The sequence below is a fragment of the Streptomyces sp. NPDC001796 genome (assembly GCF_042892355.1).
In the GTDB taxonomy this organism is placed as follows: Bacteria; Actinomycetota; Actinomycetes; order Streptomycetales; family Streptomycetaceae; genus Streptomyces.
In genome coordinates, this window is sequence record NZ_JBIAUC010000005.1 from 1 (window position 1) to 230,686 (window position 230,686).

Sequence of the window (230,686 nt, forward strand, 5' to 3'; positions counted from 1 at the left end):
TGGGTTGATAGGCCAGGTCTGGAAGCCCGGTAACGGGTGGAGGTGACTGGTACTAATAGGCCGAGGGCTTGTCCTCAGTTGCTCGCGTCCACTGTGTTGGTTCTGAAACCACGAACAACCCGCTGTTTCGGCAGTGGCTGGTTGTCTGTTTCATAGTGTTTCGGTGGTCATAGCGTGAGGGAAACGCCCGGTTACATTCCGAACCCGGAAGCTAAGCCTTACAGCGCCGATGGTACTGCAGGGGGGACCCTGTGGGAGAGTAGGACACCGCCGAACAATTCTTCAGAGCGGGTCCCCGAACTTCGGTTCGGGGACCCGCTCTTTTGCGTTGTGCGTCACTTCGCGTTCACGTTGCCGGACAAGCATCCCAGCCATGGGTACCGCTGGAATGCTCACGGCCGCAGGTGTCGGCCGCGGTGACGAGGTCATCGTGCCGGCGTTCGGCAACATCGAGGTGGCTGAGGCCGTGGCCTCGGCGGGTGCGACGCCGGTCTTCGCGGACATAGATCCGGCGACGTACTGCCTGGACCCGGCGGCCGTGGAGGCCGCCGTGACCTCCCAGACCGTCGCGGTCGTCGTCGTGCACCGTTTCGGCCGGCCGGCCGACGTCGGTGCACTTCACGAGGTCGGGCAGCGGCACGGTCTGCTGGTGCTGGAGCAGGGCGAGTCAGAGACGCCGTACGCCGAGGTGGCGCAGCGGCGGGAGCGCGCGGCGTACCTCGACAAGCGACTGCGGGGCGTGCGAACGCCCGAGGACGGCGGCGGGCACACGTATCAGCAGTACATCGTGCGGGTGCCGGGGAACGGGCGGCCCGACCGGGATGCCTTCGCACGGGCCCTGCGTGCCAAGGGAGTTGAGTGCCGGGTTCCGGTGAAGACGCCCGTGCACCGTATGCCGGCGTTCCGGCGTGACGTGTATCTGCCGGAGACCGAGCGGGCCGCCGACGAGACGCTCTCGCTTCCCGTGGACGCGTCCCTGACCAAGCGTGAGATGAACAGGATCGTGTCCGCGTGCAATGCCCTGGGCGGACTGCTGCAGCCCGCTTTCTGAACCGGTGCACCGATGGTTGGGAGCACACGTCAGTTCGGGGTATGATCTATCCCGTTGCCGCGAGGGAAACCTCGGAAAGCGCGACAAGCCCCTATAGCTCAGTCGGCAGAGCGTCTCCATGGTAAGGAGAAGGTCAACGGTTCGATTCCGTTTGGGGGCTCCAAGAAAAAGACCTCGCCCAGCAGGGCGAGGTCTTTTTCTCATACCCGGGCCCATGTCCCGGGCCCTCACTCCTTGGGAAGCTCCGGGACCCGCATCGCCAGAATGGCCATGTCGTCCGACGGGGCGTCGGAAGCGAAGCGTTCCACCGCGCGCATGATGCGGGCCGCCACCGCGCCCGCCGTAAGACCCGTGCAGGTGGTCAGCACGTCCGCGAGGCCGTCGTCGCCCAGCATGCGCCGGCCCTCGCGGCGTTCCGTGACGCCGTCCGTGACGCACAGCAGGACGTCGCCCGGGTCGAGCGTCACCGTCTGCTCGTACAGCTCCAGGTCCTCCATGACGCCGAGGAGCGGCTGCGGTTCGGCCGCCGGTTCCACCGTGCCGTCCTGGCGCAGCCGGAGCGGCAGCGGATGGCCGGCGCACACCACCTTCAGCACCGCGCCGCCGTCCTCCTGCGGCCACAACTCGCCGTAGAGGAGCGTCAGGAAGCGGCTGCGGGCGCCTTCGTCGAGGATTGCGGAGTTCAGGCGTTCGAGGACTGCGGGGCCGCCGAAGCCCTCGCGGGCCAGCAGCCGCAGCGCATGGCGGGCCAGGCCCGTGACCGCGGCTGCCTCCGGTCCCGTACCGCACACGTCGCCGATGGCGAAGCCGTACGCGCCGTCGCGGATCGGGAAGAGGTCGTAGAAGTCGCCGCCGACCTCGTTGCCCTCGCCGGCCGCGCGGTAGATGACCTCGACCTCGACGCCGTCGATCTGCGGGAGCCCAGGCGGGAGCAGGCTGCGCTGGAGGGACTGGCTGATGGCCGTGCGCTCCGAGTACAGCCGGGCGTTGTCCAGGGCGAGAGCCGCCCGGCGGCTCAAGTCCTCGGCCAGTTCCAGGATCTCCTGCCGGAAGTGTTCGTCCGTCGGCTTGCCCAGCGTCAGCATGCCGATGACGCGATTGCGGGCCACCAGCGGCAGTACGACCGTCTCGCCCCCCACCGCCGAGGCCGTCGCCAGCGTCGTGCCGATGCCGGAGCTGACCGTCGCGGGCTCGCCGAGGCCGAGGCTCCGCATGGAGGTGCGCAGGGCCGCCTGGTGGGCCGCCTCCCCGGGGGCCGTCCAGATGCGGGCGCCCGGTGTGGGGATCGGCTCCGGGGGCGGGATCTTGGCCAGGAGGGCCTTGAGGCCGTCGATGCGGTCCTCGTCCTCGTGCAGGACGTACGACAGGTACGGCTCGGAGGCCTGGTCGGCGATCGTGTAGACCGCGCACCAGGTGGCCAGGGTCGGGATCGTCATCTGGGCCATCAGCGCCAGTGTCTGGTCGCGGTCCAGGGTGCCCGCGAGGAGGTCGGAGGCCTCCACGAGGAAGCTCAGGGAGCCGCGGCGCAGGCGTTCCAGCTCGCCCAGGCGGGCGGATTCCACGGCGAGGGCGATGCGGTCGGCCGCGAACTGCAGGCGCAGCGCCTCCTCGTTGGAGTACCGGGAGGGTGCCTCGGCCGCCACACCGAGGGAGCCGGTGAGGCGGCCCTCGACCTTCAGCGGGACCGTCACCACCGAGCGCATACCGGTGCCGTTCAGCAGCGGCACCGAGCCCGGTACGGCCGCCAGGTCGTCGTGGACGGCCGGCATCCGGGCCGAGCCGTAGCGGCCGGGGCCGGCCTCGACGGGGACGCGGGCGAAGCGCTGGCGGGCGGAGGGCAGGCCGGTGGAGGCCCGAACCTCCAGCTCCGTCTCGTCGTCGGTGGCCAGCAGCAGGAAGGCCGCGTCGCCGTCGAGCATGTCGCGGGCGCGTTCCACCGTGCGTTGCAGCAGGCCGTCGAGGTCGTCGGGGGCGGGGGAGCCGATGAAGACCTCGAAGGGGTCCGCGGTCTGGCCGTCCGTGGCCGTGGTCGTGTCGGGGGCCGGTCCGCGGAGCGGGGTCTGCAGGACGGCCCGCTCGTGGTCGCGCACCAGCAGGCAGACCGTGGACGGCTCCCCCGCCGTGTCGCGTACACGCAGGTGGGAGGCGTAGACGGGGATGACGCGGCCGTCGGCGCCGCGGATGCCGTAGCTGCCCTCCCAGCGGGAGAGCCGGAGGGCCTCGGCGACGCCCGTGCCGGTTCCGGGGGTGTGCGGCCAGGCCGCGAGGTCGGTGAGCGGCTTGCCGGTGACCTGCTCCCCGGCGTAGCCGAACAGTTCCTCCGCGTCCTCGTTCCAGGCGGTGATGCAGCCGGAGCGGTCGATCTGGACGACGGCGACGCGGACCCGGCCGTCGGCGAGCGGCAGCAGGTCGGCGGGGAGGGCGGGGCCCGCCGCGCGCGTGCCGACCGGGCGCTCGGGCAGGTCGAGCTGGAACCACACCTGCTTGTGCGTGGGCGTGTACTCCACGCCCCAGCGACCGGCCAGGGCGGCGCAGAGCTGCAGGCCGCGGCCGCCCTCCCGGTCCGGGCTGCCCATGTCGACGGCGGTCGACTGCAGCGGGATCTCGCGCTCCGGATACCGGTCGGCGACCTCGATGCGCACGCCGTCGTCGCTGCGCAGGCACAGGACGTCCGCGGCGGTGCCCGCGTGGACGACGGCGTTGGTGACCAGCTCGCTGGTGAGGACCACGGCGTCGTCGACGATGTCGGCGAAACCCCAGCCCTGGAGGGTGTCACGGACGAAGGACCGGGCGCTCGCGACCGATCGTCCTACGGGCTCGAAGCTGGCGGCCGCGCGCGCGGTGATCACAGAACTCCTCGTCCGGTTCTCGACGTGCAGGGCTCCCGGGCCGACCCCCTCCTGCCGAGGCAGTGGCTCGTCCTCACTCTGCCGGGGATCCTGGGGTGGTCCCCCGGGATGCAGTCCGGTGGTCATGGTGCGGCGCCCCTCCGATGCCTGCCCGCTCGTGCTCGTGCCACCGCCCAGGCCGGTCGACCGCTGCGGCTGGACAGCCGCATGCAAGGTTACTTACCTTCGCCGTCCATGCGGATGCCGGTCGCGGGTGTTTACGTCCGGAGAGTGTGCGGAGCGTGTGCGAAGCTGCCGAACTGTTATGGCCTGGTTCCGGCATGGTGAAACACTGGGCAAGCTTCTAGAAGAAGGTCCGGCAGGCCGAGTGTCTTCTGTCACGCCGGGCAGGAGCACGCGCGTGTGCCTGGCTGGATCGGGCAGGACTACGCATCGGTGACCGGTACGTCGAGCAGTACCCCAGAGCACAGCAGTAATGGTCGATCCCTGCGGGAGGGACACAGTGGAGTCTGGCGCAGCGACGCGTGGCACGAAGACGCGCGCGAAAGGCGGACAGTCCCTGGGCAACCAGCGCGCGGGGCGGGGCGCAACCACCACGGTGGACACGGCGGCCCTGAACCGGCTGCTGGCGGCCCTGGTGTCGATGAGGGACGGCAACTTCCGTAAGCGGTTGACCGTCTCCGGTGACGGGGTCATGTCCGAGATCGCGGCCGTCTTCAACGAGGTGGCCGACCGGAACATGCACCTGACCGGCGAGCTGGCGCGGGTGCGGCGTGTGGTCGGCCGTGAGGGCAAGCTCACGGAGCGGCTGGAGACGGGGGCCTGTGAGGGTTCCTGGGCGTCGGCGATCGAGGCGTCCAACGCGCTCGTGGACGATCTCGTCCGGCCGGTCTCCGAGGTCAGCCGGGTGCTGTCCGCGGTGGCCGAGGGCGATCTGTCGCCGCGCATGGAGCTGCGGACGCCGGGGCCGGAGGGGACGGGGCATCCGCTGCGCGGCGAGTTCCTGAAGGTCGCCCGTACCGTCAACAATCTGGTCGACCAGCTGTCGACGTTCACCGACGAGGTCACGCGGGTGGCCATCGAGGTGGGCACCGAGGGCAAGCTGGGCGGGCAGGCCAGGCTGCGGGGCATGTCCGGTTCGTGGAAGGACCTGACGGAGTCGGTCAACACGATGGCCTACCGGCTCACCGCGCAGGTGCGGGACATCGCGCTGGTGACGACGGCGGTCGCCAAGGGTGATCTGTCGCGCAAGGTCACGGTGCATGTCGCCGGCGAGATGCTGGAGCTGAAGAACACCGTCAACACGATGGTGGAGCAGCTGTCCGCCTTCTCGTCCGAGGTGACGCGGGTGGCCCGCGAAGTCGGCACCGAGGGCATCCTGGGCGGCCAGGCGCAGGTGCCGGGCGTCGCCGGGGTGTGGAAGGACCTCACCGACTCGGTGAACGTGATGGCCGGCAACCTGACGGCCCAGGTGCGTGGGATCGCGCAGGTCACCACGGCCGTCGCCAACGGTGACCTGTCGCAGAAGGTCACCGTGCCGGCGCGCGGCGAGGTCGCGCGCCTCGCCGAGACGATCAACCAGATGACCGAGACGCTGCGGATCTTCGCGGACGAGGTCACGCGCGTGGCCAACGAGGTGGGCGCCGAGGGGCAGCTCGGCGGTCAGGCGAACGTGCCGGGTGCGGCGGGAACGTGGAAGGACCTCACCGATTCGGTGAACACGGTCTTCCGGAATCTGACCACTCAGGTGCGGGACATCGCCGCGGTGACGACGGCGGTGGCCAACGGCGACATGTCGCAGAAGGTCACGGTCGACGTGGCCGGCGAGATGCTCGAGCTGAAGAACACCGTCAACGGCATGGTCGACCAGCTGTCTGCGTTCGGTGCCGAGGTCACGCGCGTGGCGCGGGAGATCGGCGTCGAGGGTGAGCTGGGCGGCCAGGCGCAGGTGCCGGGCGCGGCCGGTACGTGGAAGGACCTGACGGACTCCGTCAACACCGCTTTCCGCAACCTCACCGGTCAGGTCCGCAACATCGCGCAGGTGACGACGGCCGTGGCCAACGGCGACCTGTCGCAGAAGGTCACCGTGGACGTCTCCGGCGAGATGCTCCAGCTGAAGAACACCGTGAACACGATGGTGGACCAGCTGTCGAGCTTCGCCGACCAGGTCACCCGCATGGCCCGGGACGTGGGCACCGAGGGCCGCCTGGGCGGTCAAGCCCGCGTGGACGGCGTGTCGGGCACCTGGAAGGAGCTCACCGACTCCGTCAACTCGATGGCGTCCAACCTGACCGGTCAGGTGCGCAACATCGCGCAGGTGACGACGGCCGTGGCGCGCGGTGACCTGTCGCAGAAGATCGACGTGGACGCGCGCGGGGAGATCCTGGAGCTGAAGAACACCATCAACACGATGGTCGACCAGCTCTCCGCCTTCGCCGAGCAGGTGACGCGGGTGGCCCGCGAGGTGGGCACGGAGGGCCGGCTGGGCGGTCAGGCGCAGGTGCCGGGCGTGGCCGGCGTGTGGCGCGACCTGACGGACTCCGTGAACGGCATGGCGGGCAACCTGACCGCGCAGGTGCGCAACATCGCGCAGGTCGCCACCGCCGTGGCGCGCGGTGACCTGTCGCAGAAGATCACCGTGGACGCGCGCGGGGAGATCCTGGAGCTGAAGAACACGCTGAACACGATGGTGGACCAGCTGTCGTCGTTCGCCCAGGAGGTCACGCGGGTCGCCCGTGAGGTCGGTACGGAGGGCATCCTGGGCGGTCAGGCCGAGGTGCAGGGCGTCTCCGGCACCTGGAAGGACCTCACGCAGTCCGTGAACGGCATGGCGAACAACCTGACCATGCAGGTGCGCAACATCGCCGAGGTCACGACCGCGGTCGCCAAGGGCGACCTGTCCAAGAAGATCACCGTGGACGCCAAGGGCGAGATCCTCGAACTGGTCACCACCGTCAACACGATGGTCGACCAGCTGTCGTCGTTCGCCGAGCAGGTGACGAGGGTGGCCCGCGAGGTGGGCACCGAGGGCATCCTGGGCGGTCAGGCGCACGTCCCGGGGGTCACGGGCATCTGGAAGGACCTCAGCGACAACGTCAACCTCATGGCCAACAACCTGACCATGCAGGTGCGGAACATCTCCCAGGTCGCGGCGGCGGTCGCCAACGGTGACCTGACGCGGACGGTGACGATCGAGGCGCGCGGTGAGGTCGCGCAGCTCGCGGACACCTTCAACACGATGGTGAAGACGCTGAGTTCCTTCGCCGACCAGGTCACCAAGGTGGCCCGGGAGGTGGGCACGGACGGGATCCTGGGCGGTCAGGCCTACGTTCCGGGCGTGGCCGGCACGTGGAAGGACCTCACGGAGTCCGTGAACCAGATGGCGTCGAACCTGACCGGTCAGGTGCGCAACATCGCCATGGTGACCACGGCCATCGCCAAGGGCGACCTGACCAAGAAGATCGACATCGACGCGCGCGGGGAGATCCTGGAGCTGAAGACCACCATCAACACGATGGTCGACCAGCTGTCCTCCTTCGCGGAGGAGGTCACGCGCGTGGCCCGCGAGGTGGGCACGGAGGGTCAGCTCGGCGGTCAGGCACGCGTGCGGGACGTCGACGGCACCTGGCGGGACCTCACGGAGTCCGTGAACGAGATGGCCGGGAACCTGACCCGGCAGGTGCGTGCCATCGCGCGCGTGGCGACCGCGGTGACGCGTGGCGACCTCAACCTGAAGATCGACGTGGACGCCTCCGGGGAGATCCAGGAGCTTCAGGACTACATCAACAAGATGATCGCCAACCTGCGCGACACCACGATCGCGAACAAGGAGCAGGACTGGCTCAAGGGCAACCTGGCCCGTATCTCCGCGCTGATGCAGGGCCGCCGTGACCTGGAGGACGTGGCCTCGCTGATCATGAGCGAGCTGACGCCGGTGGTCTCCGCGCAGCACGGCGCGTTCTTCGTCGCCATGCCGCTGGTCGACGGCCAGGACGTGAGCGCCGAGAACGACGACCAGTACGAGCTGCGCATGCTGGGCTCGTACGGCTACTCGATGGGCTCCATGCCGACGTCGTTCCGGCCGGGTGAGGCGCTGATCGGGACGGCGGCCATGGAGAAGCGCACGATCCTGGTGGAGAACGCGCCCAGCGGCTATCTGAAGATCTCCTCCGGGCTCGGGGAGGCGCCGCCCGCCCAGGTGATCGTCATTCCGGTGCTCTTCGAGGGGAAGGTGCTCGGCGTCATCGAGCTGGCGTCCTTCACGCCGTTCACGCAGATCCAGAAGGACTTCCTCAACCAGATCGCCGAGATGATCGCGACCAGCGTCAACACCATCTCCGTCAACACCAAGACGGAGGTGCTGCTGAAGCAGTCGCAGGAGCTGACCGAGCAACTGAGGCTGCGGTCGGAGGAGTTGGAGCAGCGGCAGAAGGCCCTCCAGGCGTCCAACGCCGAACTGGAGGAGAAGGCCGAGCTGCTGGCCCAGCAGAACCGCGACATCGAGGTGAAGAACACCGAGATCGAGGAGGCGCGGCAGGTCCTGGAGGAGCGCGCCGAGCAGCTCGCGGTGTCCATGCGCTACAAGAGCGAGTTCCTGGCGAACATGTCGCACGAGCTGCGCACGCCGCTGAACTCGCTGCTGATCCTGGCCAAGCTGCTGGCCGACAACGCCGAGGGCAACCTCTCGCCGAAGCAGGTGGAGTTCGCCGAGACCATCCACGGCGCCGGCTCGGACCTGCTGCAGCTGATCAACGACATCCTGGACCTGTCGAAGGTCGAGGCAGGCAAGATGGACGTCTCCCCGACACGGATCGCGCTCGTCCAGCTGGTGGACTACGTGGAGGCCACCTTCCGGCCGCTGACCGCGGAGAAGGGCCTCGACTTCTCGGTCCGGGTGTCGCCGGAGCTGCCCGCCACGCTGCACACCGACGAGCAGCGGCTGCTGCAGGTGCTGCGCAACCTGCTGTCCAACGCGGTGAAGTTCACCGACACCGGGGCCGTGGAGCTGGTCATCCGGCCGGCGGGCGGCGACGTCCCGGTGGCCATCCGGGAGCAGCTCCTGGAGGCCGGCTCGCTGCGGGACGCGGATGCCGAGATGATCGCGTTCTCGGTGGCCGACACCGGTATCGGCATCCCGGCGAGCAAAATGCGGGTGATCTTCGAGGCGTTCAAGCAGGCCGACGGCACCACCAGCCGCAAGTACGGCGGCACGGGCCTCGGGCTGTCCATCTCGCGGGAGATCGCCCGGCTGCTCGGCGGTGAGATCCACGCGCAGAGCGAGCCCGGCCGCGGCTCGACGTTCACCCTGTACCTGCCGCTGCACCCGAGCGAACTGCCGCCGCACGGCTACCCGCAGCTCGCGCCCGCCCTGGAGGCCGGTGAGCTGCTGGCCTCCGAAGCCGAGCTGTCCGCACCGGACATCGAGACTCCGGCCGAGGTGAAGTCGTACCAGGAGACCCAGAACGGTCCCGCGGCGCTCTTCCGGCGCCGCCGCAGGGCCGTGACCGCGGGTCGGGGCGGAGCGGGCCAGGAGCAGGCCGGCGGTGAGCCTCAGGGAGGCGTGCTGCCGCGGCAGGGTGTGCGGTTCGACGGGGAGAAGGTGCTGATCGTCGACGACGACATCCGCAACGTCTTCGCGCTGACCAGTGTCCTGGAGCAGCACGGTCTGTCGGTGCTGTACGCCGAGAACGGCCGTGAGGGCATCGAGGTCCTGGAACAGCACGACGACGTGGCGGTCGTCCTGATGGACATCATGATGCCGGAGATGGACGGGTACGCCACGACCACCGCGATCCGGCGGATGCCGCAGTTCGCGGGGCTGCCGATCGTCGCCCTGACGGCGAAGGCGATGAAGGGGGACCGGGAGAAGGCCATCGAGTCGGGCGCTTCCGACTATGTGACCAAGCCGGTCGATCCCGATCATCTTCTTTCGGTGATGGAGCAGTGGATGCGCGCTGAGTGAAGGGATGGCGGAGAAGCCCTGCCGTTCACGCGGAGTTGCCGGGTGAGGGCGGCGGGAGCCGTGTAGAAGTGCGGTGTGCGGGGAACGTTCTGGTTTCCTGCCGCGTTTCTGGTATGTGCACAGTGACATCGCGGTGACAGGGTGTGGCGACAGGCGGGGTGCGGCTACGATGACCGGCACAAGGACGGGCGGCGCAAGGGAGTCGTCCCCTGGGGCGGCGCCGGGCGGTGTCATCCCGAGTCCTGCGGACAGGGGAGGCCCCAAGCCGGGGCGAGGAGGGCGGGCCATGGTGCAGAAGGCCAAGATCCTCCTGGTCGATGACCGGCCGGAGAATCTGCTGGCGCTGGAGGCCATCCTCTCTGCGCTCGATCAGACGCTGGTCAGGGCATCGTCCGGGGAGGAAGCGCTCAAGGCGCTGCTGACGGACGACTTCGCGGTGATTCTGCTGGACGTCCAGATGCCGGGCATGGACGGTTTCGAGACCGCCGCGCACATCAAGCGGCGCGAGCGGACCCGGGACATCCCGATCATCTTCCTGACCGCCATCAACCACGGCCCGCACCACACCTTCCGGGGGTACGCGGCGGGTGCGGTGGACTACATCTCCAAGCCGTTCGACCCGTGGGTGCTGCGGGCGAAGGTCTCCGTTTTCGTCGAGCTGTACATGAAGAACTGCCAACTGCGGGAGCAGGCGGCCCTGCTGCGGCTCCAGCTGGAGGGCGGCAAGTCCGGGGGCGGCGACAGCAAGGAGCCGGCGGGCATCCTCGCCGAGCTCTCGGCGCGGCTCGCGGCGGTGGAGGAGCAGGCGGAGGCGCTGTCCAAGCAGCTGGACGACGAGTCCGCGGACGCGGCCGCGGTGGCGACGGCGGCCCACCTCGAGCGCAAACTCACGGGCCTGCGCAGGGCGCTGGACGCGTTGGAGCCGGGGACGGGCAGCGGGGCACCGTCGGTGCCTTCGCAGAACTGACGCGGGGCGGGGACCGGCGCGGCGCCGTGAACGCCCGGTTGAGGCGACGTCAACTTCGCGCATCTTCTGAGGCGACACGAACGGGTGAAGCCTCAGGGGCGTGTGTTCCCTGCCCTTTCCACCGGTAATCTCACACCCATGGCCCCACGTCCCGCAGCCAAGAAGTCGCCCGCGAAGAAGGCGGCCGCTCCCAGGAAGGCTCCGGCGAAGAAGGCCCCCGCCAAAAAAGCCGCCGCCAAGAAGGCAGTGGCGAAGAAGCCCGCCCCCGCACCGGCGCCCAACCCGACCGGGGGCGTGTACAGACTCGTACGCGCCCTGTGGCTCGGCGCCGCGCACGCTGTCGGAGCCCTGTTCCGCAGCCTGGGGCGGGGCGCGAAGGGGCTCGACCCGGCGCACCGCAAGGACGGTCTGGCGCTCCTGCTGCTCGCGCTGTCGCTGATCGTCGCCGCCGGCACCTGGGCCAATCTCCGCGGTCCCGTGGGCGACCTCGTCAAGATGCTGGTGACCGGCGCCTTCGGCCGCCTGGACCTGCTGGTGCCGCTGCTGCTCGGCGTGATCGCCGTGCGCCTGATCCTCCACCCGGAGCGCCCGGAGGCCAACGGCCGCATCGTCATCGGCCTGTCCGCGCTCGTCCTCGGCGTGCTCGGCCAGGTGCACATCGCCTGCGGCGCCCCCGCGCGCGGCGACGGCATGCAGGCGATAAGGGACGCCGGCGGGCTCATCGGCTGGGCCGCGGCCACCCCGCTGACGTACACCATGGGCGACGCCCTCGCCGTGGCGCTGCTCGTCCTGCTCACGTTCTTCGGCGTACTCGTCGTCACCGCCACACCCGTCACCGCAATCCCGCGACGGCTGCGCCACGCCGGCATCAGGCTCGGCCTCCTGGACGACCCGCAGGACCAGGAGGTCCTGACCGAGGACGACGAACGCTACGACGAGCAGTGGCGCGAGGCGCTGCCCCGCACCCGGCGCCGTGGCCCCGCCCCCGACGCGTACGACCCGGACGGAGCCGAGCAGGTGGCGCTCTCCCGGCGCCGCGGCCGTCCGCGGCGCCCCGCCGTGCAGCAGCCGGCCATGGGCAGGGAGATGGACGCCGTGGACGTCGCGGCGGCCGCCGCCGCGGCCCTTGACGGCGCCGTCCTGCACGGCATGCCGCCGTCCCCGGTCGTCGCCGACCTCACCCAGGGCGTGAGCGTCACAGACCGGGAGCCGACCACGCCCACGCCCGTGCCGACCGCACGCCCCGAGCCGGAGGAGCCCGCGTCGCAGGCCGCGGTGCCCGACCTGACGAAGAAGGCCCCCGAGGAGCCCCGCGAGCTGCCGCCGCGCGCCGAGCAGCTGCAGTTGTCCGGCGACATCACCTACGCCCTGCCCTCCCTGGACCTGCTCCACCGGGGCGGTCCCGGCAAGGCGCGCAGCGCCGCCAACGACGCCGTCGTCGACGCACTCACCAACGTCTTCACCGAGTTCAAGGTCGACGCCCGCGTCACCGGCTTCACCCGCGGTCCGACGGTCACCCGGTACGAGGTCGAGCTCGGCCCCGCCGTCAAGGTGGAGCGGATCACGGCGCTCACCAAGAACATCGCGTACGCCGTCGCCAGCCCCGACGTGCGGATCATCAGCCCGATCCCCGGCAAGTCCGCGGTCGGCATCGAGATCCCCAACACCGACCGGGAGATGGTCAACCTCGGTGACGTGCTGCGCCTCGCCGAGTCCGCCGAGGACGACGACCCGATGCTGGTCGCCTTCGGCAAGGACGTCGAGGGCGGCTACGTCATGCACAGCCTGGCCAAGATGCCGCACCTGCTCGTCGCCGGCGCCACCGGCTCCGGCAAGTCGTCCTGCATCAACTGCCTGATCACCTCGGTCATGATGCGCGCGACCCCGGAGGACGTGCGCATGGTCCTGGTCGACCCCAAGCGGGTCGAACTGACCGCGTACGAGGGCATTCCGCACCTGATCACGCCGATCATCACCAACCCGAAGCGGGCCGCCGAGGCGCTCCAGTGGGTCGTGCGCGAGATGGACCTGCGCTACGACGACCTGGCGGCGTACGGCTTCCGGCACATCGACGACTTCAACGAGGCCGTCCGGCACGGCAAGGTGAAGCCGCAGGAGGGCAGCGAACGCGAGCTGCAGCCCTACCCCTACCTGCTGGTGATCGTCGACGAGCTGGCCGACCTGATGATGGTCGCGCCCCGGGACGTCGAGGACGCGATCGTGCGCATCACGCAGCTCGCGCGCGCGGCCGGCATCCACCTGGTCCTCGCCACGCAGCGGCCGTCCGTGGACGTCGTCACCGGCCTGATCAAGGCGAACGTGCCCTCCCGGCTCGCCTTCGCCACCTCCTCGCTCGCCGACAGCCGAGTCATCCTCGACCAGCCCGGCGCCGAGAAGCTGATCGGCAAGGGCGACGGGCTGTTCCTCCCGATGGGCGCGAACAAACCGGTGCGCATGCAGGGCGCGTTCGTGACCGAGGAGGAGGTCGCGGCCGTCGTCCGGCACTGCAAGGAGCAGATGACGCCCGTATTCCGGGACGACGTCGTGGTCGGCGGCAAGCAGAAGAAGGAGATCGACGAAGACATCGGCGACGACCTCGACCTGCTGTGCCAGGCCGCCGAGCTGGTCGTCTCCACCCAGTTCGGATCCACCTCGATGCTCCAGCGCAAGCTCCGCGTCGGCTTCGCCAAGGCCGGGCGGCTGATGGACCTCATGGAGTCGCGGAACATCGTCGGCCCCAGCGAGGGGTCCAAGGCGCGTGACGTTCTCGTGAAACCGGACGAGTTGGACGGCGTGCTCGCCCTCATCCGTGGGGAGGCTCAACCGTAGGGATCCGGACGGTCCCGGGCCGCCTCGCGAGAGGGCCGGCCGAGCGGGTCCGAGTGCGCCCGGCGGGGCGCTCGGACGCTCGGTCGTGACCCACTCGTAAGTGTTCCGTGAGCAACCGTTTCCCGCCATCGGACGTCAAGTTGAGAGAGGACAGACCTGTCTCCCGGCATCAGGATGACCGGCCATTCTGATGGCGTACAAAGTCCTACCGCCCGGTTGCCCCACCCTTTCGCACCCCTCCTAGACTGAACTTCCAGCACAGGTGGCTACACGCTCGAAAGGCGCCCCCGTGTCCATCGGCAACTCCCCTGACGGCAACTCCCCTGAGGACGCTCGTCCGTTCGAAGACGGCCGTGACGACGCCTCCGCGTCGGACCGCCCCTCGATCGGCCGGGCCCTGCGACAGGCGCGGATCGCGGCCGGGCTGACCGTCGACGACGTCAGCAACGCCACCCGGGTCCGTGTCGCCATCGTGCACGCGATCGAACAGGACAACTTCGCTCCCTGCGGCGGCGACGTCTACGCCCGCGGTCACATCCGCACGCTCGCGCGCGCGGTGCACCTCGACCCGGCCCCGCTGCTGGATCAGTACGCCGCCGAGCACGGCGCACGCCCGGCCCCGACGCCGGCGGCCCCGCTCTTCGAGGCGGAGCGCATTCGGCCCGACCGGCGGGCGCCGAACTGGACCGCGGCCATGGTCGCCGCGATAGTCGTGGTGATCGGTTTCGTCGCGTTCACCCTGATCAGGGGGACCGGCAGTTCGGACACCGCCGACACACCGGTCGCCAAGGGCCCCACGGCGACCACCGGAAAGCCCGCCTCGCCCACCCCCAAGAGCAGCAAGCCCGCCGAACAGAAGCCCGAGCCGTCCGAGAGCGCCATCGCGGCCGCGCCCCGGGACAAGGTGACGGTCCAGGTGAGCGCCACCGACGGCCGCAGTTGGATCTCCGCCAAGGACCACAACGGCCGCACCCTCTTCGACGGGCTGCTCGAGAAGGGCGACTCGCAGACCTTCCAGGACAAGGAGAAGATCGACCTCGTCCTCGGCGACGCGGGTGCCATCCAGCTCTACGTCAACGGCAAGAAGATCCAGGACGACTTCCGGCCCGGCCAGGTCGAGCGCCTGACCTACACCAAGGGCGACCCCGTCACCGGCTGACCGAGCGGCACTCAGCGGTACTCAAGGGGCACGGACACACGGGGTTGGCCAAGATCGGCCAACCCCGTCGACGTGGGCTGTCAGTGGGACGAAGTAGTCTTGAGCCCATGCCTGAACGCCGTACCGTCGCACTCGTCACCCTTGGCTGCGCCCGTAACGAGGTGGACTCGGAGGAGCTCGCAGGCCGTTTGGAGGCGGACGGCTGGCAGCTCGTGGAGGACGCCGAGGACGCGGACGTCGCCGTGGTGAACACGTGCGGCTTCGTCGAGGCCGCCAAGAAGGACTCCGTGGACGCCCTCCTGGAGGCGAACGACCTCAAGGGCCACGGCAGAACCCGGGCGGTGGTGGCGGTCGGCTGCATGGCCGAGCGGTACGGCAAGGAGCTGGCCGAGGCCCTCCCGGAGGCCGACGGCGTGCTCGGCTTCGACGACTACGCGGACATCTCCGACCGGCTGCAGACCATCCTGTCCGGCGGCATCCACGCCTCCCACACTCCGCGCGACCGCCGCAAGCTGCTTCCGATCAGTCCGGCCGAGCGGCAGGAATCGGCCGCCGCCGTCGCGCTGCCCGGCCACGGCCCGGCCGACCTCCCGGAGGGCGTCGCGCCCGCCTCGGGCCCGCGCGCGCCCCTGCGCCGCCGCCTCGACGGCTCCCCGGTGGCCTCGGTCAAGCTGGCCTCCGGCTGTGACCGGCGCTGCTCCTTCTGCGCCATCCCCTCCTTCCGGGGCTCCTTCATCTCACGCCGCCCGAGCGACGTGCTGAACGAGACCCGCTGGCTGGCCGAACAGGGTGTGAAGGAGATCATGCTGGTCTCCGAGAACAACACCTCCTACGGCAAGGACCTGGGCGACATCCGCCTCCTGGAGTCCCTGCTGCCGGAGCTGGCCGAGGTGGACGGCATCGAGCGGGTCCGCGTCAGCTACCTCCAGCCCGCCGAGATGCGCCCGGGCCTGATCGAGGTGCTGACCTCGACCCCGAACGTCGCGCCCTACTTCGACCTGTCCTTCCAGCACTCCGCGCCCGGCGTGCTGCGCGCCATGCGGCGCTTCGGTGACACCGACCGCTTCCTGGAGCTGCTCGACACGATCCGCGGCAAGGCGCCAGAGGCGGGCGTGCGCTCCAACTTCATCGTGGGCTTCCCCGGCGAGACCGAGGCCGACCTGGCCGAACTGGAGCGCTTCCTCAACGGCGCCCGGCTGGACGCGATCGGTGTCTTCGGCTACTCCGACGAGGAGGGCACCGAGGCCGCCACGTACGACAACAAGCTCGATGAGGACGTCGTCGCCGAGCGGCTGGCCCACATCTCCCGGCTCGCCGAGGAACTGGTGTCCCAGCGCGCCGAGGAGCGTGTCGGCGAGACGGTCCACGTGCTCGTGGAGTCGGTGGACGAGGGCGAAGACGGGGTCGCCGCGTACGGCCGAGCCGCGCACCAGGCGCCCGAGACGGACGGCCAGGTGCTGTTCACGAGGGGCGAGGGCCTGCGCGTCGGCCGTATCGTCGAGGCGAAGGTGGTCGGTACGGAAGGTGTCGATCTGGTGGCCGAGCCCCTCGCGGGGGCGCTCGGGTGTCCTGAGGAGGCGGGCAGATGACCGGAATCCCAGCCTCCGCGGCGGGCGGCTCCTCCGGTGCGCGCGGAGCGGCCTCCACGCCGGGCGCCTCGGGCGCGACCGGCAGGTCCGGGGCCAAGTCGGCCAAAGGGTCCGCCGGTGCCTCGGTCGCCAAGTCGGTCAGCCGCCCGGACGGCGCGGACGCACCCGGTGGCCCCGGTCCTGCCGACGGGCAGGAGGGCGCACGGCCGGCGCGGGGCGGCAAGCTGACGGCCGCCGCGGTCAACCAGGCCAGCGTGTGGAACGTTGCCAACCTCCTGACGATGCTCCGTCTGCTCCTCGTCCCGGGCTTCGTCGCCCTCATGCTGGCCGACGGCGGGTACGACCCGGCATGGCGCTCGCTCGCCTGGGCGGCCTTCGCCATCGCCATGATCACCGACCTGTTCGACGGCCATCTGGCCCGCACCTACAACCTGGTCACCGACTTCGGGAAGATCGCCGACCCCATCGCCGACAAGGCGATCATGGGTGCGGCGCTGATCTGTCTGTCCTGGCTCGGCGATCTGCCGTGGTGGGTGACGGCCGTCATACTCGGCCGGGAGTTCGGTATCACCCTGCTGCGCTTCCTCGTCATCCGCTACGGGGTGATCCCGGCGAGCCGGGGCGGCAAGCTGAAGACGCTCACGCAGGGCGTGGCGGTCGGCATGTATGTGCTGGCGCTCACAGGCTGGCTGGCGACCCTGAGGTTCTGGGTGATGGCCGTGGCCATCGTGCTGACCGTGGTCACCGGGCTCGACTATGTGAGACAGGCCATTGTGCTGCGCAGGCGCGGTATCGCCGAGCGCCGGGCCGCGGCGGAGGAGGCGGAACGGTGAATTCCATGGCCGCCGAGCTGCTGCGACTACTCATGGTGAGAGGCGAGACCCTCGCCGTCGCCGAGTCGCTCACCGGTGGCCTGGTGGCCGCGGAGCTCACGGCGGTGCCCGGGGCCTCCGCGGTCTTCCGCGGCTCCGTGACCGCGTACGCCACCGATCTCAAACGGGACCTGCTCGGTGTGGACGGTACCCTGTTGAATACCCGCGGTGCGGTGGACCCGCAGGTCGCGGGGCAGATGGCGGTCGGCGTGCGCAAGGCGCTCGGCGCCGACTGGGGACTCGCCACGACCGGCGTGGCCGGCCCCGACCCACAGGACGGACAGCCGGTCGGCACGGTCTTCGTGGCCGTCGCCGGCCCCTTCGAAGAGGTTTCCGACGAACTTGGTGGCGAGAAAGTGGCCTCCCTGCGGTTGAACGGCGACCGTGCGGAAATCCGTATGGAGAGTGTACGGAGCGTGCTCGCACTGCTCCTGGAGCAGCTTGCGGGCGAACAGACCGGGAACGAGCGGGCACAGGATACGGAACAGAACGGGGGGACTTGATGTTTGCAGCTTTCAGTGAACACAACAGCGCTCCCCGCACGGCCGCGGCGCAAGGCGGTACGGTGGGGCGAGAAGGATGCGGCTACGCGGTCCGAGGAGGGAGCCACCGATGATTCTGCTCCGTCGCCTGCTGGGTGACGTGCTGCGTCGGCAGCGCCAGCGCCAGGGCCGTACTCTGCGCGAAGTCTCCTCGACCGCCCGAGTCTCGCTCGGCTATCTCTCCGAGGTGGAGCGGGGGCAGAAGGAGGCGTCCTCCGAGCTGCTCTCCGCGATCTGCGACGCGCTGGACGTACGGATGTCCGAGCTCATGCGGGAAGTGAGCGACGAGCTCGCGCTCGCCGAGCTGGCACAGTCGGCGGCGGCCACCGAGCCGGTGCCCGCACCGGTGCGTCGCCCCATGCTCAACTCCGTGTCCGTCACCGGTGTCCCACCGGAACGGGTCACGATCAAGGCGCCCGCCGAGGCAGTGGACGTGGTGGCCGCCTGATCCTCACGCGCGGGAGCGGGTGAGGCGGCAAGCTCTGCGAGAGCCCCGGCCGGGGTTCCTCCGGGGAGACCTGGAGGGGCACGGCCGGGGGGCTTTCGTGCGCTCCCGGCGCCGGCGTGACCCCCGTTTGCCGGGTCCGGGTGGGGCCGTCATGGTGGAGGGGCGGGGGCTCGGGGTCGTACGAACGCTCGCGGAGGATGCCGATGTACGTCGTGAAGAGCCCGCTGCCCGACTCGCACCTGAAGACCGTCTCCGAGGCACTGCAGGGCGCCCTGGTCGACCTGCTGGACCTCTCCCTCGTGGCGAAGCAGATCCACTGGAACATCATCGGGCCGCGCTTCCGTTCCATCCACCTCCAGCTCGACGAGGTCGTAGACACCGCACGGCGGTACTCCGACACCGTGGCCGAACGGGCCTCCGCGCTCGGCGTTCCGCCGGACGGGCGTGCCGCGACGGTGGCCCAGAGCAGTGGCATCGGTTCCGTGCCCCAGGGCTGGGTCAAGGACACGGACGCGGTGGGAACCCTCGTGTCCGCCCTCGGCGCGGTCATCACACGGATGCGGGAACGGGTGCAGACGACCGCCGACGCCGACCCGGTGAGCCAGGACATCTTCATCGGCGTCACCGCGGAGCTGGAGAAGCACCACTGGATGTTCCAGGCGGAGAACGCGTGAGCCCACAGCGCCCCGGGTCGGCCCGACCGGGGTGTGCGCGGGGTGCGCCGCGTGCGCCAGATGCCCGGGGCATGCGCTGGGTCCGGTGCGCCTGTGTGCCGCTGGTGCGCCCTCCCTGGCGGTGACGGCCCGGTCTAGGGTCTGGTTCCTCGGGTTGGAGGTGACGGCCATGGCGGGGCGCACGGCGCGCTGGGGGGTTGCGCTGGCGCTGGGTGCGCTGTGGTGGTGGGGGGTGCTCCGACTCGTGCTGGCACCCGAGGCAGGGGTGCTGGAAGGTGCGGTCGCCATCGGGGGATGGGGACTGAGTCTGCTGCCGGTGCACTGTGTGCCGAAGGCCAGGGCCGTGGGGGCGGCCGGGTCGGATCAGTGGGCTCGGACCCGGCGGCGGTGGCAGGCCGTGAGGGGGCGCGGGAGGGGCGCGCAACCAGGGTGAGGGGGCGGGACACAGGGGGAGTGTGCGGGGCCGGTACGACGGCGTCCGGGAGTGTTCAGGGGACTCCTGGGGGGCGGCCGTGACCGGCCCGGCCGCGCCCGCCCCCGGGCCCTGTCCGCGCGGCGGTCATCTGTCGCCGGGTCTGTCACCAGGGCATCGCCACGCCGCCGTTCGGGCGGAGGATCTGCCCCGTGACGAAGGACGAGGCGTCGCAGGCCAGGTACAGCACCGCGTGCGCGACGTCCTGCGGTTCGCCGGTCCGGCCCAGCGGTGACAGCCGCGCCATGAACGCCTCCGTGCGTTCCTGCGCCTCCCCGTGCCGGTCGGTCATCGGCGTACGGGTCCAGCCCGGCGCCACGGCGTTGACCCGTATGCCGTGTGGCCCGACCTCGGTCGCCAGGGTCTTCGTCAGCTGCACCACGGCCGCCTTCGCCGCGCCGTAGCAGAGCAGCCCCGGGCCGCCGGTGTCGACGGCGCTCGAGGCCATCGTGACGATGCTGCCGCGGGTCCCGTCGGCGATCATCCGGAGCGCCGCCTCCTGACAGGCGTACAGGACACCCTTGAAGTTGACGGCCAGTACCCAGTCCAGGTCCTCGTCCCGCGTCTGGAGGACCGGGCTGCTGTGCATGATCCCGGCGACGGCCGCCATCGCGTCGAGGCGCTCACAGGACGCGATCGCCTGCCTGAGCCGGGCCCGGTCGGTCACGTCGAGGTGGTGGGTGTGCGCCGTGCCACCCCGGTCCTCGATCAGGGCCGCCGCCTCGCGCAGTCCCGGCGCGTCGCGGTCGGCGCAGTGGACGGCCGCGCCTGCCTCGGCGAGCAGCACGGCCGAGGCCCGGCCGATGCCGCTCGCGGCGCCGGTGACGAACACGGTGCGTTCACTGAGGTCGTACGCCGGGACGGGCATGACAGCGACGCTACGAGAGACCTGACGGATCGTCAATTGTCCGGTCGTAGGCGGCTGTGGCGGTGGCCTGCCGCGCCCCGGGCGGGAGCCGGGCCCCACTGGCAGGCCGGGCACCAGTAGGTGGGCCGCTCCCGGGAGCCGTCGCCCTGCTCCGCCACCCGGACCGGGGTGCCGCAGCGCAGGCAGGGGCGGGGCGCGCGACCGTAGACGAAGAGGTTCTGTTCGCGCCGTCCGGTGGTATTGCGGGCCGGGCGGTCGCGGTTCGCCTCCAGCAGTTTCTTGGCGAGGGCGGTCAGGTGGGCGGCGTGCTCGGCCGGGAGCTCGCCGACGGGCAGCCACGGGGTCACCCGGAGCAGGAAGCACAGCTCGCTCTTGTAGACATTGCCGATGCCGGCCAGGTTGCGCTGGTCGAGCAGGGCCTCGCCGAGGGGGCGGGCGGGGTCGCGCAGCAGGTTCTCCAGCGCCGTGCCGGGGTCCCAGTCGGGGCCGAGGAGGTCCGGGCCGAGGTGCCCGACGGCGCGGTGCTCGTCGGCGGTGCGCAGCAGTTCCAGGACGGGCAGGCGGTAGCCGACAGCCGTGCAGTCGACGGTGCCGAGGATCGCCCGGATCTGATGGGCGGGACCGCCGCTCCAGCGCTGCCCCGCCGCGAACACCTTCCACGCCCCGTCCATCATCAGGTGCGAGTGCAGGGTGAGCCCGCCCTCGATGCGGGCCAGCAGGTGCTTGCCGCGCGGGGTGACGTCCAGGACGGTACGGCCGGTGAGATCGGCCGTCGCGTACCTGGGGACCCGCAGGTCGGAACGCGTCAGCACCTTCCCCGCGAGCGCGCCGTGCAGACGCTTCGCGGCCTGGTGGACGGTGTCACCTTCGGGCATGGGTCAAGAGTGGCACGTCGGGGCTCAGGCACGGATCCGCAGTCCCCGCGGGGTCGCTATGAAGCCCGCTCCTTCCAGGAGGACGCCGAAGGGGGACGACAGGGCCGAGGCCCCGTTGATCCGTTCCACCGTCACGGTGCCGAGGGAACCCGCCCTGGCGGCCGTCCCCAGGGCCTCGGCGGCCATGCGCAGACGCTCGTCCTCGCTCGGCCCGGCCTCCGGGGCCAAGGGCCAGGCCAGTACGGTCTTGCCGCCCCGCTCCACGTAGAGCGTCAGCTCGCCGTCGACCAGGACCACCAGCGAACCCGCCTTCCGTCCCGGCTTGTGCCCCGCACCCGTGGGCGGCTCCGGCCAGGGGAGCGCCGCGCCGTACGCGTTCGCGGGGTCGGCGGCGGCCAGGACCACGGCCCGGGCCGGTGCGGAGGTGCGCGTGCGGTTCGGCGGGAGGCTTCCTCGTCCGTGCTGCCCGTAGGGGGAGCGGGTGGCAGGAACCCCGGAGGGGAAGCCGGACCCCGAGCGGGGGCCCCCGAAGCCCGGGGCCGACATCGGGTCCTGGGCGGCCGGGCCCAGGTCGAAGGCGTCGGCGAAGTCGATGTCGAACGGGTCTTCGGGACCGTCGCTGCCCAAGCTGCCGGAGCCTGCGCCGGAGGCGAACGGGTCCGGGGAAGCTCCACTGAAACCGTTTCCCGCGCCGGGTCCCGCTCCGGCTCCCGGCAGCGGTTCGCCCCGGTCGCGGGCGTTCGCCACCGCGCGCAGCCGGTCCACCGCGCCGTCCATCGCGAACTGTGCCGCGCCCAGCCCCTCGACGACATAACCGCGCCGTGCCTGACCGCTCTCCTCGAAGGCGGACAGGACCCGGTACACGGCCGAGAAGCCGCCCTCCACCCCCTCCGCGGCCACCGCCCCCCGGGTCACCACGCCGTGCCGGTCGAGCAGCGTCCGGGCCAGGGCGTGGGCGCGGACCGTGGGGTCGGCCTCGTGTGCGGGCAGCAGCGACCAGCGGCCCGCGACGGTCGGTGGACCCGTACGGGACTGGGGCCGGGCGGCGGCCGTCAGTGAGCCGTAGCGCCCGCGCGGGACGGCGCGCTTGGCGCGGTGCGCCGTGGCTCCCGCGGTGCGGCCCGAGCCGAGCAGGGACCGCATCGGCGCCAGCGTGTCGTTCGTGAGCCGCCCGGACCACGCCAGGTCCCAGATCGCGTCGGCCAGCTGAGGCTCGGTGACGTCCGGGTGGGTGGTGGCGCGGATCTGGTCGGCGATCTGCCGGAAGAACAGTCCGTAGCCGCCCGAGAGGGCGTCCAGGACCGACTGGTGCAGGGCGGTCAGCTCCAGGGGGTGCGGGGCGGGCAGTAGCAGGTGGGCGGCGTCCGCCAGGTAGAGGGAGACCCAGCCGTCCTTTCCGGGCAGCGCGCCCGCGCCCGCCCACACCACCTCGCCGGCGGCCGTGAGTTCGTCCAGCATCGCGGATGTGTAGTTCGCGACGCGGGACGGCAGGACGAGCTTCTCGAGGGCGGAGGCGGGCACGGACGCGCCCTGCAACTGCTCGATGGCGCGCACCAGTCCGTCCACGCCCCGCAGTCCGTGCCCACTGCCGACGTGCTGCCACTGCGGCAGGAACTGCGCCAGGGCCGGTGCCGGCACCGGCTCGAGCTCGTGCCGCAGCGCCGCCAGCGAACGGCGCCGCAACCTGCGCAGTACCGCCGCGTCGCACCACTCCTGGCCGATGCCCGCCGGATGGAACTCGCCCTGGACGATCCGCCCGGACGCCGCCAGCCGTTGCAGCGCGCCCTCGGTGACCGCGACCCCGAGCCCGAACCGCGCGGCCGCCGTCGCCGATGTGAAGGGACCGTGGGTGCGCGCGTACCGGGCGAGGAGATCGCCGAGCGGGTCCTTGACCGGCTCGGTGAACGCCTCCGGGACGCCGACGGGCAGCGCCGTGCCGAGGGCGTCGCGGAGCCGGCCGGCGTCCTCGACCGCCGCCCAGTGATCGGCGCCCGCGATCCGGACCTTGATCGCGCGGCGGGCCGCCGCCAGCTCACGGGCCCACTGCGGGTCGGCCCCACGCGCCACCAGGTCGGCGTCAGTGAGCGGCCCCAGCACCCGCAGCACGTCCGCGACCCCTTCGACGTCCTTGACGCGCCGGTCCTCGGTGAGCCACTGCAGCTCCCGCTCCAGCTCCGTCAGGACCTCCGCGTCGAGCAGCTCCCGCAGCTCCGCCTGGCCCAGCAGCTCCGCCAGGAGCCGGGAGTCCAGCGACAGCGCCGCGGCGCGCCGCTCGGCGAGCGGAGAGTCCCCCTCGTAGAGGAACTGGGCGACGTATCCGAACAGCAGCGAGCGGGCGAACGGCGACGGCTCGGGGGTGGTCACCTCGACGAGCCGCACCTTGCGGGACTCGAGGTCGCCCATCAGCTCGATCAGGCCCGGGACGTCGAAGACGTCCTGCAGGCACTCGCGCACCGCCTCCAGGACGATCGGGAACGAGCCGAACTCGCTCGCCACCTGCAGCAGTTGGGCCGCGCGCTGGCGCTGCTGCCACAGGGGGGTGCGCCGGCCCGGGTTGCGGCGCGGCAGCAGCAGGGCGCGGGCCGCGCACTCGCGGAACCGGGACGCGAACAACGCCGAGCCGCCGACCTGGTCGGTGACGATCTGGTCGACCTCGCCCTTGTCGAAGGCGACGTCGGCCGCGCCGACGGGCGCCTGCTCGGCGTCGTACTCCGAGCCGGCCTTCATCGGTTCCTGGTCCAGCAGTTCCAGGCCCATCAGATCGGCGTCCGGAAGGCGCAGCACGATGCCGTCGTCGGCGTGCATGACCTGGGCGTCCATGCCGTAGCGCTCGGACAGGCGGGCGCCCAGCGCCAGTGCCCACGGGGCGTGCACCTGGGCACCGAAGGGCGAGTGCACCACGACCCGCCAGTCGCCCAGTTCGTCACGGAACCGCTCGACGACGATCGTGCGGTCGTCGGGGACGTGGCCGCAGGCCTCGCGCTGTTCGTCCAGGTACGACAGCACGTTGTCCGCGGCCCAGGCGTCCAGGCCCGCCGCCAGCAGCCTCAGGCGCGCGTCCTCCTTGGGCATCGAGCCCACCTCGCGCAGGAACGCGCCCACCGCGCGGCCCAGCTCCAGCGGGCGGCCCAGCTGGTCGCCCTTCCAGAACGGCAGCCTGCCGGGGACGCCGGGCGCGGGGGACACCAGGACGCGGTCGCGGGTGATGTCCTCGATGCGCCAGGAGCTGGTGCCGAGGGTGAACACGTCCCCGATCCGGGACTCGTAGACCATCTCCTCGTCCAGCTCACCGACCCGGCCGCCGCCCTTCTTGGGATCGGCACCGGCGAGGAACACGCCGAACAGCCCGCGGTCCGGGATGGTGCCCCCGGAGGTGACGGCGAGCCGCTGGGCGCCCGGGCGACCGGTGATCGTGCCCGCGACGCGGTCCCACACCACGCGCGGCCGCAGCTCCGCGAAGGCGTCGGAGGGATAGCGGCCCGCGAGCATGTCCAGCACCGCCGTGAACGCCGACTCCGGCAGCGAGGCGAACGGCGCCGCCCGGCGCACCACCGCGAGGAGGTCGTCGAACTGCCAGGTGTCGAGCGCGGTCATCGCGACGAGCTGCTGCGCGAGCACGTCCAGCGGGTTCGCCGGAACCTTCAGCGACTCGATCGCGCCCGTGCGCATCCGCTCGGTGACCACGGCCGCCTGTACGAGGTCGCCGCGGTACTTGGGGAAGACCACACCGGTGGAGACGGCGCCGACCTGGTGTCCCGCCCGGCCCACCCGCTGCAGCCCGGACGCCACGGACGGCGGCGACTCGACCTGGACGACGAGGTCCACCGCGCCCATGTCGATGCCCAGCTCGAGGCTGGAGGTGGCGACCACCGCCGGTAGCCGGCCCGCCTTCAGATCCTCCTCGACGAGAGCGCGCTGCTCCTTGGAGACCGACCCGTGGTGGGCGCGCGCGAGGACCGGGGGTGCCCCTTGTGCCGCGCCGGAGCCCCCCATCAGCTGGGCGGGCGCGTGGTGCTCCTCCAGCGTCTCGCCCGTCGCCCTTTCGTAGGCGATCTCGTTCAGCCGGTTGCACAGTCGCTCCGCGAGGCGGCGGGAGTTGGCGAACACGATCGTGGAGCGGTGCGCCTGGACCAGGTCGGCGATGCGCTCCTCGACGTGCGGCCAGATGGACGGGCGCTCCGCACCCTCGGTGCCGTCGGAGACCGGTGAACCGCCCAGCTCGCCGAGGTCCTCGACCGGCACGACGACCGAGAGGTCGAACTCCTTGCCCGACTCGGGCTGGACGATCTCCACCTTGCGGCGCGGGGAGAGGAAGCGGGCCACCTCGTCCACCGGGCGCACGGTGGCGGACAGACCGATGCGGCGCGCGGGCTTCGGCAGCAGCTCGTCGAGCCGCTCCAGGGAGAGCGCCAGGTGCGCGCCCCGTTTGGTGCCCGCGACGGCGTGCACCTCGTCCAGGATGACCGTCTCCACTCCTGTCAGCGCGTCGCGCGTGGACGACGTCAGCATCAGGAACAGCGACTCCGGAGTGGTGATCAGGATGTCCGGCGGACGCGTGGCCAGGGCGCGGCGCTCGGCGGCCGGGGTGTCGCCGGAGCGGATGCCCACCTTCACCTCCGGCTCGGGCAGGCCGAGCCGGACGGACTCCTGGCGGATGCCGGTGAGCGGACTGCGCAGGTTCCGCTCCACGTCGACCGCGAGGGCCTTCAGCGGGGACACGTACAGCACCCGGCAGCGCTTTAGGGGGTCGGCGGGCGGCGGGGTGGACGCCAGCCGGTCCAGTGCGGCGAGGAAGGCGGCCAGCGTCTTGCCGGAGCCGGTCGGGGCCACCACGAGCACGTCGGAGCCCGCGGCGATGGCACGCCACGCCCCGGCCTGGGCCGCGGTGGGCGCGGAGAACGCCCCCTTGAACCAGGCGCGGGTCGCGGGCGAGAAGCCGTCGAGGGCTCGGTGTGCGGAGCTGACCATGCGTCCATCCTGCACCCGCCCACTGACAATGCCCGTGACCTGCGGAGACGTACGGCAAGGCGACCCGCCCGGGCAGGGCGGCCGTCGTGTCGGGGCCGACCGGGCCCGGCGCGGAAGGGCCGCGGCAGGTCCGGGGCAGATGAACGGCAGGATGCCGGCGGCGACGGGCGTCGCGGTCGGCGCGGTCGGCCGGTCCGTGCGCCCCGGGGCGGCACGCGGGCGTGAGGGGCGCACCGTCAGCCGATGGGCCGTCCGTACGCCCTGAGGGTGAGCAGCGCGTCGATGGTCACCATGGGGCGGGCCTCCAGGGCGATGCCCGGAGCCCACTGGCGCCACCGGACCGGCCAGCCGCCGTCCTCCTGCTGCTCGGCGGCGAGGAAGTCCAGGGCGCGCGCCATCTCCTCGTCCGTGAACCACGCGCGTGCGAGGGAGTCCGGGGTACGCGCGAAGTCGTACGGGAAGTGGTGCTCGCCCGGTGCGTACCCGGAGGCGACCGGATACGCCTGCGGACGGTCCGGGTCCAGGACCGCGAGCCGCTGTTCGCGCACCAGGCGGCCCAGGCGGTCGGCCGCGGCCTTTGCGCGCGGGCGGTCGGGCGCCGAGTCCAGGAACGCCACGGCCGCCTCGACCTCGTACGGATGCGACTTGTCCAGGGACTCGACCGCCTGCCAGCAGAAGTCGGTGGCCCGGAACATCCACGCGTGCCACACCTCGTTGCGGTGCAGCAGGCCCACCACCGGGCCCGTGGTGAGCAGATCGCCCGGTGGGTTGTCGGTGATGGGCACGAAGGGCGCGGTCGGATAGCCGCGCTGCACGGGATGCACCGCCGGAAGGGCGCCGTCCGGTGTCGACACGGCGGTCAGATAGCGGCACACGCGCTCCACCCGCTGGCCGCCGCAGCGGCCGATCGAGTCCAGTACCCGCAGGGCGTGGGTGGTGTGCAGGGGCTGGCTGACCGGGCCCCGCAGATCGGGTTCGAGGGCGTGACCGTACCCCTCGTCCTCATTGCGGTAGGCGGCCAGCGCGGTCTCCACGGGGTCGGCGTCGCCGTCCAGGAAGTGGTACGCGAAACGGCGCTGCTCCAGCACGCGCGCGGTGAGCCACACGAAGTGCTCGGCGCGGGAGAGCGGGGTGCGCGCCGAGGGCGCGGGAAGGAGTGGGGATGCTCCGGTTTCGGCCATGGACCAGACCGTAGGACGGAAAGCGTTCTCGGCAAGCCGTCCCGGCCCGGCCCCACTCTCAGGGGCGGGATACTGGTGTCATGCGGTTGACGGTCTTCTGGCAGCGGATGGCAGATCACTTCGGTGAGGCCTACGCCGACACCTTCGCGCGCGACCACGTGATGTCGGAACTCGGCGGGCGCACCGTGCACCAGGCGCTGCAAGCCGGCTGGGAGGCCCGGGACGTGTGGCGCGCCGTGTGCACGGCCATGGACGTTCCGCGGGAGAAGCGCTGAAGAAGCGCGGAGATCCACAGGGGTCCCCGGATGCCGCCGGCGTGGGCGAGACTTGCTCCGTGGCCCCGACAGACGAGACCGCGCAGGTCCCCCAGCAGGCATCACCGCTCGGCACGACACCGCCCCAGCCGCCCCAGTCGGGCGGCGGCGCCGCACAGGGCGCCCGTATGCCGCGCTGGCTGCCGCGCGCCATGGTGCTCGCGCTCTCGCTCATCGCCGTCTTCCAACTGGGCAGCTGGGCGTTCCACCAGCTCATCGGCCTGCTGATCAACATCCTGATCGCGTTCTTCCTGGCGCTCGCCATCGAGCCCGCGGTCAGCTGGATGGCCGCCCACGGCATGCGCCGGGGGCTGGCCACCTTCCTCGTGTTCCTCGGCCTGGCGATCGCCGTCGCCGGGTTCGTCACGCTGCTCGGCTCGATGCTCGCCGGCCAGATCATCAAGATGGTCGAGGGCTTCCCGGGCTACCTCGACTCGGTGATCAACTGGATCAACACCACGTTCCACACCCATGTCAGACGCGTGGACGTGCAGGACAGCCTGGTCCACTCCGACTGGCTCAGAAAGTACGTCCAGAACAGCGCCACCGGTGTCCTTGACGTCTCCGCCCAGGTCCTGGGCGGCCTCTTCCAGCTGCTGACGATCGGCCTGTTCTCGTTCTACTTCGCCGCCGACGGGCCCAGGCTGCGGCGCGCGCTGTGCTCGGTGCTGCCGCCCGCCCGGCAGGCCGAGGTGCTGCGCGCCTGGGAGATCGCCGTCGACAAGACGGGCGGCTACCTGTACTCGCGCGGCCTGATGGCGCTGATCTCCGGCATCGCGCACTACGTCCTGCTGCAGGCGCTGAGCATTCCGTACGCGCCCGTGCTCGCCGTCTGGGTCGGCCTGGTCTCCCAGTTCATCCCCACCATCGGCACCTATCTCGCGGGTGCCCTGCCGATGCTGATCGCCTTCACCGTGGACCCCTGGTACGCGCTGTGGGTGCTGATCTTCGTCGTGGTGTACCAGCAGTTCGAGAACTACATGCTGCAGCCCAAGCTGACCGCGCGGTCCGTGGACATCCACCCCGCGGTCGCCTTCGGGTCCGTCATAGCGGGCACCGCCCTCCTCGGCGCGGTGGGTGCGCTGATCGCCATCCCCGCGGTCGCCACGCTGCAGGCGTTCCTGGGGGCGTACGTGAAGCGGTACGACGTCACCGACGACCCTCGCGTCCACGGGCACCGCACGCGCGGCCCGGGCAGTCTCACGGCGGGCGTTCGGCGGCTGTTCGAGCGCTGAGGGCACTCGTTCACCAGGAGAGAGCCGCCCAGATCCCCGCTCCGAGGACGGCGGCCGCGTAGCCGCCGACCGCGGCGTACATGACCCGCTGCCTGGTGGCCTCGCGCCAGGACGTGCGGGACAGCAGCCAGGCCAGCGCGGGCAGCACCAGCACGGCGTGCAGGCTGACCCCGTGCAGCGGCTTGAGCGGCGCCGTGCAGTGGTACGCCGCCTGCTGGTGACCGGTGCGGGACAGCACGGTCCCGCGCGCGATCATCGCGGCGCCCGAGAGCAGCGCCACGATCAGGATCGCGAACCCGGAGCGCAGCGCGAGCGCCATGCCGAGGGGGCCGCCCGGCCGGTGCCGGAACGCGGCGGCGGCGAACGTCGAGAGCACGACGACGAGGACGGCGCCGCCCAGCGCGAGCGTCATCGCCACCGCCGTGTCGAAGGGCGTCTCCGTGTTGAGGTGCGAGGGCACGCGCCGCCACGCCTGGAGGGTGATCCCGGCGACCTCCACGACGCAGTCGGCGGCGAACACGGCGAGCAGCACCGTGCGGAGCCGCGCCCCGACGCGGAGGTACGACGTCACCCAGGCGACCGCGATCAGCGTGAGCCCGAAGGACAGCCCGAACGTGAAGGGCTTGCGCCAGGAGACGGGACCGTCCCAGGGACCGCCGTCGACGAGGAACACCATCAGGTGCACCAGACCGGAAAGGACCAGGAAGACACCGGTCGCATGGCAAAGACGCTCCACCGGGCGCGTGCCGGATCGCCGTTCCGGCAGGAGCGACGGAAACGCCCCGGTGGTGGACGTCCCAGGCAGCCTCTCGATTCCCATGGGGCAAGGCTCCCGGGGCGGTCTCGGCCCGTCGTCCTCCGGCCGAAGACACCCGCAGTACCCCGCGGGGAGTAGCCCGGCACTCGGCCGCTGTGCGTGTGGGGCCGTGCGCTCGCGGGTGCCGTCGGCTCGCTTGACACGAAAATCGAACATCCATTCTTATAGGGGCTCCGGCGGGGCTCACGGCGGGGATTTCGACACGGTTTTGACGGAGAAGTGCCCGAGTTATCCACAGCCGGACGAGCGTCGGGGCGCATTGTCAGTGGCAGGCGTTAGCGTCTTTGACGTGAAGCGATCGACTCAAGCAAACCGGGTGGAACCCATGGCAGGTACCGACCGCGAGAAGGCCCTCGACGCCGCCCTCGCACAGATTGAACGGCAATTCGGCAAAGGCGCGGTCATGCGCATGGGCGAGCGGTCCAAGGAGCCCATCGAGGTCATCCCGACCGGGTCGACCGCGCTCGACGTGGCCCTCGGCGTCGGCGGCCTGCCCCGCGGCCGTGTCGTCGAGATCTACGGTCCGGAGTCGTCCGGTAAGACGACCCTGACCCTGCACGCGGTGGCGAACGCGCAGAAGGCCGGTGGCCAGGTCGCCTTCGTGGACGCGGAGCACGCCCTCGACCCCGAGTACGCGCGCAAGCTCGGCGTCGACATCGACAACCTGATCCTCTCCCAGCCGGACAACGGCGAGCAGGCCCTGGAGATCGTGGACATGCTGGTCCGCTCCGGCGCCCTCGACCTCATCGTCATCGACTCCGTCGCGGCGCTCGTCCCGCGCGCGGAGATCGAGGGCGAGATGGGCGACAGCCACGTCGGTCTGCAGGCCCGCCTGATGAGCCAGGCCCTGCGGAAGATCACCAGCGCGCTCAACCAGTCCAAGACCACCGCCATCTTCATCAACCAGCTCCGCGAGAAGATCGGCGTGATGTTCGGCTCCCCGGAGACCACGACCGGTGGCCGGGCGCTGAAGTTCTACGCCTCGGTGCGTATCGACATCCGTCGCATCGAGACCCTGAAGGACGGCACGGAGGCGGTCGGCAACCGCACCCGCTGCAAGGTCGTCAAGAACAAGGTCGCCCCGCCCTTCAAGCAGGCCGAGTTCGACATCCTCTACGGCCAGGGCATCAGCCGCGAGGGCGGCCTGATCGACATGGGCGTGGAGCACGGCTTCGTCCGCAAGGCCGGCGCCTGGTACACGTACGAGGGCGACCAGCTCGGCCAGGGCAAGGAGAACGCGCGCAACTTCCTCAAGGACAACCCCGACCTGGCCAACGAGATCGAGAAGAAGATCAAGGAGAAGCTGGGCGTCGGGGTCCGGCCGGAGGAGCCCACCGCCGAGCCGGGCACGGACGCGGCGAGTGCCGCCGCTTCCACGGCCGACGACACCGCCAAGACGGCGCCCGCACCGGCGGCCAAGGCGGCCAAGGCCAAGGCCCCGGCGGCCAAGAGCTAGCCCATGACACGACGGACCGACTGGGCCGAGTACGCCCACCCCGTGGCCCCGCAGCGGCGGGGAAGCGGGCGCGACACGGGGTTCGTCGGGGGCGATGACGGGGCGTACGACGACGTGCGCGGCAACGCCGACGCGCACGGCGAGGACGTTCCAGGCGGCGAGGGCCGCGTGCGCGGCGGACGCGGACGAAGGCGACGGCCCGGTGGCGGGGAACAGGCCGACGCCCCACAGGACGGAGGCTCTTCCTTCTCGTCGAGGGCCGGGACGGGGGAGCACCCGGGGGACCCGGTCGAGCAGGCGCGGGCGATCTGCCTGCGCCTGCTCACCGGAACTCCACGCACGCGCAAACAGCTCGCGGACGCCCTGCGCAAGCGGGAGATCCCCGAGGACGTCGCGGACGAGGTGCTGTCGCGGTTCGAGGAGGCCGGCCTGATCGACGACAGCGCCTTCGCGGACGCCTGGGTGGAGTCCCGGCACCACGGCCGGGGCCTGGCCCGCCGGGCGCTCGCCCAGGAACTGCGGACGAAGGGCGTGGACTCCGCGCTGATCGACGCGGCGGTGGGACAACTGGACGCCGAGCAGGAAGAGGCCACCGCACGCGAGCTCGTCGCCCGCAAACTGCGCGCCACGCGGGGTCTCGACCGCGACAAACGCCTGCGCCGCCTTGCGGGCATGCTCGCCCGCAAGGGCTACCCCGAGGGGATGGCCCTGCGCGTGGTCCGCCAGGCCCTGGCGGAGGAGGGGGAGGACACGGAGGGGCTGGGGGACGAGGGGGACTGAAGGGGGAGGGGAGGGTGGGTGGGGGGAGGGGCCCTCCCCCCGGGCAAGAAGGTCACAACCCCCAACGGCCAACCGCAGCCCCCTACGACGCCACCGGCAGCCCCGCCGCCCGCCAAGCCTGGAAGCCGCCCACCAGGTCGGTGGCGCGGTGCAGGCCCAGTTGGCGGAGGGAGGCGGCGGCCAGGCTGGAGGCGTAGCCCTCGTTGCAGATCACCACGACGCGCAGGTCGTGGCTGGTGGCTTCGGGAAGGCGGTGGCTGCCCTGCGGGTCCAGGCGCCACTCCAGTTCGTTCCGTTCGACGACCAGCGCGCCGGGGATGAGTCCGTCACGGTCCCTCAGGGCCGCGTAGCGGATGTCCACGAGCAGTGCCTCGCCGGCCCGTGCGGCCTCGTCGGCCTCCGCGGGCTCCACCCGGTCCAGGTCCTCGCGGACCCGCTCCAGCAACTCGTCGATGCCCACAGGCTGTTCGGGTGCGGAAGTCACTGCCAGTCCTCCGGACGTTCGACCTGCTCCAGGCGCAGCACCTGCCCCGTGCGACTGTAGCGGCGGATCTGCGGCAGGGGCGGGTAGTAGGCGTGCACCGAGACTGCGTGTCGCTCGGTGGACTCGTTGAGCACCTCGTGCACGTGGTGCCGGCCGAAGGAGCGGCCCTCACCGGCCGGCAGTTGTCGCTTCCGGTCGACTCCGTCGGTGAGTTCCAGGGTCTTCCAGCCGTCGGACGGCAGCCGGACCGCAAGTGAGTTCTCCTTGAGTTCACCCGATGCGGTGACGAAGGTGCCGACCGAGTCGGCGTGGTCGTGCCAGCCGGTGCCCGTCCCGGGCGGCCAGCCGATCAGCCAGGCCTCGCTGCCGCCGGGGCCTTCGAGCCGCACCCAGGTACGGCCCTCGGGGTCCAGCGGGAGTGAGGCGATCAGCTCGGCGTCGGCGGCTGTACGGCGTGCGAAGTCGAGGAGTTCGGCCTGGGTGGGGGCCTTGGCCGGGGCGGCGTGGGCGGACAGGGGCACAGAGGGGGAGACAGACAACGGGTACCGTCCTGAGGTTCGCGTGGGGGCGCGCGGCGGCAGAGGCACTGCGCGCGTTGAAGGGAGCGAGATCAACAGGACGGGCGACACACGCAGCCCGCGTAGCGGACGAGGTCCATATGGACCCTCCGCCACAGGCGCGCATACGTGTCGGTCATGGTCCGGAGTACACCATGGCGGTGTCGACCGGTCAACTCACGGTCACCATGTGGACCTCATGGTGACCGTGAGTGGAGGCAACAGGCTTCCCTGGGCTTCCTTGACGACTCGGCTGCACGGGCTTCCTGCACACGGCTGCACAAGCTTCCGTCGCACGACTGTACGGGCCTCCTGTGTACGGCTGTACGGCGTCTCAGCGCGCGCTCGCCGCCGCCTGTGTCTTCGCCGGGCCGCCCAATGCCGCCTCGGCCGCCGCGTACAGGTCAGCGGGACGCACCCCCGCGAGGGCCGTCACCAGATGGCCGTCCGGCCGGATCAGCAGGACGGTGTGGGCGGCGGCGCCCGGGTAGCCCTCGGTGACCAGCAACTCCGCGGGGTGCGGCAGGGCCGTCACCGCCGCCGCCAGCCGGGGCATGATCCCGGCCGACACCCAGTGCTTGCGGTCCCATACGCCGGTGCCCGGAGCGACCAGCACCACCAGGAGCGATCCGCGGCCGAGCCGGTCCCGCAGCCGTACGAAGGATCCGTCCTCCGCCGTCACCCGTACGTCCGTGACCTGGGCCCCGGGTTCCGTGGCCACGAAGGCCGCCGACTCGCTGGGCGCGGCTGCAAGCGGTGAGGCGGCGTACGTCCCCGGTGTGCCCAGTGCGCCCCTGCCCAGGTGGCCGTCCGTGAGCAGCGCGTCATGGCCGCGGGCGGACCCGGGCACGTAGGACCGCAGGCCCCTGCCGCCGCGCAGCAGCGGCAGCGCCTGGTCGGCGGCGCGCAGCCGGGCCGCGACCACGGTGCGGCGCTCGGCCTGGTAGCTGTCGAGCAGCGTCTCCCGCGGCCCGTGGTGCCAGGCCGACGCCAGTTTCCAGGCGAGGTTGTCGACGTCCCGCAGGCTCTCGTCGAGGCCCTGCGTCCCGAGCGCGCCGAGCAGATGCGCTGCGTCGCCGGCGAGGAAGACCCGGCCGTCGCGCCAGCGGCGGGCAAGCCGTTGGTGGACGATGTGGACGCCGGTGTCCAGCAGGTCGTAGGCGGGGGTGGTGCCCCCGTTCCAGCCGGCGAGGGTCTCCCGGATGCGGGTCACCAGCAGTTCGGGCGTGACCAGGTCCTTGCCCGGCGGCAGCAGCCAGTCCAGCCGCCACACCCCGTCGGGCAGGGGCCGTGCCGTGATCTCGCCGCCCGAGGGGCCCGATGTCCGCCAGGGCGGCATGCGGTGCAGCAACGCCTCACCGGGCCACGGCAGTTCGGCGCGCAGGGCGGCAACGGCGTGCCGTTCCACCGCCGTACGCCCGGGGAAGCGGATGTCGAGAAGCTTGCGCACCGTGGAGCGCGGTCCGTCGCAGCCGACCAGGTAGCTGCCGCGCCACCAGGTGCTTTGCGGGCCGCGCGTGTGCGCCGTGACACCGGCGGGCTCCTGTTCCAGGGCGTCGAGGCGGCTTTCCACGGCGACCTTGATCAGCGGCTGTCCGGTGACGGCGGTGCGCAGGGCTCCGGTCAGCACATGCTGGGCGATGTGCAGCGGGGCCGGTCCTCCGGTTTCCTCGACGGCGCCCTTGCGGCCCTCGGCGGTTCGCTCGGCACCGGGCCCGTATCCGCCGCCGGGCTCCTCCTGCCGCGCGCCGTCCGTCTCGAAGGCGACCTTCCGGGTGACCTGCTTGCGCCGCATCGACCGCCAGCCGGTGAACCGCAGCCCGGCTCCGGTGAGCGGAACGCCGGCGAGTCGTTCCACCAGGGCGGCCGTGTCGTCGCGCAGCACGACGGTGCGCGCGGCCCGTGGTTCGTCCTTGCCCGGGCCTTCGTCGAGAACGACGGACGGCACCTCCTGCCGGGCCAGAGCCAGCGCGAGCGAGAGCCCGACAGGCCCCGCCCCCACGATGATCACCGGGTCCACGGCGTGGCGCCCTCCGCCCTGCGCGGTGTGTCGGGGAACGTTCGGGAACAGGCAGGTGGAGCCGGGTGCACGATCACCTGACGTATGCAACCCATTGCCGCAGCGCCCGTCAAGCGACGAGGGCAGTGGCGTGACGCCACTGCCCTGCCTGCTCAAAGGGACTGGTGGGAGGTCAGGCGGCCGCCCCCGTGGACTCGGCCGCACCGACCGCCGCCGGAGGCAGTACCGCACCAGTCGACTTCTTGCCCCGCCGCAGCCGCTTCTCGAGCCAACTCGCGAACGTCGTCAGCGAGAAGTTGATGGCGATGTAGATGACGGCCACGATCGTGAAGCTGGCGATGGTGTTGGCGCCGTAGTAGGAGCTCATCGGTGAGACCGAGGCGAGCAGTTCGGGGAAGGTGAGGACCGCGCCGCCCAGCGCCGTGTCCTTCACGATGACCACCAGCTGGCTGACGATCGCCGGCAGCATCGCGGTGACCGCCTGCGGCAGCAGGATGAACCGCATCACCTGGTTCTTGCGCAGACCGATCGCCAGGGCGGCCTCGGACTGGCCCTTGGGCAGGGCCAGGATACCCGCGCGGACGATCTCCGCGAGGACGGAGGCGTTGTAGAGGACGAGGCCGGTGATCACCGCGTACATCGGGCGATCATCCGAACTGACGTTGGTGTACTGCGAGAAGAGGGCTTGGCCGAAGATCATCAGGACGAGGACCGGGATGGCCCGGAAGAACTCCACCACGACCGCCACCGGGATCCGTATCCAGGCGTGGTCCGAGAGCCGGGCGATGCCCAGGACCGCGCCCAGCGGGAGCGAGATCAGCATCGCCAGGGCGGCGGCCTTCAGCGTGTTCAGCACCCCCGGCCAGATGTACGTCGACCAGGCCTCCGTACCGCCGAAGAACGGCTTCCACTTCTCCCAGTCGAGCTGGCCCTTGTCGTCGAGACTGGTGAGCACCCACCACCCGAGCGCGGCCAGGGCGATCAGGAACACCACCGTGTAGACGACGTTGCGCCGTTTGGCCCTGGGGCCCTGGGCGTCGTAGAGGACGGACGTCATCGCTTCACCGCCACCTTCTTGCCCACCCAGCCGAGGATCAGGCCGGTGGGCAGCGTCAGACACACGAACCCGAAGGCGATCACCGCGGAGATCAGCAGGAGCTGGGCCTCGTTCTCGATCATCTGCTTCATCAGCAGGGCCGCCTCGGTGACGCCGATCGCGGCAGCCACCGTGGTGTTCTTCGTCAGCGCGATCAGTACGTTCGTCAGCGGGCCGACGACCGAGCGGAACGCCTGCGGCAGCACGACGAGCGTGAGCACCTGAGTGAAGTTCAGCCCGAGCGCACGGGCCGCCTCCGCCTGACCGACGGGCACGGTGTTGATGCCGGACCGCAGCGCCTCGCACACGAACGCCGCCGTGTAGAGGATCAGACCCAGCACGGCGAGCCGGAAGTTGACGACCTTGAAGTCGGTCGCGCCGAGGCCGACGCGCAGGGTCTGGTTGAGACCGAGCGAGGTGAACAGGACGATCACGGTCAGCGGGATGTTCCGCACGATGTTCACGTAGGCGGCCCCGAAACCGCGCATCAGCGGCACCGGCCCGACCCGCATGGCGGCCAGCACGGTGCCCCAGATCAGGGAGCCGATCGCGGACAGGACGGCGAGCTGCACCGTCGTCCAGAAGGCTCCCAGCACGTCGTAGTGATCAAGAAAGTCGAACATGAGGTCCCGCGCTTCCGCGTGTCGGACAGGCCCGGGTGCGCCGCTCCCCCGTGGGCGGCGCACCCGGCGGCCCTGCTTACTTGACGATGTTGCCGATCTTCGGCGCGGGCTCGTACTTGTAGTTCGCGGGGCCGAAGTTCTTCTCCACGGCCGTCTTCCACGAACCGTCCGAGACCATCTTCTCCAGGGCGGCGTTGATCTTCGCCTTCAGGTCGCTGCCCTTCTTGACGCCGATGCCGTAGTTCTCGTTGGTCATCTTGAAGCCGCCGAGCTTGAACTTGCCCTTGAACGCGGCCTGGGAGGCGTAACCGGCGAGGATCGAGTCATCGGTGGTCAGCGCGTCGACGGCACCGTTCTGCAGACCCGTCAGGCAGGCCGAGTACGTCGGGTACTGCAGCAGGTTGGCCTTTGGGGCGAGCTTGTCGTGGACGTTCTGCGCCGAGGTCGAGCCCGTCACCGAACACAGCTTCTTGGAGTTCAGGTCCGCGGGCGACTTGATGGAGTTGTCGTCGGCACGGATCAGCACGTCCTGGTGGGCGAGCAGGTACGGGCCGGCGAAGTCGACCTTCTCCTGGCGCTTCGGGGTGATCGAGTACGTGGCGGCGATGAAGTCGACGTCACCGCGCTGCAGCATGGTCTCGCGGTCGGCGCTCTTCGACTCCTTCCACTCGATCTGGTCGGCGTTGTAGCCGAGCTGCTTGGCGACGTACGTGGCGACGTCCACGTCGAAGCCGGTGTAGCCCTGCGGCGTCTTCTGGCCGAGGCCCGGCTGGTCGAACTTGATGCCGATCTTGATCGTCTTGCCGCCGCCGGAGGACGAGCCGCCGTCGCTCTTCTTGTCCGACCCGCAGGCGGTGGCGGCGGTGGCGAGAGCGAGGACGACGGCCGTGGCCGCGGTGACCTTGCGGAGCTTCATGGTGAACATCCTTTGCGTGGTGAAGAAGATGCGGACCGGGGACCGGCGCCCGTCAGGCGGGCCGTCGGCGGCGGTGACGCGGCCGTGCGGGGTGTCGGCGGTGGGACGCTCGGGGTGCGCGGACGGAGGACGCGGGCGGATGGCGTCCGGCGCGGAGCCTCAGTGGTGCAGGATCTTCGACAGGAAGTCCTTCGCGCGGTCGCTGCGCGGATTGCTGAAGAACTGGTCCGGAGTGGCCTCTTCGACGATGCGCCCGTCCGCCATGAAGACCACCCGATTGGCGGCCGACCGGGCGAAGCCCATCTCATGGGTGACCACCACCATGGTCATGCCGTCCCGGGCGAGCTGCTGCATGACCTCCAGGACCTCGTTGATCATCTCGGGGTCCAGGGCCGAGGTCGGCTCGTCGAAGAGGATGACCTTGGGGTCCATCGCCAGCGCGCGGGCGATCGCCACGCGCTGCTGCTGGCCGCCGGAGAGCTGGGCGGGGTACTTGTCCGCCTGGGTGCCGACGCCCACCCGGTCGAGCAGCGCGCGCGCCTTCTCCTCGGCCTTCTGCTTGTCGGTTCTGCGGACCTTGATCTGGCCCAGCATCACGTTCTCGAGCACCGTCTTGTGCGCGAAGAGGTTGAAGGACTGGAAGACCATGCCGACGTCGGCGCGCAGCCGGGCCAGCTCCTTGCCCTCCTGGGGCAGCGGCCTGCCGTCGATCAGGATCTCGCCCGCGTCGATGGTCTCCAGGCGGTTGATGGTGCGGCACAGGGTGGACTTGCCGGACCCGGAGGGGCCGATGACCACGACGACTTCACCACGCGCGATGGTCAGGTCGATGTCCTGGAGCACGTGCAACGCGCCGAAGTGCTTGTTGACGCTCTTCAGAACGACCAGTTCGTCGGTCGCGGCCACCGAGTCCTTGGCCACCGATACTTCGGTCATGTGCTCACTGGCTCCGTCCTCACTCGGTTTCGGAGGACAGTAGTGAGGCCGCACGACCAGCGTCATTACATCTGAGGGAGATCTGAGCATCACAATCCGGTAGCGGCCGGACACGAGTCGTAGCGAACCCGGCCGACCGCGTACCGGCTGGGTAACGGAAGCCGCCCGCGACCCGAAGCCTCTTGACGGCGTCCTCGTTCATCGGCGTGACTTCCTTGGTGCACGCGCGCGTGCCCACGTGTTCGGGTGGGTGACGTCTTTCCGGTGCGGTGCGGGGGCGACGCCCTTGCGCACGCCGAGAGCGCACGGACCGTGAGGCCGGACAGACCGTAGGACCGAGGAACCGGAGGGGGCCGGCATGAGACTGCTTCTCGTCGAGGACGACAACCACGTCGCGGCCGCCCTGTCCGCGGTCCTGGCCCGGCACGGTTTCGAGGTCACGCACGCCCGCAGTGGCGAGGAGGCACTCCAGGCGCTGGTCCCCGAGGGCGCCGGCTTCGGCGTCGTCCTCCTCGACCTGGGCCTGCCCGACCAGGACGGCTACGAGGTCTGCGCCAAGATCCGGAAGCGCACCGGCACCCCGGTGATCATGGTCACCGCGCGCTCGGACGTGCGGTCCCGGATCCACGGCCTGAACCTCGGCGCCGACGACTACGTGGTCAAGCCGTACGACACCGGGGAACTGCTCGCGCGCATCCACGCGGTCAGCCGCCGCACCCCGCACCTGGACGACACCGGCGCCACCGAGACCGCGCTGCGCCTCGGCCCCGTGCACATCGAGTTCCCCACCCGCCGCGTCAGCGTGGACGGCTCCGTCGTCCAGCTGACCCGTAAGGAGTTCGACCTGCTCGCCCTGCTGGCCCAGCGCCCCGGTGTGGTGTTCCGGCGTGAGCAGATCATCAGCGAGGTGTGGCAGACCAGTTGGGAGGGGACCGGGCGCACCCTGGAGGTGCACGTCGCCTCCCTGCGCTCCAAGCTGCGCATGCCCGCGCTGATCGAGACCGTGCGCGGCGTCGGGTACCGGCTCGTCGCCCCGGCCGCGTAGCGGGTACGGGTGCGCACACGTCTCCTTCCGCTGCTCATCGTCCTGATGGCGGCCGTGCTGCTCGCGCTCGGTCTGCCTCTCGCGGTGAGCCTCGCGGCCGCGCAGCAGCAGCGGGTCGTCGTCGACCGCATCGACGACACGGCGCGCTTCGCCGCACTCGCACAGTTCGTCACCGACCGGCCCACCGGCTCCCGGGCCGACGTCACGGACGAGCGCGGCGAGACCCTGGCCGGCGAACTGCGCATGTACTACAGCGTGTACGGCATCCGGGCCGGCGTCTTCTACCGCGACGACACGCCCATGGCCAACGCGCCGGGGGACTGGTTCCTGCCCGAGAAGGGTGAGGGACGCGACGCCTTCAACGAGGCCCTGCTCGGGCGGCGCAGCCACGATCCCGAACAGGTCTGGCCCTGGCAGCGCACCCGGCTCGTGGTCGCCTCTCCGGTCATCCGCGACGGCGACGTCGTCGCGGTCGTCGTCACCGACTCGCCCACCGGGCAGATGCGGTCGAGGATCCTGCACGGCTGGCTGTTCATCGGCGCCGGGGAGGTCGCCGCGATGCTGCTCGCCGTCGGCGCGGCGCTGCGGCTGACCGGATGGGTGCTCAGGCCGGTGCGGGTCCTGGACGCGACGACCCACGACATAGCGACCGGACGCCTGAAGTCCAGGGTCGCGGCGGCGGGCGGGCCGCCGGAACTGAGGCGCCTTGCCCGGTCGTTCAACGAGATGGCGGACAACGTCGAGCAGGTCCTCGAGCAGCAGCGCGCCTTCGTCGCCGACGCCTCCCACCAGTTGCGCAATCCGCTGGCGGCGCTGCTGCTGCGCATCGAACTGCTCGCGTTGGAACTGCCGGAGGACAACGAGGAGATCGCCTCGGTGCGCACCGAGGGCAAGCGCCTCGCGCAGGTCCTGGACGATCTGCTGGACCTGGCGCTCGCCGAGCACGCCGAGGCGGACCTCAGGCTCACCGACATCGGCGCGCTGACCGCAGAGCGGGTCGCCGCCTGGCGGCCGGCCGCCGAGGCCAAGGGCGTACGGCTGACCGGCACCTGCCCGGCCACCACGGCCTGTGCGGACCCCGTGACCCTGTCCAGCGCCCTGGACGCGGTCATCGACAACGCGGTGAAGTTCACGCCCGCTGGCCAGAGCGTGGAAGTGGAGGTCGCGGCAGCCGGCGACACCGCCACGGTGGTGGTCACCGACGGCGGCCCCGGCCTCAGCGACGAGGAACTCTCACGTGTCGGCGACCGCTTCTGGCGCAGCGCCGCCCACCAGAACGTCAAGGGCTCCGGCCTCGGCCTGTCGATCACCCAGACGCTGCTGGCGGCGGGCGGGGGCTCGATCTCGTACGCGCATCACGAGCCGCAGGGCCTCAGGGTGACGGTGTCGCTTCCGCGGACGGCGACGGGGGCGGGGCGCGCCGGGTTTTGAGGGACGTCGCGGTCGGGGCAGGGCGCTACCGGCCTGTCCTGCGTTCGGGCACGAGGCGGTTGAGGCCGATCGGGGCTCTGGAGGCGAAGCCCCGACGACGGCGAGCCGACCTCGGGGCGTGGCTCGTCGCTTCCGGCGCCCCGAACTACGGCTTCACCGACCGGTAGTACCGCCGTGCGCCTTCGTGCAGTTCCAGCGGGTCCGTGTAGATCGCCGTGCGCAGATCCACCAGCTGTGCCGCATGCACCTGCGCACCGATCCGGTCCCGGCTGTCGATGACCACGCGGGTCAGCTCGTCGGTCAGGTCGGCGTTCATGTCCTGACGTGTGACGAGGAGGTTGGCGACGGCCACGGTCTGCACGGAGACGCCCTGCTGCGCCTCCGGATACGCGTCGGCGGGCATCACCGCGGCCCGGTAGTAGCGGGACGCGCCGCCCTGCGCGTGCAGCTTCGCCACCAGGTCGCCGCCGATCGGCACCAGCCGGATGGGGAAGTGCTGCGACAGATCCGTGATCGCGCCGGTGGGCAGCCCGCCCGACCAGAAGAACGCGTCGATCCGGTGCTGCCTCATCAGCCCGGGCATCGTCCCGATGCCGTCGGACAGCGGCGTGATGTCCCTCTCGGGGTCCAGCCCGGCCGCCCTCAGCACATGCTCCGCGATCAGCCGCACCCCGGAGCCGCCCGGTCCGACGGCGACCGAGCGGCCCTTCAGGTCCGCCACCGACCGCACGGGGGACGACTGCGGCACCACCAGGTGCACGTAGTCGTCGTACAGGCGGGCGCAGCCGCGCAGCCGGCCGGCGCCGGACCCGTTCTGAAGCCGGTACGTCTCCACCGCGTCGGCCGCCGCGATCGTGAAGTCCACCTGCCCGGTGGCCACCCGGCGCACGTTCTCCTGGGACCCGTCGCTGTTCTGCAGCCGTACGTCCAGCTGCGGCATGTCCCGGGCGATCGTCTGCCTCAGCAGGGTGCCGTACTTCTCGTAGACGCCGCTCGGGGTGCCCGTGCTGAAGGTGACCGTGCCGCTCGGGGACTCGTCGCCGATCGGCAGCAGCCACCACAGCAGCAGCCCGAGGACCGCGCACGCGGCCGCCGAGCCCAGCAGCGCGCGGCGTCTGCCGATACGGGGGAGTGCCTGAAGCATGCGCGCGATCCTGCCAGGCCGGCGCCCCTCTTACCAGGCCGGGACCGACCAGGGGAGGGCGCGGGGCGGGTGCCGGCGGACGGTAGGGTCGGCTGATGCGTCCTTCCCCCGCCTCCCTCGTCCGTGAGTTCCACCTCGCCTTCGGTCTCGACGTACGGTCCGAGCCGACGGAGGTCTCCCCGGAGCTGGCCGCGCACCGCGGTGAGCTGCTCGCCGAGGAGGCGGCGGAGGCCGCGGAGGTGTCCGTCACCGGCCCGCTCGACCGGCTGGCGCACGAGCTGGCCGACCTGGTGTACGTGGCGTACGGGACGGCCCTGGTGCACGGCATCGACCTCGACGCCGTCATCGCCGAGATCCACCGTGCCAACATGACGAAGATCGGCCCGGACGGCACGGTCTCGCGCCGGGCCGACGGCAAGGTCCTCAAGGGCGACCACTACCGCGCCCCTGACGTATCGGCGGTCCTGCGCCGCCAGGGCTGGGCGCCTGCGGAGCGGTAGGGACGGCACCGCCCCGGCGTCCGGCTCTGCGACCGCGGCCGAGGGCCCCGCCTAGACTGACCCCTTGCAAGGACGAGATGACCCCGGTGTGAACAGGAGGCCCGCGGTGACGGCAGTCGGCGGTGGTTTCGAGGATCCGTCCGCCGAGGTGTTGTCCCAGGCGGCCGCCGCCTTCGGGCTGTTGGCCTCGCCCGCGCGGCTGCACATCGTGTGGGCGCTCGCGCAGGGCGAGAGCGATGTCACCGGGCTCGCCGAGCGGGTCGGCGGCGCTCTGCCCGCCGTGAGCCAGCACCTGACGAAGCTCAAGCTCGCCGGACTCGTCGGCTCCCGGCGTGAGGGCCGCCGCCAGGTGTACTTCGTCGACGACGCGGACGTGGTGACCGTGGTGCGCCTCCTGGTCGGCCGGCTGACCGACCGTGCCGCCCGGGCGGACGTGCCGGCACCCCGGCTCCGTGGCCTCTGAGACCGCCGCGGCGCCGGCACCCCCGCCCGGTCCTGACCCCGGCGCCGGCGGCCCCACGTCCCTTCAGGAGCTGCGCCGTCTGGAGAGCAGTCTGCGCGGGCTCACCGAGGCGGAGGCGGAGGCCCGGCTCGGTGAGGCCGGGGAGAACGTGCTCCCCGAGGCCCGTACGACCTCCTGGGCCCGGCGCTTCGTCCGCGGGCTGCGCGACCCGTTCACCAGTGTGCTGCTCTGCCTCGGTCTGGTCTCGGCGACCGTCACCGCCTGGGGCACCGCCTGTGTGATCCTCTCCCTCGTCGTGGTCAGCTGCGTCCTGCGCGCCACCGGCGAGCACCGGGCCGACCGTTCCATGGCCGCGCTGCGCGAACTGGTCGCCACCACCGCGACCGTGGTGCGCCGACCGGAGGCGGACCGGCCGCCACGCGAGCGCGAGATACCGGCCGCCGAACTGGTGCCGGGCGACGTGATCCGGCTCGCGCCCGGCGACCTCGTCCCCGCCGACGTTCGGCTGCTGCGCGCCGGCGGCCTGACCGTGCACCAGGGGGCGCTCACCGGCGAGTCGGCGCCGGTCGCCAAGAGCGCGCCCGACGTCCCCGGCGCCTTCGGCGGCGGGCCCTTCGCCCAGCCCCATCTCTGCTTCCAGGGCAGCAGTGTGGCCTCCGGCAGCGGCACCGCGCTCGTCCTTCACACGGGCGCCCGGACCCGGTTCGCCCGGGCCCACGGCACGCCGGCCGCGCGTGGGGCGAGCGCCTTCGACCGGTCCGTGCACGGCATCTCCTGGGTGCTGATCCGGTTCATGCTGCTCACCCCGCCGCTGGTCCTCATGGCGGGTGCGGCGCTGCGCGGCCGGGGCCTTCAGACGCTGCCGTTCGCCGTGGCGGTCGCCGTCGGCCTCACCCCCGAGATGCTGCCGGTCATCGTCACCACCTGCCTGGCCCGCGGGGCCGCCCTGCTCGCCCGCAGCCAGGGAGTGATCGTCAAACGCCTGCCGGCACTGCACGACCTCGGCGCCGTCGACGTGCTGTGCCTGGACAAGACCGGCACCCTCACCCAGGACCGGCCGGTGGTCGAACGTGCCCTGGACGGGGACGGCAAGGACGCGCCCGAGGTGCTGCGCTGGGCGGCCGTCAGCGCCTGGTGGACCCTCCAGCTCGCCGACCTGCCCGCCCCCGACGCCCTGGACGAGGCGATCCTGGACGCGGCCGACGGCGCCTGGGAGGACTGCGAGGGCGTGGCCGCGCTGCCGTTCGACCCGGTCCGCCGGCGCGCCACCGCCGTGGTCCGCGGCGGCCTCGGCAGGCACGTCCTCGTCGTCAAGGGCGCCGCCGAGGACGTACTGGAGCGCTGCGCGCTGGAGCCCGCCGAGCGTGAGCGCCTGCTGGCACGGGCCGCGCGCGAGGCCGGCGACGGCCTCAGGGTGCTCGCGGTCGCCACCGCCGACCGCCCCGCTCGCACCCGCCCCTACACCGCCGCCGACGAACGCGGCCTGGCCTTCCGCGGCTTCGTCACCTTCCGGGACGCTCTCGCCCCGACCGCCGCCCGCGCCCTCAAGGACCTCGCCGCCCGCGGCGTCACCGTGCGGATCCTCACCGGCGATCACCTCGGCACCGCGGTCCGCGTCTGCCGCGACCTGGGGCTCGACCCCGGCCGGGCGCGCGCCGCGGGCGCCCCGGACGACGCCACCGCGACCGTCGTCGCCCGCTGCACCCCCGAGGACAAGGCCCGGATCGTCAGCGACCTGCGCGCGGCCGGGCACACGGTGGGCTTCCTCGGCGACGGTGTCAACGACGTGCCCGCGCTGCACGCCGCCGACGTGGGCGTCGCCCCGCGCGACGCCGTCGACGTGGCCCGCGAGAGCGCGGACGTCGTCCTCGCCTACAAGGACCTCACCGCGATCGACCACGCCGTCGCCGCCGGCCGTCACGCAAGCGGCAACATCGCCTCGTATCTGCGCGTCACGCTTTCGTCGAACCTCGGCAACGTCGTCGCGATGCTCGCCGCGGGCCTGCTGCTGCCCTTCCTGCCGATGCTCCCGGCCCAGGTCCTCGCCCAGAACCTGTGCTTCGACGCGGCCCAGCTCGCCTTCGCCTACGACCGCCCCGCGGCTCGGGCTCTCGCCCGGCCCACCGTGCTGAAGCCGCGTGACTTCCTTCGCTTCATCACCGGCTTCGGACTGCTCAACGCGGTCGCCGACCTCGCCACCTTCGGCGTCCTGGCGCTCGCGCTGCACGGGCCGGACGCGCTCGACGACGAGGCGGTGTTCCACTCGGCGTGGTTCACGGAGAACCTGCTCACCCAGGCCCTGGTGATGCTGCTGCTGAGGTCCGGCCGGCGTGTCGCGGAGGGACGCGCGCCGGGCCCGCTCGGGCGGGCCGCGGCCGTTCTGGCCGCCGCGGGACTCCTGCTGCCGCTGTCCCCGCTGGGTTCCGCGCTCGGCCTGACCGCGCTGCCGGTGGCGTACTACCTGCTGCTCGCCGCCGTCCTCGCCCTGTACGCGCTCGCCCTGTGGGCGGTCAAAGCGCGCTACGAACGACGGTCCGGCGCGCAGCGCTGACCGGCCGGTCGGGTGCCGTCAGTTTCCGCACGATTCGCCTTCGGCTCGGTTTCGCCGCCGACCGCGGGTTGTACAGTTGCGCAACGTAGCAACCGACATGGCACGGGCGAGCGGCGAGAGGCGTCCTCGGCCGACGCGAGGAAGGGCGGGCGCGTCATGCTCCGTAACGGACTGGAACCCTGGCACCTGCTGATCGTGGCGATCGTCGTCATCGTGCTGTTCGGGTCGAAGAAGCTTCCCGACACCGCCCGGGCGCTGGGCAAGTCGATGCGCATCCTCAAGAGCGAGGCGAAGGCGATGAAGGACGACAACGCGTCCGCGCCCGCCGCCTCCGCGCCCACTCCGGTGGAGCCGACGGCCGTCCGGACCTCCACGGAGACGGTCGCGGAGCGGCCGCCGGCCGCCGCCGGCTGAGGGCGCGCCCGTCAGGGACTGGCGCTGTCGTAGCCGTAGGCCAGCGGCTCGCTGTTCACGCCGAGCTGGCGCCGGTAGACGTACAGCGCATCCACGCTTACGCCGTCCGCCGGGGACTCGACCCGGCACGGGTACGTCACCTGCAGTACCGAGGGCCGGCCCGCGACCTGCATGCGCAGGCCGTCGGCCGGCCCTCCGGCGAGCACCGCCGTCTCCCATTTCGTCGCGACATGAAGATCCATGTCTGAACTTTAGAGTTGCGCAACCGCTGAAGTGTTGTGAGGTGCGCCACTGGTCCGGTGCCGGACGATGCGGCGGCTCGCCTGCGATCAGCTGTTGGCGTTGAGAACGGGGTAGTAGCCGTTCGCGTGCCCCGTGGCGGTGGGGTGGTACGACTCCCAGCTCGGCGAGGCCACCAGGGAGTGCAGCCAGCCGTCGCCGGAGCACAGCTCATGGCCCTTGAAGGCGGTGCGCACATCGCCGAAGACGAAGCCGTGGGCGGCGGACCGCTCGGCGATGACGCCGTCCAGGACGTCCGCGGCCTCGTCGATCTTGCGGTGCTTGGTGTCGCTGAGGCCGACGCAGAAGACGTCGAGGGTGTACATGTGCGGGTAACCCAGCACGACCACCCTGGCGTTGGGCGCCTTGGCGCGGATCGCGTCGTAGGTGGCGTCCAGGCGGGCGGGCAGCGTGTTCCGGGCGTAGCTCTCGGCCTGGTCGACGCGGCTGACGCAGTCGGAGTCCGAGCCGGTCACACAGGTGGTCATGACGTCCGAGAAGCCCGCGTCATTGCCGCCCACGGTGAGCGAGACGAGCCCGGTGCCGGAGTTCAGCGGGCCGAGCTGGCTGCCCGTCACATCCGTGGTGGCCGCGCCCGAGCAGGAGGTGTCGGCGAACGAGGACGGCGCGTGGGCGTTCTTCCACAGGTAGGGGTAGGCGTTGAAGCTTCGGTGGCAGTCGGCGCTCGAACTGTCGTAGTTTCCCGCGCCGTTGCCCGCCGAGTACGAGTCTCCCAGCGCGACGTACGCGGGTCCGGCGGCATGCGCCGGACCGGTGAGTACCAGGCTGAACATGATCGCGAGGCTCAGCGTGGCAAGGGCTGACAGTGACTTGATGCGTCTCACGAAACCTCCCAGAGCGGGAAAGCCGGCTCTCATGTGGTACAGCGGGCAACCACTCATGGGAAGTGTTCATGTCAAGAATTCTCCCTGTATAGGCCTCGCGTTCAGGGTTTGCCGGGGCGTGGTGGGACGCGGGTGCCTGTGCCCGGCGCCCGCCCGATTCCCCCGACCCGTCCGCACAACTGGGCGAACTGCGAGCCGGCTTCCAGAAGCTGCGCGGCTGGAACTCTGCACCCCGGGGCAAGCAGTGGTGCACTGCGCGGCAACCGGCGGTGCGGCGCTCGCCCTAGCGTGACCGGGTACCCAGCCATGTAACCCGATCCATCCGGAAATTGAGGAAAAGCAGCACATGCCGTACATCACCGTGGGCCAGGAGAACTCCACCGCCATCGACCTCTACTACGAGGACCACGGATCCGGACAGCCGGTCGTCCTCATCCACGGGTTCCCGCTCGACGGCCACTCCTGGGAGCGGCAGAGTGCCGTGCTGCTCGACGCCGGCTACCGCGTGATCACCTAACCGCCGTGGTTTCGGGCAGTCCAGCCAGCCGACGACCGGCTACGACTACGACACCTTCGCGGCCGACCTGAACACCGTGCTGGAGACGCTCGACGTGCGGGACGCCGTCCTCGTCGGGTTCTCGATGGGCACCGGTGAGGTCGCCTGCCGCGTACACCGCGGTGGGGACGACGGCGGCGCGCAGGTAGGCGAAGAGCGGGCGCAGGGCGTGCTCCAGGACCAGGGAGGTCGTGAAGCAACTGACCAGTGGGGGCGCCCGACTGAAGCAGGACACCCGCGACGTGGCCCTGCAGTGCTCTTCGGCGTCCTGATCACACAGATGGTGCCGGGCATAGCCGTGGCCAACGCCCTGTACGGCGCCTACAACGACCTCGGACTGCTCAACTCCTCCCTCGGACTGGTCCTCGCCGACTCCACCGCCGGGATCCCCTTCGCGATCATCATCCTGCGTTCGTTCATGCAGGGCATTCCCAGGGAGATCATCGAGGCCGCGCGCATGGACGGCGCCGGGAGGCTGCGCACCTTCGGCTCCGTGGTGCTCCCGCTCAGCCGCAACGCGCTGATCACCGCGGCTCTCCTCACCTTCCTCTTCGCCTGGAGCGACTTCCTCTTCGCCCTCACACTGACCACCAGGGAGACCGTGCGGCCGATCACCCTCGGCATCTACGAGTACATCGGCGCGCACACGAACCAGTGGAACGCCATCATGGCCACCGCGGTCCTGGCATCCGCCCCGGCGGCCGTGCTGCTCGTCATCGCCCAGCGCCACGTCACCGCCGGTGCCACGAGCGGGGCCGTCAAGCAAGGGACGGTCCCGTCTCCGTCCGGGCCGTCGGGGCAGTGCGCTCCGGCGCACGGCCCGGACAGGGCTCTTCGAGTACCGCCTACCCTTGTTCCATGACCAGCAGCAGCGACCGGAGCCCCGCAGTGGACGTTCACGCACCCAAGAGCTATGAGATCCGCACCTACGGGTGCCAGATGAACGTCCACGATTCCGAGCGATTGGCCGGGCTGCTCGAAGAGGCCGGGTACGTGCGCGCGCCCGAGGGGGCGGACGGCGACGCGGACGTGGTCGTCTTCAACACCTGCGCCGTGCGGGAGAACGCCGACAACCGGCTCTACGGCAACCTCGGCCGTCTCGCGCCGAAGAAGGCCGTCCGGCCCGGCATGCAGATCGCCGTCGGCGGCTGCCTGGCGCAGAAGGACCGCGACACCATCGTGAGGAAGGCGCCCTGGGTGGACGTCGTCTTCGGTACGCACAACATCGGCAAGCTGCCCGTGCTGCTGGAGCGCGCCCGCGTGCAGCAGGAGGCGCAGGTCGAGATCGCCGAGTCGCTGGAGGCGTTCCCGTCGACGCTGCCGACACGGCGTGAGAGCGCGTACGCGGCCTGGGTGTCGATCTCCGTCGGCTGCAACAACACCTGCACCTTCTGTATCGTCCCGGCGCTGCGCGGCAAGGAGAAGGACCGCCGCCCCGGCGACATCCTCGCCGAGGTGGAGGCCCTGGTCGCCGAGGGTGTCTCCGAGATCACGCTGCTCGGGCAGAACGTGAACGCCTATGGCTCCGACATCGGCGACAGGGAGGCCTTCAGCAAGCTGCTGCGTGCCTGCGGGAAGATCGACGGCCTGGAGCGCGTCCGCTTCACCTCCCCGCACCCGCGCGACTTCACCGACGACGTCATCGCGGCCATGGCGGAGACGCCGAACGTGATGCCGCAGCTGCACATGCCGCTGCAGTCCGGCTCGGACGCCGTGCTGAAGGCGATGCGCCGGTCCTACCGCCAGGAGCGCTACCTGGGGATCATCGAGAAGGTCCGGGCCGCCATCCCGCACGCCGCGATCACCACCGACATCATCGTCGGCTTCCCCGGGGAGACCGAGGAGGACTTCGAGCAGACGCTGCACGTGGTGCGCGAGGCGCGCTTCGCGCAGGCGTTCACCTTCCAGTACTCCAAGCGGCCCGGCACCCCGGCCGCCGAGATGGAGAACCAGATCCCCAAGGAGGTCGTCCAGGCGCGCTACGAGCGGCTCGTCGCCCTCCAGGAGGAGATCTCCTGGGAGGAGAACAAGAAGCAGGTCGGCCGCACCCTGGAGCTGATGGTCGCCGAGGGTGAGGGGCGCAAGGACGGCGCCACCCACCGGCTGTCCGGCCGCGCCCCCGACAACCGCCTGGTCCACTTCACCAAGCCGGAGCAGGAGGTGCGCCCGGGTGACGTGGTGACCGTCGAGGTGACCTACGCCGCCCCGCACCACCTCCTCGCCGAGGGGCCCGTCCTCGACGTGCGCCGCACGCGGGCGGGCGACGCGTGGGCCAAGCGGAACGCGGCGGAGACCGCCAAGCCGGCCGGCGTGATGCTGGGTCTGCCGAAGGTCGGCGCGCCCGCGCCGCTGCCGGTGGCCACCGCCGGCGCCTGCGGCTGCGACTGACGCCACCATCACCGCCGTACGCGGCCTCCGGCCCGGTTAGGCTGCGGATCATGCTTGTCGCCGCCGCCGTCTGCCCCTGTCCGCCCCTGCTCGTGCCCGAGGTCGCCGCGGGTGCGGCGCCCGAACTGGACGGCGCCCGTGCCGCCTGCAAGGACGCGCTGGGTGTGCTCGCCGCCGCCCGCCCCGACCGGCTCGTGGTCGTCGGGCCCGCGGGGGAGGGCGAGGAGGGCACCTACGCGGAGGGCGCGCGGGGGTCGTTCCGGGGCTTCGGTGTGGACGTCGTTGTGCGGTTGGGCGCGGGCGGCACCGCTCAGGAGCGTGAGCTTCCGCCGTCGCTCGCGGTCGCCGCGTGGCTGCTGGAGCGCACGCGCTGGGCCTGCGCGCCCGTAGAGGGGATGGGAGTCCCGGAACTCCTCACTCCCGAGCGGTGCGCCGAGGTCGGAGCCGGGCTCGCCGCCCAGGCCGGGCGGACGGCCCTGCTCGTCATGGGCGACGCCAGCGCGTGCCGGTCGGTGAAGGCACCGGGCTACCTGGACGAGCGCGCGGCCGGCTTCGACGCGGAGGTCGCGCGGGCGTTGGGCGCGGCGGACGTGACGGCCCTGAGGTCCCTCGACCCGGCCCTGGCCCACGAACTGCGGGCCCGCGGCCGGGTCCCCTGGCAGATCCTCGCGGGCGCGGCGGAAGGCGTGCGCCTGTCCGGCAGCCTGCTGTACGACGAGGCGCCGTACGGCGTGGGGTACGTGGTGGCCGCCTGGTCGTAGCGTTCCTGTGAGCGCGGCCGCCGGGCTCGGGAAGCTCTGCCGGGTACCGCGAAACGACGGACGGCCGGGAGGCCGTGGCCCCGCGGCCGTCCGCCGATGGGTGACGCGCTGTCCGGAGCGTGTTCAGGAGGCCGAAGGCGGCTGTGGTGTCTCCGGGGGCGCCGCTTCGCCGGTCGACGGGCCGCCGTCCCCGTGGGCGAGGCGCTCCACCGCGTGCTTCGCCTTGTCCGTGCCCGTGTGGATCTTGTCGCTGTACTTGCCCTTGGTCCGTTCGTCGATCATCTTCGCGGCCTTGTCGAGGCCGCGGTCGACCTTGTCCTCGTGCTGCTGCGCGAGGCCCGAGACCTTGGCTTTCAGGTTGTCCACGAGGCCCATGGTCCACCTTCCCTGGCTCAAGCGATTACGTACGGGCGCCCTCGTCGGCCTCTTCGTCGGCGGCCTTCTCGGCGGACTGCTGCTTCGGGATCCCGACCCCGTCGGCGGCGGCCTCCGCGCTCTTGTGCGGCACGCCCTCCGGCTTCCCGTCGGACTCGGCCGCGCCCGCGTCCTCCACCTCGTCCGTCGCCGCCTCGGCACCCTCGACCGCCTGCGCGGTCTCCGCCTCGGCCGACCGGTCCTCCTCCGTCGTCCTCGACCTCCGGAGAAGCCGTGCAAAAACGCCCATATCCACTCCATACGTTACTCGTGCGGGCGAAATACCGCGTAGCCCGGTGCGTCCCGTTGCGTCGCCCCGGGTCACCCGTTCTCGAACCGGCGACCGGAACCACGCAACAGGCAACGACCCCCCGAGCGGGGCGTCACGTAACTCGTTCGAGGCGGGGTGCGGAGGTTTGCGAGACTGTTGCGGTGAGTAGTGCAGCCCCCGCGCCGCGGGTCATCGCCGTCGTCGGTCCGACCGCGGCCGGAAAGTCCGATCTGGGAGTATTCCTGGCCCAGCAGCTCGGCGGGGAGGTCGTCAACGCCGACTCCATGCAGCTCTACCGGGGGATGGACATCGGCACCGCCAAGCTGACGCCCGAGGAGCGCGGCGGTGTCCCGCACCACCTGCTGGACATCTGGGACGTGACGGTCACGGCGTCCGTCGCCGAGTACCAGCGCCTCGCCCGCGCCCGTATCGACGCGCTGCTCGCCGAGGGCCGCTGGCCCGTCCTGGTGGGCGGCTCGGGGCTGTACGTGCGCGGCGCGGTCGACAACCTGGAGTTCCCCGGCACCGACCCCGAGGTGCGCGCCCGGCTCGAGGAGGAGCTGGCCCTGCGCGGCTCCGGAGCACTCCACGCGCGCCTGGCCGCCGCCGACCCGGAGGCCGCCCGGGCGATCCTGCCCGGCAACGGCCGCCGGATCGTCCGGGCCCTGGAGGTCATCGAGATCACCGGCCGGCCCTTCACCGCCAATCTGCCGGGTCACGACTCGGTCTACGACACGGTCCAGATCGGCGTCGACGTCAGCCGACCCGAGCTCGACGACCGGATCGCGCGCCGGGTCGACCGGATGTGGGAGGCGGGTCTCGTGGACGAGGTACGGGCGCTGGAGGCGCAGGGCCTGCGCGAGGGGCGTACGGCGTCGCGTGCGCTCGGATATCAGCAGGTGCTCACGGCGCTCGCGGGGGAGTGCACGCTGGAAGAGGCGCGCGCCGAGACCGTACGCGCCACCAAGCGCTTCGCGCGCCGTCAGGACTCCTGGTTCCGCCGGGACCCGCGCGTGCACTGGCTCAGCGGGGCCGCGGACGACCTCCGGGAACTTCCGCACCTCGCGCTGGCGTTGATCGAACGACCGGTTACAGCCTGATCACGTGATGGCATCGGGACGCTCCGGCCGTCATCCTGGCCTCATGCGACATGCCATCATCGAGCTTCGATCGACCAAGTGAGTCCGAGTTGGGAGGGCGCGTGGCGATGGAGGCCGGCCCTCGCGACACCGCGGAAGGCGCGCAGCACGGGACCGCGCAGGACGAGGACCCAAGGCTCAGTTCCGACGGTCCCGACGAGGAGCTTGCGGGCGGCGTGACCGCCGACGGGCCGGACATGGACGAGCTGTCCACCGGGCTCGAGGTCGAGGTCGAGCTGCGCCCGCAGCGCCGGCTGCGGATCTGGCAGCTCGCCCCCATCGTGGGGCTGGCCGCGGTCGGCTCCCTGATGTTCGCCTTCCCACTGGCGTTCGAGTTCGGCGACGGCGGCGCCGTGGTCGCCATGCTCGGACTGCTGATCTGCTCGTGCGCGGCGGGCTGGGGCATGATGGCCGCGCGGCGCGTCGGTCACACATGGCCCGGCCTGCCGCAGCGCGGCTCCGGACGGCGCCCGGACTGGCGTGTCGTCCTCGGGTACGCCGTGGTGGTCGTCGCGGTCGTCGCGCTGGCCGTGTGGCGCGTGGCCCGGCTGCGCTGACCACCGTCGCCGGACGCGGCTGACGCCGCCGTCCTGCCGACCGCGCCGTACGCCGCTGTCGTACCCGCACCGTACGATCGAGGAATGAGCACGCGGATCGCCTTCCTCAAGGGCCACGGCACGGAGAACGACTTCGTGATCATCCCGGACCCCGAGAACGTCATCGACCTGCCCCCGGCCGCCGTCGCCGCCCTGTGCGACCGCCGCGCGGGCATCGGCGGTGACGGTCTGCTGCACGTCGTGCGCTCCGCCGCGCATCCCGAGGCCGAGGAGATGGCCGGGGAAGCGGAGTGGTTCATGGACTACCGCAACAGCGACGGCTCGGTCGCGGAGATGTGCGGCAACGGCGTGCGGGTGTTCGCGCGCTACCTCCAGCGCGCCGGTCACGTGGCCGACGGGGATCTCGCGATCGCCACGCGCGGGGGTGTCAAGACCGTCCACCTCGCGAAGGACGGCGATGTGACCGTCGGCATGGGCCGGGCCGCCCTGCCCGCGGGGGAGGTCACGGTCAGCGTCGGCGAGCGCAGCTGGCCCGCGCGCAACGTGAACATGGGCAACCCGCACGCGGTCGCCTTCGTCGACGACCTCGCGCACGCGGGGAACCTGTTCGCCCCGCCCCCCTTCAGCCCGGCCTCCGCCTACCCGGACGGGGTGAACGTCGAGTTCGTGGTCGACCGCGCTCCTCGCCACGTCGCGATGCGCGTCCACGAGCGCGGCTCCGGGGAGACCCGCTCGTGCGGCACGGGCGCCTGCGCGGTGGCCGTCGCCACGGCCCGCCGCGACGGCGTGGACCCGGCCGTGACGGGCACGCCCGTGACGTACACCGTGGACGTCCCGGGCGGCACCCTGGTGATCACCGAGCGCCCGGACGGCGAGATCGAGATGACCGGCCCGGCGGTGATCGTCGCCGAGGGCGAGATCGACGCCGAGTGGCTGCGGACCGCGGCCGGCTGACACGCGGCTCGACGACGTCGTCGCGTGGGCCGAAGCCCCCGGGCGAACCGGCGGAGGAGACTCCCCTCGCTCCCGGCTGCCCGAACTCGAGCCCACGCGCCGCCCTTTGAGGGGGCGAACGGACGGCGCGCCGAAGCACGGCGTGGCACGCGAGCGGTGACGCGGCGCACCGCGCGGTGGCCGAAAAGGGCGCTCGGCCTTGCCGTCGTACGGCTCGGGATCGCAGCCCCAGCCGCTTCCGGCGTTCCGATCCCCAGCTCCGGGCCGGTGGAAACGCCGGAATCCATGGCTGAAGCGAATTCCCCTGGCGGAAACGCGTAAACCTTCAGGACATCGCTCGAATGGGTGATCCGTTTCACGCTCGGCGAGAGCCGGTCGGGCAGGCGTGATGGGCTCGATAGCATCAAGCACCGGCCGGGACGGGGGACCGTCGCGAGCCCCTGCGCCGCGAACGCCAGCAGGCACTCCGTCCGCCGGTCGACGCAGCCGGAGGTGCCCAATGAGTGCGGAGGCCACGAACCCTGCCGATCCCGCCCCAGCGACGCCCGGGGCCCACCGAAGGAAGAGCCGTGCCCGGCTCGACCTGCGCCGGCTGGGCCGGGCCGCGCTGCTCGGCCCCGCCACCCGCGACCGGCTGCCCGACGCGATCGGCCACGTCGTCGAGGCCCACCGCGCCCACCACCCCGACGCCGACCTCGAACCGCTGCGCCGGGCCTACCTGTTGGCCGAGTCCTCGCACCGGGGACAGATGCGCAAGAGCGGCGAGCCGTACATCACGCACCCCCTCGCCGTGACGCTGATCCTCGCCGAACTGGGTGCCGAGACCACGACCTTGACCGCCTCCCTGCTCCACGACACCGTCGAGGACACCGACGTGACGCTCGAGCAGGTGCGCGAGGAGTTCGGCGAGGAGGTGCGCTACCTCGTCGACGGTGTCACCAAACTGGAGAAGGTCGACTACGGAGCGGCCGCCGAGCCCGAGACCTTCCGCAAGATGCTCGTCGCCGCCGGCAACGACGTCCGCGTGATGTCGATCAAACTCGCCGACCGGCTGCACAACATGCGCACGCTCGGCGTGATGCGGCGGGAGAAGCAGGAACGCATCGCCAGGGTCACCCGGGACGTGCTCATCCCGCTCGCCGAGCGCCTCGGCGTCCAGGCGCTCAAGACCGAACTCGAGGACCTCGTCTTCGCGGTCCTGCACCCCGAGGAGTACGAGCACACCAGGGAACTCATCGCCGAGAACGCGGCGCACGGCGACGATCCGCTCGCCGCGACGGCCGACCAGGTGCGCACGGTGCTGCGCGAGGCCGGGATCCCGGCCGAAGTCCTCATCCGGCCACGGCACTTCGTCTCGGTCCACCGCGTCTCCCGCAAGCGGGGCCGGCTGCGCGGCGCGGACTTCGGACGCCTGCTGGTGCTCGTGAACGAGGACGCCGACTGCTACGCGGTCCTCGGGGAACTGCACACCTGTATGACCCCCGTGGTCTCGGAGTTCAAGGACTTCATCGCCGTCCCCAAGTTCAACCTGTACCAGTCGCTGCACACCGCGGTCACGCGGGAGGACGGCGAGGTCGCCGAAGTCCTCATCCGCACCCACCAGATGCACAAGGTGGCCGAGGCCGGAGTGATCGCGCTCGGCAATCCCTATGCCCCCGCCTCCGACGATCCGGCCGACGGCGAGCGCGCCGACCCCACCCGGCCCGGCTGGCTCTCCCGGCTGCTTCAGTGGCAGCAGGCGGCGCCGGACACCGACACGTTCTGGTCGTCGCTGCGCGAGGACCTCGCCCAGGACCGGGAGATCACCGTGTTCCGCCCCGACGGGGGCGCGCTGGGGCTTCCGGAGGGCGCCAGTTGCGTGGACGCGGCGTACGCGCAGTACGGGGAGGACGCGCACGCCTGTATCGGCGCCCGGGTCAACGGCCGGCTGGCGACGCTGAGCACAGTCCTGAAGGACGGCGACACGGTGCAGCTCCTCATGGGCCAGGACCCGGCCTCGGAGCCGTCGCGGGAGTGGCTGGAGCACGCCCATACGCCTGCCGCGCGGATCGCGATCCAGCGATGGCTGGCGGCGCATCCGGTGTCCGCCGAGACCTCCGGTGGCGCGTCGGCGCCTGGCGCCCGGGACTCGCTGGACGGCGCCGACCCGCACGTCGGCGGCCTCGGGACCGCCGCACGCCCGCCGGCCCTGCCCGCGCGCCCCACCACGGACGCGCCCGGCGTGCGCACCGCCAACGCCGTCGTGGACCTGCCGGGCGCTTCCGTGCGGCTCGCGGGCTGCTGTACGCCGGTGCCGCCGGACGAGGTCGCCGGCTTCGCCGTGCGCGGGGGTGTGGTGACCGTGCACCGCGTCGAGTGCGCCGGAGTGGAGCGCATGAGGAACGCCGGGCGCCAGGAGGTCGGCGTGCGCTGGGGGGACACCACCGAGTGCCGGGTCACGCTCGTCGCGGAGTCCTTCGGCCGCCCGCACCTGCTGGCGGACCTCACCGAGGCCATCGCCCTGGAAGGCGTCGCCATCGTCTCGGCCACGGTCGAGCCCCCGAGCCAGCAACGCGTACGCCACACGTACACGCTCCAACTCCCGGACGCCTCCCACCTGCCGTCCCTGATGAAAGCGATGCGGAACGTGCCGGGGGTGTACGACGTGAGCAGAGCCCAGCACCCGGCGACGACCGTGCACTGACGCCGACGACCATGCCCTGACGCCGTCGCAGGGGCTGCCTGCCCGCGCTGTCGGGCGCCCCCGTACCGCCTCCGCCTGACGTTCCCGTTCGGCCGCCGCCGGACCCACCGGGCGGCCCCCGACCTGATCAGCCGTACCCCCGGCTGAACCCGTTCGGGTGGGACCGATGCGCGTCGGACACGTCCGCGCAGTGCGCGCTGATAGCGGTGTTCCATGCCGCTCAGCCTTCGTTCCGTCACGCCAGGTGTCCACCGTGCCAAGGCGGCCCTGCTCGCCTGTGCCGTCTCCGGCTGTCTGATCGCCGCGAGCGCCCCTCCGGCCGCCGTCCCCCTCGGCGTCGGCGACCGGCTCTACCCCACGCTCGGCAACCCCGGATACGACGTCCGGTCGTACGACCTGTCCTTCACCTACACCGGCGACAACAGCAAGCCGCTCACCGCCGTGACCACCATCAACGCCCGCACCACCCAGCGGCTGGACCGCGTCAACCTCGACTTCGCGCACGGCACGGTCGAGTCCGTCGACGTCAACGGCCTGCCCGCGGACTTCACCGCCGCGGGGGAGGACCTGGTGATCACGCCGGGCGTCCCGCTCCCCAAGGGCAGCCTGCTGCGCATCACCGTGCGGCACACCAGCGACCCCGTCTCCGGCAAGGACCGGCAGGGCGGTTGGGTGCGCACCGACGACGGGCTCGCCATGGCCAACCAGGCCGACGCCGCCCACCTGGTCTTCCCGTGCAACGACCACCCGTCCGACAAGGCGATGTTCACGATCCACGTGACCGCGCCGGACGACTACACGGCCGTGGCGAACGGTGTCCCGGTGAGCACGCGGCGAAGCGGGAAAACCACCACCTGGACCTACCGCACCCGACACCCCATGGCCACGGAACTCGCCCAGGTGTCCATCGGCCGCACCGCCGTCCTGCACCGCACCGGCCCCCACGGCCTTCCCGTCCGCGACGTGGTCCCGGCCGAGGATCGGGCGAAGCTCGAACCCTGGCTGGAGAAGACGCCCGACCAGATCGCCTGGCTGGAGAAGAAGGTCGGCGCGTTTCCCTTCGAGACGTACGGGGTGTTGATCGCCCGGGCCAAGACCGGCTTCGAGCTCGAGACGCAGACGCTGTCCCTCTTCGAGAAACACATGTTCACCGAGCCCGCCTTCCCCAGGTGGTACATCGAGTCGATCATGGTGCACGAGCTGTCCCACCAGTGGTTCGGCGACAGCGTCAGCCCGCGCACCTGGTCCGACCTGTGGCTCAACGAGGGACACGCCACCTGGTACGAGGCCCTGTACGCGGACGAGACGGCGCACCGCTCCCTGGAGGCACGGATGAAGGCCGCGTACGGACTCTCCGACGGCTGGCGCGCCTCCGGCGGCCCGCCCGCCGCGCCCGAGCCTCCGAAGCCCGGCCGGAAGATCAGCATCTTCCGGCCCAACGTCTACGACGGAGCCGCCCTGGTGCTGTACGCCCTGCGCCAGGAGATCGGCGCCACCGCCTTCCAGCGCCTGGAGCGGGCCTGGGTGGCTCTGCACCACGACTCCACGGCGACCACGGCCGACTTCGAACGACTGGCGTCCGACACCGCCGGACGCGATCTGAGCGCCTTCTTCCAGGGCTGGCTCTACGGCGAGAGGACCCCGCCCATGCCCGGCCACCCGGACTGGAAGAGCGAGCCCGCCGAGAGCGCCAAGGGCGCCGAACAAGTCGGATGACGGGACGGGCCGTGCCGTGGGACCATCATCAGGTCGGCGGCGCGGCCCCCTCGGGGCGGGTGACCGGGAATCCTCCGGGGCACCCGAGCGTTGAGACAGGTGACGACGTCTGTGACGGGCACCCAAGGCCGCCACTCCGTCACCGCAACATTCCCATCGACGTAAGGACCCAATGACCTCCTCTTCTTCCCCTTCCCAGGACACCAAGCGCCTCGCGCACGCCTACGCCGAAGGTCTTCGGGCCGATGCCCTGATGGAAGAGGACGTCGCCTGGAGCCACGAGATCGACGGAGAGCGGGACGGCGACCAGTTCGACCGCTCCGAGCGCGCGGCCCTGCGCCGGATCGCGGGCCTGTCCACCGAGCTCGAGGACGTCACCGAGGTCGAGTACCGGCAGCTGCGCCTGGAGCGCGTCGTGCTCGTCGGGGTGTGGACGTCGGGGACCGTGCAGGACGCGGAGAACTCCCTGGCCGAGCTGGCCGCCCTCGCGGAGACCGCGGGTGCGCTCGTGCTCGACGGTGTGATCCAGCGCCGTGACACGCCCGACGCGGCCACCTACATCGGCTCCGGTAAGGCGAACGAGCTGCGCGACATCGTCCTCGAGACGGGCGCGGACACCGTCATCTGCGACGGTGAGCTGAGCCCGGCCCAGCTGATCCATCTCGAGGACGTCGTCAAGGTCAAGGTCATCGACCGTACGGCCCTGATCCTGGACATCTTCGCCCAGCACGCGAAGTCCCGCGAGGGCAAGGCGCAGGTCGCGCTCGCCCAGATGCAGTACATGCTGCCGAGGCTGCGCGGCTGGGGTCAGTCGCTGTCCCGGCAGATGGGCGGCGGCAGCGGCGGCCTCGCGACCCGCGGCCCCGGTGAGACCAAGATCGAGACGGACCGGCGGCGGATCCGCGAGAAGATGGCGAAGATGCGCCGGGAGATCGCGGAGATGAAGACCGGCCGCGAGATCAAGCGCCAGGAGCGCAGGCGCCACAAGGTGCCCTCGGTCGCCATCGCGGGCTACACCAACGCAGGCAAGTCCTCTCTGCTCAACCGCCTCACCGGCGCGGGCGTCCTGGTAGAGAACGCGCTGTTCGCAACCCTCGACCCGACCGTGCGCCGGGCGCAGACCCCGAGCGGGCGGCTGTACACGCTGGCGGACACCGTCGGTTTCGTACGGCACCTGCCGCACCACCTGGTCGAGGCGTTCCGCTCCACGATGGAGGAGGTCGGCGACTCCGACCTGATCCTGCACGTGGTCGACGGATCGCACCCGAACCCGGAGGAGCAGCTGGCCGCCGTGCGCGAGGTGATCACGGACGTCGGCGCCACCGACGTGCCCGAGATCGTCGTGATCAACAAGGCGGACGCGGCGGACCCGCTGGTGCTCCAGCGGCTGCTGCGGATCGAGAAGCGCGCCATCGCGGTCTCGGCCCGCACCGGCCAGGGCATCGAGGAACTGCTCGCGCTCATCGACGACGACCTGCCGAGGCCGTCGGTCGAGATCGAGGCCCTGGTGCCCTACACGCACGGCCGGCTGGTCGCGCGCGCCCACTCCGAGGGCGAGGTGATCTCCGAGGAGCACACGCCGGAGGGCACCGTGCTCAAGGCCCGGGTGCACGAGGAACTGGCGGCGGAACTGGCGCCGTACGCGCCGGCTTCCGCCCTCTGATCCACGGCGCAACGGTTCGAAGCCCGCTCCCTGCGAAGGGGAGCGGGCTTCGCTTTCTTCAAGGGCGTCCGGGGACGAACGACGGCGAGGCGGGGCGCGTCACTGGTCCGCGAACTTGCTGCTGACCCCCTCGTAGACCCCCTTGGCCACCGTGCCCAGTCGCGGCCCGGCCAGCCAGCCGGAGGTCACCGGGCCGATCGAGGTGTTGGAGACCAGGGCGGGCTTGCCGTCCGCGCCCGTCTCCACCCAGCCGCCGCCGGACGCACCGCCCGTCATGGTGCAGCCGATGCGGTACATGGTCGGGTCCGTCCGCCCGAGCGAGAGCCGGCCCGGCTTGTCCTGGCACCGGTACAGCTTCTGGCCGTCGTACGGAGGCGCGGCCGGGTAGCCGGTCGCGGTGATGCTGTCGACCTTCGGAACCGCCGGCGCGTCGAAGTTCACCGGGAGCGCCGAACCGACGGTCTCCTCCAGCGACTTGCCGCCGTTGCCCTGCTCCGGCGTCACATGGATGACGGCGAAGTCGTACGACGCCCCCTGACCGCCCGTCTCGCCGCCCTGCTCGATCCACTGCTCGGAGGTCTGCGCCCAGTCACCCCACCAGACACCGTACGGGGCGATCTCCTGCCGCGTCGCGTTCCGCAACTCGGCCGCCCCCAGCCCGGAGTCGTTGTACGCGGGCACGAAGGCGATGTTGCGGTACCAGCCGCCGTTCCTGCCCGCGTGCACGCAGTGGCCCGCCGTCCACACGAGGTTGGACTTCCCGGGGTGCGCGGGGTCCTCCACCACGGTTGCCGAGCAGACCATCGTGCCCTTGGGGGAGTCGAAGAACACCTTTCCCGCCGTGGGCGCGTTGTCGTGGTACGCGGTCGGCACCGCCTGCGCCTTCACCGGCGCCGGGGTCGGGTCCGTGACGCCCTGGTCGCCCGAGAGGTCGCCTGAGTCCACCTTCTTGGCAGGGTCATTGGCCTTGCGCATCCGGTCCGGGTTCCACAGGCCCTTGATGATCGGGTTGATGAAATCGTCGGCCTCGCGCAGCCAGTCGTCCTTGTTCCAGTTCTTCCAGGCGCCGTTCTTCCACTTGTCGATGTCGATCCCGTGCTGCTTGAGCTTCTGCTTGATGTCGTCCGGGATCTTGATCTTGCCGTCGCCCGTGGAGGACGCGGACGCGCTCGCCCCCGCGTGCGCATCGCCGCCGCCCGAGTCGCACGCGGTCGCGGTCAGCGCCAGCGCCACGGCGAGGCCGACCGCCGCCGGTACCGGGGAGGTTCTGCGGCGCGCACCGCCCCCCGAGCGGACGGCGAAGAGCGGTCGTATCGGTCGCATGGTGGAACTCCCCCTGGAAGGAACGGTGTCGGGCAGTGGCGTACCGCCGAGCACGACGGTAGGCAACGGATGATCATCCGCTTCCGCTGAACGGCATCACACACTATGCGTCCGCTGTGGGGGAGTTCCCACGGAACGGCAACGGTTCGGCCACAGCCGTCCGATCCGGACGATCGTCCAGAGCCCAAAGATCTTCTGCCCGCCCGCTTCCCCGCGCCGCTCGGGTCGTTGGTAGGTGCGGGGGCCTGCCGTCCCGGCCCGGGCCTCGGCCATCGCCTCTGAACAGCGGGAGGAACTGACGTCGTGACCGTGACGGAGACTGCGGTGGTGCCGGTGGAGGGCGCGTCGGAGGGGCGCGCGGGAGCCGAGAAGGGGAGCGAGGGAACCTCAAAGACCGAGCGTGTGCGCGGGGCGCACGAAGGCATTCTGCGGCGGCAGTCGGCGCGCGAGTCCGCGGCGCGCACCTACGCGCGCGCCCTCCCGATCGTGCCCGTGCGGGCGCGCGGGCTCACCATCGAGGGCGCCGACGGACGCCGCTATCTGGACTGTCTCTCCGGAGCCGGCACGCTGGCCCTCGGCCACAACCACCCGGTGGTCCTGGAGGCGATCCGGAAGGTCCTCGACTCCGGTGCGCCGCTGCACGTCCTGGATCTGGCCACACCCCTGAAGGACGCCTTCACCACGGAGCTGTTCCGCACCCTGCCGCCCGCCCTCGCCGATCGCGCGCGTGTGCAGTTCTGCGGACCGGCCGGGACGGACGCCGTCGAGGCGGCACTGAAACTGGTGCGCACGGCAACCGGGCGAAAGGGCCTCCTCGCCTTCACCGGCGCCTACCACGGGATGACCGCGGGGGCGCTCGAGGCGTCCGGGGGCGCGGGCGACGTCCGCGTCACCCGTCTGCCGTTCCCCCAGGACTACCGCTGCCCGTTCGGGGTCGGCGGCGAGCGCGGTGCCGAACTGTCCGCCCGCTGGACGGAGTCCCTCCTCGACGACACCAAGTCGGGGGTGCCGCTGCCCGCCGGGATGATCCTCGAACCGGTCCAGGGCGAGGGCGGGGTGCACCCGGCGCCGGACGCGTGGCTGCGCCGCATGCGGCGGATCACCGAGGCCCGGGCCATCCCGCTGATCGCGGACGAGGTGCAGACGGGCGTGGGCCGCACCGGACGCTTCTGGGCGGTAGAACACAGCGGGGTGGTGCCCGACGTGATGGTCCTGTCCAAGGCGATCGGCGGCAGCCTGCCGCTCGCCGTCGTCGTCTACCGCGACGACCTCGACGTGTGGAAACCCGGCGCCCACGCCGGCACGTTCCGCGGCAACCAGCTCGCCATGGCCGCCGGCACCGCGACCCTCGCGTACGTCCGCGAGAACCGCCTCGCCGAGCGCGCGGCCACGCTCGGCGCCCGCATGCTGGACCGGCTCCGGGGCCTCGCCGCCGAGTTCCCGTGCGTCGGGGACGTACGCGGCCGGGGCCTGATGATCGGCATCGAGCTGGTGAACCCCGAGTCCGCATCCGACCCGGCGCCCCCGGACTCCTCCGCCGCCCCGCCCGGGGGCACCGGACCCCGCCCCGCCGCGCCGGCGCTGGCCGCCGCAGTGCAGCGGGAGTGCCTGCGGCGCGGTCTGATCGTGGAGCTGGGCGGACGGCACGCGAGCGTGATCCGCCTGCTGCCGCCGCTGACGATCACCGACGAGCAGACCGACGCGGTCCTGGACCGGCTCGCCGACGCGGTGGCCGCGGTGGCCGCGGGGCCGGTGGCCCATCCCTGAGCCCGCCGGCCCTGCCCTTCGCCCGCCCTGGCCTCCGCCGAGACGGGCACGAGGACCGGCCGGCGGCCCGGCACGACCTCGGTGGGCCCCTGCGACCTTCACCGGCCCCGGGGTCACCACATCCGCACCGCACCCGCTCCCGCACCGACCGGCCCGTCGCCGTACGAGCCGGAACGACTTCACGAGGTACGCCCTTGAACGCCACCCCCACCCACGACGGGCCCGCCTACGACGGCCCCGCCTACGACGGCCCCGCCTACGACGGCCCCGCCTACGACGGCCCTGCCTACGACGGCCCCACCCACGACGGCCCCACCCACGACGGTGATCGCCCCGCCTCCGGCGGTCACGGCCCCGGCTCCGAGCGGGGCGCCGGCCGCGCGTGGACCACCGTGCCCCCGGGATCCCGTGCGCTGCCTGCGCAGCAGCGGACATCACCGGAGGCCGACGAGCCGCGCGGCACCGCCGCGGACCCTCTGGACCACCCCGACCCCCACACGGCGGCCCAGGCCGCGACCGTGGAGAACCTGCTGCGCTGCTGGGTCCGCGAGAACGACATCACCGCCCCCGCCGACGGCACCCTGCGCATCCCGCTGCTCGCCGGCGGTACGGCCCTCCTCGTCCCGGTCCACCACTGGTCCCCCACCGGCTGGCACCGCTTCGGCCTGCCCCGCCTGGCCGGTGCCCCGGAGCAGGCCCCGCCCGTGGACGCGGTGACGGTGGCGGCACTGCTGGCACGGGAGACGGTGGGGGCCGCCGCACCGGCCCCCGCCCCCGCCGTGGCCGCACCGGCCCCGGAGCCGGGCGCCGTGCCCGACCACGTCACCGATCTGCTGGCCCGGGTCGCCGACTCCGTACGCCGCACCGCCACCTTCCTCACCTACCGCCGCGAGCGTCCCGCGGACGGCGCGGACCTCTTCCTCTCCGCCGAACAGTCCCTGCTGCTCGGACATCCGATGCACCCCACGGCCAAGAGCCGTGAGGGCCTCTCTGACACCGAGGCCCGGCTCTACTCACCCGAGCTGCGCGGCTCCTTCCCTCTGCACTGGTTCGCGATCGCACCCTCGGTGCGCGCGGCCGACTCGGCATGGACGGAAGGCGGCCGGCCCGTGCCCGCCGACCGGCTCACCGAACGGCTCGCCGGCCCTGACCTCCCGCTGCCCCGGGGCTTCACCGCACTGCCGCTGCACCCCTGGCAGGCGCGCGAGATCCGGCACCGCCCCGAGGCGGCCGCCCTGCTGGACGCCGGACTGCTCCGGGACCTCGGCCCCCACGGCACGCCCTGGCACCCCACCTCCTCCGTCCGCACCGTCCACCGCTCGGGCGCCCCCGCGATGCTCAAGTTGTCCCTGGGCCTGCGCATCACCAACTCCCGGCGGGAGAACCTCCGCAAGGAACTCCACCGGGGCGTCGAGGTGCACCGTCTGCTGCGCGGCGGCCTCGGCAGGCAGTGGCGCGCGGCGCACCCCGGCTTCGACATCGTCCGCGATCCGGCCTGGGTCGCCGTGGACGACCAGGACGGCAACCCGCTGGCCGGGCTTGACGCGGTGATCCGCCACAACCCCTTCGCCCCGGCGGACGACGCCTCCTGCGTCGCCGGACTCCTCTCGCCCAGACCCCGCCCGCACCCCGACGGACATCGGCGCCCCGCCATGTGCTCGCGGCTCGCCGAGATCGTCACCCGTCTGGCCGGACGCACCGGGCGCTCGCGCGGGGCCGTCGCCGCCGAGTGGTTCCTGCGCTACCTCCACCACGTGGTCCGCCCGGTGCTCTGGCTGGACAGCGAGGCCGGCATCGCCCTGGAGGCACACCAGCAGAACACCGTGCTCCTGCTGGACGCGGAGGGCTGGCCCGACGGCGGACGCTACCGCGACAACCAGGGCTACTACTTCCGCGCGTCCCGCCGCGCCGAACTCGACGCACGGCTGCCCGGCATCGGCGAGCACAGCGACACGTTCGTCTCCGACGAAGTCACCGACGAACGCTTCGCCTACTACCTCGGCATCAACAACGTGCTCGGACTCATCGGAGCGTTCGGCTCCCAAGGCCTCGCCGACGAGCGGCTGTTGCTCGCCGCCTTCCGCCGCTTCCTCGCCGACGCCGCCACCGGTCCGGACCGGCTGCGCACGTCCCTGCCGGTCCTGCTGCTCGACTCACCCGTCCTCAGGTGCAAGGCCAATCTGCTGACCCGGCTGCACGGCCTGGACGAACTGGTCGGCCCGGTGGACACCCAGTCTGTCTACGTCACCGTCACCAACCCGCTCCATCCCTGACCCGGCCGTCACGCACCGCCCGGAGCCCCGAGGAACATGACCCGTCCCGTCTTCTGAGAGGAGCGTCGCCGTGTCTCCCACCGACGCGAGCACCGGCACCGGCACCGACACCGGCACCGGCACCGGCACCGCCTCCGTGGAGCCCGTCACCGCCCCGGCCCCCGGTGCCGGCGCTCCATCCGGCACCAGCCCGAACTCCGGCCGCGACTGTGAGGAAACCCTCGATCTACGGCTGCCCGGGGAGTTCCTGGCGCTCCGCGTCCAGGAGGAGCCGGGCGCGTCGGCCCTTCCGCCGGACGACGACCTCCTCGACCATGTCGCCGACTGGGGCGCCACGACGACCCCCGTGGGTGTCTTCCACCTCGTGCCGGTCCACCTCGGCCGCGATCTCCCGCTGATCGTGCGCTGGATGAACGACCCCGCCGTGGCGGTCTTCTGGGAACTCGCCGGAAACGCCTCGGTCACCGAGCGGCACCTGCGCGCCCAACTGGCCGGTGACGGACGCAGTGTCCCCTGCCTCGGCGTGCTGGACGGCACCCCCATGAGCTACTGGGAGATCTACCGCGCGGACCTCGACCCCCTGGCCCGCAACTACCCCGCCCGTCCCCACGACACCGGAATCCACCTCCTCATCGGCGGTGTCGCCGACCGCGGGCGCGGCCTGGGGTCCGCACTGCTCCGCAGCGTCGCCGACCTCGTCCTCGACCGGCGTCCCTCCTGCGCTCGCGTCGTCGCCGAACCCGACCTGCGCAACACGCCCTCCATCGCCGCGTTCCTGAGCGCCGGCTTCCGGTTCTCCGCCGAGGTCGACCTGCCCGACAAGCGGGCCGCCCTGATGGTCCGGGACCGGGCGCTGCGCCATCTGCTCTAGATCCTCACACCAGCATCGTCACTGTGCGTAACGATGCTCCTCCCGCATCTCACCACCCCGGCACCCCCGCACCACACATGAGCCTTCCGTGCGCCGAGGCATGCAGCGCCCGTTTGTCAGTGCCGCACCGTAGGGTGGTCGCGCTATGACAAAGCCCTCACTCCCCGAACTCCTCCACGCAGCCGTCACAGCCGTCGGCGGCACGGAGCGCCCCGGCCAGGTGGCCATGGCCCAGGCCGTCGCGGAGGCGATCGACGACGGCTCCCATCTGCTGGTCCAGGCCGGCACCGGCACCGGAAAGTCGCTGGGCTATCTGGTGCCGGCGCTCGCACACGGGGAGCGCGTGATCGTGGCGACCGCCACCCTGGCGCTGCAGCGGCAGCTCGTCGAGCGGGACCTGCCACGCACGGTGGAGGCACTGCACCCGCTGCTGCGCCGCCGCCCGGAGTTCGCCATGCTGAAGGGCCGGTCGAACTACCTGTGCCTGCACCGCCTGCACGAGGGAGTGCCGCAGGACGAGGAGGACGGCCTCTTCGACCAGTTCGAGGCAGCGGCGCCCACCAGCAAGCTGGGCCAGGACCTGCTGCGGCTGCGCGACTGGTCCCAGGAGACGGAGAGCGGCGACCGCGACGACCTCACCCCCGGCGTCTCCGACCGCGCCTGGGCCCAGGTGTCGGTCTCGTCCCGGGAGTGCCTGGGCGCCTCGAAGTGCGCGTACGGCGCCGAGTGCTTCGCCGAGACGGCCCGTGAGCGGGCCAAGCTCGCCGAGGTCGTCGTCACCAACCACGCGCTGCTCGCGATCGACGCCATCGAGGGTGCCCCGGTCCTCCCGCAGCACGAGGTGCTGATCGTCGACGAGGCCCACGAGCTGGTCTCCCGGGTGACGGGCGTCGCCACCGGAGAGCTCACCCCCGGCCAGGTCAACCGTGCGGTGCGCCGCGCGGCGAAACTCGTCAACGAGAAGGCCGCCGACCAGCTCCAGACCGCGGCCGAGGGCTTCGAGCGGCTGATGGAGCTGGCCCTGCCCGGCCGTCTTGAGGAGATCCCGGAGGACCTCGCGTACGCACTGATGGCGCTGCGCGACGCCTGCCGCACGGTGATCTCCGCGATCGGCGCGACCCGCGACAAGTCCGTCCAGGACGAGGACGCGGTGCGCAAGCAGGCACTGGCCTCCGTGGAGAGCGTGCACGACGTGGCGGAGCGGATCACCAACGGCTCCGAGTGGGACGTCGTCTGGTACGAGCGCCATGAGCCCCGAGGCGGAGCCGCATATCGATACAGTGGCGCCTCTCTGCGCGTCGCCCCCATGTCGGTGTCGGGACTGCTGCGGGAGAAGTTGTTCGCGGACCGCTCGGTCGTCCTCACCTCCGCCACGCTGAAGCTGGGCGGCGACTTCAACGGCGTCGGGGCATCACTTGGCCTGGCCCCCGAGGGCACGGAGGGCGACGAGGCGCCGAAGTGGAAGGGCGTGGATGTCGGCTCCCCCTTCGACTATCCGAAGCAAGGCATCCTGTACGTCGCGAAGCACCTGTCACGCCCCGCCCGGGACGGCGAGCGTGCGGACATGCTGGACGAGCTGACGGAGCTGATCCAGGCGGCCGGCGGCCGCACCCTGGGCCTGTTCTCATCGATGCGGGCCGCGCAGCTCGCCGCGGAGGAGCTGCGCACCCGTGTCCCCGAGTTCCCGATCCTGCTCCAGGGCGAGGAGACCCTCGGGGAGCTGATCAAGAACTTCGCGGCGGACCCGAGGACATGCCTCTTCGGCACACTGTCGCTCTGGCAGGGCGTCGACGTCCCCGGGCCCAGCTGCCAGCTGGTGGTCATGGACAAGATCCCTTTCCCTCGTCCCGACGACCCGCTGATGAGTGCCCGCCAGAAGGCCGTCGAGGAGGCCGGGGGCAACGGCTTCATGGCCGTCGCGGCCACGCACGCCGCGCTGTTGATGGCTCAGGGCGCCGGCCGGCTCGTACGGGCGTCCGGGGACAGAGGTGTGGTCGCGGTCCTGGACCAGCGGCTCGCCACGGCCCGCTACGGCGGCTATCTGAAGGCGTCCCTGCCCGACTTCTGGTACACGACCGACCGCAACCAGGTCCGGAAGTCCCTGGCGGCGATCGACGCGGCGGCGAAGGCCCAGGGCGGGTAGCTCCCGTCCGCACGCGTCTCCCTCGGCGTCGGCGCGAGGCCGAGGCCCGCTCCGACGCAGTGGCGGGGAGGGAGAAGTGCGGTGTGGCGGTGCACTGGCCGGGAAGGAATGCGGCGTGCCCGGCCGCGGACAGCATGGGGCCCCGGAACCGGCGCAGGGGTCCCGGGGCCCGGATCAGGGGCGGGCGTCCGTGCGCCCGCCGCGGAGGGTCACACCCGCCGCAGTACCGCCACCACCTTGCCGAGGATGGTCGCCTCGTCGCCCGGGATCGGCTGGTACGCGGAGTTGTGCGGGAGCAGCCAGACATGGCCGTCCTCGCGCTTGAAGCGCTTCACGGTGGCCTCGCCGTCGAGCATCGCGGCGACGATGTCACCGTTCTCCGCGACCGGCTGGCGGCGGACCGTGACCCAGTCGCCGTCACAGATCGCGGCCTCGATCATGGAGTCGCCGACGACCTTCAGGACGAAGAGCTCACCGTCACCGACGAGCTGCCTCGGGAGCGGGAAGACATCCTCGACCGACTCCTCGGCGAGGATGGGGCCGCCGGCCGCGATCCGGCCGACCAGGGGGACGTACGACGCGGCGGGCTTGCCCGCGGTGTCGGTGGGCTGCACGGAGGACGCCTGGTCGGAGCCGCGCACCTCGTACGCGCGCGGCCGGTGCGGGTCGCGGCGCAGGAAACCCTTGCGCTCCAGTGCCATCAGCTGGTGTGCGACCGAGGAGGTGCTGGAGAGGCCGACGGCCTGGCCGATCTCCCGCATCGACGGCGGGTAACCGCGCCGCTGTACCGAATCCCGGATGACCTCGATCACCCGGCGCTGCCGCTCGGTGAGCCCGGAGCTGTCCGCCCGGATGCCTGGAGGCCGACCGGGCAGGGACCTCTTGGGCCCCTCGGGGTTCGTGGCTTCGTTCATGGCATGCACCGGCTCGAGTCGGCCCTGGGAGCGGTCCTGGGCAGTGATGATGGCACTGTCTGCGGTGGTGGTCACGTCGTCGGCCCCTCTCGATGGTCTCCCGTGCAGCACAACGGTAGTTGCTTTCGAAAGGTTGCGCCAAACACACGTTCGAGTGAAAAACCGGGAATTGCCTGACGTGATCAGGGCTCCAGGTGTATTGAGCGGACGCCTTCCGGCAGGTGGAAGTGCCCGCTGCTGTACTCTTCACCGCCGGGGCGAGGGCCTTGTGGGCCGCCACGGACGGCGCTCAGTCTGCCATCCGATGCGCCGCGGGCCGCGTAACGGCCCCGCTTCTCCATGTGGCGTCCACCGTATCCGCGCATGGCCCGAATGGGTATGGCCGTGCGGCACATGCCAACACGCCCGTGGCGCGCGTGTCGCCGCCGAATGTACGAGCCAATCGCTACATCTAGTGGTTGGATTGCAGTAGTGACCCACAAGTTGTGGTCCCCCCGGTCTTCGCGGTCACCGAGATCGCCTATGCTTGGGGCTGCTTCGTGGGGCCAGTGAGCCCCATGAGGCCTATGCGTCGTGCTGAAAAGGAGGGATGGAGCCATGCACTGCCCCTTCTGCAGGCACCCCGACAGCCGCGTCGTCGACAGCCGTACGACCGATGACGGCACGTCCATCCGCAGGCGCCGCCAGTGCCCCGACTGCTCCCGTCGTTTCACGACCGTGGAGACGTGTTCGCTGATGGTGGTCAAGCGGTCCGGAGTCACCGAGCCCTTCAGTCGTACCAAGGTCATCAACGGCGTGCGCAAGGCATGTCAGGGGCGGCCTGTCACCGAGGACGCACTCGCCCAGCTCGGCCAGCGGGTCGAGGAGGCCGTGCGGGCCACCGGGAGCGCCGAGCTGACCACCCACGACGTGGGCCTGGCCATACTCGGCCCCTTGCAGGAGCTCGACCTCGTCGCCTACCTGCGGTTCGCGTCCGTTTACCGGGCGTTCGACTCGCTGGAGGACTTCGAGGCCGCCATCGCGGAACTCAGGCAGCAGCGGGAGCGCACCGCCGTGGACGAAGACGACCACGAGATCACTGACGCGGAGCGCCAGGGAGTCGACCGCGGGTCCGGAGGGGCGGCCGACGCCCTCCTGCCCGCCACCGCCGCCGACTGACGGGCGGGCCGACCCGGTCGGGTCGGCCCCGTCGGCGGCGCACACAGACCGGTCATGCGCGCCCGCAGGACGCGCATGACAAGCAGACACAACACCGTGCCATGGGAAGAAAAGGGCACTTCAGGGCGTTTTCGCCCGTACAGGGAGGCGGCATGACAGAGACGGCGAGTGGTCCGGCACGAGGTTCCCGAGCGAAGGGCGCCAAGGCCACCAAGGGGCTGCGTATCGAGCGCATCCACACGACCCCCGGCGTGCACCCGTACGACGAGGTCGAGTGGGCGCGTCGTGACGTCGTCATGACCAACTGGCGCGACGGCTCGGTCAACTTCGAGCAGCGTGGCGTCGAGTTCCCCGAGTTCTGGTCGGTGAACGCGGTCAACATCGTCACCAGCAAGTACTTCCGCGGTGCCGTCGGCACCCCCCAGCGCGAGACCAGCCTCAGGCAGCTGATCGACCGCATTGTGAAGACCTACCGGAAGGCCGGTGAGGACCACAAGTACTTCGCCTCGCCCGCCGACGCGGAGATCTTCGAGCACGAACTGGCGTACGCCCTCCTGCACCAGATCTTCAGCTTCAACAGCCCCGTCTGGTTCAACGTCGGCACGGCCCAGCCCCAGCAGGTCTCCGCCTGCTTCATCCTGTCCGTCGACGACTCCATGGAGTCGATCCTCGACTGGTACAAGGAAGAGGGCATGATCTTCAAGGGCGGCTCCGGCGCCGGCCTGAACCTCTCCCGCATCCGTTCCTCCAAGGAACTGCTCTCCTCCGGCGGCAACGCCTCCGGCCCGGTCTCCTTCATGCGCGGTGCCGACGCCTCCGCGGGGACGATCAAGTCGGGCGGTGCCACCCGCCGCGCCGCCAAGATGGTCATCCTGGACGTCGACCACCCGGACGTCGAGGACTTCATCGAGACCAAGGTGAAGGAGGAGGAGAAGATCCGCGCGCTGCGCGACGCGGGCTTCGACATGGACCTCGGCGGCGAGGACATCACCTCCGTCCAGTACCAGAACGCCAACAACTCGGTCCGCGTCAACGACACCTTCATGAAGGCCGTCGAGAACGGCGAGAAGTTCGGCCTGCGCGCCCGCATGACCGGTGAGGTCATCGAGGAGGTCGACGCCAAGACCCTCTTCCGCAAGATGGCCGAGGCCGCCTGGGCCTGCGCCGACCCGGGCATCCAGTACGACGACACGATCAACCACTGGCACACGTGCCCGGAGTCCGGCCGCATCAACGGCTCGAACCCGTGCAGCGAGTACATGCACCTGGACAACACGTCCTGCAACCTCGCCTCGCTGAACCTGATGAAGTTCCTGAAGGACGACGGCAAGGGCAGCCAGTCCTTCGACGTCGAGCGCTTCTCGAAGGTCGTCGAGCTGGTCATCACCGCGATGGACATCTCGATCTGCTTCGCGGACTTCCCGACCCAGAAGATCGGCGAGAACACCCGCGCCTTCCGCCAGCTCGGCATCGGCTACGCCAACCTGGGCGCCCTGCTCATGGCGACCGGCCACGCCTACGACTCCGACGGCGGCCGCGCCCTCGCCGGTGCCATCACCTCGCTGATGACCGGCACCGCCTACCGCCGCTCCGCCGAACTCGCCGCGGTCGTCGGCCCGTACGACGGCTACGCCCGCAACGAGCAGGCGCACCTGCGCGTCATGAAGCAGCACTCCGACGCCAACGCCACCGCCGTCCGCATGGACGACCTCGACACCCCGGTGTGGGCCGCGGCCACCGAGGCCTGGCAGGACGTGCTGCGGATCGGCGAGAAGAACGGATTCCGCAACTCCCAGGCCTCCGTCCTCGCCCCGACCGGCACCATCGGTCTGGCCATGGGCTGCGACACCACCGGTGTCGAGCCCGACCTGGCGCTGGTCAAGTTCAAGAAGCTGGTCGGCGGCGGCTCGATGCAGATCGTCAACGGCACCGTGCCGCAGGCGCTGCGCCGCCTCGGCTACCAGGAGGAGCAGATCGAGGCGATCGTCGCCCACATCGCCGAGCACGGCAATGTGATCGACGCGCCGGGCCTCAAGCCGGAGCACTACGAGGTCTTCGACTGCGCCATGGGCGAGCGCGCCATCTCCCCGATGGGCCACGTCCGCATGATGGCCGCGATCCAGCCGTGGATCTCCGGCGCCATCTCCAAGACGGTCAACATGCCGGAGTCGGCGACCGTCGAGGACGTCGAGGAGATCTACTTCGAGGCCTGGAAGATGGGCATCAAGGCGCTCGCGATCTACCGCGACAACTGCAAGGTCGGCCAGCCCCTCTCCGCCAAGAAGAAGGAGACCGCCGAGAAGCCGGCCGAGCAGCCCGCCGCGGAGCCGACGGTCGAGAAGGTCGTCGAGTACCGCCCGGTCCGCAAGCGCCTCCCGAAGGGCCGTCCTGGCATCACCACCTCCTTCACCGTCGGCGGCGCCGAGGGCTACATGACCGCCAATTCCTACCCGGACGACGGTCTCGGCGAGGTCTTCCTGAAGATGTCCAAGCAGGGCTCGACCCTCGCGGGCATGATGGACGCCTTCTCCATCGCCGTCTCGGTGGGCCTGCAGTACGGCGTGCCGCTGGAGACGTACGTCTCGAAGTTCACCAACATGCGCTTCGAGCCGGCCGGTATGACGGACGACCCGGACGTGCGGATGGCGCAGTCGATCGTCGACTACATCTTCCGCCGTCTGGCGCTGGACTTCCTGCCCTTCGAGACCCGCTCGGCGCTCGGCATCCACTCCGCCGAGGAGCGTCAGCGCCACCTGGAGACCGGCTCCTACGAGCCGATCGACGACGAGGAGGTCGACGTCGAGGGCCTGGCGCAGTCGGCCCCGCGCGCCCAGGAGCTGAAGGCGGTCGCCACGCCGAGGACCGAGTCCGCCGCGGCCGCGCCGGCCCCGAAGCAGGCGCACACCAGCGCCGAGCTGGTGGAGATGCAGCTGGGCATCCAGGCGGACGCCCCGCTGTGCTTCTCCTGCGGTACGAAGATGCAGCGGGCGGGCTCGTGCTACATCTGCGAGGGCTGCGGTTCGACGAGCGGCTGCAGCTGAGCTGAACGCCCGAAGGGCGGCACGACCGCCGGTCGTGCCGCCCTTCGGCGTCGACACCCCTAGGACAGCGGGCGGCCCATGACGCGGGTGAAGCCCTCCGGGTCCGTGTCGAAGCCGTGGACGCCCGGGTGGAACGTCCACTCCCCCGAGGAGTCGCGCACGAACTCCGCCACCCTCGCCGCCGTGGAGCCGAGGACGCCCCCGAAGTCGTCCTCGGCGAGCACGGTGTAGTCCTCGCGGATCCGTAGCGCCGGGTTCAGGACGCCGACGAACGTCCTGCGCCCGGCTCGCTGCTGGATGGCGACGCCGACCACCACACGCGCGTACCGGTCGTCGAGCCGGTACAGCTCCACGGTCATGACCTCGTCCCAGCCGAAGCCCTTGCCGTCCAGGCTGTCGCGGTTGAGGTAGATCGTGCCGTCGGGGGAGCGGCTGTCGAAGTGCACCACATAGGCGGGGGCCCCATAGGGATCATCCGCCAGATAGGTCGCGGCCACGATGTCGAGGTCGGTGGGCGGCTGGTCGGAGGGACTCGGGTCCCACTTCACCGCGAGTTCGACCTTGCGGATGCCCTTGTTGAGACCGGTCATCTCCCATTCCCTCCCCGTTGTCATCTGCCCTTGTGGGAACTCCCGTTCCATGAGGGCCAGTTGTCCATTGTGCCTCGCGCGCGGGGCGCTCGCTCGGGTGCACTGCGCGGGAGCGTGACCAACGCCACGCAAGCTGGCCTTACGATGGCGCGGTGCTGGTCAAGTGGATTCGCTGCACCGTGGTCGACCGCCGCGGTTTCGAACGGGGGCAGCGAAAGTGGGCGGGGCTTCTGGGGGAGCCGGGCTTCCGGGGACAGGGCGGGGGTTTCAGCCGGGTCAGGCCCGGCGTGGCGCACATCTTCGCGTTCTGGGAGAGCCGCGCCTTCTACGACTCGTTCATGGCGCGCTCGCACGACCGGCTGGCCGCCGCGCAGGCGGGCACGTTCAAGGACCAGCAGGTCCGGCTCTTCGACCACCGCTTCGATGTGAAGACCGGCTTCGAGCCCCGCTTCACCGACGCGGACCTGGTGCGCGTCGCGCACTGCCGGGTCCACGAGGAGCGCGCCGAGCACTTCGCGCTGATGCAGGAGAAGGTCTGGAACCCGGCCATGGCGGGCTCGCCCGGCATGATCCGCGGACTCTTCGGCGAGGCGCCGGGTCATGAGTTCGTGATCCTGTCCATGTGGCAGTCGGCGGCGGAGCACGGCAAGTACCGGGAGGAGCGCGTGGAGCGGCTGGCGCTGCGGGCACAGACGGAGGCGGACGTCGCGGCGCTCACCGGGGACATCGTGGAGCTCGAGCCGACGTGGACGGTCTGACGCCCACCGTTCGGAAAGCGGACGGACCTCTCGGTGTGGCTCCGGTGTGACCTGCGCCTTATGGAGGCCCTCCACTGCCCGTTCACCCGTCACTCGATCTAGGGTTTTGGCATGGCACGACCACGGCGCATCGTCCTTGTCCGGCACGGCGAGTCGGTGGGGAACGCCGATGACTCGGTGTACGAGCGCGAGCCCGACCACGCGCTGCCGCTCACCGAGAGGGGTTGGCGACAGGCGGAGGAGACGGGCAAACGGCTGCGGGAGCTCTTCGGCAGGGAACGCGTCAGCGTGTACGTCTCCCCGTACCGCCGCACCCATGAGACGCTCCGCGCCTTCCACCTCGACCCCGATCTCGTACGTGTGCGCGAGGAGCCCCGGCTGCGCGAGCAGGACTGGGGGAACTGGCAGGACCGTGAGGACGTACGGCTGCAGAAGGCGTACCGCGACGCCTACGGGCACTTCTTCTACCGCTTCGCGCAGGGCGAGTCCGGCGCCGACGTGTACGACCGGGTCGGCGGCTTCCTGGAGAGCCTCTTCCGCAGCTTCGAGGAGCCCGACCACCCGCCGAACGTGCTCCTGGTGACACACGGGCTCGCCATGCGGCTCTTCTGCATGCGCTGGTTCCACTGGACGGTCGCGGAATTCGAGTCGCTGTCCAACCCCGGGAACGGCGAGACGCGCATGCTCCTGCTGCAGGAGAACGGCAAGTACCGGCTCGACCGGCCCTTCGACCGTTGGCGCGACCCGGATCCGTACTGGGTCACCGGTTAGAGTGGCAGGGCGATGACCTCTGACTTCTCTCCGCTCGGGCGCCTGGAACGCGCGCTCGCCTGTCTGCGCGGACTCGCGGTGGGGGACGCGCTGGGCTCACAGTTCTTCGTTCCCGCGAACTATCCGCTCCTCCAGCGCCGCGAGCTGCCGCCGGGCGAGTGGCAGTGGACGGACGACACCGAGATGGCCTGTTCGGTGGTGTCCGTGCTGGCCACGCACCAGCGCATCGACCAGGACGAGCTGGCCCGCTCCTTCGCCGAGCACCACGACTTCGACCGCGGCTACGGGCCGGCGGTGGGCCGCCTGCTGAGGCTCGTCCGGGAGGGCGGCGACTGGCGCGAGCTGGCGGCGGCGCTCTTCAAGGGGCAGGGATCGTGGGGCAACGGCGCGGCGATGCGGATCGCGCCGCTCGGCGCCTGGTACGCCGACGACCCGGAACAGGCGACCCACCAGGCGGAGATCTCCGCGTACACGACGCACCAGCACCGCGAGGCCGTGGCCGGTGCCATGGCCGTGGCCGCGGCGGCCGCCCTCGCCGCGGATCCGGCGGGACCGCCGAACGCCGAGGCCCTGCTCGACGGGGTGATCGCGCTGGTACCGAGGAGCGCCGTCGCGGCGGGGCTGCGGCGGGCGCGGGACATGCTGGACTACGGCGACGCGACCACGGTCGCGGCCGTGCTCGGCTGCGGGCGGCGTACGACGGCGCACGACACGGTGCCGTTCGCGCTGTGGTCGGCCGCGCGCGCCCTCGGTGACTATCCGAAGGCGTTCTGGACCACCGCCCAGGTGGGCGGGGACATGGATACGACGTGCGCGATCGTCGGCGGGGTGGTGGCCTCCGCGAAGGCGGGGGCTCCGCCGGGGGAGTGGCTGGAGCGAACGGAGCGGCTGCCGGAGTGGGCGCCGTCGCTTTCGTAGCCGGCGGGGAACGCTGAGCGGAATCGCGCCATCGGGGCCGGCCGGCTGCCCGCCGACGCAGGATCTTGCTCCCTCGCCGTCGCCGCCCCGGTCGCGTCCGGCCGTCGTTGTCCCGGTCGCGTCCGGCCGTCGTTGTCCTCCGGCGCGCAGCGGAGGACAACGACGGCGGGGGCATTCAGCCGGCGGCCGGGCCTGCCGTGCCCGCCAGGGCCTCCAGGTCGCTCTTGCGTACCCGGATGACCACCGCGGCCGTGACCAGAGCCAGGATCGCCATCGCGGCGGCCGGCACGAAGGCCGTCGAGATGCCGTGGGCGAGCACCTCGTTCCCCCATGGAGCCGGCAACCGGTGCGTCTTGGCGAACTCCGCCTTCTGCTCCGCCGTGCCGTTCGCCAGGAACTTCGGCAGTTGCCTGCCCGCCTCGTCCCTGCTCGCCGTCCCGAACACCGTGGTCAGGATCGACAGACCGAGCGAACCGCCCACCTGCTGGGTGGCGTTGAGCAGACCGGAGGCCGCCCCCGCCTCGTGCTGGGCGACGCCCGAGACCGCGGTGAGCGTCAGCGTCACGAAGTTCAGGCCCATCCCGAAACCGAACACCAGCATGGGACCGAGCACGCCGCCCGCGTACGAGCTGTCGGGCTTGATCAGCGTCTGCCAGCCGAGCCCGATCGTCACGAGCGTCGCGCCCACCACCATGAACGGCTTGGGGCCGAGCACCGGCAGGAACCGCTGCGACAGGCCGGCGCCGATCACGATCGCCACCGTCACCGGCAGGAAGGCCACGCCCGCCGAGATCGGCGTGTACCCCAGCACGTTCTGCACGAAGAGCACGATGTAGAAGAACATGCCGAACATCGCCGCGGCCAGGCTCAGCATGATCACGTATGTGCCCGAGCGGTTGCGGTCGGCGAACATCCGCAGCGGCGTGATCGGCTCCCTGGCCCGCCTCTCGATGAAGGCGAACGCCAGCAGCAGCACCACGGCCGCCGCGAAGGACCCGATCGTGAGCCTGTCCCGCCAGCCGTCCTCCGAGGCGCGGATGAAGCCGTAGACCAGCGACGCCATGCCCGCCGTCGAGGTGAGGGCGCCCGCGATGTCGAAGCGGCCCGGATGGCGTTCGGACTCATTGATGTACATCGGTGTGAGCACGGCGATCAGCACGCCGATGGGGACGTTGACGAAGAGGACCCAGCGCCAGTCGAGCCACTCCGTGAGCATGCCGCCGGTCAGCAGGCCTATCGCACCGCCACCGGCCGAGACGGCGGCGAAGACTCCGAACGCCCGGTTGCGCTCGGGGCCTTCGGCGAACGTGGTGGTGATCAGCGCCAGTGAGGTGGGCGACGCGATCGCGCCACCCACGCCCTGCAGGGCACGCGCGGCCAGCAACTGCCAGGGCTCCTGGGCGAGTCCGCCGAGCAGCGAGGCGAAGGTGAACAGCAGGATGCCCGTCATGAACACCCGGCGCCGGCCGAGGATGTCACCGGCCCGCCCGCCGAGAAGCAGCAGGCCACCGAAGGTGAGCGTGTAGGCGCTGACGACCCACGTCAGGTCGGTCGTGCTGAACTTCAGCGCGTCCTGAATGTGCGGGAGCGCGATGTTCACAATCGTCGCGTCGAGTACCACCATGAGTTGGCAGGCCGCGATGACGGTGAGCGCGATGCCGGGACGCCCCTCCCGGCGGGCGGCTTTCGGCTTCTGGTCCTCGATCAATGGAGAGGTTGTCACGATGGGTCCCCCACGAATGCGTTAGTGAACGATCGCGTTCACTTTCCCTGCCACACGGTAGTGAGTCCCCGTCAGTGAACGCAAGCGTTCACTGACTTCGTTGCCGTGCTGCGTCGCCCAACTGCTCGCCCTATCCTCGGAATCCCCGCTTCCGCTGCTCAACGGAGAACACAGATGGGTACTTCGTCCTGGACGGCCGCCTCTTCCCGGCCGGCCTCGCTCCGCCGGCGTGGTGCCGTGCTCGAACGTGCGATCCTCGACGCCGCGCTCGAGCAGCTCAGCACGGTCGGCTGGAAGGGCCTGACGATGGAGGGCGTCGCCGCCGGTGCGCAGACCGGCAAGGCGGCGGTCTACCGTCGCTGGCCGTCCAAGGAGGACCTCGTCGCGGACGCGCTCCAGGCCGGACTGCCGCGTTTCGACGAGGCGCCCGACCTCGGGAGCCTGCGGGAGGACCTGCTGGCCCTGTGCCGCCAGGCGCGCGACGCCATGTATTCACGCCCTGGGTTCGCTCTTCGCTCAGTCATTCACGAGTGCGACACCCTGGAGGCCGAGCGCTTCCAGGGCGTTATCTACGAGGGTGTCATCGAGCCGAGCGTCAGGTTGTTGCGCCAGGTCATCACGCAGGGAATCGAGCGGGGGGAAGTGCGGCCCGACGCCGCGAACGGATATGTCTTCGACGCCATGCCGGCGATGATGATGTACCGCACGAAAATTAGCGCCTGCGAATGGAGCGATCAGGAGATCGAGGAGATGATCGATCAGCTGATGATCCCGCTGTTGCGTCCGGTGGGGGACTGATCCGGCTCCCGGGACGCCGCGAGGGCCCGGCTGCGGTGGTGCTGTCGCCCTCCTTCCGGGCGGCCGCCGGCGCATGGGCCGTTGCCCGGGGAAGCCGGGGTGTCGCACGGCGAGCCCGGCGGCGTACGCTAAGGGCGCCATGCCGTACGAACCACCTACTCACACCGTCGAGCGCTCCCTCCGCGCAACGACCGGAGCGAAGGTCATCGCCGGTGTCGACGAGGTGGGGCGCGGTGCGTGGGCCGGTCCCGTCACCGTCTGCGCGGCGGTCACGGGTCTGCGCCGACCGCCCGAGGGCCTCACCGACTCCAAGCTGCTGACCGTCAAGCGGCGCACCCAACTCGCCGAGCTGCTGCAGACGTGGGTCACGGCCTACGCACTCGGCCATGCCTCCCCCGAGGAGATCGACGACCTCGGGATGACGGCGGCCCTGCGGCTCGCGGCGGTACGCGCCCTGGAGGCGCTGCCCGTCCGCCCCGACGCCGTCATCCTCGACGGTAAGTACGACTACCTGGGCGCGCCCTGGAAGGTCCGTACGGTGATCAAGGGCGACCGGTCGTGCGTGGCGGTCGCGGCGGCCTCGGTGATAGCCAAGGTCTACCGCGACAAAATGATGGCCGAACTGGGTATCGACCATGCAGACTTCGGTTTTGCGGCCAACGCCGGTTATCCGTCACCGGTGCACAAGGCCGCACTGGAGGAACGGGGCCCCACCCCGCACCACCGCTTGTCGTGGGCGTATCTTGATGCGCTGCCCCAGTGGCGGCACCTCAAGAAGGTCCGCAGCTGGGCGGACGGAAGCGTTCCGGAAATCGAGGGCCAGCTCGGCTTCGACTTCTGACCGGTTCCGGTCGCACTGACGTGCCACCCGCCGAGGCCGGTCGCTTCGGCGTTTGATAAAAATCAGCTCATGCCTCTCATTCCCGAGGAGCCTCAGATTCACGAGAGTGCCCAGGGTCCCCGCGCCACTCCGGCCGGCGGCCGTACCGCGCCGACCCCCCGTCCCGTACCGGGCCCCCGCCCCGCGGCCCCTGCCCGCCCCGGACGTCCGGGGCCCATCCGGCCGATGCCTGCTCAGCGCACTCCGCGCGAGCCGGCCAAGCCCGGACCGTCCGCTTCCACCTCCACTCCGCAGATCCAGCTGATCCCGGCCTCGGCCGAGGGTGCGCTGGATGCCGCCGAGGAAGCCGTCGACCTGCTGCTGGAGTCCGGTCGCGCCCCTGGCGATGTGCTGGTGATCACCACCGGCGAGCCGCACCCATGGGCCGCGCACGAACTGTCCTTCGGTGAGGCCGCCTACTGGGCGCAGCACGACGCCGGTGACGACGTCTTCTACGCCGACGCCTCGGTGGCCTCCCGTGCCGCCGCCCGACCGGTGGTCGTGGTCGCCGTCAACGGCGGTGCCGACGCCACCGTGGCCGCCACGCTTCCGCTGGCGCTCAGCAGGTCCGGTGCCCTGCTGATCGTCTGCGGCGACCCGAAGCAGATCGACTCGGTGCTGGGCGCCGGCGTCTGAGCGGCCCGGCCCGGTCCGCTCGCGTCCCGCCCTTCGCGCCGCGGACCGAGTCGGGTGGCCGGTTCGGGCGTCAGCCGCCGGGGCCGAAGCTGCGACGCCGCGCCACCGGGACGGCGCTGTCTTCGCCATGCCCTTCTGCGGTCGGGTCACCGGTGTGGGTGGTCAGTGACGCACATCGGTCGGCGGCCTGACGCATGTCGGTGGACACTGCTGCCGGCGTGGGCGAGTTCCGTGCTCTTCCGGTGTGCGGCTGGTTCGCTGACGGGGTGACGTGATCGGCCGCCGCCTCCAGGCGAGGACTCACGGGCCGGTGGTGCGGAGGCCTCCCGCCGTCGTACGTCGCCGCTCCCGGCGGCGCTGCGACGGTGCCGTGCCGCTCAGCGGGCGGCGGCCCGGCGCAGCAGGTCCGAGGAGGCGCCCCCGGTGCGAGGCTGCTGCAGCGGCATGCCCGCCGGATCGAACTCCTCGGGCGTCGACTCCGCGTTCGGGCGGCGGCCCCCCCGGTCCTCACCGAGTACCTGCCAGCCACCGCGTGTCAGCGTGATGTACGCACCACAGCGCAGCCCGTGCAATGTGCACGCGTCGCGCAGGCCCCACATCCACGCGCCGTCCTCCTCCGTCCACCGAGTGTCGCCCTCACGGCAGTACAGCAGCACCGCTGTCCGCACCGGCGTCCGGCGTCGCAGGTCGTGCGGGATGACCCGGCGCAACTGGGCCAGCAGCGCGTTGCGGAACACCCATCCGTCCGCCGGGGCGGGACGGCGAGTGAACGACGCGCTCGCGCACAGCCGTTCCTCCGGGTCCAAGACGGCCACGACGGCCGTGGAGGGGCGTGGCCGGTGCCGGGCGTGCAGCCCGCTGACGACTTCCCGGGGGTTGCGCAGCAGGGGAATCTCGGCGGCTGCCCACTCCGCCGGCTCGAGCAGTCGAGCCACCGGGTGGGCGGAAGCGGCGGACGGGTCGGCGGAATCTGCCAGGGATGCCGCCGAGGACGGAGCGAATCCGAAGGTCACGATCCTCCCTTCGGCTGACGCGCCCACAGCGCGGGCGGGGTGGGACTGGGGGGCGCACACCGCGGCAGAGCCCTGCCGGATCACGGACGAGCCGTGCGGGGAGCGGACCTCAATTCTTCCCGTCGAACTGGGTTGCGGCAACGAGCAATTGGGGCTGCCGACCGGTTTTTGCTGATGTGTGGCTATATCCCCTCTGCTTCTCTGCCCAGTGTGTTCCCAGCGAAGGGCCGCATCACTCCTGCACGCGAGGACCAGTGGCAACACCCTCCGTCCCGGCGGGTGCCTCTCGGCGCGTGGCCGTGGACCGTTCGCGAGCTGCTGGTCACGCTGGGTGAGGTGGCCGATTGTCAGTGCCATCGGGTTGCATGGGGACATGGACGAACTCGAGCTCCGCGCTGAAGCCGACGCCATCCTCGCCGAGCTCGTCGGCGACCCGGGGGGCTCGGCTCGGTTGCGGGAGGACCAGTGGCAGGCGGTGGCGGCCCTGGTGCGGGAGCGCAGGCGTGCCCTGGTGGTGCAGCGCACCGGCTGGGGCAAGTCGGCGGTGTACTTCGTCGCCACCGCGCTGCTGCGCCGGCGCGGCTCCGGCCCGACTGTGATCGTCTCGCCGCTGCTGGCGCTGATGCGCAACCAGGTGGAGTCGGCGGCGCGGGCCGGTATCCGGGCGCGCACCATCAACTCGGCCAACCTGGAGGAGTGGGACGCCATCCACGAGGAGATCGAGCGCGGCGAGACCGACGTTCTCCTCGTGAGCCCGGAGCGTCTCAATTCTGTGGATTTCCGCGATCAGGTCCTCCCCAGGCTCGCGGCCACGACCGGTCTGCTGGTGGTCGACGAGGCGCACTGCATCTCCGACTGGGGCCATGACTTCCGGCCTGACTACCGCCGGTTGCGGGCGATGCTCGCCGACCTCGCCCCCGGCGTGCCGGTGCTGGCCACCACGGCGACCGCCAACGCGCGGGTCACCGCGGACGTGGCCGAGCAGTTGGGTACCGGCGCCGGTGAGGCCCTGGTGCTGCGCGGCCCGCTCGAGAGGGAGAGCCTGAGGCTGGGGGTGGTCGAGCTGCCGGACGCCGCGCACCGCCTGGCCTGGCTGGCCGAGCATCTGGACGAGCTGCCGGGCTCCGGCATCATCTACACGCTGACGGTGGCCGCGGCCGAGGAGGCGACCGCCTTCCTGCGGCAGCGCGGCTTCCGGGTGGCCTCCTACACGGGGCGCACGGAGAACGCCGACCGGCTTGAGGCCGAGGCCGACCTGCTGGAGAACCGGGTCAAGGCGCTGGTGGCGACGTCGGCGCTGGGCATGGGCTTCGACAAGCCGGACCTGGGTTTCGTGGTGCACCTCGGCTCGCCGTCCTCGCCCATCGCCTACTACCAGCAGGTGGGGCGCGCGGGGCGCGGCGTGGCCCACGCCGACGTGCTGCTGCTGCCGGGCAAGGAGGACGAGGCCATCTGGCGGTACTTCGCTGACACCGCCTTCCCGCCCGAGGCACAGGTCCGGCAGACCCTCTCGGCCCTCGCCGGTGCGGGACGGCCGCTGTCCGTGCCGGCCCTGGAGGCGTCGGTGGATCTACGGCGCAGCCGGCTGGAGACGATGCTGAAGGTGCTCGACGTGGACGGGGCGGTCAAGCGGGTGAAGGGCGGCTGGGTGTCCACCGGCGCGCAGTGGGTCTACGACTCCGAGCGGTACGCCTGGGTGGCGCGGCAGCGGGCTGCCGAGCAACAGGCCATGCGCGATTACGCGAGCACGTCCCAGTGCCGGATGGAGTTCCTGCGCCGGCAGCTCGACGACGAGGGCGCGGCCCCGTGCGGGCGTTGTGACAACTGCGCAGGACCCTGGGCCGATTCCGCTGTTTCGGCGGAGACGTTGACAGGGGCGGCGAAGGAACTGGACCGCCCGGGGGTTGAGGTCGAGCCGCGCCGCATGTGGCCCACGGGGATGCCCGCACTGGGCATCGACCTCAAGGGGCGCATCCCGGCCACGGAGCAGTGCTCCACCGGACGGGCCCTGGGACGGCTCTCGGACATCGGCTGGGGCAACCGTCTGCGTCCGCTGCTGGCGGAGAACGCACCTGACGGGCCGGTTCCCGACGACGTTCTGCGGGCGGCGGTGGCGGTCCTCGCCGACTGGGCACGCTCTGCGGGCGGCTGGGCGCCGAACGCCTCCGACGCCTCCGCCCGGCCGGTGGGAGTCGTCGCTGTGCCGTCCCTGACCCGCCCGCAACTGGTGGGTTCCCTGGCCCAGGGCATCGCGGACATCGGCCGCCTCCCCTTTCTGGGCACCTTGAGCTACACCGGGCCGAGTGGCGCGCACACGGCACGCCGCAGCAACTCCGCCCAGCGGCTCAGGGCGCTGTCCGGCGCCCTGACCGTCCCTGAGAAGCTTGCCGGTGCTCTGGCCGGCTCTCCCGGCCCCGTCCTGCTCGTGGACGACTACACCGACTCCGGCTGGACCCTCGCAGTCGCTGCCCGCCTCCTGCGCCGGGCAGGCAGCGAACAGGTCCTTCCAATGGTCCTCGCCGTCGCAGGCTGAGTTCCCCGCGGCCCGCGTCCCCTCCCCGGCTGCGACCTGTTGCAGCACGCCGAGCCTCCGGCAGCGTCTGCTTCCACGTGCCTGACGGAGAGTGAACCGGAGGGCGCCGCGGGCGCCTGCTTCGTGCCGATGGCGCCTCGAAGCGCGCCACGGTACTTCGTACGGACGTGGTGCGTTCACGCGTTGGACGAGCCCGGTTCCATGCCGACTGCTCCTGCACACGACTTGCCGACGCCTTGACGATTCGTTCCGCGAACGTTCAGCCAGCCGTCTGCGTCTGGGTTGTGTGTCGTCCCTAGGGTCCCTGCGGACTCGAAAGAAGGGACCCATGGGCAGACTCCTCGCAGTCCGGGCTCGCGGCATCACCAAGTGTTTCGGCGACGTCGTCGCACTCGACGGCATCGACCTGGATGTGACACAAGGTCAGATCCATGGCCTCGTCGGACCGAACGGCGCCGGCAAGACGACATTGCTCGGCCTCCTGTTGGGCCTGGCCGTCGCCGACAGCGGCCGCCTCGAGATCCTGGGTACGCCGGTCGGACGGGCGTTCGCCGCTCCCGACGGTGTCGCCGGCTTCGTGGACGGGCCCGGTCTCTACCCCTCGCTCACGGCCCGGCAGAACCTCGCCGCACTGGCCGCGCTCCGCGGCCACGACGCTCGGACGACGGCGATCGACGACGTACTCGACCAAGTCGGACTCACCGATGTCGCCGACGACCGGGCCCGCGGCTTCTCCCTCGGCATGCGCCAGCGGCTCGGGCTCGCCGCCGCCCTGCTGATCAAGCCGCGGCTGCTCGTGCTCGACGAACCGTCCAACGGCCTGGACCCGGCCGGCAAGAGACACGTACACGGTGTCCTCACCCGGCTCGCGGCGGACGGGACCAGCGTCGTGCTCTCGAGCCACCGTATGGACGACCTGGAGGCACTGTGCTCCGAGGTCACCATCATCGCCACCGGACGGGTCGTCTTCTCCGGCCCGCTGGGCAAGCTGGCCGCCGAGAACCGTGAACTCGACTACCGGTTGCGGACCTCCGATGCGCAGGCCGCCCGCCGGCTGGCTGGCGACACCGCCGGGATACGGGTCGTCGACGACTCCGGGGCACGGCACGACGAGGAGGTGCTCGTGGTGCGCGCGCTGGTGCCCGCCCTCGACGAACTGGTGGTGGGGCTCGTGCACGCGGGCGTCGCGGTGCGCGAGCTCGCCCCCGTGGTGTCGCCGCTCGAAGCCGCGTTCCTCGCCCTCACCGAGCAGCAGGAGGCCGCCCGATGACCGCGACCGTCGTCGATGACAACGTCGTCGTGGCCCGTGCTCCCCGCGTCTCGGTGGCGCGCGGCTACCGTTTCGAGCTGGTCAAGCTGGTCTCGCAATGGCGGATCCGTCTGCTGGTCCTCGCCTGCTGGATCGTGCCGGCGCTCTTCGTCGCCGGGGTGAGCCGGCAGAGCACGCTCCCCGCCGACACCCTGTTCGGTCGCTGGATGCACGCCACCGGGTGGGCCGGGCCGCTGGTGATGCTCGGCTTCGCGGGCACCTGGGCGCTGCCGCTGCTGACCTCGGTGGTCGCCGGCGACGTGTTCGCCTCCGAGGACCGGCTCGGCACCTGGCGCCACCTGCTCGTGGCCGTCCGGTCGCCCAGGCGGATCTTCGCGGCCAAGGCACTGGCGAGCCTCACCGTCATCCTGCTGCTCGTGGCCGGGCTGGCCTGTTCGAGTACGGTCGGCGGGATCGTGGCGGTCGGCAACCAGCCGCTGGTCGGCCTCGACGGCCACCTGCTGACGCCGGGGGACGCCGCGGGCAAGGTCCTGCTCGCCTGGGCCTGCGCCCTCGCGCCGACCCTGGCCCTCGCCGCGATCGGACTGCTCGGGTCGGTCGCCCTGGGCCGCTCCCCGATGGGGCTGCTGCTGCCCCCGGTCGTCGCGCTCGCGATGCAGGTCGCCCAGATGCTGCCGCTGCCCGTCGCCGTGCGCCTCGCCCTGCCCGGCTACGCCTTCATCTCCTGGAACGGTCTGTTCACCAGCCCGGCGCAGACCGGTCCGCTCCTGATCGGCATCGTGGTCAGCCTGGTGTGGGCAGTGCTCGCGACAGGGCTGGCCTACTTGCTCTTCCTGCGGCGGGACTTCACCAACTCGGCCTACGACGGTTCCGGGCGCCGCGCGATCACCACCGGCCTCCTGCCGCTGGTCGGACTGCTCGCCGTCACCGTCGCGGTGGTCGCCGCGGCGACCCCGTCGACGGGCTCCGGGATCGAGCAGGACAAGGTCCAGCGGTCGGTCGCCACGGCGTTCGCCCACCTCTACCGCATACAGACCGAGCAACTCCACCGCCCAGCGGTCACCGAGGCGCAACTGAAGGCCACGGCGGCGTGCAACAAGGGCGACGGCCAGGTCGCCCCCCAAGGGGCGGGCAACGACTGGCGTTGCGTCGTCACCTGGCACCTTCCCGGCGTCACGGCCGCAGGGACGGCCATCTACCAACTTGACGTCGCCTCAGACGGGCGGTTCGTGGCCGACGGCGACGGACCGAAGGAAGTGAACGGCTACTTCCTGGTCCGTACCCCCACCGGGGACGCCCCGAACCCCCTATGGCAGTTCGACGGCAACGTCGAGCTGCTCGACACCTCCTCGAAGGGATAGTTCCATGCAGGTAACACGGCAGCGTCGAAACAGCGAGAAGGAGCAGATCAGCCTTTTCGGCAGACGTGTCGGCCGCCGGGCTGTGCTGGTGACGTCGGGCATCGCTGTCGCCCTCGCCGTCACGGGCACCGCTGTTGCTTCCACTCACCAGTTCGGCACCCAGCAGGTCGGCCAGGTCACCGCGAACGGCCAGGTCGTCTCCGCCGACCAGTACATCGCCCCGTACGGCAACCGCACCGTCATCAACGACGGCAAGATCATGTCGTCGTCGGTCAGCCCGGACGGCAGCCACCTCGCGGCCGCGGTCGCCGACGGTGGGATGGCGCTGGTCATCATGGACCTCAAGACCGGGCAGGTGACGCAGAAGGTCGGTAACTCGGCGTCGGCGAACCTGCGCATCAGCAGCAACGCCGTCGGCCAGGAGGGCCCGACCTACTCGCCCGACGGCTCGCAGCTGTGGCTGGGCCAGAGCGACGGCTACACCAAGTTCACCGTGAACGCGGACGGCACCCTCTCCAACCCGACGACCGTCTCCATACCGGCCGACGGCTCCAAGCACGCGCTCGTGGGTGCTGCGGTGTTCTCCGCCGACGGCTCCACCGTGTACTCCGCGGTCAACGGCCAGAACAAGGTCGTGGCCATCGACGCGGCGACCGGGACCATCAAGCAGAGCTGGGCCGTGGGCAACGCCCCCCGTGGCATCGCCCTGGTCGGCAACAAGCTCTACGTCAGCAACGAGGGCGGGCGTCCGGCCAAGGCCGGCGACACCACGATCAACTCCTACGGCACCCAGGTGCCGGCCAACCCGGACACCGGTGCCTCCACCACCGGCACCGTCAGCGTCATCAACCTGGCGAACCCCTCCGCCGCCGTCGGGTCCATCGACGTCGGTCTGCACCCGACCGCGGTGTACGCCAAGAAGGGCGCGGTGTTCGTCACCAACACCGCCGACAACAACGTGTCGGTCATCAACACCGCCAACGACAAGGTCGTCCAGACCATCGCCACCCAGCCGTGGCCGGAGGCGTCGGTCGGCTACGAGCCCAACGCGGTGACGCTCACCGACGACGGTCACCTGCTGGTGACGCTCGGCCGCGCCAACGCGGTCGCCGTCTACCGCTACACCTCCCCGCAGCAGCCGGCCGGTTTCGTCGGACTCCTCCCGACGGACTACTTCCCCGCAGAGATCGCCACCGTGGGCAAGCAGGTCGTCGTCTCCAACACCCGTGGCATCGACGCCCGCCGCCCCACCACCAAGGCCGGGCACGGCACCCACGACACCACGTCGAGCCTGACACAGTTCACGCTGCCGGACGACAGCGTCATCAGGTCCGAGACGGCGAAGGTCTTCAAGCAGAACGGCTGGACCCCCGGCTCGGTGAAGTCGACGAAGGGCAACAGCGACGCGAAGCCGGTGCCGGTTCCGGTGCGGCTCGGCGACCCCTCGACGATCAAGCACGTCTTCCTGCTCGTCAAGGAGAACCGGACCTACGACCAGGTCTTCGGTGACATGCCGCAGGGCAACGGCAACCCGTCGCTCACGCAGTTCGGCGAGAACGTGACGCCGAACCAGCACGCGCTTGCGCAGCAGTTCGGGCTGTACGACAACTTCTACGACATCGGCACCAACTCCGCCGAGGGCCACAACTGGCTGATGCAGTCCGACAACCCGGAGTACACCGAGTCGTCGGCCGGTGAGTACACGCGCAGCTACGACACCGAGGACGACGTTCTCGGCCACCAGAAGACCGGGTTCATCTGGACCGGCGCCCAGGCGGCCGGCAAGTCCGTCAAGGACTACGGCGAGTTCCAGTCGATCGAGAGCAAGCCGTCCGGCGCGACCTGGCAGAACCTGTACTGCGACGCCAAGAACATGGAGGCGACCGGGCAGAAGACCGCCTACCCCATTCAGACGGGTTCGGCGATCCCGTCGCTCAACAAGGTGTCGGTGCCCGGCTTCCCGCTGTTCGACCTCAGCGTTCCGGATGTCTACAAGGAACAGATCTGGAAGCAGGACTTCGAGAAGAACGGTCCGGCGAACCTGAACATGTTCTGGTTCTCCAACGACCACACCGGTGGTCCGGCGGCCCCGGCAGCCGAGGTCGCGGACAACGACCTCGCGGTCGGCAAGATGGTCGACGAGATCACGCACAGCAAGTACTGGAAGGACTCGGCGATCTTCGTCGTCGAGGACGACTCCCAGGCCGGCCTCGACCACGTCGACGGCCACCGTGCCCCGGTCCAGGTCATCAGCCCCTGGGCCAACCACGGCACCGTCGACAACCACTACTACTCGCAGATCACGATGGTCCGCACCATCGAGCAGATCCTCGGGATCCACCCGATGAACCAGATGGACAGCGCGGCCACCCCGATGTTCGGGGCGTTCACACAGAAGCCGAACTACACGCCGTTCACGGCGCAGCCGAACCGGACCTCGCTGACCCTCGGCCTGAGCACCCAGCCCTCCTGCGGCCCGGACACCCCGGCCCCGCAGGACGCCAAGGCGGCGCCCGCGCAGACGTCGGTGACGGTGCCGCCGGCCGAGCAGAAGGTCGCGGCGCAGTGGAAGGCCTGGGCGTCGCAGCAGCGGCTGACCGGCACCAAGGCGGTGCCCGACTTCGCGAACCCCGAGCAGATGAACCGCTACACCTGGTACGAGACGAACAACTGGTCCAAGCCGTACCCCGGCGACAGCAAGATCTACGCGCCGAAGGACGTCCCCGGCGCCTACATCCCGTCGTCGGAGAACGACGGCTGACGTAGCTGTTCGCATCGAGGGGCCCCGGGCCGGCGTCACCGCCGGCCCGGGGCCTGCGCCGTCTGTCGGACCCTGCGCGTCGGCAGCGGCATGAGGGCCGCCGTCAACCGTGGCCGGGGAGATCGGGCCGGTGGTGGCCGCGGTCCACGGGTCGTGTGCCGCGATGTGCGGGGCTTCGCCCGTCGTCGGGCGCAGGTGTTCGTCGGTCATGGCGTCCAGGCAACCCGATCTGTCGGACATCGTGCGAGAGAGCCCGGCTGCCTGTGGACAACTCCTGGCGTGCCCATGGTGATGGTTGTCCACAGGTCAAGCGGAATTCCAAGATCCGCGAGATGGTCGCGGCATGACGAACCACGACGAAGCGGCCGGCCCCTCCGGCATCGGAGACATGCACGGATCCGCACACCACAGCGGCGAGCCCACCGCGTACGCAGGACACGTCCGCTCGGCGGGAGGTCCGGGCGAAACGCAGGTCACGCTGCGCACCCCGGCCGAGCTGGCAGACGCCCTGCCCTACCTGCTGGGGTACCGCCCGGAGGACAGCATCGTGCTGGTGGCACTGCACGACCGGGACGGGCGGGGGACGTTCGGCGGGCGCGCACGGCTCGGCATCCCCACCCAGCCCGGTGACTGGCCGTCCGCGGCACAGCAGTTGGCGCACGGCCTGGTGGCCGGCAGCGAGCGCAGAGGTGCCCGGCCGGAAAGCATCGTCGCCTATCTGGTCCAGGAACCGTCGAGCGGTGAGACGGGACGCGATGTGATGGAGCGCCTCCGGCCGCTGGCCCAATCGCTGCGCACCGCGTGCGGCAGCCTCGACGCGCCCGTGGTGGAAGCCCTGTGCCTCTCCGACGGCCGCTTCTGGTCGTACGTGTGCCCAAGCCCCGGCTGCTGTCCTTCCGAGGGGCAGCCGCTGGGCATGCCCGGGACCTCCGTCCTGGCCGCGGCCGCGACCTACGCGGGCCTTCAGGTACGCGGCACGCTCAAGGAGTTCCGGGCGAGGCTCAGTCCCCGGGAGACGGCGGCCGCGCTCGATCAGGAAGCCGCGCTGGACGCCGCGAGCATGGCGCTCGTCCGCAGGATCCTGGACGACGGCACCCGCGACGGCGTGGCCGCCGAGACACTCGAACTCGCCGAGCGGGTCATGGCCCGGCTCGCCGAGGCCCCGCCGGTGTCCGCAGCCCCGGCGGCGGACCGGCGCGACGACGAGCTGCTCGAGCACGACGAGGCCGCGGCCCTCATCGTCGGCCTCCAGGACCGCATGACCCGCGACCGCGCGGCGGAGTGGATGGAGGGCGCGGAGGCCGCCGTGGCGCTGCGGCTGTGGCGCGCCCTGGCCCGTCGCTGCGTCGGCTCGTACGGCGAGCACGCCGCCGCGCCGCTGACGCTCGCCGGGTGGGTGGCCTGGTCTTCCGGCGACGAACTGGAGGCCCGTGAAGCCCTGGCCATGGCCCTGGGCGCGGACCCGGACTACCTCTTCGCCCGCCTCCTGCACCAGGCCTGCAACGAGGGCCTCGACCCGGAGACCGTCCGCCGCTGCCTGCGTGCGGAACGGACGGGCCGCGACGGGGAGGAGGGGGCGCCCGCCACGATGCCGGATGACACGACCGAGGTCCCGTCCGGTGCCGCGCCCCCGGCCGCGACCGGGGCGCCCGCCCCGCAGCAGCCCACCCGTGCCCCTGGCGCCCGTCGGCGGAGGCGCACGATCCGCCCGGCGAGCGGTGGCAGCCGGCCGGCCCGTGGTCCCGCCGAGGAGGCCAGGACCCGTCGGCGGCGTACCGCCGACATCCCGCCCGGTGGCGAAGGACAGCGGGTGGTGGAGGAGGCGACCGGCCGGTCCGGTGCCCGCCGCCGTCCCGGCCGCTGTACGGGGGAGGGCGGCACATGAACACGTCCTGCCGGCGGTGTACCGCCGTTCGGTCGGCTTCCCTCTCACGGGCGTGACCCCGGGCAGGCGCGATCCGTTCACCTGAGTGGCGGAACCCGTGCTCGGGTCGCGCCGCCGCATCGCTCACGACCCCCTCCGGAGCCCCCCACCCGGCTCCGGTCGCACCCAGGCGTACCGAGCGCAGAGAAAGACGCCTCATGCCCCTGCCCGCACCGTTCTCCACCCCCGACGGCAACCGCCGTCCCCGCCACGGCCCCTCGGAGCCCCGGCCTTCCCGAGGGGCCCCACCGGCCGTGTCGTGGATGCCGGCCGGCACGCCGGCTCCCGCCCCGCCCGTCGACCGGCCCCAGGCCTGCCCTCCGCCCCTGCCCGCCGCGCCGCGCCGAGTCGCCGACCTGCCGCCCGCCCACACCGCGCTGATCTGCGTCGCCCTGCCCGGCCTTGCGATCTCCTCGGATCAGGGACAGCTGACGGGACAGGGCCTGGAGGGGTTCTACCGAGCGGGCCGGCGCGTGCTCTCCCGCTGCCAGGTGCGGGTGGCCGGGCGGGAGCCGCTTCCCGTGCAGGCCCGCATGGTCGCGGCCGACCGGGCCCGTTTCGTGGGGACGGTGCACGCGTCCCCCGACGCGGGACCGGATCCGGACGTCGTCGTGGAGCGCGTTCGGTTCGCCGACGGCACGGAGCGGATCACCCTGCACAGCGCGGCCCCGCGCCCGCTGCGGCTGCCGGTGGAGGTGGCCCTCGGCACGGACCTCGCGGAACTGGGGGAGATCGCCTCGGGCAGCACCGGACCCGAACTCCCCGCCACCGTCCATGACTCCGGGCTGCGCTGGTCCTGTCACAAGGGCGACTGCGCGGTCACGGCCGCACCGCCCCCCACGGACGCCCTCGCCTCGGCGGGGCTCCTGCGCTGGGAGCTGGAACTGCCGCCCGGCGGGACGAGGAGTGTGGAGCTGCGGCTGCGGCCGGACGGTGCGGTCCCGGTCAGAGCGGTGGGACACGGGGCGGCGAGCCCGCTCGCACAGGCGCGCGCCACCGGGGACGACCCCCGAGTCCAGCCGCTGCTGGACACCTGTGTCGAGGACCTCAGGGCCCTGCTGCTCCGGGACCCCGCGCACCCTTCCGACATCCAGCTGGCGGCCGGAGCGCCGTGGCGCTGCGGCCCGGCGCCCGCGGAGTCCCTGGCGGCGGCCCGGATGACGGTGCCGCTCGGCACTCGCCTGGCCGCGGGCACACTGCGGATCCTCGCCCGTACCCAAATCGGCGGCCCGGGCCTGCGCTCGGGCATGATCCCGGGGCCCCGCCGGGACGCGGGAGCGCATCTGCCACCGGGCTGCACGGGCACCGAGGCCACCCTGCTGTTCCCCGTGCTCCTCGCGGAAGCCTGGCGCTGGGGGCTTCCCGAGCGTGAGACGGAGGAGCTGCTGCCGGCGGCCGAGCACTGTCTGCGGTGGCTGCGCACCACCGTCGGTGACGGCGTCTACCTCCCCGACCCGCAGCCGGCCGGGCCGCTGCGCTGCGAGACCCAGGCGTACGCCCACCGCGCCGCGGTGGTCGGCGCCGACCTGCTCGACGCATGGGGGCGACCGGGCGGGGCGGACCTGCGCGAGTGGGCCGGGGAGCTGCGCGACGCGTTCTGCGAGGACTTCTGGATCGAGGACCGGTCGGGGGGCAGACCGGCGGCCGCCCGTACCCGCGACGGGCGCCTCGCACCGCACCTCGGCGCGGGCGCCGCACACCTCCTCGACACCGGGCTGCTCGGCTGCGGCACCCTGGCGCCCGGACTGCTGGACAAGGTGCGCACCGAGCAGCTCGCGCGGTTGCTGGGCGGCCCCGCCATGGACTCGGGCTGGGGACTGCGTGGCCTGGCGGCCAGGGAGGCGGCGTACAACCCCTTCGGACACCGTGGGGGAGCGGTGCGCGTCCAGGAGACGGCGGTCGCCGTCGCGGGACTGGCCGCCGCCGGGTACGAGAAGGAGGCGGGAGGCCTGCTCGGGGGGATGCTGGCGGCGGCGGAGGCGTTCGGACACCGGCTGCCCGAGATGTTCGCCGGCGAGACGCGGGCGGAAGGCAGCGCGCCGCTGCCGCATCCGGCGGCCTGCAGGCCCGCCGCCACAGCGGCCGCCGCCGGGGTGCTGCTGCTCACCGCGCTCGCCGGAATCCGTCCCGACGCGCCCGCCGGTACGGTGACCCTGTGTCCGGTCCGCAGCGCCCCGCTGGGCGAGATCGTCCTGACCGGACTGAGGCTGGCCGGGGCACCCTTCTCCGTGCGCGTGGGCCGGCTCGGCCTCGCCATGGTGGAGGAGGCCGCCGACGGGCTGCAGCTGGGGGTGTGACCTCGGATGACGTGGCACGGCAGCGCTGCGGGCGGCTGTCGATGAGACCTGTATCGGAAAGAAGTGGATCAGCCGCCGAAGCGGTCACGGAAGGGAGTGTTTATCGTCAGGCAGACGACTATGATCGCGGCATGCCCTACGACCCGTCAGCCTTTCCGCCCTTCGCCGTCACCGTGGATCTGGTCGTGCTGACCGTGCGCCGCCACGCCCTGTGCGCGCTGGCGGTGCGCAGGGGTGAGCCGCCCTTCCAGGGCCGATGGGCGCTGCCGGGCGGCTTCGTCCGGGCTGACGAGGACCTGGCGCAGGCCGCCGCACGCGAGCTGGCCGAGGAGACGGGGCTGCGGGCCCACGACCCGTCCGCACCGGCTCAGGACAACGGCGCCCACCTCGAGCAGCTGGCCACGTACGGCGACCCGAAGCGTGACCCGCGGATGCGGGTGGTGAGCGTCGCCCATCTCGCGCTCGCCCCCGACCTGCCCGCGCCCCGCGCCGGCGGTGACGCCAGCAACGTCCGCTGGGCGCCGGTCGAGGAGCTGCTCCAGCAGGGCGGGTACGGCCGCGCCGGCGAACCGGTGGCTCCGCTCGCCTTCGATCACGCGCAGATCCTCGCGGACGGTGTCGAGCGCGCCCGATCCAAGATCGAGTACTCCTCGCTGGCCACTGCCTTCTGCCCTCCCGAGTTCACCGTCGGCGAGCTGCGCAGGGTCTACGAGGCCGTGTGGGGCGTGGCGCTCGACCCACGCAACTTCCACCGCAAGGTGACCGGTACGCCCGGCTTCCTCGTCCCCACGGGCGGCACGACGACCCGGCAGGGCGGCCGCCCCGCACAGCTCTTCCGCGCGGGCGGCGCCACGCTGCTCAACCCGCCGATGCTGCGTCCTGAGGTCTGACCGGCGGCGTCACAGGAGCGCGACCCATGGTCGGCTGCCGGAAGCCGGCCGCCGTCTGTGAGTTCCCGGCGCCGTCGGCGTCGGTCGTGGACCTCCGGTCGCCGACGTCAGCTCCGGACATATGTCCGATCACCCTATGTCTGATCAAAGTAAGAGCCTGTCCGCCCGCAAGGTTCCCGACAAAATGGGCATATCGCGCTATCTTGCTTCGAGTGATCCAGGCGATCGGATTGACCAGCACCCCCCGCAGGGACCTTCCGCCCGCCGTCGACGACGTGTCCTTCGAGGCTCACGCGGGCCACGTCACCGCGCTACTGGGAACCTCGGGTGCGGGCAAGACGACGGCGCTCAGGCTCATGCTCGAACTCCAATCGGGCCGCGGCATCACCTACTTCCGGGGCCGTCCGTTGCACCGCATCGCCCAGCCCGCCCGTGAGGTGGGCGTGCTGCTCGGTGATGTCCCCGGTCATCCCGCGCGCACGGTCCGCGGACAACTGCGCATGCTGTGCGCGGCCGCGGGAGTGGAGGCCCGCCGCGCCGACGAGGTCCTTGACGCGGTGGGACTCGTCGGCCTGCGCCACGAGCGCCTGGGCAACCTCTCGCGTGGCATGGACCGCCGCCTGGGCCTCGCCTGCGCCCTGCTCGCCGACCCGCACGCGCTCGTCCTCGACGACCCCGCGGGCGGGCTCTCCGCCCGTGAGGGGCGCTGGCTGCACGGTGCTCTGCGCGCGCACGCGGCCCAGGGCGGCACCGTCCTATTCACCACGGCCGATCCGAAGGAGGCGGCGCGCACCGCCGATCACGTCGTCACCCTCGACCAGGGCCGTCTCGTCGCCGACCAGCCGGCCGCCGACTTCGCCCGTACCCGGCTGCGACCCCGCGTGGCCGTCCGCAGCCCGCACGCCGCCCGCCTCGGCGTTCTGCTCGCCAAGGAGGCCCGGGCCGCGCAGCGTTCGGTGGAGATCGTCCAGGAGAGCGGCAACCGGCTGTCGGTGTACGGCAGTACGTGTGCCGACATCGGCGAGGCCGCCTTCCGGCACGGCATCCTCGTTCACCAACTCGCCGACGAGGTCGGTGACATGGGCCCGACCGCCGGCGCCGAGGCCGCTCCGGCCCCGTCCGCCGGGGCACCCGAACCGGGTGACCTGCCCCCGTTGTCGCCGCCCGTCGACGTCCGGTCCGTCCCGAGCCCCCTGCGCCCGCTGCGCTACGAACTGCGCCGCGCGGCCGGGATCGGCACCGGCTACGCCACCGCGGCCGCCGTCCTCGTCACCTCTGTCCTGCTCTCCGTCCTCCTCGCCCGGGCCGGGCACACTCCGCAGCGCCGCCTGCTGGCCGCCTGGCCGCAGCAGCTCCCGTTGCCGCCCGCGGCGCTCGGCGCCGGACTGCTGGGTGCCCACGCCTTCGGCGATGAGTTCCGACATCCCGCCCTGGCGGCGGCCCGCGGGACCGTCCCCCGCCGTCTGGGACTGCTCGCCGCCAAACTCCTCGTCGCCGGGGCCACGGCGCTGGTCCTGGCTACCCTCACCGCCGTGTGCGACCTGGTGTCTCTCCGCCTCCTCTACGGGCGGGAGGTCGCCCAGGTCCCCGCCGACTGGCTTCCGCTCGCGGCGAGTTGGTGCGGGCTGGTCGCAGGATGCGCCTGGGCCGGTGTGCTGGCCGCCGGTCTCTTCCGGTCCACGACCGCGGGGCTCGCCGCCGTCCTCGCGGTGCCCGTCGTCGTCGTACCCCTGGTCGAAAAGGCGCTGGCGGGGCCGTCCGTGCGGACCGCGGAGGGCCTCGCCGAGCGGATGCCCGCCCTGGTGCTGCTGCGGTGGCCCTTCGGCGGGGACAGGTACCTGGCCGCGGCGGCCCGCATGATCGCCCAACCCGTGGGTGGGGCGCTGACCTTGTCCCTGTCCGCCCTGCTGTGCGCCTACCTGATCACAACCCTGCGCAGCAGAGCCCGATGAAAGGAGTCCGTGCCGATCCGGTCCCCCTGTGTCGCAACTCCCCTGAAAAGCGCCCATTTCTTTCCGATAAGGCGTCAATTGCGACGCCGTGAGCGATCACCCTTTCGTGTGCTTTTCACCAAAGACCTCAAGGGAGTTGGAGAGCGCGCCGACAAAGGATCCGTGAGTACCCTTGCGCACACCATGATGACCGCCGCCCGCTCAGCAGACTCCGGCCTGGCCGGACCGGGCGAACTCGACCGCTACCCCTACGCCGAGGCGCCCGCCGGCGACCGCGTCGGCGCCCCCACGTGGGAGGGCGGGGAGCCGGACCTGGGACGCGTCGGCCGGCGCGCCGCGGGCAGCCGCGGCCGCGGACTGCACGGCCAACTCGTCCAGCAGCTGGGCCAGATGATCGTCTCCGGGGACCTGGGTGCCGATCGCCCGCTGGTGCCCGAGGAGATCGGGCAGCGTTTCGAGGTCTCCCGGACCGTCGTCCGTGAATCGCTGCGCGTCCTGGAGGCCAAGGGCCTGGTCAGTGCCCGACCGAACGTCGGGACACGCGTACGCCCCGTCAGTGACTGGAACCTCCTGGACCCGGACATCATCGAGTGGCGTGCCTTCGGGCCGCAGCGCGACGACCAGCGCCGTGAGCTGAGCGAGCTGCGCTGGACCATCGAGCCGCTCGCCGCGCGCCTTGCCGCCGGACACGGGCGCGAGGAGGTGCAGCAGCGGCTCGGCGACATGGTCGAGATCATGGGCCACGCCATGGGGCAGGGCGACTCCCTGACCTTCTCGCGCGCCGACGCGGAGTTCCACTCGCTGCTCATCCAGGTCGCCGGCAACCGCATGCTGGAGCACCTCTCGGGGATCGTCTCGGCCGCCCTCCAGGTCTCCGGCGGCCCGGTCACCGGCTGTGACCGCCCGAACGACACGGCCCTGTCGCAGCACGCCCGCATCGTCGACGCGCTCGCCGCGGGTGACGGCGCGGCCGCCGAGGCCGCCATGCGGCAACTGCTCACCGTCCACCCCGAGGTGGAGCGCGTGGTACCCGCGCCGCGCGAGCACTGACCGCACACTGTCGGCGATGCGACCAGGGGGTGGGTACCCGCATCGGGCGGCACCCGGCACGCGCGGCCGGCGGCCGCGGAGCGCCGTACGCCCGCCGTCGGGCTCCGTCGGATCCTCCCGGGACCCGGCGGAGCCCGACGGAGACCGGCGACCCCGCCCTCGAGCCGGAACGACACAGCCGTCGGGGATCCGGTGCCGGTCATGGGTGACCCGGTGGCGACCGTGGGCCTCGGAGCCGGCGACGGATTCCCGGTATCGGATACGGATTCCCTGTGTCAGACGCGGCTTCCGGGATACGCGGTGGGGTGAAGCCGTCGACGGCCGAACGTCGGCAGCCGAGTGTCGGCAGTGGCGTCGACTGAACACCTCTGCCCGTATCTGGACGTTTTTGAGCGGTTACGGGGTGTGATCCGGGCCACGTGAATTGGGCGTAACGCTCTGCGGGGCTGCGCGATGACCTAAGAGGTGACAGCCGAGGAGGGAATACGGACGCCGTTCGCGGCGCTGTGCATCTTCCCGGCCCCCGCCCGCGCCGTCGGCCCATCCCCAAGCCGGCGGTCGGCTCCTGTCCGTTGTGGACGGGGCCGGAAGCCGTTTTCCAACGTTCCGAGAGGTTGTTCGTGTCGGCCAGCACATCCCGTACGCTCCCGCCGGAGATCGCCGAGTCCGTCTCTGTCATGGCTCTCATTGAGCGGGGAAAGGCCGAGGGGCAGATCGCCGGCGACGATGTGCGTCGGGCCTTCGAAGCTGACCAGATTCCGGCCACTCAGTGGAAGAACGTACTGCGCAGCCTCAACCAGATCCTCGAGGAAGAGGGTGTGACGCTGATGGTCAGTGCCGCAGAGCCCAAGCGCACCCGCAAGAGCGTCGCAGCGAAGAGTCCGGCCAAGCGCACCGCCACCAAGGCCGTCCCGGCGAAGACGGTGACCACCAAGAAGGCCACCGAGCCCGCCGCCCCGGCGGTGCCGGTCGCCGATGATCCGGCTGAGGACGCGCCCGTCAAGAAGACCGCGGCCAAGAAGGCGACGGCAGCGAAGAAGACGGTCGCGAAGAAGACCGTCGCCAAGAAGACGGCGGCCAAGAAGACGACCGCCGCCAAGAAGGACGATGTCGAGCTGCTCGACGAGGACGTCCTCGAGGAGACCCCCGTCAAGGCCGGCGAGGAGCCCGAGGGTGCGGAGAGCGCCGGCTTCGTGCTCTCCGACGAGGACGAGGACGACGCGCCCGCGCAGCAGGTCGCCGCGGCCGGCGCCACCGCCGACCCGGTCAAGGACTACCTGAAGCAGATCGGCAAGGTCCCCCTGCTCAACGCCGAGCAGGAGGTCGAGCTCGCCAAGCGCATCGAGGCCGGCCTCTTCGCCGAGGACAAGCTGGCCAACGCCGACAAGCTCGCCCCCAAGCTCAAGCGCGAGCTGGAGATCATCGCCGAGGACGGCCGCCGCGCCAAGAACCACCTCCTGGAGGCCAACCTCCGTCTGGTGGTCTCCCTGGCCAAGCGCTACACCGGCCGCGGCATGCTCTTCCTGGACCTCATTCAGGAGGGCAACCTCGGTCTGATCCGCGCGGTCGAGAAGTTCGACTACACCAAGGGCTACAAGTTCTCCACGTACGCCACCTGGTGGATCCGTCAGGCGATCACCCGCGCCATGGCCGACCAGGCCCGCACCATCCGTATCCCGGTGCACATGGTCGAGGTCATCAACAAGCTCGCCCGCGTGCAGCGTCAGATGCTCCAGGACCTGGGCCGCGAGCCCACCCCGGAGGAGCTGGCCAAGGAGCTCGACATGACCCCGGAGAAGGTCATCGAGGTCCAGAAGTACGGCCGGGAGCCGATCTCGCTGCACACCCCGCTGGGCGAGGACGGCGACAGCGAGTTCGGCGACCTCATCGAGGACTCCGAGGCGGTCGTCCCGGCCGACGCGGTCAGCTTCACGCTGCTGCAGGAGCAGCTGCACTCCGTGCTCGACACGCTGTCCGAGCGCGAGGCGGGCGTCGTCTCCATGCGTTTCGGTCTCACCGACGGTCAGCCGAAGACCCTCGACGAGATCGGCAAGGTGTACGGCGTCACGCGTGAGCGCATCCGCCAGATCGAGTCCAAGACGATGTCGAAGCTGCGTCACCCGTCGCGCTCCCAGGTGCTGCGCGACTACCTCGACTAGCCCTCGGCCGTACGTCATCAGGGGCCGTCTCCTACGGGAGGTGGCCCCTTTGCGTGTGCGGGATGCGGTGAGCTGAATCACTGTGGGTGTTCTACGACCATCCGACAGTGAGGAGAGCGCATGCCTCGCCCCTACGTCCGATCCCTGGCACTGGCCGCCGCAGCAGCCCTGATACAGCTGACGGCACCCGCGCCGGCGAGGGCAGACAGCGTTGTCATCGGAGGGTTCCCGGTCGACATCTCACAGAGTCCGTGGACGGTCGCCCTGTCCAGTCGTGACCGGTTCGGAGGTACCCGGGCGGGGCAGTTCTGCGGAGGCGTGGTGGTGGACCGCTCAACGGTCCTGACCGCCGCCCACTGTCTGAGCGCGGCCGTCCTCGGAGCGCCGCCCGGGCGGGTGCGGGATCTGAAGGTGATCGCGGACCGTACGGATCTCACCTCCAGCCAGGGCAAGGAGATCCCCGTGACCTCGACATGGGTCAATCCGCAGTACAACAGCTATACGAACACCGGGGACTTCGGCGTGCTCACTCTCGCCACCCCGCTGCCCGCCAGCTCGGTCCTCCCCATGGCGCCCGCCGGGGATCCGGCCTATACGCCGGGCACGTCGGCGACGGTGTACGGCTGGGGCGACGTCACGGGGAATGCCACCTACACGAGCACCCTGCGGGCCGCCAGCCTTCAGGTCCTGACGGATGCGACCTGTGAGCGGGCGTATCCCGGCGGTCTGGACGGCAGATACGTCGCGTCCTCCATGCTGTGCGCCGGGGCGCCCGAAGGCGGCCATGACGCCTGCCAGGGGGACAGCGGAGGGCCGCTCGTCGCCAATGGGCGCCTGATCGGCGTGGTGTCCTGGGGGAGCGGCTGCGGACAGCCGGGGCGCCCTGGTGTCTACACGCGCGTCTCGGAGGCCGCCAAGGCGTTGGGGGGTGGCCACTGAGGGCGGCACCGCCGGGAGCCGCCTCGCGCCGCGGGAAAGGGCACACCCGTGCGGGCTGCCGCCGGCACGGAGTGTGCGGTCGGTGTGCGTCACGAGGACGTCGGCCCGGTGCGTCCTACGAGTACGGGCGGCCACTCCCCGGATGGGGTGGCCGCCCGTTCACCGGCGGCGCTGCCGGTGTCGGCTCGTCGTGGACGCGAAGCGTCAGCGTTCCTCTTCGGACGCGTTTGCGGGAACGGAGGTGAGCCGTTCCGTCTCGTCCTGTATCTCAGCGGCGATCTTCTTGAGTTCCGGCTCGAACTTGCGGCCGTGATGGGCGCAGAAGAGCAGTTCTCCGCCGCTCAGGAGGACGACGCGCAGGTACGCCTGGGCGCCGCAACGGTCGCAGCGGTCAGCGGCCGTCAGCGGGCTCGCGTGGGTCAGAACAGTAGTCACGTCGCCTCTTCTCTAGCTCGACGAGCTGTCGTACCAGGGTCAACATCCAACCAGGCCGAAAACGTTCCCGCTCGCGGCTTCCCCTCGAAAAAATCTTTCCGAGCCGGCTGTCTGCTGCCGGTTGGCGGCGAATGTGCCGTATTACGTCTCTTGTGTCGTACGGGTTCGCGCTGTGTGTCGGTTGTCCGTCCTCCCGGCGGGTTGCCGGTTGTGGATGAGGACGTGCCCCGAGGCTAAATGGTTCATGCCTCGAAGGGAACGTGATATGTACTTCACCCCCACGAGGGATCGAACGTCCGTACGACTCTGGATTACTCTTAGGTGCCGACGAGGGTTGCGTTACAACGGCTCTACCAGGCCTCGGTACCCTCGGACCGGCGAACGAAGCCGGCCCTCGCCCCAGGGGGTCCCATCTGAAATTCAGCGAGGAGCGAACCGCGTGACCGCCGAGACGTCCGTGCCGTCCACAGCGCTGCTGACCGGAGCAGACCGGGACGGTTCCAACTACACCGCGCGGCACCTGCTCGTCCTCGAAGGCCTCGAGGCCGTGCGCAAGCGCCCCGGCATGTACATCGGCTCCACCGACAGCCGGGGCCTGATGCACTGCCTCTGGGAGATCATCGACAACTCCGTCGACGAGGCCCTGGGCGGCTACTGCGACCACATCGAGGTGATCCTGCACGACGACGCATCGGTGGAGGTGCGGGACAACGGCCGGGGCATCCCGGTCGACGTCGAGCCCAAGACCCGCCTGTCCGGCGTCGAGGTCGTGATGACCAAGCTGCATGCGGGCGGCAAGTTCGGCGGCGGCTCCTACGCGGCGTCCGGCGGTCTGCACGGCGTCGGCGCCTCCGTGGTGAACGCCCTCTCCGCGCGCCTGGACGTCGAGGTCGACCGTGCCGGCCACACGCACGCGATCAGCTTCCGGCGCGGTGTGCCGGGCGTCTTCGCCGCCGACGGCCCGGACGCGAAGTTCGAGGCCAAGAGCGGCCTGCACAAGACCAAGAAGATCCCCAAGACACGCACCGGCACGCGCGTGCGCTACTGGGCCGATCGCCAGATCTTCCTCAAGGACGCCAAGCTCTCCCTGGAGACGCTGCACCAGCGCGCCCGCCAGACCGCGTTCCTGGTGCCCGGCCTCACCATCGTCGTCCGCGACGAGTACGGGCTCGGTGAGGGCGGCAGCAAGGGTGAGGAGTCCTTCCGCTTCGACGGCGGGATCAGCGAGTTCTGCGAGTACCTGGCGAGCGACAAGCCGGTCTGCGACGTCCTCCGCTTCTCCGGACAGGGCACCTTCAAGGAGACGGTCCCCGTCCTGGACGACCACGGCCAGATGACGCCCACCGAGGTCACCCGGGAGCTCGGCGTCGACGTCGCGCTGCGCTGGGGCACCGGTTACGAGACGACGCTCAGGTCGTTCGTGAACATCATCGCCACCCCCAAGGGCGGCACCCACGTCGCCGGCTTCGAGCAGGCCGTCACCCGGACGCTGAACGAGGTCCTGCGCGCCAAGAAGATGCTGCGCGTCGCCGAGGACGACATCGTCAAGGACGACGCGCTCGAGGGGCTCACCGCGGTCGTCACGGTGCGCCTGGCCGAGCCGCAGTTCGAGGGGCAGACCAAGGAGGTCCTCGGCACCTCCGCGGCGCGCCGCATCGTGACGAACGTGGTCTCGAAGGAGCTCAAGGCGTTCCTGACCTCCACGAAGCGTGATGCCGCCCAGCAGGCCAGGGTCGTCCTGGAGAAGGCCGTCGCCGCCGCCCGCACCCGTATCGCGGCGCGCCAGCACAAGGACGCCCAGCGCCGCAAGACGGCCCTGGAGTCCTCCTCGCTGCCCGCCAAGCTCGCCGACTGCCGCAGCGACGACGTCGACCGCAGCGAGCTGTTCATCGTCGAGGGCGACTCCGCGCTCGGCACGGCGAAGCTCGCGCGGAACTCCGAGTTCCAAGCGCTGCTGCCGATCCGCGGCAAGATCCTCAACGTCCAGAAGTCGTCCGTGACGGACATGCTGAAGAACGCCGAGTGCGGTGCGATCATCCAGGTCATAGGAGCCGGCTCGGGCCGCACGTTCGACCTCGAGGCAGCCCGCTACGGCAAGATCATCATAATGACCGACGCCGACGTGGACGGTTCCCACATCCGCACCCTGCTCCTGACGCTGTTCCACCGTTACATGCGGCCCATGGTCGAGGCGGGCCGGGTGTTCGCCGCGGTGCCGCCGCTGCACCGCATCGAGCTGATCCAGCCGAAGAAGGGCCAGGACAAGTACGTCTACACGTACTCGGACCGCGAGCTGCGCGACAAGCTCCTGGAGTTCCAGAGCAAGGGCATCCGGTACAAGGACTCCATCCAGCGCTACAAGGGCCTCGGTGAGATGGACGCCGACCAGCTGGCCGAGACGACGATGGACCCGCGCCACCGCACACTGCGCCGGATCAACCTCTCCGACCTGGAAGCCGCCGAACAGGTCTTCGACCTCCTGATGGGCAACGACGTGGCACCGCGCAAGGAGTTCATCTCCAGCTCGGCGGCGACACTGGACAGGTCCCGCATCGACGCATAGCCGCTGCGCCGGCCGGGGCAGGGTGCCCGGGGGCCGGGAGGAGGCGCCTCGGTGTGCCTCCCGGCCGCATCCGCTTCCTGACCGGTGCCTGCCCCGGGCTCTCCACCCCTGGGTGGAGACGAGCCAGGCCCGAGGATCCACCCACGATCCACCCCGGCTCCGATCTACCGCCCCCGCCGGCTTCCGTAGCGTCGAAGGCGTCGACGGCACCCGCCGCGGCGACGCCTTTCCTCGCCCACGGAGGCCACAATGTCCGGGCCCGCCGACGCCCTGCTGATCACCGCCGCAGTCCTCCTGATCCTCGTGCGTCAGTTCCGAGCGCGCCGGATCTCGGCCGACCGGCGCTGGTGGGTCATGCCTGCCGTCCTGGCCTTCCTGGCCCTGCGCGAGCCCGGCGTGCTCGACCCCCGGCACCACGCCGAGTCCGCCCTCCTCATCGGGGCCGAGCTGCTCATCGGGCTGGCCACGGGCGCCGGCTGGGCCTGGACCACCCGGATATGGACCGAGCCGGACGGCACGGTCTGGAGCCGCAGCACCAAAGCCAGTGTCGCGGTGTGGATCGTCGGCATAGGCCTGCGCGTCGGTCTCTTCGGCATCGGCGCGGTCCTCGGCGTCCACCAGGACAGCTCCGCCCTGTTCCTCGCCCTCGCCGCCACTCTGCTGGTGCGCAGCGGGATCCTGGTCTGGCGGTCGCGTTCCGTGCCCACCGCTCAGCTGCGGGGCACGGCGTACGGTGACCGCGTGACCTCGCCCTCCAGGAAGGAGTCCGTGTGACGGAGTACGCGTGGACACGCTGGCCCTCCCGAGAGGCCCTGTCCCGCGCCGGCGTCTCCGCCGCCCGGCGCGGACTCGCCCGGATCGCACGGCTCGTCGCCCTCGGCATGCTCCTGTGGACGACGTTCACGGACGGCAGCCTGCGTTCGTGGGGCATCGCCGCCGCCGCGTTCGGAGTCCTGGTGTGCGCGATAGGGGCGTGGGCCTTCTTCCGGGCCACCTTCCACCACCGGCTGTTTCCCTCGGTCGCCCTGCTCATGGCGCTCCTCGGGGTGGGTGCGACGGCGTACGTGGCGGACCTGCGCGTCCCCGCCATGGTCCTGTGGTGCGGCTGTGCCATCGGAGCCCTGGAGCGGCTGCCCCTCGCGGCCGCCGCGCCCGCCGCCGGCCTCGGCCTGGGGGCGTACGCGGCGGTCACCGACGACGCGTGGCTGACCACAGCGGTCACTGTCATCGGGATCACGCTTGCCGGCTATGTCCTGCGCCTCGACGCCGAGGCGCGCGGCAACGCCCTGCGACTGCTCGCCCAGGAGAGGGCCGCGCGGGCGGCCGAGGCGGAGTCGGCGGCCCTGGCGGAGCGCGCGCGGATCGCACGGGAGATCCACGACGTACTGGCGCACAGCCTCTCGGCGCAGCTGGTGCATCTGGAGGCGGCCCGGCTGCTGATCGAGGCGGGGGCCGAACGGGAGACGATCCTGGAGCGGGTCGTAGCGGCGCGGGGGATGGCCCGGGCCGGGCTTGCAGAGACCCGGCAGGCACTCTCCGCGCTGCGTGGGGAGATGTCCCCGCTCGAGGACTTCCTCAGCGAGCTCGTCTCTGCGTCGGACGGTGCCGACATCACCTTTTCGGGTGAGCGTCGGCCGCTGCCCGCCGAGGTCTCCCAGGCCGTCCGCAGGGTTGCTCAGGAGGCCCTGACCAACGTCCGCAGGCATGCTCCGGGCGCCAAGGTGCGCATACGGCTGGAGTACGCCGAGCAGCAAGTCACGCTGGACGTCCGCGATTCGGGCGGTTCGCCGGGCGGGCTGGCCGGGTCGGGGGCCGGGTACGGTCTGCTGGGCATGCGGGAGCGTGCCGAGCTGCTGGGCGGCTCGCTGCAGGCAGGGCCCGGTGAGGAGGGATTCGTGGTGACGTTGAAGGTGCCTGCATGACGGAGGAGGAGAGCGCGAAGCCCGCTCGGGTGGTGGTGGCGGACGATCAGACGGTCGTGCGCGAGGGCATCGTGATGCTGCTCGGTCTGCTGCCCGGGATCGAGGTCGTCGGCGCGGCCGGGGACGGCGAGGAGGCGGTCCGGCTCGTCGCCGAGCTCGCCCCGGACGTGGTGCTGATGGACTTGCGCATGCCGCGCTGCGACGGCGTCGAGGCGACGCGGCGCATCCGCGCCGAGCACCCCGGAACCCAGGTCGTCGTACTGACCACCTTCGGGGACGACGAGTCGCTTTTCCCGGCCCTCAGAGCCGGGGCGCGCGGCTATCTCACCAAGGACGCCGGCGGGGACGAGATCGTACGGGCCGTGCGGAACGTGCTGTCCGGGGAGGCGGGGCTGTCGCCGAGCGTCCAGCGGCGCCTGCTGGAGCGGCTGGCGGAGCCGGAGCCGGAACCGGCAGTGGCCGCCCGGACGCCGGACGGGCTCACCGCACGGGAGACCGAGGTGCTCGTACTGATCGCCGAAGGGCTGACCAACCAGGAGATCGCGCGCAGACTGCATGTGTCCACGGCCACCGTGAAGACCCACATCAACAATCTCTTCGCCAAGACAGGACTGAAGGACCGTGCGCGGGCGGTGCGTTACGCGTATGCCACGGGGCTGGTTCGACCCCCGTCGCGGTGAGTCACCTGATGGGGTGAAGCGCGGGGAGAAGAAGGTCTGGGATCTTCCCGCTCTGTCCATGCTTGGGCATGAGGTCAAACCATGATCGTTCCCGCGGAGGCGGGGACGGTCCCGAGAGTTCGGTTGAGAAGTACCACGGCGGCGATCCGGCCTCGGCGGGCGCGGGCGCGGGCGCGGGAGCGGCCGGGCGGGCGGAGTACGACGACCCCTGGTACGACGCGCTCGCGTCCGGCTGGGGCGAGCTGGACGGGACGGGCGCCCCGGCCCCGGTCGTGCCCTCCGCACGCCGGGAGGACGAAAGCGCCGACCGCGTCGCCGACGTCTATCTGCAGGTGCAGCGGAGCACGGCGTTCCGGGAGGTGCGCAGCCGGTACCGGAGGTTCGTGGTTCCGGGTCTCGTGGTGTTCTTCACCTGGTACGTGGGCTATGTGGTGACCGCCCAGGCGGCACCGGGGCTGATGCAGCGGCCGGTGGCGGGAGCCGTGAACGTGGCGATGCTGGCGGGGCTCGGGCAGTTCCTGACGACGTTCCTGTTCACGTGGGCGTACGCACGGCACGCACGGTTGCGCAGGGACCGCGCCGCGCTCGATCTGCGCTGGGACACCCAGGAGTTGACACGGCCGCTCAGGGGTGGCGAGCGGTGAGCGGTCACCATCAGATGCCGGCGCTGCTGCTGTTCGGCGTGTTCGTCGCGATCACTCTGGCGATCACCACCTGGGTGAGCCGCGACCGGCACGGGTCGGCGGAGGAGTTCTACGCGGGCGGGCGGCTGTTCTCGCCGATGGAGAATGGTTTTGCCATCGCGGGCGACTACATGTCGGCGGCCTCTTTCCTGGGCGTCACGGGGCTCATCGCGCTCTTCGGCTACGACGGGATTCTGTACGTGGTGGGCTTCCTCGTCGCCTGGCTGGTGGTGCTCTTCTTCGTCGCCGAACTGGTGCGCAACTGCGGGCGGTTCACGCTCGCCGACGTCGTCGCGGCACGGATGAGTGAGCGGAGGGTGCGGATCGCGGTGGGGTCATCCTCCGTGACGGTGTCCGTGCTCTACCTGGTGGCGCAGATGGTGGGCGCGGGCAGCCTCGTCGCGCTGCTCTTCGGGGGGACGAGCACGGCGGCGCGCGCCTGGACGGTGGTCGTCGTCGGCGCGCTCATGGTGATCTACGTGACCCTCGGCGGAATGCGGGCCACCACCTGGATCCAGATCGTCAAGGCGGTACTGCTGCTCGGCGGTACGGTCGCGCTGACCGCTGCGCTGCTGTTGCGATTCCACGGGGACGTGGACGCGTTGCTGCGCACGGCGGCGGAGCGCAGCGGGCACGGGGACGCCTTCCTCGCCCCGGGACTGAAGTACGGCGGGGACTGGACCGCCCGGATCGACTTCGTCAGCCTGGGCCTGGCGCTGGTGCTGGGCACGGCCGGGCTGCCGCACATCCTCTCCCGCTTCTACACCGTGCCGACCGCGCGTGCCGCCCGCCGTTCGGTCGTGTGGTCGGTCGGGCTCATCGGCGGTTTCTACCTGATGACGATCGTGCTGGGTTTCGGCGCGGCCGCCGTCGTCGGGCCGGACGCCGTGCGCGCGTCGAACGAGGCCGGGAACACGGCGGTGCCGCTGCTGGCGCAGCGACTGGGCGGCGGTGCGGACACCACCGGGGGGACGGTGCTGTTCGCCGTGGTCGCCGCGATCGCCTTCGCCACGATCCTCGCCGTCGTCGCCGGGATCACCCTCGCCGCCTCGGCCGCCGTCGCCCACGACCTCTACCCCTCACTGCGGCGCCGTAGCGGCAAGGCCCGCAGCGAGGTGGCGGTGGCGCGGGCCGCCGCCGTCGGTATCGGCGTGGTCGCGATCGCCCTCGGCCTGCTGGTCCGCGACCTCAACGTGGCGTTCCTGGTGGGCCTCGCCTTCGCGGTCTCGGCGTCGGCGAATCTGCCGGTGCTGATGTACACGCTCTTTTGGCGCGGCTTCACCGCACGCGGGGCCGTCTGGGCGGTCTACGGCGGACTCGTGCCGGCACTGGGGCTCGTGCTGCTGTCCCCGGTCGTCTCGGGAAGCCCCGGATCGCTGTTCCCGGCCGTGGACTTCCAGTACTTCCCGCTGCAGAACCCGGGCCTCGTCTCCGTCCCGCTCGGCTTCCTCGCGGGCTGGCTCGGCACGGTCACCTCGCCTCAGGCGCCGGACGACGCCAAGTACGCGGAGACCGAGGTGCGGTCGCTGACGGGCGCCGGAGCGGTGTGAACGACGGGCGCCCCCGCCGACGTACCCGCGAGCCGGGGCGCCCTCTCAAGCCCTATGGCGCCACCCACGCGTACCGGTGCTCGGGGCGCCCCGTGTCGCCGTACTTCAGGGACAGGCGCAGTCGGCCCGCCTGTTCCAGGTGGCGCAGATAACGCTGGGCGGTGGAGCGGCTCAGGCCCGTCCTGGCCGCCACCTCGTGGGCGGAGAGCGGTTGGCCGGCCCGGTGCAGCACCTCGCAGATGAGGTCCGTCGTCGGTTCGGAGTGGCCGCTGGGCAGCCTCGGCGACGAGACCGCGGGTGCGGTCCGCAGGGCGCCGAAGATCCGGTCCACCTGCTCCTGACCGGCCACGCCCCGGCCGCCGACGCGGTCGACGGTGCGGCGCAGCGCGGCGTAGGAGTCGAGGCGGGTGCGCAGAGCCGCGAAGGTGAACGGTTTGACCAGGTAGTGCAGGGCGCCCAGACGCATGGCGGCCTGGACGGTCGCCACGTCGCCCGCGGCGGTGATCATGATGACGTCGGTGCCGTGGCCGCGCTCGCGCATGCGGTGGACCAGTTCGAGTCCCGTCTGGTCGGGCAGGTAGTGGTCGAGCAGCACCAGGTCGATCGGGGCGCGTTCCACCGCGGCGAGCGCCTGGGCAGCGCTGTGCGCGCGGGCGGCGACCCGGAAACCGGGAACCTTTCCCACGTACTTGGCGTTGATCTCGGCGACACGGAAGTCGTCGTCCACGACCAGGACGTCAATCATCGGGCCTCTTTCTCCGAAGGCCATGCAGGCGTTACGCCCGTGTTTCGGCTCCGCAGTTGTAGCGCGAGCAAAATGAGCACAACAGACTCTTGCAAGCAGAAGTCGAGGTTGCGCCCAGAAGACTCCTGCCGTGGCCCGCGCCACACCTACCGTCCCGGGCCATGAGCGCAGACACCAGCCCCGCCATCGAGCTACGGGGCGCGAGCAAGACCTTCCGGACCCCGTCAGGCGGTCTGCACACGGCCGTCAGGAACCTGGACCTGACCGTCGGGCGCGGCGAGTTCGTCGCCGTCGTCGGACCCACCGGATGCGGCAAGTCGACGACACTCACCCTGGTCAGCGGCCTCGAGGAGCCCACCGAGGGCGAGGTCCTGGTGGCCGGCGAGCCGGTCTCGGGAGTCGGCGACAAGGTCGGTTTCGTCTTCCAGCAGGACGCCACGTTCCCCTGGCGCACGGTCCTGTCCAACGTCATGGCGGGTCCGCGCTTCCGGGGTGTGCCCAAGGCGGAGGCCAGGCAGAAGGCCCGTGAATGGCTGGCCCGGGTGGGGCTCGCGGCCTTCGAGGACCGCTACCCGCACCAGCTCTCCGGCGGTCAGCGCAAGCGTGTCGCCCTCGCCGCCACCTTCGTCAACGACCCCGAGATCCTGCTGATGGACGAGCCGTTCTCGGCGCTCGACGTGCAGACCCGGGCGCTGATGTCGGACGAGTTGCTGGAGCTGTGGGAGGGCACGGGCGCCTCCGTCGTGTTCGTCACCCACGACCTGGAGGAGTCGATCGCGCTGGCCGACAAGGTCGTCGTGATGACCGCCGGACCCGCCACCGTGAAGCAGGTCTTCGACATCGACCTGCCCCGGCCGCGCAAGGTCGAGTCGGTGCGCCTCGAGCCGCGGTTCATCGAGATCTACCGCGAGATCTGGGAGTCCCTGGGTGAAGAGGTCCGCATCACGCGCGAGAGGGGTGCCGCCCATGTCGCCTGAAGTCATCTCCGCGCCCACTCCCGTCGACACCCCCAAGCCCGACCGCGCTCATTCACGCGCGCGTGCCGCCCGCAGACGCAAGGCCGTCGTCCTGCTGGTCCGCGTGCTGCTCCTGGTCGCCGTGCTCGGCCTCTGGGAGGTGCTCTCCCGGAGCAGGGCCATCGACCCGTTCAACTTCTCGATGCCGTCGAAGATCTGGGACCAGATCTCCACCTGGGTGATGCACGGCACCGCGCAGGGAGCGCTCGGCGAACAGATCTGGGTCACGCTCCACGAGGCGCTGCTCGGCTGGATCATCGGCGTGATCGCCGGTGTCGTCTTCGGTATCGCGCTGGGCCGGATCGCCTTCCTCGCCGATGTCCTCGGCCCCTACATCAAGGTGCTCAACTCCATTCCGAGGATCGTCCTCGCCCCGATCTTCGTGATCTGGTTCGGGCTCGGACCGTCCTCCAAGGTCGCCTCCGCCGTCGTCCTGGTCTTCTTCCCGGTCTTCTTCAACGCCTTCCAGGGTGCCCGCGAGGTCGACCGCAACCTCGTCGCCAACGCCCGCATCCTGGGCGCCAGTGACCGCCGGGTGACACTCCAGGTCGTCATCCCGTCGGCCACCTCGTGGATCTTCACCAGCCTCCACGTCAGCTTCGGCTTCGCGCTCATCGGCGCCATCGTCGGCGAGTACATCGGCGCCACGAAGGGCATCGGCCTGCTCGTCGCACAGTCCCAGGGCACCTTCAACGCGGCCGGTGTCTACGCCGCGATGGTCATCCTCGCGGTCGTCGCGCTGGTGGCCGAAGGGCTGCTCACCTTCGCCGAGCGCCGCATCTTCCGCTGGAAGCCGTCGGACTCCGGGCACTGACCCGCCCCGAAGGCTCCGGTCAACGCTCCGGTCCCGCCCGCAGTTTCCTCCCGCACCGCCCTCTCACAAGGACGTGAACCACCATGCGCAAGTCCGCCAGAATCGCCGCCCTCGCCGCGGCCGGCCTGCTCGCCGTCACCTCGCTCACCGCCTGCGCCAACGACGCGGCCACCACCGCCTCGTCGGACTCCGGCAGCAAGGGCGACGGCAAGGGCGAGAAGGTCAAGATCATGGTGGGTGGCCTGGACAAGGTCATCTACCTGCCCGCCATGCTCACCCAGCGGCTCGGCTACTTCGACGCCGAGGGCCTCGACGTCGAACTGCTGAGCGAGCCGGCCGGTGTGCAGGCCGAGACCGCCCTTGTCTCCGGCCAGGTCCAGGGGGCCGTCGGCTTCTACGACCACACGCTCGACCTGCAGACCAAGGGCAAGTACGTCGAGTCCGTGGTGCAGTTCTCGCACGCACCCGGCGAGGTGGAGATCGTCTCGAACAAGAGCGCCAAGGACATCACCTCGCCCAAGGACTTCAAGGGCAGGAAGCTAGGCGTCACCGGCCTCGGTTCCTCGACCGACTTCCTCACCAAGTACCTCGCGGTCAAGAACGGTGTGCAGGTCAGCGAGTTCAGCCCGGTCGCCGTCGGCGCCGGTCCGACGTTCATCTCCGCCCTCCAGCAGGGCTCCATCGACGCCGGCATGACCACGGACCCGACCGTCGCCACGGTCCTGCAGAAGAACCTCGGCCAGGTGCTCGTCGACATGCGGACACCGCAGGGGTCGCAGGAGGCACTGGGCGGCCCGTACCCGTCGTCGAGCCTGTACATGCAGACGGACTGGGTCAACAGCCACAAGGACACCGTCCAGAAGCTCGCCAACGCGTTCGTCAAGACCCTCAAGTGGATGTCCACACACTCCGCGAACGAGATCGCCGCCAAGATGCCGGCCGACTACTCGAAGGGCAACAAGACGCTCTACGCGAGCGCCATCAAAAGCACGCTGCCGATGTTCACCAAGGACGGCGTGATGCCCGAGGACGGCCCACAGACCGTCGAGAAGGTCCTCAAGGCGTTCAACCCCAACATCAAGAACGCCACGATCGACCTCGGCAAGACGTACACCACCGAGTTCGTCAAGAAGGCCACCGGCTGAGCCCGAACGGCCGTGCCTCAGGCGCGGGTCGCCCACACGTAGCGGTGCTCGGGGCGGCCCGCGTCGCCGTATTTCAGGGTCAGCGTGGCCCGCCCCGTGCGCTCCAGGAGCTTCAGATAGCGCTGGGCGGTCTGGCGGCTCAGCCCGGTCCGTTCGGCGACCTCTTGCGCGGACAGCGGCCCTGGGGCGTCCACCAGGGCACGGCGTACCAGCTCCGCCGTCGTCGCCGAGTGCCCCTTGGGCAGCCCCGGCTCCGAACCCGCCGACAGAGCGCCGAAGATCCGGTCGACCTCCGCCTGTTCGGCCTCGCCGCCGCCGTCGAGGGTGCGCCGCAGCTCGGCGTACGCCTCCAGCTTGGCGCGCAGGCCCGCGAAGGCGAACGGCTTGACCAGGTACTGGAGCGCGCCGTGCCGCATCGCGGCCTGGACGGTCTGGATGTCCCGGGCCGCCGTCACCATGATCACATCCGTCTGGTGGCCGCGCCGGCGCATCTCCTGCACGACCGCGAGCCCGGTCTCGTCGGGCAGGTAGTGGTCCATCAGCACCAGGTCGAGGTGGGGCAGCGTCTCCATCTGCCGCAGCGCGTCGGCCGCGTTGTGCGCCTGGCCGGCCACCCGGAAGCCGGCGACCTTCTCCACATACGCGGCGTTCACCCGGGCGACCCGGGGGTCGTCGTCCACGACCAGTACGTCGATCGGCCGGGTCATCGCGACTCCTCCTCGGGGAGCGGGGCGGGTGTGTCCGGGGCAGGCGCCCTGTCCGTCGGTGTCCGACGGGCGGGGACGGGGACCCCGCGGTCCGCGGCGGCCGGCTCCGGTCCCTCGAGCGCCTCGGGGAGGACGACGACGAACTCCGCGCCTCCTCCGTCCGCCTCGGTCACCCGGGCGCTGCCTCCCTGGCGTTCGGCGAGTCGGCGCACCAGGGACAGCCCGATGCCGCGCTTGCCGTGCGCCGGGGGCTGCTTGGTGGACCATCCGTCCGTGAAGACCAGCTCCCGCCGCTCGGCGGGTATCCCGGGACCTGTGTCGCGCACCCTGAGGACCGCCGTGCGCCCCTCCGAACGCAGCTCGACCTCCACGCGCGCGTGCGGAGTGCCCGCGACGGCGTCGAGTGCGTTGTCGACCAGGTTCCCGACGATCGTGACCAGACCTCTGGGGTCGATCAACCGGTCCGGCAGCAGTGTCCGGTCCGCGATCCACAGGGCCACCCCGCGCTCGCCGGCGACCGTCGCCTTGCCCACCAGCAGGGCCGCGAGCAGCGGATCGTGGATCTTCTCGGTGACTTGTTCCGCCGTGGCCCTGTGGTCGCCCACCACCTCGCCGACGAACTCCACGGCGTCCTCGTACATCTCCAGTTCCAGCAGTCCCAGAAGGGTGTGCATGCGGTTGGCGTGTTCGTGGTCCTGCGCGCGCAGGGCGTCGATCAGACCGCGTGTGGAGTCCAGTTCGCGGCCCAGCTGCTCCAGCTCGGTGCGGTCCCGCAGGGTGGCGACGGCGCTTCCGTCGTCGGTGGGCATGCGGTTGGCGACGAGGACCCGGTGCCCGCGCACGGTGAGCAGGTCGGTGCCCGTGACCCGTCCGGCCAGCACATCGGTCGTACGGCCCTTGCCGAGCGCGTCGTCGAGGGAGCGGCCGACGACCTCGTCACCTATGCCCAGCAGGCGCTGCGCCTCGTCGTTGACCAGCCGCACCCGCCCCTCGCGGTCCAGGGCGACGACGCCCTCCCTGATGCCGTGCAGCATCGCCTCCCGCTCGGCGAGCAGCGCGGAGATGTCCGAGAAGGCGAGGTCACGGGTCTGCCGCTGAACCCTGCGCGAGATCAGATAGGCGGCCAGCGCGCCGATCGCCAGGGCCGCGCCCGCGTACGCGAACAGCCCCGGGATCGCGTGGATCAGCCGGGCCCGGACGCTGTCGTACTCGATGCCCACCGAGACCGCCCCGATGATCCTGCCGTGGGCGTCCCGCAGAGGCACCTTGCCGCGGGCCGAGCGGCCCAGGGTGCCGCTGTCGATCTGCATGATCTCCTTGCCGGCCAGGGCCTCGCTCGGGTCGGTGGAGACGATCTTGCCGATCTGCCAGGTGTCCGGGTGCGACCAGCGCACGCCCCTTGTGTTCATCACCACGACGTACTCGGCGTGACTGGCCTTGCGGATGCGCTCCGCCTCCTTCTGCACCGGCCCGTCGGGCGACGGCAACGCTCTCTGCACATCCGTGGAGATCTGCGGCTGGGCCGCCGTGGTCTGCGCGATCGCGAGGGCCCGGCGCATCGCCTGGTCGTCCAGCAGACGGCTGAGCGGCGCCAGGAACAGCCCGGTGGCGAGCACGGCCACGCCCGCGGCGATCGCCACCTGCATCAGCAGGACCTGCGAGAACATCCGCCGCGGCAGACCGAGGCGCAGTCGTCGTGCAGGGGCAGAGGGGCTCATGGGTACGACGGTACGGGGACGGGTGCGCCGTGCCGTAGGGGGTGTGGCGTGGATCTCCTGTGCGGTGCAGGTGCCGCCCCCTCACGGGAAGCCGGCCTCGTCCCGCGCGGAGCCCGCGCCTCAGCAGTGCGCCGGGTGGACGGCGACCGCGGTGCGCAGCTCGCGCACCGACACCACGTCCATCCGTGCCGGGGAACCCAGCGCAGAGCCGCAGCTCTCCGGGCGCGGCGGCAGCGAGGCGCCCTGGGCCACGACGACGCGCCACAGGCGGCCGTCGGCGTGGGCGACGGTGACCTTCCAGCGGGGCGCCGCGCCGTCGGTGCACAGGACGGTCAGCGCTTCCGCCGCGTACTCGTGGGCCGCCGTGCGCACCGCCAGCTCCGCGGCCTGCGCGGGCCGCTCCCAGGCGGAGCTGCCACGGCATCCCTCGACCACGACACGCCCTTCGCGCACGGCCTGGAGGACCTCCTTGACGTGGGCGGCCTGGGCCCGCCCGTACGCGTATCCGAACGGCAGGACGAGCACTGTGGGGGAGAAGCGGTGGCCGCCGAGGTGGGTGACCTCCCAGACGCCGCGGACGCCGGAGGCGGTCAGCTCGGCCGCGAGGGGACGGCCGAGGAGGGCGCAGCAGCGGTCGCGCCTGCCGTTGGTGCAGACGAAGGCGAGCGGGTCGCCGCTGTGCGGCCGTCCCTGGAGAACCGTGTCGAAGCTGTGCGGGTCGCCCGCGCCGAGGGCGGCGAAGTCCAGATCGAGCAGCCGCTCCGGCGCGGAGGTCGTGGCTGCGTGCAGCCGGACGTTCCCGGGCACGGTGTGCGCCACGTACACCTGCCGTTCTGCGGGCGTGCCGCAGTCGGCGTGCCGCCCGGGGCGGCGGATGAGCGCGATCCGTACGCCGGTGCCCTCCGCGGCCGCTTCCAGGGCGCGGCCGAGCGCCCGGTCCAGGTGGCTGGAGGTGAGCGCCTTGGGACCCCAAGGGCCGGGCTGTTCCAGGAGCAGCCAGGTCCTAGCGGTCGCCGCGGTACCCGCGAGGGGCTCGTCGAGGTCCCGGGACGCGGTCGTGCACGTACTCACAGAGGTGAGCCTAACCTGACTTGGCCGGCGGTGAGTGTCGGGCCTACTCGGGGAGCGGCTGTGGCGGGCGCGCTCCCGTGTAGCGCCCGCTGGGACGCATGCGCAGCGGGCGTTCCTCGTACTCCTCCAGGGTGTGGGCGATCCAGCCCGCGGTGCGTGCGACGGCGAAGACGGTCTCGCCGGCCGTGGCGTCCATGCCGGTGCTGGCCGTGAACACGGCGAGGGCCAGGTCGACGTTGGCGTGCAGGGGCGTGTGACGGGCCGCGGTGGACTCGATGTCCCGGGCCGCCGCCAGCGCGGGTGCGGCGGACGGAAGGCCCTCGAGGGCCGCGAAAAGGGCACGCGCGCGAGGGTCCTCGCCGGGATACAGGCGGTGTCCGAGTCCGGGGATCCGGCGCCCGGCGCGCAGTTCGTCGGCGACCACGGGAACCGCGGTGCCCCGGTCCAGGACCTCGAGGAGCATCCGGTGCGCCAGGCTGCTTGCCGCGCCGTGCAGGGGGCCTTCCAGCGCGCCGAGTCCGGCGGAGACTGCGGCGTAGGCGTGTGCGCGGGCCGAGGCGGCGACACGGACCGCGAGCGTCGAGGCGGCCAGGTCGTGGTCGACGAGCAGTCCGAGCGCCATGTCCAGGACACGAAGTGACGCCTCGTCCGGCGCGCGGCCGCTGAGCCGTGTCCACAGTCGCCGCGCCAGCGGACCCTCGTCGCGGTGGTCGCGCCGCAGCGGCGGGAGGGCGGCGACGAGGGTGGGGATGAGGGTGCGGGCGGTGCCGAGGACGGCCTCGGGCGACAGGTCGAAGCGGAGTGGGTCCGCGGTGGCCGCCGCGATCGCCGCGACCCGCAGCCGGTCGAGGGGGCCGGCGTGCTCGGGCAGCGCCTTCACTGCGCGGCGGGCGACGGTCACGGTGGCGTCCGGTGCGGTGAAGGTGATCCCGGGGCACAGGCGTCCGGTCCACAGCCACTCGGCGATCTCCTCGTAGGAGTGCTGCGCGGCCAGTTCGGTCGCGTCGACGCCGCGGAAGTAGTACCGGTCCTTGTCGATCAGCGTGATGCCGGTGCGGACCGAGAGCTCACCGGCGGTGCGTGACGTCCCGCTCGGCTCGCGCCGGTTGCGCCGGGCGAGCGCCGCCACCTCCTTGGCGTCGAAGGTGCTGCCACGGCCGCCGGGTTCGCGACGGCTGCCGAGCTGGCCCCGGCTCACATACGCATACACCGTCTCGGGCTTCACGCCGAGCAGTTCGGCGGCCTCCTTGGTGGTGAGCCGACGCCCGTCGTGACGGGCGGCCGCTTCGTGATCCCTCATGACCGACACCGTACCCATGGATGATGCATTGATTGAATCAATATTGACAGAAGAGAGTCAAGCATGGACAGTTCCATCAAGTTCAAGGAGGAAACATGCCGATCGACAGGGCCGCATCCACCTCCGTCGACGTGCCGCGCGGACTCGCGGGCGTCGTCGTCACCGACACCGCACTGGGTGACGTCAGGGGGCTGGAGGGCTTCTACCACTACCGCCAGTACTCCGCCGTCGAACTCGCGCAAACCCGCGGCTTCGAGGACGTCTGGTACCTGATGATCCACGGCGGACTGCCGGACGTCGCGCAACGGTCCGCGTTCACCGCGCGGACCGCGGGGCTGCGCCGCCTGCCCGAGGACGTACGGGCCGCGCTGCCCGCGGTGGCGGCGGCGACCGGCCGGTCCGGTCCGCTGGCCGGCCTCCGTACGGCGCTCTCGCTGCTCGGCGCGGCCAAGGGCTTCCGGCCGGTGTACGACATCGACGCGGACCGGCGGCGAGAGGACACGTTCACGGCGAGCGCGGCCGTCCCCACGCTGTTGACGGCGCTGTACCGGCTGGGCAGGGGTCTCGAGCCGGTCGAGCCGCGCGAGGACCTGCCGCACGCGGCCAACTACCTCTACATGCTGACGGGGACCGAGCCCGACCCGGAGCGGGCCCGGGCGGTCGAGCAGTACTTGATATCGACCATTGACCATGGATTCAATGCATCAACCTTCACGGCGCGGGTGATCGCCGCGACGGGCGCGGACGTCGCGGCCGCCCTCGTTGGAGCCGTCGGCGCCCTGTCCGGCCCGCTCCACGGCGGAGCACCGAGCCGCGCCCTGGACACCCTGGACGCGATCGGCACGCCCGACCGCATCGACTCCTGGATCCGAGCACGTGTCCTCGCCGGCGACCGCATCATGGGCTTCGGGCACCCGGTCTACCGCACGGAGGACCCGCGCTCGCGGATGCTCCGCGGTATCGCGGAGCGGTTCGGCGGGCCGCTGGTCGACTTCGCGATCGAGGTCGAACGCCGGGTGGTAGCCATCCTGGCCGAACTGAAGCCCGGGCGGGATCTGCACACGAACGTGGAGTTCTACGCCGGCGTCGTCATGGAACTGTGCGGCCTGCCGCGCGAGATGTTCACCCCCACCTTCGCGACGGCCCGGGTGGTCGGCTGGAGCGCCAACATCCTGGAACAGGCCGAAGACCCCAAGATCATCCGTCCGGCGGCCCGGTATGTCGGCCCGGAACCGCCGGTGGCAGTGCCGGCGGCCTGACCGGCGGGCCGGTCACTCCTCCGCCCGTTCGCGGGGCCGTGGCCGCCCAGGACGCGGCGGCGGCGCACCGCTCTCCTGTGGCACTGCGGCGTGCAGCTTCGCGGGTGCCGCCGTTGGCCGCTTCCGCACCGTGCACAAGCCGGCCGCTGATGACGACGGATGCCACGCTCACCATGGCCATGCCCGCAGTCGCCGATAGTGCTCTGACCGGAAACGATCATCGGAGTGGTGTGACGGCCGAGTGTCCACGGCGGTGGATGTCGCGCAGGTCGACTGAAGGTCGTGACACGGCCTGTCAGTTCTCTGGTCTAGGGTCGCCCGCATGGCTGAGCCCTCCTTTCTGACCGCCGTGCGCGAGTCGTACGACACGGTCGCCGCCGATTACGTCGAACGCGTCCCGCCTCCAGCCGAGATGGACCCGCTGTCACGCGCGATGCTTGCGGGGTTCGCCGAACTCGTGCGGACGGCCGGTCTGGGGCCGGTCGCGGACCTGGGATGCGGCCCCGGCCGCGTGACGGCGCACCTGGCCGGGCTGGGAGTGTCCGCCTTCGGCGTCGATCTGTCACCGAAGATGATCGGGCTGGCCCGGCACGCCTATCCGGACCTGCGGTTCACCGAGGGCTCGATGACCGCGCTGGAGATGAGGGACGCCGAGCTCGGCGGCATCCTGGCCTGGTACTCCACCCACCACACGCCCCCGCAGTGGTTGCCGGCGGTGTTCGCCGAGTTCCACCGCACGCTCGCGCCCGGCGGCTACCTGCTCTGGGGAGACTATGTCGGCGATGAACGGCTGCAGCCGACCCGGGGCTATGGCCGTCCGGTGTCCTACGAGTCGTATCTCCTGCCTCTGGACCGCATGATCGGCCTGCTGGAGCAGGCCGGACTCGTCGTCACCGCGAGGCTGGAGCAGGAGCCTGGCGGACGGGTGAACAGACCGCACGCGTGCCTGCTGGCCCGCAAGCCCGAAAAGCCCTGACGGGGCTTGTTCCTGCGGCGAGGCCGCTGGTGTCAGATCGCCGACGGTCACGGCGCGGCCCTCAGGCCGCGGGGTTGAGAGGGCGGCCGCCCCAGCGGATGCCTTGCTCTTTCTGGCAGCCCACCGTGCCTCCCTCGATGGCCCCGAGAAGTCCGCCGGGCAACGGACCCGGTTCCGGTGGGGAACCGAGCCCGTGGTGTCTGCCGAGCCGCTGTCAGGCGTCGGGGATGTCCGTCTTGGCCCGGACCAGGGTCTCCCGCGCGACGATGCGCTCATGGTCCGCGCGCCGGGCGGCCTGGGGGAGTACGCCTGCGACCACGTCGGTGACATCCGTGCCGATGACGGCGAAGTCGCCGTCGGTCAGCTCGAAGACGTCGGGACAGGTGGAGCCCGTCGTGCAGCCCCTCTGCCGCGGGCCGGCGCCTGTCCCGCGTTTCAGTCGCGGCGGCGAGGGGGCTGCGGGCGGTATCAGCTTCATGCGAGTCGCCTCCAGGTCCTCGACGTGCCGGTGGAGAAGCAGCTTTACGGCATGTCGGTGACCGCGCGATCGCGGGTCGCGACCTGGCCGATCACGCGCCGGCTGCGCCCAGGAGTGGGTGACGTCCTGGTGAGCGAGGCAGGAGGCGTCAGGCGTCGGGGATGTCGGCCTTGGCCTCGATGAGCGTCTGCCTGCTGATGACGACGATGCGTTCGTAGGCAGCTCGTGCGGCGTCGGGCGGCAATGCGCCGTCGAGCTTGTCGGTGGCGTCCGTCCCGATGACGGCGAAGCTGCCGTCGCTGAGCTCGAAGATGTCGGGGCAGGTCTCGGCGGTGGCGCTGCCGCGTTCACGAGGAGACACACCGATGCGACGCACGATCTTCAACGGGAATCCCGGTCCTTTTGTGAACAGTAGGTGGTTGGGCGGGGACAGGTTAGCCCTTCGATGCCGACGGCGCGTTCGCCGATAACCCAACCGGCAGAGAACGGCCGGGCCCTACTCGACCGGGGGAGCGCCCACGACCCACCATTCATCGGTGTCGGCATCGTCCAGGTCCTGGATCAAGCCATCCACCATGCGCCCCACGCGCGCTTCGTTCGAGGAGTACGGCAGGCTCTCGCGGTGGTGACGGGTCGCCTCCCAGTACTCGCGGAAGACCCCGCTCTGGCACACCACCCGCAGATGCCCGTACAGCTCCTCCCAGCTGAGGATGCCGGTGCGGTACAGCTGCAGGGTGTTCGTGTACCAGGCGTTCGCGAAGATGTACTGGCGGCGCAGGGTCGGCCGTTTCTCGGGCGGCGCCGCGCTGAGGTCCACCGTGCTCATCACGGCGGCCAATTCAGGGTCCTGCATCGCCTTGTCCAAAAGGTGGAAGTGTGCGCGCTGCTGCTCGATGCGCAGCCTCGTCTGGTTGAACTTGCGCTGCTGCAGAGCGAACAGAGCCAAAGACCCTGCCGCGAACGCGAGGCCTGCCACGGCAGCGGAGCCCAGTCCGCGCGTCCCGAGCTTCTGTGTGACCATGTCAACCCCCGAATCAGGCGACCGTCCGCCGGTCGTCGGGTGCGGGTCGACTGGTGGGGACCGGCGAGCGAGTGGGCGGCGCGCTTGCCGTCTCCCAGGGTGCCGAGCGGCTCTGATCGGCCGGGAGGCGGAGAGGAGGCGCATGGAGGGAAGCGAGGGTCGCACGCTCCTGCGCCTGTCCAACGTCTGCCCCGCAAGTGGTGCTGACAATCGTTCACTTCGAAGGGTGTCCCCGCACTCGTATCCTGGGCCGGCATTCAATCCTCGTACGAGAGCCGACCCGTTGCGGCGTGAGCCGGTCCGTGAGCCGTCCCCGTACGGCGCCGGTCCGCGCGCCGGCGGGCGCACGGGTGTGAAAAGGGGCGCACAGTGACCCAGTCGTCGAGTCCACAACAGATACCGGTCGTCGTACTCGCCGGATTTCTGGGTTCCGGCAAGACCACCCTGCTCAACCACCTCCTCCACCACAGCGGAGGCAGCCGCATCGGGGCCGTCGTCAACGACTTCGGGGCCATCGAGATCGACGCGATGGCCGTCGCCGGAGCGCTCGGGGACTCCACCGTCTCCCTCGGCAACGGATGCCTGTGCTGCGCCGTCGACGCGAGCGAACTCGACCTCTACCTCGACCGTCTCGCCCAGCCCTCCGCCGGCATCGACGTCATCGTCATCGAGGCCAGCGGACTCGCCGAACCGCGGGAACTGGTCCGCCTGGTGCTGGCCAGTGAGCAGCCGCGCGTCGTCTACGGCGGGCTCGTCGAGGTCGTCGACGCCGTCGAGTTCGACGCCACCCGCCAGAGGCATCCCGAACTCGACCGCCATCTCGCCCTCGCCGACCTCGTCGTCGTCAACAAGACCGACCGGGCCGAGGACAGCGAGCGGGTCCTGCGGCTGGTGCGCTCGCTCGCAGGCCGCGCCGCCGTCGTCCCGGCCGCCTACGGGCGCGTCGACCCGGAGTTCCTCTTCGACTGCCGGCCGGCCGAGGAACGCGTCGGGCAGTTGTCCTTCGACGACATCACCCGACAGGACGGGCACGGGCACGGGCAGGACGATGCGCACCACGCCCATCTGCACACCGCGTACGACAGCCTGTCCTTCCGCTCCGCCGTGCCCATGAACCCCCGCCGGCTGCTGGACTTCCTCGACAGCCGACCGGAGGGCCTGTACCGGATCAAGGGGTACGTGGACTTCGGCCCGGCGGACACGTACAACCGGTACGCCGTGCACGCCGTGGGACGGTTCCTGCGGTTCTACCCGGAGCCGTGGGGGACCGTCGGCGAGCGGCTCACCCAGCTCGTCCTCATCGGGTCGGGCCTCGACACCGCAGCCCTCGGCAAGGAACTCCAGGCGTGCACGGACGACGCCCCGCACGCCGACGAGCACAGCATGTGGGGCGTCCTCCGCTACGTCCAGGACAAGGAGGCCGAGGTCCCTCAGGTCGAAGCCCCTCAGGACCTCGGCGACCTCGGCGACCTCGAGGGATGACCTACACCGGTCCCGCCACCGCCGCGACCGTCTTCGGCAGCGACACGCCCGAGCCGTCGCGCCGCGGGTCGATCTCGGGAAGCTCGGCCGGCGTGCCGTTCTTCTGCGCCGCCCGAGCCGGGGCGGCGCCCGCCCACGCGAACGACAGGCAGTCCTCGCCCTTCAGGAACCGCTGGCAGCGCACACCGCCCGTGGCGCGGCCCTTGCGCGGGTACTGGTCGAACGGCGTCATCTTGGCCGTGGTCTGCACCGAGTCGTCCAGCGTGCCGCGCGAGCCGGCGACCGTGAAGACCACCGCGTCGAGGGCCGGGTCCACCGCCGTGAACGAGATCACCTTGGCGCCCTCGGCCAGCTTGATGCCCGCCATGCCGCCCGCCGGACGACCCTGCGGGCGGACCTGGGAAGCGGGGTAGCGCAGCAGCTGGGCGTCGTCCGTGATGAAGACCAGGTCCTCCTCACCCGTGCGCAGCTCGACCGCGCCGACGATCCGGTCGCCCTCCCTCAGGGTGATGACCTCCAACTCCTCCCTGTTCGCCGGGTAGTCGGGGACCACGCGCTTGACCACGCCCTGTTCCGTGCCGAGCGCGAGACCCTGGGAGGACTCGTCCAGCGTCGTCAGGCACACCACCGTCTCGTCCTCCGTCAGGGAGACGAACTCCGAGACCGGCGCACCCCCGGACAGGCTCGCCCGCGTCGCCGTCTCCGGCAGCTGCGGAAGGTCGATCACGTTCACCCGCAGCAGCCGGCCGGCGGACGTCACCACGCCCACCTCACCGCGCGCCGTCGCCGGGACGACCGAGACGACCACATCGTGCTTGGCGCGCCTGCCGTCGGCGTCCTCCGCGAACGGGTCGTTGTTGGCCGTACGCGCCAGCAGGCCCGTCGACGACAGCAGCACCCGGCACGGGGCGTCCTCGACCTGCAGCGGCACCGTCGGGGCCGGCACACCGGAGGACTCCAGCAGCACCGTGCGCCGGTCCGTGCCGAACTTCTTGGCCACCGCGGCCAGTTCGTTGGAGACCAGCTTGCGCAGCTCCGCGTCCGACTCCAGGATCCGGGTCAGCTCCTCGATCTCGGTGTTGAGCCGGTCCTTCTCCGCCTCCAGTTCGATGCGGTCGTACTTCGTCAGACGGCGCAGCGGCGTGTCGAGGATGTACTGCGTCTGGATCTCGCTCAGCGCGAAGCGCTCCATCAGGCGCTCCTTGGCCTGCGCGGAGTTGTCGCTGGAGCGGATCAGACGGATGACCTCGTCGATGTCCACCAGCGCGGTCAGCAGGCCCTCGACCAGGTGCAGACGGTCGCGCTTCTTGCCGCGGCGGAACTCCGAGCGGCGGCGGACCACGTCGAAGCGGTGGTCCAGGTAGACCTCGAGGAGCTCCTTGAGGCCCAGCGTCAGCGGCTGGCCGTCGACCAGGGCCACGTTGTTGATGCCGAAGGACTCCTCCATGGGCGTCAGCTTGTAGAGCTGCTCCAGGATCGCCTCCGGCACGAAGCCGTTCTTGATCTCGATGACCAGGCGCAGGCCGTGCTGCCGGTCGGTGAGGTCCTTGACGTCGGCGATCCCCTGGAGCTTCTTCGAGCCCACCAGGTCCTTGATCTTGGCGATCACCTTCTCCGGGCCGACCGTGAAGGGCAGCTCGGTGACGACGAGACCCTTGCGGCGCGCCGTCACGTCCTCCACGGAGACCGTGGCCCGCATCCTGAAGGTGCCGCGGCCCGTCTCGTACGCGTCGCGGATCCCGGGCAGCCCCACGATCCGGCCGCCGGTGGGCAGGTCCGGGCCCGGGACGTGCTTCATCAGAGCGTCCAGGTCCGCGTTCGGATACCTGATCAGATGACGGGCGGCCGCGATCACCTCGCGCAGGTTGTGCGGCGGCATGTTCGTCGCCATGCCGACCGCGATGCCCGACGCGCCGTTCACCAGCAGGTTCGGGAAGGCGGCGGGCAGGGCCACCGGCTCCTGCTCCTGGCCGTCGTAGTTGGGCGCGAAATCGACCGTGTCCTCGTCGATCGACTCGGTCATCAGACCCGTCGCCTCGGCCATCCGGCACTCGGTGTACCGCATGGCGGCCGGCGGGTCGTCGTTGCCCAGCGAGCCGAAGTTGCCGTGGCCGTCGACCAGGGGCACGCGCATCGAGAACGGCTGGGCCATGCGCACCAGGGCGTCGTAGATCGACGCGTCGCCGTGCGGATGCAACTTGCCCATGACCTCGCCGACGACGCGGGCGCACTTCACATAGCCGCGGTCGGGGCGCAGGCCCATCTCGTTCATCTGGTAGACGATCCGCCGGTGCACCGGCTTGAGGCCGTCCCGGGCGTCCGGCAGGGCCCTCGAGTAGATGACCGAGTACGCGTATTCGAGGAAGGAGCCCTGCATCTCGTCCACGACGTCGATGTCGAGGATCTTCTCCTCGTACGAGTCGTCGGGTGGCGGGGTCTTCGTGCTGCGGCGGGCCATCGCTGCCGGCTCCTTCACCGTCTGTGCTGGGCATGGAAACGAATCTGACGCCGACCATTGTGGACCGCCGCACCGACAACGGGGACCGGGGCCCTTCCGAGGGGCCGTGAACCGGCCCGGCGGCGATCACGACCGTCCCGCCCCCGACGCGTCAACAGCGAGCGTCCCCCACCCCCCGTAATCATGGTCTCGCTCTCGGCGTACGCCGCCCGGGAACTTCGCCACCGGTCGGCGCGCTTGCATACAGTGACAGGACCGGCAGGAAACCGCGGTTTCCGCGAAAGCTCCGCGATCGAAGGGACGTACATGCCCATGGGTCACACGGCCACAGCCGAGGCAGGCTCCGGGGGCCTGACAGCGACCGAGCACCGCTTGGCCAACGGCCTGCGCGTGGTGCTCTCCGAGGACCACCTGACCCCGGTCGCGGCGGTGTGCCTCTGGTACGACGTCGGCTCCCGCCACGAAGTTCAGGGGCGCACGGGTCTCGCCCACCTCTTCGAGCACCTGATGTTCCAGGGCTCCGCCCAGGTCAAGGGCAACGGCCACTTCGAGCTGGTGCAGGGAGCGGGCGGCTCGCTCAACGGCACCACCAGCTTCGAGCGCACCAACTACTTCGAGACCATGCCCGCCCACCAGCTGGAGCTCGCCCTCTGGCTGGAGGCCGACCGCATGGGCTCCCTGCTCGCCGCGCTCGACGACGAGTCCATGGAGAACCAGCGGGACGTCGTGAAGAACGAGCGCCGCCAGCGCTACGACAACGTCCCCTACGGCACCGCCTTCGAGAGGCTGACCGCCCTCGCCTACCCGGAGGGCCACCCCTACCACCACACGCCGATCGGGTCGATGGCCGACCTGGACGCGGCCACCCTGGAGGACGCACGCGCGTTCTTCCGCACCTACTACGCGCCGAACAACGCGGTGCTGTCCGTCGTCGGCGACATCGACCCCCAGCAGACCCTGGCCTGGATCGAGAAGTACTTCGGGTCCATCCCGTCCCACGACGGCAAGCCCCAGCCGCGCGACGGCTCGCTGCCCGAGATCATCGGCGAGCAGCTGCGCGAGGTCGTCGAGGAGGAGGTTCCGGCGCGTGCCCTGATGGCCGCCTACCGGCTGCCGCACGACGGTACGCGCGCGTGCGACGCGGCCGACCTGGCGCTCACGATCCTCGGCGGCGGCGAGTCCTCCCGCCTGTACAACCGGCTCGTGCGCCGTGACCGCACCGCCGTCGCCGCCGGGTTCGGCCTGCTGCGGCTCGCCGGAGCGCCTTCGCTCGGATGGCTGGACGTGAAGACCTCCGGCGACGTCGAGGTGCCCGTCATCGAGGCCGCCATCGACGAGGAGCTCGCCCGGTTCGCCGAGCGGGGCCCGACGGCCGAGGAAATGGAGCGCGCCCAGGCCCAGTTGGAGCGCGAGTGGCTGGACCGGCTCGGCACGGTCGCGGGCCGTGCCGACGAACTGTGCCGGTACGCCGTGCTGTTCGGCGACCCCCAGCTCGCCCTGACCGCCGTGAAGCGCGTGCTCGAGGTCACCGCCGAGGAGGTGCAGGAGGTCGCCAAGGCCCGCCTGCGCCCCGACAACCGCGCGGTGCTCGTGTACGAACCGGTCGGGGCCGAGGCCGGGGCCCCGGAAGCAGCCGAGACCAGCGACGAGACCGAGGAGTCGGCGAAGTGAGCGAGCTCGCGACCATGGAGTTCCACCCGCAGCCCCAGCCCGGCGAGGCCCGGCCCTGGGCTTTCCCGGCGCCCGAGCGGGGCACGCTCGACAACGGCCTGACCGTGCTGCGCTGCCACCGCCCCGGCCAGCAGGTCGTCGCCGTCGAGGTGCTCCTCGACGCTCCCCTGGACGCCGAGCCGGCCGGCCTCGACGGCGTCGCCACGATCATGGCGCGCGCCTTCTCCGAGGGCACCGACAAGCACTCCGCCGAGGAGTTCGCCGCCGAGCTGGAGCGCTGCGGCGCCACCCTCGACTCGCACGCCGACCACCCCGGCGTCCGCCTCTCCCTGGAGGTTCCGGTCTCCCGCCTCCCCAAGGCGCTCGGACTGCTCGCCGACGCACTGAGGTCGCCGGCGTTCGCGGACAGCGAGGTGGAGCGCCTGGTACGCAACCGCCTCGACGAGATCCCGCACGAGATGGCCAACCCGGCGCGCCGCGCCGCCAAGGAGCTCTCCAAGGAGCTGTTCCCGGCGTCCTCGCGCATGTCGCGCCCGCGCCAGGGCACCGAGGAGACGGTCGAGAACATCGACGCCGCGGCCGTCCGCGCCTTCTACGAGCGGTACGTGCGCCCCGCGACGTCCACCGCGGTCGTGGTCGGCGACCTCACCGGGATCGATCTGGACGAGCTCCTGGGCGACACCCTCGGCGCCTGGACGGGGGAGCCCTCCAAGCCGCGACCGGTGCCCCCGGTGAGCGCCGACGACACCGGCCGCGTGATCATCGTGGACCGTCCCGGCGCCGTCCAGACACAGCTGCTCATCGGCCGTGTCGGGCCCGACCGCCACGACCGCGTGTGGCCGGCCCAGGTGCTCGGCACGTACTGCCTCGGTGGCACCCTCACCTCCCGCCTGGACCGCGTCCTGCGCGAGGAGAAGGGCTACACCTACGGGGTGCGGGCCTTCGGACAGGTGCTGCGCTCCGCGCCCGACGGCACGGGCGCCGCGATGCTCGCCATCAGCGGCTCCGTCGACACGCCGAACACCGGTCCGGCGCTCGACGACCTGTGGAAGGTGCTGCGCACCCTGGCCGCCGAGGGCCTGACGGACGCCGAGCGCGACGTCGCCGTACAGAACCTGGTGGGGGTGGCACCGCTGAAGTTCGAGACGGCGGCGGCCGTGGCGAGCACGCTCGCCGACCAGGTCGAGCAGCACCTGCCGGACGACTACCAGTCGACGCTGTATCAGCAGCTGGCCGCCACGGGCACGGTGGAGGCCACCGCGGCGGTGGTGAGCGCCTTCCCCGTGGACCGTCTGGTCACCGTGCTGGTGGGCGACGCCGCGCAGATCAAGGAGCCTGTCGAGGCGCTCGGCATCGGTGAAGTGAGCGTCGTCGCCGCCGAGTAGAGCGGACCGTACGCGCGCGTGCGCCGCGCTGTCCCGGGGCCCTGGTGACTTTCCGTGTCACCAGGGCCCCACCCGTTGGCGGGTTTGTCCGTATTGCCACAGAGGCTGCCTCTCTGCCCTGTGGGATGCGCTACAAACCCCGTTCTCCGTTTGCTGATTGAAAGCCAGTCCCCTTAGCTTCGTTCGGGCTGTCCGTCAGGCAGTGCGCCGCACCCGCGGCACCGGACAGTCATCGCCGAGTCCCCGTACGGCGCGAGCCAGGGGAGCCGGGGACCCAAAACCACAGTCCCTGGGGTGAATCGGGCGCGAGCCCGTAGGAGACCTTCCTGCTCCGAACCCGTCAGCTAACCCGGTAGGCGAGAGGGAAGGAAAGGACCAGCCACTTCATGGCGTTCACCTGCGCCACCGGGAAGCACCGTCGCCCGAGCCGCGTGAAGCGTACGACTGCGAACGCCGTCGGTGTCGCCGCGCTCACCACCACCGGTGTCATCGGCACCCTGGCCGCCCCGGCCCTCGCCGCCGGCGCCCCCGTCGAGCAGACCGGGCTGATCCAGGCCGTCACCCTCGGTGACTCGGTCGCCGAGAAGATCGACGCACAGGCCGCCGCACAGAAGCAGGCCGCCGAACAGAAGCAGGCCGAGGAGGCCGCGCGCAGGAAGGCCGCCGAGAAGGCCCGCCAGGAGCGCGAGGCCAAGGAGCGGGCCGCACGCGAGGCCGAGCGCAGGCGTCTCAACATGTTCGTGCCGCCGATCTCCGACTCCTACGTCTCCACCGGTTACAAGTCCGGTGGCTCCCTGTGGTCCTCCGGCTCCCACACGGGCATCGACTTCCACGCCGCCACGGGCACGCCCGTGCACGCCGTCGGCGCCGGCACCGTCGTCCAGACGGGCTGGGGCGGCGCGTACGGCAACCAGATCGTCATCAGGATGAACGACGGCACCTACACCCAGTACGGCCACCTGTCGTCCATCGGCGTCTTCGTGGGCCAGCGGGTCGTCCCGGGCCAGCAGATAGCCCTCTCCGGGGCCACCGGCAACACCACTGGGCCGCACCTGCACTTCGAGGCCCGCACCACTCCCGAGTACGGCTCGGACATCGACCCCGTCGCCTACCTGCGCTCGCACGGCGTGAACGTCTGACGGTCCGCGCCCGCGACAGGCTCGCCCGCATCCGACGGCCCCGGCTGATCAGCCGGGGCCGTCGTCGGCTTTCGAACGGTTGTCTGTCCAAAAAATATCCCTGGATTCCGGCCCGCCGTCGGAAATTCCGGCCCACTGCAATAGAGTCGGTTGAACGCGCGTCAATCGCGTACGTTTCACGGGGATTAAGACGGAGGTCGGTCATGCGTATTCCGGCGCACTCGGTCTGCACGGCGATCCGTGATGACATCGTCGCGGGTGTCTACGAGCGCGGCAGCCGGCTCACCGAGGAACTCCTCGCGCGGCGCTACGGCGTCTCCCGCGTCCCCGTGCGCGAGGCGCTGCGCACCCTGGAGGCCGAGGGCTTCGTCGTCACCCGCCGGCACGCGGGGGCGTGCGTGGCCGAACCCACCGAGCAGGAGGCCGCCGACCTGCTGGAGATGCGGATGCTGCTGGAGCCGCTCGGGGCCGCGCGGGCCGCGCAGCGGCGTACCGAGGCCCACCTCAAGGTGCTGCGCGGCCTGGTCCGGTTGGGCCAGGAGCGGGCCAGGAGGGGCCACAGCGATGATCTGCGCTCCCTGGGCGGCTGGTTCCACGAGACGCTGGCACAGGCCTGCGGGAGCCCCGCGCTGACCTCGACGCTCGCCCAGCTGCGGCACAAGATCACATGGATGTACGCGGTCGATGCGCCGGTCAGCCCCGTGGAGTCCTGGGCCGAGCACGGCGGCATCGTGGACGCCGTCGCGCGCGGGGACAGCGAGCGGGCGCGGGCGATCACGGCGCTGCACACGGAACACTCCACGGCCGCGCACCGGCTCCGCTTTCCCGGCGGGACGGACCGCGCGGACCGCGTGAGAACTTCGCAACACCCCGTAAACATGTCGGCGCTCCGGCATTAACACGGGCGCCGTATACAAAGAGGGATATTCGGTTGGAGCCCTGTTTTCGGCTGCCCGTTTTCCGCGTACGTCCGTAAATTCGGCGTGCGTCGTTTCGGCATGTCCTGTGCGGCTTTATTCGTCGTGACGAAAAAACACGTGCGCCGTTTTTATTGCGTGCGCCGTTCCTCGCCGTTCTGCCCCTTCCTCGCCGTCGCCTGCGCCGGGACCGCGGGCATCGCCGGTTCCGCCCCTCTCCGGCGGAGCTTGCCCGGAATGGCAAAAGCCGCGCCGCCATGACGGCGGCGCGGCTGAAGCACGGTGCTGCTGCCCGAAGGGTCAGACGGTCTCGGGGAGTTCCTCGAGGCCCTCGGCGACCAGCTTGGCCAGGCGGTCGAGCGCGGCGTCCGCGCCCTCCGCGTCGGAGGCCAGGACGATCTCCTCGCCGCCCTGGGCGCCGAGGCCCAGAACCGCCAGCATGGATGCGGCGTTGACGGGGGTGCCGCCCGCCTTGGCGATCGTCACCGGGATGCCGGAGGCGGTGGCTGCCCGGACGAAGATGGAGGCGGGGCGGGCGTGGAGACCCTCGGCCCAGCCGACGTTGACGCGGCGCTCAGCCATGTGTTGCTGCCCTTCAGGTGTATCAGGGTTGTCTAGACCAGTGTTCCATAGGTGAAGCGTGCCCGGAAGGCCGTCGTCCGTCCTCGGCGGGCCGGGACCGGTCCCCTCAGCCTGCCTCGCGCCGCCTGCGCACGCGAGCCTTACTCTGGGGCCCATGCAGACCACGTCGGACCGGCACGAGTACCCCGCCCACTGGGAAGCCGACGTGGTGCTGCGCGACGGCGGCACCGCGCGCATCAGGCCCATCACCGTCGATGACGCCGAGCGCCTCGTCAGCTTCTACGAGCAGGTCTCGGACGAGTCGAAGTACTACCGCTTCTTCGCGCCGTACCCGCGCCTGTCCGCCAAGGACGTCCACCGCTTCACGCACCACGACTTTGTGGACAGGGTGGGACTCGCGGCCACGGTCGGCGGCGAGTTCATCGCAACCGTACGCTATGACCGCATCGGTACCGACGGCCTGCCCGCCTCCGCGCCTGCCGACGAGGCCGAGGTCGCCTTCCTCGTGCAGGACGCGCACCAGGGACGGGGCGTCGCCTCCGCCCTGCTCGAACACATCGCGGCGGTGGCCAGGGAGCGCGGCATCCGCCGGTTCGCCGCCGAGGTGCTGCCCGCCAACACCAGGATGATCAAGGTGTTCACGGATGCCGGGTACCAGCAGAAGCGCAGCTTCGAGGACGGTGTCGTACGCCTCGAGTTCGACCTGGAGCCCACCGACCGGTCGCTGGCCGTCCAGCGCGCCCGGGAGCAGCGGGCCGAGGCACGCTCCGTGCAGCGGCTGCTCGCACCCGGCGCGGTCGCCGTGATCGGCGCCGGCCGCACGCCCGGGGGAGTGGGCCGCAGCGTTCTCGACCACCTCAGGGAGGGCGGGTACACCGGCCGCCTGTACGCGGTGAACCGGGCGTTCGCCGCGGACGGGACGGAGCTCGACGGCATCCCCGCCCACCGCTCGGTCCGCGACATCTCCGAACCGGTCGACGTCGCCGTGGTGGCCGTGCCCGCCGAGCACGTCCCCGAGGTCGTCACCGAGTGCGGCGAGCACGGGGTGCAGGGGCTCGTGGTGGTCTCCGCCGGGTACGCCGAGAGCGGGCCCGAGGGACGGGAGCGGCAACGGGAGCTGGTACGGCAGGCGCGGTCGTACGGCATGCGGATCATCGGGCCGAACGCCTTCGGGATCATCAACACCTCGCCGCAGGTCCGGCTCAACGCCTCCCTCGCCCCCGAGATGCCCCGCCCCGGGCGCATAGGACTGTTCGCCCAGTCGGGCGCCATCGGGATCGCCCTGCTGTCACGGCTGCATCGGCGCGGCGGAGGGGTGACCGGCGTCACGGGCGTCTCGACCTTCGTCTCCTCCGGGAACCGGGCGGACGTGTCCGGCAACGACGTCCTCCAGTACTGGTACGACGACCCGGACACCGACGTCGCCCTGATGTACCTGGAGACCATCGGCAACCCGCGCAAGTTCGCCCGCCTCGCCCGGCGCACGGCGGCCGCCAAACCGCTGGTGGTGGTGCAGGGCGCGCGGCACGGGGGCGCGCCGCAGGGGCACGCGGTACGGGCCACACGCCTGCCGCACGCCACGGTGTCCGCGCTGCTGCGGCAGGCCGGGGTGATCCGGGTGGACACGATCACGGAACTGGTGGACGCGGGCCTGCTGCTGGCCCGCCAGCCGCTGCCCGCGGGGCCCAGGGTGGCGATCCTCGGGAACTCGGAGTCGCTGGGGCTGCTGACGTACGACGCGTGCCTCACGGAGGGCCTGCGGCCCTCGCCGCCGCTCGATCTCACGACGGAGGCGTCGGCCGAGGACTTCCACCGGGCGCTGGTCGCCGCGCTGGCCGACGACTCCTGTGATGCCGTCGTCGTGACGGCGATACCGGCGGTGGGGGAGACGTCGCCGGGGGACGCGGAGTTGGCCGAGGCGCTGCGGTCCGCCGCCGCGGCGGCTCCCGCGAAGCCCGTGCTGGTGGTGCACGTGGAGCTGGGCGGGCTCGCAGAGGCCCTGTCTGCCGCCGCGAGTACGGGTCCCCAGGCCGGCACCGTGGAACGACCGCACCCCGAGGTCGTGGACGCCGTACCGCGGCCCGCGGCCGAGGCGCCACCGGACTCCCGCCTGATCCCCGCGTACCCCGCCGCCGAGCGCGCGGTCCGGGCACTCGCCGAAGCCGTCAAGTACGCGCAGTGGCGGCGGGAGGCCGCCGAGCCCGGCAAGGTGCCCGAGTTCGACGACATCGACGAGAAGGGCGCCGCCGAGCTGATCGACCACCTGCTCTCGCGCGGCCAGGGGCTCACACTCGGCACGGACGAGACCTGTGACCTGCTGGCGCGCTACGGCATCCACGTCCGCCGGGCGCTGCCCGCTCCCACTCCGGAGGCCGCTCTCGAGGCGGCCCGCGCGATCGGCTACCCGGTGGCCCTCAAGGCCACCGCCCCGCACCTGCGCCACCGCGCCGACCTGGGCGGCGTACGCCTCGACCTGGCGGACGAGGAGCAACTGCGGCGGGCGTACGCCGAGTTGACGTCCCTGTTCGGCAAGCCGGAGGAACTGCGGCCGGTCGTGCAGGGCATGGCACCACGCGGCGTCGACACCTTCGTACGGACCGTCATCGATCCCGCGGCCGGGGCCGTCCTGTCGTTCGGGCTCGCCGGGGCCGCCTCCCAGCTGCTCGACGACATGGCGCACCGACTGATTCCGGTCACCGACCGCGACGCCACCTCCCTGGTCCGGTCGATCCGGACGGCCCCGCTCCTGTTCGGCTGGCGCGGCTCCGATCCGGTGGACACACCCGCCCTCGAGGAGCTCATGCTGCGCGTGTCACGGCTGGTCGACGACCATCCGGAGGTCGTCGCGGTCACCCTGGAGCCCGTCGTGGTCGCCCCGCGCGGCCTCAGCGTGCTCGGCGCCACCGTCCGGCTGGCGCCCCCACCCGCCCGCGACGACCTCGGACCGCGCAGGCTCCCGGTGTACTGAGCAGCGGCGAGCGGTGCCTCGCAGTCAGTGCGCCCCCGTAGGATGGACGGCATGGCCAAGACCAGTACGACGACCCAGGGGCTGCGCACGGCGATCGAGCGCAGCGGCTACTACCCGGCGCTCGTGGCCGAGGCGGTGGAAGCCGCGGTGGGCGGCGAGCCCATCCGGTCGTACCTGGTCCACCAGGAGACCACCTTCGACGCCAACGAGGTACGCCGGCACGTGACCGTGCTGGTCCTCACCGGCACCCGCTTCATCGTCAGCCACACCGACGAACAGGCCGCCGACGACACCTCCCCGACGCCGTACGCGACGACGTCCACGGAATCCGTGAAGCTCGGCCGGATCGCCTCGGTCGTCCTCAGCCGCGTCGTCGCCAACCCGGAGTCGTACACACCGGGCACGCTGCCCCGCGAGGTCGTCCTGACCATCGGCTGGGGCGCCGTCTCCCGCATCGACCTGGAGCCCGCGGCCTGCGGCGACCCCAACTGCGAGGCCGACCACGGCTACACGGGCAGTTCGACGGCGGACGACCTGAGCCTGCGTGTCAGCGAGGCCGGGGACGGTCCGGAGACGGTGCACCAGGCGCTCGCCTTCGCGCAGGCCCTCTCCGAGGCGACCGCGGACGACTCCCGCTGATGGCACTCCCCGCCTGGGCCGACCACCCGGAGCCGCTGGCCCTCGGCTCCGCCCCCGTCCCCGAGTACGGCTCGGGCTCGCTCGCCGATCTCCTGCCCACCCTGGCGGCGGGCATGGGGGTGCCCGGCCAGAATGCCGCCATACCGGAACTGGCCGCCGCCGACCGCAGCTGCGTCTTCCTGATCGACGGGCTCGGCTGGGAGCAGCTGAGGGCGCACCCCGACGAGGCGCCCTTCATGACCTCGCTCCTGGCGTCCTCCCGCGGCGGCACCGGCCGGCCCATCACCGCCGGCTACCCCGCGACCACGGCGACCTCGCTGGCTTCCGTCGGCACCGGCCTGCCCCCGGGCGTGCACGGCCTGCCCGGCTACACGGTGCGCAACCCGGACACCGGTGAGCTGATGAACCAGCTGCGCTGGCAGCCGTGGACCGCGCCGCAGGTCTGGCAGCCGTACCCCACCGTCTTCCAGCTGGCCCACGACGCCGGTGTGCACACCGCGCAGGTGTCCTCCCCTGCGTTCGAGAACACCCCGCTGACGAAGGTCGCGCTCAGTGGCGGAACGTTCCACGGGAAGCTGACCGGGGAGGACCGCATGGACCTGGCGGCCGAGCAACTGGCCGCCGGGGAGCGCTCCTTGGTGTACACGTACTACTCCGAGCTGGACGGCGCCGGCCATCGATTCGGCGTCGCGTCCGACACCTGGCGCGGCCAGCTCATGTACGTCGACCGGCTGGTCCAGCGTCTGGCCGAGCAGCTGCCGCCGCGCACCGCCCTGTACGTGACCGCCGACCACGGCATGATCGACATCCCGTTCGACGAGCGGCACCGCATCGACTTCGACGAGGACTGGGAGCTGCGCGCCGGAGTCGCCCTGCTCGGCGGCGAGGGGCGCGCACGGCACGTCTACGCGCTGCCGGGCGCCGAGAACGACGTCCTGACCTGCTGGCGCGAGGTCCTCGGCGAACAGTTCTGGGTCGCCTCGCGGGACGAGGCGATCGCGGCGGGCTGGTTCGGCCCGCACATCGACGACCGCGTGCGCGCGCGCATCGGTGACGTGGTCGCGGCGGCACGTGACGACGTGCTGATCATCGCCTCCGAGCGGGAACCGAAGGAGTCGGCCATGGTCGGCAACCACGGCTCGATGACGGCCGTGGAACAGCTGGTGCCCCTGCTGGAAGTGCTCACCTGACCTCCATCTGACCGCCACCCGAGCGTGGCGCGCGCCCGCGCGCCCAGTACGCTCTGAAGATCCCCCATGCCCTCCGACCCGCCCGAAAGGCCTCAATCACCCATGTCCGAGCTGGTGTTCTTCTCCGGAACCATGGACTGCGGGAAGTCGACACTGGCTCTCCAGATCGAACACAACCGGTCCGCGCGTGGCCTCGTGGGCATGATCTTCACCCGTGACGACCGGGCCGGCGAGGGCAAGCTCTCCTCCCGCCTCGGTCTCGTCACCGACGCCGTCGAGGTCAAGGACGGGCAGGACCTCTACGCGTACCTCGTCGGCCACCTCTCGCACGGCGGCCGCGCGGACTATGTGATCGCGGACGAGGCGCAGTTCCTCGCGGAGGAGCAGATCGACCAGCTCGCGCGCGTGGTCGACGACCTCGGCATCGACGTCTACGCCTTCGGCATCACGACCGACTTCCGCTCCAAGCTGTTCCCCGGCTCCCAGCGGCTCGTCGAACTCGCCGACCGCGTCGAGGTCCTCCAGGTCGAGGCCCTGTGCTGGTGCGGCGCCCGCGCCACGCACAACGCCCGCACCGTCGGCGGTGTGATGGTCGTCGAGGGCGCCCAGGTCGTCGTGGGGGACGTCAACCAGGCGGACACCATCGGATACGAGGTGCTGTGCCGCCGGCACCACCGGCGCCGGATGACGGCGGCGACGGCACGGGCGGCCGCGCTGTCGCCGGACGTGCTTCCCGTCACTCCGGCCTGAGGCCGTTCAGGAGGCGAAGCCGTTCGGCGCTGTGCCTCCCCTGTCGGCGCTCGAAAGCCGTCCACGGCGCGTCACCGCGCTTCAGCCGATGCGAGCCCCCGCTCCGCCGACCCGGATGCGCGGGTCGCCCGCGTGCAGCGTCACCGTGAGCTCGCCGGGACGGCCCAGGTCCTCGCCCTGGTGCAGGGTGAGGACGGCGTCCTCGGGGACCAGGCCGAGCTCACGGGCGTACGCACCGAACGCGGCGGCAGCGGCGCCGGTCGCAGGGTCCTCGACGACGCCGCCGACGGGGAACGGGTCACGGACGTGGAAGACGGTGGCCGACTCCCGCCACACCAACTGGACCGTGGTCAGGTCCAGGCGGTGCATCAGCGCCTCGAGGCGCGTGAAGTCGTACGCGAGGTCCCCGAGGCGGGCGCGGGTCGCCGCCGCGAGGACGAGATGGCGGGCGCCGGCGAACGCGATGCGGGGCGGGAAGGCCGGATCGAGGTCGGCGGCCGGCCAGCCGAGCGCGGCGAGCGCCTCCGCGAGGTCGGCGCCGGCGATCTCCTCGACGTGCGGCTCGACGCTGGTGAGCGTGGCCCTGACCGTCCCGCCCTCCTCGGTCACCTCCACCGGCACGGTGCCGGCGCGCGTCGCGAACACCAGCTCCCCGGGACCGATCCGCTCGGCGAGCGCGACGGCGGCCGCGACCGTGGCGTGCCCGCAGAACGGCACCTCGGCCTTGGGACTGAAGTAACGGATGCCGTACGCCCGCCCCTCCCGGCCGCCGAGGCCCTCCGGGGGCGCGGTCAGGAACGCCGACTCCGAGTATCCGAGGTCGGCGGCGATGGCCAGCATGTCACCGTCGTCCAGGCCGGTGGCGTCCAGGACGACCCCGGCCGGGTTCCCGCCGTCGGGGTCACTGGAGAAAGCGGTGTAGCGCAGCACCTCGGGCTGCGGTGCGTCCGTCGTCATGCTCGCGGCAACACGGGGCAGGCCACGGCTATTCCGGCCTCAGGGAACAACGGAGCAGCCATTGCGGAACGTTGCGCAAAGCCGTCGGATCGCGGAGTCGGAACGGCGGCTCCTACGACTCCGACTCCGACTCCACGAGTTCAACCTCAGCAGCCCGACACCGAACGGCGCCGAGCTCTGCAAGGAGCTCGGAACCCCCGGTGCGGGGAACCGCAGAGGCCGCATCGTGGACCCGATGGACCAGCTGGCCCGCGTGGTCGACGACCTCGGCATCGACGTCTACGCCTTCGGTATCACGACCGATTTCCGCACCAAGCTCTGCCCAGGCTCGCAGCGCCTGGTGGAGCCGGCCGACCGGGTCGAGGTCCTCCAGGTGGATGCGCTGTGCTGGTGCGGCGCCCCCGCGACGCACAACGCCCGCACGGTGGGCGGTGAGATGGTGGTCGAGGGTGCCCAGGTCGTCGTGGGTGACGTGACCCGGTCGGCGGACGAGATCGGTTGCGAGGCGCTGTGCCGCCGCCACCACCGGCGCCGCATGACGGCGGCCGCCGCGCGCGCCGCGGCCCTCTCCCGGACGTCGTGCCGGTGTCGTCCATCTGACGCCCCGGCGATTCACCCGTCGGGGGTCGGCTCAGTCGCCCGGGCTCACCACCGAGAACGTCGCGCCCTCCGGGTCCGCGACGGTGACCGTACGGCCCAGGGTGGTGCTGCGAGCGGGACTCACGACGTGTCCGCCCAGCTCGGTGACCCGCTCGGCGGCCGCGTCGGCGTCCTCGACCTGGAAGTGCGTCATCCAGTGCGGGCCCCGGTCGCGGGGCAGGGCGTGCCCGACGCCGTGGATGCCGGCGACCGGTCGGCCCTCGATGTGCAGGGTGCGGTAGTCGGAGCCGGCCACCGGCTGCTCCTTGTAGCCGAAGACCGTCCGGTAGAACGGGGTGACGCTCGCCGTGTCGTAGGTGAGCAGCTCGTTCCAGAGGGGAGTGCCGGGGACGCCCGTCAGTCCCGTGCCGAGGTGTTCGGCCGCCTGCCAGACGCCGAACACCGCGCCCATCGGGTCGCTGGCGATCGCCAGGCGCCCCGCCTCGGCGGCGCCCAGGGGACCGACCCCGACCGTGCCGCCGCAGCTGCGGATCGCCTCGGCGGTCGCGTCCACGTCCTCCGAGCCGAGGTACGGCGTCCAGGCGATCGGGAGATGGCGGTCCGGCGGCAGCCGGCCGATGCCCGCCACCTCGTGGCCGTGCAGCATGGCCCGCACACAGGGCCCGAGTTGTTGCGGCCCCGGGCGGAACTCCCAGCCGAACAGCGCCCGGTAGAACTCCTGGGTCCCGTCCATTCCGTGCACCATCAGACTCACCCAGCACGGTGCGCCGGGCGCCGGCCTCTCGTGCGCCGTGCCGGTCAGGCCCGCCGACCCCGGTGCCTCGATCATCGTCACTCTCTCCTCGGCCCTTCGTGGTGGCCGTTCAGCTTCCGCCCGCGTGCACCTGTGCCGGGTGGGCGCGAGTGCACGGTCCGTGCCGATGGTCGCACCACCCTCGCACCACGGGCTCGGGCCGCGCCGTGCGCTGCGGCGCCTTCCGGCCGCAGGAGGCCCGGTGGGACGGTGGTCGCGCCTCGCGGTGTGATCGCCGGGTGCGGTCATCGGCTTCACGGCATGTGCCCGATCCCGTACAGCGGGTGATCGGACCTGTCCGGCGGAGCAGACTAGTCGGACCCGGGCGAGAGGGCCACCCCGTGCGCGAGGATGGGGGCCATGAAGGCCATCATTTCCGCATCCGAACTCGCGAGCGAACTGGCGGGAGCGCGGCCGCCGGCGCTCCTGGACATCCGCTGGCAGCTGAGCACCGCGACGGCGGCCGGCTCCGCTCCTTTCGACGGCCGTGCCGAGTACGCGGCCGGGCACATTCCGGGGGCCGTCTTCGTCGACCTGGACACCGATCTCGCGGATCCGCCGGGGCCGGCCGGTCGGCATCCGCTGCCCGACATCGAGCGTTTCGGTGCGGCGATGCGGGCCGCCGGCGTCTTTTCGGACCGGCCGGTCGTGGTGTACGACGGCGGGCATGGCTGGGCCGCCGCGCGCGCGTGGTGGCTGCTGCGCTTCACGGGTCACCCGGACGTGCGAGTGCTCGACGGCGGTCTGCCCGCCTGGGAGGGGTCCCTTGCCTCCGGGATCGAAACGGCGCCCGAGCCGGGCGACTTCCGGCCGGTGCCGGGCGCGCTGCCGCTGCTCGACGCGGACGGCGCGGCGGCGCTCGCCCGGACGGGGCTGCTCCTGGACGCGCGGGCCGGTGAGCGCTACCGGGGCGAGGTCGAGCCGATCGACCCGGTGGGCGGGCACATTCCGGGCGCGGTGTCGGCGCCGACGGTGCAGAACCTGACCGAAACCGGCCACTTCCTGCCCGAGGAGGAACTCGCCGAGCGCTTCAAGGCGCTCGGGGTCACCGAGGGCACCGAGGTCGGCGTGTACTGCGGTTCGGGCGTGTCCGCGGCCCAGCAGGTGCTGGCGCTGACGCTCGCGGGCATCCCGGCCGCGCTGTACGTGGGGTCGTGGTCGGAGTGGTCGTCGGACGGCAACCGCCCCGTGGCGGTGGGCCCCGACCCGCAGTGAGCGCGACGGTGGGGTGTACGCCACCTCGACGTACACCCCACCCGCCAGAGCTTGTGTCCCGGTCCGGCTACTCCTGCTTCTTGCGGCGCGTACCGAACACGATTTCGTCCCAGCTCGGGACCGCCGCTCTGCGGCCCGGGCGGACACCGTCCGCCTCGGCCTGACGGTCCGTCGCGCCGATCAGCCGGTCGCGGTGGCTGCCGACCGTGCGCGGCATGAGAACGTCCGCGTACGCGGATCCGGCCGAGGCCGCGGGCGCGGGCGGCTCCTCCGCCTCGGGTTCCTGGACGGGCTCTTCCGGCTCCTCGGCGGGCCGCTCGGGCACCACCAGGTCGCCGCGGAAGCTCGGCACCGCCTCCAGAAGGCTGGTGAGCGAGTCCCGTTCGCCGGTGCTCTCCTCCGGCGGTTCGGTCGCCTGCGAGGGCAGTGCGGGACGGTCCGTCTGGCGCTCCGGGGCGCGGTCGAGCCGGCCCTCGCGGGGCAGACGTGCGATCCGCGGCACGAAGGGGTAGCTCGGCTCTGGAGCCGCGAGGTCGTCGGACTCGCCGATCAGCGCGCGCGCCTCGTCGTCGACGGCCTGGACGAGCCGGCGGGGCGGGTCGTAGGTCCAGGTCGCCGAGTGCGGTTCGCCCGCCACCCGGTAGACCAGGATCACTTCCCAGGTGCCGTCGTCACGGCGCCATGAGTCCCACTGGACGGTGTCCTTCTCGGCGCCGCGCAGCAGCAGCCGCTCCTGGACGGCCTCGCCGAGCTGTGGGCCGGTGTTCTCGCCCGGCCGGCGCACGGGTGTCTTGCGGGCCCGCTCGGCCATGAAGGCACGCTCGGCCAGCACGGGGCCCTCGAAGCGGCGCACGCGGTCGACGGGGATGCCGGCGAGCTGGGCGACCTCCTCCGCGGACGCACCGGCACGTATCCGGGCCTGGATGTCGCGGGGGCGGAGATGGCTCTCCACCTCGATCTCGATCTGGCCGAGGCGTGGACGATCGCCGCGCACGGCCGCGCGGAGCCGTTCGTCGATCGGAAGCGTGTACTCCGTGCTGTCCGCAGCCTTCAGCACCAGCCGTGTGCCGTCATTGGAGACGGCCACGACACGCAGTTCGGGCATGGGGACCTCCCGGGTGGTGCCTGCCGACGTCACGTGCGTCGCTGCTTCCGCTAGTCGAGTGTGGCCTGCCCGGGTGCAGCCTGCCACAACCTTGCCGAGTTGCCCGGCGTGTCGGGCACGGGCCCTGGATCGCCGTTATGGCACGGTTACCTATTCGCAACGCAAAGTGACCAACTCTGTCACCCTGTGCAACTAGCCCCCTCCCGGCGGTCCAGCAAGGCCCCGGACACCCTGGCGGGAGACCGGACCCAGGGCTCGCAACAGTACTCCATTCGGGCCACGCGCGTGGATCGGCACGCCGCCCAAGTTCTGGCAAGGGGTACGAGTTGGCCGTCCGATGCGCCGTTTTCGTGCCCCTCAAACGTGGCGTACTTCATCTGACCGGCAGAAACGGAACGATTCGCTTCGGGTGTCGTCGCCTGTCTGAGCGTCCCTCAACTCGCGTGCTTCGGCCGGGCGAAGTCCTCTAGTCCCCCAGCACCCGGCGCAGATAGTCGTTGCCGAAACGCCGGTCCGGGTCGAGGCGGTCCCTCAGCGCGGTGAACTCGCCGAAGCGCGGGTAGGCCTTGGCCAGGTACTCCGCATCGCGTGTGTGCACCTTGCCCCAGTGCGGGCGCCCCTCGTGCGCCGTGAAGATGCGCTCGGCGGCGGTGAAGTACGCCTGATAGGGCGTCCCGCGGAACATGTGTACGGCGACGTAGGCGCTGTCCCGGCCGGACGCCGTGGACAGGGCGATGTCGTCGGCGGGGGCGGTGCGGACCTCGACGGGGAAGCTGACGCGTAGGTCCGATCGGTCGACCATGGCCTTCAGCTCGCGCAGCGTCTCCACCAGCGCCTCGCGCGGAACGGCGTACTCCATCTCTACGAACCGCACCCGGCGCGGGGAGGTGAAGACCTCGTAGGGGATGTCGGTGTACGTACGGGCCGACAGGGCGCGGCTCGATATACGGGCGATCGCCGGGATCGTGGCGGGCACGGCCCGGCCGACCCAGTTGGCCACCTGGAAGACGCCGTTGGAGAGGAACTCGTCCTCGAACCAGCCGCTCACCTGCCCGATCGGCCGACGGGGTCCGAGGCTGCGGTTGTTGCGCTTGGTGTTGGTGTTCCCGGTGTGGGGGAACCAGTAGAACTCGAAGTGCTCGTTCTCTGCCCACAGTTCGTCGAACTCGGCGAGAACCTTCTCGAACGGCATCGGCTCTTCGCGGGCGGTGAGCAGGAAGAGGGGCTCCACCGCGAAGGTGATCGCGGTGATGATCCCGAGTGCGCCCAGGCCGATGCGGGCGGCGGCGAAGACGTCCGGGTTCTCCCGCTCCGAGCAGGTGAGCACCGAGCCGTCCGCCGTCACCAGTTCCAGCCCCTTGATCTGCGCGGCGATCGAGCCGGAGTCCCGGCCGGTGCCGTGCGTGCCGGTGCTGGTGGCGCCCGAGACGGTCTGCTCCATGATGTCGCCCATGTTCGTGAGGGACAGTCCCTCGCGCGCGAGCGCCGTGTTGAGTCTCTTGAGGGGAGTGCCCGCCTCGACGGTGACCGTGCCGGCCGCACGATCGATGCCGCGGATCCCGGTCAGCAGTTGAGGGCGGATCAACACGCCGTCGGTGGCGGCGGTGGCCGTGAAGGAGTGTCCGGTGCCGACAGCCTTCACCCTGAGCCCGTCCTCGGCCGCCTTCCGCACGGCGGCGGAGAGCTCCTCGACCGAGGCGGGGGCGACCGCCCGTACGGGACGGGCGGTGACGTTCCCCGCCCAGTTACGCCACGTGCCGTTCTTTCCGCTCACTGTGGTGCTCATGGGACCCTCCCCGCCGCGGATCCGGCCTGCCCGGCCGGTGACGCCCGTACGGCCGTTCGACGAGGGCCGTTGTGATCACCGGGGTGCGACGGACAGGCCCGCAACGAACAGCGCCATGATCGGAGACGGTAAGTTTCCGACCAGTAGGAAGGGGATCATACTCACGGCCCTGGCACATGCGCCCAGCAATCGTCGGCGGTGGGTGGCCGGTCCTCATGCCGGTGGCGGGTGGCAGGATCGGAGACATGCCCGACGCACTCGACGCCAGCCCGTACGACGCCCTGCTGCTCCTCTCGTTCGGAGGCCCGGAGGGCCCGGACGACGTGGTCCCGTTCCTCGAGAACGTGACCCGGGGACGGGGCATCCCCAAGGAGCGCCTGAAGGAGGTGGGGCAGCACTACTTCCTCTTCGGCGGGGTCAGCCCCATCAACAGCCAGAACCGCGCCCTGCTCGACGCCCTCCGCAAGGACTTCGCCGACCACGGCCTGGACCTGCCCGTCTACTGGGGCAACCGCAACTGGGCCCCCTATGTGACCGACACCCTGCGCGAGATGGTCGCCGACGGGCACCGCCGCATCCTGGTCCTCGCCACCAGCGCGTACGCCTCCTACTCCGGCTGCCGTCAGTACCGCGAGGACCTCGCGGGCGCCCTGGCCACCCTGGAGGCCGAGGGTCTCGAGCTGCCGCGCGTCGACAAGCTGCGGCACTACTTCAACCACGCCGGCTTCGTGGAGCCGATGATCGAGGGCGTCCTGAAGTCGCTGGCCGACCTCCCCGAGGATGTCCGGGCCGGGGCGCACATCGCCTTCACCACGCACTCCATCCCGACCTCCGCGGCGGACACCTCCGGTCCCGTCGAGGAGCACGGGGACGGTGGGGCGTACGTGCGGCAGCACCTCGACGTCGCACGGCTGATCGCCGACGCGGTGCGCGAGCGGACCGGCGTCGACCACCCCTGGCAACTCGTCTACCAGTCGCGCTCGGGTGCCCCGCACATCCCGTGGCTGGAGCCGGACATCTGCGACCACCTGGAGCAGCTGCACGGTGCCGGGGTCCCGGCGGTCGTGATGGCACCCATCGGGTTCGTCTCGGACCACATGGAGGTGCTGTACGACCTGGACACGGAGGCCACGGCGAAGGCCGGGGAGCTGGGACTGCCGGTGCGCCGCTCGGCCACCGTGGGCGCCGACCCGCGGTTCGCCGCCGCGATCCGTGACCTGATCGTCGAGCGCGCCGAAACCGAGCGAGGGCAGCAGGTGACCCCCTGCGCCCTCGGCGCCCTGGGCCCGAGCCACAACGTCTGTCCGGCCGGGTGCTGCCCGGCCCGCGCCCCCAAGCCCGCCGCGGCGGGCGCCGACAGCCCGTACGCATGAGGAGCACCGTGACCGAGCAGTCAGAACCGACCGAGCGGCTGAAGGCCGAACTCCTCGAGATCGCACTGGAGGCCGCCACGCGCGCGGGCGCCTTCCTGCGCGACGGGCGCCCCGACGACCTCGGGGTGGCCGCCACCAAGTCCAGCGCCATCGACGTGGTCACCGAGATGGACATCGCCGCCGAGAAGCTGATCACCGGGCTGCTCGCCGACCGCCGGCCCGACGACGGCCTGCTCGGCGAGGAGGGTGCCAGCGTCGAGGGCAGCAGCGGTGTCGAGTGGGTGATCGACCCGATCGACGGCACCGTCAACTACCTCTACGGACTGCCCAGTTGGGCGATCTCCATCGCGGCCCGCAAGGACGGGGAGACGCTCGTCGGGGTCGTCCACGCGCCCATGCGCCAGGAGACCTTCCGAGCCGTCCTGGGCGGGGGCGCGTTCCTGAACGACCGCCCCGCGCGCGTGCGCCCCGCGCCCGAGCTGGGCCTCGCCCTGGTGGGCACCGGCTTCGGCTACCTCGCCGAGCGCAAGGCCCGGCAGGCCGAGGTGGTCCGGCGGATGATCCCCGAGGTGCGGGACATCCGCCGGGGCGGCTCCGCCGCGATCGACCTGTGCGACGTGGCGGCCGGCCGCCTGGACGCGTACTACGAGCGCGGCCTGAACCCCTGGGACTACGCGGCGGGCGAGCTGATCGCCCGCGAGGCGGGCGCCCGAACCGGCGGCCGCCCCGGGGAGCCGGTCTCACCGGAACTGACGATAGCGGCCCCACCGCCCCTCTTCGAACACCTCCAGACGCGGCTGGAGGAACTGGGGGCGTGGCACGACTGAGGACCTGACGGCGCGCCCCGCGTGTGCGCCCCAGGGCGGCGGCGGTCGGGCCAGGGTGTGCCCGACGCCGGCCGGACCCGGTCATCAAGGCCACAGCGACCGTCCTCCGCGCACCCGCGCGGGGCCGCGCCGGGCCCGCACGTCGCAGCAGGCTCCCCCACGCACGAAGCGGGGCCCCGGCCTGGATCTGCCGGGGCCCCGCCTGCTGCGAGCTGATCAGACGCGCGTCGCGGTGACTTCCACACCGTGCTCGGCGGCAAGGCGGTGCAGGTCGTCGAGCTCCGACTGTTCGACCTCCGCGAGGAAGTCGTCGCCGGTTTCGCGAGCCCGCGTCAGGTCGGACTCGGTCGCCCGTATGCGCTGCAGAAGTCCTGCGGTGAATGCGTCCATGCTGCGCCCCCTCGTCCTGGGTCGTGGGTCGGTGGCACGGGGGTGTGCCGTATGGGAAGGGGCGATCACGTCTCCATTGGGTGCCCAGCGCAGCCCTGGCTGGGCGGCGACGGTGCCGGACACCCACGCCCGCTCTACGGGAAGCGGTGAGCAGCCCACCACGTGGTGGTGTGCCACATGCAGAGCGTGATCGCGGGGTGTAAAGCCGTCCTCCCCCCGCTCCCTTCCGCGGAAACCTCAACCGCGCGAGAAAATTTCGCATTCCCGGACCTCAGGATCCGCCCCCGGAGCCGCTTCCCGCCGCCTTACAGCCGGTTTACGGTCGAAAAGGGCAGGATGGAGCCCTCAACCCGTGACAGAAACTGCCCGTGGGCTGCCCGCAAACGGGTCACCCGGGTGGACAGAGGAAGGACAAGCGACGTGCGCGTACTCGTCGTCGAGGACGAGCAACTGCTCGCCGATGCGGTGGCCACCGGACTGCGCCGGGAGGCCATGGCCGTCGACGTCGTGTACGACGGTGCGGCCGCCCTGGAGCGCATCGGCGTCAACGACTACGACGTGGTCGTCCTCGACCGTGACCTCCCGCTCGTGCACGGCGACGACGTCTGCCGCAAGATCGTCGAGCTCGGCATGCCCACGCGCGTGCTGATGCTCACCGCGTCCGGCGACGTCAGCGACCGCGTGGAGGGCCTGGAGATCGGCGCCGACGACTATCTTCCGAAGCCGTTCGCGTTCAGCGAGCTCATCGCGCGCGTGCGCGCCCTAGGCCGGCGTACGAGCGTGCCGCTGCCGCCCGTCCTGGAGCGCGCCGGGATCAAGCTCGACCCCAACCGCCGCGAGGTCTTCCGTGACGGCCGCGAGGTGCAGCTCGCCCCCAAGGAGTTCGCCGTCCTGGAGGTCCTCATGCGCAGCGAGGGCGCGGTCGTCTCGGCCGAGCAGCTGCTGGAGAAGGCCTGGGACGAGAACACCGACCCCTTCACCAACGTCGTACGCGTGACCGTGATGACCCTGCGCCGCAAGCTCGGCGAGCCGCCCGTCATCGTCACCGTTCCCGGCTCCGGATACCGGATCTGATGACCGTGGCCACGACACCCGCACCACCCACGGCTCCGCCCAAGCCCACCTGGGACCCCCGCAGGCCGGAACTGCCCTTCCCCTGGCTGCGCCCGACCATCCGCATAAGGCTCACGCTGCTGTACGGCGGCATGTTCCTGATCGCCGGCATCCTGCTGCTGTCGATCATCTACCTGTTCGCGGCGCACGCCCTCAACGTGGGCAGCGAACTGCCGTTCAAGATCCTTCAGGGCCAGGTCGCCAGCGACACCTGCAACCTCCCGCAGCAGACCTCGGCGAGCGCGCTCAACGACGCCCTGGACGCCTGCGTGAACGAGCAGCGCCAGCACGCCCTGGACAACCTGCTCAGCCAGTCGCTGCTGGCCCTGCTCGGCCTCGCCGTGATCGCCTTCGCCTTCGGGTACGCCATGGCCGGCCGTGTGCTCTCGCCGCTCGGCCGGATCACCCGCACCGCGCGCGCGGTGGCCGGCTCGGACCTGTCCCGCCGTATCGAGCTGGACGGCCCGGACGACGAGCTGAAGGAGCTCGCGGACACCTTCGACGACATGCTGGAACGGCTGCAGCGCGCGTTCATGGCCCAGCAGCGGTTCGTCGGCAACGCCTCGCACGAGCTGCGCACCCCGCTCGCCATCAACCGCACGCTCCTCGAGGTGCACCTGTCCGACCCCGGGGCGCCCGACGAACTGCAGCAGCTCGGCAAGACGCTGCTGGCCACCAACGAGCGCAGCGAGCAGCTCGTGGAGGGCCTGCTGCTGCTCGCCCGCAGCGACAACCAGATCGTCGAGCGCAAGCCGGTCGACATCGCCGAGGTCGCCTCCCAGGCCATCGACCAGGTGCACGCCGAGGCGGAGGCCAAGGGCGTCGAGATCCGCGGCGAGCGAGCGCCCGTGGTCGTCCAGGGCAACGGCGTCCTGCTGGAGCGGATCGCCCTGAACCTCGTCCAGAACGCGGTGCGCTACAACATTCCCGAGGGCGGCTGGGTCGAGGTGACCACCCAGGCCCAGCACGGCCAGGCGGTGCTGGTCGTCTCGAACACCGGCCCGATCGTCCCCGCGTACGAGATCGACAATCTGTTCGAGCCCTTCACGCGGCTGCGCACGGAGCGCACGGGCAGCGACAAGGGCGTGGGCCTCGGCCTGTCCATCGCGAGGTCCGTGGCGCGCGCCCATGGCGGCCACATCAGCGCACAGCCGCGCGAAGGGGGTGGGCTTGTGATGCGTGTCACCCTGCCGCTCTGACAGATTGCCGGGATCTCGCCCGACGTTCGCTTTGCGCGGAATTTTCGGGCATGGGCTCCGGTTTGGTCATGTGTGATCAATCACAAGGACATTTTTCCAGCCACTTACTCTCCGTGATGCTACGAGTGCCCACAAAGCCGGAATATCCGGGTTTTCCGGTGCCTTGATCACGGGTAGTACGCGGTGAGATGCCTTTGTACTGTGCCACCGCGACCGTGTACGGTCCGCTTCGCCATCCAAGCCGATCACTCTTGAGGAGTCCGGTTGGGTGTCGATTGAGTAACAGACCTTGATGTGAGGCAAAATCTCCGCCTCGAGGCGGGCACAAGTCCGGCCTCTCACGCGTTACGTGCGCTGGAGACACCGCAGACACCCAGAGGGGGAGAGCGAAATGGCAACGGATTACGACACCCCACGCAAGACCGACGACGACGTCGATTCCGACAGCCTGGAAGAGCTGAAGGCCCGGCGGAACGACAAGTCCGCTTCCGCCGTAGACGTCGACGAGTTCGAGGCCGCCGAGGGCCTGGAGCTGCCGGGCGCCGACCTTTCCAACGAGGAGCTGGCCGTCCGGGTGCTCCCGAAGCAGCAGGACGAGTTCACCTGCATGAGCTGCTTCCTGGTGCACCACCGCAGCCAGCTGGCCCGGGAGAAGAACGGTCAGCCGATCTGCCGCGACTGCGACTGAGGCAGGGTCGGCCGTGACCGGCTCGACCCCTCCTTGGAAGCGCCGCTTCTCGCACAGGGGAGCGGAGCAGGAGCCCGACGAGGGCTCCCACGGCGTACGTGACGACGAGCGGGGCTCTTCCGGTGAGGGAACAGCCTCGCTCGAACCGCACGCTCCGGCGGCCCCTGTGGGGCCCCTGGTGCCGGCCGATCCTCCGGCACCTGCCGCACGACGCCGTGCGGTCGCCGTCCGTCACGGAGTCCGTACAGGAGTCCGGGAGGGCGTCCGCAAGGGCGGCAGTGCCGCCAGAGCGGCTCTGGCGTATCTCGCCGACCGGATCATCGACATGGCCCCGCGCATCCCGGTACGGGACCTCGAGACCCTGCGCAGGCAGTTCCCCGGCCTCGGGCCCGAGGAGATCGCCGACAAACTCGTCGCGGGCGCGGCAGGGGCGACGGCCACGGTCGGGGCCGGAGTCGGCGCCGCGGCGATGCTGCCGGTGCCGCCCGCCATGCCGACCGAGCTGGCCGCGGAGATCACCGGCGTCGCGGCGATCGAGCTGAAGCTGATCGCCGAACTGCACGAGGTGTACGGGCTGCGGCCGCCGGGCACCCTCGCTCAGCGCAGCACCCTGTACCTGAGGTCCTGGGCCGGCGAACGTGGGATCGACATGACCAACCCCGCCACGATCGACGCCGCCCTCGGCGGGCGCATGAAGCGGGAACTGCGGCAGCGGATCATGAAACGCATGGTGCGGGACCTGCCGAACCTGATGCCGTTCATGGTGGGGGCCGCGGTGGGCGCGGTCATGAACCGCCGCGACACGCGGAGGGTCGCGCAGCGCATCCGCAAGGACCTGCGCATGATGCAGGTGCCGTGGGAGGCGCTGCCGGAACTGCCGCCCCTGGAAAAGGCACCGGGTCCCTCGCCGCTCGAGGACTGAGCGGTTCTAGACCGTGCCCCGGCTCTCCGCCCGGGCCGCCTCGATCGCCGCCGCCAGCCTCTGCGGTTCCCTGGTCGACAGGTACAGGTACGGCGTCGGGTCCGCCGGATCCGTGACCTCCACCTTCAGCGCCGTCGGAATGTACGCGCGCAGCAGCATGAAAGCCCTGGTGTCGGCCTTGTACGTGCGCCAGGCGCGGGCCTCCTCCCGGTCCAGCACCTCCGCCTCGCCGAGCACCGACACCGGGATCCTCGCCTCGCCCGCGATCAGTGCGTCGCCGACCACACGGATGCGGGGGGAGCCGTAGGAACTGGCGACGACCGCCGAGGCCGCGGTACCGCCCACCAGTCCACCGAGCAGCGGCAGCGTGCCGAACGGCAGCAGCACCAGGGCCATGGCGATGCCGACCAGGAGGCACATCAGCCACCAGGAGCGGGGCGCGGTCAGGCGTTCTTCGTACGGCGACGCGGAGAGCTGCATGGAGCCAAGCTTGGCACGGTGTCCGCGGCCCGTTCACGCGCGGGTAAGGTCTGCGCCTGTGAGTGGTACTTCCTCCGGTCTGACGCCCCCCGCCGACGCGGTGGCACCCGTACGGCACCCCGACGCCCCGGCACCGGGTGAGCCCCTCGGCGCACACTACGGACAGTGCTTCGGGTGCGGGGGAGAGCAGCCGCACGGGCTGCGTCTCGCGGCGCGGGCCGGTGACGGGGTGTCCGTCACCGCCGAGTTCACCGTCCGCCCCGCCCACCAGGGCGCGCCCGGTCTCGCCCACGGCGGGGTCCTCGCCACCGCCCTCGACGAGACCCTGGGCTCCCTGAACTGGCTGCTGCGCACCATCGCGGTCACAGGACGGCTGGAGACCGACTTCGTACGGCCCGTGCCGGTGGGTACCGTGCTGTATCTGGAGGCCGAAGTGACGGCGGTGGCGGGGCGGAAGATCTACTCGAGGGCGACCGGGCGGATCGGCGGCCCGGAGGGGCCCGTCGCCGTCTGTGCCGAGGCCCTGTTCATCGAGGTGAAGGTGGACCACTTCACCGAGCACGGCCGCCCGCAGGAGATCCGGGCGGCCATGGACGACCCGGACCGGCTCCGGCGCGTACGAGCCTTCGAGGTGAATCCGTGAGCAGCGAGCCCGTGGACGTGCTGATCCGGCGTGTCGACCCGGAGGTACCGCTTCCGGCGTACGCGCATCCCGGTGACGCGGGAGCCGATCTGCGCACCACCGTCGGCTGCGAACTCGCGCCCGGGGAACGGGCCGTTCTGCCCACCGGCGTGTCTGTGGCGCTGCCCGAGGGGTACGCGGCCTTCGTACATCCGCGGTCCGGTCTCGCCGCACGCTGCGGTGTCGCCCTCGTCAATGCCCCGGGGACGGTGGATGCCGGGTACCGTGGGGAGATCAAGGTGATCGTGGTGAATCTCGACCCGCGCGAGACCGTGCGGTTCGAGCGCTTCGACCGGATTGCCCAACTGGTCGTCCAGCAGGTCGAGAGGGTCCGCTTCCAGGAGGTCGTGGAGCTTCCCGACTCCGCGCGGGCCGAGGGGGGCTTCGGGTCCACCGGCGGTCATGCCGCCGTGGGCGGCACAACGGGTGGGAATCGATACGCTTCGGTCGTATCCGACCGGGAAGGACAGTGACGTGTTCGGACGTCGCAAGAAGAAGGGTGCCGCCGAGGACGCGGCCGGCGAGGCCGAGCAGGTCGTCGACGGTGTCGACACTGAGGCGGACGACGAGGTCGAGCGCGAGCGCGTGAGGCTGGAGCCCGAGCCCCGGCCCGACGGGCCCTGGGACGTGTCCGAGGTCCGGGAGCCCGGCGAGGGCCGGGTGGACCTGGGCGGGCTGTTCGTGCCCGGGGTCGAGGGCATGGAGCTGCGGGTCGAGGTCGCGGGTGACGCGATCGTCGCGGCGACCGTCGTGCTGCGTGACAGCGCCATCCAGCTCCAGGCGTTCGCCGCTCCCAAGCGCGAGGGCATCTGGGGCGAGGTGCGCGAGGAGATCGCCGGCGGCATCACCCAGCAGGGTGGCATCGTCGACGAGGTCGAGGGGCCGCTGGGCTGGGAGCTGCGCGCCCAGGTGCCGGTGCAGCTGCCGGACGGCACGAGCGGGTTCCAGGTCGTGCGGTTCGTCGGCGTGGACGGTCCCCGCTGGTTCCTGCGCGGCGTGATCTCCGGGCAGGGCGCCGTGCAGCCGCAGGCCGCCGGCCTGCTCGAGCAGATCTTCCGCGACACGGTCGTGGTCCGCGGCGAGGGCCCCATGGCACCGCGCGACCCGATCGTCCTGAAACTGCCGAACGACGCCCAGATGGTGCCCGAGGGCGTCCAGCAGGAGGAGGGCTCCCGCTTCTCCGGCGGCATGGGCCAGCTGCAGCGCGGCCCGGAGATCACCGAGGTCCGCTGACAGCCGGGGCACCGCCGCCGACGGGCACACCACGGGGCCGCACCCCTTGCCGAGGGGGCGGCCCCACATGCTTTCCCCACGCCGGACGCCGGTCCACAGGGGGGGTATCAGGGTTGCGTCAAAGATGCCCGACCCTCCGTGCCCTGTCCCATATGCCGTGATTATTGGCCGTAAGGTCGACGCAGCGTGCGCAGCTGCGGCGGCGAGACACCGGAAGACAATGGGGCCATGGGACGCGGCAAGCTTCGGATCTACCTCGGTGCGGCACCGGGTGTCGGCAAGACCTACGCCATGCTGTCCGAGGCGCACCGGCGCGTCGAGCGGGGCACGGACTGCGTGGTCGGCTTCGTGGAGCACCACGGCCGGTCCCGTACCGAGGTGATGCTGCACGGACTGGAGCAGGTCCCGCGCAGGGAGCTGGAGTACCGCGGAGGCTTCTTCACGGAGATGGACGTGGACGCCGTGCTGCGCCGCGCCCCCGCCGTCGCCCTGGTGGACGAACTCGCCCACACCAATGTCCCCGGCTCCCGCAACGCCAAGCGCTGGCAGGACGTCGAGGAGCTGCTGGCCGCGGGGATCGACGTCGTCTCCACCGTCAACATCCAGCACCTGGAGTCACTCGGCGACGTCGTGGAGTCGATAACGGGCATACGGCAGCGTGAGACCGTCCCCGACGAGGTGGTGCGGCGCGCCGACCAGATAGAGCTCGTCGACATGTCTCCGCAGGCCCTGCGCCGCCGCATGGCGCACGGCAACATCTACCAGCCCGACAAGATCGACGCCGCCCTGTCGAACTACTTCCGGCCCGGAAACCTGACCGCCCTGCGCGAGCTGGCCCTGCTGTGGGTGGCGGACCGGGTCGACGAATACCTGAACGAGTACCGCAGCCAGCACCATGTGTCGGCGATCTGGGGCTCCCGCGAGCGGATCGTCGTCGGGCTCACCGGCGGCCCCGAGGGCCGGACCCTGATCCGCCGCGCCGCCCGTCTCGCGGAGAAGGGCGCCGGCGGCGAGGTGATGGCCGTCTACATCGCCCGCAGCGACGGACTCACCTCCGCCTCGCCCAAGGAACTGGCCGTCCAGCGCACCCTCGTCGAGGACCTGGGCGGCACCTTCCACCACGTGGTGGGCGACGACATCCCGGCGGCGCTGCTCGACTTCGCCCGCGGGGTGAACGCCACCCAGATCGTCCTCGGCTCCTCGCGCCGCAAGGCCTGGCAGTACGTCTTCGGGCCCGGCGTCGGCGTCACGGTCGCCCGCGAGTCCGGGCCCGACCTCGACGTGCACATCGTCACCCACGAGGAGGTCGCCAAGGGCCGCGGTCTGCCGGTCGCGCGGGGCGCCCGCCTCGGCCGTACGCGCATCCTCGCCGGCTGGCTGGCCGGCGTCCTCGGCCCGGTCGTCCTGGCGCTGCTGCTGAACACCGTCGACCTGGGCCTCGCCAACGACATGCTGCTGTTCCTGGCGCTGACCGTGGCGGCGGCCCTGCTCGGCGGGCTCCTCCCGGCGCTCGCCTCGGCGGCCTTGGGTTCGTTCCTGCTGAACTACTACTACACGCCCCCGCTGCACAGGCTGACGATCGCCGACCCCCGGAACATCGTCGCCATCGCGATCTTCGTCGCGGTCGCGGTGTCGGTGGCCTCGGTGGTGGACCTCGCCGCCCGTCGCACCCACCAGGCGGCCCGGCTGCGCGCCGAGTCCGAGATACTCTCCTTCCTCGCGGGCAGCGTGCTGCGCGGCGAGACCAGCCTGGAAGCGCTCCTCGAGCGGGTGCGGGAGACCTTCGGCATGGAGTCCGCGGCGCTGCTGGAGCGCGAGAGCGACGTCGAGCCCTGGACCTGTGCGGGCAGCGTCGGCCCCGGCGCCCCGGTCGGGCGGCCCGAGGACGCCGACGTGGACGTGCCCGCCGGGGACCACATGGCGCTCGCGCTGTCCGGGCGTGTCCTGCCCGCCTCCGACCGCCGAGTGCTGGCCGCCTTCGCCGCGCAGGCCGCGGTGGTCCTGGACCGGCGGCGTCTGCAGCAGGAGGCGGAACAGGCCCGCACCCTCGCCGAGGGCAACCGCATCCGCACCGCCCTGCTGGCCGCCGTCAGCCATGACCTGCGCACCCCGCTCGCGGGCATCAAGGCGTCGGTGACCTCCCTCAGGTCGGACGACGTGGAGTGGTCCGAGGAGGACCGCGCGGAGCTGCTGGCGGCGATCGAGGAGGGCGCCGACCGGCTCGACCACCTGGTCGGCAACCTGCTCGACATGTCGCGGCTCCAGACCGGCACCGTCACCCCGCTGATCCGGGAGATCGACGTCGACGAGGTGGTCCCGATGGCGCTCGGCGGGGTGCCGGAGGACAGCGTGGAGCTCGACATCCCGGAGACGTTGCCGATGGTCGCCGTGGACGCCGGGCTGCTGGAGCGCGCGGTGGCGAACCTCGTCGAGAACGCGGTCAAGTACAGCCCCCTCGGCGCATCCGTCCTGGTCGCCGCCAGCGCCCTCGCCGACCGGGTGGAGGTGCGCGTCGTCGACCGCGGCCCCGGCGTCCCCGACGAGGCGAAGGAACGCATCTTCGAGCCCTTCCAGCGCTACGGCGACGCCCCCCGCGGCTCCGGCGTCGGCCTCGGCCTCGCGGTGGCCCGCGGCTTCGCCGAGGCCATGGGCGGCACTCTGAACGCGGAGGACACCCCTGGCGGAGGGCTCACGATGGTCCTCACCCTGCGGGCCGTGAACGGCGCCCACCACTCCGTACGAGTCGCCGAACCAGAAAGGCAGACCACATGACCCGGGTGCTCGTGGTCGATGACGAGCCGCAGATCGTGCGCGCCCTCGTGATCAACCTTAAGGCGCGCAAGTACGACGTCGACGCGGCCACCGACGGCGCGACCGCGCTCCAGCTCGCCGCCGCCCGCCACCCCGACGTCGTGGTGCTGGACCTCGGACTGCCCGACCTGGACGGCGTCGAGGTGATCAAGGGGCTGCGCGGCTGGACCCGGGTGCCGATCATCGTGCTGTCCGCCCGCCACTCCTCCGACGAGAAGGTCCAGGCGCTGGACGCGGGTGCCGACGACTACGTCACCAAGCCGTTCGGCATGGACGAGCTGCTGGCCCGCCTGCGCGCCGCGGTCCGCCGTGCGGAGCCGAACGGGGGCGGCGAGGACGACGTGATCGTGGAGACCGAGGGCTTCACCGTCGACCTGGCCGCGAAGAAGGTCAACCGGGACGGGAAGGACGTGCGCCTCACCCCCACGGAGTGGCACCTGCTGGAGGTGCTGGTCCGCAACACGGGCCGCCTGGTCAGCCAGAAACAGCTGCTGCAGGAGGTGTGGGGGCCGTCGTACGGGACGGAGACGAACTACCTGCGGGTGTACATGGCGCAGCTGCGGCGGAAGCTGGAGGCGGACCCGTCGCACCCCCGGCACTTCATCACGGAGCCGGGGATGGGGTACCGGTTCGAGAGGTGAGCCGGGATCCGGGCGGGGCAGCGAGGGGCCCGTGCCGCCGGTGCGTCCGTGCCGGCGCCCCCCGGTACGCTTTCTGTATGAGCGCTGTTTCTCGTTCCGAGAAGCCGGTGGGCCGCCTCCGGCGCATGCTGGACCGGCTCTCCTCGTCGCAGGAGGATCTGGAGTCCGAGGAACTGCGGGAGGACGCCGAGACCGCGGGCTGTACGCGGATCGGCGACTGCCACGACCGGCAGATCGTCACGGTTACTGGTACCTTGCGCACGGTCACGCTGCGCCCCCGGGCCGGTGTCCCGGCGCTGGAGGCCGAGCTGTTCGACGGCTCGGCCGCGCTGGACGTGGTGTGGCTCGGCAGGCGCTCGATCGTCGGGATAGAGCCGGGACGCAAGCTGATCGCGTCCGGCCGGATCTCGATGAGCCGGGGCCGCAGAGTGCTGTTCAACCCCAAGTACGAACTCAGACCGCTCGGACGGGAGTAGCCGGTGACGTCACTCGAGAAGCCGACCGAAGGCGCCCAGCATGATTCGCGGGCGGTGACCGAGGCCGCGCTCTTCGAGGCGTTCGGCGGGGTCCGCGGCATGGTCGAGACCGTGGTGCCCGGCCTGTTCTTCGTCACGATCTTCACCATCAACAAGAACCTGCACTGGTCGGCGATCGTCGCGCTCGCGGTGTCCCTGCTGCTGGTGGTGGTCCGCCTCGCCATGCGGGACACCGTGAAGCACGCGTTCAGCGGTGTCTTCGGCGTGGCGTTCGGCGTGGTCTTCGCGATGATGACCGGCAACGCGAAGGACTTCTACCTGCCGGGCATGCTCTACACGCTGGGCCTCGGCCTCGCGTACATCATCACCACGCTCGCCGGGGTCCCGCTGATCGGCCTGATCCTCGGCCCGGTCTTCAAGGAGAACCTCTCCTGGCGCACGCGCAACCCGGGCCGTAAGAGGGCCTACGCCAAGGCCAGCTGGGCCTGGGGGCTGATCCTGCTCGGCAAGTGCGCGATCCTGTTCCCCCTGTACTGGTGGGCGAACACAGCCCAACTGGGCTGGGTACTGATCGCGCTGAAGATCCCGCCTTTCCTGCTCGCCGTGTGGCTGACGTGGGTGTTCCTGGCGAAGGCGCCCGCGCCGATCGACGTGTTCGCGGAGATGGAGGCGGAGGAGGCCGCGCAGGCGGCTGCCGCCAAGAGCGAAGGGGCCGGGCGGCACCGCCGGGAGGCCTAGTCCCCGGTGATGGGGTGGCCGTCCGGGGGTTGCCGCCGCCGGACTCCCGCTGCGGCCCGAACGGCCTCGTCCTCGAATTCCCCCTGCGGGCAGGCGGGCAGCCCCCGGACGGGCTGGATGTCGCCGACCCCGGCCATCGGGCCGCCCACTGAGGGGTGCACCACTGCGCCACTCGACGGCGCGTCACTCAGGAGTGCGCCGGACATGCCGGGCGCACCCGAGGCCCGCGCCCTCTCGGCCTAGCCCGCCGCGTCCTCCTTGCGCACCGACAGCAGTTCCTCCAGCTGGCCCTCGCGTGCCTGGGCCGCCACGAAGAGCAGTTCGTCGCCCGCCTCCAGGGAGTCCTCCTGGGACGGGGTCAGGACCCGGGTGCCGCGGATGATCGTCACCAGGGACGTGTCCTCGGGCCACTGCACATCGCCCACCTGCGTACCGGCCAGGGCCGACTCGGGCGGCAGGGTCAGCTCGACCAGGTTCGCGTCGCCATGGCTGAAGCGGAGCAGGCGGACCAGGTCGCCGACGCTCACCGCCTCCTCCACCAGCGCCGACATCAGGCGCGGGGTGGACACGGCCACGTCCACGCCCCACGCCTCGTTGAACAGCCACTCGTTCTTCGGGTTGTTGACCCGGGCGACGACGCGCGGGACGCCGTACTCCGTCTTCGCCAGCAGCGACACGACCAGGTTCACCTTGTCGTCGCCCGTCGCGGCGATCACCACGTTGCAGCGCTGGAGCGCCGCCTCGTCCAGGGACGTGATCTCACAGGCGTCGGCCAGCAGCCACTCCGCCTGCGGGACGCGCTCGACCGAGATCGCGGTCGGCGCCTTGTCGATGAGAAGGACCTCGTGGCCGTTCTCCAGCAGTTCGCCCGCGATCGAGCGACCGACCGCGCCGGCACCGGCAATAGCGACCCTCATCAGTGACCGCTCTCCTCTTCAGGGCCCTCGGCGAACGCCGACTCGACCTTCTCGACGTCGTCTGTCCGCATCATCACGTGCACGAGGTCGCCCTCCTGCAGCACCGTCTGCGAGGTGGGCAGCATGGCCTCGCCCAGCCGGGTGAGGAACGCCACCCGGACGCCGGTCTCCTCCTGCAGCTTGCTGATCTTGTGGCCGACCCACTTCGGCGACGCGTGCACCTCGGCGAGCTGGACGCCGCCGGTGGGGTCGCGCCACAGCGGCTCCGCACCGGACGGCAGCAGACGCCGCAGCATCTGGTCCGCCGTCCAGCGGACCGTGGCGACGGTCGGGATGCCGAGCCGCTGGTACACCTCGGCGCGGCGGGGGTCGTAGATCCGGGCCGCGACGTTCTCGATGCCGAACATCTCACGGGCGACCCGCGCCGCGATGATGTTCGAGTTGTCGCCGCTGGAGACGGCGGCGAAGGCGCCGGCCTCCTCGATGCCCGCCTCGCGCAGGGTGTCCTGGTCGAAGCCGACGCCGGTGACACGACGGCCGCCGAACCCGGAGCCCAGTCGTCGGAAGGCGGTGGGGTCCTGGTCGATCACGGCGACCGTGTGCCCCTGTTGCTCAAGGGTCTGGGCCAGAGCGGAGCCCACTCTTCCGCAGCCCATGATGACGATGTGCACGACCGTCCTTCCGATGTCAATGGTTACGACTCAGTCCAAACAGGTTCTCAGACCGCCGCCCAAGCTACACACGCGCGGTCCTGCAGGGGACCCCCGTGCACCATGCCGGACCCGTCGTGCGGGCGACCTGAGAGCCGGCAGCCGAGAGGGTTTTGTCATGGAGGCATGCCGAACTCCTCACCTGCGGAATCCGCAGCGCGCCCCCGCGCGTATTTCACTCGTGAGGCAGATCTCCTCCGGCGGGTGGAGGGGGGCCCGAACGACCCCTTACGATCCTCTCTTGTGTCCAAACTGACCGACGTGCCCAAACGGATCCTGATCGGGCGCGCACTGCGCAGCGACCGGCTCGGAGAAACGCTCCTGCCGAAGCGCATCGCACTCCCCGTCTTCGCCTCCGACCCGCTCTCCTCCGTCGCGTACGCGCCCGGAGAAGTCCTGCTGGTCCTCTCCATCGCGGGCGTGTCGGCCTACCACTTCAGCCCCTGGATCGCCGTCGCCGTCGTCGTGCTCATGTTCACGGTGGTCGCCTCCTACCGGCAGAACGTGCACGCGTACCCCAGCGGCGGCGGCGACTACGAGGTGGCCACCACCAACCTCGGCCCCAAGGCCGGCCTCACCGTAGCCAGCGCCCTGCTCGTCGACTACGTCCTCACGGTCGCCGTGTCGATCTCGTCCGGCATCGAGAACCTGGGCTCCGCGATCCCGTTCGTCGTCGAGCACAAGGTGTTCTGCGCGGTAGCCGTGGTCCTGCTGCTCACGCTGATGAACCTGCGCGGCGTCAAGGAGTCCGGCACGCTGTTCGCGATCCCGACCTACGTCTTCGTCGCGGGCGTCTTCATCATGATCGCGTGGGGCGCGTTCCGCGGGCTGGTCCTGGACGACACCATGCGGGCGCCGACGGCCGCCTACCACATCAAGGCCGAGCACCAGGGCATAGCGGGCTTCGCGCTCGTCTTCCTCCTCCTGCGCGCCTTCTCCTCCGGCTGCGCCGCGCTCACCGGCGTGGAGGCGATCTCCAACGGCGTCCCGGCCTTCCGCAAGCCCAAGTCGAAGAACGCGGCGACCACGCTCGCGATGATGGGCCTGCTCGCCGTCACCATGTTCTGCGGCATCATCGTCCTCGCCATGACGACCAAGGTCCGCATGGCCGAGAACCCGGCCACCGACCTGATCCACAACGGCAGCCCGCTCGGCTCCGGATACGTGCAGAACCCGGTGATCTCGCAGGTGGCCGAGGCCGTCTTCGGCAAGGGCAGCTTCCTGTTCGTGGTCCTTGCCGCCGCCACCGCGCTGGTGCTGTTCCTCGCCGCGAACACCGCCTACAACGGCTTCCCGCTGCTCGGCTCGATCCTCGCCCAGGACCGCTACCTGCCGCGCCAGCTGCACACCCGCGGCGACCGCCTCGCCTTCTCCAACGGCATCGTGCTCCTCGCCGGCGCGGCGACGCTGCTGATCTTCATCTACGGCGCCGACTCGACCCGGCTGATCCAGCTCTACATCGTGGGCGTGTTCGTGTCCTTCACGCTCAGCCAGACCGGCATGGTGAGGCACTGGAACCGCCACCTGGCCGTGGAGGAGGACCAGCTCAAGCGCCGCCACATGATCCGCTCCCGCGCCATCAACGCCTTCGGCGCCTTCTTCACCGGCCTGGTGCTGGTGGTCGTCCTGGTCACGAAGTTCACGCACGGCGCCTGGGTCGCCCTGCTGGGCATGTGCATCTTCTACGTGACGATGACCGCGATCCGCCGCCACTACGACGGCGTGGCCGAGGAGCTCGCCGCGCCCGAGGGCCCCAGCGACGACAGCGTGCGCCCCTCCCGGGTCCACTCGGTGGTCCTCATCTCCAAGATCCACCGCCCCACGCTGCGCGCACTCGCCTACGCCAAACTGCTGCGCTCCGACAGCCTGGAGGCACTCAGCGTCAACGTCGACCCGGCGGAGACGAAGGCGCTGAGGGAGGAGTGGGAGCGGCGCGGCATCGACGTACCGCTGAAAGTCCTCGACTCGCCGTACCGGGAGATCACCCGTCCCGTGATCGAGTACGTCAAGGGCCTGCGCCGCGAGTCCCCGCGCGACGCCGTCTCCGTGATCATCCCCGAGTACGTGGTGGGCCACTGGTACGAGCATCTGCTGCACAACCAGAGCGCGCTGCGGCTCAAGGGCCGGCTGCTGTTCACGCCGGGCATCATGGTGACCTCGGTGCCGTACCAGCTGGCGTCCTCCGAGGCGGCCAAGCGGCGGGCCCGCAAGCGGCAGGAGTGGAACGCGCCGGGTGCGGTGCGGCGCGGTCCGGCTCAGGAGCGGACGCGGGAGTCCTCATCATCCCAGGCGTCCCAGGCCTCGCAGAGCTGAGTCCCGCCCACCATGGTGAACGGCCGGACGGCACCCACGTAGACTGGTGGGCTGTTGTCCGGCCGAGCCGTTGACGCGCCGTCGTCGTGTTCGCGCCCCTTCCCCGCATCTGGATCTGGAGTCGCCCCCCATGCAGGCAGAACCGAAGAAGTCGCTGGTGGGGGAGGAGTACGAGGTCGAGATCGGCCCCGTCGCCCACGGCGGCCACTGCATCGCCCGTACGGACGCCGGTCAGGTCCTCTTCGTCCGGCACGCACTGCCCGGCGAGCGGGTCGTGGCGCGGGTGACCGAGGGCGAGGAGGGAGCCCGTTTCCTGCGCGCGGACGCCGTACGCGTGCTGGAGGCGTCGAAGGACCGCGTGGAGGCCCCCTGCCCCTACGCCGGCCCCGGCCGTTGCGGTGGCTGCGACTGGCAGCACGCCAAGCCGGGCGCGCAGCGCCGGCTGAAGGCCGAGGTGATCGCCGAGCAGCTGAGCCGGCTCGCGGGTCTCACGCCCGAGGAGGCGGGCTGGGACGGCACGGTGGTGCCGGCCGAGGGCGACAAGCTGCCCGCCGGCCAGGTGCCCCAGTGGCGTACGCGGGTGCAGTACGCGGTGGACGCCTCCGGCAGGGCGGGCCTGCGTCGGCACCGCTCGCACGAGGTGGAGCCGATCGACCACTGCCTGATCGCCGCCGAGGGCGTCAGCGAGCTGGGCATCGAGAAGCGGGACTGGACGGGCATGGACTCCGTCGAGGCGATCGCGGCGACGGGCTCCCAGGACCGCCAGGTCATCCTGACCCCGAAGCCGGGCGCGCGCCTGCCGCTGGTGGAACTGGACAAGCCGGTCTCCGTCCTGCGCGTGGACGAGAAGACGGGCGGCATCCACCGCGTCCACGGCCGCCCCTTCGTCCGCGAACGCGCCGACGGCCGTACGCACCGCGTCGGGGCCGGCGGCTTCTGGCAGGTCCACCCCAAGGCGGCGGACACCCTGGTCACGGCGGTGATGCAGGGCCTGCTGCCGCGCAAGGGCGACATGGCGCTCGACCTGTACTGCGGTGTCGGCCTCTTCGCGGGCGCGCTGGCCGACCGGATCGGCGAGAAGGGCGCGGTGCTCGGCATCGAGTCGGGCAGGCGCGCGGTCGAGGACGCCCGGCACAACCTCGCCGACTTCCCGCGCGTCCGCATCGAACAGGGCAAGGTCGAGTCGGTCCTGCCGCGCACGGGCATCACGGAGGTCGACCTGATCGTCCTCGACCCGCCACGGGCAGGCGCGGGCCGCGGGACGGTCGCCCACCTCTCCTCGCTGGGCGCACGCAGGATCGCCTACGTCGCCTGCGACCCGGCCGCCCTGGCACGGGACCTGGCGTACTTCCGGGAGGGCGGGTACGGGGTGCGGACGCTGCGGGCGTTCGATCTGTTTCCGATGACGCATCACGTGGAGTGCGTGGCGATTCTTGAGCCCGCTGCGAAGAACCGCTGACCTGCTATTTCCTCTGAGATGACGCTCCTTCCGACGGGGTGCCACCTTGCGGCCGGACTCATTCGGCGGTGTCCGCTCGATCCTCTACTACGACGCGCGGGCCGAAGCCGGTCTGACCCGGGGCAGGGTGATGATGGCCGCCGGCCTCGCGGCGGCTGCGCTGTTCGGATTCGGCGTGACGGGCTGGTGCGACCGCAGGGGGCTGCACCGCATCCCCGCCGCGACGAAGCCCGAGAAGACCGCCGCCCTGACGTAGCGGACCCGCGATCCACTCCGGACGGGGCCACGGTGCGGGGTGGCCCCCGTGAGCGCCGCCCGCGGGCGCGACACGCACACACTCAGGGCTCGGCGACGGTGCCTGTCCCCCCGGGCCGTCGCCGACCCTCGGGCCAGACGTCCCGGTCGAGGTAGTAAACCGATCGGTTTATATTTCTCCCGAATCGGGTTAACCTCACGGTATGGGCACCGAAGTGAAGGCAAGTCCCCGAGAGCGGCTCCTGGAGGCGGCGGCCACACTCACCTACCGCGACGGCGTCAGCATCGGCATCGAGGCGCTGTGCAAGGCGGCGGGGGTGTCGAAGCGCTCCATGTACCAGCTGTTCGAGAGCAAGGACGAGCTCCTGGCGGCGAGCCTGGAGGAACGGGCTTCCGCCTTCGTGGCGACACTCCTGCCCGCGGCGGACGATGGCCGTTCACCCCGCGAGCGGATCCTGCACGTCTTCGAGCAGGTGGAACTGCAGGCGGGTGCGCCCGAGTTCCGGGGCTGCCGGTATCTGGCGGTGCAGATCGAGCTCAAGGACCGGAGTCACCCTGCGAGCCGGGTGGCCCACCGGGTCAAGGGAAACCTGACGGCCTTCTTCCGGGCCGAGGCCGAACAGGGCGGAGCGGATGATCCCGACCTGCTGGCCCGACAGCTCAGCCTGGTCTTCGACGGCGCCAGCGCCCGCGCGGGGATCGGAGCCGACAACCTCACCGGGCTCATCGCCCCCACGGTGGCCACCCTGCTCGATGCGGCAGGCGTGCGCTGACGCATCACCTTTTCGAGTGGGCCCGGCGACTGATGGGCCCGAGGGGCTGACGCCCACCTCCGGCACCCGGAGCAGGCTCGACGGCCTTACCAGCTTGCCTCCCGGCACCCGGAGCAGGACCGACGGCCTTACCACCTTCCCTCCCGGCACCAGGAGCAGGACCGACGGCCTTACCGGCTTCCCTCCCTGCAACCGGAGGGAAGCCCGACGGTCGTAAGGGTGTTGATCAGCATGCCGTGCGCGAGGAAGGCCGTGGCCTCCTCGGCATCTACCCCCGGCGGCGGGTGCGCGGTTTCCCAGAGGCTCATCCAGCCGGCCCGGACGAGCTCGCCGATCCGGCCATCACCCTGCGCCTCGGCAGCTGCCACGAGGGAGTGTCCCTGCATCTCATCTGCATCTACAGCCGCATCTGCGTCTGCAAGGTGCCGTAGTAGCCCCTGAGCGCGAACTCAACCCGGAGGGGTCACCTGCACCACCCCCGGAAGTCCCCGTCGAAGGCGAGGTCCGCGTCGAGCCTCCAGCCCAGCGCCGTGTAGAAGTCCTTCGCCCGGTCCTCGGCGAACGGGCTGTGCCGTGTTCCAGCGTAGACACGCGTTCGATCAGGCCACACGTGGACGCTCGCCCACTTCGCCGCCGGCGGATCACGAAGGGCGCCGTCCGAAAGGCATCAGCAGCCGTGTGGGTATCGGTGTCGCCGGGATGCCCGGCCGGTGCCCTTACGAGCCCAGCCGTGATCGGCGTTCAGGGCGGCCCGCCTTCGGGGTGCGCTGGCGCGTCGGGCCAGTGAACCGGCGGTGTAGCGCAGCTTCGGCTTCGGGTCGGTCGCCGCCGCGACGATCGCCCTGACGACGGTGGCGGGGGTGAGCGATGTGTTTCACGACGCCGGCGGCGTCTTCCACCACGCCGGCACCGACGCCCGGGTGCCGGGCCCTGATCCGCAACACGCCAGCACTCCAGGACGAAGAGAAGCCGGGGGAGCGGCACGTGGCGGAGGCCCGGATCGAGTCCGACGTTCCAGCGCAGCGCGCACGGCCGCGCGTCCCGGGCTGTCGTCCGGTCCGCAGGGGCCAACGGACAGGACACGCGGGAACAGGCCGCACCGGGCAGGACGATGGCATGGACAGGACAAGTACAGGAGGGACGTCAGAGACTTATGGTCCCTTCAGGAGGTCACCACACGGCTTCCGGGACGGCTGGATCCCGCGACCACCTGGTTCTCCTCGGCCGAGGATCTGGCGAGCGCCCTGCGGCGGGCGGCGGCAGCCCACGGCGAGCACGAAGCGCGCATCGGTGCGGAGGATCCGAACTGGCCGGACTGGTACGCGCGGTACATGGTGAGCGAGCAGGCCGGGACGGAACCGCCCTCGTGAGCCGGCGGATGCCGAGCCGGCGGGTGCGCGGTCCAGGACCGTACCAGGGCACTGCCGGGCGATCGAGTGAAGGCCGCCGCTCTTCCCCTACTCCCCGCAGGGCGCTGCGTCCGGCAGATGTTTCTGCGCCCACTCGCCGAGTTCCTTGAGCGAGGGCTCCAGTGCGGCTCCGGCCTCGGTCAGGCGGTACGAGACCCGCAGCGGCGGTCCTTCGTCGACCTCGCGCACGACGAGCCCCGCGGCCCCGAGTTCCGCGAGCCGGTCGGAGAGCATGCGTTCACTGATGCCGGGGATGGCCCGGCGCAGGTTGGCGAAGTGCGCCGGGCGGCCCATCAGGACGGACAGGATCGGGCCGTTCCAGCGCTTTCCGAGCACTTGGAAGACGCGCGTGATGCCGTCGTCCACGCGCTTGCACGCATCCGGGTCATGGGTCTGCTCCACCGCCATGGGATCAGGGTACTACCTCACCGTAGGCGAGTGAGAAAAAGTAAGTACCTGTGTTATATGTAGTTGGGTACAAAACCTCAGCCCGCCCGTGTTTCGCTCCGGGCTCGTTCTTTGGAGACACTCATGGCCACCCTGCTCCACATCGACTCATCCGTCTTCCCGGGCGAGGCGTCCGCCTCCCGCGCCGTCACGGACGCCTTCCGCTCGGCCTGGCAGGAGCAGCACCCCGACGGCACGGTGATCTACCGTGACCTGGCGGCGAACCCCGTGCCCCACATCACCGCGGCCGCCCACACAGCCGGCTTCGCCGATCCCGCCGCGCACACGGCCGAGCAGGCGGCCGAATTCGCCGCCCGCGTGAAGCTGATCGAGGAACTGGAGCAGGCGGACGCGGTCCTCATCGGCGCCCCGATGTACAACTACACAATCCCGTCGACCCTGAAGGCGTGGCTGGACAACGTGATCCTGATCGGCCGTACGGCGGGCGACACCCCCTCCGCCAAGGGCACCCCGGTCACCGTCGTGGCCAGCCGCGGCGGCTCCTACGCGCCGGGCACCCCCCGCGAGTCCTACGAGTACGTCCAGAACTACCTGACGGCGGTCCTCGCCGACGCTCTCGGCCTCGACGTCGACTTCATCGTGCCGGAACTGACCATGGCCCCGCACAACCCCGCCATGGCCGAACTCGTGCCCCTCTTCGAGGACTCCCGTGACCGCGCCCTCCGGGAGGCGGCCGCCAAGGCCAAGGCCGTGGCGGAACGCCTCGCCGCGTAGGAGCGGCGCGAGGAGGGCGGCCGCCGAGCCGGGCTCGGCGGCCACTCCGGCCTCGCCAGGAGCCCAGCCCAGGCAGACCTGCTTCTTCCTCAGCCCGCTGGAGGCCGTCGACGCGCGGCAACCGGTGGGCTTCCTCGGGCGGTTCGCCTCGGTCGGGGTCAGCCGGTCGGGACGAGCTTGAGGGTCGTGTCCCGCGAGGCCACCATCGGGCTGACGTAACCGGCCCCGTAACGGCCGTACTTGGCGCGGTATGCGGCGTCGATGCGGTCGTTGACGTCGGTGTCGGTGACCTCGACGAAGCTGACGTCCTTGGCGACGCCGCCGGAGCGGATGCGGCCGGCGTGGCTCGCCCGGGCCGCGCGGTACCAGGAGCCGGCGCTGCCCCGGTAGGAGCGGACGTAGAGGTCGTCGCCGTCGCGGACGACCCAGATCGGCACCGGTTTGCGCGGCGTTCCGTCGCTGCGCAGGGGCGCCATCTCGAGCTCGTCGGCGTGCCCGATGCGGTCGAGTTCGTCGTTCGTCCAGGTCGTCATCGGCACGTCTCCTTCTTGGTTGGGGGCGCGGGTCTTGGAGCGACACCGCCGAGTCGGCGGCTGGGCCGCGGCCGTACAACGGGGCGTTGGGCCTCGCGGGCGTGAGCGCTGACGGGGGAACGGGCGCACGCCCACGAGTGGACTGGGGGCAGGACGGGCTCAGGGCTTGAGCAGGGTCTTGATGGCGCGGCGCTCGTCCATCGCCTTGTAGCCCTCGGCGACCTGCTCCAGGGGCAGGGTGAGGTCGAAGACCTTGCCGGGGTTGATACGGCCTTCGAAGACCCGCTGGATGAGGTCGGGCAGGTAGCCGCGCACGGGAGCGGGGCCGCCGCGCAGACCGACGTGGGAGAAGAACAGCTCCTGGCCGTCGATCGCGACATCGTGCGGGACGCCGACGAAGCCGACGTTGCCGCCCGGGCGAGTCGAGCGCAGGGACTGCTGCATAGCCTCGGGCGTGCCGACGCACTCCAGGACGCTGTCGGCGCCGACGCCGCCGGTCAGGTCCTTGACGCGGGCGATGCCTTCTTCGCCGCGCTCGGTGACGATGTCGGTGGCGCCGAACTCCAAACCCAGCTTCTGCCGGCTCGCGTGCCGGCTCATGGCGATGATCCGCTCGGCGCCGAGCTCCTTGGCGGCGATCACACCGCACAGGCCCACCGCGCCGTCACCAACCACCACGGCGGTGGAGCCGGGCCTGACCTCGGCGGCCTTGGCGGCCCACCAGCCGGTGCCCATGACGTCCGACAGCGCCAGCAGGCTGGGCCAGAAGCCCTCGGCCGGGTGCTCGTCGGTGGCGACGAGGGTGCCCTGCGCGTTGGGGATGCGCACGTAGTCGGCCTGGCAGGTGCTCATGAACTCGCGGTGCACGCAGTTGGACTGGTAGCCCGCCCGGCAGTTCGCGCACGTGTTGTCGGAGGTGGCGAAGGAGCCGATGACGAACTGCCCCGGCTTCACCGAGGTGACCTCGCTGCCGACCTCCTCCACGATGCCGACGTATTCGTGGCCCATCGGGTGGGGGGCCTCCACGGGCTCCACCCCGCGGTAGGGCCCACAGGTCCGAGCCGCACACACAGGTGACGACGGTACGGATGATCGCGTCGGTCGACTCGATGATCTCCGGCTCGGGAACGTCCTCCACCCGGATGTCACCGGGGGCGTGAATGACAGTTGCTCGCATGACTCTTTTTCCTGGTCTGTTCTTTCGGAAGGGTGGGGCCGGTCGCGCGGCGACCACGCGCCGCAGACGGTGCGGTTCCGCCGCCACCCGACATCGCCACCGCCGAGCGCCTCGGCGCCCGCGTGGCCGAGCAGACCGCGTTCTTCCTCGCCTCGCGGCCGGTGCTGTGGTTCCTGTTCCTGTTCAACGGCGCCGTCGCCGCGTTCTGCGCCGTCGCCGTCGACGGCACCCAGGGACTCATGGCCGCCGCGGGAATGGGAGTCGTGTCGCTCGGATCGGGCTTCGGTCTCCTGCAGAAGCGGGGAAGGCCGCAGCCGGAGAGAGCCTGACCGGACAGCTCGTGGTGCAGCCCGCTACATCCTTCGTCCGGGAGTGCGCTCCCTCGTGCCGGCGCGCGCCGCTGTCCGCGCCGGGCCGAGGGCGGGCGCGGACAGCGGCGCGTCACGGACGACCGGTCACCAGGTGTCCCGGGCCGCCCGTCCGCCCCGCCGCGTGGTCATGCCGCGGGGCGCTTGACCGACGCGAGATGGGCGAACACCACCACGTTGGCCTCGTAGTCGTGAGCGCTGCGGTTGTAGTCGCCGCCGCAGGTGATCAGCCGGAGCTGAGGGGTCGGAGCGTCGGCGTACACACGGTTGTCCGGGAAGCCGGCCTTGCTGAAGGTCTCGACCGAGTCGACCTTGAACCTGGCGATGGTGCCGTCCGCGCGGGTGATGTCCACCTTGCTGCCCGGTTTGAGGGTGCGCAGCAGGACGAACACCGCCGGGCCGGTCTTGGTGTCGACGTGCCCCACCACGATCGACGTGCCCCGCTCGCCCGGCGAGGCGCCGCCCCGGTACCAGCCCACCAGGTTGGTGTTGCTCCCGGGCGGCGGGTTGAGGTGCCCGGAGGCCCCCAGGGAGAGTTCCGTGAACGGCGCGTCCACTCCGATCTGCGGAATCTCGATCCGCTTCGGCGCCGACCGCGGCAGCCCCTGCTTCTGCGGACTCGCCGTGGCGTCCGGCCGCGGAGCCACCGGGGTGACGGCCGACGGCGGGGCGGCGTCCTCGGGCGGAGCGGCGTCCACCGGAGGGTCCAGATTCGCGGGCGAGACGGCTACCGCGGGCGGGGCCCCCGGCTTGGGGTCCGCAGGAGTGCCGGTCAGTGAGTTGTGGATGAGCAGAACGCCCACCCCCACCGCCACGGCCGGCCACAGCAGTGCTCGGCCGGCGGTACGGCGGGGCGCGGCTCCGCTCCGCGGCCGATCCGGTGGGGTGGGCTGCGAGAGGGCCATCGGACAGTGCCTCTTCATCGACGGGGGTGAGGATCGGACTTCAGGGGCCGGCAGCGGCCGACACAAGTGCCGAAGCCGCGGACGCCGTCACCCTTTCCAGGGCGACGGCGGCCGCGACCGCGCAGCAACCGGCGAGGGCCGCCGATCAGGCACCGGCGACACTCGACGCGCCCCGGCGCCGCAGCATGTACGCCCCCGCGCCGAGGCCGCCGAGGAGCAGCACCGAGCCCGCAGCCAGGCCGCTGCCGGACTCCGCCAGCCCGCCGCCACCGGCCTTCACCCCACCGCGGGGCTTCTTCGAGGCGCGCTCCTCGCTCCCGCTCGCGCCCTCCTCCTCGTCGCCCTTCGACCGCGATCCGCCATGGGCGCGCTCGCCGCCCTGCTCGTCGTCCTGCGAGGACTGCTCGTCCTCGCCCGACCAGCCACCCTCCTCCTGCTTGGCCATGGCCAGGGCGCCGCCACCGGCCTTCACCCCACCGCGCGGCTTGTCCTTCGAATGGCCGTGCTCCTTGCCCTTCGACTCCCCACCCTTGGCGTTGTCGCCCTCCTCGCCCTTCTCCTCGCCCTTGGACTCCTCGCCCTTGTCCTCGGCCTTGTACTCCTCGCTCTTGCCGCCGTGCTCCTCGCCCTTCTCCTCGCCCTTCTCCTCGCCCTTGGACTCCTCGCCCTTGGACTCCTCGCTCTTGCCGCTGTACTCCTCGTCCTTGGATTCCTCGCCCCTGCCGCCGTACTCCTCGTCCTTGGATTCCTCGCCCTTGTGGTGGCCGTGCTCCTTGCCCTTGTGGCCGCCGTGCTCCTCGCCGCCGTAGGAACCGCCGTCCGCGGCCCGAAGCTCGGGCACCGTCAGGGCGTACGCGGCGGGAGCGGAGAACACGACGGCAGCGGCGATCGCCGCGGAGGCGAACATGGTCCGGGTCGCTCGCATGAGAGGTAGTCCTTTCATCGCCACCACGAAGGCCGACACCACGTCGGCACGGGAAATCGCAGCGGTGACGTGATCACCTTCAACCCGAGGACCGCCTCTCACCACCGCAGAACACGGCAACGGAGCTAGCTCGTACTCCCTCCGGGTGCCTGCGGGCCGAAAAGTAACCCGGTCGGCAGCACCCCCGTCAGTACTAGTCCGACCACGAATGGACGCAGGGCGGGCGCGCGTCCGGACATCGATGTGCCGCACTCGTCGCCCCGATGACGCGGCATCAGGTCCCCGCACGACTTGGCGGCCGGCCGCTCCGTGCGCGAAGGCATGTTCGACGGTTGTTCAACTCCTCGCGCTGCGCGGTCATTTGGGGTGAGTCACGCGTCGCCCTTGGTCCGCCTGCGACGCGGCCCGCATGGGTCCGCCCGGGTGACGGTCCTCCTCGCTTGCTTTGTCTCTTGCGCAATCCGGGAACTGATTGGCGTCCGGAAGCGTCGATCATGGTGGACGCGGACGACGACATGGCCGTGGAGGACGTCGATGGGTGTGGCCCTGACCAAGGGCGGCAACGTGTCGCTGAGCAAGCAGGCCCCCGGCCTGACCGCCGTGACGGTGGGACTGGGCTGGCAGGCGGACACGGGCTACGAACCGGACGCCGGCGCACTGCTGTGCGACCGGAGCGGCAAGGTGCTGTCCGACGAGCACTTCGTCTTCTTCAACAACCTGAGCAGCCCGGACGGGGCGGTCCGCCACTGTGGCAGCGGCGGGCCGACCGGCGGTGACGACCAGCAGATCCACGTCGACCTCATAGGGTCCCGGATGAGGTCACCAGGATCGTCTTCCTGGTGTCGCTCTACGACGCCCCGGCCCGCGGCCAGGCCTTCGAGCACCTCGGCGGCGCATACATCCGCGTCGTCGACGAGGAGGGCGGCGCCGAACTGGCCCGCTACGACCTCGCGACCGCCGGTCTGTCCGCGGAAACCGCCCTGGTCTTCGGCGAGTTGTACCGGCACGGCGCGGAGTGGAAGTTCCGCGCCGTCGGCCAGGGCTACGCCTCCGGGGCGGCGGGCATCGCCGCCGACTACGGCGTGAACGTGCTCAAGGAGAGCGCGAGCCCGGTGCCGCCCGTAACCGTCGCCAAGTCCCCGGCGATGACCGGTCCGTCGCTTCCGTCCGCCCCCACCACCGCCCCGCAGCCGCAGGCGGTCACCACGCCGTCGCAACCCCCAGGGAGTTCCCCCGTGACCTGCTTCTTCGACCCGACCCACGGCCCCGGCACGACGACGGTGACCTGGTCGCCGCAGTGGGGCGTGCCCCGGCAGATCCAGACCTGCGGCGGCTGTGCGCAGCGCGTGCAGACGACGGTGCCGCCGTTCTACACCCCGCCCCAGCAGGGCTACCCCCAGCCCGTACAGCAGGGCTATCCGCAGCCTGTACAGCAGGGTTACCCGCAGTCCGTGCAGCAGGGGTATCCGCAGCAGGGCCACCCCGACCAGTACGCGGACCATCACCAGCACGGGGGCGGCCGCCGCTTCGGCACGGGCGCGCTCATCGGTGCGGGCGCGGCCGGACTGATCGGCGGGGCGCTGCTCAACGAGGCGTTCGACGACGACGAACCGGAGGTCGTGGTCAACAACTACTACGAGGACTGACGATGCGGGCGGCGGGACCGGAGAGGACGTCGGGGCCCGCGCCCCGCGCACGCCACCGACTGTCGCGCACGCGGGCCTCAATGCGCCGGATGCAGAAGGGGCGGGAGTACGTTCGGCACGGGCACACGGTGCGTCGGGTGTCCGCCGGTTCCCCGAGTGCGAAGGCGCAGGGGGAGAGGGGCGAGAGATGGCCGAGTCCCGGCTGCGGCGAAAGTGGCTTCCCCTGCTGGTGCTGGCCCTCGCCCTGTACGTCATCGTCCGCGCCGCCGGCACCCCGCAGTCCAGCGCGCCGCCCCCGGCCGACGCGTCCACCCCCGCCCCCGCTCCGTCATCCGCCTCCCCCTCTCCGAGTGCGTCCGCGTCGAAGAGCGCGTCGGCGTACGACCCGGCCGACTACGCCCCGCAGGTACGGGCCCGGGCCCGCCAGGCGGGGATCGACGCCCGGCTGCTGATGGCGATCCTCTACAACGAGGCCTACAAACCGCACGATCCCGTCCTGGAACGGGCCTGGCAGAAGTACAAACCGGATGCGTCCTTCGGCATCGCCGACATGCACCGCGCCACCTTCGACGCGGTCAAACAGGGCCGGGACTTCGCCGGTCGCCGCTGGGAGGACCTGCCCGACGACCGGGACCTGGCCATCGAGTCCGCGGCCTGGTACCTGCACGACCTGGCCGCGCAATTGCCCACCACCTGGCCCGCCTCCTACACCAAGGACGACCTGCTGGCCCTCGGCTACAACGCAGGCGTGGGCAACATGCTCGCCTTCGCGCGCGGAGCGGCCCCGGGCACCCAGGCCCGCTCCTACCTCGACCGCCTGCACGCCAACTGGACGAAGGCGGGCCAGGCGGTCGGGCCCTAGCGTTCTGACACCCGTACGAGAGGTCGGCGCACGGGTCGTCGTCGGCGGAGCGGGCGTCGGCCGCCACCGAGGAGGGCAGGGAGGCGGGTGTGGGGGAGGCCGAGGGGCCGGCGTGCTGCGCCTTCATCCGCGAGACTCATACGGAGGGGACGGCCGGCGCCGCCTGACGGTTGTACAGTTGCGCAATATAGCAATAATCTGAGGTGGTGCCGCGCGCCCGGCGGGCACTCCGGTCCTGGGAAGAGAAGGGGTGGGCGGGGATGCTCCGCAATGGCCTGGAACCCTGGCATCTGCTGATCGTGGCGATCGTCATCATCCTGCTGTTCGGTTCCAGGAAGCTCCCGGACACCGCTCGCGCGCTGGGCAAGTCGATGCGCATCCTCAAGAGCGAGGCCAAGGCCATGAAGGAGGACGGCGACACCGCGCAGTCCTCCTCGGGCGAGCCGTCGGCGCAGCGCCTGATCCAGGCGGCCCCCGGGGAGACTGCCTCGGCCCGCCCGGTGGGGGAGAGCGACACCGCCCGCTGAACTCCTGGAAATTTTCTGTGGGTTGACGATTCGTGGCATTGACGGGTCGTCAGGTGCCTGACGGGTTGAGTCGTGTCACACCAGTGCGTGCCCCAGCAGTCGCAGCAGATCCCCCGTGGCGTCCGCCGCTCCCAGCGCGGGCAGGGCGCCCAGTGCGAGTGTGGTCGCGGCCAGCGGCCACAGGTGCGGGGGCGGCCCCGCCTGGAGGGCGGCGATGCGGCGGGTGACCGCGCGGTCGGTGAAGGCCAACGCGCACGCCGGAGCTCGGCGCCCGGCGCTGAGCGCGGCGCGCGCCAGGGCGCGGGCCGTGGTGCCGCGGTCCCCGACCACGTCGGCCGCCCGCTCGTCCGCCCACCGCTCCATCAGGAACGTCACCGTGGTACGGACGGGCGCCAGCAGGGGATCGGCCGCCGCGGCGAGCGCCACGGCCGTCGACAGGAACGCGTGCCGGTGGGCCAGATGCGCCCGCTCGTGCGCCAGCAGCACCCGGCGCTCCGACGGCTCCAGGGCGCTCAGCATCGCCGAGGTGACCAGGATCCGGCCGGGCGCGCCGCCACTGCCGGGAATGGCGAACGCCCGCGGCACGGGTGAGGCGGCGACGACCAGTTCCGTGTCCGGCGGCTGTCCGGCGCACAGTGCCCGCAGCGTGCGGCGCGTCACGCGTTCCGTGCGGACGGTCCGGTACACGCGCAGGGCCACCCCTGCGAGAGCCAGGATCGCGGCGACGGCGATCGCCTCCGGTACCGGGTCCGGCAGTCGACGGCCGTCCTCGCGGGCGTCCGCGGCGACCGGCGGCACCTGGCCCACCAGGGTGATCGCCAGCAGCGCCAGCGACCAGACGGTGGCGGCCGCGGTGAACACGGCGGAGGCCGTCAGCACCCGGGCCGCGAGCGCGGGCGCCACCCGTCGGCCGACCAGCGGGCCGATGGCGGCCAGCAGAAGTGACAGCAGGAGCGGGACGTAGACGTCGATCTTCATGCGCCACCCCTCTCGGGGAGGGGGCCCCCGCCGAGCAGGTCGCGCAGCGCCTGTCCCTCTTCGGGGCTGAGACCGGAGACGAACTGCTGGAGCGTGGCGATCGGATCAGGGCCGCGGTCCAGTGCCTCGTGCATCGCCTCGGCGGTCAGTTCGGCCGCGTTCTTCGCGGGCCGGTACGCACCGCGCCGCCCGTCCACGTCGCGCAGCACGAGCCCCTTGTCGTACAGCCGTTTGAGGATGGTGTGCACGGTGTTGTAGGCGAGGCCGCCGCCGATCTCGGTCTGGATCTCGGCCGGGGTGAGCGCCTCCTCGGTGGCCCACAGTGTCGCGAGCACCTCGCTCTCCAGCTCACCGCTGCTGCGTCGTTCCGCCCTGCCCCCAGGGCCTCTGCCGGCCATGCCCGTAACCTTACAGCGCGTAGGGGGCTTGTCGGTGGCGGGACGGAGCCGTGCCCCCGCGTACCGCCACGGCCCCGACTCACTCCATCGGAGCAATACCGCCCACGGGGAGGCCGGGTGACCGCCGTTTTCGCGCTGCACCCCTTGGCCGTACGCGTTAGCTTGTCCGTGTTTTACCTGCTTCTTTCCTGGTTTCCATCGTCAGCCCTACGACTTGTAGGGTGTGATGCCCCTGCGGCCCGTAGGGGTGAGAGGTGGGTCATGGCCAACAGCTCGCGCACCACGCTCGCAGGCGTCCGTCGGCTCGCAGCGCCGACGGTCGCCGGCATGTCGTGGCGGGACCGCGGCCAGGGCCTGATCGCAGCGGTCGCGGGCGCGTTCGCGCTGGCCCAGCTCGTCCTCGTACGGCCGGGCATGGGGCTCGGCTGGGACGAGACGGTCTATGTCAGCCAGATCAGCGCCCACGCCCCCGCCGCGTACTTCAGCGCCCCCCGGGCGCGGGGCATATCCCTGCTGGTCGCCCCCGTCACCTGGTGGTCCTCTTCCACCGCACTGCTCAGGGTCTATCTGGCGGTGCTCTCCTCCGCCGCCCTGTTCGTCGCGCTGCGCGCCTGGCGCGGACTGTTCCCGGCCCGCGTCCTCGCCCTCGGGGGCGCCCTGTTCGCGAGCCTGTGGGTGACCCTGTTCTACGGCCCGCAGGTCATGCCCAACTACTGGGTCGCGATCGGCGCCCTGGCGGCCACAGGCTGCTTCCTGCGTGCCCACGCCGACAGCACCGGCCGGGCGGCCCTGTGGGGACTCGCCGCGGGCGCGGCGCTGATGACGTGGATGCGGCCCACCGACGCTGTCTGGACCACCGCGCCGCTGCTGGCCCTGGCGCTGTTCTTCCCGCGGTGGCGCCGACTGCGGCTGCTGTCGGCCCTGGTGGGCGGGCTCCTCGCCGGCGCGGCCGAGTGGATCGCCGAGGCCTACGCCGACTACGGCGGCATCCCGCACCGTCTCGCCGAGGGCTCCCGGATACAGGGCGGTCTGGGCTGGAGCATCGCCATAGGCGACCAGCTGCGCAGCCTCGGCGGGCGCGCCCTGTGCCGCCCGTGCTCCGGCCCACTGCCCAACCCGGCGGTGACCGCCTGGTGGTTCGTGCTGCCCCTGCTCGCGGTGCTCGCGGCGGCCGTCGCACTCCGGGCCCGCCGCCCGGCACCCCCTTCCCGCACCCTGGTGCCCCTGACCTGCGCGGCGACGGCGGCCTTCCCGTACCTCTTCCTCATCGGCTACGCCGCGCCGCGCTTCCTGCTCCCCTCCTACGCCCTGCTCGCGATCCCCGTCGGCGACGCGCTCCTGCACCTGGTCACCGGGCCGGACGGCCGGTGGCGCCCGGTCACCGCGACGCTGGTGGCGATCGGGCTCGCCGGGCATCTGGCGGTCCAGTTCGCGGTGCTGCACCGCACGGTGGCCCGCACCACCGCCGACCACCGCGGCTGGTCCCGCACCGCAGCCGAACTGCACCGACTCGGGGTCCGCCCGCCCTGCCTGCTCACCGGTGACGAAGCCGTCCCCATCGCCTTCTACGCCGGCTGCGCCTCCGCCGCCACCAGTGGCCACAACGCCAACGACACCGCCGCCGGCATCGCGAGCACCGCAGGGCGCATCCCTGTCGCCCACCTGGGCACCCCCACCGGCCGCGCGCCGTCGTACACCCGCGGCTGGAAGGCGTACACCGTCGACGGCGTCCGCATCCTCGTCTCGCCCACGGCGAGGGGCGGACGCGGATGAGTCCTCCGACGGCGACCGAGGCGGCGCCGGACACCCGGGTGGCGGCGGCCGCCCGGACCGGGACCGCCTTCCTGCGCCGCCGCGCCCACTGGCAGGCGGCTCTCACCCTCGCCGTGCTCGCCGCCGCAGCCCTGCTCGCCCTGCGCCACTGGCCGGTGATCGCGTCCGGTGCGGACCGGCTCACCGGTGCCGACCCGGGCTGGCTGCTGCTCGGGGCGACGGCCGCGACGGCGACCTGGGCTTGCTCGGCGCTCGCACAGCAGGGGGCGGTGCCCGAGGCGCTGCCCGGCGGGCGGCTGGTGGCCGTGCAGTTCGCCGCGTCCGCCGCCAACCATCTGCTGCCCGCGGGCGTCGGCGCGGGCGCCGTCAACCTGCGCTTCCTGACCCGCTGCGGGCTGCCCGTGACCCGCTCGGCGACCTCGCTCGCGGTCAAGGCCACAGCCGGAGGCATGACACGCGGCGCGCTGATCGCGGTCCTCGCGCTCGCCGGGCCCGGGCTGCTGCGCCTGCCGCGCGCCTCCACGGTCCTGGTGGTGGCCGCGGTCCTGGTGGCCGCCGCGCTCGCGCTGCTGCTGATCGGGCCGGTGCGCCGTGCCGCCGGGGCGGTACTGGCGGACGTACGGGCCGTGCACCGGATGCCCGGGCGGGCGCTGGCGCTGTGGGGCGGCTCGCTCGCCTTCGCGTCGCTGCACGCGCTGGTGGTGATCGCGGTGACCCGGTCCCTCGCCGTTCCGGTGCCACCCGGGCGGGTGGCGCTGGCCTACTTCGTGGCGAGCAGCGCGGCGGTCCTGTTGCCGACCCCGGGCGGTATCGGCGGGCTGGACGCCGCACTCGCCCTCGCCCTCTCGCTCAGCGGCGCACCCGGATCAGCGGTGGCCTCCGTGGTCCTCGGCTACCGCCTGCTGACGGTCTGGCTGCCGCTGCTGCCAGGGCTGCTGGTGCTGGGCCTGCTGGTACGGCGCAGGGTGCTGTGACAGTGGTGCCCGCCGGGCGGTCGACCAGGAAACCTGTGACGCATGGTCCGGGCTCTACGTGGGAGTGCCCGTCCGCTCGGGGGTGGTGTCCCGGCGGGCCGCCGTGGACGCCACCAGCAGCGGACGCAGCCGAGTGGTCGCCAGGCGGTGGGCCAGGGCGTCCGGGCGGCGGCTCAGGGGGATCATCGTGAGCGACGCCACCAGCGCACCGACCACGAACCCGGCCACCACGTCGTGCGGGTAGTGGGCGCCGACCCAGACGCGGGAGACCGCCATCGCACCGGCCGCCACCAGAGCGACGTACCCGATCCGGCGCGAGACGAGGAACAGGGCGACCGCGGCGGCCGCGGCTATCGCCGTGTGATTGCTCGGGAACGACCAGTCGCCCGGCGCCGGACACGCCTCCAGCGTGACCACGTGCAGGCTCTGGCAGGGCCGGTCCTCACGGACCAGCAGTTTCAGCACGGAGTTCACGGCGTAGGCCAGCACCACCAGCAGCGGCACCGCCAGGGCGAGCAGCGCGGCCCCGGCGCCGGTGCGGCGCGCCCGCCACCAGGCGAGGACCATCAGCACCGCGAACACCCCGAGCCCGTACGTCGACCAGGCGGAGATCGGCGCGTCCAGCCAGGAGGGGGTACGGCGGGCCAGGTCCACCACATCCGTGTAGGCCCAGCCGTCGATCGGGGCACCGTCGAAGGCGTACGTCATCCGCGGACACCCTCCTTCGCGGCCCGGCGGGAGCGCAGGACCTCAAGGGCGACCGGGATCAGGGAGACCAGGACGATCACCGCGACCATCGGCAGCAGGTACTTGTCGACGTTCGGCACCGAGGAGCCGAGCGCGTACCCGGCGAGGGTGAGACCGAGGCTCCACAGGAGGCCGCCGACCACCTGCCAGACGGTGAAGGTCCGCACCGGCACCTGGAGCGCGCCCGCCATCGGGTTCAGCACCGTGCGCACCACGGGGACGAAGCGGGCCAGGACGATCGCCTTCGCGTGTCCGTACCGCTCCAGGAGCTCCTCGGCGCGGCGCGCACCCTCGTGCAGGCGGGCCGAGCGGCTGCGGGTCAGCAGCGCACCGCCCGCCTTGCGGCCGAGCAGATAACCGCACTGCGACCCGGCGAGCGCGCCCACGGCCGCGGCGACCAGCAGCGCGGGCAGCGACAGTTTCACCCCCTGCTGCCCTGAGCCGGTGCACAGCAGGCCCGCGGTGAACAGCAGGGAGTCGCCGGGCAGGAAGAATCCGATCAGCAGGCCGGTCTCCGCGAACATCACCACCCCCACGCCCAGCACGCCGAAAGCGGCGAGCAGGGACTGGGCGTCCAGCACGTTCACCGCCAGCTGTGATCCCAGGAACAAGGAGGTGGCCATCGTCGGGAGCCCTTCCGGTGCGGAGACCGGGCGCGACGCGGCGTCACCCGGCTACTGACTACATTCGTGTAGACGTCTACGGAACTGTAGACGATGATCGGGTGGCGAACGTTCCCTCAGGGCGTCGCGAGCGAGATCTCCGTCGACTTGATCAGTGCGACGACGGAGGAACCGGGCAGGAGACCGAGGTCCTCCGCGGCGTCCTTGGTGATCGCGGCCGTGAGCGCCCCGCCCACGATCGTGACCTTCACCGACGCCATGGCCCCGCCCGTGGTGACGCGGTCGACGGTACCGGGCAGCTGGTTCCGGATGGAAACGCCCTCCACCGCCTCGGTGGCGAGCGCCACCTCCGTCGACTTGACCAGGGCGTACACCGAGGCGCCCGGAGCGAGGTTCAGCTCGTCCACGGCCTCCACGGTGACCGCCGCCGTGATGTCCTGCCCCCCGTTCAACCTGACCTTGACGGCCGCCATGACGTCGCCCGGGGTGATGGACGTGACGGTCCCGGGAATCTGGTTGCGGATGCTCAGGTTCATGGGCGGCCCTCGCGGAATGTGGAGAATGGCTGATTCTGTCCCGGCCGGTCCACGGTAGCGGGATGCGCGGGCCGTCTCCGGGCGGCGCGTCAGGCCGGATACGTCTCGGTCCGCAGCTCAGGGCGGACACGCCCGGTCCGCGCGTCAGGCCGGATACGCCCGGTCCGCCGCTCAGGCCGGATAGGCGTGCGTCTGCGCCGCCTTGACCGTGGCCCACACCGTGGCGCCCGGATGCAGCCCGAGTTCGGCGGCGGCGACGGTGGTCAGGTCCGCGGCCAGGGACAGCTCACCTGTGAGGTCGGCGCGGATCTGGTCGCCGTGCGTCTGGAGCCCGGCCACCCGGCAGCGCCACAGGTTGCGCGCGCTGGAGCCGTCGGGCCGGTCCCGGTACACGGTCACCGCGCTCGGCCTGAACGCCACGAAGACGGGTCCGGAAAGGTCCTCCGTAGTGGTGATCGAGCAACCGGCGTCGAGCCGTACGGCGTGCCCCTGCGCCGTCCCCCGGTACAGGTTGAGCCCGACGAGCTGGGCGATGTAGTCGGTGCGCGGACGGCGGGCGATGTCGGAGGGGGCGCCCTCCTGGACGACCCTGCCGTGCTCCACGACCACCAGCCGGTCGGCCAGGACCATCGCGTCCAGCGGATCGTGGGTGACCAGCACGGCCACCGCCTCGAACCCGTCCAGATGGCGGCGGAGCCCGCCCCGCACCTCCAGCCGGGTACGGGCGTCGAGCGCGGCGAGCGGTTCGTCGAGCAGCAGCAGCCGGGGCCGGGTCGCCAGCGCCCGGGCCAGCGCCACGCGCTGCGCCTGGCCGCCGGAGAGCCGGCGCGGCTTGGCGCTCGCGTGCTCGGCGAGCCCCATGCGCTCCAGCCACCCTGCGGCGACCGCCCGGGCCTCGGCCTTGGACGCGCCCCGGCAGCGCGGGCCGAAGGCCACGTTGTCCAGCGCCGACAGGTGAGGGAAGAGCAGATAGTCCTGGAAGACGACACCGACGGGGCGCGCCTCGGGGGGAGTGCGCTCCAGCCCGGCCCCGTCGAGCCGCAGATGACCGCCGGAGAGCGGGACCAGCCCGGCCAGCGCACGCAGGGCGGTGGTCTTCCCGGCGCCGTTGGGCCCGAGCAGCGCGACCACCTCCCCGGGCGCCGCGGCCAGCGCCACGTCCAGCCGGAAGGAACCGCGCTCGACGACGATCCGCGCGTCGAGGCCGTCGCCGCGCACGCCGGTGGCGGTGCTGCGCGGGGTGGTCCGGTCGGTGTGGGTCATGACGCCGTCATCCAGCGGTCCCGCAGCCCCGCCAGGACCGCGATCGACACCGCGAGGAGCACCAGGCTCAGCGCGATCGCCGCCGCCGGGTCGTTCTGCAGGGCCAGGTAGACGGCCAGCGGCATGGTCTGCGTACGGCCCGGGAAGTTGCCCGCGAAGGTGATCGTCGCCCCGAACTCGCCGAGTGCCCGCGCCCACGCCAGCACCGCGCCGGCCGCGACACCGGGCGCTATGAGCGGCAGCGTCACCCGGCGGAACGCGGTGAAGCGGGACGCGCCGAGTGTCGTCGCGGCCTCCTCGTAGCGCGGATCGGCGGCCCGCAGCGTGCCCTCGACGCTGATCACCAGGAACGGCATCGCCACGAACGCCTCGGCGACCACCACACCGGTCGTCGTGAACGGCAGCGTGATCCCGAACCAGGAGTCCAGCCACCGCCCCACCACGCCGTTGCGCCCGAGCGCCAGCAGCAGGGCCACACCGCCCACCACCGGCGGCAGCACCAGCGGCAGGGTCACCAGGGCCCGCACGAATCCGCGGCCCGGGAAGTCCGTACGGGCCAGCAGCCAGGCCAGCGGCACCCCGAGGACCAGACTCACGGCGGTCGCCGCGGTGGCGCTGACCAGGGACAGCCGCAGCGCCTGCCACACCTCCGCGCTGGTCAACTGGTCGGGCAGGGTGTGCCAGGGAGCCCGCACGAGCAGCGCCACCAGCGGCAGCAGCAGGAACGCCAGGCCGACGAGCGCGGGGAGCAGCAGCGGCAGCGGAACGCCGGGCCGGCGGACACGTCCGCGCCGCGGTCCGCCCAGCAGGGTGTCGGCCGCGGTGCCGGACGCGTCGATCCGGGTCACGGCTGCAGGAACCCGGCCTCGGTCAGCACCTTGCGGCCCTCGGCGGAGGTCACCAGCGCGATGAACGCCTTCGCCGTCTCGGCGTTGGGCGCGTCCTTCAGCAGGGCGATCGGATAGTCGTTGACGGCCTTGGCCGACTCGGGGAACTCCACGCCCTGCACCCTGTCACCCGCCGCCTTCACATCGGTCCGGTAGACGACCGCGGCGTCGGCCTCCTTCAGCTCCACCTTGTTCAGGGCGCTCTTGACGTCCTGCTCGTACGACACCGGTGTCAGCTTCAGGCCGCTCGCGGCCAGTGCCTTCTGCGCGGCGGCCCCGCACGGCACGGTCTTGTCGCACAGGACGACCTTCAGGCCGGACCTGGTGAGGTCCTTCAGAGACGAGACCTTGTCCGGGTTGCCCGGCAGGGTGGCGATCTCCAGTTGGTTGCGCACGAAGGTCACCGGGGTGGTGGCCGTGTCCTTCTTGTCCGCCACGATCGCCATGGTCTTGGGGCTGGCCGCGGCGAAGACGTCCGCCGGGGCGCCCCCGGTGATGCTCGCGGCGAGGGTGTCGCTGCCGCCGAAGTTGAAGGACACCTTGGTGCCTGGGTGTTCCTTCTCGAACTCCTTGCCCAGGGCCGTGAAGCTCTCCTTGAGGGAGGCGGCGGCGAAGACGGTGACCGTGCCGGACGGCTTCGGCGACGGCGACGCGGCGGACGCCGCCGTCTTGGGGGAGTCCGACGAGGAGGAGCAGGCGCTCAGGGCCAGCAACGCGGCGGCCCCCGCACCGGCCACCTGCACCATCCGGCGGGGCCGGCGCGCGGAACGGGTCATCACGGGTCCACTCCCTCTGCTCGTCCAGGAGGGAGCAGGGCACCCCTCCGATACGCCGATCATACTGGCGCAGATGCGACCCGGAAGTGCACTGCGGCATCGCACAAGCCGGTCTGCCGGGGGATCGGGTTGGCGTGTGCGTTCGTCCGGAGGTGTCGTCGGGGACCGTCTCAGGCCGTGTCGATATGGACGTTCGTCGACTTCACCCGGGCGGTGGCCTCCATGCCCACCTCCAGGCCCAGTTCCTCCACGGCCTCCCGGGTCAGGAGGGAGACCAGACGGTGCGGGCCCGCCTGGATCTCCACCTGGGCCGCCACGTCACCGAGCTTCACGGCGGTGACGATCCCCGGGAAGGCGTTGCGGACCGAGGTGTACGAGGGGGCGTCCTCCTCGCCGGCGCCGCCGCGCGCCAGCTCCACCGAGAACGCGGCCAGGTCCCTGCCGTCGATGACCCGCCGCCCGCTCTCGTCGCGCCGGGTCGCCACCCGCCCCGCGTCCGCCCACCGCCGCGCGGTGTCCGGGCTCACCCCGAGCAGCCGGGCGGCCTGGCCGATTGTGTAGGACTGCATGCGCGCCACGATAGGCGCCCGCGCCACCCCCTCAGCAACGCGCCCCTCGGCGTCCCCGGCACGCCGGATCTGCGGAAACGGACATGATCGCGGGCGTCCGCATGGCAGGATCCCACCCCATGGACGTGTCCTGGACGGTGCGGAGCCTGCGCGCGGCGGTGTTCGCCGTCGTGTGCGTGCTGCTCGCCGTCGGCGGACACACGCTGGCCACCGGCGCGGTGCCGCCGGTGTGGGCGGACGCGGCGGGGTTCCTGCCCGTGTTCGCCGCCGGGGCGGTGCTCGCCGGGCGTGAGCGCTCGCTGCCCGGCATCGCCCTCGCGATGCTCATCGTCCAGGGCGGGCTCCATCTCGCCTTCGGCGCGGCCGGGCCGGCACAGATGCCGATGGGCATGCCGGGCATGGCGCACGGCACGCCCATGGCCGCCGCGCCGCACGCCATGACCTCGCACGCCGTCGCCGCCCACCTGGCCGCCGCCCTGCTGGCCTCCTGGTGCCTGCGGCGTGGCGAGGCCGCCCTGTGGACGCTGCTGCGCAAGGCCGCCGCGTTCGTCCCGCGCCTCGCCGTCCGGTGGCGTACGGCACCGCTGCCCGCGTACGTCCGGCCGCCGCGCCCCTACGCCCGCCGACGCCGGCTCCCCGGACAGGCGCTGCTGCGCCACGCCCTCCACCGGCGCGGCCCGCCCCCGGCAGCCCCGTACACCGTCTGAACCCCCCAACACCCAGTACCAGTACGGAGCTTGCCGACCCATGTCCCCGATGCATACCACCCTGCGCCGCGCCACCACCGTCGCCGCGCTCGCCGCCGCCGGTGTCCTCACCGCGGCCGGGGCGGCCTTCGCCCATGTCACCGTCCACCCCGAGACCTACGCCAAGGGCGCCACGGACGGTGTGCTGACCTTCCGGGTGCCCAACGAGGAGGACACCGCCGCGACCACCAAGGTGCAGGTCTTCCTGCCCACCGACCACCCGATCCTGGGCGTTCTGGTCAGCCCGCAGGACGGCTGGACGGCGCAGGTGACCACCACCAAGCTCAAGACCCCGGTCAAGACGGACGACGGCACCATCACCGACGCCGTCTCCCAGATCACCTGGACCGGCGGTCGCATCCGGCACGGCCAGTACCAGGACTTCAACGTCGCCTTCGGTCAACTTCCGGAAGACGCCGACAAGTTGACGTTCAAGACGCTGCAGACCTACTCCGACGGAAACGTCGTCCGCTGGATCGAGGAGGCCCAGAAGGGGCAGGACGAGCCGGAGAACCCGGCGCCGGTGCTCCAACTGACCGCCAAGGGCACGGCGGAGGGCGGCGGTTCCACCGCGGCACCCGCGGGCACCGGGGAGAAGCCGAGTGCCGGCACGACGAAGACCGCGGCCACCAGTGACTCCACCGCCCGCGGGCTCGGCATCGCCGGTCTGGTCGTCGGCGTGCTCGGGCTTGCCGCCGCGGGCTTCACTCTCGCCCGCGGTCGCACCGCCGGGTCCTCCGGCACCTCTCACCCGTCCTCGTCCGAGTGACCGGATCCCGCCCCGCCGGCGTCACCTGCCGTCGGCGGGGCGGGGAGCCCGGCGCTCCTCGGCCTTCGCCGGCCGCCCGTGCCCGAAGGCCGCCGCCCATACCACCACGGACGACCCGACGATGACGAAGCCCACGTTGTCAAGGTCGAGCCCGGCTCTGCTCAAGCAGGTGACCTGACCGGCATCACTTCTTCTGCGAGGGCGGGACCTTCTGTGCCGCCAGGTGGATGTCCTGGCTCGACAGCGTCATCGGCGACGCGGTGAAGGCCCGCAGCCGGATGCGGGTGCCCTTCTCGGGTATGGCGAATCCCTTGCCCGGCGCCTGGATCCGGTACGTCGCCGAAGCGTGGGCGCCGACGGACGACGGACCCTGGAGCACCTTCCAATAGCGGCTCATGCCCTGGCCGGTGGTCACGGCGAAGTGGGGCTCGACGGCGGAGTCGCCGGTGTTGTTCACGCGGACGGTGAGCGTCTTGACGGTCTGAGGGGTCGTCCGGGTCGAGCCGACGGCCTGCATCCGCAGCGGCGGCTTGCCGGTCGCCGCCACCAGTGCGGCCACCAGGGCCGGCGCCACCAGGGCCCCGGCGAGCACCGCGCGGGCCGTCCGCCGGCCGTGCAGCAGCCGGGGCTGCCAGGCGGTGGCGAACGCGGAGGGCGGCACGGTGACCGCGGCCGCCAGCCACAGCGGCGTCATCATCAGGTAGTAGCCGTCCTGCGAACGGGTCGCCAGGAAGAACGCGCACCAGGGCAGCACGGTCGCCGCCGGACCCAGTCGGCGCACGAACAGCACGAACAGAGCCAGCAGGCCCGCCGCCAGCAGCATGCTGGCGTGCGAGTACCAGGACAGGCGGTCGCTGCCGTCGGTGTAGTACAGGGAGATGCCGACCAGGCCCTGGCCGTGGATGATCGCGCCCTGGGTGAGCGGCAGCGCGATGCCCTCGATCCATGTACGCGGCTCGGTCACGATGAAGTAGGCGTTGATCAGCAGCCACGTTCCGGCGGCGATGCCCACGATCCGTCCCACGGCGCGGGCCGCCTCACGCGCCCCCAGCTCGCCGCGCCGCAACGCGTAGACCCCGGCGAGCAGGAACGGCGTCAGGAACCAGGGCAGTTGCTGGCTGGCGCAGGCCGCGCCCAGGCAGGCCGCCCGCGCCCAGTCGGCCGGGCCGCCCATGCCCATCCGCGTCCAGCGGACCACCACCGGGATCAGGAACGCCAGCGCGACGATCGCGGGGTAGCCGAGCCGGGCGTACATCGGGATCATGCCGAAGCCCAGGCAGACCATGGTGGCCGCCGAGCGCCACGGCGTCGGCAGCATCTTCCACATGACGATCGTGCCGAGCGCGATCGCGGTGGTGGGGACCAGGACCTCGGGCAGCGCGCCGTGGCCCATCCACAGCAGCGGCGCGGTGAGGATCGCGGTCAGCGGCGGATAGCCGTAGGTGAAGTCGTAGCCGCCCTCCACCGTCTGGGTGTAGGCGACGGTGCTGTGGTGCCCGAACAGCCACGGCCAGGCCTGCCCGTACACCGGGTCGCCGTGCAGTAGCTCGCGGGCGGCCTGGATGGTGAGGATCGACTCGTCGCTGTAGTCGTGCAGCGCGCCGGACGCGCAGTAGACGAGCGTGATCGCCGTCACCAGGACCACGAGATCCAGTCGCGCCAGCGAGCGGCTGCGCCGCACCACCAGTGTCAGGACGCCCGTCACCAGGATCGACGCGTAGCAGACGGAGATCACTGCGGCGATCGGCGGCTGATGGCTGGCGGCGCTGTTCCACACGTTGCGCGTGCCGATCAACAGGCTGATGTTCGCGAGCAACGTGAGAATGCGGTGCCACTGTGCGGGAGCCCCGTCCGGCTCGGCCTCGCCCCGTGCCACCAGCGGGAGCACCCGGCGGGCGCTTGTCGACGGCTTCACTTCTGCCACATGCACGGAAGGACGCTAGGGGGAGATCATGAACGCCGGGGGCCCGGAGGTGAAGAGCCCGGTAGCAGTGAGGTGAAGAGGGCTCGTACGGGGGGTTGCGCCGACGGTTGCCCTCTGCCTGCCGGCCACCATCGAGGCACCGCACGCCGCCTCAGTAGACGTCCCGCACATACCGCTTCTCCGCCGCGAGCTGCTTCACATACGCGGTCGCCTCCGCCTCGCTCATGCCGCCGTGCAGGACGGCGACGTCCCGCAGCGCCTGGTCGACGTCCCTGGCCATGCGGGAGGCGTCCCCGCAGACGTAGAAGCGGGCGCCTTCCCGCAGCCAGTGCCACAGCTCGGGGCCGTGCTCGCGCATCCGGTCCTGGACGTAGACCTTGGCGCGCTGGTCGCGGGAGAAGGCGGTGTCGAGGCGCGTGAGCACGCCGTCCTCCCGCAGCTTCGTCAGCTCCTCCTCGTAGTAGAAGTCGGTGGCGCGGTGCTGCTCGCCGAAGAACAGCCAGTTCGGTGCGGTGTGGCCGAGTTCGCGACGCTCCTGGAGGAAACCGATGAAAGGGGCGACCCCGGTGCCGGGTCCGACCATCACCATCGGGGTCGAGCCGTCCGCCGGCGGCCGGAAGTGGGGCGAGCGCTGCACGAAGACCGGCACCGGCGCATCGGGCTCCGCGTCGGCGAGGAAGCCGCCGCACACCCCGGCGCGGGGCCGCCCGCGCAGACTCTCGTAGCGCACCACGGACACGGTCAGCGACACCCGGTGCGGGTCGACGAGCGGGCTGGAGGAGATCGAGTACAGCCGCGGCTGCAACCGCTTGAGCACTCCGGTCCATTCCTCGGCCGTGGCCCGTACCGCGTACTCGGCCGCCACGTCGACGGCCTGCCGGCCCCAGCACCAGCGCGCCAGGCCGTCCTTGTTGTCGGGGCGCAGCAGCTGCCGCAGCTCCCGGTCGTCGCGGGTGCGTTCGGCGACGAAGCGCAGCAGGTCCGGGGTGATCCGGGTGATGTCGAGATGCCTGAGCAGGGCTTCGGTGAAGGGCACCTCTCCCGCTCCCGCGACCTCGACGGCGGCGGCTCGGTCGATGCCCGTCACCTCCAGCCATTCCTCCACCAGCGCGGCGGAGTTGACCGGGCGCACACCGAGCGCGTCCCCCGTCTCGTACGTGAGGCCGGTCCCGCCGGTGTCGAACGTGAACCGGCGCACCTCCTTGGCCGCTCCGGGCAGGCTGAGCAGCCGGTTGCCGACGAGGCGGGCGGTCGCCGGGGCGGGTTTGCGCGGCTTCGGCTGCGCGGGGGCCGCCGCCGGGGCGCCGCCGAGCGCCGCGAGGACCGACTCGAGCCAGGCGCCCGCGGACGGCTCGTAGTCGGGTTCGCAGTCGGTGCGCGGCGCGAGGCGCACCCCGCCCAGCTCCTGCAGGCGCGCGTCGAGACGGCGCCCGTGTCCGCAGAAGTCGTCGTACGACGAGTCGCCGAAGGCCAGCACGGCGAAACGGACGCCGTCCAGGCGCGGAGCCTCCTGGCCGGAGAGTGCGTCCCAGAAGCCGGAGCCGTTGTCGGGCGCGTCGCCGTCTCCGAACGTACTCGTGATCAGCAACAGATCCGCGCCACGAGGGAGCCTGCCGACGTCGGCCTCGTCCATCCCGACCAGGGTCGCCCGGTGTCCGGTCGCGCTGAGCCGCTGGGCGGCCGCCGTGGCGAACTCCTCCGCGTTCCCGGTCTGCGAGGCCCACAGCACGACGACCTCACGGCCGGCCGGCTCCCGCTCTTCGGGCGCGCTGCCGGCCCGGGAGTACATGCCGGCGAGGACACCGTTGACCCACAGGGCGTGCTCCGGGCTGAAGGGCGCGTCCGGCGGCAGCACGGGCACCCCGGGGGCACCGGAACCGAGGCCCGCGAGGAAGCCGGTGAGGTACTGGCGCTCCTGGGCGCTCAGGACCGGCGGAGGGGCGGGGGCGAGGCCGAAGGGGTCGGTGGCGCTCGGGGCGATGGGCACCGGGACCCGTGTGACCGCCGGGACGGGGGCCGCCGGAGGGCTCGCCGGCTCGGCCACCTTCGCCAGCGCCACCGCGCACACCTTCAACTCCGGCTGGAAGGAGACCGGGTCCACCGCGTCGCTGGTCACCGCGTTGACACTCAGATACTCGCCGAACAGGTCGTTCCAGTGGAACGGGGCGAAACAGCACCCGGGCCGCACCCGGTCCGTCACCACCGCCGGCAACACGGCCCGCCCGCGCCGCGAGGCCACCTCCACCCGGTCGCCGTCCGCGATCCCGAGCGCGGCCGCGTCCTCGGGGTGCACCTCCACGAAGGGCCTCGGATTGAGCTTGTTGAGCTTCTCGACCTTCGCCGTCTTGGTCAGCGTGTGCCACTGGTGCTGCACCCGCCCGGTGTTCAGCAGGAACGGGTAGTCGTCGTCCGGCAGTTCGGCGGGCGGCAGATGGGGCCGCGCGTGGAACGCCGCCCTGCCGCTCGGAGTGGGAAACGTCAGCCCGCCGTCGACGTACCGGATCGGATTGCGCGCCGGACCGTCCTCCCGGGAGGCCGGCCACTGCACGGGCCCGCTCCGCAGCCGGTCGTAGGTCACCCCGCGCAGGTCCCAGCCCGTCTTCGGGTTCCAGGCGCGCTTGATCTCCTCGAAGACCTCCTCGGCGCTTGCGTAGGAGAAGCCCTCCGCGTACCCCATCTCCCGCGCGACCGCCGCGATCAGCCGCCAGTCGGCCATCGCCTCGCCCGGCGGGTCCAGCGCGGGCCGGGCGAGGGTCAGCCCGCGCTCGCTGTTGACGAGGACGCCCTCGGTCTCGGCCCACAGCGCGCCGGGCAGGACCACGTCGGCGTAGGCGTTGGTCTCGGTCTCGGCGAAGACGTCCTGGGCGACGACGAACTCGGCGGCCTCCAGGCCCTCGATGACCGTCTTGCGGTTGGCCACCGACGCCACGGGGTTGGTGCACATGATCCAGCAGGCCTTGATATTGCCGTCCGCCATCTTCTGGAACATCTCGACGGTTCCGCGCCCCACCCCGTCCGCGCGCAACGTGCCCGGCCGGAGCCCCCACAGCTCCTCGACGAACGCCCGCTCCTCCTCCACGAGCACCGACCGCTGACCGGGCAGCCCCGGCCCCATGTACCCCATCTCGCGCCCGCCCATGGCGTTGGGCTGCCCGGTCAGGGAGAACGGACCGCTGCCCGGACGGCAGATCGCGCCGGTCGCGAGGTGCAGGTTGACGAGCGCGTTGGTGTTCCAGGTGCCGTGCGTGGACTGGTTGAGCCCCATGGTCCAGCAGCTCGTCCACTCCTTCGCCTCGCCGATGAGCCGGGCCGCCCGGCGGAGGTCCTCCTCGGCCAGACCGGTGATCCCGGCGACGGCGGTGGGCGTGTAGTCGGCGAGGAAGGCGGGCATCGCCTCCCAGCCCTCGGTGTGCCGGGCGATGAAGCCCTCGTCCGTGTGCCTGTTCTCGTGCAGCAGGTGGAGCAGCCCGTTGAGCAGGGCGAGATCGGTGCCGGGCCGGATCTGCAGGAAGAGGTCCGCCTTCGCGGCGGTCGCGGTGCGCCGGGGGTCGACGACGATCAGCTTGGCGCCCGCCTTGACCCGGTCCATCAGGCGCAGGAACAGGATCGGATGGCAGTCGGCCATGTTCGAGCCGATGACCAGGAAGGCATCCGCCTCGTCCAGGTCGTCGTACGATCCCGGCGGCCCGTCGGCGCCCAGCGACAGCTTGTATCCGGCGCCCGCGCTGGCCATGCACAGCCGCGAGTTCGACTCTATCTGGTTGGTCCGTACGAAGCCCTTGGCCAGCTTGTTGGCGAGGTACTGCGCCTCGAGGCTCAGCTGGCCCGACACATAGAAGGCGACGGCGTCCGGGCTGTGCTCGTCGACGATCTCCCGCAGCCGGCGGGCGGTCTCGCGCACGGCCGCGTCCACGGGAGCGGGCACGGGCTCCGCCCCCCGGTCGTCGCGCACGAGCGCCGTGGTCAGCCGCCCGGGCGCGGCCAGCATGTCGGCGGTGGTGGCGCCCTTGGTGCAGAGCCGGCCGCGGTTGGCCGGGTGCTCCTTGTCGCCGGACGCCTTGACGACACGACGGCGGCCGTCTGGACCGGTCGCGACGTCGAGCACGATCCCGCAGCCGACGCCGCAGTACGAGCAGACGGTTCGTATCTGCTGCGTTCCGGGGCTCGTGGTCATGCCGACGACCGTACGAATTGCCCGTTACGCGGATGTCACGCGCCGTGATCTTGAGCCGTTACGCGCGCTGCACACCGGGCAAAGGGCCCGTGTGAGGCGACGCCGGCGTGGTACTGGAGGGGCGCCCTCCGGCCGAAGTGACCGAAGGGAGTGTCGCGGTCCGTGTCGCTGTTGGGCCGAACGGGTGACCATGCGCAAGAATTGCCCGGTGCAGACGATGAGTGCGAGCCGACACGGGGAGGGCCGGTGAACAGCCACGATGTCACCGACGAACAGTGGGAGGGGCTCGCTCAGGTCGTTCCGCTGCGGGGCCGGGACGCCTGGCCGTCAGCGGTCGACCACCGGGCGCTGCCCGAGGCGGAGACCGAGGCGCGCCGCCGCTTCGTCGTCCTGAGGGTCAATGTGTTCGCGGACGCCCGCGACGTCGCCGAGACCCTGATGGCGGGCGTACCGGTCCTGCTCGACCTCACCGGCGCGGAGACGGACGTCGCCAAGCGGGTCCTGGACTTCAGCACCGGCGTCGTCTTCGGCCTGTCCAGCGGGATGCACCGGGTGGACCGCAACGTGTTCCTGCTGACGCCGCGGGGCACGGAAGTGCGGGGACTGATGGCGGAGGCAGGGGTTCCGGGAGTCTGAGCCGGGGTGTGGGTCCCCGACGGGCCCGGCCGGTCGCTCGATCGTAGGAAGCCCGCGGGGCCGGAACGGTTCGCCGGTCCGCAGGAGACCTACGGTCCCGGACATGACCCTGCCGCCTGCACCACCCGTGCCCGCTGTCCCTGAGCAAGCCGCTCCCGCCGGTCCGCGTCCGGACCGGCCGTGCGTCACCGAACTGCGGCTGTCCGCCTTCGCCGGGCATCGGCGGGCGACCTTTCCACTGGGCCCGTTGACCCTGTTCACCGGGCCGAGCGGTTCGGGCAAGTCGCGCGCGTTGCAGGCGTACGGGGCGCTCGCGCGGCTCGGCGGCGGTGCGGAGCTGGCCGAGGTGTTCACGGACCCGGTGGCCTGTGTCCCCGAGCGGGCGCGGCCCGACGCCCAGTGGCGGCGCGGCTTCCGGATCGGCTGCACGGCCGACGGCCCTCAAGGGCCCGTCCGGCTCGACGTCGCCGTGCAGGTCGAGCCCGAGCTGCGCATCGTCGGCGAGCGGTTGACGTCCGGTGGTCTGGTGCTGCTGGAGACCGCACTGCGCGACCCGAGCCGCCCGGTGGTGCAGGCGGCCTGGCACACCGCCGGCGCCTCCCCGGTCACCCGGGGGCCGCTCCCCGACGACCGTCTCGGTACCGCCCTGCTGCCGCTGCGCGTCGCGGGGAAGACCGACGGCCAGCGCCGGGTGCTCGCCGCCGCCGAGCAGATGGTGGTCGCTCTGCGCTCGGTCTTCGCCTGCGACCCGAGCCCCCGCCGGATGCGCGCCCCCGTCCCGCTGGGCGCGGGCCGGCTGCTGCCGGACTGCTCCAACCTCGCGGACGTCCTGTGGCGCACGCGCGCGGAGTGCGGCCGGCGGCACGCGCTGCTGACGGCGGCGGTCGCCGCCGGGTGCGCGGGAGAAGTCGTCGACCTGCTGGCGGAGCCGCTCGGCGACGGCACGGTCCGCGCGCTGCTCGACCGGGGCGACGGACAGCGCACCCCGCTGAAGCTGCTGGGCGACGGCGAACTGCGGTACGTCGCCCTGGCCCTCGTCCTGCTCACCGGCCCGGGCGTCCTGGAGGTCGACCCGGTGGGAGAGGTACCGGCGGCGCTGCAGACCCTCACGGTCCTGGCGGACGGCTTCGACCGCCGCATGGACCGGCTCCAGGCACGCGAACTGCTCCGGCTGGCGGCGCTGATGTGCGAGCGGGGCCACATCCGGCTGGTGGGCGCGGTGAGCGAGACGTCCTTGGCGGCGGGGTCGAACGGGGTGACGGTGGTAGACCTGAGCGCGTGACAGAGGAACCCGGGCAGCGCAAGGACCTGACCGTGGCGCGGCTGCAGCGCCGGCTCGCCGACTTCGCGGCCGCCCGCGCCTGGCAGCCGTACCACACTCCCAAGAACCTGGTGGCCGCGCTCAGCGTGGAGGCGTCCGAACTCGTGGAGATCTTCCAGTGGTTGACGCCGGAGGAGTCCGCGCGCGTCATGGAGGACCCGGGCACGGCCCACCGGGTCACGGACGAGGTCGCGGACGTCCTGGCGTACCTGCTCCAGCTCTGCGAGGTACTGGGCATCGACGCGCTGGCGGCGCTGGACGCGAAGATCGACCGCAACGAGGAGAGGTTTCCGGCGTCCGGGAAGGAGTGATCACGGAAGCTCGGATGGTTACGCTCCGGAGTCATTGAGTTGTCCACATCCCCCTGGTTGTCCACAGATTTCGTACCAGCTCTGGCTTTTCGGCCCGACTGCACTCACTCTGGGTAGTGGACACCGGAGTTCGGGCAGACGTGCGGAAGCGCGCGTCGGACAGAGCGGGGGCAGGGCATGGATGCGGTGCGGCTCATCGTGGCGAGCAGGCGCGCCCTGGCGGGGAGCGAGGGCGGCCCGAGGATCATGGCGGAGGCGTGGCAGGCGTACGCCCTGGCACAGGCGATCGGCAGCCGCCTGGCGGTCTCGGGCCCACCTGAACTGCGCGGCGAGGCACTGGGGTTGACGGAGCTGGCGGGCAGGGGCTGCGGCGTGCTGGACACGCCGCCCGTCGACGTGGCCGATCTGCGCGCGGCCCAGCTCACCGAGCTGGGCGACGCCCGCAAGGCGCTCCTTGACCTCGGCTCCCTCCTCATGGAACTGGGCATGGCCCTCGTCGCGGTGGCGAGCGCGGCGGACGACGAGGGCACGTACTGGCAGTGCATGGAGGCGATAGACGCGGCGGACGAGTCGAGGGACCGGGTCAAGGAGATGCTGCGCAGACTGGCGGCGAGAGACGGCGAGATACGGGAGCGGGACCGGGCGGCGGGCTGAGTGACGGCACTGTCCGACCCGGCCCGGGCCGGAGTGCGGCGGCTCAGCCTCGGTCGTCGTCGCCGGTCTTCGGCCCGCGCAGCTCCGCCCCGAGTTCCGTCAGGTCCGCGGTGAGCGCCGCCATCAGCCTCTCCATCCGCTCCAGCAGCCCCTCCGGCTGCCCGGAGACAGCCTCGTGCGGCACCCCGCCGGGGGACACAGCTTCCTGGGACATGTGCTGGGACATGAGACCTCCTCGGCCCTGACGCCCCCGGGCGCGGCCGCCGGCGACGGGTGCCGGGCGGTCCGGCTCCGCACCAGCAACGATCACCGCCGGACACGGTCACCGATCATCCGCACATCGGCCCGTCGGATGGACGGATTTTCACCCGCCAGGGGCCGAGGGGAAGCGGCGGGAGGGTTCGGGCGACCCGTGATCGACCGTGCAGGATGGAGGTATGGATCTTCGCATCTTCACCGAGCCCCAGCAGGGCGCCACCTACGACACCCTCCTCGCCGTCGCCAAGGCCACCGAGGACCTCGGCTTCGATGCCTTCTTCCGCTCCGACCACTATCTGAAGATGGGCAACGTGGACGGCCTCCCCGGCCCCACCGACGCCTGGATCACCCTGGCGGGCCTCGCCCGTGAGACCAAGCGCATCCGCCTCGGCACTCTGATGACCGCCGCCACCTTCCGGCTCCCCGGCGTGCTCGCCATCCAGGTCGCCCAGGTCGACCAGATGTCCGGCGGACGAGTCGAACTGGGCCTGGGCGCGGGCTGGTTCGAGGAGGAGCACAGGGCGTACGGCATCCCGTTCCCGGCGCAGAAGTTCGCCCGCCTCGAGGAGCAGCTGGAGATCGTCACCGGGCTGTGGGCGACCAAGACCGGCGAGACCTTCGACTTCCACGGGAAGTACTACGACCTGACCGACTCGCCCGCCCTGCCCAAGCCCGCCCAGGACAGCATCCCGGTGCTCATCGGCGGCCACGGCGCCACCCGCACCCCGCGGCTCGCCGCCCGGTACGCCGACGAGTTCAACATCCCGTTCGGGTCGATCGAGGACAGCGAGCGTCAGTTCGGCCGGGTCCGGGCCGCCGCGGAGGAGGCAGGACGGGGCCCGAACGCCCTGACGTACTCAACGGCACTCGTGGTCTGCGTCGGCAGGGACGACCAGGAGGTCGCGCGCCGTGCCGCCGCGATCGGCCGCGAGGTCGACGAGCTGAAGGCCAACGGCCTGGCCGGCACGCCGGCCGAGGTCGTCGACAAGATCGGCCGGTATGCGGAGATCGGCGCGCAGCGTGTCTACCTCCAGATCCTCGACCTGGACGACCTGGACCACCTGGAGCTGATCTCGTCCCGGGTCCAGTCCCAGCTGGACTAGCCCGGACGGCCCGCGAAGACGTGTGCGCCCCGCCCCTCGGGGTGGGGCGGCGCGGTTCGAAATCCGGTGGTTCCCGATGCCCCGGGACCGGGAGACTCAGGGCATGTTCCTGACCATCGGCACTACCGGCACACCCGAACGCCCTGCGACCGACCTGGGCTTTCTGCTGCACAAGCACCCCGACACCGCGCAGGCGTTCTCCACCTCCTACGGCACGGCGCACGTCCTCTACCCCGAGGCGGACGCCGAGCGCTGCACGGCCGCGCTGCTGCTGGAGGTCGACGCGGTGGCGCTGGTGCGCAGGGGCAAGGGCAAGGGCCGCGGTGGCGCGCCCGACGCGGCGCTCGCGCAGTACGTCAACGACCGCCCCTACGCGGCGTCCTCCCTGCTCGCCGTGGCGCTGAGCAGTGTGTTCTCCACCGCGATGAGGGGCGTGTGCAAGGCCCTGCCGGGGCGCGCCGAGCAGCCGCTGCCGTTGCGCATCGAGATACCCGCGCTGCCGGCCCGTGGCGGACCGGCTCTCGTAGTGCGGCTGTTCGAGCCCCTGGGGTGGGTGGCCACCGCCGAACCGGTCGCGCTGGACGCCGAGTTCCCGGAGTGGGGCGACTCGCGCTATGTGCGTCTCGTTCTGGAGTCCGACGCCCTGACGCTGGCTCAGGCCCTGCGGCACCTGTACGTGCTGCTGCCCGTCCTCGACGACGCCAAGCACTACTGGGTCTCCTCCGAGGAGGTCGACAAGCTGCTGCGGGCCGGTGAGGGCTGGCTGCCCGACCACCCGGAGCAGAAGCTGATCACCAGCCGCTACCTGGCGCGCCGCTGGTCGCTGACCCGGCAGGCGATGGAGCGGCTGGAGCTGGTGCGGCTCGCGGAGGCGGACGACAGCGAGGTGGAGGAGATCGACAACGCGGTTCTGGAGGCTGACGGCGCGGACGAGGGGGCCGACGGCGCGGACGAGGGGGCCGACGGCGCGGTCGAGGGGGCCGACGGCGCTGTCGAGGAGGAGACCAGGACGCCGGAGAAACCGGTCCCGCTCGCCGTGCAGCGCAGGGAGGCCATCGTCGCGGCGCTGAAGGAGTCCGCCGCCGCCCGGGTCCTGGACCTCGGCTGCGGGCAGGGCCAGTTGGTGCAGGCGCTGCTGAAGGACGTGCGGTTCACCGAGATCGTCGGTATCGACGTGTCGATACGGGCGCTCACCATCGCCTCCCGGCGGCTGAAACTGGACCGCATGGGGGAGCGGCAGGCGTCCCGCGTCAAGCTCTTGCAGAGCTCGCTCGCGTACACCGACCGTCGGCTCAAGGGCTACGACGCCGCAGTGCTGAGCGAGGTGATCGAGCACGTCGACCTGCCCCGGTTGTCCGCCCTGGAGTACGCGGTGTTCGGCGCGGCCCGCCCGCGCACGGTCCTCGTGACGACACCGAACGTCGAGTACAACGTGCGCTGGGAGAGCCTGCCGGCCGGCCACGTACGGCACGGCGACCACCGCTTCGAGTGGACGCGGAAGGAGTTCCGCGCCTGGGCGGTCCGGGTCGCCGAGCGGCACGGATACACCGTCGGGTTCCGGCCCGTGGGCCCCGACGACCCCGAGCTGGGGCCGCCCACGCAGATGGCCGTGTTCACCCTGACCACCACCACGACCACCGCCACCACGACCACCGAGAAGGAGGGGGAGGCAGCATGACCGTGACCCAGACAGAGGGGCGCACCCTGCCCGTCACCGACCTCTCCCTCGTGGTGCTGATCGGCGCCTCCGGATCGGGCAAGTCGACCTTCGCCCGCAGGCACTTCAAGCCGACCGAGGTCATCTCCTCGGACTTCTGCCGCGGCCTGGTGTCCGACGACGAGAACGACCAGAGCGCCACCCGGGACGCCTTCGACGTCCTGCACTACATCGCCGGCAAGCGCCTCGCCGCCGGTCGTCGCACCGTCGTGGACGCGACGAGCGTGCAGCAGGACGCGCGCCGTCAGCTGATCGACCTGGCCAAGCAGTACGACGTCCTGCCCATCGCGATCGTGCTGGACGTACCGGAGGAGGTGTGCGCCGAGCGCAACGCGGCCCGCACCGACCGGGCGGACATGCCCCGCCGGGTCATCCAGCGCCACACCCGCGAACTGCGCCGTTCGCTCAGGCACCTGGAGCGCGAGGGCTTCCGCAAGGTGCACGTCCTGCGGGGCGTGGAGGAGGTCGAGAACGCGACCGTTGTCACCGAGAAGCGCTTCAACGACCTGACCCACCTCACGGGCCCCTTCGACATCGTCGGCGACGTGCACGGCTGCTCCTCGGAACTGGAGGCGCTGCTCGGCAAGCTGGGCTACGTCGACGGCGTGCACCCCGAGGGCCGTACGGCGGTCTTCGTCGGTGACCTGGTGGACCGCGGCCCGGACAGCCCGGGCGTGCTGCGCCGCGTGATGTCGATGGTGAAGTCGGGCGACGCGCTGTGCGTGCCGGGCAACCACGAGAACAAGTACGGCCGCTACCTCAAGGGCCGGAGCGTCCAGCACACCCACGGACTCGCCGAGACCATCGCGCAGATGGAGGACGAGAGCGAGGAGTTCAAGCAGCAGGTACGGGAGTTCATCGACGGACTGGTCAGCCACTACGTCCTCGACGGGGGCAGGCTGGTCGTCTGCCACGCCGGCCTGCCCGAGAAGTACCACGGCCGCACCTCCGGCCGGGTCCGCTCGCACGCGCTGTACGGCGACACCACGGGCGAGACGGACGAGTTCGGGCTGCCGGTGCGCTACCCGTGGGCGGAGGACTACCGGGGCCGGGCGGCGGTCGTCTACGGTCACACTCCGGTTCCGCAGGCCACCTGGCTCAACAACACGATCTGCCTGGACACCGGTGCCGTCTTCGGCGGGAAGCTGACCGCGCTGCGCTGGCCGGAGCGGGAGCTGGTCGACGTACCGGCGGAGCGGGTCTGGTACGAGCCGGCCCGGCCGCTGGCCACCGAGGCGCCCGGCGGCCACGAGGGCCGTCCGCTGGACCTGGCGGACGTCCACGGCCGCAGGGTGGTGGAGACCCGGCACGCGGGCCGGGTCTCGGTCCGCGAGGAGAACGCGGCAGCGGCCCTGGAGGTCATGAGCCGCTTCGCGGTGGACCCCCGGCTGCTGCCGTACCTGCCGCCGACCATGGCGCCCACTGCCACCTCGCGTGTCGAGGGCTACCTGGAGCACCCGGAGGAGGCCTTCGCGCAGTACCGGGAGGACGGTGTCGAGCGGGTCGTGTGCGAGGAGAAGCACATGGGTTCGCGGGCGGTGGCTCTGGTGTGCCGGGACGCGGAGGCGGCCCGGCAGCGCTTCGGAGTCGGGGGTACCTCCCGCTCGAGCGTCGTCGAGGGTGGGGGAGGTCCCACGGGTTCCCTCTGCACGCGCACGGGCCGCCCGTTCTTCGACGACGAGTCGGTGACGGAGCAGGTCCTCGACCGTCTGCGCACGGGGATCGGCGGCGCGGGCCTGTGGGAGGAACTCGAGACGGACTGGCTGCTGCTGGACGCGGAGCTGATGCCGTGGTCGTTGAAGGCGTCGGGGCTGCTGCGCGGTCAGTACGCGGCGGTGGGCGCCGCGTCCGGTGCCGCGTTCCCGGGCGCACTGGCCGCGCTGGAGGGCGCGGCGGCCCGGGGCGTCGACGTCACCGGCCTGCTGACCCGCCAGCGCGAACGTGCCGCCGACGCGGCGGCCTTCACGGCGGCCTACCGTCGCTACTGCTGGACGACGGACGGTCTGGAGGGCGTCCGCCTGGCCCCGTTCCAGCTGCTGGCGGTGCAGGGCCGCAGCCTCGCGGCCGTGCCGCACGACGAGCAGCTGGCGCTGATCGACCGCATGGTCGAGCACGACGGAACCGGCCTGCTGCAGACGACCCGCCGTCTGTACGTCGACACCGGCGACCCGGAGTCGGTGCGGGCCGGGGTCGACTGGTGGCTGGAGCTGACGGGCCGGGGCGGCGAGGGCATGGTCGTCAAGCCCGTCCAGGCGCTGGCCCGCAGCGCGGCCGGCCGCCTGGTGCAGCCGGGCATCAAGTGCCGTGGCCGCGAGTACCTCAGGATCGTCTACGGCCCGGAGTACACGCGTCCCGACAACCTCGCCCGGCTCCGCCAGAGGTTCCTGAACCACAAGCGCTCCCTGGCGATCCGCGAGTACGCCCTGGGCCTGGAGGCCCTGGACCGCCTGGCGGAGGGCGAACCGCTGTGGCGGGTTCACGAGGCGGTGTTCGCGGTGCTGGCCCTGGAGTCGGAGCCGGTGGACCCCCGCCTGTGACTCGACCGCGCCGCCGTGGGGGCCGGGGCACCGCCCCGGCCCCGTCGCGCGAAGCGTGCGTTCGGCCGACGGCACCTGAAGCGTGGTTGCCGTACGCGTGCGCCGGCAGTCGGCGCCGGGGGGCGGCCGTCACCACGCCCGGTGGCCGGCGCGCGGCCGCCCCCGGGCCATGAACGGTCGACCGGAATCGGTATCCGTCCGATTCGGCGCGAACGAGGGGTGAACGCGTGCCCGAATGGTCAGGATGGAGACATGGGATTCCACGTCGATTCCGAGGCCGGGCGGCTGCGGCGCGTCATTCTGCACCGGCCCGATCTCGAGCTCAAAAGGCTCACCCCGAGCAACAAGGACGCGCTGCTCTTCGACGACGTGCTGTGGGTGCGCCGGGCGCGAGCGGAGCACGACGGGTTCGCCGACGTGCTGCGCGACCGCGGGGTGACCGTGCATCTCTTCGGCGACCTGCTCACCGAGGCCCTCGACATCCCGGCGGCCCGGTCCCTGGTCCTGGATCGTGTCTTCGACGAGAAGGAGTACGGTCCGCTCGCCACCGACCACCTCCGCGCCACCTTCGAGTCTCTGCCCTCCGCAGAGCTCGCCGAGGCACTCGTCGGCGGCATGACCAAGCGGGAGTTCCTCGACGCCCATCCGGAGCCGACCTCCGTGCGGTTCCATGTGATGGAACTCGACGACTTCCTCCTGTGGCCCCTCCCCAGTCACCTGTTCACGCGCGACACCTCCGCCTGGATCTACGACGGGGTCTCCATCAACGCCATGCGCTGGCCCGCGCGTCAGCGCGAGACGGTCCACTTCGAGGCGATCTACCGGCACCACCCGCTCTTCCGTGACGAGGACTTCCGCCTCTGGTCCGAGGGCCAGTCCGACTACCCGTCCACCATCGAGGGCGGCGACGTGCTCGTCATCGGCAACGGCGCGGTGCTCATCGGCATGAGCGAACGGACCACGCCCCAGGCCGTCGAGATGCTCGCGACCAAGCTCTTCGCGGCAGGGTCGGCCCGGACCATCGTCGCGCTCGACATGCCGAAGAGCCGCGCCTTCATGCACCTGGACACGGTGATGACCATGGTCGACGGCGACACGTTCACCCAGTACGCGGGGCTCGGCATGCTCCGCTCCTACACGATCGAGCCCGGCGCAGGGGACAAGGAGCTGAAGGTCACCGATCATCCGCCGGAGCACATGCACCGGGCGATCGCCGCCGCGCTGGGGCTCAGCGAGATCCGGGTGCTGACCGCCACGCAGGACGTGCACGCGGCCGAGCGGGAGCAGTGGGACGACGGGTGCAACGTCCTGGCGGTGGAGCCGGGGGTCGTCATCGCCTACGAGCGGAACTCCACCACCAACACGCATCTTCGCAAGCGGGGCATCGAAGTGATCGAGATTCCGGGGAGTGAGCTGGGAAGGGGACGGGGTGGGCCCCGCTGCATGAGCTGTCCGGTGGAGAGGGACCGCGTGGGTGCGTGAAAGGGTCAGACTCCGTATAGAAATGTGAGGCGTCGTATAGACTTCCATTCGTTCCCGTGTTCGTCCCTTCCCCTCGTACCTCTGGAGCGCCCCCATGGCGACAGTCCCGACCGCCCTCGCCGGACGCCACTTCCTCAAGGAGCTGGACTTCAGCGCCGAGGAGTTCCGTGGTCTGATCGAGCTGGCCGCCGAGCTGAAGGCGGCCAAGAGGGCCGGGACCGAGACGCGGTACCTCACGGGGAAGAACATCGCGCTCGTCTTCGAGAAGACCTCGACGCGTACGCGCTGCGCGTTCGAGGTGGCCGCCGCCGACCAGGGCGCCCACACCACCTACCTGGACCCCGCAGGCTCCCAGATCGGGCACAAGGAGTCCGTCAAGGACACCGCCCGCGTGCTCGGCCGGATGTTCGACGCGATCGAGTACCGCGGGCACGGCCAGGACATCGTCGAGGAACTGGCCGCGCATGCCGGGGTCCCCGTCTACAACGGCCTCACCGACGAGTGGCACCCCACCCAGATGCTCGCCGACGTGCTCACCATGACCGAGCACTGCGACAAGCCGCTGACGGAGATCGCCCTCGCCTACCTGGGCGACGCCCGCAACAACATGGGCAACTCCTACCTGGTCACCGGCGCCCTGCTCGGGATGGACGTCCGCATCGTCGGGCCCCGGGTGCTGTGGCCGGAGCAGGCCGTCGTCGAGGCCGCCCAGCGGCTCGCCGAGGACTCCGGCGCCCGGATCACGCTCACCGAGGACGTGAAGGAGGGCGTCAGCGGCGCCGACTTCGTCGCGACCGACGTGTGGGTGTCGATGGGCGAGCCCAAGGAGGTGTGGGACGAGCGCATCGCCCTGCTCGGCCCGTACGCGGTGACCATGGACGTGCTGCGCGCCACCGGCAACGACCAGGTGAGGTTCCTGCACTGCCTGCCCGCCTTCCACGACCTCGGCACCGCCGTCGGCCGCGAGATCCACGAGCGGCACGGGCTGACCGAGCTCGAGGTCACCGACGAGGTCTTCGAGTCAGGGCACTCCGTCGTCTTCGACGAGGCGGAGAACCGGATGCACACCATCAAGGCGGTCCTCGTCGCGACTCTCGCCTGACCGGGTCCTCTCCCGACCTGGTCCTCGCCTGACCTGGTCCTCTTCTGACCGGGCCCTTCGCCCGGCCGGCTGCGACGACGGCCACAGCGCAAGCCCCGCACCCTCCCGTACGATCCCCGACGGGCCCGGAACCACCCCTTCCGTGCCCGTCGAGCGGCCCACTCGGCCGACCCCACCACTGAAAAGAGCACCACCCGTATGCCCGGCAGTCCTGCCAACCCGTTCCGCATCAAGTCACCCCAGCTGCTCGTCGCCGAGGCCGGCACCGATCTCTCCGGGCACGGACTCAAGCGCCACATGGGCCTGTTCCAGCTCGTGTGCTTCGGCGTCGGCGCGATCGTCGGCACCGGCATCTTCGTCGGACTGTCCGACTCGGTCGCCCAGGCCGGGCCCGGCGTCGTCGTCTCCTTTGTGCTCGCCGCCCTGACCTGCGTGTTCACCGCGTTCGCCTTCGCCGAGCTGGGCGGCGCGATCCCGGTCTCCGGATCGTCGTACTCCTTCGCCTACGCCGGGCTCGGCGAGGGGACGGCCTTCCTCGTCGGCTGGTGCCTGCTCCTGGAGTACGGCGTGTCCGTGTCGGCCGTCGCGGTCGGCTGGAGCCAGTACGTCAACGAGCTGCTGCACAGTCTCACCGGATGGCAGCTGCCCGCCGCGCTCTCCGCCGGGCCGGGCGACGGCGGGATAGTCAACCTGCCGGCCGTGATCGTCATCGCCCTGGCCTGCGTCCTCCTCGTGCGCGGTGTGCGCGAGAGCGCCCGGGCCACCGCCGCCATGGCCGTCCTCAAGCTGGCGATCCTGGTCGCCTTCTGCGCCATCGGGTTCACCGCCTTCAGGCACGGCAACCTGACGCCGTTCGCGCCGGCCGGCCTCGGCGGCATCGGCGCGGGCACCACGGCCGCCTTCTTCTCCTACATCGGCTTCGACGCGATCACCACCGCCGGTGAGGAGGCCCGGAACCCGCGGCGCGACATCCCCGTCGCGATCCTGGTCTGCATCGGACTGGTCACCGTGCTGTACTGCGCGGTCGCGCTCGCCGCGATCGGCGCGATCGGCGGGCCCGCGGTCGGCGGTCGGCCCGCCGCGCTGTCGTACGTCGTCAACCAGGTCACCGGCTCCACGGTCGGCGGCGGTGTCATCGCCTTCGGCGCGGTCGTCGCCATCGCCTCGGTCGTGCTCGCCGTGATGTACGGCCAGACCCGCATCCTCATGTCCATGGCGCGCGACGGACTCATCCCGCGCGTGTTCGAACGGGTCTCGCCGAGGACCTCGACGCCGGTCGGCGGCACGCTGATCGTGGCGATCGTCTTCGCGATCCCGGCGGCCTTCGCCTCGCTGGACTCGGTGGTCAACCTGTGCACCATCGGCACGCTCGCCACGATGGCGGTGGTCAATGTGGCCGTGATCGCGCTGCGCCGCCGTGAACCGGGCCTCGCCCGCAGCTTCCGCGTCCCGCTCTACCCGGTGATGCCCCTGCTCGGCGTCGGCTTCTGCCTGTACCTGATGTACGAGACGGGCTGGGCGACCTGGGCGCAGTTCGCGGTGTTCCTCGCGGTCGGGTCCCTCGTGTACGCGCTCTACGGGCGCCGGCACTCCCGGCTCACGGCCGGGGACGTCACAGCGGACGCCGCTGAGCGGGAACCGCAGGCAGTCTGAACCACACCGCCTTGCCGGACTCGGTGGGGCGGTGCCCGCAGGACGAGCTGAGCGCACGGATCAGCAGCAGCCCCCGGCCGTGCTCCTGCCAGGGGTCGGCAGTCAGGGGGAACGGGTGGGTGAGGTTGCCGGGCGGCGCCGGGTCGGGGTCGTGCACCTCCACCGTGCACCCGGTCGGCAGCAGCTCCACGACCAGCTCGATCGGCCCGTCCCCCGCGGCGTGCTCCACGGCGTTCGCGACCAGCTCCGCGGTCAGCAGCTCCGCGGTGTCGCTGTCGGCCGCGTGCTCCAGCTCCGCCAGCGCCGTACGGACCAGCGCGCGGGCGACGGGCACGGCGGCGGTGGTGTGCGGCAGGGCGATGCGCCAGGAGGCGAGTGCGGGGGATTCGTGCAAGGCGGGTCCGTTCATGGCGCAGGCGGTCCTGCTTTCAACAGAGGGCATCGTACGGCGCGCCCCTCGAGGGGCGGTCGGCGGGTTTCGCCGGGGGCGCCGTCGGCCCCGGCACAGGGCTGCTACCCGTACCGACGGCCCGTCGCGCATGCCGGCGCCCGCCGTTACCGGCCTGTCGAGAACGTGTGACAGCCCAGGCGGTCTCTCCGCCCGTCGCTCCGTCGTATCGCGCGCTCATGACGACAGTCACAGATCGGTGATAACTTCAGTGGGAGAGCAGCAGCGAGGACCGCCGCCCCCGTCCGAGGAGGCCGCCCGTCATGAGTCCCTTCACCGGCTCCGCCGCACGCACCTCCGACTGGCGCCATGTGCGGTGCGTCCACGACAACGGGGTCGCCACGGTCACCCTGGCCCGCCCCGGAAAGATCAACGCGCTCACCTTCGGCGCCTACGCCGACCTGCGCGACCTGCTCGCCGAACTGTCCCGGGAGAAGTCCGTGCGCGCCCTGGTCCTGAGCGGAGAGGGGCGCGGCTTCTGCTCGGGCGGAGACGTGGACGAGATCATCGGCGCCACGCTGTCCATGGACACCGCCCAGTTGCTGGACTTCAACCGGATGACCGGGCAGGTCGTACGGGCCCTGCGGGAATGCCCGTTCCCGGTGGTCGCGGCGGTGCACGGGGTGGCCGCGGGCGCGGGCGCCGTCCTGGCCCTGGCCGCGGACTTCCGCGTGGCGGACCCCACCGCGCGCTTCCAGTTCCTCTTCACCAGGGTCGGGCTCTCCGGGGGCGACATGGGAGCCGCGTATCTGCTGCCCCGGGTGGTCGGGCTCGGCCACGCGACCCGGCTGCTCATGCTGGGTGAGCCGGTGCGGGCGGCCGAGGCCGAGCGGATCGGCCTGATCAGCGAGGTGACGGAGGAGGGCGGCGCCGACGAGGCGGCACAGGCGCTGGCCCGCCGCCTGGCCGACGGCCCGGCGCTGGCGTACGCCCAGACCAAGGCCCTCCTCACGGCCGAACTGGACATGCCGCTCGCGGCATCGGTGGAACTGGACGCGGCGACCCAGGCTCTGCTGATGAACAGCGAGGACTACGCGGAGTTCCACGCGGCCTTCTCCGAGAAACGGCCACCGAAGTGGCGGGGGAGGTGACCATGACCGGCACCGGAGGGCGGCCGCTGCGCGTCGCCGTCATCGGCGGCGGCCCCGGCGGGCTCTACGCCGCCGTCCTGCTCAAGCGGCTCGACCCGGCCCGCGAGGTCACCGTCTGGGAGCGGAACGCTCCCGACGACACGTTCGGGTTCGGTGTCGTCCTGTCCGACGAGACCCTCGGGGGTATCGAGCACGCCGACCCCGTCGTGTACGCCGCGCTGAAGGACGAGTTCGTGCGGTGGGACGACATCGACATCGTGCACCGGGGCGTGCGCCACACCTCCGGCGGCCACGGCTTCGCCGCGCTCGGCAGGCGGCGGCTGCTGACGATCCTGCACGAGCGCTGCCGCTCACTCGGCGTCGACCTGCGCTTTTGCACCGAGGCTCCGTACCCGGCCCGGCTCTCGGAGGCGTACGACCTCGTCATCGCCGCCGACGGAGTGCACAGCGGCACACGCGAGGCGTACGCCGAGGTGTTCCGGCCCTCGATCGAGGAGCACCGCTGCCGGTACATCTGGCTCGCCGCCGACTTCCCCTTCGACGCCTTCCGCTTCGAGATCGCCGAGACGGAGCACGGCGTGATGCAACTGCACGGCTATCCCTACAGCGCAGACGCATCGACCGTCATCGTGGAGATGCGGGAGGAGGTGTGGCACGCGGCCGGGTTCGCCGAGTCGGACACCGCCGAGACCATCGAGCGCTGCGCCAAGATCTTCGCTGACGCCCTGCGCGGCCGGCCCCTGCGCTCCAACAACTCCTCCTGGACCACCTTCCGCACGGTCGTCACCGAGCACTGGTCCCACGGCAACCTGGTCCTGCTCGGCGACGCGGCGCACACCGCGCACTTCTCCATCGGCTCCGGCACGAAACTCGCGGTGGAGGACGCGCTCGCCCTGGTGGCCTGCCTGCAGGAGCACGCCTCGCTGCCCGAGGCCCTGGCCGCCTACGAGGAGGAGCGACGCCCGGTGGTCGCCTCCACCCAGCGCGCGGCCCGCGCCAGCCTGGAGTGGTTCGAGAACCTCAGGCTGTACCTCGGCCAGCCGCCCCGCCAGTTCGCCTTCAACCTGCTCACCCGCAGCCGCCGGGTCACCCACGACAACCTGCGGCTGCGCGACTCCCGCTTCACCGAGGCGGTGGAACGCGAGTTCGGCTGCCCGCCCGGCACACCCCCGATGTTCACCCCCTTCCGGCTGCGCGGCCTGACCCTGCGCAACCGGGTCGTGGTCTCGCCGATGGACATGTACTCGGCCGTGGACGGCGTCCCCGGCGACTTCCATCTCGTCCACCTGGGCGCACGGGCGCTCGGCGGCGCCGGGCTGGTGATGACCGAGATGGTGTGCGTGAGCCCCGAGGGCCGCATCACCCCGGGCTGCGCCGGCCTCTACACCGGACGGCAGGCCGAGGCGTGGCGGCGCGTCACCGACTTCGTGCACAGCCAGGTGCCGGGAACCGCGATCGGGGTGCAGCTCGGGCACAGCGGCCGCAAGGGCTCCACCAAGCTGATGTGGGAGGGCATGGACGAGCCGCTTCAGGAGGGCAACTGGCCGCTCGTGGCCGCCTCGCCGATCCCGTACAAGCCGGGCGGCCAGACGCCCCGCGAGCTCTCCCGCGCCCAACTGACCGACATCCGCGAGCAGTTCACCTCCGCCGCCGCCCGCGCCGCCCGCGTCGGCTTCGACCTCCTGGAACTCCACTGCGCCCACGGCTATCTGCTCTCCGGCTTCCTCTCACCGCTCACCAACCACCGCACCGACGTCTACGGCGGCTCGCTCGCCGGCCGGCTCCGCTTCCCGCTCGAGGTCTTCGACGCCGTGCGCGCGGTGTGGCCCGAGGAGCGGCCCATGACCGTGCGGATCTCCGCGACCGACTGGGCGGAGGGCGGCACCACGGCCGAGGAGGCCGTCGAGATCGCCCGCGCGTTCGCCGCGCACGGCGCCGACGCCATCGACGTGTCCACCGGGCAGGTGGTGGCGGAGGAGAAGCCGGCGTTCGGGCGCTCGTACCAGACGCCGTACGCCGACCGGATCCGCCACGAGACGGGCATTCCGGTGATCGCGGTGGGCGCCATCTCCTCCTGGGACGACGTCAACTCGCTGATCCTGGCCGGGCGAACCGACCTGTGCGCCCTCGCCCGGCCGCATCTGTACGACCCGCACTGGACCCTGCACGCCGCGGCCGAACAGGGCTACAGCGGGCAGGGCGCGGTGTGGCCCGCGTCCTACCGGGCGGGCAGCAGGCGCCCCAACACCGGCCGCACCGACGCCCCCAAACCCCGCCTGACGCTGGGGAGCTGAAGCCGCGAGGCGCCCGGGGCGCCTACGGCAGATCCGCCACGCCCGCGAACACCGCCCCCGCGTCCCGCAGCCGCTCGTGCAGCGCCCGGAAGACCGCCGCCGAGCGGGCGCCCGGCCAGTTCGCGGGCAGCAGGCCGGGCGGCAGCCCGGGGTCGGCGTAGGGCAGATGGCGCCAGGAGTCCAGGGCGAGCAGATAGTCGCGGTACGCCTCCTCGGGCGGTGTGTCCTCGCGGGACTCCCAGTCGCGCAGCACGCCTGCGTGGCGGTCGAGGAACGCCTCGTGCTGCTTGGCGATCGCGGCCAGGTCCCACCAGCGCCCCACCGCCTCCGCGGTCGGCGCGAAGCCGAGGTGGTCCCCGCGGAAGAAGTCCACGTACGCGTCCAGGTGCAGCCGCTCCAGAGTGTGCCGGCTCTCCTCGTACAGGCGTGCGGGCGCGATCCACACCCCGGGGGCCGCGGTGCCGAAACCGAGCCCCGCCAGCCGGGAGCGCAGCAGGTGCCGCTTCTGCCGCTCCGACTCCGGCACGGAGAACACGGCCAGCACCCAGCCCTCGTCCTTCGGGGGCGCCGTCGCGTACACCCGGCGGTCACCGTCCTCCAGCAGCTGCCGTGCGTCCGGCGACAGCGCGTACCCGGCCGCGCCCGTCGCCGTGCGCTCCGGCACGAGCAGTCCGCGCCGCTTCAGCCGCGACACCGACGACCGTACGGAGGGCGCGTCCACGCCGACCGCGGCGAGCAGCCGGATCAGCTCGGCCACGGGGACCGGGCCGGGGGTGAAGCGGCCGTAGGCGCCGTAGAACGTGACGATGAGGGACCTGGGGGCGTGCTGGGCGTGCTGATCGGACACGTTGATCACTTTAGATCGTCGGCGTCACTCATGATCACCTCGCACGGGCACCGGGTCGGCGTCCGCCCGCAGCCGGAACCGCTGGAGCTTGCCCGTCGCCGTGCGCGGCAGAGCGTCCAGGAAGACGAACTCGCGCGGGCACTTGTACGGCGCCAGCTCCGACGTCAGGAAGGCGCGCAGCGCCTCCGGGTCGCGTCGCGCGCCCTCCCTGAGGACCGCGTACGCCACCACGACCTGCCCGCGCACCTCGTCGGGCCGCCCGACGACCGCCGTCTCGACCACGTCCGGATGGCGCAGCAGGGCGTCCTCGACCTCGGGCCCTGCGATGTTGTACCCGGCGGAGATGATCATGTCGTCGGCGCGGGCCACGTAGCGGAAGTAGCCGTCTGGCTCGCGGACATAGGTGTCGCCGGTGATGTTCCAGCCGCCCCGTACGTACTCCCGCTGCCGTGCATCGGCGAGATAGCGGCAGCCGACCGGTCCGCGCACCGCCAGCAGCCCGGGCTCGCCGTCCGGTACGGGTACGCCGTTCGCGTCCTGCACCCGCGCGTGCCACCCCGGGACCGGAACCCCCGTGGTTCCCGGCCGGATCCGGTCGTCCGCGGCCGAGACGAAGATGTGCAGCAGCTCGGTGGCGCCGATGCCGTTGACGATGCGCACACCGGTGCGCTCGTGCCAGGCCCGCCAGGTGGCCTCGGGAAGGTTCTCACCGGCCGACACACAGCGCCGCAGCGATGTCGTGTCGTACGCGTCCAGCTCATCGAGCATCGCCCGGTAGGCGGTCGGCGCGGTGAACAGCACCGAGACCCGGTGCTCGGCGATCGCGGGCAACAACTGCTTCGGAGCCGCCTGTTCGAGCAGCAGGGAGCTGGCGCCGGCCCGCAGCGGGAAGACGACGAGTCCGCCGAGCCCGAAGGTGAAGCCGAGCGGGGGGCTGCCCGCGAAGACGTCGTCGGGACGCGGACGCAGGACGTGTCTGGAGAAGGTGTCCGCGATGGCGAGCACGTCGCGGTGGAAGTGCATGCATCCCTTCGGGCGGCCCGTGGTGCCGGAGGTGAAGGCGATCAGCGCCACGTCGTCGGCCGCGGTGTCCACCGGCGCGTACGGCTCCTCGGGCACTGGCAGCCGCAGCAGGTCGTCGGGGGCGTCGCCGCCGTACGGGGTGATGCGCAGCCCGGGAACATCGGCCTTCACCAGGTCGTCGAGCACGCGGACGTCGCACAGGGCGTGGTGGACCCGGGCGATGTCGCACATCGTGCGCAGCTCGTGCGGGCGCTGCTGGGCGAGGACGGTGACGGCGATCGCGCCCGCCCTCAGGACCGCGAGCCAGCAGGCGGCGAGCCAGGGGGTGGTGGGGCCGCGCAGCAGGACACGGTTGCCGGGGACGACGCCGAGGCGGGAGGTGAGCGCGTGCGCGACGCGGTCGACACGGGCGCGGAGCTGTCCGTACGTCCACACGTCGCCGTCCGCCGTGCGGAAGGCCGGGCGGTCGGGGGCGGTGCCGTCGAGCAGCTCCACCGCGGCGTTCAGCCGTTCGGGGTAGCGCAGCTCGGGCAGGTCGAAGCGGAGCTCGGGCCACTGCTCGCGGGGCGGGAGACGGTCACGGGCGAAGGTGTCGAGGTGGGCGGTGGGAGCCGGTGGCGGAGCCGCGACCGACGCGCGGCTCGCGGTGACTGGGGTGCTCGTGGTGTCCACGGCGCTCGCGGTGACTGGGGCGTTCGCTGTGTCCGCGGCGCCCGCGGTGTCCGTGGCGCTCGCGGTGTCGGTGGCGCTCGCTGTGTCCGTGGCGCTGGTGGCGTCCCTCGGGTCCAAGGCGTCTCGCCCCCTTGTCGTGGTGGGCTCGCGCATCGAGCGTATCGTGTTGGTGACGACAGTCAATGGTCCGCGATACGTTCGGGTGAGCAGCCCACCCGGCCCCGAGGGGCCGCCAGGGAGAGGGGACCGGCCATGACCGCATTCTCGCTCGACCCCGCCCAGCTGGCCTGGTGTGCGGAACTGCGCACCCTGGCCGAGCAACGGCTGCGTCCGCTCGCCGAGAAGGGGGAACCCGGCCGCGTCAACCGCGCCCTCGTCACCGAACTCGGCCAACTCGCTCTGCTCGACCGGCTGTTCACCTCCGGCGCGCTGGAACTGTGCCTGATGCGGGAGTCGCTGGCGTACGCCTGCACCGAGGCGGAGACGGCCCTCGCCCTGCAGGGACTGGGCGCCCACCCCGTGCACGCCTACGGGACACCGGCCCAGCGCGCCCGCTGGCTGCCCGGCGTCCGGGCCGGCACCACGGTCGCCGCCTTCGCGCTGACCGAGCCGGACGCGGGGTCGGACGCGGCGGCGCTGGCCCTCGCGGCCGAGGCCGACGGCTCCTCAGGGTGGCGGCTCACCGGCGAGAAGTGCTGGATCTCCAACGCCCCGGAGGCCGACTTCTACACCGTCTTCGCCCGCACCACCCCCGGCGCGGGCGCCCGCGGTGTGACCGCGTTCCTCGTCCCCGCCGACCGCCCCGGCCTGACCGGCACCCCCCTCGACATGCTCTCCCCGCACCCCATCGGCACGCTCGCCTTCGACGCGGTGCCCGTGACCGAGGACGACCTGCTCGGGGAGGCCGACCGCGGCTTCCGGGTCGCCATGGGCACCCTCAACCTCTTCCGCCCCAGCGTCGGCGCGTTCGCGGTCGGCATGGCGCAGGCCGCCCTCGACGCGACGCTCGCCCACACCGCAGCACGGAACGCCTTCGGCGCCCGGCTTAAGGACCTCCAGGCGGTCTCCCACCAGGTCGCCGAGATGGCCCTGCGCACCGAGGCAGCCCGCCTCATGGTCTACTCGGCGGCGACGGCGTACGACGAAGGAGCCCCGGACGTCCCGAAGCGGGCCGCCATGGGGAAGCTGCTCGCCACCGAGACCGCGCAGTACGTCGTCGACGCCGCCGTCCAGCTGCACGGCGCCCGCGCACTGCGCCGCGGCCACCTCCTCGAACACCTCTACCGCGAAGTGCGCGCCCCGCGCATCTACGAGGGCGCGAGCGAGGTGCAACGCGGCATCGTCGCCAAGGAGTTGTACGCCACCGTGGAGGCCCCGTGACCAGCGAGCGCGTCAACCCGCCCGCCCTCTCCCCGGCCAAGGGGTTCTCGCACGCGGTCGTCGCCACCGGCACCCGCGTGGTCTTCCTGGCGGGCCAGACCGCCCTCGACGGCGACGGCAAGGTGACCGGCGACACGCTCCCCGAGCAGTTCGAACACGCCCTCGCCAACCTGCTCACCGCGCTGCGCGCCGCCGGCGGCACCCCCGCCGACCTCGCCCGCGTCACCGTCTACGCCACCGACGTGGCCGACTACCGCGCGCACAGCCCAGAACTGGGCCGCATCTGGCGACGGCTTGCGGGCCGTGACTACCCTGCCATGGCCGTCGTGGGGATCACGCGCCTGTGGGACGAGCAGGCGCTCGTTGAACTGGACGGCTTCGCCGTGCTCCCGTAGGACCGGCCGGACCCGGTGGGGACTCGCCACCGAAGGGGTGAGGATCACGGGCCGTACCGGGTCCTCCCGGTACCTGTGGAACCCCCCAGTCCAGGAGGTGCTTCCATGTCTCTGCGCCAGGTCGCCGTGCCGGTCGTCGGCGCCGCTGTGCTCCTGTTCTCCGCCCCCGCCACGGGTGCCCTGTCCCGCTCGTCCGACGAGGTGACCGTCGACCCGGCCGGGTACCTGGCGCCCGACGGCACGCTCACCCTCTCCGGCACCTATCGCTGCGCCGGCGGCACCGGGGGCCCGGTCTTGGTGTCCTCCTCGATCTCCCAGGGCGACCGCCGCGTCCAGCACGGCGTCGGCGGCACCCCGGCCGTGTGCGACGGCGCCGAGCACCGCTGGACCAACTCCGAGACCCGCCGGGGCGCGTACGCCCCGGGCCCCGCGCACATCGAGGCCACGCTGATGGAACTGAGCGGCTCCGGGCTGCCGCTGCCCCGCTTCCGCGCGGTACGGCAGCAGGACGTCACCGTGACGGCCAGGAGCTGACCCGGCGGCAGTGGCCGCTCGTACGGGAGTGCCGCCCCTCGCCGACATCGTGACCCGGTCCTCCCCTGACAGGTGCCGCCCCACCTTCTCCAGACCCGCATCGATGCAGTCAGGCCGGGTGAGGCGGCGCCCGCGGGTCAGATGTCCCGGAAGATCTCGATCTGCGCCCCCACCGAGTTCAGCCGCTCCGCCAGGTCCTCGTAGCCGCGGTTGATGACGTACACGTTGCGCAGCACGGACGTGCCCTCGGCCGCCATCATCGCCAGCAGGACGACCACGGCGGGGCGCAGCGCGGGCGGGCACATCATCTCGGCGGCGCGCCAGCGGGTCGGGCCCTCGACCAGCACCCGGTGCGGATCGAGCAACTGCAGGCGCCCGCCCAGGCGGTTGAGGTCGGTCAGGTAGATGGCCCGGTTGTCGTAGACCCAGTCGTGGATCAGGGTCTTGCCCTGCGCGGCGGCCGCGATGGCCGCGAAGAACGGCACGTTGTCGATGTTCAGGCCGGGGAACGGCATCGGGTGGATCTTGTCGATCGGCGCCTCCAGCTTGGAGGGCCGCACGGTCAGGTCCACCAGCCGCGTACGGCCGTTGTCGGCGGAGTACTCGGGCGTGCGGTCGTGGTCGAGCCCCATCTCCTCCAGCACCGCGAGCTCGATCTCCAGGAACTCGATCGGCACCCGGCGCACGGTCAGTTCCGACTCGGTGACCACCGCGGCGGCCAGCAGGCTCATCGCCTCGACCGGGTCCTCGGAGGGGGAGTAGTCGACGTCGACGTCGATGTTCGGCACGCCGTGGACGGTGAGCGTGGTGGTGCCGATGCCCTCGACCTCGACGCCGAGTGCCTCGAGGAAGAAGCACAGGTCCTGGACCATGTAGTTGGAGGAGGCGTTGCGGATGACCGTGACGCCGTTGTGCCGCGCGGCGGCCAGCAGCGCGTTCTCGGTCACGGTGTCGCCGCGCTCGGTCAGGACGATCGCCCGGCCGGGGGAGACGGACCGGTCCACCACCGCGTGGTACAGCCCCTCCGTGGCGGTGACCTCGAGCCCGAAGCGGCGCAGCGCGATCATGTGGGGCTCGACGGTGCGGGTCCCGAGGTCGCAGCCGCCCGCGTACGGCAGCTTGAAGCGGTCGAGGCGGTGCAGCAGCGGACCGAGGAACATGATGATGGACCGCGTACGGCGGGCGGCCTCGGCGTCGATGGCGTCCAGGTCGAGGTCCGCGGGCGGGACGATCTCCAGATCAACCCCCTCGTTTATCCACCGGGTCCGCACACCGATCGAGGTGAGCACCTCCAGCAGGCGGTACACCTCCTCGATGCGGGCGACGCGGCGCAGCACCGTGCGCCCCTTGTTGAGCAGTGAGGCGCACAGCAGCGCCACGCAGGCGTTCTTGCTCGTCTTGACGTCGATCGCGCCGGAGAGCCGGCGGCCGCCGACCACGCGCAGATGCATGGGGCCCGCGTAGCCCAGGGACACGATCTCGCTGTCCAGGGCGTCCCCGATGCGGGCGATCATCTCAAGGCTGAGGTTCTGGTTGCCCCGCTCGATGCGGTTCACGGCGCTCTGACTGGTACCGAGTGCCTCGGCGAGCTGCGCCTGGGTCAGGCCACGGTGCTGGCGTGCGACACGGATGAGCTTGCCGATGCGTACGAGGTAGTCGTCTGACATGAGACTGAGGCTATCTCAGATATGAGATGCGGCATCTTCTGGGGTCCATTCGAGTGAAGGGAGCAGAGTGATGCCTGGTGAGAGGGGTGTGTCGTGGCGAGCTCCGGCCGCGCATGACCTACCCGGCCCCATGTACTAGAGTTATCTCGACATCGAGATATCTGCCGAGGCGTACCGCAGTAGCCGCTCCGGTAAGGGTTACCTAACTTAGCCTCACCTTAGCGGATCGGCCGAGATGCCGTGGCGCAGGATCGTGGTGGTACGCGCACATCAATGAAGGAGACTGTCGTGTCGGCGAACAGCTTCGACGCCCGCAGCACGCTGCAGGTGGGCGACGAGTCGTACGAGATCTTCCGGCTGGACAAGGTGGAGGGCTCGGCCCGCCTGCCCTACAGCCTCAAGGTCCTGCTGGAGAACCTGCTCCGCACCGAGGACGGCGCGAACATCACCGCCGACCACATCCGCGCCCTCGGCAACTGGGACTCCCAGGCCCAGCCGTCGCAGGAGATCCAGTTCACGCCGGCCCGCGTGATCATGCAGGACTTCACCGGCGTGCCCTGTGTCGTGGACCTCGCCACCATGCGCGAGGCCGTCAAGGAGCTGGGCGGCGACCCGGCGAAGATCAACCCGCTCGCGCCGGCCGAGCTGGTCATCGACCACTCCGTCATCGCCGACAAGTTCGGCACGAACGACGCCTTCAAGGTCAACGTCGAGCTGGAGTACGGCCGCAACAAGGAGCGCTACCAGTTCCTGCGCTGGGGCCAGACCGCCTTCGACGAGTTCAAGGTCGTCCCGCCGGGCACCGGCATCGTCCACCAGGTGAACATCGAGCACCTGGCCCGTGTCGTGATGGTCCGCGACGGCAAGGCCTACCCGGACACCCTGGTCGGCACCGACTCCCACACCACGATGGTCAACGGCCTCGGCGTCCTCGGCTGGGGCGTCGGCGGCATCGAGGCCGAGGCCGCGATGCTCGGCCAGCCGGTCTCCATGCTCATCCCGCGCGTCGTCGGCTTCAAGCTCACCGGCGAGCTGCCCACCGGCACCACCGCCACCGACCTCGTGCTCACCATCACCGAGATGCTCCGCAAGCACGGTGTGGTCGGCAAGTTCGTCGAGTTCTACGGCGAGGGTGTGGCGGCCACGAGCCTCGCCAACCGCGCCACCATCGGCAACATGTCCCCGGAGTTCGGCTCCACCGCCGCGATCTTCCCGATCGACGACGAGACCCTGAACTACCTGCGCCTGACCGGCCGCAGCGAGCAGCAGGTCGCGCTCGTCGAGGCCTACGCCAAGCAGCAGGGCCTGTGGCTGGACCCGAAGGCCGAGCCGGACTTCTCCGAGAAGCTGGAGCTGGACCTCTCCACGGTCGTCCCCTCCATCGCCGGACCCAAGCGCCCGCAGGACCGCATCGTCCTGGCCGAGGCCGCCCAGCAGTTCGCCAAGGACGTCCTCGACTACGTCGAGGCTCCCGTCGCGCAGACGCCGGCGGCCGCCGACTCCGTGGTCGACGAGGCGAGCGCCGAGTCCTTCCCGGCCTCCGACGCCCCGGCCTACGGTCACGAGGAGAACGGTGCGGGCGCCCCGCAGCACGGCCAGGGCACCGGCGCCGTACCGTCCAACCCGGTCCGGGTCACCGCCCCCGACGGCACGACCTACGAGCTGGACCACGGTGCGGTGACGGTCGCGGCCATCACCTCCTGCACCAACACCTCCAACCCGTACGTCATGATCGGCGCCGCCCTCGTCGCCAAGAAGGCGGTCGAGAAGGGCCTGACCCGCAAGCCGTGGGTCAAGTCCACCCTCGCCCCGGGTTCGAAGGTCGTCACGGACTACTTCGAGAAGGCCGGCCTCACCCCGTACCTGGACAAGCTGGGCTTCAACCTCGTCGGCTACGGCTGCACCACCTGCATCGGCAACTCCGGCCCGCTGCCGGAGGAGGTCTCCAAGGCCGTCAACGACCACGACCTCGCGGTCACCTCGGTCCTCTCCGGCAACCGGAACTTCGAGGGCCGTATCAACCCCGACGTCAAGATGAACTACCTGGCGTCCCCGCCGCTGGTCGTCGCCTACGCCATCGCGGGCTCCATGAAGGTGGACATCACCCGTGACGCCCTGGGCACCGACCAGGACGGCAACCCGGTCTACCTGAAGGACATCTGGCCCTCCGAGGCCGAGGTCAACGACGTCGTCGCCAACGCCATCGGCGAGGACATGTTCTCCAAGTCCTACAGCGACGTCTTCGCCGGCGACGCCCAGTGGCAGTCCCTCCCGGTCCCGACCGGCAACACCTTCGAGTGGGACCCGGAGTCCACCTACGTCCGCAAGCCCCCGTACTTCGAGGGCATGGGCATGGAGCCGGCCCCGGTCGAGGACATCACCGGCGCCCGCGTCCTCGCCAAGCTCGGCGACTCGGTCACCACCGACCACATCTCCCCGGCCGGCGCGATCAAGGCCGACACCCCGGCCGGCAAGTACCTCACCGAGCACGGTGTGGAGCGCCGCGACTTCAACTCCTACGGTTCCCGCCGCGGCAACCACGAGGTGATGATCCGCGGTACGTTCGCCAACATCCGCCTGCGCAACCAGATCGCGCCGGGCACCGAGGGCGGCTACACCCGCGACTTCACGCAGGACGGCGGCCCGGTCTCCTTCATCTACGACGCCTCGCAGAACTACCAGGCCGCCGGCATCCCGCTGGTCGTCCTGGCCGGCAAGGAGTACGGCTCCGGCTCGTCCCGCGACTGGGCGGCCAAGGGCACCGCGCTCCTCGGCGTCAAGGCCGTCATCGCCGAGTCCTACGAGCGCATCCACCGCTCGAACCTGATCGGCATGGGCGTCCTGCCGCTGCAGTTCCCCGAGGGCCAGTCCGCCGCGAGCCTCGGCCTGACGGGTGAGGAGACGTTCTCCATCACCGGCGTCACCGAGATCAACGAGGGCACCACGCCGCGCACGGTCAAGGTCACCACCGACACCGGTGTCGAGTTCGACGCGGTCGTCCGCATCGACACCCCCGGTGAGGCCGACTACTACCGCAACGGCGGCATCATGCAGTACGTGCTGCGCAGCCTGATCCGCAAGTAGGCGATCCGGCACGGCAGTCGAGGGCCGCATCCCCGCCCGGGGGTGCGGCCCTCCGCCGTCTTCGCACCGTCGCCCGAACGGGGACATCACCGGTGCTCAGTGCGGACACAGGGTTTCCTCGGCGGACCGGGACAGGATGACGCCATGTCCGGCACTCCCGCTTCCCCGGCGGTCCGGTCCGTGGAGTGTTCCGGGCCGTACGGAGTTCACGATCGAACTGCCCATGGCGGAACCGTCGTCGACGGAGAGCCCTAGATCCATCCCGCCACCTGCGCCACCGCGAACGGCGCCGGCACCAGGGTCGTCATGCCGAGCCACAGGTGCAGCGGTCGGCCCTCCTGCCACGGCATGAGGACGTCCACCACCAGCACCATCCCGATGACGAACCCGCCGCCCAGCACCGCGCCGAGCGTCATACCGACGGTCTGGCCCGGTGTCGAGCCGCCGCAGCCGAACCCGGTGACGCAGTGGAGCAGCAGGTACCTGTTCAGCAGCCACCGGACGCACACGCCGGGGACGATCGCCAGCACGCCGATCAGAAGGTTCGCCACCGCGGGCGCCCCCCAGGAGCCGGCGGTGGCCTTCTCGCGGCCACCGTCCGCACCGGAACCGTGCACAACCCGTCCTTCTCCCCGGTCATTGCGTTCGTACAGGTAGATGACCACGAGAGCACTGGGGTTGCCCCGCGCGCGCCCCGGAGCGGTGAACACCGCCCCCACGAGTGACGGTTGGGGGCCGGGGGGTTGTCCGGGCCTCTGGCGGACCGGGTGGCCGCTGTGCGTGCCACCCGGTCCGCGAGCCGGCCCGGCCCGGGGGGAGTAGGCCGGACCGGGGTCTGATGGCTTGTGTCGACCGGTGGAGGCGACAACGTTGTCGGAATGGTCTGTACATGACTGTACCTTGACTTCAGACAACGATGTCAAGGGTCTTCCGTGTGGTTCACCCTCAAGGGTGCATCCCGGCGCTCCGCCCGAACGACGGCCTCCACAAGCGGCGTTCCAGAAGCGGCCTTCCGCAGGAGGGCCTTTCGCAGACGGTCTTCCGCCGTACGCCCGGCGCACGCTACTGTCCCTGCGGCTTGTGCGACCCGTGGTGCGCGACCCGTCCGAAGGAGGAGGGGCCGCGTCATGCGCTTCCGTCCGACGTCCCTGCTGCTGGCCGCCGCCCTGGCGGTCGGTGGCTCCCCCACTCTCGGCTTCGCTCGTGCGGGGGGACCCCCGTCCCCCGCGCTCGCCGCGGGCGCCCGACCATCATCCGACCTGGTGCGCGACCCCGCCGCGTACGTCGACCCGCTCATCGGCACCCGGAACGGCGGCAACGTCTTCCCCGGCGCCGTCGTTCCGTTCGGCATGCTGTCCTGGAGTCCCGAGAACACCCGGGGCGACTCGACGAGAACGGCCGCGCCCGGCGGTTACCAGTACGACGCCACCCGCATCCGGGGCTTCAGCCTGACCCACATGTCCGGCACCGGCTGCGCGGGCGGCAGCGGCGACATCCCGTTCTTCCCGTACACGGGCGAGGTCACCTCCTCACCGGCGAGCGACACCAAGGACGCCGTGTACGCGGCCGACTTCACGCACGCCGACGAGACCGCCGAGCCCGGCCACTACAAGGTGGGCCTGTCCTCCGGTGTCACGGCCGACCTGACGGCGACCGCGCGCACCGGCTCGGCCCGCTTCACGTTCCCCGAGGGCAGACCGGCCTCGCTGCTGATCCGCACCGCCAACTCCGAAGTGGGCTCCTCGGATTCGACGGTCACCATCGACCCGGGGACCCGCACGGTGTCCGGTTCCGTCACCTCCGGCGACTTCTGCGGCTATCTCGATCCCGAGGGACAACGCAGCTACTACACGCTCTACTTCACGGCCCGCTTCGACCGCTCCTTCACGGCGACCGGCACCTGGCAGGACGACAAGCTGAACCCGGGCTCGACGCACACGACCGGTGACACGGGAGGGTTCTCGCACGGCGGCCGTCCCGTCGCGGGCAAGGGAGCGGGCGGATACGTCGAGTTCGCACCGGGTCCGGATCCGGTGAACGTCGAGGTCGGCATCTCCTACGTCAGCCAGGCGGGCGCGGAGGCCAACCTGCGGGCCGAGAACCCCGACGGGCGGTCCTTCGAGTCCGTCGAGCACGCGGCCCGGCGGGCCTGGCGGGACCGCCTGGGCGCGATAGGGGTCGGCGGCGGCACCGACCGGGACCGCACCACCTTCTACACCGCGCTCTACCACGCCCTGCTGCATCCGAACGTGATCAGCGACACCGACGGACGCTACCGCGGCAGCGACGGCGAGGTGCACCGGGTGAGCCCCGGCCACCAGGCCCAGTACGGCACGTTCTCCGGCTGGGACGTCTACCGCGACCAGGTGCAACTGCTGACCCTGCTGAACCCGGACACCGGCTCCGACATAGCGCAGTCCCTGTACGAACTGGCCCGGCAGAACGGGGGAGTGTGGGACCGCTGGCTGCACGGCGCGAGCGGTACCCACGTCATGAACGGCGACCCCTCACCGACCGCCCTCGCGGGAATCCGGGCCTTCGGCGGCACGCGCTTCGACCTGCGGGGCGCACTGGACTCGCTGGTGCAGGCGGCGACGGTCCCGACCGGGCAGGACCTCTCGTCGGCGGGCAAGCCGGTGCTGTCGGTGGGGCAGCGCCCGTCCCTGGACAAGTATCTGGAGCACCACTACATGCCGTCCGTCTCCAACGCCTGGGGCGGCGCCGCCGAAACCCTGGAGATGTCCACGGCGGACTTCTCGCTCTCCCAGCTCGCCCGGGCGGCGGGGGAGAAGGACACCGCGTCGGCCTTCGCACGCCGTTCCCAGTGGTGGCAGAACAACTTCAACCTGGCCGCCGACCCCGGAGGCGGCTACATCGCGGGCCGAAAGGCGGACGGCAGCTGGGTCACCGGCTTCACCCCGTCGACCGGCAACGGCTTCGTGGAGGGCACGGCGGCCCAGTACACCTGGATGGTGCAGCACAACCCGGCCGGGCTGTTCGCGGCGATGGGCGGCCGTGACAAGGCACTCGCCCGCCTCGACGCCTTCTTCCACGACGCCGACGGCGGCTGGGCGTTCACCGGCCGCGGCGGCGACAAGGCGGAACTGGACAACGAGCCGTCGATCAACACCCCCTACCTGTACGACTACGCGGGCGCGCCCTACAAGACCCAGGAGACGGTACGGGCGGCGATGACCGGGCTGTGGTCGACCAGGCCCGAGGGCATCCCCGGCAACGACGACCTCGGCGCCATGTCGTCCTGGTACGTCTTCTCGGCGCTCGGCATGTACCCGCAGGTGCCGTCCCGCGCCGAACTCGTCCTCGCCTCCCCGCTCTTCCCGCGCGTCCTGATCCACCGCCCCCACGGCAACGACATCGAGGTCCGGGCCGAGGGCGCGGCCGGGGACGCCCCGTACATCCAGTCCCTCAGAGTCGACGGTCGCCTCAGCGAACGCCCCTGGCTGCCCGCGTCCTTCGTCCGTGACGGCGGCCGGCTCGACTACACCCTCTCCACCGTGCCGGACCGTTCCTGGGGCGGCGACCCCGCCGACGCGCCGCCGTCCTTCCGCGAGGGCGAGCAGCCGTACCAGATCGGCGTCGGCCCGACCACCGCGACCCTCGCCCCGGGCGGCAGCACCCGGGTCGGTATCCGCGCCCTGGCCCTGACCGGCGGCACGGGCCCCGAGGTGTGGTTCACGGTCGACACCCCGGACGGGGTGACAGCCGACCCCGCCCAGGGCACGGTCAAGGACGGCGCCCAGGAGATCACCCTGACCGCAGACCCCGCCGCCCGGCAGGGCTTCCACGACGTCAGGGTCACCGTGACCTCCGACGGCACCTCCTACGTCCAACCGGTGGCGCTGACGGTCGCGGCCCCGGGCACACTGCTCGCCGCCTACAACAACACCGGTGTCTCGGACGACCAGGGCGACCACGACGAGGCCGACTACGACGGCGGCGGCTGGAGCTACTCCCGCCAGGCCCTGGCGGACGCCGGTCTGACGGCGGGCAGGCAGGGCACGGTGGACGGACTGACCTTCACCTGGCCGAACTCGCCGAGCGGCCGACCGGACAACGCGTCCGCGACCGGACAGACCATCGAACTCGCCGGCCCCGCGGCGAAGGTGAGCTTCATCGGCAGCGCCGTCAACGGCAACGAGCAGACCAAGGCCACCGTGACCTACACCGACGGCACCAGCGACAGCATCGACCTCTCCTTCACCGACTGGACCGTCGGTGGAGGCGGGGGCGCCGTCCAGTACGGCAACGAGGTGGTCGCGAAGACGGCGTACCGCAACGTCGCCGGCGCCGACAAGGACCCGGTGGCGACCTACGTCTTCGCCACCAAGCCCTTCGAGGCCCCCGTCGGCCGGAGCATCAGGAGCGTGACGCTGCCGGACGACACCGACCTGCACGTGTTCACCCTCGCCACCAGCTGATCAGCGCTGTCCAGCACGAAGGGGCGGGCCCGGACGGGCCCGCCCCTCTCCCGTGCCGGCGTGGCGTCAGGCCAGCAGTTCCACCTCCGCCAGCGTCGACTCCTTCGTGAACGTCAGGCGGTAGTGCGCGTACGTGCCGGGATGCGGGATGGAGAACGCCCTGGTCTGCCGGTCCCAGGTGAAGGACTCGCTCGACCGCTGGTCCAGGGTCGTCCACTGTGTGCCGTCCTCGGAGGCCTCGAGGGTCCAGCCCGTGGGGGCCAACGCGCGGTCCGCCGGGGACGTCAGCGTGTACTGCACCGCCTTGGTGCCGTCCGTGACCGGCAGGTCCACGCTCGTCACGGCCGCCTCCGTCGTCGAGGTGTTGTCGAAGAGCGGACCGTCACCCCTGAGCGCGTCCGCCCGCGGCGAGGGCGCCTTGTCGTCCCGCGTGATGGACACCGGTGCCGCGTTCTTGCCGGTGCCCCAGGCCGAGGGCCGCGGACCCATGTCGAACTCCAGCACTCCGCCCCGGGAGAGCAGGGAATGCGGCAGCGACGTCGACGTCCACTCCTTGCCGTCGACCCTCAGGCCCTGGACGTAGACGTTCCGCGCGCTGTTCCTCGGGGCCTTGATGACCAGGTCCCTGCCGTTCTCCAGGTGCACGGTGGCCTTGGTGAACAGCGGTGACCCGATGGCGTACTCGCCGCTGCCCATCACCAGCGGGTAGAAGCCCAGCGCCGAGAAGACGTACCAGCCGGACTGCTCGCCGTTGTCCTCGTCGCCGTGGTACCCCTGCCCGATCTCGCTGCCCGTGTACAGGCGGGAGAGCACCTCGCGGACCTTCTCCTGCGCCTTCCAGGGCTGACCCGCCGCGTCGTACATGTAGATCACGTGATGCGCGGGCTGGTTGGAGTGCCCGTACATGCCCATCCGAACGTCACGGGCCTCCGTCATCTCATGGATGACGCTGCCGTAGGAGCCCACGAACTGAGGAGAGGCCGTCTCCGGTGTCGCGAAGTACTCGTCCAGCTTGTCCGCCAGCTTCGTCCGGCCGCCGTACAGGTTGGCAAGGCCCCGGCTGTCCTGCGGGACCGTGAAGGCGAAGCCCCACCCGTTGGTCTCCGTGTAGTCGTAGCCCCACACGCGCGGGTCGTACTTCGACGGGTCCAGCCGCCAGTCGCCCTGCGCGTCGCGGCCCTGGAAGAAGCCCACCCTCGAGTCGAAGAGGTCGACGTAGTCCCGGGCGCGGTTGAGGAAGTAGGCCGACTCCTCCTTGTAGCGCTGCTTGCCGGTCTTCTCGTACAGGGCCTGGCCCATCCTGGCGATGCCGTAGTCGTTGATGTACCCGTCCATCGCCCACGACAGGCCCTCGCGGGTGGCGGTGCTGGTGTAGCCGAGGAACGGTGAGGTGGCCATGCCCTTGCGGCCCACGCCGGACGACGGCGGCAGGACCGTCGCGTTCTTCACCGCCGCGTCGTAGGCGGCCTGAGCGTCGAACTTCACGCCCTTCACATAGGCGTCCGCGAACGCCACGTCCGACGAGGTGCCCGTCATCAGGTCCGCGTAGCCGGGGGACGACCAGCGGGAGGTCCAGCCGCCGTCCTTGTACTGCTGCACGAAGCCGTCGACGAGCTCGCCCGCCTGAGCCGGTGTCAGGAGGGAGTATGCGGGCCAGGTCGTCCGGTAGGTGTCCCAGAAGCCGTTGTTGACGTACACCTTGCCGTCGACGATCTTCGCCCCGGTGTGCGTGGCCGTGTCCGGGCCCGGCATCGGGGAGAACGGGGACGCGTACCGGTAGGCCGATCCCACCTTCTCGAAGCCGGAGTTGGGGTAGAGGTACAGCCGGTACATCGACGAGTACAGCGTCGTGAGCTGGTCGGTGGTCGCGCCCTCGACCTCGATGGTGCCGAGCAGCTTGTCCCACGTCCCCTGGGCGCGCGCCCTGACGTCGTCGAACGAGGCGCCGTCCGGGATCTCCTGGCGCAGATTGTCCTTCGCCTGGTCGATGCTGATGAGGGACGTGGCGAGGCGCAGCGTGACCGTGTGGTCGGCGCCCGGCTTGAAGCGCAGATAGCCCTTCACGCCCGAGGCCGCCCCGTCCGTCACCGGCGCGTCGAACACGCCGTACACGAACAGGCGTGTCGCGCCCGTCGACAGCCCGGACTTCACGTCGGAGAAGCCGGTCACGACGCCGGCCGCGGTGTCGAGGGTGAGCCCCGCCTGCTCGGTCACATTGTCGAAGATCACGCTCGCGTCGTCGCCGGGGTAGGTGAACCGCAGCACCGCCGCGTGGTCCGTCGGCGTCATCTCCGCCTTGAGTCCGCCCTCGAAGGTCACGCCGTAGTAGTAGGGGCGCGCGATCTCGTTCTCGTGCCGGAACGGCAGCGCCCGCGCGCTGCGCCCGGTGTCCGGAGTGCCGGACGCGGCCGACGGCATCACCTGGAACGTCTGCCGGTCGCCCATCCACGGGCTCGGCTCATGACTCGCGCTGAACGCCTGGATCGTGGGCAGATTGTCGGAGTTGTTGGCCCGCGCGTAGTCGTACAACCAGCTCAGCGAGCCGGCGTTGGTCACCGGCGTCCAGAAGTTGAAGCCGTGCGGCAGCGCGGTGGCCGGGAAGTTGTTGCCCCGGGAGAAGGAGCCGCTGGAGTTGGTGCCGCGAGTGGTCACCGCGTAGTCGGACAGATGTGCCCTGGGCTTGTCCGGCGCTACCGGCTTCAGCGCGAGGTCGTCCAGCCAGCCCCGGAACCTGGCCGGCCCCTTCGGCGAGTCGTACGCCACCAGGATCCGGTCCACGGTCTTGCCGTCCGCCACCGACCCGATCCGCGACACCACGTTGTTCCACTGGTTGACGTACAGCGCCTTGGCCGCGCCCTGTCCCGTGGGGCTCAGCGGGAAGCCGTGCTGGTCGAGCGCGCCCAGGTCACTGAGGTGGGTGCCGTCGGTGAAGTCCAGGTCGACCGAGACGTTCGTGGCGTCGTAGTCCCGGTCGCCGTCCGCCATCGCCGGGAAGATCCGGTACGACAACTGCGTGTCCCGCTCGACGCGTACGTTCACGTCGAAGACCTTGTTGTACGAGTACGCCCGCCCGTCGGCGGTGTGCGAGCCGGCGTAGCGTAGCGCCCGCCTGCCCGTGAAGCCCGCGCCCGCCTTGGCGGTGGGGGAGCCGAGCGGACCGCGGTCCACCAGCGTGCGCATGTCCTTCGGCGTGGGGTCGGTGCTGCTGCCCGTGGAGAACTGCACATCGGCGAGTTGCAGTATGCCGCCGCTGTGGTTCCTCGTGATGTCCAGCCGGAAGTGCGCGTACTCGGCCGGCTCGGCGAGATCGTACGACTTGGTCTGGAAGCGCTGGTCGAACGATTCCCCGGTGCGGGTGTCCAGTGTCTTCCAGTCCTTGCCGTCGGTGGACCCCTGAAGGGTCCAGTCGGCGGGGTCCCGCTCGGCGTGGTCGTTGGCCGAGGTCAGCGCGTACGTCACCACCTTGACCGGCTCGTCCAGGTCGAACTCCGCCCAGCCCGTCGGCGCGAAAGTGAGCCATTTGGTGCCCGGCTCGCCGTCGATCAGGTTGTCCGCGACCTCGCCGGCGTCCGTGTTCTCGGCGCTGGCCCGGACATCGGTCACCTCATCGGTCACATTGCCCGGGATGCCCGTTGTGTATCCTCCGTCCACACCGGACGCCCGCTTGGTGCCGTCCGCCGCCGTGTCCACAGTGTTCAGCCACGTCGGCGCCGGATCCCCCGGCTCGAAGGAGGAAGCGAACTCGCGGTCCGCGGCCGCCGCTTCGCCGGGCAGAGCCACCGCCGCGCCCTGGGCCGCCACCAGCAACGCGAAGGCGGCCGTTGCCACGGCCGCCGTAGGAGCCCATCTGTGCCGAGATCTGTGCTGCATGCGCGAGCACCCTCCCTGCGCCTGTTGAGAATGGACAACGTTGTCACTTCGCTGCGCAAGGACCAGTAGGTGGTCAAGTGGTCAGTGATGTCAAGGGCGTTGGCTGTGGCATTCGGGCTCAATGCAATGGGTATCGCGTTCGAGAGCCGTGCGGGCGCCCCGTATTTCCACGAGGTCTCAACTCGGAAACGCACGGCGGCAACCTTGCTTGCGATATTGCTCCGGCGACGGAGAGTGGACTATACCTGTCGGCGTCCGGCCAGCCGTCATCTTGGTGTCACGACGGCTGTGGACAGGCACGACCCGGGGAAAGCCGGAGGCGGCGGACCGACTCGAGAACGAACCACGCCGCTCCGTCCCCTGAATCGCTCATGCACGACCCCAGCTTCACCATCACCGCGGTGCCGGGGAGGAGCCGGTGCACCGCCTGAGTCCTGGAGAAGGCGAGGACTTGAGCATGGGATCCACTTCCGGCGAGCACACCACCACCCCCGAAGGCATCGGCACCACCCCCGAAGGCGTCGGGCGGCGCAGCCTGATCAAGCGTTCCGTCGCGCTGGGCCTGGTCTCCGTCCCCACGATGAGCTTCCTGTCCGCCTGCGCCAGCAGCGGGGGCGGCGGCCAGGACAAGGCGAAGACGGGCAAGAAGACCAAGCAGAACCCGCTCGGCGTCAACGACACGGCGCAGATGGAATTCGTGCTCTTCGACGGCGGCTTCGGCAAGGAGTACGCCCAGGACGCGGTCAAGATCTACCAGAAGGACTTCCCGAAGGCGAAGGTGAAGTTCTCCGCCACCCAGAAGATCCAGTCCACCCTGCAGCCGCGCTTCAACCAGGGCAATCCGCCGGACCTCATCGACAACTCCGGCGCCGAGCAGATGGACATGGGCGTCCTCGTCAGCCGCAACCAGCTCGCCGACCTCACCCCGCTCCTCGACGCCCCCTCCTACGACGACCCCTCGAAGAAGGTCCGCGACACACTGCGTCCCGGCATCGTCGAGATGGGCCAGTTCGACGGCAACCCCGTGTGGATCATGTACTACGCCTACACGGTCTACGGCGTCTGGTACTCGCAGAAGCTCCTCGACTCGCTCGACGAGAAGTACCCCGAGACCTGGGACGAGATGCTCAAGGTCTGCGAGAAGGCCAAGAAGAAGGGCATCGCGGGCTGGACCTACGCCGGCAAGTACCCGTACTACATCCCCTTCTCCCTGTATCCGATGATCGGCAAGGTCGGTGGCCGCGAGGTCCTCGACGCCATCGACAACCTGGAGCCGAACGCCTGGAAGCACCCGGCCGTCAAGGCCTGCTTCGAGGCTTACTACGAGCTCTACAAGAAGGGCTACATCCTCAAGGGCACACCGGGCCTCGACCACATCCAGTCGCAGACCGCCTGGGCCCAGGGCAAGGCGCTGTTCATCCCGAACGGCTCCTGGGTGGAGAACGAGTCCGCCAACGTCATCCCGGCCGACTTCGACCTCGCCGTCTCCGCGCCCTCCGGCATCGACTCCTCCGACAAGCTGCCCTTCGGCACCATCTGGGCCTCCGGAGGTGAGCCCTTCATCGTCCCCGCCAAGGCGCAGAACCCCGCGGGCGGGATGGAGCAGCTGCGCATCATGCTCAGCGAGGCGTCCTCGAAGAACTTCACCACCAAGGTCAAGTCGCTGACGGCCTTCAACGGCGGCACCACGGGCATCAGCCTCACCCCGGGCCTGAAGTCGGGTGTGGCCGCGCTGGAGAAGGCGGGAAGCAACGTCCTGAACCCGCGGCTGCAGGACTGGTACGTGCAGCTGCAGAAGGAGAAGATCGGCGTGTCCGGTCTCGGCGAGATGATGGCGGGCCGTATCACCCCGGCCGAGGCCATCAAGCGGATCCAGGGCTTCGCCGACGAGACCGCCAAGGACACGTCGATCAAGCACTACAAGCACCAGTGAGGGTCCGTCAGGGGCAGGTCTTACAGGGGCAGGTCTTCCAGGCGCAGGCCTGTCAGCGGCAGGTCCGTCAGCGGCAGCGGAGGCGGCCGCCCGCACGGCCGGATCGGGGTCGGTAGCCATGCATCACGGCAAGTACCGGTTCATCGTGGGGTTCCTGACGGTTCCCCTCGGCCTGTACGCGCTCTTCGTCGTCTGGCCGTTCATCCAGTCCATCTACTACTCGTTCACGGACTGGACCGGTCTGAGCCCCGAGTTCAAGATGGTGGGCTTCGACAACTACACGCGGATGATCCACGACGACATCTTCTGGAAGTCGCTGTGGCACAGCCTGCTGTTCGCGCTGGTGCTGCCGCCGGTGACGATCGGGCTCGCGCTGTTCCTCGCCTTCATGATCAATGTGGGCGGGCGGCGGCGGAAGGGCGGACCGGCGATCTCCGGCGTCCGCGGCTCGTCCTTCTACAAGATCGTCTACTTCTTCCCGCAGGTGCTCTCCATCGCGATCGTCGCCCTGCTGTTCGCTTTCGCGTACAACCCGGACAGCGGCGCCGTCAACTCGCTGCTGCGCGGCATCGGGCTCGGGAGCGTCCAGCCGCTGTGGCTGGGCGATCCGGGTCTCGCCCTGTGGTGCGTGATGGCGGTCCTCGTCTGGTCCACGGTCGGCTTCTTCGTGGTCCTGTTCTCCGCGGGCATGGCCTCCGTCCCGGCGGACCTGTACGAGGCGGCGCTCCTGGACGGGGCGAACCGCACCACCACGTTCTTCCGGATCACCCTGCCGCTGCTGTGGGACACCGTGCAGTCCGGCTGGGTGTACATGGGCATCCTCGCCCTGGGCGCGGAGTCGTTCGCGGTCGTACAGATCATGACGACCGGGCCGGGCGGGCCGGACTACTCGACCACCGTCATGGTGCTGTACGTCTACCAGAAGGCCTTCCGCGACGGTCAGGCCGCCTACGCAACCACGATCGGTGTCGCCCTGCTCGTCGTCACGCTGCTGTTCGCGGCGGTCGTGATGCGGCTGGGCCGGCGCGAGCGGCTGGAGTACTGACGATGGAGACCACCGAGACCCCCGCCCCGAACCCGGCCGAACCGCACGCCTCCGTCGCAAAGGCGGACACACCGGTCGGCGGGCCGCCCCGGGCGAAGCGGGAGGGCACCGTCCTGAACGTCTTCTCGCACGGCATGCTGGTCCTGTGGGCGTTCATGGTCGTCATGCCGCTGCTGTGGGCGGTGATGACCTCCTTCAAGGACGACCGCTCGATCTTCGACTCGCCCTGGTCGCTGCCGGACAGGCTGCACTTCGAGAACTGGGCGCGGGCCTGGACCGACGCCAACATGAGCGACTATTTCCTCAACACCGTGCTGGTCGTCGGCGGTTCGCTCGTCGGCACCCTGGTGCTCGGCTCGATGGCGGCGTACGTCCTCGCCCGCTTCGACTTCCCGGGCAACCGGTTCATCTACTACCTGTTCATCGGCGGCATGAGCTTCCCTATCATGCTGGCGCTGGTCCCGCTGTTCTACGTCGTGAACAACATGGGGCTGCTGAACACGATCCACGGGCTGATCCTCGTCTACATCGCCTACTCGCTGCCCTTCACGGTGTTCTTCCTGACCGCGTTCTTCCGCTCGCTGCCCACCTCGGTGGCCGAGGCCGCGTTCGTGGACGGGGCCTCGCACTCCCGTACGTTCTTCCAGATCATGCTGCCGATGGCCAAGCCGGGCCTGATCAGCGTGGGGATCTTCAACTTCCTGGGCCAGTGGAACCAGTACATGCTCCCGACGGTCCTGAACACCGACCCCGACAAGCGCGTCCTCACCCAGGGCCTGGTCCAGCTGGCGGCCAGCCAGGGGTACAAGGGCGACTGGTCCGGACTCTTCGCCGGCCTGGTGATGGCGATGCTGCCGGTCCTCGCGGCCTACATCGTCTTCCAGAGGCAGGTGGTCCAGGGCCTGACGGCGGGCGCCCTGAAGTAGTGATCGACTTCCACTGACTTCCCAGTGCTCCGGCCTGCCGGCGTCTTCCCCGTGAACCGGGAACGGCGCCGGCGTGTCCGTCCGCCCTCTTTTTGATCTCTCACGATTTCCGTCAAGGACTTGACTGCGGTAACCCGTTCAGCGGAGCTTGGAGTTCACAACTTGTACGTGACTCGGATTCCGCTGATGTGACCCGGGTCACATGGGCGGCGCCGTGGCCGCCGCGCTGAGGGCAGGAGTGAATGAGTCGATGGAGACTCCGGGATCGCAGTCGTCGCTGCATCGGGCAAATCTGGAGCGTGTCGTCCGTGCGGTGCGCCTGGCCGGGTCGCTGACGCAGGCCGAGATCGCGAGGACGACGGGTCTGTCCGCGGCGACCGTCTCCAATATCGTGCGGGAGCTGAAGGACGGCGGAACCGTCGAGGTCACGCCCACGTCGGCGGGTGGCCGCAGGGCTCGCAGCGTCTCTCTCAGCGGTGACGCCGGCATCGTGATCGGCGTCGACTTCGGGCACACCCATTTGCGCGTCGCGATCGGGAACCTCGCCCATCAGGTGCTCGCCGAGGAGTCCGAGCCCCTGGATGTGGACGCCTCCGCCGCGCAGGGCTTCGACCGGGCGGAAGAGCTGGTCAGCAGGCTGATCGAGGCGACCGGAGTGAGCCGGTCCAAGATCGCCGGCGTGGGCCTCGGCGTGCCCGGACCCATCGACGTCGAGTCGGGCACGCTCGGCTCCACCGCCATCCTGCCGGGCTGGACCGGCACCCGACCCGCCGAGGAGCTGCGGGGGCGGCTCGGCGTGCCCGTGCACGTGGACAACGACGCCAACCTCGGCGCCCTCGGCGAGCTGGTCTGGGGCAGTGGCCGAGGGGTCAAGGACCTGGCGTACATCAAGGTGGCGAGCGGTGTCGGCGCCGGACTGGTGATTGACGGCAAGATCTACCGCGGGCCTGGCGGCACAGCGGGAGAAATCGGGCATATTACTCTCGATGAATCCGGTCCCGTCTGCCGCTGCGGGAACCGGGGCTGCCTGGAGACGTTCGCGTCGGCGCGGTACGTGCTGCCGCTGCTCCAGCCCAGCCACGGCGCCGACCTGACCATGGAAGGCGTGGTGAGGCTGGCGCGGGACGGTGATCCGGGCTGTCGTCGGGTGATCGCCGATGTCGGCCGCCACATCGGCAGCGGGGTCGCCAACCTGTGCAATCTGCTCAACCCGAGCCGCGTGGTCCTGGGCGGTGATCTCGCCGAGGCCGGTGAGCTGGTCCTCGGGCCCATCAGGGAGTCGGTCGGCCGGTACGCGATCCCCAGTGCCGCACGCCAGCTCTCGGTGCTGCCGGGGGCGCTCGGCGGCCGCGCGGAGGTCCTCGGCGCGCTCGCTCTCGCACTCAGTGAAATGGGTGATTCAACCCTTTTGGACGGCAGCCTGCCTGCTGCGACGCCTGTCTTCACTTAGATAACGGATGGCACCGTTGCCATCTCGTTAAGGATTTACTTCTTGACGTCGCACGTGTGGCCGAGTTGACTTCCAGCCACCTCGGCCGCAACGACGCGGCCTCGTCAGGGAGGTTTCTAGAAGTGAACACGCGTATGCGTCGTGCGGCCTTCGCCGTTGCTGCTGGTGCCATGGCCGTTTCGCTCGCCGCCTGCGGCAGCGCCAAGGAGTCCGCCAAGAGCTCTTCCTCGTCCTCGAGCGCCAAGAAGGGCGACGCCATCAAGGTGGGTCTGCTTCTCCCCGAGAACCAGACGGCGCGTTACGAGAAGCTCGACCGTCCCTTGATCGAGAAGAAGGTCAAGGAGCTGACGAACGGCAAGGGCGAGGTCGTCTACGCCAACGCCAAGCAGGACGCCACCCTGCAGAACCAGCAGGTCGACACCATGATCACCAACAAGGTCGACGTGCTGATCGTGGACGCGGTGGACTCCGCGGCCATCAAGAACTCCGTGCAGAAGGCCAAGGACGCCGGCATCCCGGTCGTCGCCTACGACCGCCTGGCGCAGGGCCCGATCAGCGGCTACACCTCGTTCGACAACGAGACGGTCGGCAAGACCCAGGGCCAGGCCCTCCTCACGGCCCTCGGCTCCAAGGCGAAGTCCGGCAAGATCGTCATGATGAACGGCTCCGTCACCGACCCGAACGCCGCGCAGTTCAAGAAGGGCGCCCACGAGGTGCTCGACGGCAAGGTGAACATCGGCAAGGAGTACGACACCAAGGACTGGAAGCCGGAGAACGCCAACGCCAACATGGAGGCGGCGATCTCCGCCCTCGGCAAGCAGAACATCGTCGGTGTCTACTCCGCCAACGACGGCATGGCCGGCGGTATCATCACCGCCCTCAAGGCCGCCGGCATCAAGGCCCCGGTCACCGGTCAGGACGCCGAACTCGCCGGTGTGCAGCGCATCGTCACCGGTGAGCAGTACATGAGCGTCTACAAGCCGTACCCGCAGGAGGCCGACGTCGCCGCGGAGATGGCTGTCGACCTCGCCCAGGGCAAGCCCGTCGACTCGATAGCGAAGGACAAGGTCGACAGCCCGACCACCAAGCAGGTGCCCGCCGTCATCGTCCCGGTCGTCGCCCTGACGAAGGACAACATCAAGGACACCGTCGTCAAGGACGGCCTGTGGACCGTCGCGGACATCTGCACCGCGCAGTACAAGTCGGCCTGCGCCGCGATCGGCCTGAAGTAACCGGCCTCAAGCCCCTTTCCCGCAGCGGGAATTCGCCCTTGAATTCCCCTGAGGGACTGGCGCACTGAAAGCTCCTCCGGCGCCCCGCCTTCACCAGCCCCGCAAGCTCGTCGCGGGGCGCCGGACGGAACACCCCCCCAAACTTCTGCACAACCTCCCGCCGG

At 71.3% G+C, this 230,686-nt stretch carries 186 protein-coding genes, 1 tRNA gene, 1 rRNA gene, 7 pseudogenes and 1 riboswitch; of the genes and pseudogenes, 125 read left to right on the plus strand and 70 right to left on the minus strand.

All coding sequences use genetic code 11. The features are described from left to right. Positions 1 to 159: 159 nt before the first annotated feature. The 3 genes from rrf to ACFYZE_RS12135 all read left to right on the plus strand — a co-directional run bounded on the left by rrf (position 160) and on the right by ACFYZE_RS12135 (position 1,214). Positions 160 to 276: ribosomal RNA gene (gene rrf, locus ACFYZE_RS12125) — 5S ribosomal RNA — on the plus strand. Between the two features lie 112 nt (positions 277 to 388). Beyond that, positions 389 to 1,051 carry a DegT/DnrJ/EryC1/StrS family aminotransferase gene (locus ACFYZE_RS12130; protein WP_388992397.1) on the plus strand — a complete coding sequence of 221 codons (663 nt, stop codon included), beginning with the start codon at positions 389 to 391 and terminating at the stop codon, positions 1,049 to 1,051. Positions 1,052 to 1,138: 87 nt separating this feature from the next. Continuing rightward, positions 1,139 to 1,214 (plus strand) — tRNA-Thr (locus tag ACFYZE_RS12135). Between the two features lie 64 nt (positions 1,215 to 1,278). Here ACFYZE_RS12135 and ACFYZE_RS12140 read toward each other — a convergent pair. Then, complete coding sequence (locus tag ACFYZE_RS12140) at positions 1,279 to 4,026, minus strand: SpoIIE family protein phosphatase (RefSeq protein WP_388991472.1); 2,748 nt, start codon at positions 4,024 to 4,026, stop codon at positions 1,279 to 1,281. Positions 4,027 to 4,402: 376 nt separating this feature from the next. On the opposite strand from ACFYZE_RS12140, the gene ACFYZE_RS12145 reads away from it, so the two are divergent. The 9 genes from ACFYZE_RS12145 (at position 4,403) to ACFYZE_RS12185 (ending at position 18,942) form a co-directional block, all read left to right on the plus strand. After that, positions 4,403 to 9,862 (plus strand): HAMP domain-containing protein, encoded by a 5,460-nt coding sequence (locus tag ACFYZE_RS12145; RefSeq protein ID WP_388991474.1) that lies wholly within the window; start codon positions 4,403 to 4,405, stop codon positions 9,860 to 9,862. A 286-nt stretch (positions 9,863 to 10,148) separates the two neighbouring features. Next, entirely contained in the window at positions 10,149 to 10,829 is a 681-nt protein-coding gene (locus ACFYZE_RS12150) for a two-component system response regulator (protein ID WP_263232409.1), read from the plus strand. A 138-nt stretch (positions 10,830 to 10,967) separates the two neighbouring features. Then, positions 10,968 to 13,658 (plus strand): DNA translocase FtsK, encoded by a 2,691-nt coding sequence (locus ACFYZE_RS12155; protein ID WP_388991476.1) that lies wholly within the window; start codon positions 10,968 to 10,970, stop codon positions 13,656 to 13,658. A 289-nt stretch (positions 13,659 to 13,947) separates the two neighbouring features. Then, positions 13,948 to 14,817, plus strand: a complete 870-nt coding sequence (locus ACFYZE_RS12160; protein ID WP_388991478.1) for a helix-turn-helix domain-containing protein — start codon at positions 13,948 to 13,950, stop codon at positions 14,815 to 14,817. 107 nt (positions 14,818 to 14,924) lie between these two features. After that, positions 14,925 to 16,406, plus strand: a complete 1,482-nt coding sequence (gene rimO / locus ACFYZE_RS12165; RefSeq protein ID WP_388991480.1) for a 30S ribosomal protein S12 methylthiotransferase RimO — start codon at positions 14,925 to 14,927, stop codon at positions 16,404 to 16,406. Next, positions 16,403 to 17,239 (plus strand): CDP-diacylglycerol--glycerol-3-phosphate 3-phosphatidyltransferase, encoded by an 837-nt coding sequence (pgsA, locus tag ACFYZE_RS12170; protein WP_388991482.1) that lies wholly within the window; start codon positions 16,403 to 16,405, stop codon positions 17,237 to 17,239. Before rimO ends, pgsA begins: the two co-directional genes overlap by 4 nt. Next, the gene (locus ACFYZE_RS12175) at positions 17,236 to 17,781 is read left to right on the plus strand and encodes a CinA family protein (RefSeq protein ID WP_388991484.1); all 546 of its coding nucleotides are present in this window, start codon (positions 17,236 to 17,238) and stop codon (positions 17,779 to 17,781) included. The genes pgsA and ACFYZE_RS12175 overlap by 4 nt, the downstream gene beginning before the upstream one ends. Before the next feature lie 109 nt (positions 17,782 to 17,890). Then, positions 17,891 to 18,268 carry a helix-turn-helix domain-containing protein gene (locus ACFYZE_RS12180; RefSeq protein ID WP_103845022.1) on the plus strand — a complete coding sequence of 126 codons (378 nt, stop codon included), beginning with the start codon at positions 17,891 to 17,893 and terminating at the stop codon, positions 18,266 to 18,268. Positions 18,269 to 18,471: 203 nt separating this feature from the next. Beyond that, a complete protein-coding gene (locus ACFYZE_RS12185) occupies positions 18,472 to 18,942 on the plus strand; it encodes a Dps family protein (RefSeq protein ID WP_388991486.1) in 471 nt (156 codons plus the stop codon). A gap of 578 nt (positions 18,943 to 19,520) precedes the next feature. Here the strand turns inward: ACFYZE_RS12185 and ACFYZE_RS12190 are convergent. The 4 genes from ACFYZE_RS12190 to ACFYZE_RS12205 all read right to left on the minus strand — a co-directional run bounded on the left by ACFYZE_RS12190 (position 19,521) and on the right by ACFYZE_RS12205 (position 27,306). After that, positions 19,521 to 20,282 (minus strand): SDR family NAD(P)-dependent oxidoreductase, encoded by a 762-nt coding sequence (locus ACFYZE_RS12190; protein ID WP_388991488.1) that lies wholly within the window; start codon positions 20,280 to 20,282, stop codon positions 19,521 to 19,523. Between the two features lie 32 nt (positions 20,283 to 20,314). Continuing rightward, a complete protein-coding gene (locus tag ACFYZE_RS12195; protein WP_388991490.1) occupies positions 20,315 to 21,157 on the minus strand; it encodes an Fpg/Nei family DNA glycosylase in 843 nt (280 codons plus the stop codon). Positions 21,158 to 21,181: 24 nt separating this feature from the next. Continuing rightward, positions 21,182 to 26,125 carry an ATP-dependent helicase gene (locus ACFYZE_RS12200; protein WP_388991492.1) on the minus strand — a complete coding sequence of 1,648 codons (4,944 nt, stop codon included), beginning with the start codon at positions 26,123 to 26,125 and terminating at the stop codon, positions 21,182 to 21,184. 236 nt (positions 26,126 to 26,361) lie between these two features. Continuing rightward, positions 26,362 to 27,306 (minus strand): hypothetical protein, encoded by a 945-nt coding sequence (locus ACFYZE_RS12205; protein WP_388991493.1) that lies wholly within the window; start codon positions 27,304 to 27,306, stop codon positions 26,362 to 26,364. Between the two features lie 80 nt (positions 27,307 to 27,386). On the opposite strand from ACFYZE_RS12205, the gene ACFYZE_RS12210 reads away from it, so the two are divergent. Next, positions 27,387 to 27,581 (plus strand): DUF3046 domain-containing protein, encoded by a 195-nt coding sequence (locus ACFYZE_RS12210; RefSeq protein ID WP_388991495.1) that lies wholly within the window; start codon positions 27,387 to 27,389, stop codon positions 27,579 to 27,581. Between the two features lie 59 nt (positions 27,582 to 27,640). Next, positions 27,641 to 28,855, plus strand: a complete 1,215-nt coding sequence (locus ACFYZE_RS12215) for an AI-2E family transporter (RefSeq protein WP_388991497.1) — start codon at positions 27,641 to 27,643, stop codon at positions 28,853 to 28,855. Positions 28,856 to 28,865: 10 nt separating this feature from the next. On the opposite strand, the gene ACFYZE_RS12220 is transcribed toward ACFYZE_RS12215, so the two are convergent. After that, a complete protein-coding gene (locus tag ACFYZE_RS12220; protein ID WP_388991499.1) occupies positions 28,866 to 29,675 on the minus strand; it encodes a hypothetical protein in 810 nt (269 codons plus the stop codon). A gap of 322 nt (positions 29,676 to 29,997) precedes the next feature. Between ACFYZE_RS12220 and recA the strand changes: the two genes are divergently transcribed. Both recA and recX read left to right on the plus strand, forming a co-directional pair. After that, entirely contained in the window at positions 29,998 to 31,128 is a 1,131-nt protein-coding gene (gene recA / locus ACFYZE_RS12225; RefSeq protein ID WP_388991501.1) for a recombinase RecA, read from the plus strand. Between the two features lie 3 nt (positions 31,129 to 31,131). Further along, positions 31,132 to 31,908, plus strand: a complete 777-nt coding sequence (recX, locus tag ACFYZE_RS12230; RefSeq protein ID WP_388991503.1) for a recombination regulator RecX — start codon at positions 31,132 to 31,134, stop codon at positions 31,906 to 31,908. An 82-nt stretch (positions 31,909 to 31,990) separates the two neighbouring features. Here the strand turns inward: recX and ACFYZE_RS12235 are convergent, their stop codons facing one another. The 8 genes from ACFYZE_RS12235 to ACFYZE_RS12270 form a co-directional block, all read right to left on the minus strand. Then, entirely contained in the window at positions 31,991 to 32,392 is a 402-nt protein-coding gene (locus tag ACFYZE_RS12235; protein WP_388991505.1) for a rhodanese-like domain-containing protein, read from the minus strand. Next, on the minus strand, positions 32,389 to 32,931 hold the full coding sequence (locus ACFYZE_RS12240) for a cysteine dioxygenase (RefSeq protein ID WP_388991507.1): 543 nt from the start codon (positions 32,929 to 32,931) through the stop codon (positions 32,389 to 32,391). Before ACFYZE_RS12240 ends, ACFYZE_RS12235 begins: the two co-directional genes overlap by 4 nt. A 71-nt stretch (positions 32,932 to 33,002) precedes the next feature. Next, positions 33,003 to 33,089: a putative leader peptide gene (locus ACFYZE_RS12245; protein WP_315986099.1), complete on the minus strand. Its 87-nt coding sequence runs from the start codon at positions 33,087 to 33,089 to the stop codon at positions 33,003 to 33,005. 194 nt (positions 33,090 to 33,283) lie between these two features. Then, complete coding sequence (locus tag ACFYZE_RS12250; RefSeq protein WP_388991509.1) at positions 33,284 to 34,969, minus strand: FAD-dependent monooxygenase; 1,686 nt, start codon at positions 34,967 to 34,969, stop codon at positions 33,284 to 33,286. Between the two features lie 172 nt (positions 34,970 to 35,141). Then, positions 35,142 to 36,026: an amino acid ABC transporter permease gene (locus tag ACFYZE_RS12255; RefSeq protein ID WP_388991511.1), complete on the minus strand. Its 885-nt coding sequence runs from the start codon at positions 36,024 to 36,026 to the stop codon at positions 35,142 to 35,144. After that, positions 36,023 to 36,688, minus strand: coding sequence for an amino acid ABC transporter permease (locus ACFYZE_RS12260; RefSeq protein WP_388991513.1), 666 nt, complete (start codon positions 36,686 to 36,688; stop codon positions 36,023 to 36,025). Before ACFYZE_RS12260 ends, ACFYZE_RS12255 begins: the two co-directional genes overlap by 4 nt. A gap of 76 nt (positions 36,689 to 36,764) precedes the next feature. Beyond that, complete coding sequence (locus tag ACFYZE_RS12265) at positions 36,765 to 37,604, minus strand: glutamate ABC transporter substrate-binding protein (RefSeq protein WP_388991515.1); 840 nt, start codon at positions 37,602 to 37,604, stop codon at positions 36,765 to 36,767. Between the two features lie 159 nt (positions 37,605 to 37,763). Beyond that, complete coding sequence (locus tag ACFYZE_RS12270; protein WP_388991517.1) at positions 37,764 to 38,540, minus strand: amino acid ABC transporter ATP-binding protein; 777 nt, start codon at positions 38,538 to 38,540, stop codon at positions 37,764 to 37,766. 358 nt (positions 38,541 to 38,898) lie between these two features. On the opposite strand from ACFYZE_RS12270, the gene ACFYZE_RS12275 reads away from it, so the two are divergent. Both ACFYZE_RS12275 and ACFYZE_RS12280 read left to right on the plus strand, forming a co-directional pair. Further along, positions 38,899 to 39,585, plus strand: coding sequence for a response regulator transcription factor (locus tag ACFYZE_RS12275; protein WP_103843240.1), 687 nt, complete (start codon positions 38,899 to 38,901; stop codon positions 39,583 to 39,585). A 9-nt stretch (positions 39,586 to 39,594) separates the two neighbouring features. Next, on the plus strand, positions 39,595 to 41,016 hold the full coding sequence (locus ACFYZE_RS12280) for an ATP-binding protein (RefSeq protein ID WP_388991519.1): 1,422 nt from the start codon (positions 39,595 to 39,597) through the stop codon (positions 41,014 to 41,016). A gap of 145 nt (positions 41,017 to 41,161) precedes the next feature. Here the strand turns inward: ACFYZE_RS12280 and ACFYZE_RS12285 are convergent, their stop codons facing one another. Next, positions 41,162 to 42,160: a TAXI family TRAP transporter solute-binding subunit gene (locus ACFYZE_RS12285; RefSeq protein ID WP_388991521.1), complete on the minus strand. Its 999-nt coding sequence runs from the start codon at positions 42,158 to 42,160 to the stop codon at positions 41,162 to 41,164. Positions 42,161 to 42,255: 95 nt separating this feature from the next. On the opposite strand from ACFYZE_RS12285, the gene ACFYZE_RS12290 reads away from it, so the two are divergent. The 4 genes from ACFYZE_RS12290 to tatA (ACFYZE_RS12305) all read left to right on the plus strand — a co-directional run bounded on the left by ACFYZE_RS12290 (position 42,256) and on the right by tatA (ACFYZE_RS12305) (position 46,088). Next, the gene (locus ACFYZE_RS12290; protein WP_388991523.1) at positions 42,256 to 42,660 is read left to right on the plus strand and encodes a hypothetical protein; all 405 of its coding nucleotides are present in this window, start codon (positions 42,256 to 42,258) and stop codon (positions 42,658 to 42,660) included. A 106-nt stretch (positions 42,661 to 42,766) separates the two neighbouring features. Continuing rightward, a complete protein-coding gene (locus ACFYZE_RS12295) occupies positions 42,767 to 43,123 on the plus strand; it encodes an ArsR/SmtB family transcription factor (RefSeq protein ID WP_388991525.1) in 357 nt (118 codons plus the stop codon). Next, positions 43,113 to 45,674 (plus strand): magnesium-translocating P-type ATPase, encoded by a 2,562-nt coding sequence (mgtA, locus tag ACFYZE_RS12300; protein ID WP_388991527.1) that lies wholly within the window; start codon positions 43,113 to 43,115, stop codon positions 45,672 to 45,674. Before ACFYZE_RS12295 ends, mgtA begins: the two co-directional genes overlap by 11 nt. A 156-nt stretch (positions 45,675 to 45,830) precedes the next feature. Beyond that, the gene (tatA, locus tag ACFYZE_RS12305) at positions 45,831 to 46,088 is read left to right on the plus strand and encodes a Sec-independent protein translocase subunit TatA (RefSeq protein WP_388991529.1); all 258 of its coding nucleotides are present in this window, start codon (positions 45,831 to 45,833) and stop codon (positions 46,086 to 46,088) included. 11 nt (positions 46,089 to 46,099) lie between these two features. On the opposite strand, the gene ACFYZE_RS12310 is transcribed toward tatA (ACFYZE_RS12305), so the two are convergent. Further along, the gene (locus tag ACFYZE_RS12310) at positions 46,100 to 46,330 is read right to left on the minus strand and encodes a hypothetical protein (RefSeq protein ID WP_388991531.1); all 231 of its coding nucleotides are present in this window, start codon (positions 46,328 to 46,330) and stop codon (positions 46,100 to 46,102) included. Between the two features lie 87 nt (positions 46,331 to 46,417). Then, positions 46,418 to 47,212: an SGNH/GDSL hydrolase family protein gene (locus tag ACFYZE_RS12315; protein ID WP_388991533.1), complete on the minus strand. Its 795-nt coding sequence runs from the start codon at positions 47,210 to 47,212 to the stop codon at positions 46,418 to 46,420. A 346-nt stretch (positions 47,213 to 47,558) separates the two neighbouring features. Between ACFYZE_RS12315 and ACFYZE_RS12320 the strand changes: the two are divergent. The 4 genes and pseudogenes from ACFYZE_RS12320 to ACFYZE_RS12335 all read left to right on the plus strand — a co-directional run. Further along, positions 47,559 to 47,916, plus strand: a pseudogene (locus ACFYZE_RS12320) (alpha/beta fold hydrolase); the annotation flags it as partial. 105 nt (positions 47,917 to 48,021) lie between these two features. Continuing rightward, positions 48,022 to 48,630: pseudogene (locus ACFYZE_RS12325) on the plus strand (carbohydrate ABC transporter permease); the annotation flags it as partial. Continuing rightward, the gene (miaB, locus tag ACFYZE_RS12330) at positions 48,627 to 50,156 is read left to right on the plus strand and encodes a tRNA (N6-isopentenyl adenosine(37)-C2)-methylthiotransferase MiaB (protein WP_388991535.1); all 1,530 of its coding nucleotides are present in this window, start codon (positions 48,627 to 48,629) and stop codon (positions 50,154 to 50,156) included. The pseudogene ACFYZE_RS12325 and the gene miaB, both read left to right, overlap by 4 nt. Positions 50,157 to 50,206: 50 nt before the next feature. Next, a complete protein-coding gene (locus ACFYZE_RS12335; protein ID WP_388991537.1) occupies positions 50,207 to 50,917 on the plus strand; it encodes a class III extradiol dioxygenase subunit B-like domain-containing protein in 711 nt (236 codons plus the stop codon). A gap of 123 nt (positions 50,918 to 51,040) precedes the next feature. Here the strand turns inward: ACFYZE_RS12335 and ACFYZE_RS12340 are convergent, their stop codons facing one another. Together ACFYZE_RS12340 and ACFYZE_RS12345 are read right to left on the minus strand one after the other, a co-directional pair. Beyond that, positions 51,041 to 51,292, minus strand: a complete 252-nt coding sequence (locus tag ACFYZE_RS12340; protein WP_388991539.1) for an antitoxin — start codon at positions 51,290 to 51,292, stop codon at positions 51,041 to 51,043. 25 nt (positions 51,293 to 51,317) lie between these two features. Continuing rightward, entirely contained in the window at positions 51,318 to 51,581 is a 264-nt protein-coding gene (locus ACFYZE_RS12345) for a hypothetical protein (protein WP_388991541.1), read from the minus strand. A 182-nt stretch (positions 51,582 to 51,763) separates the two neighbouring features. Here ACFYZE_RS12345 and miaA point away from each other — a divergent pair, with 182 nt between their 5' ends. From miaA to hflX, 6 genes are all read left to right on the plus strand, one after another. Beyond that, on the plus strand, positions 51,764 to 52,702 hold the full coding sequence (gene miaA, locus ACFYZE_RS12350; RefSeq protein WP_388991543.1) for a tRNA (adenosine(37)-N6)-dimethylallyltransferase MiaA: 939 nt from the start codon (positions 51,764 to 51,766) through the stop codon (positions 52,700 to 52,702). Positions 52,703 to 52,809: 107 nt separating this feature from the next. Then, a complete protein-coding gene (locus ACFYZE_RS12355; RefSeq protein ID WP_388992400.1) occupies positions 52,810 to 53,298 on the plus strand; it encodes a hypothetical protein in 489 nt (162 codons plus the stop codon). An 84-nt stretch (positions 53,299 to 53,382) separates the two neighbouring features. Then, positions 53,383 to 54,252 (plus strand): diaminopimelate epimerase, encoded by an 870-nt coding sequence (dapF, locus tag ACFYZE_RS12360; protein WP_388991545.1) that lies wholly within the window; start codon positions 53,383 to 53,385, stop codon positions 54,250 to 54,252. A 499-nt stretch (positions 54,253 to 54,751) separates the two neighbouring features. Further along, complete coding sequence (locus ACFYZE_RS12365; RefSeq protein ID WP_388991547.1) at positions 54,752 to 56,935, plus strand: RelA/SpoT family protein; 2,184 nt, start codon at positions 54,752 to 54,754, stop codon at positions 56,933 to 56,935. 213 nt (positions 56,936 to 57,148) lie between these two features. After that, a complete protein-coding gene (locus ACFYZE_RS12370) occupies positions 57,149 to 58,651 on the plus strand; it encodes a M1 family metallopeptidase (RefSeq protein ID WP_388991549.1) in 1,503 nt (500 codons plus the stop codon). A 172-nt stretch (positions 58,652 to 58,823) separates the two neighbouring features. Next, entirely contained in the window at positions 58,824 to 60,314 is a 1,491-nt protein-coding gene (hflX, locus tag ACFYZE_RS12375) for a GTPase HflX (RefSeq protein WP_388991551.1), read from the plus strand. Positions 60,315 to 60,413: 99 nt separating this feature from the next. On the opposite strand, the gene ACFYZE_RS12380 is transcribed toward hflX, so the two are convergent. Further along, entirely contained in the window at positions 60,414 to 61,637 is a 1,224-nt protein-coding gene (locus tag ACFYZE_RS12380) for a trypsin-like serine peptidase (RefSeq protein ID WP_388991553.1), read from the minus strand. Positions 61,638 to 62,039: 402 nt separating this feature from the next. Between ACFYZE_RS12380 and ACFYZE_RS12385 the strand changes: the two genes are divergently transcribed. The 4 genes from ACFYZE_RS12385 (at position 62,040) to ACFYZE_RS12400 (ending at position 68,691) form a co-directional block, all read left to right on the plus strand. After that, the gene (locus tag ACFYZE_RS12385; RefSeq protein ID WP_388992403.1) at positions 62,040 to 63,404 is read left to right on the plus strand and encodes a diaminobutyrate--2-oxoglutarate transaminase family protein; all 1,365 of its coding nucleotides are present in this window, start codon (positions 62,040 to 62,042) and stop codon (positions 63,402 to 63,404) included. Positions 63,405 to 63,796: 392 nt separating this feature from the next. Beyond that, positions 63,797 to 65,677 carry an IucA/IucC family protein gene (locus tag ACFYZE_RS12390; RefSeq protein WP_388992406.1) on the plus strand — a complete coding sequence of 627 codons (1,881 nt, stop codon included), beginning with the start codon at positions 63,797 to 63,799 and terminating at the stop codon, positions 65,675 to 65,677. Between the two features lie 70 nt (positions 65,678 to 65,747). After that, the gene (locus tag ACFYZE_RS12395; protein ID WP_388991555.1) at positions 65,748 to 66,548 is read left to right on the plus strand and encodes a GNAT family N-acetyltransferase; all 801 of its coding nucleotides are present in this window, start codon (positions 65,748 to 65,750) and stop codon (positions 66,546 to 66,548) included. Positions 66,549 to 66,693: 145 nt separating this feature from the next. After that, a complete protein-coding gene (locus tag ACFYZE_RS12400) occupies positions 66,694 to 68,691 on the plus strand; it encodes an ATP-dependent DNA helicase (protein WP_388991557.1) in 1,998 nt (665 codons plus the stop codon). 209 nt (positions 68,692 to 68,900) lie between these two features. Here the strand turns inward: ACFYZE_RS12400 and lexA are convergent, their stop codons facing one another. Continuing rightward, the gene (gene lexA, locus ACFYZE_RS12405) at positions 68,901 to 69,680 is read right to left on the minus strand and encodes a transcriptional repressor LexA (protein ID WP_388991559.1); all 780 of its coding nucleotides are present in this window, start codon (positions 69,678 to 69,680) and stop codon (positions 68,901 to 68,903) included. Positions 69,681 to 70,202: 522 nt separating this feature from the next. Here lexA and nrdR point away from each other — a divergent pair. Further along, positions 70,203 to 70,763, plus strand: coding sequence for a transcriptional regulator NrdR (nrdR, locus tag ACFYZE_RS12410; RefSeq protein ID WP_388991561.1), 561 nt, complete (start codon positions 70,203 to 70,205; stop codon positions 70,761 to 70,763). 152 nt (positions 70,764 to 70,915) lie between these two features. Then, positions 70,916 to 73,804, plus strand: a complete 2,889-nt coding sequence (locus ACFYZE_RS12415) for a vitamin B12-dependent ribonucleotide reductase (RefSeq protein ID WP_388991563.1) — start codon at positions 70,916 to 70,918, stop codon at positions 73,802 to 73,804. A gap of 59 nt (positions 73,805 to 73,863) precedes the next feature. Here the strand turns inward: ACFYZE_RS12415 and ACFYZE_RS12420 are convergent, their stop codons facing one another. Next, positions 73,864 to 74,394, minus strand: coding sequence for a TerD family protein (locus tag ACFYZE_RS12420; RefSeq protein ID WP_388991565.1), 531 nt, complete (start codon positions 74,392 to 74,394; stop codon positions 73,864 to 73,866). A gap of 152 nt (positions 74,395 to 74,546) precedes the next feature. On the opposite strand from ACFYZE_RS12420, the gene ACFYZE_RS12425 reads away from it, so the two are divergent. The 3 genes from ACFYZE_RS12425 to ACFYZE_RS12435 all read left to right on the plus strand — a co-directional run bounded on the left by ACFYZE_RS12425 (position 74,547) and on the right by ACFYZE_RS12435 (position 76,841). Next, positions 74,547 to 75,152: a YdbC family protein gene (locus tag ACFYZE_RS12425; protein WP_388991567.1), complete on the plus strand. Its 606-nt coding sequence runs from the start codon at positions 74,547 to 74,549 to the stop codon at positions 75,150 to 75,152. A gap of 111 nt (positions 75,153 to 75,263) precedes the next feature. Then, positions 75,264 to 75,923, plus strand: a complete 660-nt coding sequence (locus tag ACFYZE_RS12430) for a histidine phosphatase family protein (RefSeq protein WP_103841380.1) — start codon at positions 75,264 to 75,266, stop codon at positions 75,921 to 75,923. 12 nt (positions 75,924 to 75,935) lie between these two features. Continuing rightward, positions 75,936 to 76,841 carry an ADP-ribosylglycohydrolase family protein gene (locus ACFYZE_RS12435; RefSeq protein WP_388991569.1) on the plus strand — a complete coding sequence of 302 codons (906 nt, stop codon included), beginning with the start codon at positions 75,936 to 75,938 and terminating at the stop codon, positions 76,839 to 76,841. A gap of 175 nt (positions 76,842 to 77,016) precedes the next feature. On the opposite strand, the gene ACFYZE_RS12440 is transcribed toward ACFYZE_RS12435, so the two are convergent. Then, positions 77,017 to 78,564, minus strand: coding sequence for an MFS transporter (locus ACFYZE_RS12440; protein ID WP_388991571.1), 1,548 nt, complete (start codon positions 78,562 to 78,564; stop codon positions 77,017 to 77,019). A 174-nt stretch (positions 78,565 to 78,738) separates the two neighbouring features. Here ACFYZE_RS12440 and ACFYZE_RS12445 point away from each other — a divergent pair, with 174 nt between their 5' ends. The 3 genes from ACFYZE_RS12445 to ACFYZE_RS12455 all read left to right on the plus strand — a co-directional run bounded on the left by ACFYZE_RS12445 (position 78,739) and on the right by ACFYZE_RS12455 (position 80,878). Further along, positions 78,739 to 79,362, plus strand: coding sequence for a TetR/AcrR family transcriptional regulator (locus ACFYZE_RS12445; RefSeq protein WP_388991573.1), 624 nt, complete (start codon positions 78,739 to 78,741; stop codon positions 79,360 to 79,362). 139 nt (positions 79,363 to 79,501) lie between these two features. After that, positions 79,502 to 80,203 (plus strand): ribonuclease HII, encoded by a 702-nt coding sequence (locus ACFYZE_RS12450; protein WP_388991575.1) that lies wholly within the window; start codon positions 79,502 to 79,504, stop codon positions 80,201 to 80,203. A 69-nt stretch (positions 80,204 to 80,272) separates the two neighbouring features. Then, positions 80,273 to 80,878 (plus strand): hypothetical protein, encoded by a 606-nt coding sequence (locus tag ACFYZE_RS12455; RefSeq protein WP_388991577.1) that lies wholly within the window; start codon positions 80,273 to 80,275, stop codon positions 80,876 to 80,878. Between the two features lie 377 nt (positions 80,879 to 81,255). Here ACFYZE_RS12455 and ACFYZE_RS12460 read toward each other — a convergent pair whose 3' ends face one another. Continuing rightward, positions 81,256 to 81,891, minus strand: coding sequence for a hypothetical protein (locus ACFYZE_RS12460; RefSeq protein ID WP_388991579.1), 636 nt, complete (start codon positions 81,889 to 81,891; stop codon positions 81,256 to 81,258). 373 nt (positions 81,892 to 82,264) lie between these two features. On the opposite strand from ACFYZE_RS12460, the gene ACFYZE_RS12465 reads away from it, so the two are divergent. The 11 genes from ACFYZE_RS12465 (at position 82,265) to ACFYZE_RS12515 (ending at position 101,027) form a co-directional block, all read left to right on the plus strand. Beyond that, positions 82,265 to 84,424 carry a RecQ family ATP-dependent DNA helicase gene (locus tag ACFYZE_RS12465; RefSeq protein ID WP_388991581.1) on the plus strand — a complete coding sequence of 720 codons (2,160 nt, stop codon included), beginning with the start codon at positions 82,265 to 82,267 and terminating at the stop codon, positions 84,422 to 84,424. A gap of 328 nt (positions 84,425 to 84,752) precedes the next feature. Continuing rightward, entirely contained in the window at positions 84,753 to 85,694 is a 942-nt protein-coding gene (locus ACFYZE_RS12470) for an ABC transporter ATP-binding protein (protein WP_388991583.1), read from the plus strand. Beyond that, on the plus strand, positions 85,691 to 87,055 hold the full coding sequence (locus tag ACFYZE_RS12475; RefSeq protein ID WP_388991585.1) for an ABC transporter permease: 1,365 nt from the start codon (positions 85,691 to 85,693) through the stop codon (positions 87,053 to 87,055). The genes ACFYZE_RS12470 and ACFYZE_RS12475 overlap by 4 nt, the downstream gene beginning before the upstream one ends. A gap of 4 nt (positions 87,056 to 87,059) precedes the next feature. Then, positions 87,060 to 89,816: an alkaline phosphatase family protein gene (locus ACFYZE_RS12480; protein ID WP_388991587.1), complete on the plus strand. Its 2,757-nt coding sequence runs from the start codon at positions 87,060 to 87,062 to the stop codon at positions 89,814 to 89,816. A gap of 343 nt (positions 89,817 to 90,159) precedes the next feature. Continuing rightward, entirely contained in the window at positions 90,160 to 91,701 is a 1,542-nt protein-coding gene (locus ACFYZE_RS12485; RefSeq protein ID WP_388991589.1) for a DUF4192 domain-containing protein, read from the plus strand. Between the two features lie 302 nt (positions 91,702 to 92,003). Then, on the plus strand, positions 92,004 to 94,037 hold the full coding sequence (locus tag ACFYZE_RS12490; protein ID WP_388991591.1) for a glycogen debranching N-terminal domain-containing protein: 2,034 nt from the start codon (positions 92,004 to 92,006) through the stop codon (positions 94,035 to 94,037). A 131-nt stretch (positions 94,038 to 94,168) separates the two neighbouring features. After that, positions 94,169 to 94,927: an NUDIX hydrolase gene (locus ACFYZE_RS12495; RefSeq protein ID WP_263232473.1), complete on the plus strand. Its 759-nt coding sequence runs from the start codon at positions 94,169 to 94,171 to the stop codon at positions 94,925 to 94,927. 212 nt (positions 94,928 to 95,139) lie between these two features. Then, positions 95,140 to 96,879 (plus strand): ATP-binding cassette domain-containing protein, encoded by a 1,740-nt coding sequence (locus ACFYZE_RS12500; protein WP_388991593.1) that lies wholly within the window; start codon positions 95,140 to 95,142, stop codon positions 96,877 to 96,879. 162 nt (positions 96,880 to 97,041) lie between these two features. Next, positions 97,042 to 97,929, plus strand: a complete 888-nt coding sequence (locus ACFYZE_RS12505) for a FadR/GntR family transcriptional regulator (protein ID WP_388991595.1) — start codon at positions 97,042 to 97,044, stop codon at positions 97,927 to 97,929. A 620-nt stretch (positions 97,930 to 98,549) separates the two neighbouring features. Beyond that, positions 98,550 to 100,088, plus strand: coding sequence for an RNA polymerase sigma factor (locus ACFYZE_RS12510; protein WP_388991597.1), 1,539 nt, complete (start codon positions 98,550 to 98,552; stop codon positions 100,086 to 100,088). A 120-nt stretch (positions 100,089 to 100,208) separates the two neighbouring features. Further along, positions 100,209 to 101,027 carry a serine protease gene (locus ACFYZE_RS12515; RefSeq protein WP_388991599.1) on the plus strand — a complete coding sequence of 273 codons (819 nt, stop codon included), beginning with the start codon at positions 100,209 to 100,211 and terminating at the stop codon, positions 101,025 to 101,027. 204 nt (positions 101,028 to 101,231) lie between these two features. Here ACFYZE_RS12515 and ACFYZE_RS12520 read toward each other — a convergent pair whose 3' ends face one another. Next, positions 101,232 to 101,462, minus strand: coding sequence for a hypothetical protein (locus ACFYZE_RS12520; protein ID WP_388991601.1), 231 nt, complete (start codon positions 101,460 to 101,462; stop codon positions 101,232 to 101,234). Between the two features lie 439 nt (positions 101,463 to 101,901). Between ACFYZE_RS12520 and ACFYZE_RS12525 the strand changes: the two genes are divergently transcribed. The 6 genes from ACFYZE_RS12525 to ACFYZE_RS12550 all read left to right on the plus strand — a co-directional run bounded on the left by ACFYZE_RS12525 (position 101,902) and on the right by ACFYZE_RS12550 (position 108,860). Beyond that, on the plus strand, positions 101,902 to 104,025 hold the full coding sequence (locus ACFYZE_RS12525; RefSeq protein WP_388991603.1) for a type IIA DNA topoisomerase subunit B: 2,124 nt from the start codon (positions 101,902 to 101,904) through the stop codon (positions 104,023 to 104,025). Between the two features lie 249 nt (positions 104,026 to 104,274). After that, on the plus strand, positions 104,275 to 104,799 hold the full coding sequence (locus ACFYZE_RS12530; protein ID WP_388991605.1) for a DUF1453 domain-containing protein: 525 nt from the start codon (positions 104,275 to 104,277) through the stop codon (positions 104,797 to 104,799). Beyond that, positions 104,796 to 105,947, plus strand: a complete 1,152-nt coding sequence (locus tag ACFYZE_RS12535; protein ID WP_388991607.1) for a sensor histidine kinase — start codon at positions 104,796 to 104,798, stop codon at positions 105,945 to 105,947. The genes ACFYZE_RS12530 and ACFYZE_RS12535 overlap by 4 nt, the downstream gene beginning before the upstream one ends. Further along, positions 105,944 to 106,627, plus strand: a complete 684-nt coding sequence (locus ACFYZE_RS12540; protein ID WP_388991609.1) for a response regulator — start codon at positions 105,944 to 105,946, stop codon at positions 106,625 to 106,627. The genes ACFYZE_RS12535 and ACFYZE_RS12540 overlap by 4 nt, the downstream gene beginning before the upstream one ends. 68 nt (positions 106,628 to 106,695) lie before the next feature. Next, on the plus strand, positions 106,696 to 107,271 hold the full coding sequence (locus ACFYZE_RS12545) for a DUF485 domain-containing protein (RefSeq protein ID WP_388991611.1): 576 nt from the start codon (positions 106,696 to 106,698) through the stop codon (positions 107,269 to 107,271). Further along, the gene (locus ACFYZE_RS12550; protein WP_388991613.1) at positions 107,268 to 108,860 is read left to right on the plus strand and encodes a cation acetate symporter; all 1,593 of its coding nucleotides are present in this window, start codon (positions 107,268 to 107,270) and stop codon (positions 108,858 to 108,860) included. The genes ACFYZE_RS12545 and ACFYZE_RS12550 overlap by 4 nt, the downstream gene beginning before the upstream one ends. Before the next feature lie 52 nt (positions 108,861 to 108,912). Here the strand turns inward: ACFYZE_RS12550 and ACFYZE_RS12555 are convergent, their stop codons facing one another. Next, positions 108,913 to 109,605, minus strand: coding sequence for a response regulator (locus tag ACFYZE_RS12555; protein WP_388991615.1), 693 nt, complete (start codon positions 109,603 to 109,605; stop codon positions 108,913 to 108,915). A 161-nt stretch (positions 109,606 to 109,766) separates the two neighbouring features. Here ACFYZE_RS12555 and ACFYZE_RS12560 point away from each other — a divergent pair, with 161 nt between their 5' ends. The 3 genes from ACFYZE_RS12560 (at position 109,767) to ACFYZE_RS12570 (ending at position 112,580) form a co-directional block, all read left to right on the plus strand. Next, on the plus strand, positions 109,767 to 110,582 hold the full coding sequence (locus ACFYZE_RS12560; RefSeq protein ID WP_103841426.1) for an ABC transporter ATP-binding protein: 816 nt from the start codon (positions 109,767 to 109,769) through the stop codon (positions 110,580 to 110,582). Then, complete coding sequence (locus ACFYZE_RS12565; protein WP_388991617.1) at positions 110,572 to 111,435, plus strand: ABC transporter permease; 864 nt, start codon at positions 110,572 to 110,574, stop codon at positions 111,433 to 111,435. The genes ACFYZE_RS12560 and ACFYZE_RS12565 overlap by 11 nt, the downstream gene beginning before the upstream one ends. A gap of 83 nt (positions 111,436 to 111,518) precedes the next feature. Further along, complete coding sequence (locus tag ACFYZE_RS12570) at positions 111,519 to 112,580, plus strand: ABC transporter substrate-binding protein (RefSeq protein ID WP_388991619.1); 1,062 nt, start codon at positions 111,519 to 111,521, stop codon at positions 112,578 to 112,580. 17 nt (positions 112,581 to 112,597) lie between these two features. On the opposite strand, the gene ACFYZE_RS12575 is transcribed toward ACFYZE_RS12570, so the two are convergent. The 4 genes from ACFYZE_RS12575 to ACFYZE_RS12590 form a co-directional block, all read right to left on the minus strand. Further along, positions 112,598 to 113,287: a response regulator gene (locus ACFYZE_RS12575; protein ID WP_388991621.1), complete on the minus strand. Its 690-nt coding sequence runs from the start codon at positions 113,285 to 113,287 to the stop codon at positions 112,598 to 112,600. Next, the gene (locus ACFYZE_RS12580; protein ID WP_388991622.1) at positions 113,284 to 115,005 is read right to left on the minus strand and encodes an ATP-binding protein; all 1,722 of its coding nucleotides are present in this window, start codon (positions 115,003 to 115,005) and stop codon (positions 113,284 to 113,286) included. Before ACFYZE_RS12580 ends, ACFYZE_RS12575 begins: the two co-directional genes overlap by 4 nt. Before the next feature lie 120 nt (positions 115,006 to 115,125). Beyond that, on the minus strand, positions 115,126 to 116,076 hold the full coding sequence (locus tag ACFYZE_RS12585) for a sucrase ferredoxin (protein WP_388991624.1): 951 nt from the start codon (positions 116,074 to 116,076) through the stop codon (positions 115,126 to 115,128). A 43-nt stretch (positions 116,077 to 116,119) separates the two neighbouring features. Continuing rightward, the gene (locus ACFYZE_RS12590; RefSeq protein WP_388991625.1) at positions 116,120 to 117,376 is read right to left on the minus strand and encodes a citrate synthase; all 1,257 of its coding nucleotides are present in this window, start codon (positions 117,374 to 117,376) and stop codon (positions 116,120 to 116,122) included. A 95-nt stretch (positions 117,377 to 117,471) separates the two neighbouring features. Between ACFYZE_RS12590 and ACFYZE_RS12595 the strand changes: the two genes are divergently transcribed. After that, the gene (locus ACFYZE_RS12595) at positions 117,472 to 118,635 is read left to right on the plus strand and encodes a citrate synthase (RefSeq protein ID WP_388991628.1); all 1,164 of its coding nucleotides are present in this window, start codon (positions 117,472 to 117,474) and stop codon (positions 118,633 to 118,635) included. Positions 118,636 to 118,957: 322 nt separating this feature from the next. Continuing rightward, the gene (locus tag ACFYZE_RS12600; RefSeq protein ID WP_388991631.1) at positions 118,958 to 119,611 is read left to right on the plus strand and encodes a class I SAM-dependent methyltransferase; all 654 of its coding nucleotides are present in this window, start codon (positions 118,958 to 118,960) and stop codon (positions 119,609 to 119,611) included. A 214-nt stretch (positions 119,612 to 119,825) separates the two neighbouring features. Here ACFYZE_RS12600 and ACFYZE_RS12605 read toward each other — a convergent pair whose 3' ends face one another. From ACFYZE_RS12605 to ACFYZE_RS12615, 3 genes are all read right to left on the minus strand, one after another. Beyond that, the gene (locus tag ACFYZE_RS12605; RefSeq protein ID WP_388991634.1) at positions 119,826 to 120,089 is read right to left on the minus strand and encodes a hypothetical protein; all 264 of its coding nucleotides are present in this window, start codon (positions 120,087 to 120,089) and stop codon (positions 119,826 to 119,828) included. A gap of 148 nt (positions 120,090 to 120,237) precedes the next feature. Then, complete coding sequence (locus ACFYZE_RS12610) at positions 120,238 to 120,474, minus strand: hypothetical protein (protein ID WP_388991637.1); 237 nt, start codon at positions 120,472 to 120,474, stop codon at positions 120,238 to 120,240. Between the two features lie 111 nt (positions 120,475 to 120,585). Next, positions 120,586 to 121,110, minus strand: coding sequence for a DUF6082 family protein (locus ACFYZE_RS12615; RefSeq protein WP_388991639.1), 525 nt, complete (start codon positions 121,108 to 121,110; stop codon positions 120,586 to 120,588). Positions 121,111 to 121,479: 369 nt separating this feature from the next. On the opposite strand from ACFYZE_RS12615, the gene ACFYZE_RS12620 reads away from it, so the two are divergent. Further along, positions 121,480 to 122,592 (plus strand): CobW family GTP-binding protein, encoded by a 1,113-nt coding sequence (locus ACFYZE_RS12620; RefSeq protein WP_388991642.1) that lies wholly within the window; start codon positions 121,480 to 121,482, stop codon positions 122,590 to 122,592. A 1-nt stretch (position 122,593) separates the two neighbouring features. Here ACFYZE_RS12620 and ACFYZE_RS12625 read toward each other — a convergent pair whose 3' ends face one another. Continuing rightward, positions 122,594 to 125,050, minus strand: a complete 2,457-nt coding sequence (locus tag ACFYZE_RS12625; RefSeq protein WP_388991646.1) for a DNA topoisomerase (ATP-hydrolyzing) subunit A — start codon at positions 125,048 to 125,050, stop codon at positions 122,594 to 122,596. A gap of 306 nt (positions 125,051 to 125,356) precedes the next feature. Here ACFYZE_RS12625 and ACFYZE_RS12630 point away from each other — a divergent pair, with 306 nt between their 5' ends. The 4 genes from ACFYZE_RS12630 to ACFYZE_RS12645 all read left to right on the plus strand — a co-directional run bounded on the left by ACFYZE_RS12630 (position 125,357) and on the right by ACFYZE_RS12645 (position 130,144). Continuing rightward, positions 125,357 to 126,721 carry a M16 family metallopeptidase gene (locus ACFYZE_RS12630; RefSeq protein ID WP_388991649.1) on the plus strand — a complete coding sequence of 455 codons (1,365 nt, stop codon included), beginning with the start codon at positions 125,357 to 125,359 and terminating at the stop codon, positions 126,719 to 126,721. Beyond that, positions 126,718 to 128,106, plus strand: coding sequence for a M16 family metallopeptidase (locus ACFYZE_RS12635; protein WP_388991652.1), 1,389 nt, complete (start codon positions 126,718 to 126,720; stop codon positions 128,104 to 128,106). The genes ACFYZE_RS12630 and ACFYZE_RS12635 overlap by 4 nt, the downstream gene beginning before the upstream one ends. A 223-nt stretch (positions 128,107 to 128,329) precedes the next feature. Then, positions 128,330 to 128,480: riboswitch (cyclic di-AMP (ydaO/yuaA leader) on the plus strand. A 12-nt stretch (positions 128,481 to 128,492) separates the two neighbouring features. Continuing rightward, entirely contained in the window at positions 128,493 to 129,245 is a 753-nt protein-coding gene (locus ACFYZE_RS12640) for a M23 family metallopeptidase (RefSeq protein ID WP_388991655.1), read from the plus strand. A 203-nt stretch (positions 129,246 to 129,448) separates the two neighbouring features. Then, on the plus strand, positions 129,449 to 130,144 hold the full coding sequence (locus ACFYZE_RS12645) for a GntR family transcriptional regulator (protein ID WP_388991658.1): 696 nt from the start codon (positions 129,449 to 129,451) through the stop codon (positions 130,142 to 130,144). A gap of 318 nt (positions 130,145 to 130,462) precedes the next feature. Here the strand turns inward: ACFYZE_RS12645 and ACFYZE_RS12650 are convergent, their stop codons facing one another. Further along, positions 130,463 to 130,744 carry an HPr family phosphocarrier protein gene (locus ACFYZE_RS12650; protein WP_103844608.1) on the minus strand — a complete coding sequence of 94 codons (282 nt, stop codon included), beginning with the start codon at positions 130,742 to 130,744 and terminating at the stop codon, positions 130,463 to 130,465. A 154-nt stretch (positions 130,745 to 130,898) separates the two neighbouring features. On the opposite strand from ACFYZE_RS12650, the gene ACFYZE_RS12655 reads away from it, so the two are divergent. The 4 genes from ACFYZE_RS12655 (at position 130,899) to ACFYZE_RS12670 (ending at position 136,291) form a co-directional block, all read left to right on the plus strand. Beyond that, the gene (locus ACFYZE_RS12655; protein WP_388991661.1) at positions 130,899 to 133,712 is read left to right on the plus strand and encodes a GNAT family N-acetyltransferase; all 2,814 of its coding nucleotides are present in this window, start codon (positions 130,899 to 130,901) and stop codon (positions 133,710 to 133,712) included. Between the two features lie 51 nt (positions 133,713 to 133,763). Further along, positions 133,764 to 134,351 (plus strand): DUF5998 family protein, encoded by a 588-nt coding sequence (locus ACFYZE_RS12660; RefSeq protein WP_388991664.1) that lies wholly within the window; start codon positions 133,764 to 133,766, stop codon positions 134,349 to 134,351. Continuing rightward, positions 134,351 to 135,541, plus strand: a complete 1,191-nt coding sequence (locus ACFYZE_RS12665) for an alkaline phosphatase family protein (protein ID WP_388991667.1) — start codon at positions 134,351 to 134,353, stop codon at positions 135,539 to 135,541. The genes ACFYZE_RS12660 and ACFYZE_RS12665 overlap by 1 nt, the downstream gene beginning before the upstream one ends. Before the next feature lie 102 nt (positions 135,542 to 135,643). Beyond that, positions 135,644 to 136,291, plus strand: coding sequence for a thymidine kinase (locus ACFYZE_RS12670; RefSeq protein WP_388991670.1), 648 nt, complete (start codon positions 135,644 to 135,646; stop codon positions 136,289 to 136,291). An 81-nt stretch (positions 136,292 to 136,372) separates the two neighbouring features. Here the strand turns inward: ACFYZE_RS12670 and ACFYZE_RS12675 are convergent, their stop codons facing one another. Then, on the minus strand, positions 136,373 to 137,248 hold the full coding sequence (locus tag ACFYZE_RS12675) for a PhzF family phenazine biosynthesis protein (RefSeq protein WP_388991673.1): 876 nt from the start codon (positions 137,246 to 137,248) through the stop codon (positions 136,373 to 136,375). A gap of 229 nt (positions 137,249 to 137,477) precedes the next feature. On the opposite strand from ACFYZE_RS12675, the pseudogene ACFYZE_RS12680 reads away from it, so the two are divergent. Further along, positions 137,478 to 137,848: pseudogene (locus tag ACFYZE_RS12680) on the plus strand (thymidine kinase); the annotation flags it as partial. A gap of 31 nt (positions 137,849 to 137,879) precedes the next feature. Here the strand turns inward: ACFYZE_RS12680 and ACFYZE_RS12685 are convergent. Further along, a complete protein-coding gene (locus ACFYZE_RS12685) occupies positions 137,880 to 138,677 on the minus strand; it encodes a VOC family protein (RefSeq protein ID WP_388991676.1) in 798 nt (265 codons plus the stop codon). Positions 138,678 to 139,001: 324 nt separating this feature from the next. On the opposite strand from ACFYZE_RS12685, the gene ACFYZE_RS12690 reads away from it, so the two are divergent. Then, entirely contained in the window at positions 139,002 to 139,856 is an 855-nt protein-coding gene (locus tag ACFYZE_RS12690; protein WP_388991679.1) for a sulfurtransferase, read from the plus strand. Positions 139,857 to 139,923: 67 nt separating this feature from the next. Here the strand turns inward: ACFYZE_RS12690 and sepH are convergent, their stop codons facing one another. The 3 genes and pseudogenes from sepH to ACFYZE_RS12705 all read right to left on the minus strand — a co-directional run. Further along, on the minus strand, positions 139,924 to 140,961 hold the full coding sequence (gene sepH / locus ACFYZE_RS12695) for a septation protein SepH (RefSeq protein WP_388991682.1): 1,038 nt from the start codon (positions 140,959 to 140,961) through the stop codon (positions 139,924 to 139,926). A 466-nt stretch (positions 140,962 to 141,427) separates the two neighbouring features. Then, positions 141,428 to 142,747 carry a D-arabinono-1,4-lactone oxidase gene (locus ACFYZE_RS12700; protein WP_388991685.1) on the minus strand — a complete coding sequence of 440 codons (1,320 nt, stop codon included), beginning with the start codon at positions 142,745 to 142,747 and terminating at the stop codon, positions 141,428 to 141,430. Then, positions 142,707 to 142,954: pseudogene (locus ACFYZE_RS12705) on the minus strand (hypothetical protein); the annotation flags it as partial. The gene ACFYZE_RS12700 and the pseudogene ACFYZE_RS12705, both read right to left, overlap by 41 nt. Before the next feature lie 38 nt (positions 142,955 to 142,992). Here ACFYZE_RS12705 and ACFYZE_RS12710 point away from each other — a divergent pair. Next, positions 142,993 to 144,120, plus strand: coding sequence for a ferrochelatase (locus ACFYZE_RS12710; RefSeq protein WP_388991688.1), 1,128 nt, complete (start codon positions 142,993 to 142,995; stop codon positions 144,118 to 144,120). Beyond that, positions 144,117 to 144,947: an inositol monophosphatase family protein gene (locus ACFYZE_RS12715; RefSeq protein ID WP_388991691.1), complete on the plus strand. Its 831-nt coding sequence runs from the start codon at positions 144,117 to 144,119 to the stop codon at positions 144,945 to 144,947. Before ACFYZE_RS12710 ends, ACFYZE_RS12715 begins: the two co-directional genes overlap by 4 nt. Positions 144,948 to 145,163: 216 nt before the next feature. Here the strand turns inward: ACFYZE_RS12715 and ACFYZE_RS12720 are convergent, their stop codons facing one another. Next, positions 145,164 to 145,337, minus strand: a complete 174-nt coding sequence (locus tag ACFYZE_RS12720) for a hypothetical protein (protein WP_388561937.1) — start codon at positions 145,335 to 145,337, stop codon at positions 145,164 to 145,166. A gap of 420 nt (positions 145,338 to 145,757) precedes the next feature. Here ACFYZE_RS12720 and ACFYZE_RS12725 point away from each other — a divergent pair, with 420 nt between their 5' ends. The 4 genes from ACFYZE_RS12725 (at position 145,758) to ACFYZE_RS12740 (ending at position 149,259) form a co-directional block, all read left to right on the plus strand. After that, positions 145,758 to 146,411 carry a response regulator transcription factor gene (locus tag ACFYZE_RS12725; RefSeq protein WP_010353034.1) on the plus strand — a complete coding sequence of 218 codons (654 nt, stop codon included), beginning with the start codon at positions 145,758 to 145,760 and terminating at the stop codon, positions 146,409 to 146,411. Positions 146,412 to 146,416: 5 nt separating this feature from the next. Continuing rightward, positions 146,417 to 147,649, plus strand: coding sequence for a sensor histidine kinase (locus tag ACFYZE_RS12730; RefSeq protein WP_388992409.1), 1,233 nt, complete (start codon positions 146,417 to 146,419; stop codon positions 147,647 to 147,649). A 391-nt stretch (positions 147,650 to 148,040) separates the two neighbouring features. Further along, entirely contained in the window at positions 148,041 to 148,337 is a 297-nt protein-coding gene (locus ACFYZE_RS12735; RefSeq protein ID WP_003993510.1) for a DUF4193 domain-containing protein, read from the plus strand. Between the two features lie 13 nt (positions 148,338 to 148,350). Beyond that, entirely contained in the window at positions 148,351 to 149,259 is a 909-nt protein-coding gene (locus ACFYZE_RS12740; protein WP_388991694.1) for a hypothetical protein, read from the plus strand. A 6-nt stretch (positions 149,260 to 149,265) separates the two neighbouring features. On the opposite strand, the gene ACFYZE_RS12745 is transcribed toward ACFYZE_RS12740, so the two are convergent. Next, complete coding sequence (locus ACFYZE_RS12745; protein ID WP_388991696.1) at positions 149,266 to 149,739, minus strand: DUF3093 domain-containing protein; 474 nt, start codon at positions 149,737 to 149,739, stop codon at positions 149,266 to 149,268. Between the two features lie 58 nt (positions 149,740 to 149,797). On the opposite strand from ACFYZE_RS12745, the gene ACFYZE_RS12750 reads away from it, so the two are divergent. The 7 genes from ACFYZE_RS12750 (at position 149,798) to ACFYZE_RS12780 (ending at position 156,320) form a co-directional block, all read left to right on the plus strand. Beyond that, a complete protein-coding gene (locus ACFYZE_RS12750; RefSeq protein ID WP_388991698.1) occupies positions 149,798 to 150,382 on the plus strand; it encodes a PaaI family thioesterase in 585 nt (194 codons plus the stop codon). 17 nt (positions 150,383 to 150,399) lie between these two features. Further along, complete coding sequence (gene dut / locus ACFYZE_RS12755) at positions 150,400 to 150,894, plus strand: dUTP diphosphatase (protein ID WP_388992412.1); 495 nt, start codon at positions 150,400 to 150,402, stop codon at positions 150,892 to 150,894. Position 150,895: 1 nt separating this feature from the next. Next, positions 150,896 to 151,654 (plus strand): DUF3710 domain-containing protein, encoded by a 759-nt coding sequence (locus tag ACFYZE_RS12760; RefSeq protein WP_103839165.1) that lies wholly within the window; start codon positions 150,896 to 150,898, stop codon positions 151,652 to 151,654. A 228-nt stretch (positions 151,655 to 151,882) separates the two neighbouring features. Continuing rightward, on the plus strand, positions 151,883 to 154,426 hold the full coding sequence (locus ACFYZE_RS12765) for an ATP-binding protein (protein ID WP_388991701.1): 2,544 nt from the start codon (positions 151,883 to 151,885) through the stop codon (positions 154,424 to 154,426). Beyond that, entirely contained in the window at positions 154,423 to 155,106 is a 684-nt protein-coding gene (locus ACFYZE_RS12770) for a response regulator (RefSeq protein ID WP_388991704.1), read from the plus strand. The genes ACFYZE_RS12765 and ACFYZE_RS12770 overlap by 4 nt, the downstream gene beginning before the upstream one ends. A 77-nt stretch (positions 155,107 to 155,183) precedes the next feature. Next, a complete protein-coding gene (locus ACFYZE_RS12775; protein WP_388991707.1) occupies positions 155,184 to 155,582 on the plus strand; it encodes an OB-fold nucleic acid binding domain-containing protein in 399 nt (132 codons plus the stop codon). Positions 155,583 to 155,585: 3 nt separating this feature from the next. Further along, a complete protein-coding gene (locus tag ACFYZE_RS12780) occupies positions 155,586 to 156,320 on the plus strand; it encodes a DUF3159 domain-containing protein (protein ID WP_388991710.1) in 735 nt (244 codons plus the stop codon). Here ACFYZE_RS12780 and ACFYZE_RS12785 read toward each other — a convergent pair. From ACFYZE_RS12785 to ACFYZE_RS12795, 3 genes are read right to left on the minus strand one after another with little or no spacing between them, the layout of a single operon-like run. Then, complete coding sequence (locus ACFYZE_RS12785; RefSeq protein WP_388991713.1) at positions 156,317 to 156,526, minus strand: hypothetical protein; 210 nt, start codon at positions 156,524 to 156,526, stop codon at positions 156,317 to 156,319. The genes ACFYZE_RS12780 and ACFYZE_RS12785 overlap by 4 nt on opposite strands. Before the next feature lie 33 nt (positions 156,527 to 156,559). Beyond that, positions 156,560 to 157,237: a potassium channel family protein gene (locus ACFYZE_RS12790; protein WP_388991716.1), complete on the minus strand. Its 678-nt coding sequence runs from the start codon at positions 157,235 to 157,237 to the stop codon at positions 156,560 to 156,562. Then, positions 157,237 to 157,908, minus strand: a complete 672-nt coding sequence (locus ACFYZE_RS12795) for a potassium channel family protein (protein WP_388991719.1) — start codon at positions 157,906 to 157,908, stop codon at positions 157,237 to 157,239. Before ACFYZE_RS12795 ends, ACFYZE_RS12790 begins: the two co-directional genes overlap by 1 nt. Before the next feature lie 282 nt (positions 157,909 to 158,190). Here ACFYZE_RS12795 and ACFYZE_RS12800 point away from each other — a divergent pair, with 282 nt between their 5' ends. From ACFYZE_RS12800 to ACFYZE_RS12815, 4 genes and pseudogenes are all read left to right on the plus strand, one after another. After that, positions 158,191 to 160,260 (plus strand): APC family permease, encoded by a 2,070-nt coding sequence (locus ACFYZE_RS12800; RefSeq protein ID WP_388991722.1) that lies wholly within the window; start codon positions 158,191 to 158,193, stop codon positions 160,258 to 160,260. A 130-nt stretch (positions 160,261 to 160,390) separates the two neighbouring features. After that, entirely contained in the window at positions 160,391 to 161,719 is a 1,329-nt protein-coding gene (locus ACFYZE_RS12805) for a class I SAM-dependent RNA methyltransferase (protein ID WP_388991725.1), read from the plus strand. A gap of 67 nt (positions 161,720 to 161,786) precedes the next feature. After that, positions 161,787 to 161,975: pseudogene (locus ACFYZE_RS12810) on the plus strand (ABC transporter); the annotation flags it as partial. 202 nt (positions 161,976 to 162,177) lie between these two features. Continuing rightward, entirely contained in the window at positions 162,178 to 162,747 is a 570-nt protein-coding gene (locus ACFYZE_RS12815) for a TetR/AcrR family transcriptional regulator (protein WP_388991728.1), read from the plus strand. Between the two features lie 170 nt (positions 162,748 to 162,917). On the opposite strand, the gene ACFYZE_RS12820 is transcribed toward ACFYZE_RS12815, so the two are convergent. Both ACFYZE_RS12820 and ACFYZE_RS12825 read right to left on the minus strand, forming a co-directional pair. After that, positions 162,918 to 163,115 (minus strand): hypothetical protein, encoded by a 198-nt coding sequence (locus ACFYZE_RS12820; RefSeq protein WP_388991731.1) that lies wholly within the window; start codon positions 163,113 to 163,115, stop codon positions 162,918 to 162,920. Positions 163,116 to 164,204: 1,089 nt separating this feature from the next. Then, positions 164,205 to 164,564: a winged helix-turn-helix transcriptional regulator gene (locus tag ACFYZE_RS12825; RefSeq protein ID WP_388991734.1), complete on the minus strand. Its 360-nt coding sequence runs from the start codon at positions 164,562 to 164,564 to the stop codon at positions 164,205 to 164,207. Positions 164,565 to 164,687: 123 nt separating this feature from the next. Here ACFYZE_RS12825 and ACFYZE_RS12830 point away from each other — a divergent pair, with 123 nt between their 5' ends. After that, complete coding sequence (locus tag ACFYZE_RS12830; RefSeq protein WP_388991737.1) at positions 164,688 to 165,338, plus strand: FMN-dependent NADH-azoreductase; 651 nt, start codon at positions 164,688 to 164,690, stop codon at positions 165,336 to 165,338. 158 nt (positions 165,339 to 165,496) lie between these two features. On the opposite strand, the gene ACFYZE_RS12835 is transcribed toward ACFYZE_RS12830, so the two are convergent. Then, on the minus strand, positions 165,497 to 165,871 hold the full coding sequence (locus tag ACFYZE_RS12835) for a DUF2255 family protein (protein WP_388991740.1): 375 nt from the start codon (positions 165,869 to 165,871) through the stop codon (positions 165,497 to 165,499). A 159-nt stretch (positions 165,872 to 166,030) separates the two neighbouring features. After that, positions 166,031 to 167,048: pseudogene (locus ACFYZE_RS12840) on the minus strand (zinc-dependent alcohol dehydrogenase family protein). 32 nt (positions 167,049 to 167,080) lie between these two features. Between ACFYZE_RS12840 and ACFYZE_RS12845 the strand changes: the two are divergent. After that, positions 167,081 to 167,377, plus strand: a complete 297-nt coding sequence (locus tag ACFYZE_RS12845) for a hypothetical protein (protein ID WP_388991742.1) — start codon at positions 167,081 to 167,083, stop codon at positions 167,375 to 167,377. Between the two features lie 167 nt (positions 167,378 to 167,544). Here the strand turns inward: ACFYZE_RS12845 and ACFYZE_RS12850 are convergent, their stop codons facing one another. Next, a complete protein-coding gene (locus ACFYZE_RS12850; protein WP_388991745.1) occupies positions 167,545 to 168,321 on the minus strand; it encodes a class F sortase in 777 nt (258 codons plus the stop codon). Between the two features lie 145 nt (positions 168,322 to 168,466). Further along, positions 168,467 to 169,246, minus strand: a complete 780-nt coding sequence (locus ACFYZE_RS12855) for a hypothetical protein (RefSeq protein ID WP_388991748.1) — start codon at positions 169,244 to 169,246, stop codon at positions 168,467 to 168,469. A gap of 534 nt (positions 169,247 to 169,780) precedes the next feature. Between ACFYZE_RS12855 and ACFYZE_RS12860 the strand changes: the two are divergent. From ACFYZE_RS12860 to tatA (ACFYZE_RS12870), 3 genes and pseudogenes are all read left to right on the plus strand, one after another. Continuing rightward, positions 169,781 to 170,337: pseudogene (locus ACFYZE_RS12860) on the plus strand (TerD family protein); the annotation flags it as partial. Between the two features lie 742 nt (positions 170,338 to 171,079). Further along, positions 171,080 to 171,754 (plus strand): lytic transglycosylase domain-containing protein, encoded by a 675-nt coding sequence (locus tag ACFYZE_RS12865; protein WP_388991751.1) that lies wholly within the window; start codon positions 171,080 to 171,082, stop codon positions 171,752 to 171,754. A 260-nt stretch (positions 171,755 to 172,014) separates the two neighbouring features. Then, on the plus strand, positions 172,015 to 172,281 hold the full coding sequence (tatA, locus tag ACFYZE_RS12870; RefSeq protein WP_388991754.1) for a Sec-independent protein translocase subunit TatA: 267 nt from the start codon (positions 172,015 to 172,017) through the stop codon (positions 172,279 to 172,281). A gap of 75 nt (positions 172,282 to 172,356) precedes the next feature. On the opposite strand, the gene ACFYZE_RS12875 is transcribed toward tatA (ACFYZE_RS12870), so the two are convergent. Together ACFYZE_RS12875 and ACFYZE_RS12880 are read right to left on the minus strand one after the other, a co-directional pair. Continuing rightward, positions 172,357 to 173,259, minus strand: a complete 903-nt coding sequence (locus ACFYZE_RS12875) for a M48 family metalloprotease (protein ID WP_388991757.1) — start codon at positions 173,257 to 173,259, stop codon at positions 172,357 to 172,359. Further along, positions 173,256 to 173,657, minus strand: a complete 402-nt coding sequence (locus ACFYZE_RS12880) for a BlaI/MecI/CopY family transcriptional regulator (RefSeq protein ID WP_388991760.1) — start codon at positions 173,655 to 173,657, stop codon at positions 173,256 to 173,258. Before ACFYZE_RS12880 ends, ACFYZE_RS12875 begins: the two co-directional genes overlap by 4 nt. Positions 173,658 to 173,918: 261 nt before the next feature. On the opposite strand from ACFYZE_RS12880, the gene ACFYZE_RS12885 reads away from it, so the two are divergent. Further along, a complete protein-coding gene (locus tag ACFYZE_RS12885) occupies positions 173,919 to 175,430 on the plus strand; it encodes a hypothetical protein (protein ID WP_388991763.1) in 1,512 nt (503 codons plus the stop codon). Next, entirely contained in the window at positions 175,427 to 176,404 is a 978-nt protein-coding gene (locus ACFYZE_RS12890; protein ID WP_388991766.1) for a YbhN family protein, read from the plus strand. The genes ACFYZE_RS12885 and ACFYZE_RS12890 overlap by 4 nt, the downstream gene beginning before the upstream one ends. A 54-nt stretch (positions 176,405 to 176,458) precedes the next feature. On the opposite strand, the gene ACFYZE_RS12895 is transcribed toward ACFYZE_RS12890, so the two are convergent. The 7 genes from ACFYZE_RS12895 to ACFYZE_RS12925 all read right to left on the minus strand — a co-directional run bounded on the left by ACFYZE_RS12895 (position 176,459) and on the right by ACFYZE_RS12925 (position 181,805). Beyond that, complete coding sequence (locus ACFYZE_RS12895; protein ID WP_388991770.1) at positions 176,459 to 177,112, minus strand: phosphatase PAP2 family protein; 654 nt, start codon at positions 177,110 to 177,112, stop codon at positions 176,459 to 176,461. Continuing rightward, a complete protein-coding gene (locus ACFYZE_RS12900; RefSeq protein WP_388991773.1) occupies positions 177,109 to 177,774 on the minus strand; it encodes a DedA family protein in 666 nt (221 codons plus the stop codon). Before ACFYZE_RS12900 ends, ACFYZE_RS12895 begins: the two co-directional genes overlap by 4 nt. Positions 177,775 to 177,890: 116 nt before the next feature. Continuing rightward, the gene (locus ACFYZE_RS12905; RefSeq protein ID WP_388991776.1) at positions 177,891 to 178,310 is read right to left on the minus strand and encodes a molybdopterin-binding protein; all 420 of its coding nucleotides are present in this window, start codon (positions 178,308 to 178,310) and stop codon (positions 177,891 to 177,893) included. A 171-nt stretch (positions 178,311 to 178,481) separates the two neighbouring features. After that, the gene (locus ACFYZE_RS12910) at positions 178,482 to 179,573 is read right to left on the minus strand and encodes an ABC transporter ATP-binding protein (protein ID WP_388991779.1); all 1,092 of its coding nucleotides are present in this window, start codon (positions 179,571 to 179,573) and stop codon (positions 178,482 to 178,484) included. After that, positions 179,570 to 180,412: a molybdate ABC transporter permease subunit gene (modB, locus tag ACFYZE_RS12915; RefSeq protein WP_388992415.1), complete on the minus strand. Its 843-nt coding sequence runs from the start codon at positions 180,410 to 180,412 to the stop codon at positions 179,570 to 179,572. The genes ACFYZE_RS12910 and modB overlap by 4 nt, the downstream gene beginning before the upstream one ends. Before the next feature lie 5 nt (positions 180,413 to 180,417). Continuing rightward, a complete protein-coding gene (gene modA / locus ACFYZE_RS12920; RefSeq protein ID WP_388991782.1) occupies positions 180,418 to 181,236 on the minus strand; it encodes a molybdate ABC transporter substrate-binding protein in 819 nt (272 codons plus the stop codon). A 170-nt stretch (positions 181,237 to 181,406) separates the two neighbouring features. Further along, positions 181,407 to 181,805 (minus strand): molybdopterin-binding protein, encoded by a 399-nt coding sequence (locus ACFYZE_RS12925; RefSeq protein WP_103839208.1) that lies wholly within the window; start codon positions 181,803 to 181,805, stop codon positions 181,407 to 181,409. Between the two features lie 119 nt (positions 181,806 to 181,924). Here ACFYZE_RS12925 and ACFYZE_RS12930 point away from each other — a divergent pair, with 119 nt between their 5' ends. Then, on the plus strand, positions 181,925 to 182,512 hold the full coding sequence (locus tag ACFYZE_RS12930; protein ID WP_388991786.1) for a hypothetical protein: 588 nt from the start codon (positions 181,925 to 181,927) through the stop codon (positions 182,510 to 182,512). 40 nt (positions 182,513 to 182,552) lie between these two features. Beyond that, on the plus strand, positions 182,553 to 183,320 hold the full coding sequence (locus ACFYZE_RS12935) for a YcnI family protein (RefSeq protein WP_388991789.1): 768 nt from the start codon (positions 182,553 to 182,555) through the stop codon (positions 183,318 to 183,320). Between the two features lie 21 nt (positions 183,321 to 183,341). Here ACFYZE_RS12935 and ACFYZE_RS12940 read toward each other — a convergent pair whose 3' ends face one another. From ACFYZE_RS12940 to ACFYZE_RS12950, 3 genes are all read right to left on the minus strand, one after another. Further along, positions 183,342 to 183,485: a hypothetical protein gene (locus tag ACFYZE_RS12940; protein ID WP_388991792.1), complete on the minus strand. Its 144-nt coding sequence runs from the start codon at positions 183,483 to 183,485 to the stop codon at positions 183,342 to 183,344. A 19-nt stretch (positions 183,486 to 183,504) separates the two neighbouring features. Then, positions 183,505 to 185,208, minus strand: a complete 1,704-nt coding sequence (locus ACFYZE_RS12945) for a hypothetical protein (protein WP_388992418.1) — start codon at positions 185,206 to 185,208, stop codon at positions 183,505 to 183,507. A 187-nt stretch (positions 185,209 to 185,395) separates the two neighbouring features. Continuing rightward, entirely contained in the window at positions 185,396 to 189,418 is a 4,023-nt protein-coding gene (locus ACFYZE_RS12950; protein WP_388991795.1) for a molybdopterin-dependent oxidoreductase, read from the minus strand. A gap of 246 nt (positions 189,419 to 189,664) precedes the next feature. Between ACFYZE_RS12950 and ACFYZE_RS12955 the strand changes: the two genes are divergently transcribed. The 4 genes from ACFYZE_RS12955 (at position 189,665) to ACFYZE_RS12970 (ending at position 192,340) form a co-directional block, all read left to right on the plus strand. Next, entirely contained in the window at positions 189,665 to 190,054 is a 390-nt protein-coding gene (locus ACFYZE_RS12955) for a cell division protein SepF (protein WP_388991798.1), read from the plus strand. Between the two features lie 103 nt (positions 190,055 to 190,157). Then, on the plus strand, positions 190,158 to 191,336 hold the full coding sequence (locus tag ACFYZE_RS12960; protein WP_388991801.1) for an AAA family ATPase: 1,179 nt from the start codon (positions 190,158 to 190,160) through the stop codon (positions 191,334 to 191,336). Continuing rightward, positions 191,333 to 191,686 (plus strand): nucleotide pyrophosphohydrolase, encoded by a 354-nt coding sequence (locus ACFYZE_RS12965; RefSeq protein WP_388991804.1) that lies wholly within the window; start codon positions 191,333 to 191,335, stop codon positions 191,684 to 191,686. The genes ACFYZE_RS12960 and ACFYZE_RS12965 overlap by 4 nt, the downstream gene beginning before the upstream one ends. A 177-nt stretch (positions 191,687 to 191,863) precedes the next feature. Next, a complete protein-coding gene (locus ACFYZE_RS12970) occupies positions 191,864 to 192,340 on the plus strand; it encodes a DUF6099 family protein (RefSeq protein ID WP_388991807.1) in 477 nt (158 codons plus the stop codon). Positions 192,341 to 192,383: 43 nt separating this feature from the next. Here ACFYZE_RS12970 and ACFYZE_RS12975 read toward each other — a convergent pair whose 3' ends face one another. After that, positions 192,384 to 192,566, minus strand: a complete 183-nt coding sequence (locus ACFYZE_RS12975) for a hypothetical protein (RefSeq protein WP_388991810.1) — start codon at positions 192,564 to 192,566, stop codon at positions 192,384 to 192,386. Positions 192,567 to 192,777: 211 nt separating this feature from the next. Here ACFYZE_RS12975 and ACFYZE_RS12980 point away from each other — a divergent pair, with 211 nt between their 5' ends. From ACFYZE_RS12980 to ACFYZE_RS13005, 6 genes are all read left to right on the plus strand, one after another. After that, on the plus strand, positions 192,778 to 193,701 hold the full coding sequence (locus ACFYZE_RS12980; protein WP_388991813.1) for an LLM class F420-dependent oxidoreductase: 924 nt from the start codon (positions 192,778 to 192,780) through the stop codon (positions 193,699 to 193,701). Positions 193,702 to 193,804: 103 nt separating this feature from the next. Continuing rightward, positions 193,805 to 195,379: a 3' terminal RNA ribose 2'-O-methyltransferase Hen1 gene (locus ACFYZE_RS12985; protein ID WP_388991816.1), complete on the plus strand. Its 1,575-nt coding sequence runs from the start codon at positions 193,805 to 193,807 to the stop codon at positions 195,377 to 195,379. Further along, complete coding sequence (locus ACFYZE_RS12990) at positions 195,376 to 197,955, plus strand: polynucleotide kinase-phosphatase (RefSeq protein WP_388991819.1); 2,580 nt, start codon at positions 195,376 to 195,378, stop codon at positions 197,953 to 197,955. Before ACFYZE_RS12985 ends, ACFYZE_RS12990 begins: the two co-directional genes overlap by 4 nt. 252 nt (positions 197,956 to 198,207) lie before the next feature. Next, a complete protein-coding gene (locus ACFYZE_RS12995; protein WP_388991822.1) occupies positions 198,208 to 199,437 on the plus strand; it encodes an arginine deiminase in 1,230 nt (409 codons plus the stop codon). 94 nt (positions 199,438 to 199,531) lie between these two features. Continuing rightward, on the plus strand, positions 199,532 to 200,539 hold the full coding sequence (argF, locus tag ACFYZE_RS13000) for an ornithine carbamoyltransferase (protein WP_388991825.1): 1,008 nt from the start codon (positions 199,532 to 199,534) through the stop codon (positions 200,537 to 200,539). A gap of 198 nt (positions 200,540 to 200,737) precedes the next feature. Beyond that, complete coding sequence (locus ACFYZE_RS13005; protein ID WP_388991828.1) at positions 200,738 to 202,192, plus strand: amino acid permease; 1,455 nt, start codon at positions 200,738 to 200,740, stop codon at positions 202,190 to 202,192. On the opposite strand, the gene ACFYZE_RS13010 is transcribed toward ACFYZE_RS13005, so the two are convergent. Further along, positions 202,152 to 202,601 (minus strand): ATP-binding protein, encoded by a 450-nt coding sequence (locus ACFYZE_RS13010; RefSeq protein WP_388991831.1) that lies wholly within the window; start codon positions 202,599 to 202,601, stop codon positions 202,152 to 202,154. The genes ACFYZE_RS13005 and ACFYZE_RS13010 overlap by 41 nt on opposite strands. 302 nt (positions 202,602 to 202,903) lie before the next feature. Here ACFYZE_RS13010 and ACFYZE_RS13015 point away from each other — a divergent pair, with 302 nt between their 5' ends. Both ACFYZE_RS13015 and ACFYZE_RS13020 read left to right on the plus strand, forming a co-directional pair. Beyond that, positions 202,904 to 203,731 (plus strand): enoyl-CoA hydratase family protein, encoded by an 828-nt coding sequence (locus ACFYZE_RS13015; RefSeq protein WP_388991834.1) that lies wholly within the window; start codon positions 202,904 to 202,906, stop codon positions 203,729 to 203,731. A 2-nt stretch (positions 203,732 to 203,733) separates the two neighbouring features. Continuing rightward, positions 203,734 to 206,025: a bifunctional salicylyl-CoA 5-hydroxylase/oxidoreductase gene (locus ACFYZE_RS13020; protein WP_388991837.1), complete on the plus strand. Its 2,292-nt coding sequence runs from the start codon at positions 203,734 to 203,736 to the stop codon at positions 206,023 to 206,025. Between the two features lie 22 nt (positions 206,026 to 206,047). Here ACFYZE_RS13020 and ACFYZE_RS13025 read toward each other — a convergent pair whose 3' ends face one another. After that, positions 206,048 to 206,881, minus strand: coding sequence for a PaaX family transcriptional regulator C-terminal domain-containing protein (locus ACFYZE_RS13025; RefSeq protein WP_388991840.1), 834 nt, complete (start codon positions 206,879 to 206,881; stop codon positions 206,048 to 206,050). Between the two features lie 15 nt (positions 206,882 to 206,896). Further along, a complete protein-coding gene (locus tag ACFYZE_RS13030; RefSeq protein WP_388992421.1) occupies positions 206,897 to 208,567 on the minus strand; it encodes an AMP-binding protein in 1,671 nt (556 codons plus the stop codon). A gap of 252 nt (positions 208,568 to 208,819) precedes the next feature. Between ACFYZE_RS13030 and ACFYZE_RS13035 the strand changes: the two genes are divergently transcribed. The 3 genes from ACFYZE_RS13035 to ACFYZE_RS13045 all read left to right on the plus strand — a co-directional run bounded on the left by ACFYZE_RS13035 (position 208,820) and on the right by ACFYZE_RS13045 (position 210,876). Further along, a complete protein-coding gene (locus tag ACFYZE_RS13035; RefSeq protein ID WP_388991843.1) occupies positions 208,820 to 209,947 on the plus strand; it encodes an acyl-CoA dehydrogenase family protein in 1,128 nt (375 codons plus the stop codon). Then, positions 209,944 to 210,342, plus strand: coding sequence for a RidA family protein (locus ACFYZE_RS13040; protein ID WP_388991846.1), 399 nt, complete (start codon positions 209,944 to 209,946; stop codon positions 210,340 to 210,342). Before ACFYZE_RS13035 ends, ACFYZE_RS13040 begins: the two co-directional genes overlap by 4 nt. A gap of 105 nt (positions 210,343 to 210,447) precedes the next feature. Next, positions 210,448 to 210,876, plus strand: coding sequence for a DUF6299 family protein (locus ACFYZE_RS13045; RefSeq protein WP_388991849.1), 429 nt, complete (start codon positions 210,448 to 210,450; stop codon positions 210,874 to 210,876). Between the two features lie 137 nt (positions 210,877 to 211,013). Here the strand turns inward: ACFYZE_RS13045 and ACFYZE_RS13050 are convergent, their stop codons facing one another. Next, positions 211,014 to 212,543, minus strand: a complete 1,530-nt coding sequence (locus tag ACFYZE_RS13050; protein ID WP_388991852.1) for a helix-turn-helix domain-containing protein — start codon at positions 212,541 to 212,543, stop codon at positions 211,014 to 211,016. A 288-nt stretch (positions 212,544 to 212,831) separates the two neighbouring features. Here ACFYZE_RS13050 and ACFYZE_RS13055 point away from each other — a divergent pair, with 288 nt between their 5' ends. Further along, the gene (locus ACFYZE_RS13055; RefSeq protein ID WP_388991855.1) at positions 212,832 to 215,627 is read left to right on the plus strand and encodes an aconitate hydratase; all 2,796 of its coding nucleotides are present in this window, start codon (positions 212,832 to 212,834) and stop codon (positions 215,625 to 215,627) included. Positions 215,628 to 215,878: 251 nt separating this feature from the next. Here ACFYZE_RS13055 and ACFYZE_RS13060 read toward each other — a convergent pair whose 3' ends face one another. Further along, positions 215,879 to 216,244: a hypothetical protein gene (locus ACFYZE_RS13060; protein WP_388991858.1), complete on the minus strand. Its 366-nt coding sequence runs from the start codon at positions 216,242 to 216,244 to the stop codon at positions 215,879 to 215,881. A 510-nt stretch (positions 216,245 to 216,754) separates the two neighbouring features. Between ACFYZE_RS13060 and ACFYZE_RS13065 the strand changes: the two genes are divergently transcribed. After that, positions 216,755 to 220,066, plus strand: a complete 3,312-nt coding sequence (locus ACFYZE_RS13065; RefSeq protein ID WP_388991861.1) for a GH92 family glycosyl hydrolase — start codon at positions 216,755 to 216,757, stop codon at positions 220,064 to 220,066. 66 nt (positions 220,067 to 220,132) lie between these two features. Here the strand turns inward: ACFYZE_RS13065 and ACFYZE_RS13070 are convergent, their stop codons facing one another. Next, a complete protein-coding gene (locus tag ACFYZE_RS13070) occupies positions 220,133 to 223,936 on the minus strand; it encodes a GH92 family glycosyl hydrolase (RefSeq protein WP_388991864.1) in 3,804 nt (1,267 codons plus the stop codon). 457 nt (positions 223,937 to 224,393) lie between these two features. Between ACFYZE_RS13070 and ngcE the strand changes: the two genes are divergently transcribed. The 5 genes from ngcE to ACFYZE_RS13095 all read left to right on the plus strand — a co-directional run bounded on the left by ngcE (position 224,394) and on the right by ACFYZE_RS13095 (position 230,522). Continuing rightward, positions 224,394 to 225,869 (plus strand): N-acetylglucosamine/diacetylchitobiose ABC transporter substrate-binding protein, encoded by a 1,476-nt coding sequence (gene ngcE / locus ACFYZE_RS13075; protein WP_388991867.1) that lies wholly within the window; start codon positions 224,394 to 224,396, stop codon positions 225,867 to 225,869. A 118-nt stretch (positions 225,870 to 225,987) separates the two neighbouring features. Next, a complete protein-coding gene (locus ACFYZE_RS13080; protein WP_388991870.1) occupies positions 225,988 to 226,914 on the plus strand; it encodes a carbohydrate ABC transporter permease in 927 nt (308 codons plus the stop codon). A 2-nt stretch (positions 226,915 to 226,916) separates the two neighbouring features. After that, a complete protein-coding gene (locus ACFYZE_RS13085) occupies positions 226,917 to 227,840 on the plus strand; it encodes a carbohydrate ABC transporter permease (protein WP_388991873.1) in 924 nt (307 codons plus the stop codon). A gap of 250 nt (positions 227,841 to 228,090) precedes the next feature. Next, positions 228,091 to 229,290 (plus strand): ROK family transcriptional regulator, encoded by a 1,200-nt coding sequence (locus tag ACFYZE_RS13090; RefSeq protein ID WP_388991876.1) that lies wholly within the window; start codon positions 228,091 to 228,093, stop codon positions 229,288 to 229,290. Positions 229,291 to 229,424: 134 nt separating this feature from the next. Further along, positions 229,425 to 230,522, plus strand: a complete 1,098-nt coding sequence (locus ACFYZE_RS13095; protein WP_388992424.1) for a substrate-binding domain-containing protein — start codon at positions 229,425 to 229,427, stop codon at positions 230,520 to 230,522. Positions 230,523 to 230,686 lie beyond the last annotated feature (164 nt).

Coding starts and splice junctions, on each gene's coding strand:
- ACFYZE_RS12335 (WP_388991537.1), top strand. CDS start 50,207: ATGCTTGTCGCCGCCGCCGTCTGCCCCTGTCCGCCCCTGCTCGTGCCC.
- ACFYZE_RS12930 (WP_388991786.1), top strand. CDS start 181,925: ATGGACGTGTCCTGGACGGTGCGGAGCCTGCGCGCGGCGGTGTTCGCC.
- ACFYZE_RS13045 (WP_388991849.1), top strand. CDS start 210,448: ATGTCTCTGCGCCAGGTCGCCGTGCCGGTCGTCGGCGCCGCTGTGCTC.
- ACFYZE_RS12140 (WP_388991472.1), bottom strand. CDS start 4,026: ATGACCACCGGACTGCATCCCGGGGGACCACCCCAGGATCCCCGGCAG.
- ACFYZE_RS13085 (WP_388991873.1), top strand. CDS start 226,917: ATGGAGACCACCGAGACCCCCGCCCCGAACCCGGCCGAACCGCACGCC.
- ACFYZE_RS12855 (WP_388991748.1), bottom strand. CDS start 169,246: ATGCGAGCGACCCGGACCATGTTCGCCTCCGCGGCGATCGCCGCTGCC.
- ACFYZE_RS12180 (WP_103845022.1), top strand. CDS start 17,891: ATGATTCTGCTCCGTCGCCTGCTGGGTGACGTGCTGCGTCGGCAGCGC.
- ACFYZE_RS12255 (WP_388991511.1), bottom strand. CDS start 36,026: ATGACGTCCGTCCTCTACGACGCCCAGGGCCCCAGGGCCAAACGGCGC.
- ACFYZE_RS12805 (WP_388991725.1), top strand. CDS start 160,391: ATGCAGGCAGAACCGAAGAAGTCGCTGGTGGGGGAGGAGTACGAGGTC.
- miaB (WP_388991535.1), top strand. CDS start 48,627: ATGACCAGCAGCAGCGACCGGAGCCCCGCAGTGGACGTTCACGCACCC.
- ACFYZE_RS12675 (WP_388991673.1), bottom strand. CDS start 137,248: ATGACGACGGACGCACCGCAGCCCGAGGTGCTGCGCTACACCGCTTTC.
- ACFYZE_RS12650 (WP_103844608.1), bottom strand. CDS start 130,744: ATGGCTGAGCGCCGCGTCAACGTCGGCTGGGCCGAGGGTCTCCACGCC.
- ACFYZE_RS13080 (WP_388991870.1), top strand. CDS start 225,988: ATGCATCACGGCAAGTACCGGTTCATCGTGGGGTTCCTGACGGTTCCC.
- ACFYZE_RS12830 (WP_388991737.1), top strand. CDS start 164,688: ATGGCCACCCTGCTCCACATCGACTCATCCGTCTTCCCGGGCGAGGCG.
- ACFYZE_RS13065 (WP_388991861.1), top strand. CDS start 216,755: ATGCGCTTCCGTCCGACGTCCCTGCTGCTGGCCGCCGCCCTGGCGGTC.
- ACFYZE_RS12775 (WP_388991707.1), top strand. CDS start 155,184: ATGAGCGCTGTTTCTCGTTCCGAGAAGCCGGTGGGCCGCCTCCGGCGC.
- ACFYZE_RS12895 (WP_388991770.1), bottom strand. CDS start 177,112: ATGACGTACGCCTTCGACGGTGCCCCGATCGACGGCTGGGCCTACACG.
- ACFYZE_RS12195 (WP_388991490.1), bottom strand. CDS start 21,157: ATGCCCGAAGGTGACACCGTCCACCAGGCCGCGAAGCGTCTGCACGGC.
- ACFYZE_RS12925 (WP_103839208.1), bottom strand. CDS start 181,805: ATGCAGTCCTACACAATCGGCCAGGCCGCCCGGCTGCTCGGGGTGAGC.
- ACFYZE_RS13070 (WP_388991864.1), bottom strand. CDS start 223,936: ATGCAGCACAGATCTCGGCACAGATGGGCTCCTACGGCGGCCGTGGCA.
- ACFYZE_RS12355 (WP_388992400.1), top strand. CDS start 52,810: ATGGAGGCCGGCCCTCGCGACACCGCGGAAGGCGCGCAGCACGGGACC.
- ACFYZE_RS12995 (WP_388991822.1), top strand. CDS start 198,208: ATGGGATTCCACGTCGATTCCGAGGCCGGGCGGCTGCGGCGCGTCATT.
- ACFYZE_RS13020 (WP_388991837.1), top strand. CDS start 203,734: ATGACCGGCACCGGAGGGCGGCCGCTGCGCGTCGCCGTCATCGGCGGC.
- ACFYZE_RS12600 (WP_388991631.1), top strand. CDS start 118,958: ATGGCTGAGCCCTCCTTTCTGACCGCCGTGCGCGAGTCGTACGACACG.
- ACFYZE_RS12835 (WP_388991740.1), bottom strand. CDS start 165,871: ATGACGACCTGGACGAACGACGAACTCGACCGCATCGGGCACGCCGAC.
- ACFYZE_RS12455 (WP_388991577.1), top strand. CDS start 80,273: ATGCCTCTCATTCCCGAGGAGCCTCAGATTCACGAGAGTGCCCAGGGT.
- ACFYZE_RS12310 (WP_388991531.1), bottom strand. CDS start 46,330: ATGGATCTTCATGTCGCGACGAAATGGGAGACGGCGGTGCTCGCCGGA.
- ACFYZE_RS12155 (WP_388991476.1), top strand. CDS start 10,968: ATGGCCCCACGTCCCGCAGCCAAGAAGTCGCCCGCGAAGAAGGCGGCC.
- ACFYZE_RS12935 (WP_388991789.1), top strand. CDS start 182,553: ATGTCCCCGATGCATACCACCCTGCGCCGCGCCACCACCGTCGCCGCG.
- ACFYZE_RS12365 (WP_388991547.1), top strand. CDS start 54,752: ATGAGTGCGGAGGCCACGAACCCTGCCGATCCCGCCCCAGCGACGCCC.
- ACFYZE_RS12530 (WP_388991605.1), top strand. CDS start 104,275: ATGTCCGGGCCCGCCGACGCCCTGCTGATCACCGCCGCAGTCCTCCTG.
- hflX (WP_388991551.1), top strand. CDS start 58,824: ATGACCTCCTCTTCTTCCCCTTCCCAGGACACCAAGCGCCTCGCGCAC.
- ACFYZE_RS12790 (WP_388991716.1), bottom strand. CDS start 157,237: ATGAGGGTCGCTATTGCCGGTGCCGGCGCGGTCGGTCGCTCGATCGCG.
- ACFYZE_RS12615 (WP_388991639.1), bottom strand. CDS start 121,110: ATGGTCACACAGAAGCTCGGGACGCGCGGACTGGGCTCCGCTGCCGTG.
- ACFYZE_RS12560 (WP_103841426.1), top strand. CDS start 109,767: ATGAGCGCAGACACCAGCCCCGCCATCGAGCTACGGGGCGCGAGCAAG.
- ACFYZE_RS12715 (WP_388991691.1), top strand. CDS start 144,117: ATGAGGAGCACCGTGACCGAGCAGTCAGAACCGACCGAGCGGCTGAAG.
- ACFYZE_RS12345 (WP_388991541.1), bottom strand. CDS start 51,581: ATGGGCGTTTTTGCACGGCTTCTCCGGAGGTCGAGGACGACGGAGGAG.
- ACFYZE_RS12205 (WP_388991493.1), bottom strand. CDS start 27,306: ATGGCCGAAACCGGAGCATCCCCACTCCTTCCCGCGCCCTCGGCGCGC.
- ACFYZE_RS12765 (WP_388991701.1), top strand. CDS start 151,883: ATGGGACGCGGCAAGCTTCGGATCTACCTCGGTGCGGCACCGGGTGTC.
- ACFYZE_RS12495 (WP_263232473.1), top strand. CDS start 94,169: ATGCCCTACGACCCGTCAGCCTTTCCGCCCTTCGCCGTCACCGTGGAT.
- modA (WP_388991782.1), bottom strand. CDS start 181,236: ATGACCCGTTCCGCGCGCCGGCCCCGCCGGATGGTGCAGGTGGCCGGT.
- ACFYZE_RS12260 (WP_388991513.1), bottom strand. CDS start 36,688: ATGTTCGACTTTCTTGATCACTACGACGTGCTGGGAGCCTTCTGGACG.
- ACFYZE_RS12655 (WP_388991661.1), top strand. CDS start 130,899: ATGCAGACCACGTCGGACCGGCACGAGTACCCCGCCCACTGGGAAGCC.
- ACFYZE_RS12430 (WP_103841380.1), top strand. CDS start 75,264: ATGGCACGACCACGGCGCATCGTCCTTGTCCGGCACGGCGAGTCGGTG.
- ACFYZE_RS12480 (WP_388991587.1), top strand. CDS start 87,060: ATGCAGGTAACACGGCAGCGTCGAAACAGCGAGAAGGAGCAGATCAGC.
- ACFYZE_RS12605 (WP_388991634.1), bottom strand. CDS start 120,089: ATGAAGCTGATACCGCCCGCAGCCCCCTCGCCGCCGCGACTGAAACGC.
- ACFYZE_RS12645 (WP_388991658.1), top strand. CDS start 129,449: ATGCGTATTCCGGCGCACTCGGTCTGCACGGCGATCCGTGATGACATC.
- ACFYZE_RS13015 (WP_388991834.1), top strand. CDS start 202,904: ATGAGTCCCTTCACCGGCTCCGCCGCACGCACCTCCGACTGGCGCCAT.
- ACFYZE_RS12370 (WP_388991549.1), top strand. CDS start 57,149: ATGCCGCTCAGCCTTCGTTCCGTCACGCCAGGTGTCCACCGTGCCAAG.
- ACFYZE_RS12660 (WP_388991664.1), top strand. CDS start 133,764: ATGGCCAAGACCAGTACGACGACCCAGGGGCTGCGCACGGCGATCGAG.
- ACFYZE_RS13005 (WP_388991828.1), top strand. CDS start 200,738: ATGCCCGGCAGTCCTGCCAACCCGTTCCGCATCAAGTCACCCCAGCTG.
- ACFYZE_RS12485 (WP_388991589.1), top strand. CDS start 90,160: ATGACGAACCACGACGAAGCGGCCGGCCCCTCCGGCATCGGAGACATG.
- argF (WP_388991825.1), top strand. CDS start 199,532: ATGGCGACAGTCCCGACCGCCCTCGCCGGACGCCACTTCCTCAAGGAG.
- ACFYZE_RS12700 (WP_388991685.1), bottom strand. CDS start 142,747: ATGAGCACCACAGTGAGCGGAAAGAACGGCACGTGGCGTAACTGGGCG.
- ACFYZE_RS12630 (WP_388991649.1), top strand. CDS start 125,357: ATGCCCATGGGTCACACGGCCACAGCCGAGGCAGGCTCCGGGGGCCTG.
- ACFYZE_RS12970 (WP_388991807.1), top strand. CDS start 191,864: ATGGATGCGGTGCGGCTCATCGTGGCGAGCAGGCGCGCCCTGGCGGGG.
- ACFYZE_RS12735 (WP_003993510.1), top strand. CDS start 148,041: ATGGCAACGGATTACGACACCCCACGCAAGACCGACGACGACGTCGAT.
- ACFYZE_RS12985 (WP_388991816.1), top strand. CDS start 193,805: ATGTTCCTGACCATCGGCACTACCGGCACACCCGAACGCCCTGCGACC.
- tatA (WP_388991529.1), top strand. CDS start 45,831: ATGCTCCGTAACGGACTGGAACCCTGGCACCTGCTGATCGTGGCGATC.
- ACFYZE_RS12975 (WP_388991810.1), bottom strand. CDS start 192,566: ATGTCCCAGCACATGTCCCAGGAAGCTGTGTCCCCCGGCGGGGTGCCG.
- ACFYZE_RS12150 (WP_263232409.1), top strand. CDS start 10,149: ATGGTGCAGAAGGCCAAGATCCTCCTGGTCGATGACCGGCCGGAGAAT.
- ACFYZE_RS12490 (WP_388991591.1), top strand. CDS start 92,004: ATGCCGGCCGGCACGCCGGCTCCCGCCCCGCCCGTCGACCGGCCCCAG.
- tatA (WP_388991754.1), top strand. CDS start 172,015: ATGCTCCGCAATGGCCTGGAACCCTGGCATCTGCTGATCGTGGCGATC.
- ACFYZE_RS12540 (WP_388991609.1), top strand. CDS start 105,944: ATGACGGAGGAGGAGAGCGCGAAGCCCGCTCGGGTGGTGGTGGCGGAC.
- ACFYZE_RS12420 (WP_388991565.1), bottom strand. CDS start 74,394: ATGACCGGTCTCAACAAGGGCATCCGCAAGGTCGAACTCGCGGTGAAG.
- ACFYZE_RS12720 (WP_388561937.1), bottom strand. CDS start 145,337: ATGGACGCATTCACCGCAGGACTTCTGCAGCGCATACGGGCGACCGAG.
- ACFYZE_RS12575 (WP_388991621.1), bottom strand. CDS start 113,287: ATGACCCGGCCGATCGACGTACTGGTCGTGGACGACGACCCCCGGGTC.
- ACFYZE_RS12665 (WP_388991667.1), top strand. CDS start 134,351: ATGGCACTCCCCGCCTGGGCCGACCACCCGGAGCCGCTGGCCCTCGGC.
- ACFYZE_RS12580 (WP_388991622.1), bottom strand. CDS start 115,005: ATGAGCCCCTCTGCCCCTGCACGACGACTGCGCCTCGGTCTGCCGCGG.
- sepH (WP_388991682.1), bottom strand. CDS start 140,961: ATGCCCGAACTGCGTGTCGTGGCCGTCTCCAATGACGGCACACGGCTG.
- dapF (WP_388991545.1), top strand. CDS start 53,383: ATGAGCACGCGGATCGCCTTCCTCAAGGGCCACGGCACGGAGAACGAC.
- ACFYZE_RS12625 (WP_388991646.1), bottom strand. CDS start 125,050: ATGGCCCGCCGCAGCACGAAGACCCCGCCACCCGACGACTCGTACGAG.
- ACFYZE_RS12815 (WP_388991728.1), top strand. CDS start 162,178: ATGGGCACCGAAGTGAAGGCAAGTCCCCGAGAGCGGCTCCTGGAGGCG.
- ACFYZE_RS12545 (WP_388991611.1), top strand. CDS start 106,696: ATGAGGTCAAACCATGATCGTTCCCGCGGAGGCGGGGACGGTCCCGAG.
- ACFYZE_RS12380 (WP_388991553.1), bottom strand. CDS start 61,637: ATGCGACCGATACGACCGCTCTTCGCCGTCCGCTCGGGGGGCGGTGCG.
- ACFYZE_RS13035 (WP_388991843.1), top strand. CDS start 208,820: ATGACCGCATTCTCGCTCGACCCCGCCCAGCTGGCCTGGTGTGCGGAA.
- ACFYZE_RS12190 (WP_388991488.1), bottom strand. CDS start 20,282: ATGCCCGTCCCGGCGTACGACCTCAGTGAACGCACCGTGTTCGTCACC.
- ACFYZE_RS12515 (WP_388991599.1), top strand. CDS start 100,209: ATGCCTCGCCCCTACGTCCGATCCCTGGCACTGGCCGCCGCAGCAGCC.
- pgsA (WP_388991482.1), top strand. CDS start 16,403: ATGACCGGAATCCCAGCCTCCGCGGCGGGCGGCTCCTCCGGTGCGCGC.
- ACFYZE_RS12890 (WP_388991766.1), top strand. CDS start 175,427: ATGAGTCCTCCGACGGCGACCGAGGCGGCGCCGGACACCCGGGTGGCG.
- ACFYZE_RS12465 (WP_388991581.1), top strand. CDS start 82,265: ATGGACGAACTCGAGCTCCGCGCTGAAGCCGACGCCATCCTCGCCGAG.
- ACFYZE_RS12590 (WP_388991625.1), bottom strand. CDS start 117,376: ATGAGGGATCACGAAGCGGCCGCCCGTCACGACGGGCGTCGGCTCACC.
- ACFYZE_RS12570 (WP_388991619.1), top strand. CDS start 111,519: ATGCGCAAGTCCGCCAGAATCGCCGCCCTCGCCGCGGCCGGCCTGCTC.
- ACFYZE_RS12265 (WP_388991515.1), bottom strand. CDS start 37,604: ATGAAGCTCCGCAAGGTCACCGCGGCCACGGCCGTCGTCCTCGCTCTC.
- ACFYZE_RS12900 (WP_388991773.1), bottom strand. CDS start 177,774: ATGGCCACCTCCTTGTTCCTGGGATCACAGCTGGCGGTGAACGTGCTG.
- ACFYZE_RS12595 (WP_388991628.1), top strand. CDS start 117,472: ATGCCGATCGACAGGGCCGCATCCACCTCCGTCGACGTGCCGCGCGGA.
- ACFYZE_RS12850 (WP_388991745.1), bottom strand. CDS start 168,321: ATGGCCCTCTCGCAGCCCACCCCACCGGATCGGCCGCGGAGCGGAGCC.
- ACFYZE_RS13050 (WP_388991852.1), bottom strand. CDS start 212,543: ATGTCAGACGACTACCTCGTACGCATCGGCAAGCTCATCCGTGTCGCA.
- ACFYZE_RS12785 (WP_388991713.1), bottom strand. CDS start 156,526: ATGTCCGGCGCACTCCTGAGTGACGCGCCGTCGAGTGGCGCAGTGGTG.
- ACFYZE_RS12220 (WP_388991499.1), bottom strand. CDS start 29,675: ATGGGAATCGAGAGGCTGCCTGGGACGTCCACCACCGGGGCGTTTCCG.
- ACFYZE_RS12415 (WP_388991563.1), top strand. CDS start 70,916: ATGACAGAGACGGCGAGTGGTCCGGCACGAGGTTCCCGAGCGAAGGGC.
- ACFYZE_RS12470 (WP_388991583.1), top strand. CDS start 84,753: ATGGGCAGACTCCTCGCAGTCCGGGCTCGCGGCATCACCAAGTGTTTC.
- ACFYZE_RS12950 (WP_388991795.1), bottom strand. CDS start 189,418: ATGACCACGAGCCCCGGAACGCAGCAGATACGAACCGTCTGCTCGTAC.
- ACFYZE_RS12640 (WP_388991655.1), top strand. CDS start 128,493: ATGGCGTTCACCTGCGCCACCGGGAAGCACCGTCGCCCGAGCCGCGTG.
- ACFYZE_RS12200 (WP_388991492.1), bottom strand. CDS start 26,125: ATGGTCAGCTCCGCACACCGAGCCCTCGACGGCTTCTCGCCCGCGACC.
- recA (WP_388991501.1), top strand. CDS start 29,998: ATGGCAGGTACCGACCGCGAGAAGGCCCTCGACGCCGCCCTCGCACAG.
- nrdR (WP_388991561.1), top strand. CDS start 70,203: ATGCACTGCCCCTTCTGCAGGCACCCCGACAGCCGCGTCGTCGACAGC.
- ACFYZE_RS12445 (WP_388991573.1), top strand. CDS start 78,739: ATGGGTACTTCGTCCTGGACGGCCGCCTCTTCCCGGCCGGCCTCGCTC.
- ACFYZE_RS12980 (WP_388991813.1), top strand. CDS start 192,778: ATGGATCTTCGCATCTTCACCGAGCCCCAGCAGGGCGCCACCTACGAC.
- ACFYZE_RS12905 (WP_388991776.1), bottom strand. CDS start 178,310: ATGAACCTGAGCATCCGCAACCAGATTCCCGGGACCGTCACGTCCATC.
- ACFYZE_RS12475 (WP_388991585.1), top strand. CDS start 85,691: ATGACCGCGACCGTCGTCGATGACAACGTCGTCGTGGCCCGTGCTCCC.
- ACFYZE_RS12245 (WP_315986099.1), bottom strand. CDS start 33,089: ATGACCGACACGTATGCGCGCCTGTGGCGGAGGGTCCATATGGACCTC.
- rimO (WP_388991480.1), top strand. CDS start 14,925: ATGCCTGAACGCCGTACCGTCGCACTCGTCACCCTTGGCTGCGCCCGT.
- ACFYZE_RS12285 (WP_388991521.1), bottom strand. CDS start 42,160: ATGCTTCAGGCACTCCCCCGTATCGGCAGACGCCGCGCGCTGCTGGGC.
- ACFYZE_RS12745 (WP_388991696.1), bottom strand. CDS start 149,739: ATGCAGCTCTCCGCGTCGCCGTACGAAGAACGCCTGACCGCGCCCCGC.
- ACFYZE_RS12210 (WP_388991495.1), top strand. CDS start 27,387: ATGCGGTTGACGGTCTTCTGGCAGCGGATGGCAGATCACTTCGGTGAG.
- ACFYZE_RS12565 (WP_388991617.1), top strand. CDS start 110,572: ATGTCGCCTGAAGTCATCTCCGCGCCCACTCCCGTCGACACCCCCAAG.
- ACFYZE_RS12960 (WP_388991801.1), top strand. CDS start 190,158: ATGACCCTGCCGCCTGCACCACCCGTGCCCGCTGTCCCTGAGCAAGCC.
- ACFYZE_RS12270 (WP_388991517.1), bottom strand. CDS start 38,540: ATGACCGAAGTATCGGTGGCCAAGGACTCGGTGGCCGCGACCGACGAA.
- ACFYZE_RS12400 (WP_388991557.1), top strand. CDS start 66,694: ATGACAAAGCCCTCACTCCCCGAACTCCTCCACGCAGCCGTCACAGCC.
- ACFYZE_RS12710 (WP_388991688.1), top strand. CDS start 142,993: ATGCCCGACGCACTCGACGCCAGCCCGTACGACGCCCTGCTGCTCCTC.
- ACFYZE_RS12340 (WP_388991539.1), bottom strand. CDS start 51,292: ATGGGCCTCGTGGACAACCTGAAAGCCAAGGTCTCGGGCCTCGCGCAG.
- ACFYZE_RS12875 (WP_388991757.1), bottom strand. CDS start 173,259: ATGAAGATCGACGTCTACGTCCCGCTCCTGCTGTCACTTCTGCTGGCC.
- ACFYZE_RS12880 (WP_388991760.1), bottom strand. CDS start 173,657: ATGGCCGGCAGAGGCCCTGGGGGCAGGGCGGAACGACGCAGCAGCGGT.
- ACFYZE_RS12865 (WP_388991751.1), top strand. CDS start 171,080: ATGGCCGAGTCCCGGCTGCGGCGAAAGTGGCTTCCCCTGCTGGTGCTG.
- ACFYZE_RS12670 (WP_388991670.1), top strand. CDS start 135,644: ATGTCCGAGCTGGTGTTCTTCTCCGGAACCATGGACTGCGGGAAGTCG.
- ACFYZE_RS13010 (WP_388991831.1), bottom strand. CDS start 202,601: ATGAACGGACCCGCCTTGCACGAATCCCCCGCACTCGCCTCCTGGCGC.
- ACFYZE_RS13095 (WP_388992424.1), top strand. CDS start 229,425: ATGCGTCGTGCGGCCTTCGCCGTTGCTGCTGGTGCCATGGCCGTTTCG.
- ACFYZE_RS12990 (WP_388991819.1), top strand. CDS start 195,376: ATGACCGTGACCCAGACAGAGGGGCGCACCCTGCCCGTCACCGACCTC.
- ACFYZE_RS12910 (WP_388991779.1), bottom strand. CDS start 179,573: ATGACCCACACCGACCGGACCACCCCGCGCAGCACCGCCACCGGCGTG.
- ACFYZE_RS12885 (WP_388991763.1), top strand. CDS start 173,919: ATGGCCAACAGCTCGCGCACCACGCTCGCAGGCGTCCGTCGGCTCGCA.
- ACFYZE_RS12685 (WP_388991676.1), bottom strand. CDS start 138,677: ATGATCGAGGCACCGGGGTCGGCGGGCCTGACCGGCACGGCGCACGAG.
- ACFYZE_RS12130 (WP_388992397.1), top strand. CDS start 389: ATGCTCACGGCCGCAGGTGTCGGCCGCGGTGACGAGGTCATCGTGCCG.
- ACFYZE_RS12185 (WP_388991486.1), top strand. CDS start 18,472: ATGTACGTCGTGAAGAGCCCGCTGCCCGACTCGCACCTGAAGACCGTC.
- ACFYZE_RS12770 (WP_388991704.1), top strand. CDS start 154,423: ATGACCCGGGTGCTCGTGGTCGATGACGAGCCGCAGATCGTGCGCGCC.
- ACFYZE_RS13090 (WP_388991876.1), top strand. CDS start 228,091: ATGGAGACTCCGGGATCGCAGTCGTCGCTGCATCGGGCAAATCTGGAG.
- ACFYZE_RS12435 (WP_388991569.1), top strand. CDS start 75,936: ATGACCTCTGACTTCTCTCCGCTCGGGCGCCTGGAACGCGCGCTCGCC.
- ACFYZE_RS12555 (WP_388991615.1), bottom strand. CDS start 109,605: ATGATTGACGTCCTGGTCGTGGACGACGACTTCCGTGTCGCCGAGATC.
- ACFYZE_RS12275 (WP_103843240.1), top strand. CDS start 38,899: ATGAGACTGCTTCTCGTCGAGGACGACAACCACGTCGCGGCCGCCCTG.
- ACFYZE_RS12690 (WP_388991679.1), top strand. CDS start 139,002: ATGAAGGCCATCATTTCCGCATCCGAACTCGCGAGCGAACTGGCGGGA.
- recX (WP_388991503.1), top strand. CDS start 31,132: ATGACACGACGGACCGACTGGGCCGAGTACGCCCACCCCGTGGCCCCG.
- ngcE (WP_388991867.1), top strand. CDS start 224,394: ATGGGATCCACTTCCGGCGAGCACACCACCACCCCCGAAGGCATCGGC.
- ACFYZE_RS12450 (WP_388991575.1), top strand. CDS start 79,502: ATGCCGTACGAACCACCTACTCACACCGTCGAGCGCTCCCTCCGCGCA.
- ACFYZE_RS12290 (WP_388991523.1), top strand. CDS start 42,256: ATGCGTCCTTCCCCCGCCTCCCTCGTCCGTGAGTTCCACCTCGCCTTC.
- ACFYZE_RS12825 (WP_388991734.1), bottom strand. CDS start 164,564: ATGGCGGTGGAGCAGACCCATGACCCGGATGCGTGCAAGCGCGTGGAC.